Annotated in this window: 145 protein-coding genes and 2 pseudogenes; 92 read left to right on the top strand and 55 right to left on the bottom strand. The window is 72.4% G+C overall.

Annotated elements, in window-relative coordinates; genetic code table 11:
- Window positions 1–592: 592 nt before the first annotated feature.
- The 3 genes from ACIP37_RS25780 to ACIP37_RS25770 all read left to right on the top strand — a co-directional run bounded on the left by ACIP37_RS25780 (window position 593) and on the right by ACIP37_RS25770 (window position 3460).
- Entirely contained in the window at window positions 593–748 is a 156-nt protein-coding gene (locus tag ACIP37_RS25780; protein ID WP_400809776.1) for a hypothetical protein, read from the top strand.
- A 22-nt stretch (window positions 749–770) separates the two neighbouring features.
- Window positions 771–2822 carry an N-6 DNA methylase gene (locus tag ACIP37_RS25775; RefSeq protein WP_400809777.1) on the top strand — a complete coding sequence of 684 codons (2052 nt, stop codon included), beginning with the start codon at window positions 771–773 and terminating at the stop codon, window positions 2820–2822.
- Window positions 2823–3058: 236 nt separating this feature from the next.
- Window positions 3059–3460, top strand: a complete 402-nt coding sequence (locus ACIP37_RS25770) for a DUF4357 domain-containing protein (protein WP_400809779.1) — start codon at window positions 3059–3061, stop codon at window positions 3458–3460.
- A 37-nt stretch (window positions 3461–3497) separates the two neighbouring features.
- Here ACIP37_RS25770 and ACIP37_RS25765 read toward each other — a convergent pair whose 3' ends face one another.
- A complete protein-coding gene (locus ACIP37_RS25765) occupies window positions 3498–4286 on the bottom strand; it encodes an IS3 family transposase (protein WP_400809885.1) in 789 nt (262 codons plus the stop codon).
- On the opposite strand from ACIP37_RS25765, the gene ACIP37_RS25760 reads away from it, so the two are divergent.
- From ACIP37_RS25760 to ACIP37_RS25720, 9 genes and pseudogenes are all read left to right on the top strand, one after another.
- A complete protein-coding gene (locus tag ACIP37_RS25760) occupies window positions 4230–4484 on the top strand; it encodes a hypothetical protein (protein ID WP_400809781.1) in 255 nt (84 codons plus the stop codon). The genes ACIP37_RS25765 and ACIP37_RS25760 overlap by 57 nt on opposite strands.
- Before the next feature lie 272 nt (window positions 4485–4756).
- Complete coding sequence (locus ACIP37_RS25755; protein ID WP_400809782.1) at window positions 4757–7192, top strand: type I restriction-modification system subunit M; 2436 nt, start codon at window positions 4757–4759, stop codon at window positions 7190–7192.
- Entirely contained in the window at window positions 7189–8373 is a 1185-nt protein-coding gene (locus ACIP37_RS25750) for a restriction endonuclease subunit S (RefSeq protein ID WP_400809784.1), read from the top strand. The genes ACIP37_RS25755 and ACIP37_RS25750 overlap by 4 nt, the downstream gene beginning before the upstream one ends.
- A complete protein-coding gene (locus ACIP37_RS25745; RefSeq protein WP_400809785.1) occupies window positions 8370–11462 on the top strand; it encodes a type I restriction endonuclease subunit R in 3093 nt (1030 codons plus the stop codon). Before ACIP37_RS25750 ends, ACIP37_RS25745 begins: the two co-directional genes overlap by 4 nt.
- Window positions 11449–12171, top strand: coding sequence for a M48 family metallopeptidase (locus ACIP37_RS25740; protein WP_400809787.1), 723 nt, complete (start codon window positions 11449–11451; stop codon window positions 12169–12171). The genes ACIP37_RS25745 and ACIP37_RS25740 overlap by 14 nt, the downstream gene beginning before the upstream one ends.
- Before the next feature lie 138 nt (window positions 12172–12309).
- Window positions 12310–13836 carry an AAA family ATPase gene (locus tag ACIP37_RS25735; protein WP_400809789.1) on the top strand — a complete coding sequence of 509 codons (1527 nt, stop codon included), beginning with the start codon at window positions 12310–12312 and terminating at the stop codon, window positions 13834–13836.
- Window positions 13837–13856: 20 nt separating this feature from the next.
- Window positions 13857–14693: an HNH endonuclease gene (locus tag ACIP37_RS25730; protein WP_400809790.1), complete on the top strand. Its 837-nt coding sequence runs from the start codon at window positions 13857–13859 to the stop codon at window positions 14691–14693.
- Window positions 14694–14829: 136 nt separating this feature from the next.
- A pseudogene (locus ACIP37_RS25725) lies at window positions 14830–16939 on the top strand (thioredoxin domain-containing protein).
- Window positions 16940–16978: 39 nt separating this feature from the next.
- Window positions 16979–17854: a GNAT family N-acetyltransferase gene (locus ACIP37_RS25720; protein ID WP_400809792.1), complete on the top strand. Its 876-nt coding sequence runs from the start codon at window positions 16979–16981 to the stop codon at window positions 17852–17854.
- On the opposite strand, the gene ACIP37_RS25715 is transcribed toward ACIP37_RS25720, so the two are convergent.
- Window positions 17845–18201, bottom strand: a complete 357-nt coding sequence (locus tag ACIP37_RS25715; RefSeq protein ID WP_363621335.1) for a hypothetical protein — start codon at window positions 18199–18201, stop codon at window positions 17845–17847. The genes ACIP37_RS25720 and ACIP37_RS25715 overlap by 10 nt on opposite strands.
- 89 nt (window positions 18202–18290) lie before the next feature.
- On the opposite strand from ACIP37_RS25715, the gene ACIP37_RS25710 reads away from it, so the two are divergent.
- Window positions 18291–19979 (top strand): alpha/beta hydrolase, encoded by a 1689-nt coding sequence (locus tag ACIP37_RS25710; RefSeq protein WP_400809794.1) that lies wholly within the window; start codon window positions 18291–18293, stop codon window positions 19977–19979.
- Between the two features lie 29 nt (window positions 19980–20008).
- Entirely contained in the window at window positions 20009–20596 is a 588-nt protein-coding gene (locus ACIP37_RS25705) for a hypothetical protein (protein ID WP_400809796.1), read from the top strand.
- An 11-nt stretch (window positions 20597–20607) separates the two neighbouring features.
- Here the strand turns inward: ACIP37_RS25705 and ACIP37_RS25700 are convergent, their stop codons facing one another.
- Complete coding sequence (locus ACIP37_RS25700) at window positions 20608–21540, bottom strand: hypothetical protein (protein WP_363629619.1); 933 nt, start codon at window positions 21538–21540, stop codon at window positions 20608–20610.
- A gap of 265 nt (window positions 21541–21805) precedes the next feature.
- On the opposite strand from ACIP37_RS25700, the gene ACIP37_RS25695 reads away from it, so the two are divergent.
- The 3 genes from ACIP37_RS25695 (at window position 21806) to ACIP37_RS25685 (ending at window position 24146) form a co-directional block, all read left to right on the top strand.
- Window positions 21806–22480 (top strand): papain-like cysteine protease family protein, encoded by a 675-nt coding sequence (locus tag ACIP37_RS25695; RefSeq protein ID WP_400809798.1) that lies wholly within the window; start codon window positions 21806–21808, stop codon window positions 22478–22480.
- Between the two features lie 8 nt (window positions 22481–22488).
- On the top strand, window positions 22489–23337 hold the full coding sequence (locus tag ACIP37_RS25690) for a hypothetical protein (protein WP_363585459.1): 849 nt from the start codon (window positions 22489–22491) through the stop codon (window positions 23335–23337).
- Window positions 23338–23663: 326 nt separating this feature from the next.
- Window positions 23664–24146, top strand: a complete 483-nt coding sequence (locus tag ACIP37_RS25685; RefSeq protein WP_400809800.1) for a hypothetical protein — start codon at window positions 23664–23666, stop codon at window positions 24144–24146.
- Here the strand turns inward: ACIP37_RS25685 and ACIP37_RS25680 are convergent.
- Window positions 24117–24821: a hemolysin III family protein gene (locus ACIP37_RS25680; RefSeq protein ID WP_380345602.1), complete on the bottom strand. Its 705-nt coding sequence runs from the start codon at window positions 24819–24821 to the stop codon at window positions 24117–24119. The genes ACIP37_RS25685 and ACIP37_RS25680 overlap by 30 nt on opposite strands.
- 276 nt (window positions 24822–25097) lie before the next feature.
- Here ACIP37_RS25680 and ACIP37_RS25675 point away from each other — a divergent pair, with 276 nt between their 5' ends.
- A complete protein-coding gene (locus ACIP37_RS25675; protein ID WP_363585457.1) occupies window positions 25098–26924 on the top strand; it encodes a phosphoenolpyruvate carboxykinase (GTP) in 1827 nt (608 codons plus the stop codon).
- A gap of 232 nt (window positions 26925–27156) precedes the next feature.
- Here ACIP37_RS25675 and ACIP37_RS25670 read toward each other — a convergent pair whose 3' ends face one another.
- Both ACIP37_RS25670 and ACIP37_RS25665 read right to left on the bottom strand, forming a co-directional pair.
- Window positions 27157–28371, bottom strand: a complete 1215-nt coding sequence (locus tag ACIP37_RS25670; RefSeq protein ID WP_350879977.1) for a pyridoxal phosphate-dependent aminotransferase — start codon at window positions 28369–28371, stop codon at window positions 27157–27159.
- 100 nt (window positions 28372–28471) lie between these two features.
- Window positions 28472–29191: a hypothetical protein gene (locus ACIP37_RS25665; RefSeq protein WP_400809802.1), complete on the bottom strand. Its 720-nt coding sequence runs from the start codon at window positions 29189–29191 to the stop codon at window positions 28472–28474.
- A gap of 99 nt (window positions 29192–29290) precedes the next feature.
- On the opposite strand from ACIP37_RS25665, the gene ACIP37_RS25660 reads away from it, so the two are divergent.
- Window positions 29291–30001 carry a prepilin peptidase gene (locus ACIP37_RS25660; protein WP_363585480.1) on the top strand — a complete coding sequence of 237 codons (711 nt, stop codon included), beginning with the start codon at window positions 29291–29293 and terminating at the stop codon, window positions 29999–30001.
- A gap of 205 nt (window positions 30002–30206) precedes the next feature.
- Here ACIP37_RS25660 and ACIP37_RS25655 read toward each other — a convergent pair whose 3' ends face one another.
- Window positions 30207–31826: a chitinase gene (locus ACIP37_RS25655; RefSeq protein ID WP_400809804.1), complete on the bottom strand. Its 1620-nt coding sequence runs from the start codon at window positions 31824–31826 to the stop codon at window positions 30207–30209.
- Window positions 31827–32269: 443 nt separating this feature from the next.
- Here ACIP37_RS25655 and ACIP37_RS25650 point away from each other — a divergent pair, with 443 nt between their 5' ends.
- The 4 genes from ACIP37_RS25650 (at window position 32270) to ACIP37_RS25635 (ending at window position 37662) form a co-directional block, all read left to right on the top strand.
- On the top strand, window positions 32270–33064 hold the full coding sequence (locus ACIP37_RS25650) for an isoprenyl transferase (protein WP_208869076.1): 795 nt from the start codon (window positions 32270–32272) through the stop codon (window positions 33062–33064).
- A 206-nt stretch (window positions 33065–33270) separates the two neighbouring features.
- Complete coding sequence (locus ACIP37_RS25645) at window positions 33271–34605, top strand: PhoH family protein (RefSeq protein WP_063347994.1); 1335 nt, start codon at window positions 33271–33273, stop codon at window positions 34603–34605.
- A 451-nt stretch (window positions 34606–35056) separates the two neighbouring features.
- Window positions 35057–35797 carry a transglycosylase SLT domain-containing protein gene (locus ACIP37_RS25640; RefSeq protein WP_400809806.1) on the top strand — a complete coding sequence of 247 codons (741 nt, stop codon included), beginning with the start codon at window positions 35057–35059 and terminating at the stop codon, window positions 35795–35797.
- Between the two features lie 473 nt (window positions 35798–36270).
- Window positions 36271–37662, top strand: a complete 1392-nt coding sequence (locus ACIP37_RS25635; RefSeq protein ID WP_363585454.1) for an AI-2E family transporter — start codon at window positions 36271–36273, stop codon at window positions 37660–37662.
- Between the two features lie 75 nt (window positions 37663–37737).
- Here ACIP37_RS25635 and ACIP37_RS25630 read toward each other — a convergent pair whose 3' ends face one another.
- Window positions 37738–38280: an alkyl hydroperoxide reductase gene (locus ACIP37_RS25630; RefSeq protein ID WP_363629586.1), complete on the bottom strand. Its 543-nt coding sequence runs from the start codon at window positions 38278–38280 to the stop codon at window positions 37738–37740.
- A 3-nt stretch (window positions 38281–38283) separates the two neighbouring features.
- Entirely contained in the window at window positions 38284–38835 is a 552-nt protein-coding gene (locus ACIP37_RS25625; protein WP_063347991.1) for a peroxiredoxin, read from the bottom strand.
- 192 nt (window positions 38836–39027) lie between these two features.
- Between ACIP37_RS25625 and ACIP37_RS25620 the strand changes: the two genes are divergently transcribed.
- Window positions 39028–39978 (top strand): LysR substrate-binding domain-containing protein, encoded by a 951-nt coding sequence (locus ACIP37_RS25620; protein ID WP_400328325.1) that lies wholly within the window; start codon window positions 39028–39030, stop codon window positions 39976–39978.
- A gap of 44 nt (window positions 39979–40022) precedes the next feature.
- Here the strand turns inward: ACIP37_RS25620 and ACIP37_RS25615 are convergent, their stop codons facing one another.
- Window positions 40023–40646, bottom strand: a complete 624-nt coding sequence (locus ACIP37_RS25615) for a TetR/AcrR family transcriptional regulator (RefSeq protein ID WP_363585452.1) — start codon at window positions 40644–40646, stop codon at window positions 40023–40025.
- Between the two features lie 155 nt (window positions 40647–40801).
- Here ACIP37_RS25615 and ACIP37_RS25610 point away from each other — a divergent pair, with 155 nt between their 5' ends.
- On the top strand, window positions 40802–42982 hold the full coding sequence (locus ACIP37_RS25610) for an MMPL family transporter (protein ID WP_363629582.1): 2181 nt from the start codon (window positions 40802–40804) through the stop codon (window positions 42980–42982).
- A gap of 104 nt (window positions 42983–43086) precedes the next feature.
- On the opposite strand, the gene ACIP37_RS25605 is transcribed toward ACIP37_RS25610, so the two are convergent.
- The 3 genes from ACIP37_RS25605 to ACIP37_RS25595 all read right to left on the bottom strand — a co-directional run bounded on the left by ACIP37_RS25605 (window position 43087) and on the right by ACIP37_RS25595 (window position 49244).
- Window positions 43087–44952 carry a SpoIIE family protein phosphatase gene (locus tag ACIP37_RS25605; protein WP_400844576.1) on the bottom strand — a complete coding sequence of 622 codons (1866 nt, stop codon included), beginning with the start codon at window positions 44950–44952 and terminating at the stop codon, window positions 43087–43089.
- Between the two features lie 80 nt (window positions 44953–45032).
- Complete coding sequence (locus tag ACIP37_RS25600) at window positions 45033–45797, bottom strand: class I SAM-dependent methyltransferase (RefSeq protein ID WP_363585449.1); 765 nt, start codon at window positions 45795–45797, stop codon at window positions 45033–45035.
- A gap of 471 nt (window positions 45798–46268) precedes the next feature.
- Window positions 46269–49244 carry an AfsR/SARP family transcriptional regulator gene (locus ACIP37_RS25595; RefSeq protein ID WP_400844573.1) on the bottom strand — a complete coding sequence of 992 codons (2976 nt, stop codon included), beginning with the start codon at window positions 49242–49244 and terminating at the stop codon, window positions 46269–46271.
- Window positions 49245–49459: 215 nt separating this feature from the next.
- On the opposite strand from ACIP37_RS25595, the gene ACIP37_RS25590 reads away from it, so the two are divergent.
- Complete coding sequence (locus ACIP37_RS25590) at window positions 49460–49744, top strand: hypothetical protein (protein ID WP_363629576.1); 285 nt, start codon at window positions 49460–49462, stop codon at window positions 49742–49744.
- A 246-nt stretch (window positions 49745–49990) separates the two neighbouring features.
- Here the strand turns inward: ACIP37_RS25590 and ACIP37_RS25585 are convergent, their stop codons facing one another.
- Window positions 49991–50209 (bottom strand): hypothetical protein, encoded by a 219-nt coding sequence (locus tag ACIP37_RS25585; RefSeq protein WP_363585446.1) that lies wholly within the window; start codon window positions 50207–50209, stop codon window positions 49991–49993.
- Between the two features lie 197 nt (window positions 50210–50406).
- Here ACIP37_RS25585 and ACIP37_RS25580 point away from each other — a divergent pair, with 197 nt between their 5' ends.
- Complete coding sequence (locus ACIP37_RS25580; protein ID WP_363585445.1) at window positions 50407–51165, top strand: GntR family transcriptional regulator; 759 nt, start codon at window positions 50407–50409, stop codon at window positions 51163–51165.
- A gap of 66 nt (window positions 51166–51231) precedes the next feature.
- Here the strand turns inward: ACIP37_RS25580 and ACIP37_RS25575 are convergent, their stop codons facing one another.
- Window positions 51232–52899 carry a fumarate hydratase gene (locus tag ACIP37_RS25575; RefSeq protein ID WP_063347981.1) on the bottom strand — a complete coding sequence of 556 codons (1668 nt, stop codon included), beginning with the start codon at window positions 52897–52899 and terminating at the stop codon, window positions 51232–51234.
- 145 nt (window positions 52900–53044) lie between these two features.
- On the opposite strand from ACIP37_RS25575, the gene ACIP37_RS25570 reads away from it, so the two are divergent.
- The gene (locus tag ACIP37_RS25570) at window positions 53045–53830 is read left to right on the top strand and encodes a DUF1707 domain-containing protein (RefSeq protein WP_363585444.1); all 786 of its coding nucleotides are present in this window, start codon (window positions 53045–53047) and stop codon (window positions 53828–53830) included.
- Window positions 53831–54143: 313 nt separating this feature from the next.
- On the top strand, window positions 54144–54527 hold the full coding sequence (locus ACIP37_RS25565) for a WhiB family transcriptional regulator (RefSeq protein WP_371522692.1): 384 nt from the start codon (window positions 54144–54146) through the stop codon (window positions 54525–54527).
- Window positions 54528–54614: 87 nt separating this feature from the next.
- Here ACIP37_RS25565 and glpX read toward each other — a convergent pair whose 3' ends face one another.
- On the bottom strand, window positions 54615–55655 hold the full coding sequence (gene glpX / locus ACIP37_RS25560; protein WP_063347979.1) for a class II fructose-bisphosphatase: 1041 nt from the start codon (window positions 55653–55655) through the stop codon (window positions 54615–54617).
- A gap of 197 nt (window positions 55656–55852) precedes the next feature.
- On the opposite strand from glpX, the gene ACIP37_RS25555 reads away from it, so the two are divergent.
- Window positions 55853–56407 (top strand): DUF4245 domain-containing protein, encoded by a 555-nt coding sequence (locus tag ACIP37_RS25555; RefSeq protein ID WP_363629574.1) that lies wholly within the window; start codon window positions 55853–55855, stop codon window positions 56405–56407.
- 151 nt (window positions 56408–56558) lie between these two features.
- On the opposite strand, the gene ACIP37_RS25550 is transcribed toward ACIP37_RS25555, so the two are convergent.
- Both ACIP37_RS25550 and ACIP37_RS25545 read right to left on the bottom strand, forming a co-directional pair.
- Window positions 56559–57161, bottom strand: coding sequence for a malonic semialdehyde reductase (locus tag ACIP37_RS25550; protein WP_363585443.1), 603 nt, complete (start codon window positions 57159–57161; stop codon window positions 56559–56561).
- A 113-nt stretch (window positions 57162–57274) separates the two neighbouring features.
- Window positions 57275–57532, bottom strand: a complete 258-nt coding sequence (locus tag ACIP37_RS25545) for an exodeoxyribonuclease VII small subunit (protein WP_363585442.1) — start codon at window positions 57530–57532, stop codon at window positions 57275–57277.
- A gap of 151 nt (window positions 57533–57683) precedes the next feature.
- On the opposite strand from ACIP37_RS25545, the gene ACIP37_RS25540 reads away from it, so the two are divergent.
- Window positions 57684–58178, top strand: coding sequence for a GNAT family N-acetyltransferase (locus ACIP37_RS25540; RefSeq protein ID WP_363585441.1), 495 nt, complete (start codon window positions 57684–57686; stop codon window positions 58176–58178).
- 69 nt (window positions 58179–58247) lie between these two features.
- Here the strand turns inward: ACIP37_RS25540 and xseA are convergent, their stop codons facing one another.
- Both xseA and ACIP37_RS25530 read right to left on the bottom strand, forming a co-directional pair.
- Entirely contained in the window at window positions 58248–59468 is a 1221-nt protein-coding gene (xseA, locus tag ACIP37_RS25535) for an exodeoxyribonuclease VII large subunit (RefSeq protein ID WP_363629572.1), read from the bottom strand.
- A gap of 53 nt (window positions 59469–59521) precedes the next feature.
- Window positions 59522–60886 (bottom strand): APC family permease, encoded by a 1365-nt coding sequence (locus ACIP37_RS25530; protein ID WP_400809813.1) that lies wholly within the window; start codon window positions 60884–60886, stop codon window positions 59522–59524.
- Between the two features lie 87 nt (window positions 60887–60973).
- Between ACIP37_RS25530 and ACIP37_RS25525 the strand changes: the two genes are divergently transcribed.
- Window positions 60974–61948, top strand: a complete 975-nt coding sequence (locus ACIP37_RS25525; RefSeq protein WP_363585438.1) for a 4-hydroxy-3-methylbut-2-enyl diphosphate reductase — start codon at window positions 60974–60976, stop codon at window positions 61946–61948.
- A 156-nt stretch (window positions 61949–62104) separates the two neighbouring features.
- A complete protein-coding gene (ppgK, locus tag ACIP37_RS25520; RefSeq protein ID WP_400809815.1) occupies window positions 62105–62851 on the top strand; it encodes a polyphosphate--glucose phosphotransferase in 747 nt (248 codons plus the stop codon).
- Window positions 62852–62873: 22 nt separating this feature from the next.
- Here the strand turns inward: ppgK and ACIP37_RS25515 are convergent, their stop codons facing one another.
- Complete coding sequence (locus ACIP37_RS25515; RefSeq protein ID WP_400809816.1) at window positions 62874–63509, bottom strand: DUF6542 domain-containing protein; 636 nt, start codon at window positions 63507–63509, stop codon at window positions 62874–62876.
- A gap of 254 nt (window positions 63510–63763) precedes the next feature.
- On the opposite strand from ACIP37_RS25515, the gene ychF reads away from it, so the two are divergent.
- On the top strand, window positions 63764–64837 hold the full coding sequence (gene ychF / locus ACIP37_RS25510) for a redox-regulated ATPase YchF (RefSeq protein ID WP_363621373.1): 1074 nt from the start codon (window positions 63764–63766) through the stop codon (window positions 64835–64837).
- Here ychF and ACIP37_RS25505 read toward each other — a convergent pair.
- From ACIP37_RS25505 to ACIP37_RS25495, 3 genes and pseudogenes are all read right to left on the bottom strand, one after another.
- On the bottom strand, window positions 64827–65102 hold the full coding sequence (locus tag ACIP37_RS25505) for a type II toxin-antitoxin system Phd/YefM family antitoxin (protein WP_363629568.1): 276 nt from the start codon (window positions 65100–65102) through the stop codon (window positions 64827–64829). The two genes, ychF and ACIP37_RS25505, sit on opposite strands and share 11 nt — an antisense overlap.
- 58 nt (window positions 65103–65160) lie before the next feature.
- Window positions 65161–65826 carry an HAD-IA family hydrolase gene (locus ACIP37_RS25500; protein ID WP_400809819.1) on the bottom strand — a complete coding sequence of 222 codons (666 nt, stop codon included), beginning with the start codon at window positions 65824–65826 and terminating at the stop codon, window positions 65161–65163.
- A 57-nt stretch (window positions 65827–65883) separates the two neighbouring features.
- A pseudogene (locus tag ACIP37_RS25495) lies at window positions 65884–67031 on the bottom strand (dihydrofolate reductase family protein).
- Window positions 67032–67189: 158 nt separating this feature from the next.
- Between ACIP37_RS25495 and ACIP37_RS25490 the strand changes: the two are divergent.
- The 19 genes from ACIP37_RS25490 (at window position 67190) to ACIP37_RS25400 (ending at window position 93767) form a co-directional block, all read left to right on the top strand.
- Window positions 67190–68008 (top strand): methyltransferase domain-containing protein, encoded by an 819-nt coding sequence (locus ACIP37_RS25490; protein ID WP_363621405.1) that lies wholly within the window; start codon window positions 67190–67192, stop codon window positions 68006–68008.
- A 220-nt stretch (window positions 68009–68228) separates the two neighbouring features.
- Window positions 68229–69677 (top strand): DUF4190 domain-containing protein, encoded by a 1449-nt coding sequence (locus ACIP37_RS25485; RefSeq protein WP_400809821.1) that lies wholly within the window; start codon window positions 68229–68231, stop codon window positions 69675–69677.
- 145 nt (window positions 69678–69822) lie between these two features.
- On the top strand, window positions 69823–70011 hold the full coding sequence (locus ACIP37_RS25480) for an SPOR domain-containing protein (protein ID WP_400809823.1): 189 nt from the start codon (window positions 69823–69825) through the stop codon (window positions 70009–70011).
- A 10-nt stretch (window positions 70012–70021) separates the two neighbouring features.
- Window positions 70022–70438: an NUDIX domain-containing protein gene (locus ACIP37_RS25475; protein WP_363585429.1), complete on the top strand. Its 417-nt coding sequence runs from the start codon at window positions 70022–70024 to the stop codon at window positions 70436–70438.
- A gap of 179 nt (window positions 70439–70617) precedes the next feature.
- On the top strand, window positions 70618–73371 hold the full coding sequence (locus tag ACIP37_RS25470; RefSeq protein WP_363585428.1) for a SpoIIE family protein phosphatase: 2754 nt from the start codon (window positions 70618–70620) through the stop codon (window positions 73369–73371).
- Window positions 73372–73625: 254 nt separating this feature from the next.
- Window positions 73626–76235 carry a SpoIIE family protein phosphatase gene (locus ACIP37_RS25465; protein ID WP_400844569.1) on the top strand — a complete coding sequence of 870 codons (2610 nt, stop codon included), beginning with the start codon at window positions 73626–73628 and terminating at the stop codon, window positions 76233–76235.
- A gap of 92 nt (window positions 76236–76327) precedes the next feature.
- Window positions 76328–78175: an ABC transporter family substrate-binding protein gene (locus ACIP37_RS25460; RefSeq protein ID WP_400809828.1), complete on the top strand. Its 1848-nt coding sequence runs from the start codon at window positions 76328–76330 to the stop codon at window positions 78173–78175.
- A gap of 273 nt (window positions 78176–78448) precedes the next feature.
- A complete protein-coding gene (gene typA, locus ACIP37_RS25455) occupies window positions 78449–80353 on the top strand; it encodes a translational GTPase TypA (protein WP_063347962.1) in 1905 nt (634 codons plus the stop codon).
- Between the two features lie 429 nt (window positions 80354–80782).
- On the top strand, window positions 80783–82420 hold the full coding sequence (locus ACIP37_RS25450) for an ABC transporter substrate-binding protein (protein WP_363372516.1): 1638 nt from the start codon (window positions 80783–80785) through the stop codon (window positions 82418–82420).
- Between the two features lie 141 nt (window positions 82421–82561).
- Window positions 82562–83488: an ABC transporter permease gene (locus ACIP37_RS25445; RefSeq protein WP_363372519.1), complete on the top strand. Its 927-nt coding sequence runs from the start codon at window positions 82562–82564 to the stop codon at window positions 83486–83488.
- Complete coding sequence (locus ACIP37_RS25440) at window positions 83481–84425, top strand: ABC transporter permease (protein WP_363585426.1); 945 nt, start codon at window positions 83481–83483, stop codon at window positions 84423–84425. The genes ACIP37_RS25445 and ACIP37_RS25440 overlap by 8 nt, the downstream gene beginning before the upstream one ends.
- Window positions 84426–84444: 19 nt before the next feature.
- Complete coding sequence (locus ACIP37_RS25435) at window positions 84445–85497, top strand: ABC transporter ATP-binding protein (protein WP_363585425.1); 1053 nt, start codon at window positions 84445–84447, stop codon at window positions 85495–85497.
- A complete protein-coding gene (locus ACIP37_RS25430) occupies window positions 85490–86506 on the top strand; it encodes a dipeptide ABC transporter ATP-binding protein (protein WP_350879925.1) in 1017 nt (338 codons plus the stop codon). The genes ACIP37_RS25435 and ACIP37_RS25430 overlap by 8 nt, the downstream gene beginning before the upstream one ends.
- Before the next feature lie 172 nt (window positions 86507–86678).
- Window positions 86679–88304, top strand: a complete 1626-nt coding sequence (locus ACIP37_RS25425; RefSeq protein ID WP_400809832.1) for an ABC transporter substrate-binding protein — start codon at window positions 86679–86681, stop codon at window positions 88302–88304.
- 94 nt (window positions 88305–88398) lie between these two features.
- Window positions 88399–89325 (top strand): ABC transporter permease, encoded by a 927-nt coding sequence (locus ACIP37_RS25420; protein WP_363585423.1) that lies wholly within the window; start codon window positions 88399–88401, stop codon window positions 89323–89325.
- Window positions 89326–89401: 76 nt separating this feature from the next.
- Window positions 89402–90316: an ABC transporter permease gene (locus ACIP37_RS25415; RefSeq protein ID WP_363585478.1), complete on the top strand. Its 915-nt coding sequence runs from the start codon at window positions 89402–89404 to the stop codon at window positions 90314–90316.
- 16 nt (window positions 90317–90332) lie between these two features.
- Window positions 90333–91385: an ABC transporter ATP-binding protein gene (locus tag ACIP37_RS25410; RefSeq protein WP_400809833.1), complete on the top strand. Its 1053-nt coding sequence runs from the start codon at window positions 90333–90335 to the stop codon at window positions 91383–91385.
- Entirely contained in the window at window positions 91375–92559 is a 1185-nt protein-coding gene (locus tag ACIP37_RS25405; protein ID WP_400809834.1) for an ABC transporter ATP-binding protein, read from the top strand. The genes ACIP37_RS25410 and ACIP37_RS25405 overlap by 11 nt, the downstream gene beginning before the upstream one ends.
- Window positions 92560–92717: 158 nt before the next feature.
- Window positions 92718–93767 (top strand): ABC transporter ATP-binding protein, encoded by a 1050-nt coding sequence (locus ACIP37_RS25400; RefSeq protein WP_363585420.1) that lies wholly within the window; start codon window positions 92718–92720, stop codon window positions 93765–93767.
- A gap of 23 nt (window positions 93768–93790) precedes the next feature.
- Here ACIP37_RS25400 and ACIP37_RS25395 read toward each other — a convergent pair whose 3' ends face one another.
- From ACIP37_RS25395 to ACIP37_RS25375, 5 genes are all read right to left on the bottom strand, one after another.
- Window positions 93791–95503 carry an ABC transporter family substrate-binding protein gene (locus ACIP37_RS25395; protein ID WP_371517235.1) on the bottom strand — a complete coding sequence of 571 codons (1713 nt, stop codon included), beginning with the start codon at window positions 95501–95503 and terminating at the stop codon, window positions 93791–93793.
- 121 nt (window positions 95504–95624) lie between these two features.
- Entirely contained in the window at window positions 95625–97961 is a 2337-nt protein-coding gene (locus tag ACIP37_RS25390) for a peptidoglycan binding domain-containing protein (RefSeq protein ID WP_400809837.1), read from the bottom strand.
- A gap of 237 nt (window positions 97962–98198) precedes the next feature.
- Complete coding sequence (locus ACIP37_RS25385; protein WP_363585417.1) at window positions 98199–98660, bottom strand: DUF6113 family protein; 462 nt, start codon at window positions 98658–98660, stop codon at window positions 98199–98201.
- Window positions 98657–99586 carry an N-acetyl-1-D-myo-inositol-2-amino-2-deoxy-alpha-D-glucopyranoside deacetylase gene (gene mshB / locus ACIP37_RS25380; protein ID WP_363585416.1) on the bottom strand — a complete coding sequence of 310 codons (930 nt, stop codon included), beginning with the start codon at window positions 99584–99586 and terminating at the stop codon, window positions 98657–98659. Before mshB ends, ACIP37_RS25385 begins: the two co-directional genes overlap by 4 nt.
- 31 nt (window positions 99587–99617) lie before the next feature.
- Complete coding sequence (locus tag ACIP37_RS25375; protein WP_063347949.1) at window positions 99618–99812, bottom strand: DUF2304 family protein; 195 nt, start codon at window positions 99810–99812, stop codon at window positions 99618–99620.
- A 311-nt stretch (window positions 99813–100123) separates the two neighbouring features.
- Between ACIP37_RS25375 and ACIP37_RS25370 the strand changes: the two genes are divergently transcribed.
- The 5 genes from ACIP37_RS25370 (at window position 100124) to ACIP37_RS25350 (ending at window position 105797) form a co-directional block, all read left to right on the top strand.
- Window positions 100124–102277 carry a prolyl oligopeptidase family serine peptidase gene (locus ACIP37_RS25370; RefSeq protein WP_363585415.1) on the top strand — a complete coding sequence of 718 codons (2154 nt, stop codon included), beginning with the start codon at window positions 100124–100126 and terminating at the stop codon, window positions 102275–102277.
- Between the two features lie 217 nt (window positions 102278–102494).
- Window positions 102495–103442 (top strand): ABC transporter ATP-binding protein, encoded by a 948-nt coding sequence (locus ACIP37_RS25365; RefSeq protein ID WP_363629547.1) that lies wholly within the window; start codon window positions 102495–102497, stop codon window positions 103440–103442.
- Window positions 103439–104161, top strand: a complete 723-nt coding sequence (locus tag ACIP37_RS25360; RefSeq protein WP_363585413.1) for an ABC transporter permease — start codon at window positions 103439–103441, stop codon at window positions 104159–104161. Before ACIP37_RS25365 ends, ACIP37_RS25360 begins: the two co-directional genes overlap by 4 nt.
- 8 nt (window positions 104162–104169) lie before the next feature.
- Window positions 104170–105432 carry a histidine kinase gene (locus tag ACIP37_RS25355; RefSeq protein WP_363585412.1) on the top strand — a complete coding sequence of 421 codons (1263 nt, stop codon included), beginning with the start codon at window positions 104170–104172 and terminating at the stop codon, window positions 105430–105432.
- A 14-nt stretch (window positions 105433–105446) separates the two neighbouring features.
- Window positions 105447–105797 (top strand): hypothetical protein, encoded by a 351-nt coding sequence (locus ACIP37_RS25350; RefSeq protein ID WP_363585411.1) that lies wholly within the window; start codon window positions 105447–105449, stop codon window positions 105795–105797.
- 50 nt (window positions 105798–105847) lie between these two features.
- Here the strand turns inward: ACIP37_RS25350 and ACIP37_RS25345 are convergent, their stop codons facing one another.
- Window positions 105848–106348 (bottom strand): GNAT family N-acetyltransferase, encoded by a 501-nt coding sequence (locus ACIP37_RS25345; RefSeq protein WP_400809842.1) that lies wholly within the window; start codon window positions 106346–106348, stop codon window positions 105848–105850.
- A gap of 83 nt (window positions 106349–106431) precedes the next feature.
- Between ACIP37_RS25345 and ACIP37_RS25340 the strand changes: the two genes are divergently transcribed.
- Window positions 106432–107061: a response regulator transcription factor gene (locus tag ACIP37_RS25340; RefSeq protein ID WP_063347943.1), complete on the top strand. Its 630-nt coding sequence runs from the start codon at window positions 106432–106434 to the stop codon at window positions 107059–107061.
- 84 nt (window positions 107062–107145) lie between these two features.
- Here ACIP37_RS25340 and ACIP37_RS25335 read toward each other — a convergent pair whose 3' ends face one another.
- Window positions 107146–108018, bottom strand: coding sequence for a transglutaminase-like domain-containing protein (locus tag ACIP37_RS25335; RefSeq protein WP_350879909.1), 873 nt, complete (start codon window positions 108016–108018; stop codon window positions 107146–107148).
- A gap of 92 nt (window positions 108019–108110) precedes the next feature.
- On the bottom strand, window positions 108111–109124 hold the full coding sequence (locus tag ACIP37_RS25330) for a GNAT family N-acetyltransferase (protein WP_400809845.1): 1014 nt from the start codon (window positions 109122–109124) through the stop codon (window positions 108111–108113).
- Between the two features lie 131 nt (window positions 109125–109255).
- Between ACIP37_RS25330 and fdxA the strand changes: the two genes are divergently transcribed.
- Both fdxA and dapC read left to right on the top strand, forming a co-directional pair.
- Window positions 109256–109582: a ferredoxin gene (gene fdxA / locus ACIP37_RS25325; RefSeq protein ID WP_030061559.1), complete on the top strand. Its 327-nt coding sequence runs from the start codon at window positions 109256–109258 to the stop codon at window positions 109580–109582.
- 95 nt (window positions 109583–109677) lie between these two features.
- Complete coding sequence (dapC, locus tag ACIP37_RS25320; protein WP_400809891.1) at window positions 109678–110769, top strand: succinyldiaminopimelate transaminase; 1092 nt, start codon at window positions 109678–109680, stop codon at window positions 110767–110769.
- A gap of 65 nt (window positions 110770–110834) precedes the next feature.
- Here the strand turns inward: dapC and ACIP37_RS25315 are convergent, their stop codons facing one another.
- Both ACIP37_RS25315 and ACIP37_RS25310 read right to left on the bottom strand, forming a co-directional pair.
- The gene (locus tag ACIP37_RS25315) at window positions 110835–111602 is read right to left on the bottom strand and encodes a hypothetical protein (protein WP_363586759.1); all 768 of its coding nucleotides are present in this window, start codon (window positions 111600–111602) and stop codon (window positions 110835–110837) included.
- A 280-nt stretch (window positions 111603–111882) separates the two neighbouring features.
- On the bottom strand, window positions 111883–112947 hold the full coding sequence (locus ACIP37_RS25310) for a hypothetical protein (RefSeq protein ID WP_363586758.1): 1065 nt from the start codon (window positions 112945–112947) through the stop codon (window positions 111883–111885).
- Window positions 112948–113116: 169 nt separating this feature from the next.
- Here ACIP37_RS25310 and dapE point away from each other — a divergent pair, with 169 nt between their 5' ends.
- Window positions 113117–114193, top strand: a complete 1077-nt coding sequence (gene dapE, locus ACIP37_RS25305) for a succinyl-diaminopimelate desuccinylase (protein ID WP_363586757.1) — start codon at window positions 113117–113119, stop codon at window positions 114191–114193.
- A 123-nt stretch (window positions 114194–114316) separates the two neighbouring features.
- Window positions 114317–115126 carry a TIGR00730 family Rossman fold protein gene (locus ACIP37_RS25300; RefSeq protein ID WP_363586756.1) on the top strand — a complete coding sequence of 270 codons (810 nt, stop codon included), beginning with the start codon at window positions 114317–114319 and terminating at the stop codon, window positions 115124–115126.
- A gap of 36 nt (window positions 115127–115162) precedes the next feature.
- Here the strand turns inward: ACIP37_RS25300 and folP are convergent, their stop codons facing one another.
- Entirely contained in the window at window positions 115163–115975 is an 813-nt protein-coding gene (gene folP, locus ACIP37_RS25295; RefSeq protein ID WP_363586766.1) for a dihydropteroate synthase, read from the bottom strand.
- 178 nt (window positions 115976–116153) lie between these two features.
- Here folP and ACIP37_RS25290 point away from each other — a divergent pair, with 178 nt between their 5' ends.
- Both ACIP37_RS25290 and ACIP37_RS25285 read left to right on the top strand, forming a co-directional pair.
- Window positions 116154–116594, top strand: a complete 441-nt coding sequence (locus tag ACIP37_RS25290; RefSeq protein ID WP_363586755.1) for a DivIVA domain-containing protein — start codon at window positions 116154–116156, stop codon at window positions 116592–116594.
- Entirely contained in the window at window positions 116591–117184 is a 594-nt protein-coding gene (locus tag ACIP37_RS25285) for a DNA-3-methyladenine glycosylase I (RefSeq protein WP_363621455.1), read from the top strand. The genes ACIP37_RS25290 and ACIP37_RS25285 overlap by 4 nt, the downstream gene beginning before the upstream one ends.
- A 25-nt stretch (window positions 117185–117209) precedes the next feature.
- On the opposite strand, the gene ACIP37_RS25280 is transcribed toward ACIP37_RS25285, so the two are convergent.
- Window positions 117210–118010, bottom strand: a complete 801-nt coding sequence (locus ACIP37_RS25280) for an enoyl-CoA hydratase-related protein (protein WP_363629537.1) — start codon at window positions 118008–118010, stop codon at window positions 117210–117212.
- Between the two features lie 296 nt (window positions 118011–118306).
- Between ACIP37_RS25280 and ACIP37_RS25275 the strand changes: the two genes are divergently transcribed.
- A complete protein-coding gene (locus tag ACIP37_RS25275) occupies window positions 118307–118474 on the top strand; it encodes a DUF3117 domain-containing protein (protein WP_014137929.1) in 168 nt (55 codons plus the stop codon).
- 177 nt (window positions 118475–118651) lie between these two features.
- Here ACIP37_RS25275 and ACIP37_RS25270 read toward each other — a convergent pair whose 3' ends face one another.
- A complete protein-coding gene (locus tag ACIP37_RS25270; RefSeq protein WP_350879900.1) occupies window positions 118652–119260 on the bottom strand; it encodes a class I SAM-dependent methyltransferase in 609 nt (202 codons plus the stop codon).
- 312 nt (window positions 119261–119572) lie between these two features.
- On the opposite strand from ACIP37_RS25270, the gene sigE reads away from it, so the two are divergent.
- The 4 genes from sigE to ACIP37_RS25250 all read left to right on the top strand — a co-directional run bounded on the left by sigE (window position 119573) and on the right by ACIP37_RS25250 (window position 122818).
- Window positions 119573–120301 carry an RNA polymerase sigma factor SigE gene (gene sigE, locus ACIP37_RS25265; RefSeq protein ID WP_371522687.1) on the top strand — a complete coding sequence of 243 codons (729 nt, stop codon included), beginning with the start codon at window positions 119573–119575 and terminating at the stop codon, window positions 120299–120301.
- The gene (locus tag ACIP37_RS25260; RefSeq protein ID WP_363586752.1) at window positions 120298–121326 is read left to right on the top strand and encodes a zf-HC2 domain-containing protein; all 1029 of its coding nucleotides are present in this window, start codon (window positions 120298–120300) and stop codon (window positions 121324–121326) included. The genes sigE and ACIP37_RS25260 overlap by 4 nt, the downstream gene beginning before the upstream one ends.
- Window positions 121327–121480: 154 nt before the next feature.
- The gene (locus tag ACIP37_RS25255) at window positions 121481–121918 is read left to right on the top strand and encodes a sec-independent translocase (protein WP_363621459.1); all 438 of its coding nucleotides are present in this window, start codon (window positions 121481–121483) and stop codon (window positions 121916–121918) included.
- 222 nt (window positions 121919–122140) lie between these two features.
- On the top strand, window positions 122141–122818 hold the full coding sequence (locus tag ACIP37_RS25250; protein ID WP_063347930.1) for a hypothetical protein: 678 nt from the start codon (window positions 122141–122143) through the stop codon (window positions 122816–122818).
- Window positions 122819–122888: 70 nt separating this feature from the next.
- Here the strand turns inward: ACIP37_RS25250 and ACIP37_RS25245 are convergent, their stop codons facing one another.
- The 4 genes from ACIP37_RS25245 to ACIP37_RS25230 all read right to left on the bottom strand — a co-directional run bounded on the left by ACIP37_RS25245 (window position 122889) and on the right by ACIP37_RS25230 (window position 126692).
- Complete coding sequence (locus tag ACIP37_RS25245) at window positions 122889–124049, bottom strand: Mrp/NBP35 family ATP-binding protein (RefSeq protein ID WP_363586749.1); 1161 nt, start codon at window positions 124047–124049, stop codon at window positions 122889–122891.
- 56 nt (window positions 124050–124105) lie between these two features.
- Complete coding sequence (locus ACIP37_RS25240) at window positions 124106–124678, bottom strand: DUF1003 domain-containing protein (protein ID WP_371522685.1); 573 nt, start codon at window positions 124676–124678, stop codon at window positions 124106–124108.
- A gap of 49 nt (window positions 124679–124727) precedes the next feature.
- Entirely contained in the window at window positions 124728–126023 is a 1296-nt protein-coding gene (locus ACIP37_RS25235; protein WP_363586748.1) for a magnesium transporter MgtE N-terminal domain-containing protein, read from the bottom strand.
- A gap of 129 nt (window positions 126024–126152) precedes the next feature.
- A complete protein-coding gene (locus ACIP37_RS25230; protein WP_400809852.1) occupies window positions 126153–126692 on the bottom strand; it encodes a hypothetical protein in 540 nt (179 codons plus the stop codon).
- Window positions 126693–126852: 160 nt separating this feature from the next.
- Here ACIP37_RS25230 and ACIP37_RS25225 point away from each other — a divergent pair, with 160 nt between their 5' ends.
- Complete coding sequence (locus ACIP37_RS25225) at window positions 126853–127785, top strand: DMT family transporter (protein ID WP_400809854.1); 933 nt, start codon at window positions 126853–126855, stop codon at window positions 127783–127785.
- A gap of 23 nt (window positions 127786–127808) precedes the next feature.
- Here ACIP37_RS25225 and corA read toward each other — a convergent pair whose 3' ends face one another.
- A complete protein-coding gene (corA, locus tag ACIP37_RS25220; protein WP_363629531.1) occupies window positions 127809–128930 on the bottom strand; it encodes a magnesium/cobalt transporter CorA in 1122 nt (373 codons plus the stop codon).
- A 425-nt stretch (window positions 128931–129355) separates the two neighbouring features.
- Between corA and ACIP37_RS25215 the strand changes: the two genes are divergently transcribed.
- The gene (locus ACIP37_RS25215) at window positions 129356–129997 is read left to right on the top strand and encodes a suppressor of fused domain protein (protein WP_363586745.1); all 642 of its coding nucleotides are present in this window, start codon (window positions 129356–129358) and stop codon (window positions 129995–129997) included.
- 74 nt (window positions 129998–130071) lie between these two features.
- On the opposite strand, the gene ACIP37_RS25210 is transcribed toward ACIP37_RS25215, so the two are convergent.
- From ACIP37_RS25210 to ACIP37_RS25190, 5 genes are all read right to left on the bottom strand, one after another.
- Window positions 130072–130932, bottom strand: a complete 861-nt coding sequence (locus ACIP37_RS25210) for a PHP domain-containing protein (RefSeq protein WP_400809857.1) — start codon at window positions 130930–130932, stop codon at window positions 130072–130074.
- Window positions 130933–131003: 71 nt separating this feature from the next.
- A complete protein-coding gene (locus ACIP37_RS25205; protein ID WP_363586743.1) occupies window positions 131004–131642 on the bottom strand; it encodes a DUF6758 family protein in 639 nt (212 codons plus the stop codon).
- A gap of 310 nt (window positions 131643–131952) precedes the next feature.
- Window positions 131953–132111: a hypothetical protein gene (locus tag ACIP37_RS25200; RefSeq protein WP_159398440.1), complete on the bottom strand. Its 159-nt coding sequence runs from the start codon at window positions 132109–132111 to the stop codon at window positions 131953–131955.
- Window positions 132112–132471: 360 nt separating this feature from the next.
- Window positions 132472–133347, bottom strand: a complete 876-nt coding sequence (locus tag ACIP37_RS25195; RefSeq protein ID WP_363629529.1) for an alpha/beta fold hydrolase — start codon at window positions 133345–133347, stop codon at window positions 132472–132474.
- A gap of 169 nt (window positions 133348–133516) precedes the next feature.
- Complete coding sequence (locus ACIP37_RS25190) at window positions 133517–135478, bottom strand: DEAD/DEAH box helicase (protein WP_400809861.1); 1962 nt, start codon at window positions 135476–135478, stop codon at window positions 133517–133519.
- A gap of 707 nt (window positions 135479–136185) precedes the next feature.
- Between ACIP37_RS25190 and ACIP37_RS25185 the strand changes: the two genes are divergently transcribed.
- Entirely contained in the window at window positions 136186–136914 is a 729-nt protein-coding gene (locus ACIP37_RS25185) for a ferritin-like fold-containing protein (protein WP_063347921.1), read from the top strand.
- A 19-nt stretch (window positions 136915–136933) separates the two neighbouring features.
- On the opposite strand, the gene ACIP37_RS25180 is transcribed toward ACIP37_RS25185, so the two are convergent.
- The 3 genes from ACIP37_RS25180 to ACIP37_RS25170 form a co-directional block, all read right to left on the bottom strand.
- Window positions 136934–137257 (bottom strand): hypothetical protein, encoded by a 324-nt coding sequence (locus ACIP37_RS25180; RefSeq protein WP_363586741.1) that lies wholly within the window; start codon window positions 137255–137257, stop codon window positions 136934–136936.
- 134 nt (window positions 137258–137391) lie between these two features.
- Window positions 137392–137619, bottom strand: a complete 228-nt coding sequence (locus ACIP37_RS25175) for a DUF3107 domain-containing protein (protein ID WP_063347919.1) — start codon at window positions 137617–137619, stop codon at window positions 137392–137394.
- Between the two features lie 141 nt (window positions 137620–137760).
- Entirely contained in the window at window positions 137761–138411 is a 651-nt protein-coding gene (locus tag ACIP37_RS25170) for a TetR/AcrR family transcriptional regulator (protein WP_363586740.1), read from the bottom strand.
- A gap of 808 nt (window positions 138412–139219) precedes the next feature.
- On the opposite strand from ACIP37_RS25170, the gene ACIP37_RS25165 reads away from it, so the two are divergent.
- The 4 genes from ACIP37_RS25165 (at window position 139220) to moeZ (ending at window position 144499) form a co-directional block, all read left to right on the top strand.
- Window positions 139220–140899, top strand: a complete 1680-nt coding sequence (locus tag ACIP37_RS25165) for a DUF3492 domain-containing protein (RefSeq protein WP_363629526.1) — start codon at window positions 139220–139222, stop codon at window positions 140897–140899.
- On the top strand, window positions 140899–141999 hold the full coding sequence (locus tag ACIP37_RS25160; protein WP_400809865.1) for a hypothetical protein: 1101 nt from the start codon (window positions 140899–140901) through the stop codon (window positions 141997–141999). The genes ACIP37_RS25165 and ACIP37_RS25160 overlap by 1 nt, the downstream gene beginning before the upstream one ends.
- A 118-nt stretch (window positions 142000–142117) precedes the next feature.
- Window positions 142118–143092 (top strand): NAD-dependent epimerase/dehydratase family protein, encoded by a 975-nt coding sequence (locus ACIP37_RS25155; protein WP_363586737.1) that lies wholly within the window; start codon window positions 142118–142120, stop codon window positions 143090–143092.
- A 228-nt stretch (window positions 143093–143320) separates the two neighbouring features.
- Window positions 143321–144499 (top strand): adenylyltransferase/sulfurtransferase MoeZ, encoded by a 1179-nt coding sequence (moeZ, locus tag ACIP37_RS25150; protein ID WP_363372596.1) that lies wholly within the window; start codon window positions 143321–143323, stop codon window positions 144497–144499.
- A gap of 60 nt (window positions 144500–144559) precedes the next feature.
- Here moeZ and ACIP37_RS25145 read toward each other — a convergent pair whose 3' ends face one another.
- Window positions 144560–147316 carry a lysylphosphatidylglycerol synthase transmembrane domain-containing protein gene (locus tag ACIP37_RS25145; RefSeq protein ID WP_363586736.1) on the bottom strand — a complete coding sequence of 919 codons (2757 nt, stop codon included), beginning with the start codon at window positions 147314–147316 and terminating at the stop codon, window positions 144560–144562.
- Window positions 147317–147450: 134 nt separating this feature from the next.
- On the opposite strand from ACIP37_RS25145, the gene ACIP37_RS25140 reads away from it, so the two are divergent.
- The 4 genes from ACIP37_RS25140 (at window position 147451) to ACIP37_RS25125 (ending at window position 155939) form a co-directional block, all read left to right on the top strand.
- The gene (locus ACIP37_RS25140) at window positions 147451–147813 is read left to right on the top strand and encodes an MGMT family protein (protein WP_371517224.1); all 363 of its coding nucleotides are present in this window, start codon (window positions 147451–147453) and stop codon (window positions 147811–147813) included.
- 173 nt (window positions 147814–147986) lie between these two features.
- Window positions 147987–151304, top strand: a complete 3318-nt coding sequence (locus tag ACIP37_RS25135) for an ATP-dependent DNA helicase (RefSeq protein WP_363586734.1) — start codon at window positions 147987–147989, stop codon at window positions 151302–151304.
- 32 nt (window positions 151305–151336) lie between these two features.
- Complete coding sequence (locus ACIP37_RS25130) at window positions 151337–154564, top strand: ATP-dependent DNA helicase (RefSeq protein ID WP_363629520.1); 3228 nt, start codon at window positions 151337–151339, stop codon at window positions 154562–154564.
- A gap of 190 nt (window positions 154565–154754) precedes the next feature.
- Window positions 154755–155939, top strand: a complete 1185-nt coding sequence (locus ACIP37_RS25125) for a PP2C family protein-serine/threonine phosphatase (protein WP_363586732.1) — start codon at window positions 154755–154757, stop codon at window positions 155937–155939.
- 18 nt (window positions 155940–155957) lie between these two features.
- On the opposite strand, the gene ACIP37_RS25120 is transcribed toward ACIP37_RS25125, so the two are convergent.
- Window positions 155958–156929, bottom strand: a complete 972-nt coding sequence (locus ACIP37_RS25120; protein WP_400809870.1) for an endonuclease/exonuclease/phosphatase family protein — start codon at window positions 156927–156929, stop codon at window positions 155958–155960.
- A gap of 78 nt (window positions 156930–157007) precedes the next feature.
- On the opposite strand from ACIP37_RS25120, the gene ACIP37_RS25115 reads away from it, so the two are divergent.
- From ACIP37_RS25115 to ACIP37_RS25090, 6 genes are all read left to right on the top strand, one after another.
- A complete protein-coding gene (locus tag ACIP37_RS25115; RefSeq protein ID WP_063347909.1) occupies window positions 157008–157640 on the top strand; it encodes a PadR family transcriptional regulator in 633 nt (210 codons plus the stop codon).
- Between the two features lie 128 nt (window positions 157641–157768).
- On the top strand, window positions 157769–158533 hold the full coding sequence (locus ACIP37_RS25110) for an ABC transporter ATP-binding protein (protein WP_363586731.1): 765 nt from the start codon (window positions 157769–157771) through the stop codon (window positions 158531–158533).
- On the top strand, window positions 158530–161394 hold the full coding sequence (locus ACIP37_RS25105) for an FtsX-like permease family protein (RefSeq protein WP_400844564.1): 2865 nt from the start codon (window positions 158530–158532) through the stop codon (window positions 161392–161394). The genes ACIP37_RS25110 and ACIP37_RS25105 overlap by 4 nt, the downstream gene beginning before the upstream one ends.
- A gap of 145 nt (window positions 161395–161539) precedes the next feature.
- Window positions 161540–162943, top strand: a complete 1404-nt coding sequence (locus ACIP37_RS25100; RefSeq protein WP_363586729.1) for a dipeptidase — start codon at window positions 161540–161542, stop codon at window positions 162941–162943.
- A gap of 69 nt (window positions 162944–163012) precedes the next feature.
- A complete protein-coding gene (nudC, locus tag ACIP37_RS25095; RefSeq protein ID WP_363586728.1) occupies window positions 163013–163954 on the top strand; it encodes an NAD(+) diphosphatase in 942 nt (313 codons plus the stop codon).
- 210 nt (window positions 163955–164164) lie between these two features.
- Window positions 164165–165004 carry a GntR family transcriptional regulator gene (locus tag ACIP37_RS25090; RefSeq protein ID WP_363372614.1) on the top strand — a complete coding sequence of 280 codons (840 nt, stop codon included), beginning with the start codon at window positions 164165–164167 and terminating at the stop codon, window positions 165002–165004.
- A 109-nt stretch (window positions 165005–165113) separates the two neighbouring features.
- Here ACIP37_RS25090 and ACIP37_RS25085 read toward each other — a convergent pair whose 3' ends face one another.
- Window positions 165114–165371: a mycoredoxin gene (locus tag ACIP37_RS25085; RefSeq protein WP_363586726.1), complete on the bottom strand. Its 258-nt coding sequence runs from the start codon at window positions 165369–165371 to the stop codon at window positions 165114–165116.
- Between the two features lie 200 nt (window positions 165372–165571).
- Between ACIP37_RS25085 and ACIP37_RS25080 the strand changes: the two genes are divergently transcribed.
- From ACIP37_RS25080 to ACIP37_RS25065, 4 genes are all read left to right on the top strand, one after another.
- Entirely contained in the window at window positions 165572–167839 is a 2268-nt protein-coding gene (locus ACIP37_RS25080; RefSeq protein ID WP_400809880.1) for an ATP-dependent DNA helicase UvrD2, read from the top strand.
- 249 nt (window positions 167840–168088) lie between these two features.
- Complete coding sequence (locus ACIP37_RS25075; protein WP_363586725.1) at window positions 168089–168547, top strand: hypothetical protein; 459 nt, start codon at window positions 168089–168091, stop codon at window positions 168545–168547.
- 167 nt (window positions 168548–168714) lie between these two features.
- Window positions 168715–169083 (top strand): WhiB family transcriptional regulator, encoded by a 369-nt coding sequence (locus ACIP37_RS25070; RefSeq protein ID WP_400335999.1) that lies wholly within the window; start codon window positions 168715–168717, stop codon window positions 169081–169083.
- A gap of 149 nt (window positions 169084–169232) precedes the next feature.
- On the top strand, window positions 169233–169478 hold the full coding sequence (locus tag ACIP37_RS25065; protein ID WP_079136258.1) for a hypothetical protein: 246 nt from the start codon (window positions 169233–169235) through the stop codon (window positions 169476–169478).
- A gap of 108 nt (window positions 169479–169586) precedes the next feature.
- Here the strand turns inward: ACIP37_RS25065 and ACIP37_RS25060 are convergent, their stop codons facing one another.
- Together ACIP37_RS25060 and ACIP37_RS25055 are read right to left on the bottom strand one after the other, a co-directional pair.
- Window positions 169587–171011 carry an AarF/ABC1/UbiB kinase family protein gene (locus ACIP37_RS25060; RefSeq protein ID WP_363586724.1) on the bottom strand — a complete coding sequence of 475 codons (1425 nt, stop codon included), beginning with the start codon at window positions 171009–171011 and terminating at the stop codon, window positions 169587–169589.
- A gap of 240 nt (window positions 171012–171251) precedes the next feature.
- Window positions 171252–171974 carry a TetR/AcrR family transcriptional regulator gene (locus ACIP37_RS25055; protein ID WP_363586723.1) on the bottom strand — a complete coding sequence of 241 codons (723 nt, stop codon included), beginning with the start codon at window positions 171972–171974 and terminating at the stop codon, window positions 171252–171254.
- Between the two features lie 165 nt (window positions 171975–172139).
- Between ACIP37_RS25055 and ACIP37_RS25050 the strand changes: the two genes are divergently transcribed.
- Entirely contained in the window at window positions 172140–173675 is a 1536-nt protein-coding gene (locus ACIP37_RS25050) for an MFS transporter (RefSeq protein ID WP_400809883.1), read from the top strand.
- Window positions 173676–174036: the final 361 nt, after the last annotated feature.

Raw genomic sequence — 174036 nt, 5'->3', positions numbered from 1 at the left:
ACACGGACCCGGCCGCCACGAGATCCTGAAAACGAGTCCGTGCCGCAAGAACCAAAGCCGGACAGTTGGGGGGAATCCCCTATCGAACACCCTCTGACAGCCTCGGTGATGTAGCTGGACAGTCCACGACGGCCGGCCCGAGAGCGGAGCTCACTGACCAGCTCGGCGGGCATGGACACAGAAATGTTCTCGGTGGTCCCGGCTCGGGTCGGCTTCATGGTCGCAGTGTAAGAGATTTTCTATTACATGAGGGAGGCCTGCCCGGTCGGGGTGGGTGGGCGCATTCTCGGCCCGGTCCGCGCTCTCTGTTCCGACCGCCGGGCGCGCACGCTCCGGCCCGACCCCTGCGTGATCTGAGTCACATTCCGGCTCTCGCTAGCGGGTTGGGGTCGAAGTCTCGTCGGGTGGGTCGGGGGCTCGAGCTGCATGCTTGCTTGAAGCATTGTGCGCAGCAGTACTGCGCATGATGTAGCTCGGCTCCTGCGTGGGATGCGTCGCGTCCTTCCGTGCGGCAGTTGGTCGCTAGTCTGATCGCTGTGCCGACCTGTCGGGGGCGTCAGCTCGCGACTAGCAGCGTCGGCTGAAGTGCGCAGTGTTCCTGCGCAATCAGGCCATCGAGAAGTGGGGCACGATGAGGGCGTTCATCGAACTGCTGGGTAAGGCGATGCAGAGCACGGGGGCGACGTTGCGGCTGTGCCTGCTGATCACGGTTACCGCCGGGGCGTACTTCATCAGCCAGGTGAAGTAGGAGGAGAAGGACTTCGAGGAAGATGGGTTCGATGATCGGAGAAGCGGCAGACCCGGCAGCAGAGCTCGCCGAGCGGTTGTGGCGGGCATACGCGCCCTACCGACGAGGCCGTGGTACGGCCGGTGACCCCGACGCGATGTTGGCGGTCCTGGTGCTGGCCGCCTTCGCGGAGGTGGAAGGCCGACCTGAGGTCGATTTCGTGAAGCGGTGGAAACGCGCTTCGGCGGAGGCCGCCGCCGGTTTCTCCCCGATGACCGACCTGCGGGGGGCTCTGCAGGAGGCAGCGCGGCATCCGGGTTTTCCGCTGCTCTGGTCGGCCGATCTTGACCTCGGGAGCGGACAGGACGATGCCGCCTGGATGACGGCGTTCGTCGCGGAGCTGGACCGGGGCCCTGGTCTCGGAGAGGTCTCGGTGGCGGACATCTGTGAGCTGCTGCTCCAACGGCTCGCTGCGGAAGGGGCGTTGCCGGGAGGGGAGTTCTACACGCCGCGTGGGGTTGCTGATCTGCTCGTGGATCTGGCCGACCCTCGTCCGGGAGACCGGATCATGGATCCGGCCTGTGGCGTCGGCAGCGTGCTCGCGGCTGCCGCTCGGCACCTGGCCGAGCGGGGGCCGGGCGGTGACAACTCGTTCGAGGCGTACGCCGTGGATCGGAGCAACGTGCGCCCGGCGATGTTGAACCTGGCCCTGCACGGGGTGAGTATGCCGCAGGTGGAACTGGCGGATCCGGCGACGCTGCTGCGTGACCGGAACTTGGGCCGTGCCGACCGGGTACTGAGCAACCCGCCGTTCAATCAGCGGATCGACGGGTGGGGGCAGGGGCGGTTCATCGCGCCACCGGAGTCGAGCGCCAACTTCGCCTGGCTGCAGCTTGCCTGGTCTCAGCTCAAGGAAGGCGGGATCGCGACGATCGTGATGCCTGCGCGGGCGGCCTGGGCGGGAGGAGCGGAGGCGCGGATCCGCCGCGAAATGGTCGCGCTGGGCGCGGTTCTCGCGGTGATCGCACTGCCGGCGCAGCTCTTCTCGGGTACCAACATCGCGGTGCACGTCTGGGTGCTCGGCAGGGGCCGTCGGTCCCGTCCGGTGCACCGAAGCGACTCCGTGCTCCTCGTCGATGCTCGCAGCGTGGGGACGCGGTCGTCGGAACAGCCCCGCGTGCTGTCGGGCGAGGACATCGAGCGCATCGCGGATTGCTTCCGACGCTGGCACGGAACCGCGGACGAGGTGGACGAGTCGGGTCTCTCCCGATCGGTTGCCTACGCCGAACTCATCGAGAACGCAGGGAACCTGGATCCGCGGACCTACCTCCGGACGGAGAGCGGGCCGGACGGGGCCGCAGACCTGAGCGCCATGCTGACCGATTTCGAGCGGCGCAACCGCGAGACATCGGAGCTCGGAGCGGAACTGGCGCAGATCGTCGGCGCACAGGATCAGTTGGCTCAGGACGGTATCCGATGCCAGAACCTGCTGCTGAAGGATGTGGTGAGCGTCAGCTCGACGGTTGGTGGCCGTTCCGTGCGGCTGCTCGCAGGGCCTTCGGGAAGCCTGGTCCGGGCCCAGGACTATGTGGGGACTGGAGGCGTTCCCGTTGTGATGCCGAAGGACATCTCGGACGTAGGCTTCATCGAGGACGGCATCAAGTACATCTCCGAGCAGCATGCCGAACGACTTCACCGCTTTCGGTTGGATCGCGGAGACATCGTGGTCGCTCGCCGGGGCGATCTCGGACGATGCGCCGTGGTCGGAGAAGAGCAGCAGGGCTGGCTCTGCGGCACCGGCTGTTTCGTGATCAGTCCTCCCGACACCGTTGACTCTCGCTACTTGGCGGCGTTCCTGCGAAGCCCTGGAGCTCGGGAGTGGCTCGATGCCCATTCGACCGGGAGCCTGGCTCTGCGGACCATCTCGCTCGAAGTGCTCGGGATGCTGCCCGTCGCCCTTCCCGATCTCGATACCCAGAGGTCCATCGGCGAAGCCATGGCGAGCTTCGACGCCCATGAGCGGCTGTTGCTGGACCAACTGGCAACGACGCGGGACATCCGCAGCAAGGCACTGAGCAGCTTCCTGGCGAGATGAAGGGCAGGCGGCTCTGCTTCGGATGCCTCCCGAACGGCTGTGGCGCCTGCAGGGCCCGTGCCCCGTCGGCGCTTCACCGCTCACCGCGTCCGCAGGCGAGTCGGTTGTCGTCCGGCGCCTCAGAAGTTCTCCTGAGTCGCTGGATATGGGAGTTGACTCAAGCAGCTTGTACTGCTTAATATCGAAGACGATCAAAGGCGTCCCGTCGGGGGAGGCCGTCTACGTCAGGAGCGCGCATGGCCACCCTGAGCATCCACTTCGACCCCGCTGTCATCGCCCGACTCGTGAGTGCGAGCGGTGACGACACCGTCCACGTCACCCTGTCCCTCGGTGAAGGGGCCGTATCCGCACAGGCCGCTCCGGTGATTCCCCAGGGGCCCCTGGCCGGGCTGATGCGCGCCGACCTGCTCGAACCGGGGACGGTCCTCACATTCCGCCAGCGCCGCGCCAACAGGTCGGGTCGCGCCGTAGTCACCGCAGACGGTCAGCTCGTCGTCGACGGGCAGTCCTCCCCGTTTCCCTCGCCGTCGAAGGCCGCAGAGGCCGTGACCGGCAACATCATCAACGGCTGGACCCTCTGGCGGACGCCCGACGGTTCCACGTTGGATCAGCTGCGACAGAAGCTGGACGCCGAGTAGTCGCTGCCCCAGGCAGCTCCCGACAGGGGGCGTCGTATCAGTCCGTTTCTCCGCTGCCCGCCGCCAAGGCGTCCCGTCTCGGCGGCGGGCTCCGAACCCGAGGGGCTTCTTGTACATAACCTTTGACCTGATCACTGCCCTTGTCGTTTCCGGGGCCTTCGCGACCGGGGCGCTCGTATACCGCCGGACCGAACCGTCGGAGGGCGCGACCGCTCTGTCGAGAGGTGAACGACTGGCGCTCGCTATTGGTACGGCGGCGACCGTCATCGTGATCGGCGGCTACCTCGGAAACGGGTTCCGGGGCATCGCGCACAGCGCGAATGCACAGCCGACGCGAGCCGTGGAAGCCGTGAAGCCTGGGGTCGGCCGGTAGGCGGTGCCGTGGCCGGCGGTACCCCGGGAGGTTCCTGCCTTCAGCGGGCGGGTTGTGGCTTGATGGACATGTGCTTGGCAGTCGTGGTCGCTGTGGTGGATGAGCCTCCCGGCCAGGCAGGCGCAGTCCAGGTGATGAGGGCCAGGGCGACGTCCGCGTGCTCGGAGGTGTGCTAGCCCACGATCCAGCGGGAGAAGGCGTCGCGGATCGTGGCCCGCCGCCAGGGGCCCTCGCCGGTGGGGATGAGCGAGATGTCGGCGACCTACAGCCGGTTCGGGGCGTCGGCGGTGAAATCGCGCTGGACCAGGTCCGGGGTGAGGTCGTCCGTGGGCGTGGCGGGTGAAGGAGCGGGGGTCGGCGCGGGCTGACGCCCTGGAGGCAGGCCTGGCGCATCAGGTGCTCGACCCGCTTGCGGCCGACGTGAGTGACCTCGCGCCGAAGGGCAGCGTGGATGCAGTGAAGCCGCCTGGTCGGCTCGGCGTCATGCCGTCTGAGTTCGCAAGGCTCGTGGACGCGGAGCGCCAGCGGTCGTGGCAGGTGGAGGCGGGGGATGTGCAGTTCCCGGAGGACGGGCTCGACCCCGAGGCGGTGCTGGTGCTCGTCGGTGAGCCCCAGTACCGTCGCTGGGTCGGGTCGAGCTCCTGGCCTTGAGGAGCTCGCACGAGCGCCGCAGATCGGCGTTCCCCTTGTGTAGAGCGGTGAGCTCGAGATGCGCTCTTGGGCGCCGGATGGTACCGGGATCCTTCGTCACCTCCCGACGCTATCGTTGAGACACTCAGCTTGAGCATCACCCGTAGTGATGATGCAGTCGCGCATGGACACACGAAGGATGGGCGCCGAAGGATGGACAGGCCACACGTACACCCCGCCGCGGAATCGCGGTCTGGCTCTGGTCTCGACGCAATCGATGGGGTGACGTGGTAGTGGCCCTCAAGAAGTCGGACCTGTACAGCTCGCTCTGGCGGAGCTGCGACGAGCTGCGCGGCGGCATGGATGCCGGCCAGTACAAGGACTACATCCTGACACTGCTGTTCGTGAAGTATGTGACGGACAAGGCCAAGTCCGATCCGACCTCACTGATCGACGTCCCCGCCGGCGGATCCTTCGACGACATGGTCGCCCTCAAGGGTGATAAGGAGATCGGCGACAAGATCAACAAGATCATCGGCAAGCTCGCCGAGGCCAACGGACTCGAGAAGGTCATCGACCTGGCCGACTTCAACGACGAGGAGAAGCTCGGCAAGGGCAAGGAGATGCAGGATCGCCTCTCCAAGCTGGTGGCGATCTTCGCGGTTCTCGACTTCCGAGGCAGCCGCGCCGAGGGCGACGACTTGCTTGGCGATGCTTACGAGTACCTGATGCGGCACTTCGCCACGGAGTCAGGCAAATCGAAGGGGCAGTTCTACACCCCGGCCGAGGTCTCGCGGGTGCTTGCCAAGGTCGTCGGTATCGGTGCGGCTACCCGGCAGGACCACACGGTCTACGACCCCACGTGTGGGTCCGGCTCGCTGCTCCTCAAGGTAGCTGACGAGGCCCCACGTGGCCTCACCATCTACGGTCAAGAGAAGGACAACGCCACCTGGGCACTGGCCCAGATGAACATGATCCTCCATGGCTACGAGGACCGTGACATCCGCAAGGGTGACACCATTACCAGCCCACAGTTCACCCAAGGCGCACGGTTGCAGACCTTCGACTTCGCCGTCGCCAATCCACCGTTCTCGATCAAGTCCTGGAGCAACGGCCTAGAGAACGACTACGGTCGCTTCGAGTTCGGTCGGCCGCCGGAGAAGAACGGCGACTACGCCTTCCTCCTGCATATCCTCAAGTCCCTCAAGGGCAACGGCAAGGCCGCAGTTATCTTGCCACACGGTGTGTTGTTCCGTGGTCACGCTGAGGCCAACCTTCGTAAGGAACTGCTGCGCCGTGGCTACATCAAGGGCATCATCGGCCTGCCTGCGAACCTTTTCTACGGAACCGGCATTCCGGCCTGTATCATTGTTCTCGACAAGGAGAATGCCCACGCGCGAACTGGCGTCTTCATGATCGATGCTTCCAAGGGCTTCATGAAGGATGGCAACAAGAACCGCCTGCGGAGTCAGGATATCCACAAGATCGTCGATGTCTTCAACAAGCAGACCGAGATCGAGCGCTATTCGCGTATGGTGCCGCTCCACGAGATCGCCGACCCGAAGAACGACTACAACCTTAACATTCCGCGGTACGTCGACTCCTCCGAGCCGGAAGACATCCAGGACCTTCACGCTCACATGCACGGCGGGATCCCGGACCGCGACCTGGACGCACTCGACGGGTACTGGGAGGCATTCCCAAGCCTTCGTCCCATGCTCTTCAAGCCAAACCGCCCCGGCTACAGTGATCTTGCTGTCAGCGTGGCTGATGTACAACAGGCCATCCTGGACTCTGACGAGTTCCAGAAGTTCGCTGTAGACGTCCGTGGGCAGGTTGACGACTGGTTCGCTACGCACCGGCCAGCCCTGCAAGTGCTAAACCCGGACACTGTCCCCAAGGGCCTGATTGCTGGCATCAGTGACGATCTGCTGGCCCGCTTCAAGGAAACCCCTCTGCTCGATGAGTACGACGTCTACGAGCAGCTCATGACTTATTGGCATAGCGTCATGCACGACGACGTCTTCCTTGTCATGAACGATGGGTGGTGTGAAGCGGCGAAGCCTCGTAAGACCATTGAGGATAAGGAGCGCAGGCTCTTCGAGTCCCCAGACCTTGTTATTGGCTCCGGGCGAAGCGCCACTAAGTACAAGATGGACCTTATCCCGCCGGCACTCGTCGTCGCCCGCTACTTTGCAGACGAGCAGGAAAAGGTCAACGCACTGCACGAAAAAGCCGAAGGTGCAAGCCGTGACGTAGATGAGTATATCGAGGAGCACGCCGTAGATGACGGCCTGCTTGCTGGAGCGATGGACGACGGCAAGATCTCGAAACAGCTTGCTTCGACGCGGCTCAAGGTGGCCCGGCACGAGGAAGATGACCCTGAGGAGATCAGGGCGCTGCAGCATCTGATCAAGCTCTACAACGAGGAAGCCGTTGCCAAGAAGGCTGTCAAGGAGGCCCAGGCAACCCTCGATCTCGCAACTCTCAAAAAGTACGGAAATCTCACTGAGTCTGACATTAAGCACCTCGTGCTTGATGGCAAGTGGCATGCGGCGATCGGAGATCGCGTTGCTCGCGTTGTCAACTCCATGACGTTTACTCTGGTCGGCCGGACCCGGCAGCTCGGCCAACGGTACGCCGAGACGGTCGGAGCCCTCGATGACCAGCTGGCGAAACTGGAAGCCAAGGTAACTCGTCACCTCGCCGACATGGGAGTAGTGAAATGAGCACCGCGCGGGCCGATCGATGGCTGAGCCTTACGATCTCGGATATTGCGGCCTTCCGATCGGGTGCTTTGATCAGTGTTGCAAGGCTGTCTGCCCGCTCAGGGTCACAATCCGTGCCTGTCTATGGCGGAAATGGAGTTGCGGGTTATACCTCGTCGGCAATGATTGATCATCCGACGGTAATCCTTGGTCGAGTAGGTCAGAAATGTGGCGCGGTATATAGGAATGATGGCCCAGCGTGGGTTACCGATAATGCTCTATATGCTCACCAGTTTAAACGTCCATTGGATGTCCACTTCCTTTCCCTTGCCCTAGAAGCCGCGCGACTAAACGATGTCAAGAACAGAAACGACCTCCCGCTGATCACGCAGTCGATCCTGAATGACGTCAAGATTGCGTGGCCAGGTTCTCTCGTGGAGCAGCGTCAGATTTCTGGGGCGATGGCAGATGTCGACGATCTTATCGCCGCGCTCGAGCAGATGATCATCAAAAAGCAGCGCATCAAGCAAAGCTTGATGCAGGAGCTTCTCACTGGCCGTAGGCGATTGCAAGGATTCGGGGATAGCTGGGAATGCCGCCGCGTGGCTGAGATGGGCGATGTCCTTGCTGGCAAAGCGCTGAATGTCAGCGGTACTGGAGCCTCGCGCCCCTATCTTCGGACAAAGAACGTGCTTGATGGGCGAATTGAGCTGGAGGACGTTCTTTGGATGCCCATGACGGACGCCGAGTTTGAACGCTTTCGCGTCGAGCACGGGGATGTTCTGCTCAATGAAGGCCAGTCCCTAGAACTCGTCGGCCGCTGTTCTATTTACGGCGGCGAATTCGGAACTCCCTGCGCAATGCAGAATCAGCTACTCCGATTTCGAGCCCACTCGGGGACATCTCCCGAATTTGCCGCGCATCTCTTTCGGCATTGCCAGAGAACGGGGGCGTTTGCTGCTATCGCTACGAAGACCACATCGGTTGCGCATCTAGGCAGCTCAAGGCTTAGTAGTCTTCGCCTTCTCTGGCCTGCTAGTCGGCGCGAGCAGGCAGCGATTGCTGAGGTGTTGTCTGACATGGATTGCGAAATCACTGCCCATGAGGCCCGCCTCGATAAGGCACGCGCTCTCAAGCAAGGCATGATGCGGGAGCTCCTTACGGGCCGTACCCGCCTTCCCGTTATGGAGAGCGCAGCGTGAGTAACGTCGGCCAGCCGGAGCGCAAGACTCAAGACCGGGTCGTCAAGCTCTTCCAAAATTTGTTGGGCTATGAGTACCTCGGCAACTGGGAGCATCGGGCGGCCAACTCCAACGTCGATGTTGAATTGCTCAGGCAGAACCTTCGCGGCCGGGGTTATAGCGAAAACCTCATCAACAAGGCGATCGATGACCTGAAGAGCGATGCCTCGCTCGGTGGCGGCCGCGATTTGTACGAGGCGAACCGGGACGTCTACGGCCTGCTCCGGTACGGGGTGAAGGTCAAGCCGGGTGTCAGCGAGCAGGTGGAGACGGTGTGGCTCATCGATTGGGCGCATCCTGAAGCAAATCACTTCGCCCTGGCCGAGGAAGTGACGGTTCTGGGGCAGCACACCAAGCGCCCGGACATTGTGTTGTACGTCAACGGCATTGCCTTTGGGACGATCGAACTCAAGCGCTCGAAGGTTGCCGTCTCTGACGGCATCCGGCAGAGCATCGGTAATCAGCGTCCCGAGTTCATTCGGTCGTTCTTTACCACGGTGCAGCTCGTCATGGCCGGCAACGACGTAGAGGGGTTGCGTTACAGCGCCATCGACACGCCAGAGAAGCACTGGTTGGCGTGGCGTGAGCCGTCCGACATTGCCGATCCCCTCGACCGTTCCTTGGTGCAACTCTGTTCGAAAGAGCGCTTGCTCGAGCTGGTTCACGACTTCATGGTCTTCGACTCAGGACAGAAGAAAACGTGTCGGCACAACCAGTACTTCGGCGTCAAGGCGGCTCAGGAGCGGATCGCCAAGCGGGAGGGCGGCATCATTTGGCACACCCAGGGCTCTGGCAAGTCCCTGACGATGGTGTGGCTGGCCAATTGGATCCGGGAATCTCAGGTCGGGACGAACCCGCGGGTCTTGCTGATTACTGATCGGACCGAACTGGATGAGCAGATTGAAAAGGTCTTCCAGGGTGTCGGGAAGGAAATCTACCGCACCAAGAGCGGCCCTGGCCTCCTTGCCGCGTTGAATGCGGACGAGAAGTGGCTGATCTGCTCGCTGGTTCACAAGTTCCGCGGCTCGGAAGACGAGAAGGCCCGCGATGAAGCTGACAGCGAGTTCATTCGTGAACTCAAAGCGATCGTCCCCAAGGACTTCCAGGCCAAGGGCAATATCTTCGTCTTTGTCGACGAAGCCCACCGTACACAGTCGGGCAAGATGCACGACGCCATGAAGGCTCTCATGCCTGGTGCCATGTTCATCGGCTTCACAGGCACGCCCCTTCTCAAAGAGGACAAGGACACCACTGTCCAGCGGTTCGGCAGCTTCATCCACACCTACAAGTTCAACGAGGGCATTGCAGACGGCGTCGTGCTCGACTTGCGGTACGAGGCTCGCAACATCGACCAGGACCTGACCTCGCCGGCGAAGGTCGACCAGTGGTTTGAGGCCAAGACCCGCGGTATGACGGACCTGTCCCGCGCCGAGCTCAAGAAGCGCTGGGGCACCGTTCAGAAGGTCGCCAGTTCGGAGCCGCGGGCCCGGCAGATCGTCAACGACATACTGTTTGACATGGAGGTCAAGCCGCGTCTGGCGGATGGCCGCGGCAACGCCATCCTCGTCAGTCAGAGCATCTACCAGGCGTGTAAGCTCTACGAGCTGTTCACGCAGGCCGGGTTCAAGGGTAAGTGCGCAATCATCACGTCGTACACACCGCAGGCAAGTGACATCGCCAAGGAAGATTCAGGCCACGGCGCGACCGAGCGGCTGCACCAGTACGAGATCTACCGGCAGATGCTCGCGGACCACTTCAACGAGCCTGCCGACAAGGCGATGGGCAAGGTCGAGCAGTTCGAAAAGGACGTCAAGGAACGTTTCATCAAGGACCCTGGCCAGATGCGGTTGCTCATCGTCGTTGACAAGCTGCTGACCGGCTTCGACGCCCCGAGCACTACGTACCTGTACATCGATAAGAAGATGCAGGATCACGGCCTGTTCCAGGCGATTTGCCGGGTCAACCGCCTCGACGGCGAGGACAAGGACTACGGCTACATCGTCGATTACCGCGACCTGTTCAACTCCCTTGAGTCCGCGATCAAGGACTACACCAGCGGTGCTCTTGAAGGCTACGAAGCGAAGGACGTCGAAGGGCTGCTGTCAGACCGGATCGATAAGGCCCGGGATGACCTCAATGAGGCCCTGGAGAAGATCCGGGCGCTCTGTGAGCCGGTCGAACCACCGAAGGACACCCTCCAGTACCAGCAGTACTTCTGCTCCCGGGAGCATGGCAACGCCGACCAGCTGAAGGCCAACGAACCGAAGCGGGTCGAGCTCTACAAGTCTGTGGCAGCCGTGACCCGCGCATACGGCAACCTCGCCAACGAAATGCAGGCCGCCGGGTTCAGCGACGCCGAAGCCGCAGCGATCAAGGAAGAGATCGCTCACTACGCCGACGTGCGTGCAGAGGTGAAGCTTGGCGCTGGCGAGAACATCGATTTCAAGCAGTATGAGGCCGGCATGCGGCATTTGCTGGACACGTACATCAGCGCCAGGCCCTCCGAGGTCGTCTCCGATTTCGAGGAAGCCGGCCTGATGCAGTTGATCGTTGAGATGGGATCCGGCGCGCTAGAGAGGCTTCCCGCGGGTATCAGGAGGAACCCGGAAGCGGTTGCGGCAACGATCACCAACAACATGCGCATGGTGATCATCGATGAGCGCCCGATGAACCCGAAGTACTACGACAAGATGTCGGAGCTGCTCGACGCCATACTCGAAGAGCGGCGGCAGGGTGCCCTGGACTACAAGGATTACCTTGCGAAGCTCCTGGAGCACGCGTCCAAGATCGGCAAGGGCGAGTCAGGCACCAAGTATCCGGAGTGGGCTGACAATGGTGGCCGCCGAGCCCTGATTGATTTCTTCGATCCATCACCGGAGCTGGCCGTGGTCGTGGACACCACTGTCCTTCACGCCAAGCCCGACTCGTGGGTGGGCAACGCGATGAAGGAGAAGAAGGTCAGGCGCGCGCTCGCTCAAGCTCTGACCCCCGACTTCGACAGATTTGATGAGCTCATGGACCTGCTAAAGGCACGCCATGAGTACCGCTAGTGCTTCTCTCACCATCCGTGGCATTGACATCGATGTCGTCTACAAGAACATTAAGAACCTGCACATCGGAGTCTATCCACCCTCGGGACGCGTCCGTGTGGCGGCGCCGCACCAGCTCGACGATGAGCAGGTGCGACTCGCTGTGATTCAACGCCTGCCGTGGATCAGAGAGAAGCGCGAGCAGCTTCGGTCGGCTGCACGGCAGTCCGTGCGAGAGATGGTCACGGGCGAGTCGCACTACGTGTGGGGGGTCCGCCGCAGGATGAAGGTCGTGGAGCGTCCTGGGCGGGCTCACTTCGAGCTGGACGGTGAGCGGCTGCTCCTGTACGTCCAGACCGGCACTACGGCTGAACGGCGGCGGGAGCTGCTCGACCGCTGGTGCCGGGAGCAGCTTCGGCACGTGATCCCGGACTTGATCGCCAAGTGGGAACCCGTCCTTGAGGTGTCGGTGCCGCGGTGGAACATCAAGCGCATGAAAACCAAGTGGGGATCGTGTAATCGCGAGACCGGGCAGATTTGGTTCAACGTGGAGCTTTCCAAAAAACATCCAGGCTGCCTCGAGTACGTCGTTGTCCACGAGATGGTGCACTATCTCGAACGCAATCATGGCGAACGCTTCATTGAGCTCATGGAGAGATTCATGCCGAATTGGCGAGCTTTTCGCGACCGGCTAAATGAAGCGCCACTCGCAGAGGAGGAGTGGGCGTGACGATGGCGTGATTCGTCAGTTTGCTGCGCGCCCGCGAACCGACAGCGTCACGATCGTCCTGTCAGAGCGAGGCGATAGGGTTCGAACTCAGTTCGACCGAAGTGCGGGTGTCCGCCACAGAACCGGAGGCTCGACCCGGTGAAGTTCATTGTCCTGCCCCAAGATACGCCGGTGCGCCCAGGTCCAGAGGCTGCGGTCCTAGTGGCCGATGACTGGGATGACTTCGGTTTCCGTACCAGCTATACGCTTTGGTACCGAGACTCGCAGACACAGACGAACCTAGGTTTTGTCAAGGTTGCCGTCGCCGGGCAGGGGGACGGCCCCAGCCCCATCCGTGCCGGATTTTACGATGGCTCGCCACCGGGTGAACTTTTCTCCCTCGGGCAGAGTGACCTCTACTACGACAACATCAAGAAGCTCGGACACGACAGACGGGACGAGATCCTTCGAGGGCTCTCTGACGTTGCCTACAACCCCGACCTTCTTGAGAGTGTTCTGCAGTACCCAGTGACACGCTCATCACTCTTGCGGACCGTTCAGGAACAGACGGTCAGGGCGCAGTTCAACCGGATCGCCCGTGGCGGAGCCCGGCTGACCGAGTACCGGTTCCGCTACATCGGACCGGGGCATGGCGCTGAGAGCGCTCTTGACTTCAAGGTCGATCCTGACTCCAGGCCATCCAGCAATATCCACGCCCTCATCGGCCGCAACGGGGTTGGCAAGACGACCTTGCTGCGGAACCTGGCCGCTGCGGTTGTCTTGCCCGGGGGGCACGCGGAATTCGGGCGCATGGATGTGCTCCCGACGTCTACGTCCACAGACGGCGAGCGGTTTGTGAACGTGGTGTCAGTCACCTTCAGCGCGTTCGATCCCTTTGTCGAAGTGGTCGAGGAGAGTGATCCCCGAGCGGTGAAGTACACCTACGTCGGCCTGCAAAGCACTTCGCTCGATGATCTGTCCACCGGCACCCAGCAGCAACGACTGCAAGCGGCCTTCAGCGCTGGAGTCCAGGCCGTCATCGACTCGCGGGACCTCATGCGCTGGCGCGACACCATGCTGCTGCTGAGCCGTGACCCGCAGTTCGCAGACTCTGCTATCGCGGCCTACGCCCGCGACATACGGGCCGGCATGAAAGTCACGAACTCCGACGTGCGTGACCTGACCGCTGCCTTTGGGCGGATGAGCTCAGGCCACGCGATCGTAGTGCTGACCATGACACAACTCGTGCACCTCGTGGTCGAGCAGTCCCTAGTCCTGGTGGACGAGCCCGAGGCCCACTTGCATCCGCCACTGCTGGCTTCCTTCATGCAGGCGCTGTCTCACCTGTTGGCTGACCGCAACGGTGCCGCCGTAGTCGCTACACACTCGCCTGTCGTGCTTCAGGCGATGCCACAGTCCTGCGTCTACAAGCTCATACGCCAAGGCGAGATTAGCCGGGTCGAGCGCCCTCAGATTGAGACGTACGGTGAGAACGTCGGCGTGCTGACCCACGAGGTGTTCGGGCTGGAGGTGATGGAGTCAGGCTTCTACTCGGAGATCGGCAGAGCGGTGGCTGCGCTGGGTTCATACGAAGAAGTCCTCGCTCACTTTGGTGGCAAGCTCGGCGGAGAGGCAAAGGGGCTGGTCCGAATCCTCCTCGCAGAGAAGACGGATGGTCCGCTCTGATGTGGCCCCTGAAGGTCCCCATGCGGAAGGCAAGTGACAGCTACCGGGCATGCGTAGCCCGCAGCACCACGGCGGAAGGGCGGCGTGAGCGGCTGCTCAAGGCGGCCGACACCGTGCGGAAGGCTGGCCAGATGCTGCGCGAAGCCGCGGCTGCCAGGAACCTGCACGACCTTGACGCGAAGGGCTTTACGGTTCCTGAGATTGCTGGTAGCACCTTCGTGGATTGGGCGTACGAAAACGGCATGCAGACCGTCGGGGGGCGGGTAATACGCGACGAGCTGATGGCTGCTCCACCCAACGAACGGTGCCCGTTGTGCCGACAGGGCACCGTCCGCCAGCTCGACCACTACATGCCGAAGAGCCTCTTCCCTGCACTGTGCGTGGATCCGCTCAACCTCGTGCCCGTCTGCGAGCGGTGTAATTTAATCAAGGGTAATAAGCGTCCGGACAGCACCGAGAACACGATTCTGCATCCATACCTCGACCGGGTATCCCATGAGAGCTGGCTGGACGCACGAGCGATCCATGACTTTGGCACAGTGCGACTGCGTTTCTTTGTCAGCCCCCCGGCATCCTGGGACGCCACACTCACTGCGCGGGTCAAGAACCACTTCACGCTCTTCGAGCTCGGGAAGCGCTACGCCATCGAAGCAAACCGTGCGATCTCCGATGTTACGTACGGCGTCGACAGGCAGCGCAAGCGCGGTGGCGCACGCATGGTCCGGGACTACCTACAGGAGCAAGCAGAGACCCGACTCGCCGTCGACCTCAACAGCTGTGAAGGTGTCACCTACCGGACCCTCGCAGCCGACGCCCTCTACTGCCATGGTCCCTCGACACAAGACCCTTCCAACTGAGGCTCATGGCCTCGCAGCCGACAGCTGTGTCTTGCTATGTGGCGCAGGCTGACCTTGCAGCCACTGGATCTGGAAGGCGGGCACCTGTCTCTCGGAAAACTGGGCTGGATAGTCTGGAGCGTGCGACGATGCCGGTATGAATCGACTCGCGAATGCGACGTCGCCGTACCTGCTCCAGCATGCCTCCAATCCTGTGGACTGGTGGCCATGGGGAGAGGAGGCGATGCAAGAGGCCAAGCGGCGCGACGTTCCCATCCTTCTCTCGGTGGGCTATTCGTCGTGTCACTTAGCCTGATGATCATTGGTGTCACGTGATGGCCCACGAGAGCTTCGAGGACGCCGGGGTCGCCGGCTACCTGAACGAGCGGTTCGTCGCGGTCAAGGTGGACCGGGAGGAGCGGCCTGACGTCGATGCCGTCTACATGGAGGCCGTGCAGGCCGCCACCGGGCAGGGCGGCTGGCCGATGACGGTGTTCCTCACGCCCGACAAGGAGCCGTTCTACTTCGGCACCTACTTCCCGCCGGAGCCCCGGCACGGCATGCCGTCCTTCCGCCAGGTGCTGGAAGGCGTCGACGCCGCCTGGCGGGGCCGGCGGCAGGAGGTCGCGGAGGTCGCCGGGCGGATCCGGGCCGACCTCGCCGAGCGCGCCGCCGTCTACTCGGCCGGTGCCCACCATCCGCCCGCCGGCGCAGATCTGCACCAGGCGCTGGTCGCCCTCAGCCGGGAGTTCGACGACCGGCACGGGGGCTTCGGGGGCGCGCCCAAGTTCCCGCCGGCCATGGTCGTCGAGTTCCTGCTGCGCCACCATGCCCGCACCGGCTCCGAGGCGGCCCTGGAGATGGCCGTCCGCACCGGCGAGGTGATGGCCCGCGGCGGCATCCATGACCAACTCGGCGGCGGCTTCGCCCGGTACGCGGTCGACGCCGGCTGGGTCGTGCCGCACTTCGAGAAGATGCTGTACGACAACGCCCTGCTGCTGCGCGCCTACCTGCACCTGTGGCGGTCCACCGGCTCCCCGCTGGCCCGTCGGACCGCGCTGACCACCGCCGACTTCCTGCTGCGCGAACTGCGCACTCCCGAAGGCGCGTTCGCGTCCGCGCTGGACGCCGACAGCCTCGACGAGGAGACCGGGCAGTCCACCGAAGGCGCCTACTACGTGTGGGAACCCGGCCAGTTGGTCGACCTGCTCGGCCCCGCCGACGCGGCCACCGCCGCCCGGCTGTTCACCGTCACCGCCGGCGGAACCTTCGAACACGGCACCTCCGTTCTCCAACTCCTCGCCGATCCCGAGGACTTCACCGAGTACGAGACCATCCGCGCCCGGTTGTTCGAGGCCCGCGCCCGGCGGCCCGCCCCCGCCCGCGACGACAAGGTCGTCGCCGCCTGGAACGGCCTCGCCATCGCCGCCCTCGCCGAGACCGGCGCCCTCCTGGAGCGCCCCGACCTCGTCGAGGCCGCCGAACGCGCCGCCGACCTGCTGCTCGCCGTCCACCTCACCCCCGACGGCCGGCTGCTGCGCACCTCCCGCGACGGCCGGGCCGGCACCAACGCGGGCGTCCTGGAGGACTACGCCGACACCGCCGAGGGCTTCCTGTCCCTGTACGCCGTCACCGGCGACGCCGCCTGGCTGCAACTGGCCGGCGGACTCCTCGACACCGTGCTCAAGCACTTCACCGACGAGGCCTCCGGCGCGCTCTACGACACCGCCGACGACGCCGAGGAACTCATCCGACGCCCCCAGGACCCCACCGACAACGCCACCCCGTCCGGCTGGACCGCCGCCGCCGGCGCCCTGCTCACCTACGCCGCCTACACCGGCTCCGACCGGCACCGGACGGCCGCCGAACGGGCCCTCGGCATCGTCGGCGCGCTCGCGTCCCGGGCCCCCCGGTTCATCGGCTGGGGCCTCGCCGTCGCCGAGGCGCTGCTCGACGGGCCGCGCGAAGTCGCCGTCGTCGGCCCGGCCGACGACCCGGCCACCGCCGCACTGCGCCGGGCCGCGCTGCTCGGGACCGCGCCCGGGGCGGTCGTCGCGGTGGGCGCGCCGGCGGGCCCGGCGGATGGTTCGGTGGAGAGCCCGGCGGACGGTTCGGTGGAGGACGGCGGCGCGGAGGTGCCGCTGCTGGCGGGCCGGCCGCTGGTCGGCGGAGCGCCCGCCGCCTACGTCTGCCGGCACTTCGCCTGCGAAGCGCCGACCACCGACCCGGCGGTCCTCGGCGAGCGGCTTGGCGTCGCCGTCGAGTAAAACGCTGGTGGGAGGGGTGCGGCCGGGCCAGAATGGGCCATGACCTGGACCTTGAGCAGCTCGTTCGACGACTTCCGGCGCCACGCGGAAGAGTTCCTCGCCGCCCGCCCGGCCGAGAGCACCGTCCTGCTCACGGTCGTACACCGGCTGGCCGAACGCGGCCTGGACGTGTTCGGGCAGCGGCCACCGGTCTTCGGCTGGTGGCGCCCGACGGACGGCGGTCCGGTCGAAGGAGCCTTCCTCCAGACGCCGCCGTTCGGCCCCCGGCTCTCCTGCACACCGGCGGCGGCAGCCGAGCTGGCGGTCGAACTGGCCTCCGCCGGGAGCGAGTTCACCGAGGTGTCCGGCGTCGGTGGAGGCGCGGACGCGGTCCGGGCCTTCGCCGCGGCCTGGACCGCCGCCACCGGTGCCGGCCAGTCCGTCCGCTTCAACGAACGGCTCTACCGGCTCGGCGAGTTGACCGACCCGCCCCGCCCGCCCGCCGGCCACCACCGGCCCGCCGCCCCGGCCGACCGCGAACTGGCGATCCGCTGGTACGAGGAGTTCCTCGTCGAAGCCGGGGTCGACCTGCCCAACGTCCCCCAGGCCGTCGACGACCGGATCGCCACCGGCGGCCTCCACCTGTGGGAGGACGGCGGCCGCCCCGTCGCCCTGGCCGGCAGTAGCCCGGTGATCGCCGGCATGTCCCGCATCGGCCCCGTCTACACCCCGACCGACCAGCGCGGACGCGGCTACGCCAGCGCCGTCACCGCCGCCGCCTCCGCCCACGCCCTCGCCCAGGGGGCGGCCGAGGTCCTGCTCTACACCGACCTCGCCAACCCGACCAGCAACTCCATCTACCAGCAGATCGGCTACCGGCCGGTCGAGGACTGCCTGACCCTGGACTTCACGACGCGGGGCGGAAATTACGCGTAGTCGACCGGGCGGCCGCCGACCACCTTCGTGTCGAAGGGGTCGACGGCCGCTGTCGCGGCGGGTGCCGGCAGGTGGTCCGCGTTCACGTACGTCTGCGCGCAGGTCAGCAGATTGCCGCCGGCCGACTTCATGTCACCGGCCAGGCCGTCCAGCAGCGCCTTCCAGGCCGCCCCGCACCCCTGCAACGCCGCCCCGCTCCGCCAACCCGCCAGACTCGCAGCCGCCTTGGCGCTCGGCTCGGCCAACTTCGCGGTCTCGTCGGGCACTTTCCCGGCGACGGTCAGCGCACTGTTCCCGGCTGCGGTCAACTCGCCCGGTTTGACGGTGAATCCTGGGTCGCTCGGCACGATGTCCCCCCGATCTCCGTATCGACAGCGGGAGTTATGGTATCCCTGAGTGCTCCGGGGGCGCCTATGGGTAACGGGGGGACTGGGGGATGGACCTCGCAAGCCTGAAGAACGCCAAGCCTGCGGACTTGTACGCGGTGGCGGATGCCTACGACGCGTTGTGCAAGGCGTGCGGCCAGCACGCCGCCGACTGGAAGAGCGGCACCGCGGACCGGGTCCACGGGTCCGGGTGGAGCGGACCGGCGGCCGCCGCCGCGATTCCGGTCCTGGACGGCATCACCGACAAGCTGCGTGCGGCGGCGACCGAACTGCACTGCATCGGCGCCGAGGTGCGGGACTGCGCCGACTCCCTCACGCTCGCCCAGGGCAAGCTCCGTAAGGCGCTCGTCGACGCCCAGGCCAAAGGCATGTCGGTCGACGACGGCGGGTCGGTGAGCTGGCCCCCGGCGAGCAGTCCCTTCCAGAGCACGGATTGGGAGGCCAAGCAGAAAGCGGCCGCCGAGGAGATCTCCCAGCGGATCGGCGCGGCGCTGTCGGAGGCCACCCGGGTCGACCAGGGGCTGGCCGAAGAACTCAAGAAGTACACGGGCCACGCCACCGACAAGAGCGGCCTGGACGCCAGGACTGCGAGCGCGGACGTCTACCTGCTGCAGTTCGGCGAGGCGGCCAATCCGCTCTGGAAGCTGAACATGCCGGGCAAGGAAGCCACCCCGACGGACGTCAACGCCTGGTGGAAGGGTCTCGGAGCGGACGGGCAGCAGTGGTTCCTCAGCCACCATCCGGAATCGCTCGGCAACCTCGACGGGGTGCCGGCAGAGGTACGGGACCAGGTGAACCGGGCGCACCTGAAGTTCCTGATGGACGACATCATGAAGAAGCGCACCAACCACGTACCGCTGAACTCCGCAGAGCAGGACCTGTACGACCTCTACGGGCCCATCGTCAACCGGCTTGAGATCGACGGGAAAGACCCGAGCCGCCCCCCGATCTATCTCTTGGGCCTCGGCAACGAGGGCAAGGGCCGGGCGATCCTCTCGTACGGGAACCCGGACACCGCCACCGACATCTCCGCCTACGTGCCGGGAATCACCACCGACACCGGCAGCCTGGGGGTGGGGGGAAACGTTCACGACGGCACCAACGAGGCGGAGAACGCGCTGAGCCTCTACCGCAGCGCGAGCAAGAAGGCCCCGGCCGGCCATTCGGTCGCCTCGATCGTCTGGCTAGGGTATGACCCGCCCGGAGCCGACCTGGGGGCCGCCTCGACCAAGGCGGGCAGGGACGGAGCTCCGGCGTACGCGAAGTTCCTGAGCGGGGTGCGGGTGAACCACGAGGGCGCCCAGCCGCCGCACATCACCGCGGTCGGACACAGTTACGGCTCGTACCTGGTGGGCCAGGCCACCAAGCTCGCGACCCAGCCCGGGTCGCACTACGCGCCCCCGGACGACGTGGTCTTCCTCGGCAGCCCGGGCGTAGGAGTGGACAAGGCCTCCGACCTCAAGCTGCCGCCCGGCCACGTCTGGGTCGGCGCGGCCGACAACGACGTCGTGACGCGCGTTCCGTCCAAGTTCAGCATCGACCCGGACGAACGCTGGTACGGGCGGGACCCGGCGAGCAAGCACTTCGGCGCGAACCGCTTCGCTGTCGACGACTGGAGCAGGGGCAACCCCATCGACGCGCACACCAAGTACCTGACGGGCCGCGGTGGGCCCTCGCTGGACAACGTCGCGGCCATCGTCATCGGCAGCGGGGACGTCGAACGGACGGGCGGGCGATGAAGCGACCGCGCCGGGCGCCCGGGTGTTCAGTGGCGGCGGTAGCCGTGCTGGCGGCCGGGGTGGGGCTGTTCTACAACGGCTACGGGCCGATGGCCATCAAAGACCGGGGAGCCCCCCAGCTGAGCCCGCGCGAGGCGAAGGGGCAACTCGACGAGACCTTGCGGACGGCCATCGGCGCGATAACCCCGTCGGTGGCCTATTTCGGCAGTGGCTACGTCGTGGACCGAGATCCGGAGCACGCGGACGGCGAACCGGCTCTGCTGTCACAGGTCATGCTCTCCGCCAGGCTTCGGACGAAGGTGGCCCCGCCGAAGTTGTCGGTGCTGTTGGACCAGCTGACGCAGCTCTGGGGCGACCGGTGCCGGCGGGAGGATTCCACCGTCGGATACGAGGCGAAGCACTATGTCGAACTGAACTGCCCGGCGCGCGGTGCGGCGGGCTTCAACCTGTTGGCGGTCAACACCCCGAGCGACCTGTACTTCGACGTGTCGATCAGCGCCCAGGTGACCCCGGTCCGCTACCAGCCCGAGAAGGACTACGGCGCCAGCCCCGTCGGCCCTCGCCTGACCGGTCACGAGGGCGCACCCGACGTCGACGACCCGTACTGGTCGCACTGACGCCGCGCCCGTCACTCCCAGTCCCACCTGATTCCCAGCAGGCACGGCCGCAGTGCCGTCGCGACCAGGTGGACGCAGTGGTGGCCGTCCAGGGTCAGTTCCTCCGTCTCGTAGGGGGCTTCGCCCGGGGAGTGGAGGGCGAAGCGGTGGCAGCGGACGGGGAGGGCGGCGGGGTGGAAGGTGATCTGGAGGACGTACTGGCCGGCGCCGGAGTTGAAGCCGCGGACGTATTCGCAGCTGGGGTCGGGGGAGGGGGCGTCGTCGAAGCCGTAGCCGAGGAGGTGGGTGTCGCCGGCGCGTAGGCGGCGGTCGAGGAGGAGTTCGGCGACGAGCAGGTGGTGGGTCTGGTCGCGGCGGATGCGGCCGGGGCGGCAGTTCTCTTCGGCGCGGACGCCGACGCGGGTGATGTCGCTGCCGGGGTCGCCCTGGTAGAGCGCGAGGTAGCGGTCGATGCCGTCGCGGTGGGCGCGGAGGGCGTGTTGGGAGTCGCGACGGGCGAGTTGGCGGTCGGGGCCGAGGCGGATGCGTTCGATGTGGGTGATGGTGTGCAGGCCGGTGTCGCGGGGGCCGGCGATGGTGGCGAGCAGGTCGTCGACGGCGGTGGCGGGGGAGATGAGGTCGCGGTAGGGGCGTACGGGTGGGCCGGCGGGGGTGGTGTCGGCGGCGCGGCGGGGGCCGAGCAGGCGGGTGAGGGAGTGTTCGGGGAGGTCGAGGACGTCTTCGAGGGCGGCGACGGCGCGGAGGGATTCGGGGCGTTCGGGGCGGCGGCGGCCTTGTTGCCAGTAGCTGAGGCTGGTGAGTCCGACGTGGACGCCGCGCAGGGCGAGGTGGCGTCGGATGCGGTGGAGGGCGAGGCCGCGGGTGGCGATGGCGGTGCGCAGGGCGAGGTGGAAGGGGCCGGTGCGGAGGGCGGCGGTGAGGTCGGCCTGGTCGGTGCGGTGGATGACGGCCTCCTGGGGGACGGGCGCGGGCAGACCGTGTTTGACCGTGAATATTCACATCAGGGCGGCGGTTTGTCACCGGTCCTGGCGTGCCACGCGGGGGTTTTCGGGGTGGCGTTCACACCCGTGGCCGGTCGTTCACACCTGAACTGTGATGGTCCTGGGGGCCGTTGACCGGCTTCCGGGGGCGGCGGGATGCTCATGGCGCGATCCGGACCGCGCCCCCACACAGCACCTCGCTCCGCTTGTGCAAGGAGGCATTTCCCCCATGCCAGTTCCACGGATACGGCTGCGCCGCGCGGTCTCGCTGCTCGCCCTCGGCGTGCTGGGCCCGGCGTTGACCGCGGCGGCGGCCACTCCGGCGCTCGCCGCCCCCGCCCAGGATCTCGCTCCCGTCCAGGACCGTGCCCCGGCGCAGGTTCGCCAGGCTGCCGCGCCCGGCAGCACGGCCGATCTGGCCGGCACGTTCAAGAAGCTCAACATCACCATGCAGCAGCAACAGCAGACCAACTGGTGCTGGGCGGCGAGCGGGAACACCATCGCCACCTGGTTCGGCTACAACTACAGCCAGAACCAGTTCTGCAACGCCGCGTTCGGCCGTTCGGCCAACTCCAGCTGCCCCAACAGCCAGGCCTCGCTGGCCGATGTGCAGAACGGGCTGGACTGGGTCGGCATCAACCCGGGTTCGTACGTCACCGGCTACCTGCGCTACAACACCGTGCAGGCCGAGGTGGACGCGAACCGGCCGATCGAGACCCGGATCCAGTGGAGTTCCGGCGGCGGGCACATGCACGTCGTCTACGGCTACGACACCAGCAGCAACTGGGTGTACTGGGGCGACCCGTGGCCGTCCAACTACCGCTACAACTGGGCGGACTACAACTACTACGTGAACAACAACACGTTCTCGTGGACCCACTCCCTGTACCGGATCGGCGCGTGAGGGCGACCATGACTGACCTCGGAAAGGCCCGTCGGGCCGCCGTCACCGCCCTGCTCGCCGCCGGCCTCGGGCTGGCGCTGGCCCCGGCCGCGCACGCGGACGGGCCGGCCGGCGCCCCGGTGCCGGTGCCCGTCGCGGATCTGGCGAAGGCCCGTGGCGTGGTCCAGGACCAGGCCGTCCTCGACAAGGTGGGCCACTTCTTCGCCCGCAAGGGTGTCCCGCCGACCCAGCAGCTGACCATCGGTGCGGCGCAGGAGGCGCAGGCGGCGAGCGCGGCCGCGCCGCGGCTGGCCGGCGACACCGTGCCGGTGTACACCCTGGACGCGGGTTTCGTGGCCGGCGCCCCGGGTGCGCCGGTGGCGACGGCCGAGTTCACCGCGAGCAAGGTGGTCGCGGCGGACGGGCAGACGGCCTCGGTGTGGACGATCCGGCAGGGTGACTCCTGGCGGGTGGTCAACATCGCCTCCGGCGGTGACGAGAGCGACTACGCGGCGAAGGCGGCCGGTGGCGGTGGCGGTACGGCGTTCCGCGAGCCGCAGGTGAACGCCTGGTACGTGCTGCGCGACGGCCGGGTGCTGCCGCTGGACGACGAGGCCCGGCGCTCGGTGGGCGCGGGCGGGGTGTCGCTGGCCGCGTACCAGAAGCTGGTGCACCAGCGGTACGGGGACAAGCTGCCCGGCTCGGCGTACGACCGGGAGGGCAAGGGCGGCGGCTACCAGCTGGCGGCCGACCGGGAACGGGCGGCGGGCGGCGGTTCGGCGCTGCCGGCCGTGACGGCGGCCGCGGCCCTGGGCGTCACCGCGCTCGTGGGCGCGGGTGCGGCCGTGCGGCGCAGGGCGGGTGTCCGACGGGGGTAGGGCCTCTCGGGCGCGACGTGCGCGCCACACGTGGGATGCGGCGGGGTCCGGCTGACACAGCCGGGCCCCGCCGTGCTGCGTGCGGCCCCGGCACGCCAGCCCGTAGTCGAGCGGGCGCGCTGCGTGATGTGTCCTGGAAGTAATGCTTCCGCACAAGGAATTGACGCAACGTTGATCTGTCGTTCGCCGCCCGGGGGCAGCTCCGGGTGACGGACGGTAGATACCATGTGGCAATCGGTCAGTGCTGACTGACGCGTGCCGAGAGCGGAGAAGGGGTGGGGCGGCCGGAGCCGACCACGAGCCCGGCGCCGGGAAAGGGGAGTCGAATGGCCGGCAGGGAGTCGAACGCCCAGGTGTGGGGTGCGGCGGTGGTGGTGGCGTCCGCGCTCGCCGTGGTCGCGGCCTACCTGATCAACGGGGCGATGCTGGTCCTGGTCGTCGCCGGGGTCGAGGTGCTGCTGCTCATGGTCTACGTGGGCCGCCGCTGGCGGGCGCTCCACCGGCCGACCGCCCCGCGGGGGCACCGGCCGTCGGCCGTCACCCCGGACGCCGCGCACTGCGAGCGCTGCCGCCGGGCCCGCGAGGCGCTGGACGCCCGGCAGGCGCGCGGCCGCACCGCCGGGCCTGCGGTGGAGCCGTGGCCGGAGGCCGACGTGGCGGACCACCCGCCGTACCCGCGCCGCCCGCAGGGCCGGGCGCCGTACGAGCGCCCCTGGACGGCGGAGCGGGCGGTCGCCCGGTCCGTGGACCGCGCGGCCGCCCGCCGTGGCGCGCCGGGTTCAGCCGGCCGCGCTGTACGCCACCAGTGAGACCCCGACGTACTGCACGATGAACGCGCCCAGGGTGAAGGCGTGGAACACCTCGTGGAAGCCGAACCAGCGCGGTGACGGATTGGGCCGCTTGAGCCCGTACACCACGCCGCCGATGCTGTAGAGCACCCCGCCGACGATCATCAGCACCAGGACGGCGACGCCGCCGGCGTGCAGGAAGTCCGGCAGGAAGAAGGCGGCGGCCCAGCCGAGCGCGATGTACACCGGTGTGTACAGCCAGCGCGGCGCGCCGACCCAGAACACCCGGAACGCTATTCCGGCCAGCGCGCCGCCCCAGGCCACCCAGAGCAGCACCTGCTGGTCGGCGCCCTTGAGCAGCAGGATCGTGAACGGCGTGTAGGTGCCCGCGATGATCAGGAAGATGTTCGCGTGGTCCAGCCGCCGCAGCACGGCGTCCCCGCGCGGGCCCCAGTCGAAGCGGTGGTAGACCGCGCTGACCCCGAACAACAGCCAGGCGCTGATCGAGTAGATCGCGCAGGCGATCTTGGCGGGGGTGGAGTCGGCCAGGCAGATCAGCACGATCCCGGCGGCGACGGTGGCGGGGAACATCCCGGCGTGCAGCCAGCCGCGCCACTTCGGCTTGCGTCCCGAGGCCTCGTTCTCCGCGCCCTCGTTCTCCGTGCTCTCGACGAGCTCAGCAGTCATGCGCAGCATGCTACCCGCTACCTACGGGGCCGTAGGTTACTGACGCGTAGGAAAGTGGTGATCATCACTCTTGGACGTTTTGGAGTATTCGAGGTGTCCGCGAGGATGTCCAGGCCGGGATGTGGACGACCTATTACTGGCCGGTAATCGTACTTACTGTAGTAAAAGATAAGTCAATTTCGACGCTGTGCCGCAGTTTGGCGTTGGAGCCGGAGCTACGCTGCAAGCACCCTCAGACCCCCGCTACGCCACCTCCTCGCCGAGATGGTGTGAAACGGAGCGATCGTGTCGTACGAGATCTCTGCTCTCAGCGCCTCCGCGCCCACCCGCCACCAGCGCCTGCTCGCGTGGGTGAACGAGATCGCCGAGCTCACCCAGCCGGACCGCGTCGAGTGGTGCGACGGCTCCGACGAGGAGTACCAGCGCCTCGCGGACCTGCTGGTGGCTCAGGGCACCTTCAAGAAGCTCAACGAGGAAAAGCGCCCCAACTCCTACTACGCCGCCTCGGACCCGACGGACGTGGCGCGCGTGGAGGACCGCACCTACATCTGCTCCGAGCAGGAGAAGGACGCCGGTCCGACCAACAACTGGAAGGCCCCGGCCGAGATGCGGGAGGTCTTCCAGGGCGAGAAGGGACTGTTCCGCGGCGCGATGAAGGGCCGCACGATGTACGTCGTGCCCTTCTCGATGGGCCCGGTCGGTTCCCCGCTGGCCGCGTACGGCGTCGAGATCACCGACTCCGCCTACGTCGCCGTGTCGATGCGCGTGATGACCCGCATGGGCAAGGCGGTGCTGGACCAGCTCGGCGAGGACGGCGACTTCGTCAAGGCCGTGCACACCGTCGGCGCCCCGCTGGCCGAGGGCCAGGCGGACGTGCCGTGGCCGTGCAACAGCACCAAGTACATCTCGCACTTCCCGGAGACCCGGGAGATCTGGTCCTTCGGCTCCGGCTACGGCGGCAACGCCCTGCTCGGCAAGAAGTGCTACGCGCTGCGCATCGCCTCGACCATGGCCCGTGACGAGGGCTGGCTGGCCGAGCACATGCTGATCCTGAAGCTCACCCCGCCGTCCGGCGAGGTCAAGTACGTCGCCGCCGCCTTCCCGTCGGCCTGCGGCAAGACCAACCTGGCCATGCTCCAGCCGACCGTCCCGGGCTGGAAGGTCGAGACGATCGGCGACGACATCGCCTGGATGCGCTTCGGCGCCGACGGCCAGCTCTACGCGATCAACCCCGAGGCCGGTTTCTTCGGTGTCGCCCCCGGCACCGGCGTGGACACCAACGCCAACGCCATCGACACCCTGTGGGGCAACACGGTCTTCACCAACGTCGCGCTGACCGACGACGGCGACGTGTGGTGGGAGGGCCTGACCGAGGAGCCCCCGGCGCACCTCACCGACTGGCGCGGCAACGACTGGACCCCCGAGTCCGGCACCCCGGCCGCCCACCCGAACGCCCGCTTCGCCGTCCCGGCCGCGCAGTGCCCGACCATCGCCCCCGAGTGGGAGGACCAGTCGGGCGTGCCGATCTCGGCGATCCTGTTCGGCGGCCGCCGCGCCACCGCCGTCCCGCTGGTGACCGAGTCCTTCACCTGGCAGCACGGCGTCTTCCTCGGCGCCAACATCGCGTCCGAGAAGACCGCCGCCGCCGAGGGCACCGTCGGCGAGCTGCGCCGCGACCCGTTCGCGATGCTGCCGTTCTGCGGCTACAACATGGGCGACTACTTCGCCCACTGGCTGAAGGTCGGCGCCCAGGCGGACGCCGCGAAGCTGCCGAAGATCTACTACGTCAACTGGTTCCGCAAGAACGCCGAGGGCGCGTTCGTCTGGCCGGGCTACGGCGAGAACAGCCGCGTCCTCAAGTGGATCGTCGAGCGCCTGGAGGGCACCGGCGAGGGCGTCGAGACCCCGATCGGCGTGCTGCCGACCGTCGACGGCTTCGACCTCGGCGACCTGAAGCTGTCCCAGGAGGATCTCGACCTGCTCTTCACCGTGGACGCCGACATCTGGCGCCAGGAGGCCGCGCTGGTGCCGGCCCACCTGGAGCTGTTCGGCGACCACACCCCGAAGGAGCTGTGGGACGAGTACCGGAGCCTCGTCGCGCGCCTCGGCTGAGCCTGAGCCTCAGCAGAGCGAGAGGCGGTCGCGCGGCACGAACCGCGCGCCCGTCGAGTGACAGGACGGCCGGAGTTCCCCCGGGCGGTCTTTCCCCGACCAAGGAGACCGCCCGGGCCGGGACTCCGGCCGTAGTGCTTTCCCCGGGTGCCGGGTGCCGGGTGCCGGGTGCCAGGTGTCGGGTGTCGGGTGTCGGGCGCGGGGGCCACGGCTGGGTGCGGCCGTTCCGGGGCTACGGCTGGGTGTAGCCGCTCAGGAAGTCGCCGATCCTGGTCACCGCGTCGGTGATCTCCTCCGCCCGGGGCAGCGTGACCAGCCGGAAGTGGTCCGGCTCGGGCCAGTTGAAGCCGGTGCCCTGGACCAGCAGGATGCGCTGGGAGCGCAGCAGGTCCAGCACCATCTGGGCGTCGTCCTTGATCTTGTAGACCTTCGGATCCAGCCGCGGGAACGCGTACAGCGCGCCCTTGGGCTTGACGCAGCTGACCCCCGGGATCTCGTTGAGCAGCCGGTACGCCGCGTCGCGCGAGGCGAGCAGCCGCCCGCCGGGCAGCACCAGGTCGCGGATCGACTGCCGGCCGCCGAGCGCGGCGGCCACCGCGTGCTGGGCGGGCATGTTGGCGCACAGCCGCATCGAGGCCAGCACGGCCAGGCCCTCGATATAGCTGTGGGCCCGCTGCCGGTCGCCGGAGAGCACCATCCAGCCGGAGCGGAAACCCGCGACCCGGTACGCCTTGGACAGGCCGTTGAAGGTGACGCAGAAGAGGTCGGGCGCCAGGGTGGCCAGCGGGACGTGCTCGGCGTCGTCGTAGAGGATCTTGTCGTAGATCTCGTCCGCGTAGACCACCAGCCGGTGCCGGCGGGCGATCTCGACGATGCCCTCCAGCACCTCGCGCGGGTAGACCGCGCCGGTCGGGTTGTTCGGGTTGATCACCACGATGGCCCGGGTCCGGTCGGTGACCTTGGCCTCGATGTCGGCGAGGTCCGGGTACCACTCGGCCTGCTCGTCGCAGCGGTAGTGCACCGCGGTGCCGCCGGCCAGCGAGACCGAGGCGGTCCACAGCGGGTAGTCGGGCGCCGGGACGAGCACCTCGTCGCCGTCGTCCAGCAGCGCGGTCATGGCCAGCTGGATCAGCTCGGAGACGCCGTTGCCGAGGAAGACGTCCTCGACGCTCAGCCCGTGCAGGCCGCGGTCCTCGTAGTGCATGACCACCGCGCGGCGGGCGGCGAGCAGGCCCTTGGAGTCGCCGTACCCGTGCGCGGTCGAGAGGTTGCGCAGGATGTCCTGGAGGATCTCCGGCGGCGCCTCGAAGCCGAAGACGGCGGGGTTGCCGGTGTTGAGCTTGAGGATGCGGTGGCCCTGTTCCTCCAGCCGCATCGCCTCGTCGAGTACCGGGCCGCGGATGTCGTAGCAGACATTGGCGAGCTTGCTGGACTGGATGACCTGCATGCCTGCCTACTTTAGGGGCACCTCCGGGCACTTCGGTGCGCGTCCCGGGACGCGCACCGAACCGCCCGGAGCGGCCTCCTTGGATCGGCAGGCGGGGGTGTCAGCCGACCTTCCAAACCAGGGGCGCGGTGTCCAGGATGTTCCCGTACGTGAGGAAGCTGGGCGGGGTCTCGTTCGGGACGAGATAGACGGCACACAGCTTGACGGACTGCCCGTCCGCGAGCGTGACCAGCGACCGGGTGTCGCACTGCGGGATCGCCTTCTGCAGGGTCGCGGCCGGCAGCGCGCCCGCCGAGTGGTCCTTGGGCTTCACCCAGACCCGCATCATGTAGGCGTCCTCGGCCAGCGGGGCGCCGGTGCGGTTGGTGAAGGAGACGGTGACGTAGTACGGCGTCTTGCCGCCGGTGCTCGTCGACGGGAGGTTGAGCGGGGCGATCTCCGCGGCGGTGCCCTTGACGATCGAGACCGCGGCGGCGTCCACCACCGAGCTCTTGCCGACGTAGCGGCCGGCGCTGCCGAGCGGCAGCGGGCGGTCGTAGCTGACCTGGGCGACGTTGTTGCCGCCGGCGGTGACGGACGGCTGCGGTCCGGCCGGGGCGGTCGGGGTGGCCGGGGCGGTCGAGGCCGCGGAGCCGGTCGGGGAGCCGGTCGGGGTGCCGGGAGCCGTGGAGGCCCCGGCGGTGCCGGTGGGCGGCGCGGCCGGGGCGCTCGGGACGGCCGCCGGGTCGGCGTTGTCCGGCCCGCAGGCCGACAGCGCCAGGACGAGCGCCGCCGCCGGCAGGCCGGCCGCGATTCTCCGGATGGACTGGGTCTTCGTCATGGTCGTTCCCCCGTTGGATGATGTGGTCGGTGCGCCCCGCCCGGTTCCCGGGTGCCGCACGGGCGTGCAGGCGTTGATCGAAAAGGGGGTGCGCCGGTGATGCTAGCCGCAGTCGGCGCGGTGCTGGCCGCATTTCTGGTGGCTCCGCTGCTGCGCGGGCTGGTCGCCCGGTTCGCCGTGCCGGAGGGCGAACCCTGGTGCGGTGCCTGCCCGTTGTGCGGGCGCGAGGTGCGACTGCTGCCGCCCACCGGACGCTGTCCGGGCTGCCGGGAGCGGTTGGGCGCGGGCGCCTGGTCGGTGGAGCTGGTGGCGGCCGTGGTCGCCGCCGGGCTGGCGTACGCGGCGGACGGGCCGTCGGCCGCGGCGCTGGGCTGGGCGGCCGGGCTCGGCGTGGTGCTCGGCTTCGTCGACGCCCGGGTGCGCCGGCTGCCGTACCGGCTGACCCTGCCGCTGGTCGGCGGGGTGGCCCCCCTGCTGGCGGTGGCGGCGCTGGCCGCGGGGCGCCCGGGGGTGCTGCTGCGCTGCCTGCTGGTGGCCCTCGCGGTCGGGGCCCTGCTCGAACTGGCGGTCTGGATCGGCGCGTTGGGCCCGGGTGACTCGCCGCTGGGGTTCGCCCTGGGCGGGCTGCTCGGCTGGTACGGCTGGCCGGTGGCGGTCGCCGGGTTGTTCGCCGCGGTGGTGCTCGCCGGGCTCTGGGCGATCCTGCGGGCCGCCGTCGCGCTGGCCCGCCGGCGCCCGGTGCGCGGGCTCGACGTCCCGGTCGGACCGTTCCTGCTGCTCGGCGCGCTGCTGGCGGTGCTGGCCCGGTAGCCCCCGGGCCCGGGAGGCCGGACTTCCCGTGCCACCGCGACGCCACAGGTGGTGCCTGGGCCCGGGGGCCGGACCGGACCTGGCGCTACCGGGCCCGGACGCGGGAGGGCCCGCCGTACCGGGTCGGGTACGGCGGGCCCCGCCGCCGGCGCGCAGGCCCCACCCTCAAGGAGCGGCGCGCCGGTGGGGGATTGGCGGTGGGGGGTTACGGCATCTTGTGGACGAACGGGCCGACCGCGTTGGAGAACGCGTTGCCGTTGTTGGCGTCCCAGTTGGTGGACCAGGTCATCGCACCGCGGATGGTCGGCCACTTGGCCGGCGGGACGAAGCTGCCGCAGTTGTTGCCGGTGGCCAGGCAGTCCAGCGCGTTGTTCACCACGGTCGGCGAGACGTAGCCGCCGCCGGCCGCCTTGGCGGAGGCGGGGACGCCGATGCCGACCTGGTCGGGCCGCAGGCCGCCCTGGATGTGGGTGCAGACCTGCGAGGTGATGAAGTCGATGGTGCCCTGGTTGTAGACCTTGCCGTCGCAGCCGTTCATGCCGCCCGAGTTGTAGAACTGGGTGTTGACGACGGTGAGGATGTCCTTGGTGTTCAGCGCCAGCTGGAAGTAGGCGCCGGCGGTGCTGTACATCCCGATCGTCTCGGGCGCCATGGTCAGGATGAAGCCGGGGCCGACCTTGGCCTGGAGGGTGTGCAGCGCGTTGCCGAGCGGGCCGGCCTGGACGCCGTTCTCCAGGTCGACGTCGATGCCGTCGAAGCCGTAGTCCTTGATGATCGCGTAGGCGCTGTTGGCGAAGTTGTTGCCGGCGGTGGCGTCGCCGACGGTGATCGCGCCGTTCTGGCCGCCGATGGAGAGGACGACCTTCTTGCCGGCCGCCTGCTTGGCCTTGATGTCGGCGCGGAACTGTGCGTCGCTGTAGCCGCCGAGGGCCTTGGACAGGCCGGGGTCGAGGGTGAAGCTGATCGCGCCGGTCTGGGTGGGCACGGCGTCGGCGAAGGACACCGCGATGATGTCGTAGGCGCTCTGCACGTCGCCGAGGCGCTGCGGGGTCGAGCCGTTGTCGAAGTTCTGCCAGTAGCCGGTGACCGCGTGCGCGGGCAGGCCGGTGACCGGCGGGGTGGTGGCGGTCGCGGTGGCCGTGGGGGTCGGCGTCGCGGTCGCGGTCGCGGTGGCGGTCGGGGTCGGGGTCGCGGTGGCCGTCGGCGTGCCGGTCGCGGTGGGGGAGGAGGTCGCGGTGGCCGTGGCGGTCGGTGACGGGGTGGCGGTGGCGGTCGGGCTCGGGGTGGAGGGGCCGCCGGGGCCGATCAGGCTCACGTCGTCGGCGAGGTAGGCGCTCTGGCCGTACCAGCCGTGCAGGTAGACGGTGACGCTGGTGGCGTTCGCGCCGGTGGTGAAGGTGGAGGACAGCTGGTTCCAGCTGTTCTGGTTCGACCAGCTGGACGGGTCGGTGCCGCCGGTGCCGCGCGCGCCGAGGTAGACGTACGGGCCCTGGACCCAGGCGCTCAGCGTGTAGCTGGTGTTGGGCAGCACGCTGATGGTCTGGGTGCACTCGGCGGTGTCGCCGGCGCCCGGGGTGGCCTGTAGCGCGCCGGTGCCGGAGTGGGCCGGGGAGGAGACGGTGGTCGCCGCGCCGGCGCAGTTCCAGCCGCCCAGCCCGCTGTCGAAGCCGCCGTTGGTGACCAGGTTGCCGACGGCCGCGCTGGCGCCGCCGGCGAAGAGGGCCAGGCCGCCGCCGGCCAGGGCGAGGGCGGTGGCGCCGGCCGCGACGGCCGGGAGGGGGCTGCGCCGGCGCTTGTGCGCGGGCTGGTTCAGCGTACGGGCCATGGGGTGACGCTCCTGGGGAGGGAGCGGCCGCCGCGGTGGGGGGCGCGGCGGCCGCGTGTGGGGGAGGGGAGGTCCGTCGTGGTGCGTGGGGTCGTCGTACCTGGGGGTGGGCGACCGCGGCGGTGCATGGTGGTGCACGGTGGTGCGTGGGGGTGGGGCGGGGCCGTGGGGTTCGTTCCGCCTTGGATCAAAAGCTGGACTAGACCATTGCCGGTCGTCAAGCATTGGACAGTCGGCTTACGGATTCCTTAAGGATTCGGAGACCGTTCCGTGTCCGCCGTCGGAGCCGTCGGGCAAGGCCCGCGACACGCCCGCCGGGGCGGACTCCGTACAGGACCGTGACCAGACCGCTACCTGCGGCTTTACCGTGTGCCTGCCCGCCGGAGTAGGCTGCGCCGGGGCGTTGACGCACCAGCTGAACGAGCACGGAGGGGCCGGGAATCATGGGTCTGCGCGATGTCGCCGAACGGACGCCGGGTCTGCGTACCCTGCTGGGCGGGATGTACGGGCTCTACGGCCGCCGGGTCGAGGTCCACCTCGCCCGCACCCCGCACCACATCGGCGTGATCCTGGACGGCAACCGCCGCTGGGCGAAGGCCGCCGGGGGCACCACCGTGTACGGCCACCAGCGCGGCGCCGACAAGATCAGCGAGTTCCTCGGCTGGTGCGACGAGACCCACGTCAAGGTCGTCACCCTCTGGATGCTCTCCACCGACAACCTCGACCGCCCCGCCGACGAGCTGGTCCCGCTGCTGGGCATCATCGAGGACGCCGTCACCGGGCTGGCCGCCGCCCGCCGCTGGAAGGTCCACCCGGTCGGCGCACTGGACCTGCTCCCGCAGCACACCGCCGACGTGCTCAAGCGGGCCGCCGAGGAGACCGCCGACATCGACGGCATCACGGTCAACGTCGCGGTCGGCTACGGGGGCCGGCACGAGATCGCCGACGCCGTCCGCTCGCTGCTCCAGGAGCACGCCGGGCGCGGCACCTCGATCGAGGAACTGGCCGAGATCCTCGACGTCGAGCACATCGCCGAGCACCTCTACACCCGCAACCAGCCCGACCCGGACCTGATCATCCGCACCTCGGGCGAGCAGCGCCTGTCCGGTTTCCTGCTCTGGCAGAGCGCGCACAGCGAGTTCTACTTCTGCGAGGCGTACTGGCCGGCCTTCCGCAAGGTCGACTTCCTGCGGGCGCTGCGGGCGTTCGAGCAGCGCAACCGGCGACTGGGCCTCTGAACGGGTGAAGTGACCGCCGTAGGGCTGGCCTACCCGGAGCCCTCGTGAGGCCAAACGTTCACCGGCAATGATCCGTCAGTTCGCCGGGGGCGCGAATGCACCGCCCCTCGCCTGGGAATACTCCAGGCAGTCCGGTCCCGAGGCCACCGGGGCAGCGGGGGCCGGCTTGCCGCGGATGACGCAGGGTCATCCGCTCTGGAGGCCTAGTGGTCAGTTCCAAGAGCCGCCGGACGCCAGACCGGCGCACGTACGTTCTCGACACCAGCGTGCTCCTGGCGGACCCGCTCGCCATGACCCGCTTCGAGGAGCACGAGGTCGTCCTGCCGGTGGTGGTCGTCACCGAGCTGGAGGCCAAGCGGCACCACCCGGAGCTGGGCTACTTCGCCCGCCAGGCGCTGCGACTGCTCGACGACTACCGCATCCGCCACGGCCGGCTCGACGAGCCGATCCCGGTCGGCGAGCTCGGCGGCACCATCAGGGTCGAGCTCAACCACTCCGACCTGTCGATACTGCCGGCCGGCTACCGGGTCGGCGGCGGCGAGGCGGACTCGCGGATCCTCGCGGTCGCCCGCAACCTCCAGGCCGAGGGGTACGACGTCACGGTCGTCTCCAAGGACCTGCCGCTGCGGATCAAGGCCAGCTCGGTGGGCCTGCTCGCCGAGGAGTACCGGGCCGAGCTCGCCATCACCTCCGGCTGGACGGGGATGTCCGAGCTGCACGTCCCGGCGGAGCAGGTGGACGCGCTGTTCGCGGCCGGCCACGACGCCGCGGTGGACGTCGAGGGGGCGGACGAGCTGCCGGTGCACACCGGGCTGGTGCTCACCTCGGAGCGCGGCCGGGCGCTCGGCCGGGTGACCGGCGACGGCCGGGTCCGGCTGGTGCGCGGCGAGCGCGAGGCGTTCGGACTGCGCGGGCGCAGCGCCGAGCAGCGGGTGGCGCTGGACCTGCTGCTCGATCCGGACGTCGGCATCGTCTCGATGGGCGGCCGGGCGGGCACCGGCAAGTCCGCGCTGGCGCTGTGCGCGGGGCTGGAGGCGGTGCTGGAGCGGGGGCAGCACCGCAAGGTGATGGTCTTCCGGCCGCTGTACGCGGTCGGCGGGCAGGAGCTCGGCTACCTGCCGGGCTCCGAGACGGAGAAGATGAGCCCCTGGGCGCAGGCGGTCTTCGACACCCTCTCCGCCGTCACCACCCCGGACGTGATCGAGGAGGTGATCTCCCGGGGGATGCTGGAGGTGCTGCCGCTGACCCACATCCGGGGCCGCTCGCTGCACGACGCCTTCGTGATCGTGGACGAGGCCCAGTCGCTGGAGCGGAACGTCCTGCTGACGGTGCTGTCCCGGATCGGCCAGGGTTCGCGGGTGGTGCTCACCCACGACGTGGCGCAGCGCGACAACCTCCGGGTGGGCCGGTACGACGGCGTGGTGGCGGTGGTGGAGAAGCTGAAGGGGCATCCGCTCTTCGCGCACATCACGCTCACCCGCTCGGAGCGTTCGCCGATCGCGGCGCTGGTCACGGAGATGCTGGAGGACATCCACCCGTGATTCGTCCCTGACCAGGACATAGTCGGACAATACGGTTAACTCTTGGTGCGGGGCCCGCTCCTGACGGGGCGGGCCCTCACCCCTTTCATCACATCGAGTGCTTTCCGCCCGGGGAACTCCCGTGCGGTGAATGTGACGTGCGCCACGCGAACGGGAATTGCGTCGACAGCGTCCGGTGCGGCATGGTGAGGGTTCTGTCAGGCCCCGCGTACGGCGTGGCAGGGCTTCCGGACTCCACGAGTCCGGGCCCGGATGGTCCACCAACTCCGGTCGGTGGACGCACAATTGAAGACCGATGAGCCGTACGCCGCCCGATTCCAACGCCCGGTCGCCTCACCTCGGCCGGACGCCGGGCCAGCACCTCCCGTGACCAGAGCACCTGCGGAGGTCAGTGCCAAGGGGCATGTTGCGCCCGCACGGTCACGCGTGGGCGATGCTGGAAGGAATCCATGTGACTCGGATCTCGGTCCGGGGAGTCGCTGTGGCCTCCGCCACCGCCGTCACCGCTGTCGGTGCCGTCGTGGGTGTGGCCTCGGGCAGCGAGGGCAAGACGACGCAGACGGTCGACGTCGCGGGCGCGACCCTGCTTGCCGAAGTCCCCTCTGGCGCCCAGGCGCAGACCATCAGTGACAACATCGGCCAGCAGGCATCCGCCCAGCAGGCCTCCGCCGACGCCGCGGCCAAGGCCGCCGCCGAGCAGAAGGCCGCCGAGGAGGCCGCGCGCCAGAAGGCCGCCGCGGACGCCCAGGCGAAGGCCGATGCCCAGGCCAAGGCCGACGCGGACAAGGCTGCCAAGGCCGCCGAGGACAAGCGCAAGGCCGACGAGGCCGCTGCCAACCGTTCCAAGGCGCGTTCGGCGATGGCCGCCACCGACAACAGCGCCCCGCCGGTCTCGGCCAGCCCCGGATCCGTCCAGGACATCGCCCGGCAGGTCGTCGGTGACGACGCCCAGTTCCAGTGCTTCAGCCAGATCGTGAAGCGCGAGAGCGGCTGGGACTACACCGCGACCAACCGGAGTTCCGGCGCGTACGGTCTGGTCCAGGCGCTGCCCGGCACCAAGATGGCCTCGGCCGGTGCCGACTGGCGCACCAACCCGGCCACCCAGATCAAGTGGGGTCTGGGCTACATGAACAGCCGCTACGGCAGCCCCTGTGGCGCCTGGTCGTTCTGGCAGTCCCACAACTGGTACTAGGAGCCGCCACCGCCCGGCGGTGGACTCTCCCGTACGGCCCCCGGCCGCTCGTCCCGCCCGACGAGCGACCGGGGGCCGTCGCGTTCCCGCCCACCGGGGGCCGGGTCGGGCCGCGCCGCCCGGGCTGCGCTGACCAGTGCGCCTGCGGGCGGTGCGGACCCGGTGCGGACGCGGGGCGCGGGAAGGGGTCCTGGTCGCTTCCCGCACCGGCCGGTCCGCCGGCAGTTGGTCCGTGGTCCGAGGCCTCGCTCTCCCCGGGGGCCTCGTTTCGACTCCTCCCCAGCGATCCCGGTCCGAAACCATCTGAAACCTGACGGTTTGCCCCGGTTTGATGGCGAGGTTGTTCGAGCCGAACCCGGCGGGGGCCGGACTCGCCGGGCCGCCGCCGGGTAGCGTCATCCCTGACGGCCGTGGCGGGACCCACGGCGTACCGCCGGGCACGGCGGCTCAGCAGGGGAGCGGTGGTAGCGAGGATGGCGCGGGGCGGAAAGGCCTTCAAGGCCGTGGCCAAGGGCATGGCCGTGGTGGCGAGCGCGGCCGCCGTGATCGAACGGCGCCGGCGTGCCGCGATGGCGGCCGACCCGCACGAGCTCGCCGTCCCCGCACTGGCCGAGGCGCCCGATCCGGTGCCGGCCCCGCGGGTCGAACCCGCCGCGGTACCGGCCGCCGCCCCGGCGGCCCCCGCGCCGGCCGCACCGCCCGGCCTGGCGCGGGAGTACCACCCCGGCCGGCCGGCCACCCCGGCCGAGGCCGTGCCCTGGGGGCTGCGGGTGGCCGCCGAGTCGACCTGGCGGCTGCTGCTGCTCGGCGGCGCGCTCTACGTCGTCTTCTACATCGTCGACATGCTGCGGCTGGTCGCCTTCGCGGTGCTGGCCTCGCTGCTGATCTCCGCGCTGCTGGAGCCGACGGTCTCCTGGCTGCGCCGGCACGGGGTGCCGCGCTCGCTGGCGGCGGGCGGGGTGTTCCTGAGCGGTCTGGCCGGAATCGGGCTGGTCGGCTGGTTCGTGGTCTGGCAGGTGTCCACCAACCTGTCGACGGTCACCAGCAAGGTGAAGGACGGCGTCGACCAACTGCGGGACTGGCTGAGCACCGGGCCGCTGCACCTGACCCAGCAGCAGATCAACGACTACGCCGACCAGATCGGCAAGGCGATCACCACCAACACCGACCAGATCACCTCGGCCAGCCTGACCGGCGCGCAGATCGCCGTCGAGGTGCTGACCGCCGTGGCGCTGGCCTTCTTCACCACCTTCTTCTTCCTCTACGACGGCGCGCGGATCTGGAACTGGGCGTTGCGCGGACTGCCCCGGCACTCCCGCTTCGCCATGGCCGGAGCCGGCCCGAAGGCCTGGGCGACGCTCACCGCGTACGTGCGCGGCACCGTCTGCGTGGCCTTCATCGACGCGGTCTGCATCGGCATCGGCATCGACCTGCTGGGCGTGCCGATGGCGATGCCGCTGGCCGTGATCATCTTCCTGGGCGCCTTCGTCCCGCTGGTCGGCGCACTCGTCACCGGCACGGTCGCGATGCTGATCGCCCTGGTCACCGAGGGGCCGTGGACGGCGCTGATGGTGCTGATCGTGCTGGTCGCGGTGATGCAGATCGAGAGCCACATCCTGCAGCCGCTGATCCTCGGCCGGGCCGTCCGGGTGCACCCGCTGGGCGTCGTCCTCGGCGTCGCGGCCGGCGGCATCATCGGCGGCATCGGCGGTGCGGTGGTGGCCGTCCCGCTGATCGCCGTCACCAACACCGTGATCACCCACCTGCGCCGCCGCAACGAGGCCGGCCAGGCCGTCTTCACCGCCATGGAGGCCGCCCGCGAGGCCGCGGGCCGGACCTCCGCCGCCCCGGCCGGGGACGGCTGAGGCCGAAGCGCAACGCCGACGGGCCCTCCCGGACGTGGTGTCCGGGAGGGCCCGTCGGCGTTGGTGCGGGGTCCGTCAGGCGCCGGCGGCGGCGAGGGCGGCCTCGGAGTCGAGGACGCCCGCCACGGCCTGGAGGACGGCGGCGATCTTCATCGAGGCCTGGACGACCTCGCGCTCGACGCCGGCCTTGCGCAGCACGGCCTCGTGCGAGTCGAGGCACTGGCCGCAGCCGTTGATGGCCGAGACGGCGAAGCACCAGAGCTCGAAGTCGACCTTCTCGACGCCCGGGGTGCCGATGATGTTCATCCGCAGACCGGCCCGCATCGTGCTGTACTCCTTGTCGGAGAGCAGGTGCAGCGTCCGGTAGTAGACGTTGTTCATCCCCATGATCGCGGCCGCGCCCTTGGCGGCGGTGTACGCCTCCGGGGAGAGGTTGGCCTTGGCCTCGGGCTCCAGCTCACGCAGCAGGGCGGCGCTGCGGGTGGCCATCGCGCAGGACAGCACGGTGCCCCAGAGCTGCTGGGCGGGGAGGTCGGAGTTGCCGATGACCGAGCCCAGGTTGAGCTTGAGGTCCTTGGCGTAGTCCGGGAGGGCGGCCTTCAGGTCGTCGAGGGCCATGGGTCAGCCCGCCAGCAGGGCCTGGGCGTCGAGGGTGTCCTCGCCCTTGGTCCAGTTGCACGGGCACAGCTCGTCGGTCTGCAGGGCGTCCAGCACCCGCAGGACCTCCTTGGGGTTACGGCCGACGGAGCCGGCGGTCACCATGACGAACTGGATCTCGTTGTTGGGGTCGACGATGAACACCGCGCGCTGGGCGGTGCCGTCGGCGCCCTCGACGCCGCAGGCGCGCATCAGGTCGTGCTTGACGTCGGCCAGCATCGGGAAGGGCAGGTCGCGCAGGTCCTTGTGGTCCTTGCGCCAGGCGTGGTGCACGAACTCGGAGTCGCCGGAGACGCCGAGGATCTGGGCGTCGCGGTCCGCGAACTCGTCGTTCAGCTTGCCGAACGCGGCGATCTCGGTCGGGCAGACGAAGGTGAAGTCCATCGGCCAGAAGAAGACGATCTTCCACTTGCCCTCGTAGGACTTGTGGTTGATCTCGGCGAAGGCGTTCGCGGCGTCCAGGTCGACGCAGGCGTTGAGTTCGAACTCGGGGAACTTGTCACCGATCGTGAGCACGTTCGCTTCTCCTGAAGTGAGACTGAGGGGAGTTTTGTCCGGATTCCGGACACGCCCTACGTTTCCACATCGTGGACTGATCAGGGAAATAGCTACACTTGATGTGTCTGATCGGAGATGGCTATCAGTACCGAACCGCCCACGTCGCGGCCCCGCCCCCGCAGGGTCGCCGCCGCCAAACCCGAGGCCGCTGTGGCGAGCGCCACAGTCCGCAGCCCCCGGGCGCCGACCGTCGCCCAGCTCAAGGCCTTCCTCGCGGTCGCCGAGCACCGGCACTTCCGGGAGGCCGCCGCCGCCACCGGGACCAGCCAGCCGGCCCTGTCCGGGGCGGTCGCGGCACTGGAGGAGTCGCTGGGCGCGCAGCTGGTCGAGCGTACGACGCGCAGGGTGATTATCACCCCCCTGGGTGAGCGCGTGCGCGAGCACGCACGCCGGGTGCTCGCCTCGCTGCAAGCCCTCACCGAGGAGGTCGAGGCCGCCCGCCGCCCGTTCACCGGGCCGCTGCACCTCGGCGTCATCCCGACCGTCGCGCCCTACCTGCTGCCCACCGTGCTGCGGCTGGTCCGCGACCGCTTCCCGGAGCTGGAGCTGCACGTCCACGAGGAGCGCACCCCCGCGCTGCTGGAGGGGCTGGCCGCCGGGCGGCTGGACGTCCTGCTGCTCGCGCTCCCGGCCGGCGGTACCTCGCCAACCCGCGACATCCCGCTGTTCGACGAGGACTTCGTCCTGGTCACCCCGCCCGAGCACCCGCTCGCCGGGCGGATCGACGTCCCGCGCGACGTGCTGCTCGACCTGGACGTGCTGCTGCTGGAGGAGGGCCACTGCCTGCGCGACCAGGCCCTCGACATCTGCCGTGAGGTCGGTGCCGATCCCGGGGGCTCCACCACCCGCGCGGCCGGCCTGTCCACCCTGGTCCAACTGGTCGCCGGCGGCCTCGGGGTGACGCTGCTGCCCGCCACCGCGCTGGACGTCGAGGCCGGCCGCACCGACCGGCTGGCCGCCGTCCGCTTCGCCGCCCCGGCCCCCGGCCGCCGGATCGGGCTGGCCACCCGCCCGGGCTCGGCCCGCAGCACCGAGTACGAGCGCTTCGCGGCCGCGCTGCGCGAGGTGCTGGCCGAACTCCCGGTCCGGATCGCCTCCTAGCGGCCTGCGGTCCTACGGCCTCATGGCCTCATGGCCTCATGGCCTCACGGCTTCGCCGGGGCGCCGAGGCAGAGCCCGACCGTGGTGGCCACCAGCAGGTCCAGGGCCCGCAGGGTGCCGTGGTCGGGCTGCTCGCCGGGCGCGCGCAGGGCCAGGTAGCGGTCGGTGAGACCGTCGAAGCCGGTGAGGAAGTGGACGGCGATCTCCTCGGCGGGCATGGCCAGTTCGAGGCCGTGCGCCTCGGCGAGGGTCGTGAGCATCTCCGCCGCGGTGCGTTCGATCCCGTGCTGGAGCGCCCGCATGATCTCCTGTAGGTCCGGGTCGCGCATCGCCAGCGCCGCGAACTCGCCCAGCAGCGCGCAGCGCCCGTCCGCGCCGGTCGAGCTCTCCCAGAGCGCGTGGACCAGCGTGGCGACCTGTTCGCCGAAGGAGCCGTCGCCCGGGTAGGCGGCGCGGACGTGGCCGATGAACTCGGCGGTCAGCTGCTCGACGACGGCCCGGTAGAGGTCCTTCTTGGTGCCGAAGGTGTAGTGCACCGTCGCCTGCGCCACGCCCAGCTCGGCCGCGATCGCCCGGGTGCTGCCGGCGGCGACCCCCTCCCGGGTCATCAGGTCGAGGGCGGCCTGGACCAGTTGCGGTCGGCGTTCGGAGGCGGGGACATGAGCCATCCAGCCAGGGTATCGCCATGGTCGGATAACTGCGTCGAATGATTCCGTCACTTGATTCTGTCGACCAACTTTGTCGCCTGACAATATTGCGCGTACGGTGGACCGCGACCTGTTCAGGCACCTGCCTGCCCGACGACCTGACCGAGGGGTCACCCATGGCCACGCACCTCTACCGACTGGGCCGCTACTGCTTCCGGAGACGGCGGGCGGTGCTGGCGGTCTGGATCGCGGTGCTGATCGCGATCGGCGGGGCCGCGGGTGCCTTCGCCGGCAAGACCAGCGACGAGTTCAAGGTGCCGGGCACCGAGGCGCAGACCACCCTGGACCGGATCAAGGACACCTTCCCGGAGCAGGGCCACGGCTCCGCCCAGGTCGTCTTCGCGGCCCCCGCGCCCGGCGGCGCCACCACGCCCGAGGCGGGCAGAGCGGTCAGCGAGGCGGTCGCCCGGATCACCGCCGTCCCCGGCGTGGCCGCCGTGCCCGACCCGTACGCCACCCACGCCGTCTCACCGGACGGCCGGGTCGCGATCGCCCTGGTCTCCTTCGACCACAAGCTCGCCAACGTCACCGACCAGCAGCGCGATGCCGTCAAGGCCGCCGCCGAACCGGCCCGCGCGGCCGGGCTGGACGTCGCCTTCGGCGGTGACGCGTACAACCGGATGGCGCAGGTCGACGGCGGCGAGGCGATCGGTCTGGCCGTCGCCGGGGTGGTCCTGGTGATCACCCTCGGCTCGTTGGTCGCCGCCGGGCTGCCGCTGCTGACCGCGCTGGTCGGGGTCGGTGTGGCGATGGCCGCGATCATGGCGCTGTCCGGCTCGTTCGAGATCATCACCACCGCGCCGGTGCTGGCCCTGATGGTCGGTCTCGCCGTCGGCATCGACTACGCGCTGTTCATCCTCTCCCGGCACCGCCGCCACCTGGACGAGGGCCTGGAGCCGGACGAGGCCGCCGCCCGCGCCACCGCCACCGCCGGCAGCGCCGTCGTCTTCGCCGGCCTCACCGTGGTCGTGGCGCTCGCCGGGCTCGCCGTCGCCGGCGTCCCCTTCCTGACCGTGATGGGCCTGGCCGCCTCCGGCGCCGTCGTGGTGGCCGTCCTGGTCGCGATCACGCTGCTGCCCGCACTGCTCGGCTTCGCCGGCCGCGCCATCGACCGGCTGCCGGTCTGGAAGCGGGCGCTGCGCACCGGCAGCCGCACCACCCTGGGCGAGCGCTGGGGCCGGTTCGTGGTCCGCCGCCCGCTGGCCGTGCTGCTCGTCGGACTGGCCGGACTGGGCCTGCTCGCGGTGCCCGCTGCGAGCCTCCGGCTCGGCCTGCCGGGCGGCGGCTCGCAGGCCGCCGGCACCGATGCGCGCAAGGCCTACGACCTGGTCGGCGAGAGCTTCGGGCCGGGCTTCAACGCGCCACTGGTGGTCGTCGTGGACGCCGGGGGCGTGCCGCAGCCGGAGCAGGCGGTGCAGGGGGTGGCGGCCAGGCTGCAGACCCTGCCGGGCGTGCGGACACTGCTGCCCCCGGCCGTCGACCAGGCCGGGCGCACCGCCCTGCTCACCGTCATCCCGCAGACCGGACCGGACGACGCCGGCACCAGGACACTGGTCAACGAGATCCGCGACCAGCGCGCGCCGCTCAAGACCTCGACCGGCGCGGACATCGCCGTCACCGGTACCACCGCCGCCAACATCGACGTCTCCACCAAGCTCGGCCAGGCACTGCCGCCGTTCCTCGCGGTGATCGTCGGCATTGCGGTGGTGCTGCTGGCGCTGGCGTTCCGCTCGGTGCTCGTCCCGCTCAAGGCGGTGGCCGGCTTCCTGCTCAGCATCACCGCCTCGCTCGGCGCGGTGGTCGCGGTCTACCAGTGGGGCTGGCTGGACGGCCTGATCGACGTGCCGAAGGTCGGGCCGGTGGTGAGCTTCGTGCCGATCCTGCTGATCGGCGTGCTGTTCGGGCTGGCGATGGACTACGAGCTGTTCCTGGTCTCCGGGATGAAGGAGCAGTACGTCCACGGGAAGGCGCCGCGGGACGCCGTGGTGGCCGGGGTGCGCGGCGGCGCCCGGGTGGTCACGGCGGCGGCGCTGATCATGGTGTCGGTGTTCGGCTCGTTCGTCTTCGGCCACGACCCGATCGTGCAGCCGATCGGCTTCGCCCTCGCGGTGGGCGTGCTGGTGGACGCCTTCGTGGTGCGGATGGCGCTGGTGCCGGCCGCGATGGCGCTGTTCGGCAAGGCCGCCTGGTGGTTCCCGAAGAGGCTGGAGAAGGTCGTGCCGCGGGTCGACATGGAGGGCGAGCAGCTGATCGCGCGGCTGGAGCAGCATCCGGTGAAGGAGCCGGCCGGGGTCTGAACCGCTCCCGGGCGCTCGGCGGGCCGCTCCCGTCGGGCGCCCGCGCGCTGCGGCAGCCGCTGCTCGACGGGCGGCTGCGGGTGGTTACGGGTGGTTACGGGTGGTTACGGTAGCCGCTGCTCGACGGGCGGTTGGGGCAGTCGCTGCTCGAACCAGACCACCTTGCCGGTGCCCAGCCGGGTGGCGCCCCAGCGGTCCGCGCACCGGGCCACTATCTGCAGGCCGCGACCGCGTTCGTCCTCCAGCCCGGTACGGCGCGGCCGCGGCAGCAGCGGGCTGTCGTCGCCGACCTCGCAGCGCAGCCGAGTGGTGCGCACCAGGCTCAGGGTGACCGGGCGGGTCGCGTGCTGGACGGCGTTGGTCACCAGCTCGCTGATCATCAGCTCGGTCGCCTCGCTGAGCTCGCCGAGCCCCCAGCGGCGCAGCGTGTGGGCGGCCAGCCGGCGGGCCCGGCCGGGCGTCTCGTTGCGCGGCTGGAGGTACCAGTGCGCGACGTCCCCGGCCGGGATGCCGTCGAAGCACGCGCCCAGCAGGGCGATGTCGTCGCCGCGGTCGCCGGGCGGCAGGATCCGCAGCGCCTCCTGGCACAGCTGCTCGGGGGACTGCCAGCGGGCGGCGGCGATCCGGGCGCGGAGGACCTCCAGGCCGTCGCTGATCGGGCGGCTGCGGGTCTCCACCAGGCCGTCGGTGAACAGCAGCAGGGCCGAGCCGGGCGGGGCGGGAAGTTCGACCGAGTTGAAGTCCACCCCGCCGACCCCGATCGGGGCCCCGGAGTCCAGCTCCACCAACTCGGCGGTGCCGTCCGGCCGGACCAGGACGGGCGGGACGTGCCCGGCGTTGGCCAGCACCACCCGGTTGGCGATCGGGTCGTACACCGCGTACACGCAGGTCGCCAGGTGCTGTTCGCGGCCGAGCCGTTGGGCCTGCTCGTCCAGGTGGTAGAGCACCTCGTGCGGCGGAAGGTCGAGGGCGGCCAAGGTCTGGGCGCTGGTGCGCAGTTGGCCCATGATGGCGGCCGAGGTGAGCGAGTGGCCCATCACGTCGCCGACGATCAGGGCGACCCGGTTGCCGGGCAGTGGCACGGCGTCGTACCAGTCGCCGCCGACCTGCGCGCCGCGCTCGCCCGGCAGGTAGCGCTGGGCGAGGCGGACGCCGTGCGGCTGCGGCAGGCGCAACGGCAGCATGCTGCGCTGGAGTTCGTTGGCTATCTCCCACTCGCGGGCGTACCGCAGGGCGGTGTCCACCGCCAGCCCCGCCTGGGTGGCGAGGTGCGCGGCGGTCGCGGTGTCGGCGGCGTCGAAGGCGGGCCGGCCGGTGCGTTCAGGAGGGCGGCGGATCAGCACCAGCAGGCCGAGCACGGCCTTGCGGCCGCGCAGCGGCAGGGCCAGCACCGACGTGCCCGCGGCCAGGCGGGCCAGCCCGCGGGTGCCGTACAGCTCGCGCAGCAGCGCCTCGGTGCGTTCGGCGCCGGGCGTGCCGAGCACCGCGGACTCGGCGGGGCGGCGGCTCAGCAGGGCGTGCGCGAGCGCCCCGCCGCGGGTCACCGGGGTGGCGGGGCCGGTGTCGGCGGTGGAGCGGGAGCCGTACCGGGAGCGGTGCCGGTCGTCCGCGCCGCTCGGTCGGCCGCGTCGCCCGATCCGGGTGCCGGTGCTGTGGTGGATCCGCAGCTCGTCCGGGAAGCCGGGCTCGCGCTCGACGTTGGGCAGCGGATCGCGCAGGTGGACCACGGCGGCGTCGGCCAGCGTGGGAACGAGTACCCGGCCGATGTTGCGCAGCGTCGCGGACAGGTCGAGCGCGCTGTTGATCCGCCGGGTGGCCAGGTCGAGGTAGCCGAGCCGGCCCGCCACGTCCTCGCGCTCCGGGCGCGCGGTCGGTTGGTGTGCCAGTGCCGGTGCCGGTGCCAGGGGCAGGCCGCGCTGGCCCGGGACGGCAGCCGGCTGTCCGGCCTCGGTCTTGAGCTGGTCGCGCACGGCTGCCTGTCCTGGATTCGGTGTGGTCTCTGTGGTGGTCTGCGGTGTCCTGCTGGCGGGCCCTGCTGCCGTGCGGTGGGTCAGCCGACGCGTCGACAGCACAGGAACAGCTGTTCCTCCGGCGGCAGCGTGGTGCTGGCCGGCGCGTACGGATGCCCCGAGCACTCCTCGACGGCGAAGCCCGCCGTGACGAGAACCCGCTCCAGATCCTCCCTCAGATACCCACTGATCCGCAGCTCTCTGCCAAGGAACGGAAGCGGAACGTGATCCAGATCCGCCTCGACCATACCGAGCGCCAGCAGTCCGCCCGGCCGGAGGAGTTCGCGCAGCCGCGCGAGCACGGTCGGGATCTCGTCCTGCGGCAGCAGGATCAGGGAGAAGAACGCGGTGACGGCGGCGAACCCGTCCTTGCCCAGCGGCCCCAGCCCGGGGGCGTTCCAGACCTGCCCGGCGCGCTCGGTGGCCAGATCGAACAGGTCGATCCGATGGAACTCCGGCGGGTGTTCGCCCGGGAACCGGGCCTGCCGGGCCAGCGAGAGCATCACGTCCGAGAGGTCTATCCCGGTCACCCGCAGCCCGCCCGCGACCAGCTGCCGGACCGTCGGGTCCCCGGTGCCGCAGCCCACGTCCAGCACCCGCGCGCCGGGTTCGAGCTCGGCCAGCAGCTGCCGTCCGCAGGCCAGCTGCCCGTCCTTGGCCGGGAACGCCTCGCCGTACCCGGCGCCGATGGTGTCGAAGGCGACGGCTTGCAGGGCACGCGCCGCCCGGCGCCGCCGCACGTCGGGCCCGTCGTCTCCCGCGTCCTCGTCGACGGGGAACGAGTCGGATATCTGTCCGGTCGTCACGATTGAGAGGCACCCTTCCACCCGTGGCCTCCGGCCGGCTGCACGCGGCCGCACGGGAGCGGGATGCCGTCCGCCCCGGCGCCCGTCCTGCCTCGCCGGCCCACACGTTGCCGGCAGACACTCGTGTGTGTACTGGCATCTGAGAATATGCGTGATCTCTGCGCCATGGGGTCCCTTTCCAGCCAACTCGTCATGCTTGGGCCGGTGTGGACGGGGTTGCGGAAGCACGACGGTGCGGGCGGGGGTGGTGCGCGCGGGCTCCGCGCGCCGCATGGCGCGCCGTGGTGGAACGGCTGACCTGCGGTTTCGCCGGGGCGAGGGCCGGCCGTCGGGCGTTTATCGAACGTCAATCGCCGGGGTGCAGAGTGGAGTCCAGCGCCGGGGAAGCGTTGAGGGCGCTCCCGCAGCCGGGGGGCTGCGGGGGCGCCGACGCGCACAACGGGGGTAGGGGCTCTGCCGGGGGGCGGAGACCTACGGCGCTGGGGAAGATGGGGGAGGCTCGGTGTGCTGTTGGGAGATGAGGTCCGCCACGGGGGAGGCCTCCGGCACACCGAGCCGCGTGAAGATCGCGTGCGCCTCGCGCAGGCAGGCGAGTCCGCGGGCCGGCTGGGCCAGGGCGAGCAGCGACTCGCCGAGGGTGGCGTTCGCGAGGCCCTGGCAGTAGGCGGAGTCCAGTTCCTGGGCGATCACGAGCGACTCGTCGGCCGCTTCGGCCGCCTCGGTGTGCTGTCCGGCGGCGAGCAGGGCGGAGGCCAGGCGGGCGAGGGTGTAGCCCTCCCAGAGCGGATTCTGCTGGGCCTGGAACAGCTGGTGAGCCTCTCGCAGGTAGCCCACCGCCGCCCTCGGCTCGTCGGTGGAGGCGAGCACCACACCGGTCTGGTACAGGGTGTCGGCGAGGCAGGGACCGTTCCTCGACGTCCGGGCCGTCGCCACCGCCTCGATGACCGAGCGGACAGCGGTCTCGGTGTCGCCCAGCTTGAGCTGTGCCCGCGCCATGTTGCCGAGCAGCCGGGCCTCGTTGATCGGAACGCGGACCACCCGGCTGATGCCGAGGGCCTGCTCGAAGAGCGGGATGGCTTCGGCGGGGCGGTTCGTCAGGCTGAGGATGATCCCCAGGTCGTTGCTCGCCGCCGACCGCAGGATCGTCATGTCGTCGGAGCGCTGGAGGGTCAGGCTCTTGCGGAGCGACTGTTCGGCGCCCTGGAAGTCATTGGTGATCGACTGCAGCGTGCCGAAGGCGAAGTGCACCCGGGCCAGGGCGGCAGCGTCTCCGTAGGCGGCGGCGTTGCGCTCGGCGGTCACCAGGAACCGGCGCATCCGCGAGCCGTGCGTGGGATCCCTGACCAGGCTGTTCAGGACGATCAGCAGGTCGACGGCCGGGCGCAGCACGAAGTCCGGTCCTCGCACGGCCGCCTCGACGGCGCTGAGCAGGAAGGTGATCTCCGTCCGCAGCCACTGCCGGGCGTCCCGGCTCGTCGGCAGATCCAGGCCTGACGAGCCCAGGGGGTTGAGCGGTTCCGGGAGCTGGTCGTCGGGCTCGATCACCTGGGCCGCGTTGCGGACGGTCGGGATCAGCAGGTCGAGCAGGCGCAGCACCGCCCGCTCCTGCTCCGTGGTGTCCCCGATCCGCTCGTTCTGCCGCTGGGCGTAGAGCCGGAGCAGGTCGTGGTAGCGGTAGCGGCCGGGGGTGAAGCACTCCAGCATGTTCGCCTCGACCAGCGCCTCGGCGAGGTCCTCGGCGGTGTACTCGTTCGCGCCGAGCAGCGCCGCGGCGGCGGGCAGCGGGATGTCCGGGGAGTCGATCAGGGCGAGCAGCCGAAAGGCACGGGCCTCGTCCGTCGAGAGCTGCCCGTAGCCGAGTCCGATGGTGGTCTCCACGGCGAGGTTGCCGAGCTGGAGTTCGTCCAGTCGCCGCCGCTGGTCGGCTAACCGTCTGGCCAGGTCGGAGACGCTCCAGCGCGGACGGCTGGCCAGCCGGGCGGCGGCGATGCGGACGGCGAGCGGCAGGAACCCGCAGGCGGTGACCACCTGCATGGCCGCCTCCGGTTCGGCGGCGACCCGCTGCTCGCCGACGATGGCCGAGAACAGCGCCAGCGCTTCGTTCGGGGTCAGCTCCTCGACGTCGAACAACTGTGCACCCGGGATGCCGGCCAGCCGGGAGCGGCTGGTGGCGAGCACGGCGCAGCCGGAGACGCCGGGGATCAGCGGTCGGATCTGCTCGGCGTCGCGCGCGTTGTCGAGCAGGATGAGCATCCGCCGGCTGGCGAGCAGCGACCGGTAGAGGGCGGCGCGCTGTTCGAGCGAGTCGGGGCTGTCGGTGACGCCGAGCGCGTGCAGGAAGTCGCCCAGGACGGCCACCGGGTCGGCCGGCGAGGTGCCGGCGCCGCGCAGGTCGACGTACAGCTGCCCGTCCGGGAACTCGCCGCGGACGCGGTGGGCGACGTGGACGGCGAGGGTGGTCTTCCCGACCCCGCCGATACCGGCCAGCGAAGTCACCACCACGGCCTGGCCGGTGGCGTTCATCAGGACCGTCGAGAGGTCGCTCACCAGGTCGGTTCGGCCGCTGAAGTCCGATACGTCGGCCGGGAGTTGGGCGGGCGCCGGGGGAGCGGCCGGACCGTCCTCACGGCTCGCCGGGGTGGGTACGGCCGGGAGGGCGAGTGTCGGGTCCGCCGCCAGGATGCGGGCGTGCATCGCGGACAGGCCGGCTCCGGGTTCGACCCCGAGCTCCTCGATCAGCAGCTTGCGGGTGTCGGTGTAGACGCCGAGCGCCTCGGCCTGGCGCCCGCAGCGGTACAGCGCCAGCATCAGCAGCTCGCTCAGGCGCTCGCGCAGCGGGTGTTCGGCCGTCAGGCCGTTCAGCTCGCCGACGATCTCGGCGTGCAGGCCGATGTCGAGGGCGACGGCGCACAGCTCCTCGGCGGCGGCCACCTGCCGTTCGGCGAGCCGCAGCCGCTGGGTGTCGGCGTAGGGGCCGGGGATGCCGGTGAGCGGCCGGCCGCTGAACAGGTCCAGCGCCCGCGCCAGCAGCCGGTGCGCCTCGTGCTTGTCGCCCGAGGCCCGGGCGGCCGCGGCCTCGGCGCAGAGCCGTTCGAAGACCGTCAGGTCGAGGGCCTCGCCGGGGATGCGCAGCGCGTAGCCGTCGGCGACCGAGATCAGCAGTTCGGAGGGCCGGCGTACCTCCCGCCGGGGCTCGATGACGGAGCGCAGGCGGGAGACGTAGGTGCGCAGTGCCGCCACCGCCTGGGCCGGGTGCCGCTCGCCCCAGAGTGCGTCGACCAGGTCCTGCGTGGTGACCGGGCGTCCGGAATGCAGCAGAAGGGTGGTCAGAACTGCCTGTTGCTGGGGAGATCCGAGGGAAAGGGGCTTGCCGTCGAGCCAGGCCTGGACCGGACCGAGGACTTGGAAGCGCAGCGCAGGGGTCTGCGGCGTCTCCCGAAACTCCATGAAAGTCCCCCGATGGCCTGTGGTGTCGATTCCGTGAAAGGGCGCTCGGCGGTCCGCCGTGGTGCTTCAGCTTAGGCGGACGCCCGACTCTGCCGGGCGGCAGCGCAAGCCGCGCGATGTTTATCGGACATTTAATCAACCCTACGATACTGTCCGCACGCCCGTGCCACGGAGGTCGGGCGAGACACATTTGATGACCGAAAGGCGGCCGCCCAATGGCCAACGACCAGAGCGAGACCCCGGTGGCTTCGGCGCCCGAGAACGCGGCGACGACGGATGTCCCGGCCGTCGCTGTGGAGGCGGGCGAGGCTGTCGAGGGCGCGGTGGCCGCGTCCTCGAACACGACCGAGTACACCGCGCCGTCCGACGCGCAGAAGGCGGCGATAGAGAACGACCTGTTCGGGGACGAGGCCGCGCACGTGGTGGAGCCCGTCGCGCCGGCCACGGTCGGGCCGGGCAAGCGGTACGAGCCGGAAGGCATGATCTCCGGCCACCCGTAAGCCGGTCCGGCCGAAGGCCCCGTGCCCCCCGTGTCCCGGTCCGGGCACGGGGGCGCTGTGGGTTTTGGGCGTGCTCCATTCGGCACCGGTGCCCGCCCGGTGGCCGAATCCCGCCCGTGATGCACTCATGGTGACCGGTGATATCCGTAACGTGCCCGACGGTGGGTGCGGGGCGTTCCGGAATTCCGGATTCACTCGGGGGGATTGCGGGTGGGAATGTTGCTGTTTGCGTGCTTTTTGCCGCAATTAGCGCGGAAGATCGTATTCGGCTGAATCGCGGGGCCTGGGAACGGGCGAGACCCGTCCGGGTTCGGCGGTCCATTCGCGGCCGCCGCCCTCGGGGCGCAGGTAGTGCTCCCCGCCGATGGTGTCCATGTAGATGCCGGTGCGTCCGGTCCTCCGGTCGAGGACGAGTTCACCCACGTGCGGCCGGTAGGCCGCGGAGTCGCGCTGACGGGTGCTCACCGCACTGCTCCTCGCTGTTCTGGTGCGGGTGCGGCGCCGGGTGGGGGCCGCGCCCTGGTCGCTGTCCGTGTGTGTGGTGCTCGGCGACTACCCAGCATCTCTAGAGAAGCTAATATCTCTAGAGATGTCAATGGTCGTATCGGCTTACCGTCGGCCGTGGGCGCGCCTACGATTTGTCCGAGGGAGAGGGAGCGGCGATGACCGGCAGCAGTGGCGACAAACAGCCCAAGTACCAACGGATCGCCGACACGCTGAAGGCGGCCATCGACGACGGCCGGTACCGCGCGGGTGACCGGCTGCCGGGCGAGAACGACCTCATGGACGAGTACGGCGTGGCCCGGATGACCGCCCGCCAGGCGCTCGGCGTGCTGCAGAGCGAGGGCATCGCCGAGGCGCGCCGGGGAGCGGGGGTCTTCGTCCGGGACTTCCGGCCGCTGCGCCGGCGCGGGATCCAGCGGCTGGCGCAGGGGCAGTGGGGCTCGGGCCGGTCCATATGGTCGGCGGACATCGACAACCGCCTGCTGGTGGTCGACCAGGTGTCCGTCACCGAACGGGGCGCGCCGGAGCACGTCGCCCGGGTGCTGGGAGTGGATCCGGGCGCGTCGATGTGCGTACGGCACCGCCGCTTCGTGCTGGACGGCAAGCCGGTGCTGCTGTCGACCTCCTACCTGCCGGCCGGCCTGGTCGCCGGTACGGCCATCACCCGCGAGGACACCGGCCCGGGCGGCACCTACGCCCGGCTGGCCGAGATCGGCGCGAAGCCCGTCCACTTCCGCGAGGAGGTCCGCTCCCGGATGCCCGGCGCGGACGAGGCCGCCCGCCTGGAGCTGTCGGCGGGCACCCCGGTCATCCTGATCTGCCGCACCGCCTTCGCCGACGACGGCCAGGTCGTCGAGCTCAACGAGATGATCCTCGACGCCGCCTCCTACGTCCTGGAGTACGACTTCGACGCGTGAGCACGCGCAACGCGGCCGCCCCGGTCGCGACGGACGCGGCCGGGGCGGTTGACGAACGCGGCGCGGCTACTCCTTGGAGCGGACCCGGAGGCTGGTGATCAGCGGGCCCTCGGTGGTCTCGCGGAAGAAGTCGTTGCCCTTGTCGTCGACCACGATGAAGGCCGGGAAGTCCTCGACCTCGATGCGCCAGACGGCCTCCATGCCGAGCTCGGCGTACTCCAGGACCTCGACCTTCTTGATGCAGTCCTGGGCGAGACGGGCGGCGGGGCCGCCGATGGAGCCGAGGTAGAAGCCGCCGTGGGCGGCGCAGGCGTCGGTGACCTGCTTGCTGCGGTTGCCCTTGGCGAGCATGACCATGGAGCCGCCGGCGGCCTGGAACTGGTCGACGTAGGAGTCCATCCGGCCGGCGGTGGTGGGGCCGAAGGAGCCGGAGGCGTAGCCCTCGGGGGTCTTGGCCGGGCCGGCGTAGTAGACGGGGTGGTCCTGGAGGTACTTGGGCATGCCCTCGCCGGCGTCCAGGCGCTCCTTGATCTTGGCGTGGGCGATGTCGCGGGCGACGACCAGGGTGCCGGTGAGCGAGAGCCGGGTCTTGACCGGGTACTTGGACAGCTCGGCGCGGATCGCGGACATCGGCTGGTCGAGGTCGACGCGCACGACGTCGTCGTCCAGGTGCTCGTCGGTGGTGTCCGGCAGGTACTTGGCCGGATCGGTCTCCAACTGCTCCAGGAAGACGCCCTCGGCGGTGATCTTGCCGAGCGCCTGGCGGTCGGCGGAGCAGGAGACGGCCATGGCGACCGGCAGCGAGGCGCCGTGGCGCGGCAGGCGGACGACCCGCACGTCGTGGCAGAAGTACTTGCCGCCGAACTGGGCGCCGATGCCGATCTTCTGGGTCAGCTCGGTGACCTTCGCCTCCAGCTCCAGGTCGCGGAAGCCGTGGCCGGTCTTGGCGTCGCCGGAGGTCGGCAGGTTGTCCAGGTAGTGCGCGGACGCGTACTTGGCGGTCTTGAGCGCGAACTCGGCGCTGGTGCCGCCGATCACGATCGCCAGGTGGTACGGCGGGCAGGCGGCGGTGCCGAGGGAGCGGATCTTCTGCTCCAGGAACGAGAGCATGCTCGCCTCGTTCAGGATGGCCTTGGTCTCCTGGTACAGGTACGACTTGTTGGCGGAGCCGCCGCCCTTGGCCATGAAGAGGAACTTGTACGCGCCGCCGTCGGTGGCGTACAGCTCGATCTGGGCCGGCAGGTTGTTGCCGGTGTTCTTCTCGTCCCACATGGTCACCGGGGCCATCTGGGAGTAGCGCAGGTTGAGCTTGGTGTACGCGTCGAAGACGCCGCGCGCGATGGCCGACTCGTCGCCGCCCTCGGTGAGCACGTTCTGGCCGCGCTTGCCCATGACGATGGCGGTGCCGGTGTCCTGGCACATCGGCAGGATGCCGCCGGCCGAGATGTTGACGTTCTTCAGCAGGTCGAGCGCGACGAAGCGGTCGTTCGGGCTGGCCTCCGGGTCGTCCAGGATGCGGCGCAGCTGGGCGAGGTGGGCGGGGCGCAGGTAGTGCGAGATGTCGTGCATCGCCTCGGCGGTGAGCAGCCGCAGCGCCTCGGGCTCGACCTGGAGGAAGGTGCGACCGCCGGCCTCGAAGGTGGAGACACCCTCGGAGGTCAGCTTGCGGTACGGGGTCGGGTCAGCGCCCAGGGGGAGCAGGTCGCTGTACTCGAAGTCTGGCGTGGGAGCCATGGGGGCGGTCCTTAGGTTTCCAGTGGTCCGGCTGCGTCGGCGAAGCACCCTCAAGGGTAGGACCCGGCTCCGCGTCGCACGCGGACAGGGCAGCCTGCGTGACCGGGCTCACTCGGCCGCACGTACGAGCGACTAGTCTTGGGCCGTGGACAACTCGCCGTCGCAGGACGATCCGGGGCAGCCGTCCGTGCCGGCGCCCGTACCGATGACCAAGCCCGAGAGCCGGCCCGAGCCGCAGCCGCAACTCCGGCCGCTGCCGGAGCAGCAGACCCAGCCGTCGCACGCCCCGGTGGCGCAGGCGGAGATGCGGGTGTCGGACGCCGACCGCGAGCGGATCGCGGAGCTGCTGCGGGACGCCTACGCCGAGGGCCGGCTGGACGCGGACGAGCACGCGGACCGGATCGGGGCCGCGTACGCCGCCAAGACCTTCGGCGATCTGGTGCCGCTGACCAGGGACCTGCCGGGCCACCGGCCGCTGTCGTTCGAGAAGCCGCCGCTGGAGGCCCCGGCGCCGCGGGCGGTGACGCCGGCGCTGCCGCCCGCCCGCCAGGAGTCGCCGTCGATGGTGGCGATCTTCGGCGGCTCGTCCCGCAAGGGCCGCTGGCGGGTGGGGTCGCACCTGAAGGCGTTCGCGGCGTTCGGCGGGGTGGAGATCGACCTGACCGACGCCGTCTTCGAGTCGCCCGAGGTGGAGATCGAGGTGACGGCGCTGTTCGGCGGCGTCGAGATCCGGGTGCCGGAGAACGTGAGCCTGCACGGCGGCGGCGTCGGCATCTTCGGCGGATTCGACGTCAAGGAGCAGACGGCGGCGGACCCGTACGCGCCGGTGGTCCGGGTCAAGGGCGTCGCGGTGTTCGGCGGTTGCGAGGCCAAGCCGCGCCGGGGCAAGAAGCTCAAGGAGTGGGTGCGCAAGCAACTCGGCACCGAGTAGTCGGGGTTGGCGGGTCGAACGCCCGGCCGGGGATCAACTCCCGGCCGGGCGTTCCGCGTTGTCTCCGGTGCGCTCCGTAGTCGATTGCGTGCAGTGTGCATGAATCGCGGGCGGGCGGGGTAGTTCCTTCCGCACATCGCTTCTTGTACGGCTGCGCACCGGAGGCGGCCCAGCGGCCGACTCGGGGTTGGACAGCGGGGGCTCGCAGCCGGGCAGGGGAGCGAGCTTCCCCGTGTCCGAGAGTCTCGTCAGGAGTACGGCCGTGCTGCATCCGATCGAGTCCCGCACCACCTCGCCCGTCGCCGCCGCGCAGTTGCTGGAGCGCAGTCCGCAGCCGCACCCCCCGGGCGGCCAGGGCCCCCAGACCGCCGCCCAGGGCGCGTCCTCGGGCGAGGACAGCCCCTGGCACACCGGCGCGGCCTGCCGGCGGGACGAGGTGGGGCTGTTCTTCGCGCCCTCGAAGGAGCCGACGGCGGCCCGGCTGTCGCGCGAGGAGCAGGCGAAGCAGGTGTGCGCCCGGTGTCCGGTGCTGCTGGAGTGCCGCGAGCACGCGCTGGCGCAGCCGGAGCCGTACGGGGTCTGGGGCGGGCTGACGGCCGCCGAGCGCCGGGTGGTGCTGGCCCGTCGCCGCCGCCGGGAGTCGGAGCTGCGCGAGGCGACCCGGGTGGTCGCGGGGCAGCGGCGGATAGCGGGCTGACGGGGCTCCGGGTGTGCCCCGGGCCGGACGCGCCGCGGCCTCGGCGGAGGGGGATTCCGCCGAGGCCGCGGGTGCGGTCGCCCGGTGTCAGTTGGCGCGGTCGAAGTCGATCGCGCTGTAGGCCCGCAGCTTCGACAGCTTGTGGACGGAGTTGATCTCGCGGATCGTGCCGCTCTTGGAGCGCATCACCAGCGAGCTGGTGGTGGCGGTCTCCTGGCGGTAGTGCACGCCGCGCAGCAGCTCGCCGTCGGTGATGCCGGTGGCGACGAAGAACACGTTCTCGCCGCTGACCAGGTCGTCGGTGGTGAGCACCCGGTCCAGGTCGTGGCCGGCGTCGAGGGCCTTCTGCCGCTCGGCGTCGTCCTTGGGCCACAGCCGGCCCTGGATGACGCCGCCCATGCACTTCATGGCGCAGGCCGCGATGATGCCCTCGGGGGTGCCGCCGATGCCCATCAGCAGGTCGACGCCGGTGCCCTCGCGGGCGGCCATGATGGCGCCGGCCACGTCGCCGTCGGAGATGAACTTGATCCGGGCGCCCGCTTCGCGGATCTCCCGGACCAGGCCGTCGTGGCGCGGGCGGTCGAGGACGACGACGGTGACGTCCTCGACGGCGCTGCCCTTGGCCTTGGCGACCCGGCGGATGTTGACGGCCGCGGGGGCGGTGATGTCGACGAACTCGGCGGCCTCGGGGCCGGCCACCAGCTTGTCCATGTAGAACACGGCGCTGGGGTCGAACATGGTGCCGCGGTCGGCGACGGCCAGGACGGCGACGGCGTTGTTCATGCCCTTGGCGGTGAGCGTGGTGCCGTCGACCGGGTCGACCGCGACGTCGCACTCGGCGCCGGTGCCGTCGCCGACCCGCTCGCCGTTGTAGAGCATCGGGGCTTCGTCCTTCTCGCCCTCCCCGATGACGACCACGCCGTTCATCGAGACGGTCGAGACGAGGGTGCGCATCGCCTTGACGGCGGCGCCGTCCGCGCCGTTCTTGTCGCCACGGCCGACCCACCGGCCGGCGGCCATCGCGGCCGCCTCGGTGACCCGGACGAGTTCGAGCGCGAGGTTCCGGTCCGGAGCCTCGGGCGCGACCTCCAGGGCGCTGGGAAGGTGGTTCGGGTACTGCGTGGTCATCGTCGTTACCTCTCTGTACGCGACGGCCAGTAAGCGCCCGACTACTGCCTGGTCGAACGCCGTGGTGAGGGTCCTGCGATCGTATCTGCCTATGAGATGACTGTCTGTGGCGCGGGTCGCCACCCGGCGCCCGACCAGGTCGGTTCGTCCCGCTTCACCCGTACGCGGGCACCCCGGGTGGCCGTACCGCCGTAGGGATGAGTCACCATGTGGGGGTGGCTGGAGAGAGCAAACGCATGAGGGGCCGGGAGACCGTACGGGACATGGTCCTGTCGATGCTGGCGGTCGGCGCCGTGGTCTGGATCGGGTACCTGTTCCTTCCGCACGACGCGAACAGCGACCCGGTGCACGTGGTCGAGTACAAGGTGGCGGCGGCCTCCGCGAAGCGCGGCGCGCCGTACCCGCTGCTCTCCCCGGACGGGCTGTCCGACCAGTGGCGGGCCACCTCGGTCGGCTACCAGCCGGCCGCGATCAGCAAGGGCAAGGGCAACGCCTGGCACCTGGGCTTCGTCACGCCGTCCGGCCAGTACGCGGCGGTCGAGCAGAGCGACGTCCCCCGCGACGCGCTGCTGGCCGACAAGATCGCGGGCGGCAAGCCGGACGGCACCTCGGAGGTCGCCGGGCGCACCTGGGAGCGGGTGCAGGGCGAGAAGTCCCGCGCCCTGACCGTGCAGACCGGTGACGCGACCACCGTGCTCACCGGCACCGCCTCCTACGAGGAACTGGCCGAGCTGGCCCAGGCGCTCAAGTAGCCCGTGCCCCCGGGTCGCCCCGGGGGGAACAGCTCCGTACGCCCCCGCGAACGCCCCGCGGACGCGCCCGTACGACCCCGAACGCCCCCGTGCGCATACGGAGAGGGCCCGCACCGGACGAACCGGTGCGGGCCCTCGCGCGTGCGGTGGATCAGACCGTGGTGACGACCTGGTCGTACTCCAGGCGCGGCGAGCGCGGGAACCACGCGTCGTCGCCCGGCTTGCCGATGTTGACCACGGCCAGCACCGAGTGCTCGCCGTCGCCGAAGAACTCCTTGTTGATGCCCTCGGCGTCGTAGCCGGTCATCGGGCCGGCGGCCAGGCCGGCGGCGCGCACGCCGATGATGAAGTAGGCGGCCTGCAGCGCGCCGTTCAGCGAGGCGGAGCGCTCGCGGACGGTGCGCTCGGAGAAGAACACGTCCTTGGCCTGCGGGAAGTGCGGGAACTGGGTCGGCAGCTCCTCGTGGAACTCGTTGTCCGCGGCGAGGATGGCGACCAGCGGGGCGGTGCTGGTCTTGGCCTTGTTGCCGTCCGCCAGGTGCTGGACGAGGCGCTCGCGGCCCTCGGTCGAGCGGACCAGGACGACGCGCAGCGGCTGCTGGTTGAAGGCGGTCGGGCCGTACTTGACCAGCTCGTAGATGGCCTGGACCTGCTCCTCGGTCACCGGCTCGTCGGTGAAGGTGTTCGCGGTGCGGGCCTCGCGGAACAGCAGGTCCTGAGCGGCGGCGTCGAGTACCAGGGCGTCGGTGGTCATGCTTGTCTGCACCTCATGCGGGAGGGGGTTCGTCGGATTGACCGGCCGTGGCCGGTCAGACCATCTCAACATGGATGAAGTTTCAACGATTCCCCGGCCTACTGTGAGCCGCGTCACTGCCCGCCCGCGGCCCCGTCCTCCTCGGCGGCCAGCGCCGCGTCCAGCCGGGCCCGGGCGCCGTCCAGCCAGCGCTGGCACACCTTCGCCAGCTGCTCGCCGCGCTCCCACAGCGCCAGCGACTCCTCCAGCGACGTCCCGCCGTTCTCCAGCTGCCGGACCACCTCCAGCAGCGCGTCCCGGGCGTGCTCGTAGCCCAGCGCGTCGTCCGGGGTCGGTGCCGCCGCGTCCTGCTGCTCCTGCTGCTCTGCCATGCGTGCCAGCGTAGGGGCTGGAGCCGACAGAGCCCGCGCAGCACCGACACAACGGCCGTGGCGGGGTGAAAGCGGCAGGGCGAAGGCGGCGGGCGAAGGCAGCGGCGAAATCGGATGCAACCGGCCGGCCGGCGGCGCTACCCTCCGCCGCATGATCACGGTCCGACCCGCCGCCCCGGCCGACGCCTCCGAGCTCGTCCGGCTGCGCAACCTGATGTTCGAGGCGATGCCCAGCATGGCCGGCCTGACCGGGCCGGGGCCCTGGCAGGCCACCGCCGAGCGGATACTGCGCGAGCGCCTCGCCGCCCCGGCCGGGGAACTGACCATGCCGTCCTTCGTGGTGGACGATCCGCGGCGGCCCGGCCGGCTCGCCGCCTGCGCGGTCGGCACGCTGGAGCACCGGCTGCCCGCGCCGGGAAACCCGGACGGCCGGTTCGGCTTCGTCTTCAACATCTGCACCGACCCCGGCCACCGGCTGCGCGGCTACGCCCGGGCCTGCACCGAGGCGCTGCTGGACTGGTTCGACGACCAGCGGGTCGGCCGGATCGACCTGCACGCCAGCAGTGGCGGCGAGGCGCTCTACCGCAGCCTCGGCTTCGGCGAGCACTCCCGCGCACTCTCCCGGCAGCGCTCCTACGAGGCCTGACCGTCGTCCACCGTGACGCCGGGCGATCCTACGAGCCCTGGCCGTCCGCCACCGCGACGCCGGGCGTTCCTACGAGCCCTGGCCGTCCGCCACCGCGACGTCGAAGGCCCCGCCCGCGACCCGGGCGCGCAGCCCCTCGCCGGCCGTGACCTGCGCCGGGTCGGTCACCACCGTGCCGTCCGTCCGCTGGAGCACCGCGTAGCCGCGCTCCAGGGTGGCCGCCGGGGACAGCGCGACCACCCGGGCGAGGGTGTGCCCGAGGTCGCTCTGCGCGTGGTCCAGCCGGTGCCGCAGGGTGCGCCGGGCCCGCTCCAGCAGCGCGGTGACCTCCTGGCCGCGCCCGTCCAGCATCCGGTGCGGAGCGGCCAGCGCGGGGCGGCTGCGCACGCCGTCCAGCCCGTGCTGCTCGCGCTCGACCCGGCCGAGGACGTGCCGCCGGGCACGGTCCCGCAGCAGGCGGACCTTGGCCAGCTCCTCGCCGACGTCCGGAACCACCCGTTTGGCGGCGTCGGTCGGGGTGGAGGCGCGCAGGTCGGCGACGAAGTCCAGCAGCGGCTGGTCCGGCTCGTGGCCGATCGCGCTGACCACCGGCGTACGGGCGTCCGCGACCAGCCGCACCAGCCCCTCGTCCGAGAACGGCAGCAGGTCCTCGACGCTGCCACCGCCGCGGGCCACGATGATCACGTCCACCTCGGGGTGCTCGTCCAGCTCCCGGACGGCCGCGCTCACCCGCTCCACCGCGCTGACCCCCTGCACCGGGACGTTGCGCACCTCGAAGCGGACGGCCGGCCAGCGCCGCCGGGCGTTCTCCAGCACGTCCCGCTCGGCCGCCGAGCCGCGCCCGGTGACCAGCCCGACGCACTGCGGCAGGAACGGCAGCGGGCGCTTGCGCTCGGCCGCGAACAGGCCCTCCCCGGCGAGCCGCCGCTTCAGCTGCTCCAGCCGGGCCAGCAGCTCGCCCAGCCCGACCGGCCGGATCTCCGAGGCCCGCAGCGACAGCTGCCCGCGCGCCGCGTACCACTCCGGCTTGGCGTGCACGACGACCCGCGCGCCCTCCTGCACCACCTCCGCGACCTGGTCGAACACCGAGCGGAAGCAGGTCACCGTGAGCGACACGTCCGCCTGCGGGTCGCGCAGGGTCAGGAACACCACGCCCGCCCCCGGCCGGCGGCTGAGCTGGGTGATCTGCCCCTCCACCCAGACCGCGCCGAGCCGGTCGATCCAGCCACCGATCAGCGCGGAGACCTTGCCGACCGGGATCGGGGCTTCGGGGGAGCTGGTGTTGGCCATGCGTACGAGGTTAGGGCCTGTCCGGGGAGCTGGTGTCGGCCGTGTACGCGAGGCTAGCGGCGCCCGCCGACAGGGCCGCCCGGAGCGGGGGAGCCCTGGACGCCCAGCACCACCAGCCCGACCGCCAGCCAGATCAGCCCGACGAGCTGCGCGGTCGTCGAGGCCTCGTAGACCACCGCCGCGATCACCACGATCCCCAGGGCCGGGACGAGCAGGTGCCGCACCCGGTCCCGGGAGCCGTGCCGCACCGTGTACCAGCCGATCACCGAGGCGTGCAGCAGCGCGAAGGCGGTCAGCGCGCCGACGTTGACCACCGAGGTCAGCTGGTCCAGCCCGTCGTCCCGGTCGGCCGCCCAGACCGCCGCGGCCATCGTGATCACCGCGGCCGCCAGCAGCGCCCGGCGCGGCACCGCGGTGGCCGGGTCGACCGTGCCGAGGACGCGCGGCAGCCGCCCCTCCCGGCCCATCGCGTAGACCAGCCGCCCGGCCGCCGCCTGCCCGGCCAGCGCCGCGAAGGCCGCGCCGATCGCCTTGCTGGCCGCCACCAGGACGTGCAGCCAGTGCCCGACCCCGCTCTCCACCGTGTCGTAGAAGGCCGAGCCCTGCGCCGCCGGGTCGGCCGCCAGCTGCTGCGGGCCCAGGGGTTCCAGCAGTGCCGCCAGGTAGGTCTGGGCGACGAACAGCACCCCGGCCAGTGCCAGGCACCAGAGCACGGCCCGGGCCACCGCCGCCGAGGCGCCGACCGCCTCCTCGACGAAGGTGGCGATCGCGTCGAAGCCCAGGTAGGAGAGCACCGCGACGGACACGGCCGAGATCACCGCGGTCAGCGAGAAGGCGCCGACGGCGGTGAACGGGGTGTCCCAGCCGCGCCGGGCGCCGCCCTGGAGCAGCGCCACCACGGCCGCGGCGACGAACACCGCCAGCACCGCGATCTCCAGGGCGAGCACCGCGAAACCGACCACGGCCGCCGTCCGTACGCCGATCAGGTTGAGCGCGGTGGTCAGCACCACCGCGAGCGCCGTCCAGACCCAGCGGGAGACCCCGGGCACCAGCGAGTTCAGCGCGATCCCGGAGAACAGGTAGGCGACCGCCGGGATCAGCAGGTAGTCGAGCATCGCCATCCAGCCGGCGATGAACCCGGGCCCCTCGCCCAGCCCGGCCCGCGCGTAGGCGAAAACCGAGCCGGTCTGCGGCACCGCGCGCACCATCTGGGCGTACGAGAAGGCGGTGAAGCCCATCGCGACGGTCGCGGCCAGGTAGACGGTGGCGACGGCGCCGTGGCTCCTGGCGTCCAGGACGCCGAACACGCCGACCGGCGCCATCGGGGCGATGAACAGCAGGCCGTAGACCATCAGGTCGCGGACGCTCAGGCTGCGGCGCAGGCCGCCCGGTTCCGTTTGCCCGTTCGCAGAGCTCATAGACACCACATTTGAGCACCGGCGACCGGGTCTGTCCGGAAAGCGCCTCCCGTCGGCGCGGCTCGGCGCCGCCCGTACGATGGAGCCATGTCCAACACCGCGCCGCGCCGTGTCCTGCTCGCCGCCCCCCGGGGCTACTGCGCGGGTGTAGACCGCGCCGTGATCGCCGTGGAGAAGGCCCTGGAGCAGTACGGGGCGCCCATCTACGTCCGCAAGCAGATCGTCCACAACAAGTACGTGGTGCAGACCCTGGAGAAGAAGGGCGCGATCTTCGTCGACGAGACGGAGGAGGTGCCCGAGGGCTCGATCGTGGTCTTCTCCGCGCACGGCGTCGCGCCGTCCGTCCACGACGAGGCGAAGGCCGGCCGGCTGGCCACCATCGACGCCACCTGCCCGCTGGTCACCAAGGTGCACAAGGAGGCCGTGCGCTTCGCCGACGAGGGCTTCGACATCCTGCTGGTGGGCCACGAGGGCCACGAGGAGGTCGTCGGGACGATGGGCGAGGCCCCGGACCGGATCCACCTGGTGGACGGCGCCGAGGACGTCGCCAACGTGCGGGTCCGGGACGAGTCCAGGGTCGTCTGGCTGTCCCAGACCACCCTGTCGGTGGACGAGACCATGGCCACCGTCGGCGAGCTGAAGAAGCGCTTCCCGGCGCTGGTCAGCCCGCCCAGCGACGACATCTGCTACGCCACCCAGAACCGCCAGGTCGCGGTCAAGCAGATGGCCCCCGAGACCGACCTGCTGATCGTGGTCGGCTCCAAGAACTCCTCCAACTCCGTCCGCCTGGTCGAGGTCGGCCTGGAGTACGGCGCCAAGGCCGCCCACCTGGTGGACTTCGCCGAGGAGCTCCAGGAGGCCTGGCTGGAGGGCGTCGGCACGGTCGGCCTGACCAGCGGCGCCTCCGTCCCGGAGATCCTGGTCGAGGGCGTGCTGGAGTGGCTGGCCGCGCGCGGCTACGACACGGTCGAGACGGTCAAGACCGCCGAGGAGCACCTGACCTTCTCGCTGCCCAAGGAGCTGCGCCGCGACCTGCGCGCCGAGGCGGCGGGCAAGCTGTAGGGCCGGTCCCGGGACCGCTCCCGGGTCCTTTCGCGCAGAGCCCGGCACCCCCTCGGGGTTGCCGGGTTTTCTGCTGTGCGTCCACCCGTGCCCTCTCGTAGTTTTGTGCACAGGCTGTGGACAAGCGGTCCGCGGCCCCGGCGGAGGGTGGACGTGATGGCGGCGGTATTCGGCGTGGACATCGGCGGTTCGGGCATCAAGGGCGCCCCGGTCGACCTCGCCCGGGGCGTGCTGGCCCAGGAGCGGTACAAGGTGCTCACCCCGCAGCCGTCCGCCCCCGAGGCCGTGGTCGGCGCCGTCCGCGAGGTGGTCCGCCAGTTCGACCACCAGGGCCCGGTCGGGCTCACCTTCCCCGGCGTGGTGGTCGGCGGCCGGACCAGAACCGCCGCCAACGTGGACAAGGGCTGGATCGGCCTGGACGCCGCGGGCCTGTTCCGCGAGGCGCTCGACCTGCCCGCGACCGTGCTCAACGACGCCGACGCGGCCGGGCTCGCCGAGACCGTGCACGGCGCCGGGCGCGACCAGTCGGGCGTGGTGCTGGTGCTCACCTTCGGCACCGGCATCGGCAGCGCGCTCTTCGTGGACGGCGTGCTGGTGCCCAACACCGAGCTGGGCCACCTGGAACTGCGCGGCAAGGACGCCGAGCGCCGGGCCTCCTCGGCCGCCAAGGAACGGCACGGGCTGACCTGGGAGCAGTGGGCCGGGCGGGTCGACGAGTACCTGGACCTGGTCGAGATGCTGTTCTCGCCGCAGCTGGTCGTGATCGGCGGCGGGGTGAGCCGCAAGCACGAGAAGTTCCTGCCGCTGCTGCGGGAGCGGGAGGCGCGGGTGGTGCCGGCCGAGCTGCGCAACGACGCGGGCATCGTCGGCGCCGCCATGGCGGCGGCCCGGGCGGCGGGCTGAGGCCGCCCGCCCGAGGCACCGCTCAGCGGGAGCGCTGGATCCGGCGCTGGGCCACGAACCGGGCGAGCACGATCAGCGCGGCCAGCCCGGTGCCGGAGAACAGCCAGCCGGCCCGCAGCGCCAGCCCGGTCGCCAACGCCACCACCTGGGCGGTGACGCCCGAGGAGGTGACCGGCCCGAGCAGCAGCAGCGCCAGCGCGAAGGCGATCGGCCCGCTGATCGGTGCGGCCAGCAGGTCGACGTAGCGCACCCGGACGGCCAGCTGGAAGCAGACGGCCAGGTAGCCGAGGCCGAACAGCCAGCCGAGGCCGTCGAACAGCAGCCGGTCCAGGCCCGCGACGGCGAGGGTCGCCAGCACGGCGGCCACGCCCGTGCCGATGGCGGTCAGCCGGGTCGGCCGTCCGGTCCGGCGCCGCCCGTACAGCGGGGCCTCGGCGCGTCCGCGCAGCGGCAGCCGCAACCGCAGCCTGGGGGTGACCGGGCGGGCGGTGGTGGCGGCGGGCGGCCCGGCTACCGGGCGTAGCCGGGCGGCGGGGGCGGCGGCGGGGGCTCCGGCGGTCTCGGGAGCCCGGCCGGGCCCGGGGACGGCGGCCCCGGCCGCGCCGTTCGGCGGTCGGCGTCTGGGCCCTGGCGGCTGGGTACGGATGCTCTGCTCCACCCGCCCAACGTACGGTCCGATCATCGCCACACTGTGTAATGGACCGTTCAGGTCTTGCCCCGTGTCTCCTGGCGGAGGGCTGATGTGATCGTCGTTCAGCGGCCTGACCTGTCCGGCCCAGCCGCCCGGGCGGCCGGCCGGAGTTCCTGGAGCCCCTCCCGGCGGCGACCGGGGCGTGAGGCGCTGCCCGTAGACTTGGGGGTCGGCCCGCACGGGGCCGACCCAACTCCTCCAAGCCCACGGGACTGCGCTTCATGTCGCTCACGATCGGAATCGTCGGCCTGCCGAACGTCGGCAAGTCGACCCTGTTCAACGCCCTGACCAAGAACGACGTGCTGGCGGCCAACTACCCGTTCGCCACCATCGAGCCGAACGTCGGCGTCGTCGGCGTCCCGGACACGCGGCTGGCCAAGCTCGCCGAGATCTTCGGCTCCCAGCGGATCCTCCCGGCCACCGTCGACTTCGTCGACATCGCCGGCATCGTGCGCGGCGCCAGCGAGGGCGAGGGACTGGGCAACAAGTTCCTCGCCAACATCCGCGAGTCGGACGCGATCTGCCAGGTCGTGCGCGCCTTCACCGACCCGGACGTGGTGCACGTGGACGGCAAGGTGTCGCCCAAGGACGACATCGAGACCATCCACACCGAGCTGATCCTGGCCGACCTCCAGACCGTCGAGAAGGTCCTGCCGCGGCTCCAGAAGGAGGCGCGCCTGAAGAAGGAGACCGCCCCCGTGCTGGCCGCCGCCGAGGCCGCGCAGGCGGTCCTGGAGACCGGCAAGACCCTCTTCGAGGCCGGCTTCGACACCACCCCGATCCGCGACCTCCACCTGCTGACCGCGAAGCCCTTCCTCTACGTCTTCAACGTGGACGAGGCCGAGCTGGCCGACGAGGACTTCAAGAACGTCCAGCGCGAGCTGGTCGCCCCGGCCGAGGCGATCTTCCTCAACGCCAAGATCGAGTCCGAGCTGATCGAGCTCGACGACGCCGAGGCCCTGGAGCTGCTCCAGTCGATGGGCCAGGAGGAGCCCGGCCTCGCCACCCTCGCCCGGGTCGGCTTCGACACCCTCGGCCTGCAGACCTACCTCACCGCAGGCCCCAAGGAGACCCGCGCCTGGACCATCAAGAAGGGCGCCACCGCCCCCGAGGCCGCCGGAGTCATCCACACCGACTTCCAGAAGGGCTTCATCAAGGCCGAGGTGATCTCCTTCGCCGACCTGGTCGAGACCGGCTCCATCGCCGAGGCCCGCTCCAAGGGCAAGGCCCGCATCGAGGGCAAGGAATACATCATGCAGGACGGCGACGTGGTGGAGTTCCGCTTCAACGTGTAGCCGTCTGCTTGCCGCGAGTTGACCGGTTGGTCGAATGTGCGGACCGGAAGGGGCCGGGCTCTGTCGAGCCCGGCCCCTTCCGTGTCACCGTGCGGCTGCGCAGCAGGTAGGCGGTCTCCTTGAGGGGCTGGTGGTCCTCCAGTGAGACTGTGACCACCGGTTCGTGTCCGGCGCGAGTGATCACGACCTCCTCGCGGTCGTCCGTGACCGCGTTCAGCACCTCGGCGTAGTGCGCGCGGGAGTCCGAGTAGGTCGTCGTCTTCATGGCTCGACTCCTACGTCTGACTCGTGCGGTGACAAGGGTGACCGGGTCGCCGCCCCGGTCAGGGGCGGACGGTGACGGTCAGGGTGCCGTCCGGTGCGGTGGTCACGGTGACGTCGTCGAGGGTGTCGGCGTGGGCGTCCGGCCGGTGGGCGGCGGCGCGGGGGCCGATGCCGACGACGCGGATGCCGGCGGCGCGGGCGGCCGTGATGCCGGCGTCGGAGTCCTCGAAGGCGAGGCAGTCGGCGGGGGCGAAGCCGAGGGCGGCGGCGCCCTTGAGGAAGCCCTCCGGGTCGGGCTTGCTGGCGCCGACGGACTCGGCGGTCACCAGGACGGGCGGCATCGGCAGGCCGGCGGCGCCCATCCGGACCCGGGCGAGCGGTTCGTCGGCGGAGGTGACCAGGGCGTGCGGCAGGCCGTCCAGGGCGGCGAGGAAGGTGCCCGCGCCGGGGATCGGGACGACGCCGTCGGTGTCGGCGCGCTCGGCGGCGAGCATCCGCCGGTTGTCGGCGAGGTTGAGTTCCACCGGGCGGTCGGGCAGCAGTTCGGCCATCGTCGCGTGGCCCTGGCGGCCGTGGGCGACGGCCAGCACGGCGACGGGGTCGAGTCCGTGCTGCTCGGCCCAGCGGTGCCAGCAGCGCTCCACCACGGCGTCGGAGTTGACCAGGGTGCCGTCCATGTCCAGGAGGAGGGCGCGAGCGGTCAGCTGGAGGGGTGTGGCGGGCATGGGGCTGCTCCTCGGGCAAGGAAGGACGAGCTCTTTGTTCCCTGATGATACAAAAGATCAGCCGAGCAGGTGGGCGTTGACCGCGCGGGCCGCCTCGGCGAGCTCCGGCAGCTCCACCACCTCGACCCCGGCCGCCGCCAGCAGGGCCGTGCCCTGGCAGTCGGTGACGAACAGGTCCGGCTCGCGCCAGGCCACCACCACCCGCGGCACGCCCGCCGCGATCAGCAGCCGGGCGCACGGCGCCGGCCGCGAGGCGCGCTGTCCGCACGGTTCGAGCGAGCTGTAGACGGTCGCCCCGCGCAGCCGCGGGTCGCCGGTCGGCAGCTTGCCGAGGGCCGCCTCCTCGGCGTGGTCGTGCGCGTCGCCCTCCCGGCTGTAGCCCTCCGCCAGCACCTCGCCGTCGGCGCCGACGATCACCGCGCCGACCGAGAAGGCCGTCGCGGACGGCGGGCAGCGGCGGGAGAGTTCGACGGCCCGGCGCAGGTGGTCGAGGTCGGCGGTCACGGGACGGACTCCGGTCACGGGGCGGGCTCCTTCGGGGCGTACCTGAGCAGGACGACGTCGTCCACCGTACGTGCCTCCAGCAGGCGCATCCGCCGGGCCGGGCCACCCGGGAACGCGGCCGGGCGGACGAACCGCGGCGCCTCGGCCTGGCCGACCAGCAGCGGGGCGACCGCCAGTTGGAGCTCGTCCGCCAGGCCCTGGGCCAGGAACTGGGTGTGCACGCCGCCGCCGCCCTCGACCATCAGCCGGCGCACCCCGCGCGCGCCCAGGTCGTCCAGCACCGCGCCGAGGTCCACCGCGCCGCCGAGCGCGACCACCTCGGCCAGCCCGTCCAGGCGGGGCCGCAGCACGGTCGCGCCGGCGTCCGTGGTGTAGGCGAGCCGGGCGCCGCCGGTGTGCCAGAAGCGCAGGTCGGCGTCGAGCGCGCCGCTCGCGCTGAGCGTCACCTTCAGCGGGTACTCGGCGCGGCCGTCCGCGAGCCGGGCGGCCCGGCGTGCGGGGTCGTTGACCAGCAGGCGCGGATTGTCGGCGCGCAGCGTGTTGCCGCCGACCAGGACGGCGTCGGCGGCCGCGCGTTCGGCGTCGACCCGGTCGAAGTCGGCCCGGTTGGAGAGCAGCAGGCGGTCGGGGGAGGCGTCGTCGAGGTGGCCGTCGAGGGACATCGCGGCGCTCAGCAGGACGAAGGGGCGCTGGCCGGGCATGGGCGGGGGGACCGTTCTCTCGGGTGCGCCCCACGGTACGGCCGCCGGGGGTGGCGCGGTCGCAGGGTGATCGACAGGTGAGACGAATCTTCTCGGAATGCGGAATGTCCACTAGCGTCGAAGGCGTCGCGGAAACCGACCACTCCCCAGGGGACACCATGACCGGACAGCAGCCCGCCACCGTCTACACCCACGGCTACCAGGAGGCCGTGCTGCGCTCGCACCGCTCCCGGACGGCGGCCGACTCGGCCGCCTACCTGCTGCCCGAACTGCGCCCCGGGCAGGCGCTGCTGGACATCGGCTGCGGGCCCGGCACGATCACCGCCGACCTGGCCGAGCTGGTCGGCCCGGGCGGTCGCGTGGTGGCCGTGGACACCTCCGCCGAGGTGCTGGAGCAGGCCGCCGCGTACGTGGCCGGCCGGGGCCTGTCCAACGTCGTGTTCGAGGTCGCCGATGTCCACGAACTGCCCTATCGAGAGGGCGAGTTCGACGTGGTGCACGCTCACCAGGTGTTGCAGCACGTGGCCGACCCGGTGGCCGCGCTGCGCGAGATGCGCCGGGTCGCGGCGCCGGGCGGTGTGGTCGCGGCCCGGGACGTCGACTACGCGTCGATGACCTGGTTCCCCGAGGCGCCCGCGCTGGACCGCTGGCTGGAGCTGTACGAGCGGATCGCCCGCGCCAACGGCGGTGAGCCGGACGCCGGGCGGCGGCTGCTGTCCTGGGCGCGGGCGGCGGGCTTCACCGACATCGCCGCGACCGCCACCACCTGGACGTACGCGACGCCCGAGCAGCGCGCCTGGTGGGGCGGGATGTGGGCGGACCGGGTGACCGGCTCCGCCATCGGCCGGACGGCGGTGGAGCGGGGCTTCGCGGACCAGGCCGAACTGGCGCGCATCGCGGCCGGCTGGCAGGAGTGGAGCGCCGCCGGGGACGGCTGGTTCTCCATGCTGCACGGCGAGATCCTGGCGCGCGGCTGACCGGGGGCCGGGCCGGCGACGGGCCGAGGGCGAGGCCGGGCGGCGGGATGGGCGGCGGGGCGGGCGAAACGGTCGCGCGGGCGTTCGGAAAGATCGGGTAAAGTCGCGCGTCCGCTCGTACCGGGGCCGTTCGGGCCCGTCCGGCCCGTTGCTGGAGGGGGCGAGCCGACGAGTCGAGCTGCCGAGTCGATGCCCGTACCGGCGGGCCGGGGGAGTCCACGTGTCCAAGCCTGCGTCCGAACCGCCCGCGCCGGGGCCGGAGTCGCCCGCGGCCGATCCCCGCACACCGGCCCACGGGGCCGCGCCGGCGAAGCGGGCCGAGCGGGCGGGGCAGTCGGAGCGGGCGGACCAGCCGGAGCAGCAGGCGCAGGCCGGGCAGCCCGAGCCGGTCGCGGTACCCGGACAGCCCGGCCCCGCCGCCCCGTCCGCGCCCGCCCCGCCCGTGCCGCCCCTCCCGCCCGCGCCCGCCAACCCGTGGGCCGCGCCCCTGCCGTCGCAGTCCCGGTCGCAGGCCCCGCCGCAGGCCCCGCCGCAGCCCCCGCCCCCGCCGCTGCCCGCCGGCGGCTGGGCGTCGGTGCCGCCCGCCGCGCAGTCCGGCCTCCAGCCCGGCTTCCCCTACCCCCGGCCCGCCCCCGTCACCAACGGCTTCGCGGTCGCCGCCCTGGTGACCGGCCTGGTCGTGGCGGCGCCGGTGGCCCTGGTGTTCGGCATCATCGCGCTGGTCCAGATCAACCGCCGCAAGGAGCGCGGCTTCGGCATGGCGGTGACCGGGCTGGTGCTCGGCGTGGTCGGCACGGTGCTGCTGTCGCTCGTCGTGTCCGGTTCGACCTTCGAGTCCCCCGATGGCGGCCGGTTCGGCCAGTCCACGAAGGCTCCGGCCGGGTCCGTCCCGTGGGCCGCGCTGAAGTCCGGGGACTGCTACAACACCCCCGACAACGGCAGCCGGGCCGACCCCGAGGGCGGCGACGAGACGCTCTACTGGGTCCGCCGGGTGCCGTGCTCGGCCCCGCACCACGGCGAGGTGGCCGGCACCGCCCGGATCCCGGCGGGCGACGGCCCGTCCTACCCGGGCGAGGCGACGGTCCGCCTGCGGGCCGCCGAACTGTGCCGCACGGTGCTCGACGACTACGCCCTCGACCAGTGGGCGATCCCGGACGGCATGGACGACGTCTACCTCTACCCGACCCGGGGCAACTGGAGGTCCGGTGACCGCTACGTCACCTGCGCGTTCGAGGACCGCGACGGCGAGCACCTGGGGACGGTCCGCACCGACCGGGGCAGCCTGAACCCCGCCCAGCTGGCCTACCTGGAGGCCGTCCGGGGCTTCAACGACGCCTACGCGGAGCAGCCGAGCAAGGGCTTCGCGGACGCGTCGTCCGAGTACCGGACCTGGGCCCGGCGGATGTCCACCGCCTCCCACGCGGAGGCCGCGGCGCTGAACAAGGCGTCGGCGGCGTGGCCGGCCGAGGTCAAGCCGGCGGTCCGCAAGCTGGCCGCGGCCCAGGAGGCGGCCGCCACCGCCTGGGACGCGGCGGCCTCCGGCGACGACCTGGAGGGCGACGTCCGGCGGGCCCGGGCGCTGGTGACCAAGTCGGTGCCGCTCAGCATCGAGATCCGGCGCGGGCTCGGCCTGTCCACCGGCGAGCAGGTGCCCGACCTCCAGGTCTGAGCTGCCGACGGGTCCGGGCCGCCGGGCGCGGCCGGGTTACCCGCCGTTAACCGCACCCGTACCTGCCGGTAGCGAGCCGCCCGTAGCGTCGTGGGGGCGGATCCCCGGCCCGACCCCCACGCAGGCCGGGGATACGCTCCCCGCCATGAGCGCCTTTCGGGTGATGCGGCAGGACGACAACGGCAACCGCTTCCTGGTCGCGGCCGGGCTCGACCGCGTCGCGGCGGAGCGGCTGGCGGTCGAGTTCGAGGCCCGCGGCCACAAGCAGCTGTACTGGGTCGAGGCCGAGGCCGAGGCCGCCGCTGCGGACGGCGCGGGGCCGGACAGGACCTAAGGTCGGGCCCATGGACAAGGCGAGCGAGAACCCCGTCGAACCCCGGATCGTCGTCGGCGGCGCCCTCATCCACGGGGGCCGGGTGCTCGCCGCCCGGCGCAGCGCGCCCGCGGCGGTGGCTGGGCGCTGGGAGTTCCCGGGCGGGAAGGCCGAACCCGGCGAGACCGAGGCGCAGGCGCTGGAGCGGGAGCTGCTGGAGGAGCTGGGCGTCCGGGCGCGGGCGCTGGAGCGGCTGCCGGGCGCGTGGAGCGTCCGGCCGGGTCTGGAGCTGCGCTTCTGGGCGGCCGAGCTGCTGGCCGGCGACCCCCGTCCGCTGGAGGACCACGACGAGCTGCGCTGGCTCGGTCCGGCCGAGCTGGACAGCGTCGACTGGATCGAGCACGACCGCGACGTCCTGCCGCACGTCGCCCGGTTGCTCCATGCATAGGGCGGCCTGAGCCGGTGTGCGACGCGCGGGGTACGGGGTAGGTCAATCAGACAAGACGACCCGGCGGCCGGGATAGCCTGGGTTCTGCTGGGTATGTCACTTTTCGGCACTATTCGTCACCATCGGTGAGCCGTCCCAGCCGGCGACGCCGATCCCGACCAGAGCCGGAGGCCCCGTCGGTGTCGAGTACCGGGAACGGCGGCGGAGGAGCACCGCGGACAGGCGCCGCGGGGAGCGCAGCCGCCCGCGCCCGGCTGCGCCGGGGCGCCCGGCCCGCCGCCCCGCAGCCACCGGCCGGCCGCCGTCGGCGGGACGCCGCCGATGCCCCCGAAGCCCCGCGGCCCGACCAGCCGGCGCCGACCCTGGCCGTCCCCGTCTCCGACCCGGGCCCCCAGCCCGGCCTGCGCAGCCGGCCCGCCCGGCCGTTCCCCGGTGGGCCGTCCGACGCCCCGTACGGCCCCGGCGGGCCGGCCGAGGGCAGCCTGCTCGACATGCTGAAGGTCGCCATCGCGATCCTGGACACCGCGGGCCGGGTGGTGCTCTGGAGCCCGGCCGCCGAGGAACTGCTCGGCTGGCCGAACGAGCTGCTGGTCGGCCGCCGGATCGACGAGCTGATCCCCGACCAGGAGCAGGTCGGCCGGATCCGGGCCGCGATCCAGGACACCCTGCGCCACGGCCGCTGGGCCGGCAACGCCGAACTGCGCGACCGGGACGGCGTGCCGATCGCGGTGGACGCCAGGATCTCCCTCCTGGTGGACGGCGACGGCACCCCGTTCCTCCAGGTCAACATGGCCGAGGCGGCCGCCGTCCGGGCCGTCGAGCGCGACCTCGCCGTCCGTGACGCGCTGTTCGAGCAGTCCCCGCTGGGCATCGCGATCATGGACACCGAGCTGCGCTACACCGCTGTCAACCAGACCCTGGCCGAGATGAACGGCGTCGCCCTGGCGGACCACGTCGGCCGGACCACCGGCGAGACCCTGCCCGAGCGGGCCGCCGACGAGGTCACCGCGATCCAGCGCCAGGTGCTGGCCACCGGCGAGCCGGTCATCGACGTCACCCTCGCCTCCCCGGTCACCGCCCGCTCCGGCTACCGCTCGATCTCCTACAGCCGGATGACCGACCGCTCCGGCCGGGTGCTCGGCATCTCCGGCACCGTGATGGACGTGACCGAGCGCTACCGAGCCGTCGCCAAGGTCGAGCACGCCCGGCGCCGGCTCTCGCTGCTCAACGAGTTCGGCTCCCGGGTCGGCGACCTGCTCGACGCCGCCCGGATCGCCCAGGAGCTCGCCAGCTCCGTCGTCCCCCGGCTCACCGACCACTCCGCGGTGATCCTGCTGCAGGCCGTCGCGCACGGTGACGACCTGCCCCGGCACGGCCACGACCGCCGCACCTCGCTGCTCCAGCTCGGCACCGCCTCCGTCCAGGACGGCCCCGAGGTCGAGGTGATGCTCCGCCGCGGCGCCCGGATCACGTTCGCCGAGGACTCCGCCTGCGGCCGGGTGCTGCGCACCGGCGTCCCCGAACTGCTCTCCGGCGCGGACCAGCTCGACGACGTGACGTACCCCGGCGACCCGAAGACGCAGGCCGCCCACGACCTGGGCGTGCACTCCATGCTGGTCGTCCCGCTGCGCGCCCGCGGCATCGTGATCGGTCTGCTGCTGGTCAGCCGGGGCGGCTACCGGGAGGGCTTCGACCGGGACGACCTGGCCTTCACCGTCGAGCTGGCCGACCGGGCCGGCAGCTCGCTGGACAACGCCCGGCTGTACGCCCGCGAGCGCACCGCCGCGCTCACCCTCCAGCGCACCCTGCTCCCGCAGCAGGTCCCGCAGCCCACCGGCGTCGAGGTCGCCTACCGGTACGTGCCCGGCAGCAGCGGCGCCGAGGTCGGCGGCGACTGGTTCGACGTCATCCCGCTGCCCGGCGACCGCACCGCGCTGGTGGTCGGCGACGTGATGGGCCACGGCCTGCGGGCCGCCGCCACCATGGGCCGGCTGCGCACCGCCGTCCGGGTGCTGGCCGCCCTCGACCTGCCGCCGGACGTCCTGCTGCGGCACGTCCACGAGCTGGCCGACGACCTGGCCCAGGGCCCGGACGAGGCGCTGCTCGCCACCTGCGTCTACGCGGTGTTCGACCCGGGGACGGCCAGACTGACCGTCGCCAAGGCCGGGCACATCCCGCCCGTCCTGGTGGTGCCGGGCGAGGAGGGCGGGGAGCCGACCCGGACCGGCGGCCCGCTGCGCGGCGGCGCCGGCCGGATCCTCGACCTGCCCTCCGGTGCCCCGCTCGGCGTCGGCGGCGTCCCGTTCGAATCCGTCGAGCTGAAGATCCCCGAGGGCAGCCTGCTCGCCCTCTGCACCGACGGCCTGGTCGAGTCCCGGGACAAGGACCTCGACGTCGGCCTCGGCCGGCTGGTCACCGTGCTCCAGGAGCCGCACGCCTCCATCCAGGCTGCCTGCGAGGCCGTGCTCGACACCATGGAGCAGGGCCGCGAGCCGGACGACGTCGCGCTGCTGCTGGCCCGGCTCGGCCACGGCCAGGCCGGTACCCCGACGGCCGGCTGGACCCTGCCCGCCGAGCCCACCGCCGTCTCCCGGGCCCGTCGGCTGGTCCGCTCCACGCTCGCCGAGTGGGGCGTCGAGGAGCTCACCGACACTGCGGAGCTGCTGGTCAGCGAGCTGGTCACGAACGCCGTCCGGTACGCCAGCGCCCCCATCGGCGTGCGGCTGACGCTCGGCGAGACGCTGCTGGTCGAGATCTCCGACCCGCTGCCCGAGCCGCCCCGGGAGCGGCACGCGGCCGAGGCCGACGAGGGCGGCCGGGGCCTGGAACTGGTCCGCCGCCTGGCGCTGCACTGGGGTGCCCGGGCCGAGGGCATCGGCAAGGTGGTCTGGTTCGAGCAGGCGCTGCCGGGTAGTGAGCCCGAGGAGTCATAGGGAGCGCAGCGGGTCGGGGGCGCGAGCCCGAGCGGGGGCGAGGAGGGCGGGACCGCATATGCCAGCAGGTGGCCGGGGGGAGCGCGCAGCCCGGAAGGGGGCGCGGACGTGGCATTGTGGTTGCGCGGGCGGTAGGACAAAAACCTTCGCCCGATCTGATGTTGTGATGTTGAGGGCGTGTGAACGTACCCCTCGATGATGAATACTCGGTCTTCTCGACATCCGGACGGTCGCGGGTTGGAGGGGTCGGTCCGTTGAACAGCACCCCGGCGCGGAACGCGCCGAGCAGCAGCGGTCATGCTGTCGTGCCCGGGCAGGCCGGTTCACCGCACCTGCCCGCGCCGGCGGACCCGCCCGGCGCCGGCCCCGTGGGCCTCGGTCACCACCCCGGGGCCGCGGACCAGCCGTGGGGCGCGGGCGGCCCCGGGTCGATCTACGACTACATCCGGGTCGCCACCTTCACCATCGGCCCCGACGGCCGGATCAGCCAGTGGAGCGAGCGCGCCGCCGAGTTCTTCGGCGTCCCCGCCCCCGACGCCGTCGGCGCCGACCCGATCACCACCTTCGTCCCCCGCGAGCTCTGGCAGCGCGGACGCGCCCGGCTGGAACGCGCCCTGGCCGGCGAGGAGTGGGTCGGCACCACCCCCTACCGGGACGCCGTCGGCGGCGAGGGCCTCGCCGAGCTCTACCTGATGCCCGACAGCGCCCTGCCCACCGCCGGCGCCACCTGCCTGGCCGTCGACCTCGGGCGGCTGCGCCGGGTCGAGACCGACCTCGCCGCCTCCGAGGCCGTCTTCGGGCAGACGCCCACCGGCTTCATCCTGTTCGACAACCGGCTGCGCCTCCAGCGGGTCAACGACGCCTTCGCCTCCGGCATGGGCCTGGCCCCCACCGACCTCGAAGGCCTCACCCCGCACGACCTCTTCCCGCCGTCCGAGGCCGACCGCCTCACCGCCGCCCTGCGCAAGGTCCTCGCCACCGGCGAGCCCGTCTTCGACCTGCGTTTCCACGGCGCCGTCCCCACCCGCGAGGGCAACCGGCTCTGGGCCGTCTCGCTGTACCGCCTCAACGGCGCGGCCGGACAGCCGATCGGCGTCGCCGGGCAGGTCTCCGACGTCACCAGCCGGCACGTCGCCGAGCGCGAGGCCGACGGCGTCCGCCGCAACCTCGCCCTGCTCAACGAGGCCAGCGCGCACATCGGCTCCACCCTCGACCTGGAGACCACCGCCAAGGAACTGCTCGACGTCGTCGTCCCGCCGTTCTGCGACCTCGCCACCGTCGACCTGTACACCGCGCTGCTCTCCGGCGAGACCGTGCCCAGCGCCGGCCGGCTCGGCGACACCGTGCTCACCGACGGCAGCGGCGAACTGCGCCGGGTCGCCGTCTCCAGCGTCATCGGCGGCGCCTCCTCGGTACTCGGCTCGGTCACCGGCCTGCCCATCGCCGAGGCCGGCGGCACCCTCTGTTACCCGCGACGCTCCCCGCACGCCCGGGCGCTGCGCACCGGCCGCAGCGTCGTCCCCGAGCCCGGGCCCGACCCGCTGCTGCGCTCCACCCTGATCGTCCCGCTGGTCGCCCGCGACCAGGTGCTCGGCCTCGTCCAGCTCTCCCGCGCGATCGGCAGCGAGCCCTTCGACGCCCGCGACGTCGCCATCGCCGAGGAACTCGTCGCCCGCGCCGCCGTCTGCATCGACAACGCCCGGCTCTACCGCCGCGAGCACGAGCGCGCCCTGATCCTCCAGCGCAGCCTGCTGCCCCCGGGCAACCCGGCCGCCAGCGGCCTGGAGATCGCCTGCCGCTACCTGCCCAGCAACAACAACACCGAGGTCGGCGGAGACTGGTTCGACGTCATCCCGCTGCCCGGCAACCGCACCGCCCTGGTCATCGGCGACGTGATGGGGCGCGGCCTGCGCGCCGCCGTCGCCATGGGCCAGCTGCGCACCGCCGTCCGCACCCTCGCCATGCTCGACCTGGAGCCCGGCGAGGTGCTCACCGCCCTCGACGAGATCGCCCGCGGCCTCGGCGGCGACACCGTGCCGGCCGGCCCGCCCACCCCGTACGGCCGGCTCACCTCCGCCGCCGACGAGGAGGCCCGCGAGGTCTACCTGGCCACCTGCGTCTACGCGGTCTACGACGCCGTCACCCGGCGCTGCTGGATCGCCAACGCCGGCCACCTGCCGCCCGTCCTGCTCAGCCCCGGCGAGCCCGCCCGGATGCTCGACGTCCCGCCCGGCCTGCCGCTCGGCGTCGGCGGCGAGCCCTTCGAGGAGGTCGAGCTGACCCTCCCGGACGGCGCCATCCTCGGCCTCTACACGGATGGCCTGGTGGAGAGCCGCAAGCACCAGCTGGACGAGGGCCTGCGCGGCTTCCGCACCGCGCTGTCGGCCAAGGGCAAGGGCCTCGAAGAGCTCTGCGAGCACGTCCTCGGCGAGCTCAACCCGCACCACGGCGAGGACGACATCGCCCTGCTGATGGCCAAGGTGCACGCCTTCCCCGAGGACGCCGTCGGCAACTGGTTCCTGCCGCCCGAGCCCACCTCCGTCGCCAAGGCCCGCGAGCTGGCCTGCAGCTGGCTGCTGACCCGCGGCCTGGAGGAGCTCGTGGACACCACCGAGCTGCTGGTCAGCGAACTGGTCACCAACGCGCTCAAGCACGGCCGGGGCGAGATCCGGCTGCGGCTGCTGCGCGATCGCGGCCTGGTCTGCGAGGTCTGGGACGACGGCTACGCCCAGCCCCGGCAGCGGCGCGCCCAGGAGACCGACGAGGGCGGGCGCGGCCTGCAACTGGTCAGCCTGCTGGCCGAGCGCTGGGGCAGCCGGCGGACGCCCAAGGGCAAGATCGTCTGGTTCGAGCTGGGCCTCTAGTCCGGTCGCGGTTCGGCCGTCCGGGTGCAGTCGGCGGGCGGTTCGCCGTGTCGGCCCGGGCCCGGGCGCCCGGACGGCGTTCCATGGCCGCCATGCGCGTCCGCCAGCTCACCTCCGCAGCCGTCGCGCTGCTGCTCGCCGCCGGCCTCGGCGGCTGCTCCGACGGCCCGGATCCGGCCCGTACCCCCGACCCCGCGCCGGCCTCGGCCGACCCCACCTCCGGCACCGGGGACGTCCGGGCCGCGGACCGCACCGCCGTCCGGGGCGGCGGCAGGCTGCGCTGGGCCGTGGACGGCGTCCCGGCCACGCTCAACGTCTACCAGGGTGACGCGACCGCCGACTCGGCACTGCTCGCGCACGCCCTCTACCCCTCGCTGTTCCGGCCCGACGGGCACGGCCGGCTCGTCCCCGACCCGGACTACCTGGCCGGCGCCGAGTCCACCCCGCCCGGGCAGCAGCCGCAGGTCGTCACCTACCGGCTCAACCCGCGCGCGGTCTGGAGCGACGGCACCCCGCTCACGGCCGCCGACCTGACCGCCCAGCGGGCCGCCCTCTCCGGCCTCGACCCGACCTACCAGGGCGGACGCCCGGCCGGGTACGACGCCATCGACGCGATCGCCCAGGGCGCCGACCCGCACGAAGTCCGGGTGACCTTCCGGCGCCCGTACGCCGAATGGCGCTCGCTGTTCGGCCCGCTCTACCCGGCGGCCGAGACGGCCACCCCGGCCGCGTTCAACCGGGCGCTGACCGGCGGAGAGCACCTGAGCGCCGGGCCGTACACCGTCTCCGGGTACGACCCCGCGGGCGGGCAGGTCGTCCTCGCCCGCAACCCGCGGTGGTGGGGGGACCAGCCGAAGACCGACCGGATCGAGTTCATCGCCGCGCCGCCGGAGGGCCGGCTGGACGCGCTCGACCAGAACCGGCTGGACATCGCCCCGCTCACCGCGGCGGTGGACCAGGCGGTGCCCGCGCCCGCCCCGGCCGCCTCCGCCACGCCCACCGCCTCCGCCACACCGACCGCCACCCCGGGCGCCTCCGATACGCCGACCGCCGAGGCGGCGCCCCCGCCCGCCGCACCCGAGGCCGCGGCGCTGGCCCTGCGGCGGGCCGAGGGACTGCACGGCGTCATCGTGCACCGGGCCGTCGGCGCCTCGCTCACCCAGCTCACCCTCAACTCCGCCCACGGCCCGCTCGCCGACCCGGCCCTGCGGCTCGCCCTGACCCGCGCCGTCGACCGGCGGCGGATCGCCGACGCCGCGCTCACCCCGCTCGGCCTGCCCGGCGCCCCGCTGGGCAGCCACCTGCTCGCCGGCGACCAGGACGGCTACCGCGACAACAGTGCGGCCGCCGGCCCGGCCGACGCCGCCCGGCTGTTCGACGAGGCGGGCTGGAAGCGGCCCGACACCGGCGGCACCCGCACCAAGGACGACAAGGAGCTCACCCTCACCCTGCTCGTCCCGGCCGGCTCCGCGACCGCCAAGCGGACCGCCGACGCGCTCACCGCCGACCTCGGCGAGTCCGGTGTCGAGGTGAAGGCCGTGACCGCGTCCGCCGACACCTTCGTCCAGGACCAGCTGGCCGCCGGGGAGTACGACCTCGCCCTGTTCTCCTGGCCCGCCGGCACCAGCCCGGCGAGCGAGCAGCGGCCCGTCTACGCCAAGCCCCGGCCCGACGCCGACGGCACCCTCGACCCCGGCAGCAACTACGCCCGCAGCGGAACCGAGGAGATCGACCGGCTCTTCGACCGCGCCACCGCCGAGCTCGACCCGGCCGCCCGGCTCCGCCTGCTCCAGGAGGCGGACGTGCGGATCTGGCAGCTCGGCCACTCGGTGCCGCTCTACCAGCGGCCCGAGCTGGTCGGCGTCCGGGCGGGCGTCGCGGGCGCCGGGGTCTGGGGGTACGGCTGGCCGCGCTTCCAGGACGTGGGGTGGAGCGCTTGAGCCCGTTCCCCGGGCCCGCCGGAGCCGGTCGGGGAGCGAACAGCGGGTGACGAACGGGTGGCCTGCCTGTGATCTTGATCCCGCCCGACCTGCCCGTTTCTGCTCACCTGGGCGCTTCCCCGTACGATAGGAGGAAGCCGGGGCATGTCCGTTGCCACGGCGGGTGGACCGGTAGTAGCAGGCGGAACGGGCGGCGGCGATCCAGCAGGGATCGCTGGTCGGCGTCTCGCGGCCGGGCGCCGTAACCCACGATTCCAGGAGAATCAGCTAGGCATGCCCACGCGCAACGACATCCGCAACGTCGCTATCGTCGCCCACGTCGACCACGGCAAGACCACTCTGGTCGACGCCATGCTGAAGCAGGCCGGCGCCTTCGCCGCCCACCAGCACCTGGACGACCGGATGATGGACTCCAACGACCTGGAGCGCGAGAAGGGCATCACCATTCTCGCGAAGAACACCGCCGTCAAGTACCACCCGAAGGATGGTGGCGCGCCCATCACCATCAACATCATCGACACCCCGGGCCACGCCGACTTCGGTGGCGAGGTCGAGCGCGGTCTGTCGATGGTGGACGCGGTCGTCCTGCTGGTCGACGCCTCCGAAGGCCCGCTGCCGCAGACGCGCTTCGTACTCCGCAAGGCGCTCACCGCCCGGCTGCCCGTCATCCTCTGCATCAACAAGACGGACCGCCCGGACTCCCGGATCGACGAGGTCATCAACGAGACCTACGACCTGTTCCTGGACCTGGACGCCGACGAGGACCAGATCGAGTTCCCGATCGTCTACGCCTGTGCCCGTGACGGCGTCGCCTCGCTGACCAAGCCGGAGAACGGCACCGTCCCGGCCGACAGCACCAGCCTGGAGCCGTTCTTCTCCACCCTGCTGGAGCACGTCCCGGCCCCGACGTACGAGGCTGACGCGCCGCTCCAGGCCCACGTCACCAACCTCGACGCCGACAACTTCCTCGGCCGCATCGCGCTGCTGCGCGTCGAGCAGGGCGAGCTGCGCAAGGGCCAGACCGTGGCCTGGATCAAGCGCGACGGCACCATCTCCAGCGTCCGCATCTCCGAGCTGCTGATGACCGAGGCGCTCACCCGCAAGCCGGCCGAGGTGGCGGGCCCGGGTGACATCTGCGCCGTCGCCGGCATCTCCGAGATCATGATCGGCGAAACCCTCGCCGACCCGGAGAACCCGATCGCGCTGCCGCTGATCACGGTGGACGAGCCGGCCATCTCGATGACCATCGGCACCAACACCTCGCCGCTGGTCGGCCGTGGCGGCAGCGGCAAGGGCGCGGACGCGAAGTCCAGCGGCAAGGTGGACCGCAAGGTCACCGCCCGCCAGGTGAAGGACCGCCTGGACCGTGAGCTGATCGGTAACGTCTCGCTGCGCGTCCTGGAGACCGAGCGCCCGGACGCCTGGGAGGTGCAGGGCCGCGGTGAGCTGGCGCTGGCCATCCTGATCGAGACCATGCGCCGCGAGGGCTTCGAGCTGACCGTCGGCAAGCCGCAGGTCGTCACCAAGCAGGTCAACGGCAAGACCCACGAGCCGGTCGAGCGCCTCACGGTGGACGTGCCGGAGGAGCACATGGGCGCGGTCACGCAGCTCATGGGCGTCCGCAAGGGCCGGATGGACAACATGTCCAACCACGGCTCGGGCTGGGTCCGGATGGAGTTCGTCGTCCCGTCCCGCGGTCTGATCGGCTTCCGGACCGAGTTCCTCACCAGCACCCGCGGCACCGGCATCGCGCACTCGATCCACGAGGGCCACGAGCCGTGGTTCGGCACCCTGACCACCCGCAACAACGGTTCGCTGGTCGCCGACCGGTCCGGCGTGGTCACCGCCTTCGCGATGACCAACCTCCAGGAGCGCGGCGTGCTCTTCTGCGAGCCGGGCACCGAGGTGTACGAGGGCATGATCGTCGGCGAGAACTCGCGCGCCGACGACATGGACGTCAACATCACCAAGGAGAAGAAGCTCACCAACATGCGTTCCTCGAACGCAGACGTGGCCGAGTCGATCGTCCCGCCGCGCAAGCTCTCGCTGGAGCAGTCGCTGGAGTTCTGCCGCGAGGACGAGTGCATCGAGGTGACCCCGGAGACGGTTCGCATCCGTAAGGTCGTCCTCGACGCGAAGGACCGAGGCCGCACCGCCTCGCGCGCCAAGAAGGCGTGATCCGGACGGCTTGACCGGCCTTTGGCCGGAATGCTTCGCCCCCCTTTCCCATGGAGAGGGGGGCGAACTTTTTCAACTACTCCAAGTTGTCGACGGGCGTATTAACGGAATAGCGCTCATCACTCCCAGGTGTCCGCTGAGCGAACGTGACAGTTCGTCATTCATGACGACTGTCCGTTTGGTGCCTGTCTGGCTATGTCTCTTATGTCCGGTTTTCGAAACTTACCGACTGTTCATGTGACCTAATTGAGATCGTCACTGGTCACTTTCGTGTCCGTGCGTGACGGATAGTGGGTGCAGTCAGGCTCGGGTCAAGGGTGACGCGCAGGGGTGCGCGCCGAAACCACGAGCGCGGACGGCACAGCGGGCCAGGTAACACCCGTCCGCAGTGCCCTCCTCGTTGCAACGTCGAATTCAGGAGGCACACCGATGCGTGGTGGGAGCCAGGCCAAGTGGGTTGTCGCAGCTGTTGCGGTCGCCCTCGCCGCGACTGCTTGTAGCAGTGGCGGTTCCACCGGTGGGAGCAGCTCCGATGGCGCTGCGGTCAACGCCCAGGGCGTGTTCAGCTACCAGAGCGGCGAGCCGCAGCGTCCGCTGCAGCCGGCCAACGCCATGGAGAACCAGGGCGGCCGCATCGTCAAGCAGCTCTTCCAGGGCCTCGTCGACTACGACCCCGCCACTGGCGCCCTGCGTAACCAGGTGGCCGACAAGATCGAGACCACTGACGCCAAGAACTACACCGTCACGCTGAAGTCCGGTTGGACCTTCCACGACGGCACCCCGGTGACGGCCAAGTCCTTCGTGGACTCCTGGAACTGGTCGGCGAACACCAAGAACAACCAGATCAACTCGGACTGGTTCTCCGACATCGTCGGCTACGACGCCGTTCACCCGGAGAAGGGTGACCCGACCGCCGACACCATGTCCGGTCTGAAGGTCGTCGACGACACGCACTTCACCATCGAGCTGAGCAGCCCGGTCTCGTACTTCACGTACAAGCTCGGCTACTCGGCCTTCTACCCGCTGCCGACCGGGTTCTTCTCCGACCCGGCGGGCTACGGCCAGAAGCCGGTCGGCAACGGCCCGTACAAGTTCGTGTCGTGGGAGCACAACAAGGCCATCACCCTGGCCGCCTTCGACAAGTACGCGGGCACGAACAAGGCCAAGAACGGCGGCATCGTCTTCCGGAACTACACCGCCGGTGAGGCCGCGTACAAGGACCTGATGTCGGACACCCTCGACGTCCTGGACCAGGTCGACTCGACCGACCTGCCCAAGTACAAGGACGACCTGGGCAAGCGCGCGGTCGACCAGCCGCAGGGCGCCATCCAGAACATCTCCTTCGCGCTGTACAACGCCGACTGGAACGCGCCGGAGAAGGCCAAGGTCCGCCAGGGCCTGTCGATGGCCATCGACCGCGACACCATCACCAAGACCGTGCTGAACGGCACGCGTCAGCCCGCCGACGGCTTCGTGGCGCCCGGCGTCATGGGCTACAAGGCCGGCGCCTGCGGCGACGCCTGCAAGTACGACCCGGCCAAGGCCAAGCAGCTGATCGCCGAGGGCAACGGCGTGCCCGGCAACAAGATCACCATCCTCTACAACTCCGATGGTGGTCACAAGGAGTGGGTCGACGCGGTCTGCAACTCGATCCGCCAGGCCACCGGCGTCGAGTGCCTCGGTGACCCGAAGCCGGACTTCAAGACCTCGCGCGACATCGTGACCAAGCGTCAGGTGTCGAGCATGATGCGTACCGGCTGGGTGCAGGACTACCCGCTGAACGCCAACTTCCTGCGCGACGTCTACGGCACCGGTGCGGCGGCGAACGACGCCGGCTACTCCAGCCCGGAGTTCGACAAGCTCTCGAAGGAGGCCGACGCGGCCACCACGGTGGAGAAGACCACCGAGCTCTACCAGCAGGCCGAGGCCGTCCTGGCCAAGGACATGCCGGCCATCCCGCTCTGGTACTACAAGACCAGCTCCGGCTGGTCCAACAACGTCCAGAACGTGAAGTTCGACTCCTTCGGCAACCCGGTCTACACCGACGTCGAGGTCAAGAAGAAGTAATCGGTCGGCACCGCCTGACCCGGTGACAACGGCCGGTGCCCGTCCCATCCCCACAAGGGCGAGGACTGGCACCGGCCGTTGGCACGCCGACTTATCTCTGGCCGGGATGACGGGCCCGGCAGAGTCATACATGGAGGCACGATGGGGCGCTTTGTCGCAAGGCGACTGCTCCAGATGATCCCGGTCTTCCTCGGAACGACCGCGCTCATCTTTTTCATGGTGCACGCGCTGCCGGGTGACCCGGTGGCCGCGATGTGGGGCGACAAGGCGCCGGACCCGGCCCAGCTCGCCGCTCTGAGGCACCAGATGGGCTTCGACAAGCCGCTGGTCCAGCAGTACCTCGACTACATGGGGAAGCTGCTCACCGGTGACTTCGGAACCACCCTGGACCAGCGGCCGGTGCTCGACGTGATCACCGATGCGCTGCCGGTCACCACCCGGCTGGCGCTGTTCGCGTTCGCCATCGAGATCGTGCTCGGCGTTACCATCGGCCTCTTCGCCGGTCTGCGCCGCGGCAAGGCGTTCGACAAGAGCACCCTGGTCCTGACCCTGCTGCTGATCTCGATCCCGGTTCCGGTGCTGGGCTTCATCTTCCAGACGGTCTTCGGGCAGAACCTGAAGTGGGTCACGCCGACCGTCCAGGACAGCAACGACATCACCCAGCTGGTGTTGCCGGCGTTCGTGCTCGGCTCGCTGTCGCTGGCGTACGTGGCGCGTCTCACCCGTACCTCCATAGCCGAGAACATCAAGGCCGACTACGTCCGCACCGCGGTGGCCAAGGGCCTGCCCCGGCGCAAGGTGATCGGCACCCACCTGCTCCGCAACTCGATGATCCCGGTGGTCACCTTCCTCGGCACCGACCTGGGCGCCCTGATGGGTGGCGCGATCGTGACCGAGGGCATCTTCAACGTCAAGGGCATCGGCAACGCGCTCTACGCGGCGATCAACCACAAGGAGGGCCCGACGGTCGCCGGCTTCGTGGCCTTCCTGGTGCTCGTATACCTGGCCGCCGGCCTGATCGTCGACCTGCTTTACGCGGTCCTGGACCCGAGGATCCGTTATGCCTGACCTGACCGAGAAGAAGACGGCCGAGGAGATCCCGGCCCAGCGTGGCGCCGACACCCCGGCGGCCAAGCCCGAGAAGGCCCGCAGCCTCGGCTCCGACGCCTGGCACGACCTGCGCCGCAAGCCGATCTTCGTGATCTCCGCGCTGCTGATCCTGCTGCTGATCGTCATCGCGATCGCCCCCGGGCTGTTCACCTCGGCGGACCCGCGCGCCGGCGACCTGCGCGCGCACTACCTGACGAAGCCGAACTACAGCCACTTCTTCCAGGCGGACTGGTTCGGCTACGACCTCCAGGGCCGCAGTATCTACGCCCGGGTGATCTACGGCGCCCGCGCCTCGGTCGTCGTCGGCATCTGCGTCACGGCGGGTGTGACCATCCTCGGTGGCATCACCGGCATGCTGGCCGGCTACTTCGGTGGCTGGGTCGACACGATCATCTCCCGGGTCACCGACATCTTCTTCGGCATCCCGCTGCTGCTCGGCGCCCTGGTCATCCTCAACGCCTTCACCTCGCGCACCATCTGGAGCGTGGTCTTCGCGCTGGTCTCCCTGGGCTGGACCCAGATGACCCGTGTCATGCGCGGTTCGGTCATCACGGTCAAGCAGGCCGACTTCGTGACGGCCGCCAAGGCGCTCGGCGCAGGCACCAGCCGGATCCTGTGGAAGCACATCCTGCCGAACGCGGTCGCCCCGGTGATCGTCGTCGCCACCATCGCGCTCGGCGGCTACATCGCCACCGAGGCGACGCTGAGCTTCCTCGGCATCGGTCTGCAGGACCCGACCATCTCCTGGGGCATCGACATCAACACCGCCCAGAAGGTGATCCGGACCGCCCCGTTCGCCCTGTTCTTCCCCGCCGGAATGCTGAGCCTCACGGTTCTGGCCTTCATCATGCTCGGCGACGCGGTGCGCGACGCCCTCGACCCGAAGCTCCGCTGAGAGAAGAGGTGACGACCCGATGACCACCGTGATCGAGAACAACAACCAGAAGAGCGGCCGACTCGAAGTTGGCACCCCGCTGCTGGAGGTCAAGAACCTCCACGTGGAGTTCCACACCCGGGACGGCATCGCGAAGGCCGTGAACGGCGTCAACTACTCCGTCGCGGCCGGCGAGACGCTCGCCGTGCTCGGAGAGTCCGGCTCCGGCAAGTCCGTGACCGCCCAGACCATCATGGGCATCCTGGACATGCCGCCCGGCAAGGTGACGCAGGGCGAGATCCTGTACCGCGGCCAGGACATGCTCAAGATGGGCAACGAGGAGCGGCGCAGGATCCGCGGCCAGAAGATCGCGATGATCTTCCAGGACGCGCTGTCCTCGCTCAACCCCGTGCTCAGCGTGGGCTACCAGCTCGGCGAGATGTTCCGGGTGCACCAGGGCGCTTCCAAGAAGGACGCCAAGGAGAAGGCCATCGAGCTGATGGACCGGGTGCGCATCCCGGCCGCCAGGCAGCGCGTCGGCGACTACCCGCACCAGTTCTCCGGCGGCATGCGCCAGCGCATCATGATCGCCATGGCGCTCTCGATGCAGCCCGACCTGATCATCGCGGACGAGCCCACCACCGCCCTGGACGTCACCGTCCAGGCCCAGGTGATGGACCTGCTCGCGGAGCTCCAGGCCGAGTACAACATGGGCCTGATCCTGATCACCCACGACCTCGGCGTGGTCGCCGACGTCGCGGACAAGATCGCCGTGATGTACGCCGGCCGGATCGTCGAGACCGCCCCGGTGCACGACCTGTACGCCAACCCGGCGCACCCGTACACCAAGGGCCTGCTCCGCTCGATCCCGCGCCTGGACCAGAAGGGTCAGGAGCTCTACGCGATCCAGGGCCTGCCCCCGAACCTGCTGAAGGTCCCGGCCGGCTGCGCGTTCAACCCCCGCTGTGACGTCGCCACCGACCTGTGCCGCACGGAGATCCCGGCGCTGCACCAGGTGACCGACAAGGACGGCAAGGAGCTCACCGGCCGCCGCAGCGCGTGCCACCTCTGGAAGGAGACCCTCCATGGCTGAGCCCATCCTGGAGGTCAAGGACCTGGTCAAGCACTACCCGCTGAGCCAGGGCATCCTCTTCAAGAAGCAGGTCGGCGCGGTCAAGGCGGTCGACGGCATCTCCTTCGAGCTGGCGAAGGGCGAGACGCTCGGCATCGTCGGCGAGTCCGGCTGTGGCAAGTCCACGCTGGCCAAGGTGCTGATGAACCTGGAGCGGGCGACCTCCGGCCAGGTGCTGTTCAAGGGCGAGGACATCTCCAAGCTGTCCGGCCAGGCCCTCAAGGCCGTCCGCCGGAACATCCAGATGGTGTTCCAGGACCCGTACACCTCGCTGAACCCGCGCATGACGGTCGGCGACATCATCGGGGAGCCGTTCGAGATCCACCCCGAGGTGGCGCCCAAGGGCGACCGCCGCAAGGCCGTCCAGGACCTGCTGGACGTCGTGGGTCTGAACCCGGAGTACATCAACCGGTACCCGCACCAGTTCTCCGGCGGCCAGCGCCAGCGCATCGGCATCGCCCGCGGTCTCGCGCTCAAGCCCGAGATCATCATCTGCGACGAGCCGGTCTCCGCCCTGGACGTGTCCGTCCAGGCGCAGGTGATCAACCTGCTGGAGAAGCTGCAGGGCGACTTCGGCCTGTCGTACATGTTCATCGCGCACGACCTCTCCATCGTCCGGCACATCTCCGACCGCGTCGGCGTGATGTACCTCGGCAAGATGGTCGAGATCGGCACCGACGAGCAGATCTACGACAACGCCACCCACCCGTACACCCAGGCGCTGCTCTCCGCGGTGCCGGTGCCGGACCCGACGGCGCGCGAGAACCGCGATCGGATCATCCTGACCGGTGACATCCCCTCGCCGGCCAACCCGCCGTCCGGCTGCCGCTTCCGCACCCGCTGCTGGAAGGCGGAGGACCGTTGCGCCGAGGAGATCCCGCTGCTCGCGGTGCCCTCGGTGCTGAAGGGCCCGGCCGCGCACGAGTCGGCCTGTCACTTCGCCGAGGTCCGGGAGCCGGCCGCCGCCTGACTCCCTGTGGCATCCCCGGAAGGGCCCGTGGCTTCGCGCCGCGGGCCCTTCCGTCGTTCCGTCAACTCACGGGGCGTCCGGTGCACCCGTCCGGGTGCACCTGACTCGCGCCGTCGTCCGGGCGCGCTTCTCATGGGGTGTGATGCGACACACACCACGAGGAGGGACTTCCATGCCCGTAGCCGCCCGTGCTCGCTGGGTCCTCGCCGCTGCGACATCCGTGGCCCTGGTGGCCACCGGGTGCAGCAGCGGCGGCGGCGGAAGCAGCAACAGCTCGTCGGACAGCAGCAAGAGCTTCAGCTACCAGAGCAGTGAGCCGCAGAACCCGCTGCAGCCGGCCAACGCGAACGAGGTCGGCGGTGGTCGCATCATCCAGAACCTCTTCAAGGGGCTGGTCGACTACGACCCCGCCACCGCCAAGATCCGGATGCAGGTCGCCGACAAGATCGACACCAGCGACTCCCAGACCTTCGACGTCACGCTGAAGGACGGCTGGAAGTTCCACGACGGCACGCCGGTGCACGCCAAGAACTTCGTGGACTCCTGGAACTGGAGCGCGACCACCAGCAACAACCAGATCAACAGCTCCTGGTTCTCCGACATCGAGGGGTACCAGGACGTCCACCCCGGCAGCGGCCAGCCGACCGCGACCAAGATGTCCGGCCTGACCGTGGTCGACGACCTGCACTTCACCGTCAAGCTCAGCAACAAGGTCTCGTACTTCGAGTACAAGCTCGGCTACATCGCCTTCTCCCCGCTGCCGGACGCCTTCTTCAACGACCCGACCGGGTACGGGCAGAAGCCGGTGGGCAACGGCCCCTACCAGTTCGTCAGCTGGAACCACAACACCGAGGTCGTCACCAAGGCCTTCCCGGACTACCAGGGCGTCGACAAGCCGAAGAACGGCGGCATCGTCTTCAAGATGTACACCACGTCCGAGGCCGCCTACGCCGACCTCCAGTCCAGCAACCTGGACGTGATGGACCAGGTGCCGCCGTCCGCGCTGGCGACGTACAAGAGCGACCTCGGAGACCGGGCGATCGACGCCCCGCAGGGCGCCATCCAGAACATCGGCTTCACCCTCTACCAGGCCGACTGGGCCGCGCCCGACAAGGCCAAGGTGCGCCAGGGCCTGTCCATGGCGATCGACCGCGACACCATCACCAAGACGGTGCTGCAGAACTCCCGCAAGCCGGCCACCGCCTGGGTGGCCGAGGGCGTCGAGGGCTACAAGGACGGCGCCTGCGGCGACTTCTGCAAGTTCGACCCCGCCAAGGCCAAGCAGCTGATCAGCGACGGCGGCGGCGTCCCCGGCAACAAGCTGCTGATCACCTACAACTCCGACGGCGGCCACAAGGAGTGGGTCGACGCGGTCTGCAACTCGATCCGGCAGAGCACCGGCGTCGAGTGCCTCGGAGACCCGAAGCCCGACTTCAAGACCGCCCGCGCCGCGATCACCGGGCACCAGGTCAACGGCGCCTTCCGCACCGGCTGGGTGCAGGACTACCCGCTGAACGCCAACTTCCTGTCCGACGTGTACCGCACCGGCGCCGCGGCCAACGACTTCGGCTACAGCAACCCGCAGTTCGACCAGGCGGCCACCAAGGCCGACGAGGCCGCCAGCGTCGCCGACACGGTGACCGGCTACCAGCAGGCCGAGGCGGTGCTGCCGAGCGGGATGCCGGCCATCCCGCTCTGGTACTACCGCACCAACTCGGGTTACTCGACCAAGGTGCAGAACGTGAAGTTCGACTCCTTCGGAAACCCGGCCTGGACCCAGGTCGAGGTCAAGGGCTGATCCCCCGACCCCTCGCGCCGGCCCCGCCCTTCCCGCACGGAGGGCGGGGCCCGGCCCTCCGTGCGGGAAGGGCACGTCTAGGAAGGAGGCTCGGATGGGCAGTTACGTGCTGCGGCGGGTGCTGCAGATGATCCCGGTGTTCTTTGGCACCACGCTGCTGATCTTCCTGATGGTCTACACGCTGCCGGGCGACCCGGTGTCGGCGCTGTTCGGCGAGAAGGCCGCCGACCCGGCCATCGTGGCCAGCATCAAGCACAAGTACTTCCTGGACCAGCCGGTCTGGAAGCAGTACCTGCACTACATGGGGAACCTCTTCCAGGGGGACTTCGGGACGAGCTTCACCGGCCGCCCCGTCTCCGAGATCATGGCGACCGCCTTCCCGGTCACCATCCGGCTCGCGCTGATGGCCTTCGTCTTCGAAGTGGTCCTCGGCCTCGCCCTGGGTATGGCCTCCGGCCTCCGGCGCGGCAGCGTCCAGGACACCCTGGTGCTGATCCTCACCCTGGTGGTGATCTCGATCCCGGTCTTCGTGCTGGCCTACATCGCGCAGACGATCTTCGCCACCAACCTCGGCTGGGTCACCCCGACGGTGCAGGACTCCACCGACCTCTCCCAGCTGATCCTGCCCGCGATCGTGCTGGGCTCGCTCTCGCTCGCGTACGTCGCCCGGCTCACCCGGACGTCCATCGGCGAGAACCTGCGGGCCGACTACATCCGCACGGCGGTCGCCAAGGGGCTGCCCCGGCGGACCGTCATCTCCCGCCACCTGCTGCGCAACTCGCTGATCCCGGTGGTCACCTTCCTCGGCACCGACCTCGGCGCCCTGATGGGCGGGGCGATCGTCACCGAGGGCATCTTCAACGTGCAGGGCGTCGGCAACGTCCTGTACCGGGCGATCAACCAGAAGGAAGGCCCCACCGTGGTCGGCATCGTGACCGTCCTGGTGATCGTCTACCTCGTCGCCAGCCTGCTCGTCGACCTGCTCTACGCGGTCCTGGACCCGAGGATCCGCTATGCCTGACGTCCACGACGAGAACTCGTACGAGCCGCGCCCCAAGCCCGGGGTCTCGCACCTCGACTACGCCGGGGAGCAGGGCATGGCGGTCGAGCAGGAGACCCTGGTCGAGCCCGACCCGGCCAAGCGGGAGGAGGCCCGCAGCCTCTGGGGCGACGCCTGGCGGGACCTGCGCCGGCGGCCGATCTTCCTGATCTCCGCCGTGCTGATCCTGCTGCTGGTCGTCATGGCGGTCTTCCCCTGGGCGTTCACCGACGCCGACCCGCGCAAGGCCGACCTGATCCACGACTACCTCAGGCGGCCGGACTGGACGGACTTCTTCGGTGCCGGCTGGTTCGGCTACGACGGGCAGGGCCGGTCGATCTACGCCCGGGTGGTGTACGGCGCCCGCGCCTCGATCACCGTCGGCATCTGCGTGACCCTGTCGGTCACCGTGCTCGGCGGACTGGCCGGCATGGTCGCCGGCTACTTCGGCGGCGCCGTCGACGCGGTGATCTCCCGGATCACCGACATCTTCTTCGGCCTCCCGCTGCTGCTCGGCGCCCTGGTGCTGCTGAACGCCTTCACCACCCGCACGGTGTGGAGCGTGGTCATCGCGCTGGCCTTCCTCGGCTGGACCCAGATCGCCCGCGTCATGCGCGGCGCCGTGCTGACCGTCAAACAGTCCGACTACGTGGTGGCCGGCCGGGCGCTCGGCGCCGGGACGGGGCGGCTGATGTTCCGGCACATCCTGCCGAACGCGATCGCCCCCGTGATCGTCGTCGCCACCATCGCGCTCGGCGGCTACATCGCCACCGAGGCGACGCTGAGCTTCCTCGGCATCGGTCTGCAGGACCCGACCATCTCCTGGGGCATCGACATCTCCTCCGCCCAGAAGGTGATCCGGACGGCGCCGTACGTGCTGTTCTTCCCGGCCGTGGCGCTCTCCGTCACCGTGCTGGCCTTCATCATGCTGGGCGACGCGGTGCGCGACGCCCTCGACCCGAAGCTTCGCTGAGCGAGGGGAGCGCAACGTGAGTACAGCTGTGGACGCCAGCAGGTCCGAGCGGGCCGCGTCGTACGAGGGGCCGCTGCTCGACGTCCGCGACCTGCACGTCGAGTTCGTCACCCGGGACGGCGTGGCCAAGGCGGTCAACGGGGTCGACTACAGCGTCCGGGCGGGGGAGACGCTCGCGGTGCTCGGCGAGTCCGGTTCGGGCAAGTCGGTGACCGCGCAGGCGATCATGGGCATCCTGGACATGCCGCCGGCCCGGATCCCGCGCGGGGAGATCCGCTTCCGCGGTCGGGACATGCTGAAGATGGGCAACGAGGAGCGGCGCAGGATCCGCGGCCAGAAGATCGCGATGATCTTCCAGGACGCGCTGTCCTCGCTCAACCCGGTGCTGACGGTGGGCTTCCAGCTCGGCGAGATGTTCCGCGCCCACCGGGGGGCGTCCCGCAAGGAGGCCAAGGACAGGGCCGTCGAACTGATGGACCGGGTGCGGATCCCGGCGGCCAAGCAGCGGGTGAACGACTACCCGCACCAGTTCTCCGGCGGCATGCGCCAGCGCATCATGATCGCCATGGCGCTGGCCCTGGAACCGGACCTGATCATCGCGGACGAGCCCACCACCGCGCTGGACGTCACCGTCCAGGCGCAGGTGATGGACCTGCTCGCGGAGCTCCAGGCGGAGTACAACATGGGCCTGATCCTGATCACCCACGACCTCGGCGTGGTCGCCGACGTCGCCGACAAGATCGCCGTGATGTACGCCGGCCGGATCGTCGAGACCGCCCCGGTGCACGAGCTGTACGCGCGCCCCGCGCACCCGTACACCCGCGGCCTGCTGGACTCCATCCCGCGGCTGGACCAGAAGGGCCAGGAGCTCTACGCCATCAAGGGCCTGCCGCCCAACCTGCTGCGGATCCCCAAGGGCTGCGCCTTCAACCCGCGCTGCCCGCGGGCGCAGGACCGCTGCCGGGCCGAGGTGCCGGAGCTGTACCCGGTCGCCGAGGACGACGGCGCCCCGCTGGCCGGGCGGGGCAGCGCCTGCTTCTTCTGGAAGGAGACCCTCCATGGCCGCTAACGGGTCCACCGCACTGGGTGCCGCGGTGCCGGAGGAGGCCGCCTTCGCCCAGGAAGTGCCGCGCGGCGAGCCGATCCTCGAAGTCCGGGACCTGGTCAAGCACTTCCCGCTGACCAAGGGCGTGCTGTTCAGGAAGCAGGTCGGCGCCGTGAAGGCCGTCGACGGGGTCTCCTTCGACCTGAGGCAGGGCGAGACGCTGGGCGTCGTCGGCGAGTCCGGCTGCGGGAAGTCCACGCTGGCCAAGGTGCTGATGAACCTGGAGCCGGCCACCGGGGGATCGGTCCGCTACAAGGGCGAGGAGATCTCCCGGCTGTCCGGGTCGGCGCTGAAGGCCGTCCGCCGCAACATCCAGATGGTGTTCCAGGACCCGTACACCTCGCTGAACCCGCGCATGACGGTCGGCGACATCATCGGGGAGCCCTTCGAGATCCACCCCGAGGTGGCGCCCAAGGGGGACCGCCGCAAGGCCGTCCAGGACCTGCTGGACGTGGTCGGGCTCAACCCCGAGTACATCAACCGCTATCCGCACCAGTTCTCCGGCGGGCAGCGCCAGCGCATCGGCATCGCAAGGGGGTTGGCGCTCAGGCCGGAGATCATCATCTGTGACGAGCCGGTCTCCGCGCTGGACGTGTCGGTGCAGGCGCAGGTGATCAACCTGCTGGACAAGCTGCAGGGGGAGTTCAACCTCTCGTACATGTTCATCGCGCACGACCTCTCCATCGTCCGGCACATCTCGGACCGGGTCGGCGTGATGTACCTCGGCAAGATGGTCGAGATCGGCAGCGATGCCGAGATCTACGACCACGCCACCCACCCGTACACCCAGGCGCTGCTCTCCGCCGTCCCCGTGCCGGACCCGACGGCCAGGGAGTCGCGGGACCGGATCGTGCTCACCGGGGACGTGCCCTCGCCGGCCAACCCGCCGTCCGGCTGCCGCTTCCGCACCCGCTGCTGGAAGGCGCAGGACCGCTGCGCGGCCGAGATCCCGCTGCTCGCCTCGCCGTCCTGGCTGGGCGGGGCGGCCCGGCACGACTCGGCGTGTCACTTCGCGGCGGAGCGCGAAATCGGGCAGAGCGCGGCGGAGCGCGAAATCGGGCAGAGCGCGGCGGAGCGCGAGATCGGGCAGAGCGCGACGGAGCGCGAGGTCGGGCAGGGCGGTACCGAGCCCGGTTAGCGGCTCGCGAGACCCAGGGCGCGCCCCCGCACCGGGGGTGCGCCCTTTCTTGTGATGGAAAAGAGACGTGCCGCGCGATTCCGCAAGTGGGGTCGGGTCGTTGATAGTTGCTCTGCGCGTACAGGTGCTCGCCGCTGCGCTGGGGGAGGGCTGCTCGGATGGACATGGTGGAGGTGATCGGCGGCGGTCGGGAGAACCTGGTGCCCGGGACCCCGCTGCTGGAGGTCGACGACCTGCACGTCGAGTTCCGTACCCGGGACGGCGTGGCCAGGGCTGTCAACGGGGTGAGCTACTCGGTGTCGGCCGGGGAGACGCTGGCGGTGCTGGGTGAGTCCGGTTCGGGCAAGTCGGTGACCGCGCAGGCGATCATGGGCATCCTGGACACGCCGCCCGGGCGGATCACCGGCGGGCGGATCCTCTACCGCGGCGAGGACCTGCTGACCATGGGCTCCAGGGCCCGGCGGTTCGTCCGGGGCCAGAAGATCGCGATGATCTTCCAGGACGCGCTGTCCTCGCTCAACCCGGTGCTCAGCGTGGGGTACCAGCTCGGCGAGATGTTCCAGGTGCACCGCGGCGCCAGCCGCAAGGAGGCCAGGGAGAGGGCCATCGAGCTGATGGACCGGGTGCGGATCCCGGCGGCCAGGCAGCGCGTCGGCGACTACCCGCACCAGTTCTCCGGCGGCATGCGCCAGCGCATCATGATCGCCATGGCGCTCTCCATGGAGCCGGACCTGATCATCGCGGACGAGCCCACCACCGCGCTGGACGTCACCGTGCAGGCCCAGGTGATGGACCTGCTGGCCGAGTTGCAGCACGAGTTCCACATGGGGCTGATCCTGATCACCCACGACCTCGGCGTGGTCGCCGACGTCGCGGACACGATCGCGGTGATGTACGCGGGCCGGATCGTCGAGACGGCCCCGGTGCGCGACCTGTACGCGCGCCCCGCCCACCCGTACACCCGGGGACTGCTCGACTCGATCCCGCGGCTGGACCAGAAGGGGCAGAACCTCCACGCCATCAAGGGCCTGCCGCCCAGCCTCCTGGAGATCCCGCAGGGCTGCGCGTTCAACCCGCGCTGCGACCGGGTGCAGGACCGCTGCCTGAGCGAACTCCCGCCGCTGGTGCCGATGGTGGACGCCGAGGGCGCCGAGCTGCCGGGCCGTCGCAGCGCCTGCCACTTCTGGCGGGAGACCCTGCACGGCTGAGGGCGCCGGGGCGCCGCCGGCGCCTACCGCTCGAAGCCGACGTTCTCCCAGACGATGTCGGACAGCCCCTGGGCGCCGATGTTGGCGAGGTTGGCGCGGGCGCCGTACAGCTGCGGGCGCTGGTAGAGCGGCAGCACGCCGGCCACCTTCCACAGCTCGCCGTCGGCCTGGTTGATCGCCTCGGAGGCGGTGGCCGCGTCGGGTGCGGCGGCGGCGCGGTCGAGGGCGGCGTCCACCGCCGGGCTGCCCGTGCCGACGTGGTTGGTGCCGCCGTTCTGGACGAAGTCGGCGCGGTTGCCGCTGGCCGGGAAGGGCGTGCCGAGCAGCGAGTACGCGGTGATGTCGAAGTCGCCGCGGTTGACGTACTTGTCGAAGAACTCGTTGGCGGCGGAGGTGACCGTGGTGACCTTGACACCGATGTCCTTGAGCGTCCTGGTGGCGCTGTCGGCCTCGCTCTGCGCCTGGGTGACGCCGGCCGGGACGACCATCCGCAGGTTCAGCTCGCGGCCGTTGCGCTTGCGGACGTCGCCGTCGAGCCGCCAGCCGGCCGCGTCCAGCTTGCGGGCGGCCTCGGCGGGGTCGTAGCGGCTGAGGCCGAGGGAGTTGTCCCGGTAGGCGTTCTGGTTGGCGACCAGCAGGTGGTTGTTGAGCGGGGCGGCGGGCCAGTCCAGGCCGTTCAGGTCGGAGCGGATGACGGCGTCCCGGTTGATGGCCTGGAAGACGGCCTGGCGGACGGTCGCGTCGCTGAGTGCCGGGGTGCGGGCGTTGAGGGTGAGCTGGCGGAAGTCGGGCCCGCCGGCCCGGCGGACGGCGGCGCCCTTGGTGCTCTTGATGGTCTGGTAGCCGGCGACGTCCGGGCCGTTGTTGAAGAGGTCGATCTCGCCCTTGGCGAAGGCGGGGGCCATGGCGTTGGGCAGCATGGCGTGGAAGACGATCCGGTCCAGCATCGGCTTGTCGCCCCACCAGGCGGGGTCGGCGACCAGTGTGATGGTCTGGGCGGCGCGGTCCAGCCGTTCGACCTTGAACGGGCCGGCGGTGACCGGGATCGCGTCCAGGTAGGCGGAGTTGAACAGCTCCGGGGTGGCGAGCCGGCTCGCGGGCAGCAGCGGGGCGTTGGCGGCGCCGTTGAACATCGACTGCCACTCGGAGAACGGCCGGTCGAAGGTCATCACCGCCTGGAAGTCGTCCTTGCCCCGCTCGACCGAGGAGACCTGTTCGAAGCCGGTGTTGCTGGCGGGCCGGTAGGCCGGGTCCTTCCCGTTCAGCGCCCGCCAGTTGGCTTCGAGGTCGCGCCAGGTGATCGGGGTGCCGTCGGACCAGTGGGCCTTCGGGTTGAGCGTCCAGACGACGACCTGCCGGCCGTCCCGCAGCTCCGCGTGGGCGTCTTGCAGGTAGGCCGGGTTGACGGTCTGGGTGCCGGCCGCGTCGGAGCGGAAGAAGGTCGGCAGCAGCGGCTTGCTGACGCTGATCGTCGAGGACTCGCTGCCGTCGGTCTGGATCGGCGACCACTGGCGGGAGAACTGGGCGATCGCCAGGTGCAGGGTGCCGCCCTGGCGCAGCTGGGAGCGCTCGCGCGGGTTGACGTCGATCGAGGTGAGCTTGGGGGCCCCGGTGGCGGACGGCCCGTCCGCGGCGGCGCCGCCCTGGCCGGAGGCGCACGAACAGAGCGTCAGTGAGAGCGACAGGGCGGTGAGACCGGCGAGCAGAGCCGTCCGGTGCTGGAGGCGGCGGCTCATCGGCGTGCTCCCCGAGGTGGCTGTGGCGGAAGGTGTGGCGTCACATCTTGCTGACCGGGAGGGGGAGTTGTCGAGGGGCGGGCCGGATGCCGGCCCGCCCCCCGATCGGTGCGGTCGCTGCTCAGGCGACGGTGAACTTGAAGGTGCGGTCCTTCTCGCCGGTCTTGTCGAGCAGCGAGGTGACGGCGTCCGCGACGTCCTGCGGGGTGATCGCGGCGCTCTGGCCGTTCTTCTTGACCTTCACCTTGTCGAACACGCTGCCCAGCTGGCCGTTCAGCGCGTCGAGGTCCCACTTGGGCACGATCTTGCCGGAGGCGTCCGGGACGAGCGTGAGCGTCTTGGCGGCGACCTGCTTGCCGAAGATCCACTTCTTGGCGCCGGCCAGGACGTACACGTTGCCGTTGAGCGCGGACTTGCCGAGGCTGTCCGCGGCGGCTTGCAGGGCCTGCGGGGAGACCTTGGGCTGGGCGGCCGTCACGGCGAGCGCGATCGGCTGCTCGGGCTTGCCGGCGGCGCGGTCGCGGTAGGCCTGCTCGACCACGTCGAGGGCGCTCGCCGAGTCGACGGCCTGGCCGGCCCGGCCGGGCACCACGACCGGGTCGCCGTTGTCGGCGAACTTGACGTAGCCCTCCTGAAGGCCCTGGCCCGAGCCGGAGGCCAGGGTGTCCAGGGCGGCCTTGAGCTTGGCCCGGTCCACCTTGACGTCCGGTGCGACCGCCTTGGTGCCGCCCTTCAGCGACTTGATGACGTCGACCGGGCTGTAGCTGTGCTGGGCGAGGCCGTCCACGGTGCCCGTGGTGTCGAAGCTCAGCCCGGCGACGGTCGGGTCGAGGTTCAGCGCCTGGTCGCCGACCTTCAGCTTGAGCGGCTGCTGGCCGGTCTTGCCGACGGTCTCGTCGAGCTGGTGGATCGCCTGGTCGCGGCTGTTGCCGCCGATGTCGGTGCCGAGCACCACGGTGCCCTTGGGGATGTCGGACTGGTTGAGCATCAGGCCGGTGCCGTACGCGGCGGCGCCGAGGAACAGCACGAAGCCGAAGCCGTACACGCCCAGCTTGACCAGCTTCTTGCCGGCGCTGGCCTTCGGCTTGGCCTTGCCCTTGGTCTTGGCGGGCGCGGGCGCGGGCGCGGGCGCGGGCGCGGACTCGGTCCTGGCCGGCTGCGGTGCGGGCCGGGGGCCCGGGGCGGGGGTCGGCAGCGGGGTGAACTCGGTGGCCTCCGGGTCCGGTCCGGGCTGCTGCGGGTGCCCGGGGGCGGTACCGGGGGCGCCGGGGAAGAGCCCGCCGGGGGCCGGGTGGGCGAAGGTGTCCTGGCCCGGCGCGGCGGGGCGCTGGGCGGCGAACGGGTCGGCACCGGCCGGGGCCGAGGCGAACAGGCCGGGCTGCGGGCGGACTTCGCCGCCGTGCGCGGCGCCGTTCTGCGGAAGGCCCGGTATGGCGGCGGGCGGCGGGGTGCCCTCGCGGATCGGCTCGAAGCCGTCGACCGAGGTGTCCTCCGGGTCCGTCGCGCCGGCCGCCGGGCCCTGCGGGCGGGCGCCCGGGCGCGGGCCCTGCTGCGGCCGTCCGTCGGACTGCCGGCCGTTGCGCCGGCCGCCGTTCTGCTGGGCGTCCTGCTGCGGGCGGTCGTCGCGCCGGCCACGGGCTCCGGCCGTGGGCGCCATCGGGGCGAACGGGTCGGCGGTGGGCGGCGCGAAGGGGGAGGCGGCCTCGTACACGCCGGGCTCCTCCGCCGGGGCCTGCGCACCGGGGCCGGCGGGGAACGGCGCACCGTTCGGATTCGGGGCCGGGTTCGGGGCCTGGGCCTGGGCGGGCACCGGTCGGCCGTTCGGACGGGCCGCGCCCTGGGCGGGGCGGGCACCGTTCGGGCGGGCGCCGGGGGCCGGGGCGGCCGTCGGCCGGGGCTCGGCGGCGGCGGGCGCGGCCGGGGCCTCCGGCGCGCCCGGGGTGTTCGGGGCACCGGCCGGTACGGCGGTCGGCGCCGGCTCGGCCTTCTTCTGCCGGGGCCGGAACCAGGCGCCGGTGGACTCGGCCTCGGACGTCGCCGGCGGGATCGGCGGGACCTGCCACTCCGGCGGCAGTTCCGGCGGGGTGGCCGTGCGGGCGCCGCCCTCCATCACCCCGAGGACGGGGGAGGAGGGCGCGGACCGGTGCCGCGGGCCGCCCGGCTCGGGGACGGCCGCCGGGGCCTCCTCGCCCGGGCCGTCCTCGTTCTTGACGGTGCTGCGGACCACGACCGGCGGGATCGGGCGCGACCCGGGGATGTTGATCCGGACCCGGGTCGTCAGGGTGGTCTCGGTCTTCGGGCCGTCGTCCTCGCCGCCCGACGCGGCGCCCTGGGCGGCACCGGCCCGGTCGCCGCCCGGGAGCCCCGGTGTGCCGTAGGGCGGGGTGCCCGACGGGTAGGCGTCCGGACCCGTACGCCGGGGCGTCGGGTGGGCGTTGTCAGATTCGCGGCTGCTCAATGCTGCTCTGCTCCGGGTTCGCGGGCGGGCCGTGCGGCGCGACCGCGGTTCGTGGTCGCCGGGCCTGGGCGGGCGGCGGTCGGGTACGGCGTTCTGCGGGACCACCATACTGGGAAGAACAGAGCGGCGAACGGCTTCGGACAGATCCTGATACGTCCGGTTCCTCCGGTATGAGAGTACGGCCGCGCGCTCCTGACTGCGCGTCGTGCGCGGTGCGTACGTGCCCCGCGGGCGGGTTCAGCGCGGCGGGCCGGGCACGCCCGGGAACCAGCTGCCGCGGGTCGGCAGGGTGGCGCAGATCACGCCCAGGACCGAGCCGCCGAACAGCCAGCCGAGCGAGGTGGCGTTGGACCACAGCACGTTGTCGCCCTCCGGCCGGGGCACGATCACCAGCAGCATCGCCATGAACCAGCCGGCCGCGGGCAGTGCCGCGCCCAGCCGGGTGCCGGTGACCCGTAGGCCGCCGTAGAAGGTGGCGCCGGTCGCCGCGAGCGCCAGCAGGACCCCCACGGGCGGCCACAAGGCCTGCACGAAGGATCCGCAGACCGACACCGCGACACCCAGCAGGAAGAACAGGACGTAGGCCGCGATCCGGGCGGCGCGCGGGGGCTGAGGCTCGGCCAGCCGTTCCCCGCGGGTGCCGAGGACGGCCGCCGGGAACGAGCGGCGCGGCGGCCGGGCGGCGGCGGGCTCGGTCATCGGACGCTCTCCTCGGCGGTGGCGGTGGCGGTGGGCAGCGGGTCGGCGGCGGGCGACAGCCCCGCGAACAGGTCGTCCTCGGGCCGTTCCGGCCCGGCCTGGCCGCGTACCAGCTGGTAGTACTCGGTGGCGACCAGCGGCTGGCCGAGGTCGTTGGAGAGCGCGAAGAAGGCGCCGTCCACGGTGATCTGAGTGGCGTGCGCGGCCATCGCGGCGGCCTTGCGCCCGGCGTACGCGGAGCCGTCCAGCACGGTGGTGACCACCTCGTCGGCCACCACCCCGGGAACGTCGGCGGGCCGGGCCGTCCCGGGGAAGGACGCCCGGGCGGCGGTCTCGGCGAGCCCGGCCTCGATCACCGAGCGGGGCATCCGGTTCCAGTACACCTTGGCGATCCGCCAGGCCGGGCCCAGCTCCGGGCGGTGCGCCGGATCGGCCGCCAGCTCGTACGCGCGCATCGCGACCCGGTGCGCCTGGATGTGGTCCGGGTGCCCGTAGCCGCCGTTCTCGTCGTAGGTGACCAGCACCTGCGGCCGGACCTCGCGGACCACCGCGACCAGGTGGCCGGCCGCCTCGTCGAGGTCGGCCCGCCAGAAGCAGCCGGGCACGTCGTTGTCGGGCAGGCCCATCATCCCGGAGTCGCGGTAGCGGCCAGGGCCGCCGAGGAAGCGGAGGTCGGTGACGCCGAGCGCGCGCATCGCCGCGGTCAGCTCGCCGATCCGGTACGCGCCGAGGGTGCCTTCCCGATCGGCCGTCAGATGGGCCAGCCCGGGCGGGATCACCTCGCCGCCCTCGCCGAGGGTGCAGGTCACCAGGGTGACCTGGGCGCCCTCGGCGGCGTACCGGGCCATGGTGGCGCCGTTGCCGATCGACTCGTCGTCGGGGTGGGCGTGCACCAGGAGCAGGCGGCGGCCGGTAGTCGCGGTCATGGGAGGAAGCCTAACGACCGCCGTGGCGGGGTCAGAGCTTCAGGCCGTTGATCATCCCGGCGAGGTTGCTGGTGACCTGGCTGATCGACGGCGCGATCGAGCTGGACGCCAGGTAGAAGCCGAGCAGCGCGCAGATGATCGCGTGCGCGAGCTTCAGCCCGGAGCGGCGGATCAGTACCACCACGATGACCAGCATCAGCATGGCTGCGGAGACGGACAAAGCCATGTCGGCTCACACCCCTTCTCGGGTGCGCCACCCCCTGGGGAGGGTGACGGTGGGACCGTACGGGACTTGCGGTCGGGCGACCGTGGCCGGGACGGGCCCGACGATCACTCGCCCGACCAGTCATACCCGATGAGTAAGGGGAGCATTACATTCGGTGAGTCTCCACACGCCGGGGTACGGAGGCACTCGTAGGGCGCATGGGCCGGTCGGAGGGGGTATGGGCGCCTTTGGGGCGTACTCGGGAACGATGCTCCGAACGAGTGATCACCGGCGCCCGGCAGCGGGAGTACGGCGTCGTAGGGTCTGGTGCCATGACCTCCCACACCCCTGCGGACACCTTCCCCCGGCAGTACGCGCGGACCCTGCGCTACACCGTCGGCGCGCCCCGCTCCTTCTCCGTCGCACCGGACGGCTCGCGGGTCGTCTTCCTGCGCTCCCGATCGGGCGGCGACCGGGCCAACCTGCTCTGGACCCTCGACACCGCCACCGGCGAGGAGCGGATCGCCGCCGACCCGGCCGTGCTGCTCGGCGGCGGCGAGGAGGACCTCTCGCCCGCCGAGAAGGCCCGCCGCGAGCGCAGCCGCGAAGGCTCGGCCGGCATCGTCGGCTACGCCCTGGACGCGGCCGGCCGGCTGGCCGCCTTCGCCCTCTCCGGCCGGCTGTTCACCGCCGACCTGGCCACCGGCGCCACCGCCGAACTGCCCGCCCAGGGCCCGCTGCTGGACCCGCGGGTCTCCCCGGACGGCAGCCACGTCGCCTACGCCAACACCGCCGGCGAACTGCGCCTCACCCGCGCCGACGGCACCGCCGACCGGGTGCTCGCCGAGCCCGACGGCCCGAACGTCACCTGGGGGCAGGCCGAGTTCATCGCCCAGGAGGAGATGAGCCGCGACCGGGGCTTCTGGTGGTCCCCCGACGGCGACCGGCTGCTGGTCGAGCGCGCCGACGACACCCCGGTGCGCCGCTGGTGGATCGCCGACCCGGCCAACCCGCAGCGCGAGCCCGCCGAGGTCGCCTACCCGGCCGCCGGCACCGCCGACGCCGAGGTCGGCCTCTGGGTGCTCGACCTGGACGGCGGCCGCACCGAGGTGGTCTGGGACCGCACGGCCTTCCCGTACCTCGCCCGGGTGCACTGGTCCGCGGGCGGCGTGCCGCTGCTGCTCGTCCAGGCCCGCGACCAGCGCAGCCAGCTGGTCCTCGGCCTCGACGTGGCCACCGGCGCCACCGAGGTGCTGTTCGAGGAGCGCGACGACGCCTGGCTGGAGCTGTTCCAGGGCGTCCCGGCCTGGACCCCGGACGGCAAGCTGGTCCGGATCTCCGACGAGGGCGGCGTGCGGGCGCTGGTGATCGGCGACCAGGCCGTCACCGGGGCCGACCTGCACCTGCGCTCGGTGGTCGCCGTCACCGACGCCGAGGTGCTGTTCACCGCCTCCGGCGGCGCCGCGGAGACCGACCCCGAGCCCGGCTGGATCGCCGTCGGCCGGATCAGCCACGACGGCAAGCGGCTCGGCTGGGAGTCCGCCAACGGCCGTCCGTTCACCTCCGTCACCAGCGCCGTGCACGCGGGCGGGATCACCGTGCGCGCCACCGCCGAGCCCGACCTGCCCGGCACCCTCGTCCAGGTCGCCCGCGACCTGCCCGAAGGCGTGGTCGTCGACGACGTCGCCACCATCGCCTCCTACGCCGAGACCCCGGTCATCACCGCCCGCCCGGTGTTCCGCTTCGCCGGCGAGCGCCGCATCCCGGCCGCGGTCTTCCTGCCCACCGGCTACGACCGCGAGCGGGACGGCCTGCTGCCCGTCCTGATGGACCCGTACGGCGGCCCGCACGGCCAGCGCGTCGTCCAGGCGCACAACCCGCACCTCAACTCGCAGTGGTTCGCCGACCAGGGCTTCGCCGTGGTCGTCGCCGACGGGCGCGGCACCCCCGGCCGCAGCCCGGCCTGGGAGAAGTCCATCGCCTTCGACTTCGCCGGGGCCACCCTCGACGACCAGGCCGACGCGTTGCAGGCGCTCGCCGAGGAGTTCCCGCTGGACCTCGGCCGGGTCGCCATCCGCGGCTGGTCGTACGGCGGCTACCTCTCCGCGCTCGCCGTGCTGCGCCGCCCCGACGTCTTCCACGCGGCCGTCGCCGGCGCGCCGGTGACCGACTGGGAGCTGTACGACACCCACTACACCGAGCGCTACCTCGGCCACCCGGCCGAGCGGCCCGAGGTGTACGCGGCCAACTCGCTGACCGGCTACGCCGCCGGGCTGGAGCGGCCGCTGATGATCATCCACGGGCTGGCGGACGACAACGTGGTCGCCGCGCACACCCTGCGGCTGTCCTCCGCGTTGCTCGCGGCCGGCCGCCCGCACACCGTGCTGCCGCTGTCCGGTGTCACGCACATGACGCCGCAGGAGGAGGTCGCGGAGAACCTGCTGCTGCTCCAGGTCGACTTCGTGAAGCGCGCGCTGGGCCTCTGACACCCAGCCTGACCTGCGGTCGTGCGGCCGGTACCCCTGACCCGGGTACCGGCCGCAGCCATGACATCCGTCATACCGAAGGCACGACGGCGGACACTGCCGCCGCACCCCGCCCGCACGGGACTCTGAGGTGGTGCGAACGACACCGATCGCGACACCGATCGCGACACCGATCGCGACCACGGGCGCGACACCACCAGGGGAGAAGAGCGGGACGATGAGCACCGAAGTGGCCGCCTTCCGCGGCGTCGGCAAGAGCTACGGGCGGGTGCGCGCCGTGGACGACCTCAACCTCGTGCTGCGCCCGGGCGAGACCGTCGCCCTGCTCGGCCCGAACGGCGCCGGCAAGTCCAGCAGTCTTGACCTGCTGCTCGGCCTGCGCCAGCCCGACCAGGGCAGCGTCACGCTGTTCGGCGGCACCCCGCGGGAGGCGATCGCGGCCGGCCGGGTCGGCGCGATGCTGCAGAGCGGCGGGCTGATGGCCGACGTCAAGGTCCGCGAACTGGTCGAGCTCGCCCGCGACGTGCACCCGCGCGGCCGGTCGGTCGAGGAGGTGCTGGCCGACGCCGGGATCACCGAACTGGCCGAGCGCCGGGCGGACAAGCTGTCCGGTGGCCAGGAACAGCGGGTCCGCTTCGCGCTCGCGATCGCGGGAGACAGCGACCTGATCGTGCTGGACGAGCCCACCACCGGCATGGACGTCACCGTCCGGCAGGCGTTCTGGGCGAGCATGCGGGCGCAGGCCGACGCCGGGCGCACGGTGCTGTTCGCCACCCACTACCTGGAGGAGGCGGACTCGATCGCCGACCGCGTCCTCGTCCTGCACCGGGGCCGGCTGATCGCCGACGGCAGCTCCGCCGAGATCAAGGCGCGCGCCGGAGCCCGTCGGGTCGCCTTCGAACTCCACGACGCGGACGGGGAGTTCGACGAAGGCGTGCTGCGCCTGCTGCCGGGCGTGCAGTCCCTGGACGTCACCGCCCGGGTGCCGGGCGTGCGGACCGTCCGGATCCGCACCGCGGACGCCGATGCCAGCGTCGCCGGGCTCTACCGGGCGGGCCTGTACCCGCGCGGGCTGGAAGTCACCGGCCTCGGCCTGGAACAGGCCTTCCTGACCATCACCGGCGCGCAGGACCAGCGCGAGGACGCGAAGGAGACCGTGCGATGACCACCCTGATCCGGCTGGAGATCCTGCGGACCTTCCGCAACCGGCGCTACCTGGTCTTCACCATCGCCTTCCCGGCGCTGATGTACTTCTTCTTCACCCACGCCTACGGCTCCTCCCCACTGGCCGGCGGCCTGTCGGCGAAGACCTACTTCATGGTCTCGATGGCCACCTTCGGCGCGGTCGGCGCGGTGCTCACCGGCAGCGCGCAGCGGATCTCGCTGGAGCGCAAGAGCGGCTGGGTGCGCCAGCTGCGGCTCACCGCGCTGCCCGGCCGGGCGTACACCCTCGGCAAGATCGCCGCGAGCTCGGTGACCACGCTGCCGGCGATCCTGGTGGTCTTCGCGCTCGGCGCGGTCCAGGGCGTGTCGCTCGGTGCGGCGCAGTGGGCCGGTCTGGCGGCGGCGCTGTGGCTGGGCAGCTTCGTGTTCGCGGCGCTCGGGGTCGCGCTCGGGTACGCGGCGGCGCCGGACTCGGTGCAGACCATCGTGATGATCACGTACATGGTGATGGCGCTGTTCGGCGGGACGTGGTTCCCGGTGAGCGGCTCGCTGGAGAAGTTCGCCCGGTTCAACCCGGTGTACCTGTACAACCAGCTGGCCGCGTTCACCCAGCCCGGGCACTCCCTGGACACCGGCGCGGTCGCCGGGCTGGCCGCCTTCCTCGCGGTGTTCGTCGTCGCCGCGGCGGCGCTGTACCGCCGCGACACCCGCCAGGCATGATGACCGGCATGACCGAGCCGCGCCAGACCCGCCGATCCGACGAGCAGCCGGAGGCGGGTCCGGCGCGCACGTCGTTCATGACCGTCCCGGGCTCGCCGATCGAGACCAGGCGGCAGCTGCTGGTCAAGGTCAGCTGGATGCTGCTGTGGACGATCTACCTGGCCTACCCGGTGGGCAACCTGCTGCACGGCGGGCACGGGACGGCCGCCCGGGTGTTCGGCTGGCTCTGCCTGGCGGTCTTCGTCGGCAGCTACGTCCTGCTGGTGATCTTCCGCTCGATGGTCGGGATGCGGCCCCGGGCCTGTCGGCTGATCGTCGCGATGATGGTCGTGCTCGCGAGCGTCTCGGCCTTCGTCCTCGGTGAGGCCTTCCTGACCCTCTTCACCTACGCCTCGGTGTGCGTCGCCGTGATCCTGCCGGTGCGCTACGCGCTGCCCGGTGTCGCCGCCATGGCCGCGCTCACCGCCACCGTCGGCGTGCTGAGCCACGCTGGCGGCGACACCATCCCCACCCTGGCCCTCACCTCCTTCCTCGCCGGCGCCGCGATGACCGGCATGCAGCGGCTGGTCGCCACCATGAAGGAACTGCGCGAGGCCCGCGCCGCCGTCGCCCACCTGGCCGCCTCCGAGGAACGGCTGCGCCTCTCCCGCGACCTGCACGACCTGCTCGGGCACTCGCTGTCGCTGATCACGCTGAAGAGCGAACTGGCCGGGCGGTTCATGGACGCAGGCAAGGACGAGGCGGCGCGGGCGCAGGTCGCCGACATCGAGCAGGTCGCCCGGCAGTCGCTGATCGACGTCCGGGAGGCGGTGACCGGCTTCCGCCGCCCCACCCTGCCGGTCGAACTCGCCGCCGCCCGCACCGCGCTGGCCGCCGCACAGGTCCGGCTGGAGGCCGCGCCGGAACTGGCCGACACCTGGCCGGGGCTCGCCGACGAGGAGGCGGGCGCGCTGGCCTGGGCACTGCGCGAGGCCGTCACCAACATCGTCCGGCACGGCGAGGGCGCCACCGTCTGCACCGTCACGGCCGACGAGAGCTGGGAGGGCGGCGGCGAGCGCTACGCCGTCCTGGAGATCGCCGACAACGGGCGCGGACCGGGCAAGTCCCAGCCGGGCAACGGGCTTTCAGGCCTGGAGGAGCGGCTGGCCCTGGTCGGCGGGCGGCTGGAGGCCGGGCCGGGCGAGCGGGGCCGGGGCTTCCGGCTCCGGGCCTTCGTCCCGCTGCGGATGGTCACCGCGCCGGCCGGCACGGAACCCGGCCGGTCGGGTTGACCGTCCTCCCCGGCATGGCTACCGCACTCATCCTCGGTTTCGACCCGCACACCGTCCCCGGCATGGACGGCGACGGCCTGCGGGCCGTCCTCGACGCCGAACTCGCCCGCTTCGCCGACCACGGCATCGACGCGTCGATGGCCCTGGTCGCGCCCGACGAGACGGCCGGGCCCGTGATCACCGCCGCCCTCGCCGGCCGGGACTGGGATGTCGTCGTCATCGGCGGCGGCATCCGCAAGCCCGAACCCGCCCTGCCCTTCTTCGAGCTCGTCGTCAACCTCGTCCGCCGCCACGCCCCGCAGGCCGCCATCGCCTTCAACACCAGTGGCTCCGACAGTGTCGAGGCCGCGCAGCGCTGGCTCTGACCCGCGTCCGGCGCGGGAAGTCGGCCTGGCCGACTTCCCGCGCCGGTTTCCTATGCCGACGGCCGGCCGTCGGTGAGGGCGCGGCCGAACCGGAGCGCGGGGCGGTCGTCGAGGGTGAGTTCGGCGACGACCGCGAAGCCGTTGCGGGTGAGGACGGTCTGGGAGGCGAGGTTGTCGAGGGTGGTGACGGCGGTCAGCGACGTGAGGGCGTAGTCCGCGGCGGCCAGCCGGCAGAGGTGGGCGACGGCGGTGGTGACGACGCCCCGGCCGGTCGCGTGTTCGCCGACGCGGTAGCCGAGTTCGGCGGTGCCGTCGGTGATGTCGACGAGGTTGACGCGGCCGAGGACGGCGCCGGCCGCGTCGAGGACGACGTGGAACCGGCAGACGCCGGAGTCCTGTTCGGCGAGCAGGGCGGCGTGGCGGGCCGGGAAATCGGCGAAGTAGGCGTCACCGCGGTCCGGAACGGTCCGCGCGAACCAGGCGCGGTTGGCGCGCTCGAAGGCCAGCAGGGCGTCGGCGTGGTCCGGGCGGAGGCGTTCCAGGTTCAGCATGCCGCCAGTCTGGCCCGCAGGCCTTCGGCGAGCCAGGCGAATACCTTCCGCGGCCTCTCCGGCGCCCCTCTAAGGTCGTGGCCATGAGTGACATTCAGAACGGGGCCCTGATCCGCGTGCTGCTCGCCGAGGACCAGGGGATGGTCCGGGAGGCGCTGGCGGCGCTGCTCGGGCTGGAGGGGGACATCGACGTCGTCGCGCAGGTGGGGCGCGGGGACGAGGTGGTGGCGGCGGTGCTGGCGCACGAGGTGCAGGTGGCCGTGCTGGACATCGAGATGCCGGGGATGACGGGCATCGAGGCGGCCGCCGAGCTGCGTCGGAACGCACCGGGGACGAGGGTGGTGATCGCGACGACCTTCGGCCGGCCGGGGTACCTGCGGCGGGCGATGGAGTCGGGGGCGGACGCGTTCCTGGTGAAGGACGCGCCGGCCTCGGAGCTGGCGGAGGCGATCCGGCGGGTGCTGCGCGGGGAGCGGGTGATCGATCCGGTGCTGGCGGCGGCCGCGCTGGCGGAGGGGGCGAACCCGCTGACGGCGCGCGAGCGGGACGTGCTGGGCGCGGCGGCGGACGGGGCGGTGAACGCGGACATCGCGCGGCGGCTGCACCTGTCGGAGGGGACGGTCCGCAACTACCTGTCGATGGCGATCCAGAAGACCGAGGCCCGCAACCGCACCGAGGCGGTGCGGATCGCCCGGGAGAAGGGCTGGCTCTGAGCGCGCCCCGGTTGATTCCGAGCGCGCCCCCGGCTGGTTCTGGGCGCGCCCCCGACTGGCTCCGAGCGAGTTCCCGGGCGGTCGTCAGTTGAGCCGGTGCCGGGCGGCCCGGGCCTCCTGGCGGACCTTGGCGGCGGTGTCGGGGTCGAAGGTGTCGAGGATCTGCGCGAAGGCGTCCATCTCGGCCGAGCCACCGAGGAAGTCGCCGGTGCGGACGAGGAGTTCGGCGCGTTCGAGGCGAAGCTGGGCGGGGTGGCGGGGCAGCAGGAGGGCGAGTTCGGTGGCCCAGAGCTGGGTGCGGGCGTGTTCGGGGCGGTCGGCGGCCCAGGCGCGGATGTTGCCGAGCACGCGCAGCACGAGGTCGAGCGGCTGGGCGGGGGTGAGCAGGTCGGGGCTGAACTCCTGCCCGGCGCCGCGGACCAGGCGTTCGGCGTCGTCCGGGTCGAGCAGCCGCCCGCCGTGGAAGGGGTCGGCGAGCACGTACTCGTCGCCGCCGCCCGGCCCGCCGACGGCGACGATGACGTGGCCGGGCAGCGCGATGCCGTGGACGGCGAGCCCGGCCCGCCGCCCGACCGCCATCCACACCAGGGACAGCATGATCGGCAGTCCGCGCCGCCGCCGCAGCACGTCGGGCAGCAGCGAGGATTCGAGCCGCCGGTAGTCGGACTGCCGCCCGTGGAAGCGTTCCCGCCCGCCGAGGACGGCGGCGAGCAGGGCGGCGGTCTCCTCCGGGCCGGCGGGGGCGCGTTCGGCGACGGCGAGCCGGACGGCGCTCGCGTGCCGGTCGAGGGCGGCCTCGCAGGCGGCGAGCAGGGCGTCCACGCTGGGCGGTTCCCCGGGGTCGTCCGGGTCGAGGACCGGGCCGTGTTCGGCGGCGGCGAGCAGGCAGAGCAGCACCGGGTCGGGATGCTCGGCGCGGGCGGCGGTCCGGAAGCGGTCTCTGCTCTGCTCGGTCACGGTGACGGCGACGGCTTTCGTACGACGGGCGGGCGAACGGCGGGCGAGGAGCGGCGGGCGGGCGGGGCGGCGGTGCGGGCGGGCGGGCGGTGCTACCCCTGGGGGAGAAGGGCGTAGTGGTAAGTGTGACTGGTCGTGAAGCCGAGTCCGTCATAGAGCGCGATCGCCCCGGTGTTGTCCGCCTCGACCTGGAGGTATCCACCGGTCGCCCCCTCCTCGGCGGCCCGGGCGGCGAGCACCGCCATGACGGTCGTGGCCAGCCCGGCCCGCCGGGCGTACGGCGCGACCTCGATCGCGCCGAAGCAGGCCCAGGGCCCGTCGACGACGCAGCGTCCGATCGCCAGCGGCGGCTGTCCGGGGGCGCCCGGCACGGTGGCGAACCAGACCGACGGCCCGCCGTGCAGCACCTGCCGGGCGGCCCGTTCCAGCGCCTCGTCCTCGCCGACCCGGCGGTAGAGCGAGAGCCAGGCCGGGTCGGCGGTCCGGGCGAGCCGGACCCGCTCGGGCCCGGAGCCGGCCCGGGCGAGCCCGGCCAGCGGGGCGGTGCGCACCAGGGTGGGCGCGTAACGGGCTCCCAGCCGGTCGAGCTCGGCCCGCAACTCGTTCGGCGAGCCCGGGGTGATCACCTCGACGTACGCGGGAAGGCCGCGCGCCGCGTACCAGCGGTGGACGGCGGTGAGCGCGTCGGGCAGCGGCAGTCCGGGGTCACCGAGTGCCTGGACGGAGTTGGCGCGGCGGGTGAACCCGGCCGAGGCGCGCAGCGTCCACGCGCCGAGCGGCTCCTGTTCGACGGCGGGCCAGCCGCGGGCCGCGATCCGCTGGAGTTCGACGGGCGTGGCGGCGGGCAGCGGTGCGCGCCGGGCCGGGAAGAGCGGCACGACCTTGCCCGCGACCAGCAGCTTCTCGGGGAAGGAGACGGGGTCGCCGGTCCGCGGAGCGACCGTCAGTCCATGATCGTCCCACGATGTGAGCACGCCGATCGAATCCCGGAACACCGGCCGGTCGTCCACGAACCCCGAGAGGCGCCGGACGGACACGCGTCGTCCCACGTCAGAGCGATCTATCCGGACCTCCGGACGGTCCTGGGCCGGGCCGCCTGCCGTCATCTGGGCACCTCCTGTGCATTTGCGGTCTCCGACCCGCGATACTAGGGGCGGGCATCGACGACGCCGCGCTCACCGCGCACGCGAGCAGAACAGAACGGGCCGCCACGGCCCTTCCGAGGAGGAACGACAGCGTGACCTACGTCATCGCGCAGCCTTGTGTCGACGTGAAGGACAAGGCGTGCATCGAAGAGTGCCCGGTTGACTGCATCTACGAGGGCGAGCGATCGCTCTACATCCACCCGGATGAGTGTGTCGACTGTGGCGCTTGCGAGCCGGTCTGCCCGGTCGAGGCGATCTTCTACGAGGACGACACCCCGGAGGAGTGGAAGGACTACTACAAGGCGAACGTCGAGTTCTTCGACGATCTGGGTTCGCCCGGTGGCGCCTCGAAGCTGGGCCTGATCGAGCGCGACCACCCCTTCATCGCCGCTCTGCCGCCGCAGAACGCCGACCACTGACGATCGGTGGCATCTGAGCTGTGAACACCAACAGCACGCGCGCGCCGTTCCCGGGTCACCCGGGGGCGGCGCGCCGCCCATCTGGCCGAGGAAGGCTGTCCGACCTCCTGCCGGTCTTCCCCTGGGACAAGCTGGAGCCGTACAAGGCGACCGCGCTGGCCCACCCGGGCGGTCTCTGCGACTTCTCGGTGGGCACCCCGGTGGACCCGGTCCCCGAGGTGATCCAGAAGGCGCTGGCCGCCGCCACCGACACGCCGGGCTACCCGACGGTGTGGGGCCCGGTGGAGCTGCGCGAGGCGATCGCCGGCTGGCTGCACCGCCGCTGCGGCGCCGAGATCGGCCCGCAGGCCGTGCTGCCGACCGTCGGCTCCAAGGAGCTGGTGGCCTGGCTGCCGACCCAGCTCGGCCTCGGCCCGGGCGACCAGGTCGCCTACCCGCGGCTGGCCTACCCGACGTACGAGGTGGGCGCGCGGCTGTGCGGCGCGGAGCCGGTCGAGTACGACTCGGTGGACGAGCTGGACGGTTCGCGGGTCCGCCTGCTCTGGGTGAACTCGCCGTCCAACCCGACCGGCCGGGTGCTCGGCGCGGACGAGCTGCGCCGGGCGGTCGCCTGGGCCCGGGAGCACGGGGCGCTGCTGGTCAGCGACGAGTGCTACCTGGAGCTGGGCTGGTCCGCCGAGCCGGTCTCGGTCCTGCACCCGGACGTCTGCGGCGCGGGCCACGAGGGCCTGCTGGCCGTCCACTCGCTCTCCAAGCGCTCCAACCTGGCCGGCTACCGCGCCTCCTTCGTGGCGGGCGACCCGGTGGTGGTCAGGGAGCTGCTGGAGGTGCGCAAGCACGGCGGCATGATCGTGCCGGCGCCGGTCCAGGCGGCGACGATCGCGGCGCTGTCGGACGACGCGCACGTGGCGGAGCAGCGGGAGCGGTACGCGGCCCGGCGCTCGGCGCTGCGGGCGGCGCTGGAGGCGTACGGCTTCCGGGTCGAGCACTCGGAGGCGAGCCTCTACCTGTGGGTGACGCAGGACCGCCCGTGCTGGGAGACCGTGGCCGAGCTGGCCGGACTGGGCATCCTGGTGGCGCCTGGCGACTTCTACGGGCCGGCCGGCGAGTGCTTCGTCCGGGTCGCGTTCACCGCGACCGACGAGCGGGTGGCCGCGGCCGTGGAGCGGCTGAACGCGGCCCGCTGACCGACGCCGAAGGGGCCGGTGTTCCGAGAGCGGAACACCGGCCCCTTCGCCGTACCCGGGGCGGGTTACAGCGGCAGGCCGCTGATGCTGCCGCCGTTCACGCCGCCCAGCAGGCCGCCGATCGGGCCGAGCGCGCCGGTGAGGCCGGACAGCGGGTTGTTCGGGCCGAGGTCGGCGCCGCCGAGGCGGTTGGCCGAGCCGTGCTCGGCCAGGCCCAGGACGTCGGTGCCGGGCAGGGCGGGCAGCGCGCGCGCGACGGAGCCGAGCGGCAGCGCGTCGGTGACGGCGTTGGTGCCGGGGACGGCGCCGGCGAGCTTGTCGGCGCCGGGCAGGCCCTTGGCGATGGCGCCGGTCTGGGCGAGCCCGCCGACCGGGCTGGCCGCGGCGCTGCGGGTGCCGACGCCCTTGCCGGTGACGGCCTCGCCGAGCTTGCCGGCCAGTGCGGAGGCGACCTTCGGGGTGACGGCGGAGAGCTGGCCGGTGGTGGCGGCGGTCTGGTCGACCGGGGCGGTCAGCGAGCTGGCCTTCTCGTTCGCCTCGGGGAGCTGGTGGGCGACGATGTTGCCGGCGGCGTCGGCGGAGGCCGGTACGCCCGCGGCGACGGTGGCGGCGCCGGTGCTGCCGGCGGCCTGGCCCAGCTGGTGGGTGGTGTGCTGGAGGGTGGAACCGGTGTCGGTGTTGGTCAGCTGGCCCAGCGGCGCGGCCAGGTCGCTCTTGGGCAGCAGGGCGTCGCCGCCCAGGGCGGACGCGGAGCCGGCCGCGACCAGCGGGGTCGCGCCGGCCGCCACGAGCAGCGCGGCGCTGGCGATCCGTCGCGTGAGGGGGTGAGACATGGGGCTCCTCGGAGGGTCTGGGTCCGTCACGTCCGCCGGGCGGACTGACGGTGTTACCGCTTGAGAAGCCAGATGGTTTCGGCCTGGACCAGGAAAGTGTCTGACCGACCATCGGATCGTAGGACCGCCGTGACGGCGCCTGGCGGGGTCCGTACGGCCCCGTGGGCCCGGCGCCGGGCAAGGGGAGTGACGGTTCTCCGGCGGGGCCGCCACGGCGGGCTCCCGGTCCACCGGGGTTGACCGGATTCACCCGTCCGGCGGCCACCCGAACGTCAGTGCGTCAGCCCTTGTCGGACGTGGCGAGGGTGACCTGAACGAGCTTGGTCGACGTCCCGGAGGTCTGCGGCTGCCAGCCGTCCTCCGACTTGGTCTTGCGCCAGATCTTCCCGTCGTAGGCGACCGTCGCGATGCCCAGCTGCTGGGCCTGGGCGACCGCCCAGTGGGCGACCTCCCAGCCGCTCGCCCGCTCGGCGGTGATTCCGTCGTCGGTTCCGTCGGTCGAGGAGGTCAGCGCGGCGGCGGACGGGTCCGGGGTGAGCGAGACCGCGTTCTCGGCGCCCTTGATGGTCGAGGCGTACCCGGTGGCCGGGGTCACGGTGCGGCCGAACTCGCGGCGCACCCGGTCGGACAGCACCTGGGCCCGGTCCGCGGCGGTGGGCTGGACGGCGGCCGGGGAGACGGTGGAGCCCGCCGTGGGGGAGGGCGAGTCGACCGGATCCGGCTTGGCGTAGTCGTGCACCACGCAGGAGAACGAACCGGGCTCCCGGCCGGCCAGCGCCGAGGTGAGCAGCGTCGCCTTGGTCTCGTGCTTGGCGTACGCCTGCGGGTAGCCGCTCTTCTGCACGGCCTGGGCCGCGTCGGTCAGCGGCAGCCGGGTGTAGCCGGGCACCTTGACCAGGCCGTCCAGGAACTTGTTGGTCGCGTAGACCGGGTCCCCGATCTGCTGCGCCGTGCCCCAGCCCATCGAGGGCCGCTGCTGGAACAGGCCGATCGAGTCCCGGTCGCCGCCCGCGAGGTTGCGCAGCTTGGACTCCTGCATCGCGGTGGCCAGCGAGATCGTCGTCGCCCGGTCCGGCAGTCCGCGCGAGCGCGCCACCGCGGCGATCGTCGCGGCGTTGGCCGCCTGCGGGAGCTCCAGCGTGCCGCTGCCGGCCGCGGTCTTCACCGAGCAGCCCTCGGGCTCGCCCTGTTTGAAGCCGAACCACCAGATGCCGACCACGGCCAGTCCCGCGACCAGCGCGAGGCCGAGCAGGCCGACGATCACGAGCAACAGCGCGCGCAGTGGACCGCGGCGGGGGGGCGCCAACTCCTCGCCCAGCTCCTCGCCGCTCTTTCTCCTGGCCACCGTCGCCCCTCTCGCGCCTTGCTTCTTGATCCGACACCGTACCCACTCGGACGGGTGTGCGGCGCCACCCGGTTGCGGTTGCCGGTCCGCTCGCTCCGGGGCGGGCCCGCGCGCGCCGCGTCACGGAAGCGCCACACGGGGTGCACGCCACGCGGACTAGGCTGGCGCCATGAGCAGCCCGAACCCGACGCCCCTGGACCTCACCCTCGACGGCGGCGCGCTGACCGCCCGGCTCGTCGACTTCCCGTCGGTGAGCGGCGACGAGCAGGCGCTCGCCGACGCCGTGGAGACCGCGCTGCGCGGCTACCCGCACCTGACCGTGGACCGGTACGGCAACAACGTGGTCGCCCGCACCACCCTCGGCCGCCCCGAGCGCGTCCTGCTCGCCGGCCACCTGGACACCGTGCCGATCGCCGACAACGTGCCCTCCCACGTCGAGGGGGACCTGCTCTACGGCTGCGGCACCTCGGACATGAAGTCCGGCGTCGCCGTCCAGCTGCGGCTCGCCGCCACCCTGCCCGAGCCCAACCGCGACCTCACCTTCGTGTTCTACGACTGCGAGGAGGTGGAGGCCCACCGCAACGGCCTCGGCCACCTCGCCAGGGAGCGCCCGGACTGGCTGGCCGCCGACTTCGCGGTGCTGATGGAGCCGAGCGGCGCGGTCGTCGAGGGCGGCTGCCAGGGCACCCTGCGGGCGCAGATCCGGCTCACCGGCGTGCGCGCGCACTCGGCCCGCAGCTGGCTCGGCGACAACGCCATCCACCACGCCGCCGAGGTGCTCACCCGGCTCGCGGACTACCGGCCGCGCCGGGTGGAGATCGACGGCCTGGAGTACCGGGAGGGCCTGAACGCCGTCCGGATCGACGGCGGCGTGGCCGGCAACGTCATCCCGGACGAGTGCGTCGTGACGGTCAACTTCCGCTACGCGCCGGACCGCAGCGAGGCGGAGGCGGAGAAGCACGTGCGCGAGGTCTTCGACGGCTTCGAGCTGACCGTCACCGACTTCGCCCCGGGCGCGCTGCCCGGGCTCGCCCAGCCGGCCGCCCAGGCCTTCCTGGAGGCCACCGGCGGCCAGGCCCGCGCCAAGTTCGGCTGGACCGACGTCGCCCGGTTCAGCGCGCTGGGCGTCCCGGCGGTCAACTACGGCCCCGGTGACCCGAACCTCGCGCACAAGCGGGAGGAGCACTGCTCGCTGAGCGCCATCGCGGAGACCGAGGAGCGGCTGCGGGCCTGGCTGACCAGCTGAGGTGCCGTTCCGATGATCGGCCGGTCCGACCGGCCGATCATCGGCTGAGCGCCATCTTCCGGTCGCCCAACCGACCTTCCCCTGTTGCCTGAAAACCGGGATCACCGGACGTAGGGTTTCGTCATGACAGGCACAGGAGACGAGAAGCACTACGGACACGGCCCCGAGCAGGTCGGCGTGCCGCGGAAGAAGAAGGCCTGGCCCGAGAAGCAGAAGGGCCCGGTGCTGGTGCGCCGGGACCAGGTCGGCACGAGCACCACGGACCAGCGGCTGCTGGACACCACCGGCCCGACCGACTGGCTGCACACCGATCCGTGGCGGGTGCTGCGGATCACCTCCGAGTTCGTCGAGGGCTTCGGCGCCCTCGCCGAACTCCCGCCCGCGATCAGCGTCTTCGGCTCCGCCCGGACCCCGGCCGACTCGCCCGAGTACGAGGCCGGCGTGGCCATCGGCCGGGCCCTCGCCGAGGCCGGCTACGCGGTGATCACCGGAGGCGGTCCGGGTGCCATGGAGGCCGCCAACCGCGGCGCCTCCGAGGCCGGCGGCCTCAGCGTCGGCCTCGGCATCGAGCTGCCCTTCGAGCAGGGCCTCAACGAGTTCGTCGACCTCGGGCTGAACTTCCGTTACTTCTTCGTCCGCAAGACGATGTTCGTGAAGTACTCCCAGGGCTTCGTGGTCCTGCCCGGCGGGCTCGGCACGCTGGACGAGCTGTTCGAGGCGCTCACCCTGGTGCAGACGAAGAAGGTCACCCGCTTCCCGGTGATCCTCTTCGGTAGCGCGTACTGGGGCGGCCTCTACGAGTGGCTGAAGAACACCCTGGTCGCGCAGGGCAAGGCGGCCCCGCACGACCTGGAGCTGTTCCACATCACCGACGAGATCGACGAGGTCATGAAGATCCTCGCCGACACCCGCCGGCCGACCAACCAGATCTAGGCCGGACAGGCCTGGGCCCCCGGCCCTCCGGGCCGCCTACGCCAGCCCCCGGCGGGCGACCGCCGGGGGGCGGGTGCCCCGGATCGAGGCGACCATGTCCAGCACCTGGCGGGTCTCCGCGACCTGGTGGACCCGGTAGACCTGCGCGCCCAGCCAGGCCGAGACCGCGGTGGTGGCCAGGGTGCCGAGCAGCCGCTCGTTCACCGGCCGGTCCAGCGTCTCGCCGACGAAGTCCTTGTTGGACAGCGAGACCAGCACCGGGAAGCCGGTCGCGGTCATCTCCGGCAGCCGCCGGGTGGCCTCCAGCGAGTGCCGGGTGTTCTTGCCGAAGTCGTGCCCCGGGTCGATGATCACCGCGTCCCGCCGCACACCCAGCCCCACCGCCCGCTCGGCCAGCCCGACGGTCACCCGCAGGATGTCCGCCATCACGTCCTGGTAGCCGATCCGGTGCGGCCGGGTGCGCGGCTCGGCGCCGCCCGCGTGCGTGCAGACCAGCCCGACGTCGTGGCGCGCGGCCACCTCGGCGAGCTTCGGGTCCACCCCGCCCCAGGCGTCGTTCAGCAGGTCGGCGCCCACCTCGCAGACCGCCTCGCCGACCTCGTGCCGCCAGGTGTCGACGCTGATCACGGCCTCCGGGTGGCGCTTGCGCAGCTCGGCCACGAAGGGCACGGTGCGCCGCAGCTCCTCCTCCACCGTGACCTCGTCACCGGGCCCGGCCTTCACCCCGCCGATGTCCAGGATCGCCGCTCCCTCGGCCATCGCGCGGTCGGCGGCGGCGAACGCGGCCTCGTCCGCGAAGGTCGCCCCCCTGTCGAAGAACGAGTCCGGCGTCCGGTTGACGATCGCCATGATCACCAGCTCGTCGTCACCGAATTCCCGCGGTCCCAGGCGCAGTGCCACCGATGTCTCCTCCACAGCTGCTGCGGGTGCGATGATGGCCCCCGGCCTCACAGGGACCATGCTGTCATGATCAGTTTGGTCGGGGGCACTTCGCAGCAGGCCGGCCGGGAGTTCGGGAGGACAGCTCGTGTTCTGGGTGATCGTGGTCGCCATGGCCGTGGTGGTCGGCGGCGCCGCGCTGGTGGCGCTCGGCGGGGGCGGCTCGATGCCGGAGGCGGTGCAGGACCGCATCGCCGCCCGGCTGCCGCAGGACCGTCCGCTGAGCAAGGCGGACGTGGACGACCTGCGGCTGCCGATGGCCGTCCGCGGCTACCGGATGGACGAGGTCGACGACGTCCTGGACCGCCTCGGCGCCGAACTCGCCTACCGCGACTCGCGGATCGCCGAACTGGAGGCCGCAGGCCACCTGCGCGGCGCGGTCGAGGCGACCGACGGCCCGGACGCCGGCGCCGAACCGCTGCCCGGCCTGGAGGAGTTCGCGAAGGTGGTCGAACCGGCCGTCGCGCTCACCAAGGAGCGGCCCGAGCAGGAGCGGCCCGAGGACGCGAAGCCGGTGAACGACCGGTGACCGCTCCCGCCGAGGGCGCGGTGCTCGGCGCGGACGGCCTGCGCCGCTGCGCCTGGGGCGAGTCGACCGACGACTACCGGGCCTACCACGACACCGAGTGGGGCCGTCCGGTGCACGGCGACGACGCCCTGTTCGAGCGGGTCTGCCTGGAGGCGTTCCAGTCCGGGCTGTCCTGGCTGACCATCCTGCGCCGCCGGGAGGGCTTCCGGTCCGCGTTCGCCGGCTTCGGGATCGCCGCGGTCGCCGAGTTCGGCGAGGCGGACGTGGAGCGGCTGCTCGCCGACACCGGCATCATCCGCAACCGGGCCAAGATCGAGGCCGCCATCGCCAACGCCCGGGTCGCCCGCGACCTGGACGGCGGGCTGGACGCGCTGATCTGGCGGTTCGCCGGAGCCCCGGACCGGCCGGCCCCCCGCACGATGGGGGAGGTGCCGGCCGTCACGCCCGAGTCGACCGCGCTCGCGAAGGCCCTGAAGAAGGAGGGCTTCCGCTTCGTCGGCCCGACCACCGCCTACGCCCTGATGCAGGCCTGCGGCCTGGTCGACGACCACCTGGCGGACTGCCACGTCCGCACCGCGCGCCCGGTGTGATCCGAAGAGGGCCGCTGGGCGCGCCCTAGCGGCCCAGGTAGGTCGGCTTCTCCTTGGCGATGAAGGCGCGGACCGCGATCCGGTGGTCCTCGCTCTCGCCGGCCAGGGTCTGCAGCTCGTCCTCCTTGTCGAGCAGTTCGTCCAGCGAGTGCGAGGCGCCGTACGCCAGCGACTCCTTGATGGCGCCGTAGGCCACCGTGGGGCCCGCGGCCAGCTCCCGGGCGAAGGCCCGCGCGGTGGCGGCGAGCTCCCCGGCCGGCACCACCCTGGTGGCCAGGCCCAGCTCCAGCGCCTCGGCGGCCTTGACCGTCCGGGGCAGCATCAGCAGCTCGGTGGCCCTGGCGTGCCCGACCAGCCGGGGCAGCGTCCAGGAGGCGCCCGAGTCGGCGGTCAGGGCGATCCCGGCGAAGGCGGTGTTGAAGCCGGCCCGGTCGGAGAGGACCCGGAAGTCGCAGGCGAAGGCCAGCGAGGCGCCCGCGCCGGCCGCCACCCCGCCGACCGCGGCGACGGTCGGCTTGCGCATCCCGGCCAGCGCCCGCACCAGCGGGTTGTAGTGCTCGGCGACGGTGCCCAGCGGGCTCTGTCCGGTCTCCTCGGCCCGCTTCAGCGCCGTCAGGTGCTCGTTCAGGTCCTGCCCGACGCAGAACGCGCGCTCGCCGGCCCCGGTCAGCAGCACCGCCCGCACCGCCGGGTCCGCGGCCGCGGCGGCCACGGCGTCCCGCAGCGCGACCTTGGTCGCGACGTCCAGGGCGTTCATCGCCTCCGGGCGGTTGATGGTGATGACGGCCAGGCCGCCGTCCAGCTCGTACAGCACGGAATCGGACATGGGCGAGGGCTCCCTGTGGTCGGCTCGGTGTCGGTCGTGTGCCAGGATGCCGGAGCGGACGGCCGGGTGGGGAGTGTGAGGTATCGCACCTTTCGACGGCCCGCGCGCCGCCGCCACGCCGGGGCTTATGACGGCAATTGCGGCGCTTGGGGGCGGTCCGGCCGATGTTGCACCGAGAGTGATGTTGGTCATCAGCCCGTGGCATGCGGGATAATGGCTTCCGATCAATGCGTTCGATACCGGCGGTGGACGGACTGCCGGTGCGTAGCTGAGCGGTTGCAGGAAGGGGAACGAGCATGGCGGCCATGAAGCCGCGGACGGGTGACGGCCCGCTCGAAGTCACCAAAGAGGGACGGGGCATCATCATGCGCGTTCCGCTCGAAGGCGGCGGACGCCTTGTGGTGGAGCTCACACCTGACGAGGCCGACGCCCTCGGCGAGGCCCTGAAGAAGGCCTGCGGCTGACCGCAGCGGGTGCTCGTCATCTCCTGGAGATGTGCTGCCGGGCCCGGGTACGACGTCATGTCGGCCCGGGCCCCGCGGCGTTTGGGGCCCTGCCCGGCCGCCCGGAGGCCGCGGTCCGGGGCGGCGGGGCCGCTGCCTGACGGTCCGGCTGCCTGACGGCCCTGCCGCTCGACGGTCCTACCGCTTGATGGCGCAGAGCAGTCCGTCCGAGACCGGCAGCAGCGCCGGCAGCAGCGCCTCGCTCTCCCGGACGTCCCGGACCAGGTCGCGCACCGCGCCCGTCTGGGGGTCCTGCAGCTCCGGCTCGGCCAGCCGGCCCTCCTGGAACACCCCCTCGAAGCAGACCATCCCGCCCGGCCGCAGCAGCCGCATCGCCTCCAGCAGGTACTCCCTGGACTCGGCCGGGTCGCCGTCGCAGAACACCAGGTCGTACTGGCCGTCGGCGAGCCGGGGCAGCACCTCCAGCGCCCGGCCCGGTATGAACCGCGAGCGGTTGGCCGCGAATCCGGCCGCGTGGTACGCCTCGCGGGCCAGCTGCTGGCGCACCGGCTCGGAGTCCACCGTGGTGAGCACGCCGTCCGGCCGCATGCCGCGCAGCAGGTAGACCCCGGAGACGCCCGTCCCGGTGCCGATCTCGGCCACCGCCTTGGCGTCCAGTGCCGCGGCCAGCAGCCGCAGGCACGCCCCGCCGCTGGGCCCGATCGCCCGTATCCCGGTGCGCGCGGACTGCGCCCGGGCGTAGGTCAGCACCGCGTCCTCGCCGACGTAGGTGTCGGCGAGGGCCACACGCGCGGGCCCGAACTCGCTGATGGCTGCCTCTTTCGGAGCCCCGGGTTACGGCCCGGTGCCGAGGGAAGTCGATATTTCCTGGCACAGATTACTGGCCGACCGGGAACCGCGTACGGCGGCGGGCCGTTGTCACGAAGGACCGGGTACGGGAGACCTCCCGGGCACTTTTATCCGGGCTTGACGGGTGAGGTGGATATGGTGGTGGCCCTGCTGGGCAGAAGAGCCGACCGAGGAGGTGTGGCCGAGGGCGACGTCCCCGTGCGGCGGCACTCCCGCGGCACCGCGTCGGCCCGTACGCCGAAGCCCGTGATGAACCAGCCTGCGCACTCCGACCTGGACCAGCCCGCCGCCGCGACGCCGGCCGCCGGTACCACCGAGGCCCCCGCCCTCGCGACCTTCACCGAGGGCCCCGACGCGCAGACCTGGACTCCACCCTCCTGGGAGGAGATCGTCGAGGCGCACAGCGCCCGGGTCTACCGCCTCGCGTACCGCCTGACGGGCAACCAGCACGACGCCGAGGACCTCACCCAGGAGGTCTTCGTCCGGGTGTTCCGTTCGCTGTCCACCTACACCCCCGGCACGTTCGAGGGCTGGCTGCACCGGATCACCACCAACCTGTTCCTGGACATGGTCCGCCGCCGCCAGCGCATCCGCTTCGACGCGCTCGGCGAGGACGCGGCCGAGCGGCTCGCCTCCCGCGAGCCCAGCCCGGCCCAGCACTTCAGCGACACCCACTTCGACGCCGACGTGCAGCACGCCCTGGACACCCTCGCCCCGGAGTTCCGCGCCGCCGTGGTGCTCTGCGACATCGAGGGACTGTCCTACGAGGAGATCGCCGCCACGCTGGGCGTCAAGCTCGGCACCGTCCGCAGCCGCATCCACCGCGGCCGCTCGCACCTGCGCGCCGCGCTCAAGCACCGTGCCCCCGGCTCGGCCCCCGGGCGCGAGCGCCGCGGCGGCTCGGAGGAGCCGGTGCCGGTCGGCGCCGCCGTCGAGGGCGCGCTCGCGCCGGGTGCGCGCGGACGGAGGCGATCGTGAGCGGAACCGGCCGGTCCGGGCCGGGCCAGCCGGACCCGTCCGGCCGGTCCGCGGCCAGGCGGGGCTGGGCCCTGCCCGGCCGCCGCGGCGGCGACGAACCGGGCGAGCCCGTCCTGCCCGCGCTGCCGCTGCCGGGCGAGACGGCGCTGCGCGCGGTGCCGGTGCGCCCCGCCGAGCCGGCCGCCGAGGAGCACCACCTCGGTGAGCGCCTCTCCGCGTTCCTGGACGGCGAACTCGGCCACGACTCGCGCGATCGCGTCCAGGCCCACCTGGCGACCTGCCCGCAGTGCCTCGCCGAGGTCGACGCGGGCCGGGCCGTCAAGCACCTGCTGACCCGCACCGGCACCCCCGGCCCCTCCTCCGGCCTGATGGCCCGGCTGATGGCCGTCGGCGGCCTGCCCGAGGACGATCCGGCGGACGCCGACTGGCCCGTCCGCCGCGGCAGCCGCGGTGACGACGACGACCTGCCCGGCGGCGGGGTCGCGGCCGGCGGCACGCTCGGCGGCAGCCGGCTCACCGGCGGCTCCTTCGGCCGCGGCGCAGGCGCCTCCTTCGGCGCGGGCGCGCTCGGCGCCGACACCCCGGTGCCCGGGGTCGACCCGCGGGCGTTCGGGCGCGGCGGCGCGGTGCTGCGGCCCCTGATGGGCCGGCGCAACGGCCGCCCCGAGGCCGCGGCCCGCCCCGAGAGCACCGTCCGGCCCCGCCCGGCCGCCGCCGTACGCTCCGCCGCGCCGCGCGGGCGCCGCTTCGTCTTCGCCGCCGCGGGCGCCTTCTCGGTCGCCGCGGTCACGCTCGGCGGGGTCGGCGGCCTCAGCGCGCAGAGCGAGGACCAGCACGGCAACCCGGTCAGCACGGTCGGCAACAGCGGCGGCACGGGCCGCAGCGGGGGCCTGGTCCCGATGACCGCGCAGATCCCGGTGGACTTCCCGGCCCACCCCGTCGCCGCGACCCGCGACGCGACGCCGCCGCCGGCCTCGGAGCGCAACTCGGGCGGCCTGCCCGCACTGCGCCAGCAGACCCGCTAGGCCCTGTCCGCACCTAGAGCGCCGCTCGCGCCCCGGTCGCGACGATCTCGGCCATCGGCAGGTCTTTACCACGGCTTCATCGCAGCGTGGACCATGGACCCGCCGATGGCCATTACCCTGTAGGGACCGTCGTCCGACGAGCTAGGGAGCTTAGGTGTTCAGCGATGTAGGCGGGCTGGAGATCCTGACCCTGGCCGTGATGGCGATCATCATCTTCGGCCCCGACAAGCTGCCGAAGCTGATCCAGGACACCATGGGCTTCATCCGGAAGGTCCGTTCCTTCGCCGACAACGCGAAGGAGGACATCCGCAGCGAGCTGGGCCCCGAGTTCAAGGACTTCGAGTTCGAGGACCTGAACCCCAAGACCTTCGTCCGCAAGCAGCTCATGGGCGGCGAAGAGGACCCGCTGGGCCTCAAGGAGATGAAGGACTCGCTCGACATCCGCTCGGTCCTGGACGACAAGCCGGCGGCGCCGGTGAACGGCCGCAGCGGCAGCGTCAGCTTCGAGAAGGCCGCCGCCCCGGTGGCGGCCTCCACCGGGGCGCCGTTGCAGCCCGGCGAGCGGCCCCCGTTCGACCCCGACGCGACCTGACCGGCCCCCGGTCACACCCCGTACGACCACGCCACCGCCCCGCCCGGCCGCCCGGCTGAGCGGGGCGGCGGCGTGTGCGCCGCTATTGTGCTGATTGTTCCCGCTGAGCCGTCCGTCACATTCCGCGCTGTCGCGGACCAGGAACGGCTCCCGGGAACGCCGCGGTACGCCACGATGGGAGCGCGCCACGGCAGGCAAACGTGTGTTTGAGGAGGCCCGGGGATGGACGCGACGAGTCAGGCGGTGGGGACGACGGCCACGGCCGGCGGCCCGGTGGTCGGCGGGCAGGCCGGCCCGGCGGACCCGCTGGTGCCCTACCTGTCCGCCGACTTCCCCTGGTACGGCCTGGACGACGGCTGGACCGGCCGCCGCTACCTGATGCAGGCCGGCGCCGGAGGCCCCCGGGCCGGGGCGCCCGGCAGCGTCGACTACGGCAGCCTCGGCCACGGCGAGGAGCCGGCCAGGCAGTACGAGCCGCGCGACATGCGCAGGTTCGCGGTCGTGGTCACGGTGGCCCGCCGGGACAGCCGCCGCAGCGCCGACAACACCGGCACCCTGGAGGCGACCTCCGCCTCCTCCGCCGCCTGGCTGGCCGGCTCGGGCCTGCTCGCCTCGACCTGGCCCGGCCAGCTCGACCGCGCGCTGCGCCAGGACTGGCTGGACCAGCAGAGCACCCTCGCGTGGGACCTCGCCGACGACCTGGCCGGCCCCGGCTGGTCCACCCTCAGCCTCCCGGTGAACGGCCTGCCGCAGCCCTTCCGCTACCGCGAGTCCGAGTACGGCTGGGTGCTCGCCGGCGAGGCCCCGGGCGTCCTGCTCGGCGCCTACGGCCGCGGCGTCAGCGCCTACGGAGCCGGCTTCGCCACCGCCCCCGACCTGACCGCCTACACCCGCCCGTAGGGCGCGACGACGCCGAGTACGCCGAAGGGGCCGGGTGGTCGAACCACCCGGCCCCTTCGGCGACGCGTCATCAGAACTTGTTCTTCGGGGTCAGCCCGAGGGAGAGCCCGGAGAGGCCGCGCTGGCGGCCGCCGAGCTTGCCGGCGACGGCGCGCAGGGCGACGCCGGCCGGGGAGTCGGGGGCGGCGAGCACGACCGGGCGGCCGTCGTCGCCGCCCTCGCGCAGGCGCACGTCGATCGGGATCGAGCCGAGCACCGGGACGGTCGCGCCGACGGTGCGGGTGAGCGCGTCCGCGACGGTCTGGCCGCCGCCGGTGCCGAAGACGTCGATCATCTCGTCGCAGTGCGGGCACGGCATGCCGGACATGTTCTCGATCACGCCGACGATCTTCTGGTGGGTCTGCACCGCGATGGTGCCGGCCCGCTCGGCCACCTCGGCGGCGGCCATCTGCGGGGTGGTGACGATCAGGATCTCCGCGTTGGGGACCAGCTGGGCCACCGAGATCGCGATGTCGCCGGTGCCGGGCGGCAGGTCCAGCAGCAGGACGTCCAGGTCGCCCCAGTAGACGTCGGCGAGGAACTGCTGGAGCGCGCGGTGCAGCATCGGGCCGCGCCAGACCACCGGGGCGTTGCCCGGGGTGAACATGCCGATCGAGATGACCTTCACGCCGTGCGACTGCGGCGGCATGATCATGTCCTGGACCTGGGTGGGCCGGCCCTCGACGCCGAGCATGCGGGGCACGCTGTGGCCGTAGATGTCGGCGTCCACGACGGCGACCTTCAGGCCGTCGGCGGCCATCGCGGCGGCCAGGTTGACCGTGACCGAGGACTTGCCGACGCCGCCCTTGCCGGAGGCGACGGCGTAGACCCGGGTCAGCGTGCCCGGCTTGGCGAACGGGATCTCCCGCTCGGGGGCGCCGCCGCGCAGCAGCTGGGAGAGTTCCTTGCGCTGCTCGTCGCTCATCACGTCGAGCTCGACCTCGACGCCGGTCACACCGGGCACGCGGCCGACCGCTTCGCGGACCCGGGTGACGATGGTGTCGCGCATCGGGCAGCCGGAGACGGTCAGGTAGACCGCGACGCGCACCACGCCGCCCTCGGCGATCTCGACCGATTTCACCATGCCGATCTCGGTGATCGGGCGGTTGATCTCCGGGTCGTTGACGGTCGCCAGCGCCTGGCGTACGGACTCCTCCGTGACGCCGGCCGCGACCTCTGTCTCGTTGGCCATGCCTTGATGGTACGGCGCTCGGGGGATCCCCTAACCCGACGGTGGCGTGCCGCCGGTCACAGCGTCTCGGAGGGCTCCCGGCGCTCCTCGATCTCCTTGAGCAGGGACTGGAGTTCGGAGCGGATGAAGTCCCGGGTGGCGACCTCGCCGAGCCCGTGCCGCAGTGCCGCGACCTCGCGGGTCAGGTACTCGGTGTCCGCGATGTTGCGGTCGCTGCGGGCCCGGTCCTGCTCCATGTTGACCCGGTCCCGGTTGTCCTGGCGGTTCTGCGCGAGCAGGATCAGCGGGGCCGCGTAGGAGGCCTGGAGCGACAGCACCAGGGTGAGGAAGATGAAGGGGTAGCTGTCGAAGCGCACGTTCTCCGGCAGCAGGGTGTTCCAGGCCACCCAGATGATGATCACCACCGTCATCCAGACGATGAAGCGGCCGGTGCCCAGGAAGCGCGCGATCCGTTCGGAGAGCTTGCCGAACGCCTCCGGGTCGTAGGCGGGCAGCGAGATCAGCCCGGGCCGGGCGGTGCGGGGCTGGTCGAGCCGGGTGCGGGCCGGGCCGGCCACGGAGATCTCGGCGCGCCGCTCCCGGCCGCCCTCCCGGCCGCGCAGTTCGCGCAGCTGGCGCAGTTCCCGCAGTTCGCTCTGGAGGCGTTGGCGGGGGGACTCGTCCCGCCGCCCCTTGCGGTCAGCGTCCACCGTGCACCTCTTCCCTCGTGCCGTCCGTGTCGTCGTGGCCGTGCAGGACGGACTCGCGCCAGTCCTCCGGCAGCAGGTGGTCGAGCACGTCGTCGACGGTCACCGCGCCGAGCAGGTGGTCGGCCTCGTCGACGACCGGCGCGGACACCAGGTTGTAGGTCGCCAGGTAGCTGGTGATCAGTGACAGCGGGGTGTCCGGCGGCAGCGGGTCCAGGTCGTCGTCGACCAGCGAGCCGACCAGTACGTACGGCGGCTCGCGCAGCAGCCGCTGGAAGTGCACGGTGCCCAGGTACTTGCCGGTCGGGGTCTCGTTCGGCGGCCGGCAGACGTACACCTGCGCGGCGAGCGCGGGCTTGTGGTCGGAGACCCGGATGCGGGCGAGTGCCTCGGCCACGGTCGCGTCCGGCTCCAGCACGACCGGCTCGGTGGTCATCAGACCGCCGGCGGTGTTCTCCTCGTACGACAGCAGGCGGCGGACGGGCTCGGCCTCGTCCGGCTCCATCAGCTGGAGCAGCCGCTCGGCCTCGTCGGCGGGCAGTTCGGAGAGCAGGTCGGCGGCGTCGTCCGGGTCCATCGCCTCCAGGACGTCGGCGGCGCGTTCGTCCTTGAGCTTGCCGATGATCTCGACCTGGTCGTCCTCGGGCAGCTCCTCCAGGACGTCGGCGAGCCGCTCGTCGTCGAGCGCGGCGGCCACCTCGGCGCGGCGCTTGGCGGACAGGTGGTGCATGACGCTGGCGAGGTCGGCGGCGCGCAGCTGGTCGAAGGTGGCGAGCAGGTTGGCGGCGCCCTGGTCCTGCTCGGGCAGCGTGAAGCCGGTGACGTCCTGCCAGTCCAGGGTGAGCCGCTCGCCCTTGCCCTTGCGCAGCCGGCCGGCCCGGCCGATCTGGACGAAGACCTTGCTGATCTCCCACTCGCGCATCCGGGTCTGCACCATCCCGACGTCCAGCACGGTGACGTTCTCACCGGTCTTGGACCAGGTGACGGTGCGGTCCAGCAGTTCGGCGAGCACCAGGGTCTCGGACGGGCGCTGCTCGAAGCGCCGCAGGTTGATCACGCCGGTGGCGAGCACCTGGCCGGACTCCAGGCTGGTCACCCGGGTCATCGGCAGGAAGATCCGGCGCCGGCCGACCACCTCGACCACCAGGCCCAGGACCCGCGGCGGGCGGCCGCTCAGCCGCAGCGAGACGACGACGTCACGGACCCGGCCGACCTGGTCGCCGTTCGGGTCGAAGACGGCGAGGGCGGAGAGGTGGGAGATGAAGACCCGGGTGCCTGGCCCTGCCATGAACTCCCTCGACTCGTTCGATGCCGTGCCGGGTACGCCGGGGCGCACCTGCGGGCAAGGCTACCCGCGTGTCGCGAGCCCGGCCCGACGAGGCACGGTACACAGCCGAGGAGTCCCGGGCGTGAATCTTTAGCGGCGCTTGAACAGCAGTTTGGGCAGGCCGGCCGGGACGGGGCGGCGGGTGGTGGCCGCGGTGGGCATCGGCTGGGCGGCGTGCGAGACGTCCGGCATCGTGCCCGGACGCTCGGTCAGCGCACCGGCGGGCTCCAGGCGCAGCACCCGGCACTCGCGGGCCCAGCGGTCGGTGATGGTGTCGGTGTCGGGCGCGTTCAGCCGCTTGCCCTTGAGCTCCTCGACGGCGCCCAGCCAGGCCTCGCCGCCGGGGGCCAGCTCCGAGACCCGGGCGCTCCAGCCGGTCAGCCGGCCGCCCTTGTCCTTGCTGCGGACGGTCACCACCGCGCCGGATCCGGCGGTCAGGCCGTGCAGCGGCTGCTCGCCGCCCTCGCCGACCACCACCACGGCGCCGTCGTGCCAGGCGTGCCAGAGCGGGCGGGCCTGCTCCTGGCCGTCCGCGCGGACCCAGAGGAGGCCGGACTTCTTCGCGGCCTCCTCCAGCAGGGCCTGGTCGAGGAAGTCGTCGGCGGTCGCGGCGGCGGGCGTACGGTCCATGGCGCCCAGCGTACGACCTCCGCCGTCCACGAGTTGTCTCAGCCGTCGGGCGACAGTTCCATCGGCTTGCCACGGGCCTTACCGTAGGAACGCCCGGCCCCGGCCCGGTTCAGCCCGGTCCCCGCCTCGCCCCAGCCCACGTGACCAGCAGAGGAGCGCCGTGCCCGCCGCCCGGCCCGCGACCGCCCCCGCACCAGCCGCCACCGCCACCGCCACCGAGCCGGTGCACCCGCTCCCCACCGCCGACCTGCTGCTGCTCGCCGTCTCCATCGCCGGCATCTCGCTGTCCGGCCCGCTGATCAGCGCCACCGCCGCGCCCGCGCTGGCGATCGCGTTCTGGCGCAACGTCATGTCGGTCGGCGTCCTCGGCCCGTACGCGCTGCTGCGCCACCGCGCCGAACTGCGCGGGATCGGCCGGCGGGCGCTGCTGCTCGCGATCGCGGCGGGCGCACTGCTCGCCGTGCACTTCGCGCTCTGGATGCCCAGCCTGCGGATGACCTCGGTGGCCTCGGCGACCGCCCTGGTCACCACCACCCCGCTGTGGACCATCCTGCTGATGCGCCTGCTCGGCGTCCGCGCCCCCCGGATGGTCTGGCTCGGCACGGGCGTGGCCTTCGCCGGCGTGCTGGTGCTGACCGGCGTCGACCTCTCGCTCTCCCCGCGCGCGCTGCTCGGCGACGCGCTCGCCCTCGGCGCGGGCCTGGCCGCCGCCGGGTACATGCTGCTGGGCGCGGAGGTCCGCAGGACCGTCAGCACCACCGCGTACACGCTGGTCTGCTACACCACCACGGCGGCGGGCCTGCTGGCGATCTGCCTGGTCGCCGGGACGCCGCTGGCCGGCTGGCCGGCCGGGGTGTGGTGGCAGATCGTGCTGCTGATGGTCGCCGCCCAGCTGCTCGGCCACTCGCTGAGCAACCGCGTGGTGCGCACCCTCGGCCCGTCGATCACCTCCACGGCGATCCTGCTGGAGACCCCGGGCGCGGCCCTGATCGCCGCCCTCTGGCTCGGCCAGTGGCCCCCGGTGGCGGCGTATCCGGCGGTGGTGCTGATCCTGGTGGGCCTGGTCCTGGTCGCCCGTGGCGGCCGACGGTAGCGGCCGGCGGGCGCCGCGGGCGGCTACAGCCAGCCGTTGCGGCGGAAGCCCCGGTACATCCCGACGCAGATCAGGATGATGGCGGTGAGCACCATCGGATAGCCATACTTGTGGTGCAGCTCGGGCATGTACTCGAAGTTCATCCCGTACACGCCGGTGATCATGGTGGGCACGGCGAAGATCGCCGCCCAGGCGGTGATCTTGCGCATGTCCTCGTTCTGCGCCACCGAGACCTGCGCCAGATTGGCCTGGAGCAGCGAGTTCAGCAGTTCGTCGAAGCCGTGCACCTGCTCGGTGACCCGGGCCAGGTGGTCGGCGACGTCCCGGAAGTACTTCTGGATGTCCGGGTCGACGAGGCGCTGCAGCGGTTCGGACAGCTGCTGCATCGGGCGCAGCAGCGGCACCACGGCTCGCTTGAACTCCAGTACCTCGCGCTTGAGTTGGTACACCCGGCCGACGTCGGCGCTGCGCCCGCCCTTGGCCGAGAAGACGCCGTACTCGATCTCGTCCACGTCGTTCTGCAGCCGCTCGGAGACCAGCAGGTAGTTGTCCACGACGTGGTCGGCGATCGCGTGCAGCACCGCGGACGGGCCCTTGGCGAGCAGCCCGGACTCGTCCGCGTCGGCCTCCAGCCGGTGCCGCAGCTCCTGCAGCGAGCCGTGGCCGCCGTGCCGGACGGTGATCACGAAGTCCCGCCCGGCGAAGACCATCAACTCGCCGGTCTCCACCACCTCGCTGGTCGGGGTGAGCTGGTCGTGCTCGACGTAGCGGATGGTCTTGAAGACGGCGAACAGCACGTCGTCGTAGCGCTCGACCTTGGGCCGCTGGTGCGCGTGCACCGCGTCCTCGACCGCGAGCGGGTGCAGGCCGAAGCGCTGGGCGATGCCCTCGAACTCGGCCTCGGTCGGCTCGTGCAGCCCGATCCAGCTGAACGAGCCGTCCCCGTCCGGGAGTTGGTGCGCGGCCTTGATCCGGCGGGCGGCCTCGCGGGGGCTGCAGGTCTCGCCGTGGCGCTTGCCGTGCTGGTACACCGCGCAGTCGACGACCGCCGAGCCGGCGCCCGCCGGGACGGCGTCGTACGCGCCGACCGCGGAACGGCGGCGGTTGGTGCGGACGGCGGCGCGCAGGCTGTTGATCATCGACATGGCAGGCTCCCTGGAACAGGAGCCGCCGCACAGCGGCGTCGGGGTCCCCCGCCGGAAGGCGGGGGAGGAGCGGGCGGCCGTGGTGCGACGGCGAAGAACACCGGTGAAGGGGGGTGAGGGTGCTCTCCCGGCCGGTTCGTCCGCGCCCGGCCTGCCCGGGCTACCTCGGCTGGATCAGCCGGTTCAGCCTGCGTGGCGAGGGGTGCGGGGAAGTCGGGGCCGGGTAGAGCTGCCGGTACTGCATGGTCGGCCGGTATCCACCGCAACCACCTCCTTCGTGCCGCCGCCCCGGGAACCTGAGGATTCCCGGTGGCCAGTCGCTCACCCTAACATCTGACCGACCATCGGCGCCCCGGGCTTTCCCGAGGCTTTGCCCGGGCCGCCCGCACACGGCCGGCCCGCCCCCGGGGGTTACGCTCACCGGCATGGCGCACGACTTCCCGCTCTTCGGCGAACCCCACGGCGGCAGCTCCCCGGCGCTCTCCCGGGAGGCGGTGCTGGCCGCCGTCGAGGCCCGGCTGATCACCACCTTCGGCGAGCCGAGCGGCCGCGCCGCGGTCACCTTCCTCGGCACCGACCGGATCGAGGTGCTGCGCTTCGGCCCGGACGCCGACGGCCTGGTCCGGTACGCGACGCTCGGCATGTCCGCCGCGCCGATGGCCGACCCGACCGCACCGGTGGCCGACCAACTGCGCGGCCCACGCGCCGAACTGGTGCTGACCGTCCGCGGCGGGCGCGACAGCGTGCTGCGCAGCCTGGCCACCCTGGCCGCGACCCCGCAGGTCGAGGGCCTGGTGGTGGCCCCCGGCGGCTCGCTGGACCTCGGCGCCCCGCTGTGGGACGGCGCGCCGTTCACCTCGGTGCTGGCCGCCGAGCCGGGCGGCCTGGTGCCGGACCTGGAGCTGGACGAGCCGGCCGACCCGGTCCGTTTCCTGCCGCTGCTGCCGATGACGCCCAACGAGGCCGGCTGGAAGCGGGTGCACGGCGCGGCCGCGCTCCAGGAGCGCTGGCTGGAGCAGGGCGCCGACCTGCGCGACCCGGACCGCCGCGGCGTCCGGCTGGACTGACCGGGGCTCAGGTCACGGGTCTCCCGTCCTGGCCCCGCGCTCCCGCCGCGCCCCCGCACCCCGGCGCGCGGCCCTCAGCCGCCGATCGGCTTCGCGCCGGTGGCCTGCGCCAGCAGCGCCTCGTACACCGCGGGATCGGTGGTGTGCTCGCCGAGCCGGACGGTCTTGCGGCTGCCGTGGTAGTCGCTGGAGCCGGTGACCAGCAGCCCCAGCTCGTCGGCCAGGCCGCGCAGCCGCACCCTGGTCTCCTCGTCGTGGTCGGTGTGGTCGACCTCCAGCGCCGCCAGCCCGGCCGCCGCGAGGTCGGCGATCACCTGGTCCGGAACGGTCCGCCCGCGCTTGACCGCGCCGGGGTGGGCGAACACCGGTACCCCGCCGGTCGCCCGGACCAGCCGGACCGCCTCGATCGGGTCGGTCTCGTGCTTGCGGACGTCCGCCCGGGCGCCGTTGGCCAGCCACTCGGCGGTGAAGGCGTCCGACACGGTGGCCACGACGCCCGCCTCGACCAGCGCGCTGGCGATGTGCGGGCGACCGACCGAGCCGGTCCCGGCGATCCGCTGCACCTGCTCCCAGCTGATGTCCGCGCCGAGTTCGCGGCAGCGCTCGACGATCGCGCGCCCGCGCCGGAACCGGTCGGTGCGCACCAGCTCCCGCTCGCGCGCGAACTCCGGCTCGTCCGGGTCGAACAGGTACGCCAGCAGGTGCATGCTGACGCCGCCCACCACGCAGGACAGCTCGGCGCCCGGGATGACGGTCAGCCGGCTGCCGTCCGGCAGCGCGCGCACCGCCTCGGCGGCCTCGGCGTGGCCCGCGACGGTGTCGTGGTCGGTGAGCGCCACGACGTCGAGGCCCGCGGCCACGGCCGCCGCGACCAGCTCGGTCGGGCTGTCGGTGCCGTCGGAGGCGTTGCTGTGGGCGTGCAGGTCGATGCGCACGGGGCGGACTCCTGAGGGCTCGGGGTGCCGCCCAGGATAGGACAGGGCACCGGGCCCCGGCCGGACAGGACCTATCCCAGCAGGCGGGGGGAGAGGGCCCCGCAGGGGAGCAGGTCCAGTTCGGCGCCGGCCTCGCGCAGGTCGGTGAGGACGAGTTCGTCGTACATCACCAGGGCGGACTGCTCGGGCCAGGCGACGGCCCAGAGCCAGAGGCCGCGGGCCTCGCCGACGAACACCGCGCGGTCGACCGGGGCGTCCGGAACGTGGAACATCGGGGTGGGCCGCCCGGCGGCCAGCAGTTTGGCGTCGGCGGGCTTGTAGAGGCCGACGGAGTCGCCCGGGTCGGGCCCGGGCATCCCGGCGTAGCGGGCGCCGAGGCCGACCCCCAGTTCCTCGGCGACGAGCACCAGCTCGCCGAAGCCGCCGAGCGGGGCCGGTCCGGAGCAGGCGACGGCGGTGGCCCGGGCGCCGGAGACGTCGTCGCCGACGTGGGCGATGCCGGTGTAGAGCCAGCCGACCGGGAGCGGCCAGGGCAGCCAGACGGGGACCTGCGAGCGGGCGACGGCGACGCCCAGGGCTTCGACGCTCGGTGGCAGCACGGGCTGCATCGGGTGCACGGCTCCGTGCCGGTCGCACTGCCAGGTGTCTGAGAACAGACCGGGGGCGCGGACCCGACCGGCGCACCTCGGGCAGCTTGGCTCGCCCCTCATAGGCGACAACGCTCCTCCCTCCGGACCGCCGCGTCAAGGACGATCACCCGTACGGAGGGCTCGGCGGCACCTGTCGGTGGCGGGGCCCGTTCGGCGCGGGTGGGGCGGCGCGGCACGGGCGGTTCCCGTTGGGGGATGTCCCGTGGCGGGCGGCGGCAAACGTCTACGGGCCCAGGGCCCGGACGCACTGACGCCCTGTCATCGGCGATCGCGGTGACAGGGCGTCAGTCGGGTATCGGAACGTCCGGATCGGACGCTCCCGGCTCGTCGGCGGCGGGTGAGGGCTCCCGGTCGGAGGCGCCGCGCGTGGTCAGACGGTCGGGCACGGGCGGATGAGCAGGCGCTCACCGGTGCGGGCGGCGGCCTGGACGAACTCGCGGACGGTCTCGGCGTCGGCTATCAGGCGGTCGGCGGCGGAGCCGTTGGCGTCGTCCAGTCGGACGATCTCGAAGCGCATGGTCTTCGTCATGGGCGTCTCCTCTTCTTGCCCCGTCGGTCGGGGCGATTGCGGCTGAGTGGGTACCAGCCCTTTCGGGGTCCTGCGGGTCCGGCGGTGCGGCCGGATCGTTCGGTTCGTACGTGCGGCGGTCTGCTGCGGCAAGGGCTCCCCCTGCTTGCCTGGTGCCTCGTGAACCACGGTGACGTGGTGATGCTTCCGGGTCGTTGCCCGACCGTGAAGTCCAGGTTTCGGCTGATTCGCGCCGACGCGGAGGCCGGCGATGATTCCCGGACAGAATCAAAGATTACCGTAACTAACGACTTTTGTCCTGTGTTGAGGACGGTCGAACTTCGAGAAGTGGTTCAGACCACTCTCCGGGACCGGTGCGGCTCAGGCCCAGAACGCGGCCAGCGCCTCGGCCGTGGCGGCCGGGCGTTCGGCGTTGGGGGAGTGGCCGGCGTCCTCGACGACCACCCGGCGGGCCCCCAGGCGCTCCGCCATCCCGGTCTGCTCCGGCACCGGCCAGGCGTAGTCCCGCACCCCGGACAGCACCAGCACCGGCAGGCCGGCGGTGGCGGCGGCCAGCTCCGCCACCCGGTCCGGCGCGGCGACCAGATGGCCACCGGTGACGCTCAGCGACAGCGGTACGTTGGCCAGCCAGCGGCGGTGCAGGAACTCCGCGACGGCCGGCTCCGGGCGCTGCTTCTGGTCCCCGCTGCCCTCCTCCATCTGCCGCATGACCTGCCAGATCTCCTCCAGGCTCATGACCGGCAGCACGTCCAGCAGCAGCTGGGTACGGGCCGCCTCGGCCGGGTCGATCGCGCCCGGGCCGGTGGACATCAGGGTCAGCGAGCGCCACGGCGACGGGCCGTCCGCGGCCGCGGCCAGCACTGCCTCCCGGACCACCTGGCCGCCGAAGGAGTGCCCCAGCAGGTGCGGCGGCCCGCCGTCGGCGGCCACGGCCTCGGTGAGCGCCCGGACGTCCGCGCCCAGCGCCTCGACGGCGTACGCGGCCGGGTCGTCCGGGCCGCCGGTCTCGTACTGGCCGCGCTGGTCGACGGCGGTCACCCGGTAGCCGGCCGCCGCCAGCGGCTCCAGCAGGGCGATGAAGTCCTCCTTGCTGCCGGTGAAGCCCGGCACCAGCAGCGCCGAGCCGCGCACCGGCCCGTCCGGCTCGGCCCGCAGCGCGGCGAACCCGCCGCGGCTTGTGGACAGCCGCAGCGCGCGGGCGCAGCGGGGAAGGGTGAGGAACGGCGGCGTGCTCATGGGCTGCTCTCCTGCAGGCGACTGGCCGGTGACCCCGACCCTATCCAGCCTGTGCCGGAACGCCGGAACGCCGGAACGCCGGAACGCCGGAACGCCGGAACGCCGGAACGCCGGAGGGGGCGGGCCGGACCGCGAGGGGCCCGGCCCGCCCCCTCCGGGACGGGGTGCGTCAGCTCTCCGGGGTGGCCTCCGGCGCGGCGGCGGCCTTGCGGGCCCGGGTGCGCTTGCGCGGGGCCGGGACCTCGGTCGCGGCGTCGGCGGCCGCAGCCTCCGGAGCCGCCGGGGCGGTCGCGGCCTCGGCCTTGGGCTTGCGGGTGCGCGTCCGGGTGGCCGGCTTCTCCGCGACGGCGGCCTCGGTGGCCGGGGCCTCGACGACGGCCTCGACGGCCTCCGCCTTCGGCTTGCGGGTGCGCGTCCGGGTGGCCGGCTTCTTCGCGACGACGGCCTCAGCGGCCTCGACGGCTTCGACGGCCGGAGCCTCGGCCGGGGCCTCGACGGCCTCCGCCTTCGGCTTGCGGGCGGCGCGCGTCCGGGTGCGGGCGGCCGGCTTCTCCGCGACGACGGCCTCGACGACGGCCTCGGCGGCGGCCACGACGGCCACCGCGGCCGGAGCCTCGGCGACCGGAGCCGCCACGGCCGCCTCGGTCACCGCGACGGCCTCGGCCACCACGGCGGCCTCGCCGGCGGCGGCGCCGCGCGAACGGCGGCGACGGCGGCGCGGGGCCGACTCGCCCTCGGTGCCCTCGACGGCCGGGGCCGCGGGGGCCTCGACGACCGTCCCGGCCTCGCCCTCGGCGACCGCGGAGCCGCCCCGGGTGCGGCGGCGCTCACGGGTGCGGCGCGGCTTCTCCTCGGTCGCCACGGCGGCCTCGGGGGCGCCGGTGCGGCCGGAGCCGCTGCGCGGGCCCTTGGCCCGGGCGGTGCGCGCACCGCGCCCGCCGGTCTCGCCGAGGTCCTCGACCTCCTCCGCGCCGAGCCCGGCCCGGGTCCGCTCCGAACGCGGCAGCACACCCTTGGTGCCCGGCGCGATCTTCAGCAGCTCGTACAGGTGCGGCGAGGTGGAGTAGGTCTCCTCCGGGTCGTTGAAGGTCAGCTCCAGCGCCTTGTTGATCAGCTGCCAGCGCGGGATGTCGTCCCAGTCGACCAGGGTGACGGCGGTGCCCGAGGCGCCGGCCCGGCCGGTGCGGCCGATCCGGTGCAGGTAGGTCTTCTCGTCCTCGGGGCACTGGTAGTTGACCACGTGCGTGACGCCCTCGACGTCGATGCCGCGGGCGGCGACGTCGGTGCAGACCAGCACGTCGACCTTGCCGTTGCGGAACGCGCGCAGCGCCTGCTCGCGGGCGCCCTGGCCGAGGTCGCCGTGGACGGCGCCGGCCGCGAAGCCGCGCTGGGTCAGCTGGTCGGCGACGTCGGCGGCGGTGCGCTTGGTCCGGCAGAAGATCATCGCCAGCCCGCGGCCGTCGGCCTGGAGGATGCGCGAGACGAGCTCGACCTTGTCCAGCGAGTGCGCGCGGAAGATGTGCTGCTCGATGTTGGCGACGGTGGTGCCGGTGTCGTCCGGGGCGGCGGCCCGGATGTGGGTGGGCTGGCTCATGTACCGGCGGGCGAGGCTGATGACCTGACCCGGCATGGTGGCCGAGAACAGCAGGGTCTGCCGCTTGGCCGGCAGCATGGTGATGATCTTCTCGACGTCCGGCAGGAAGCCGAGGTCGAGCATCTCGTCGGCCTCGTCCAGGACCAGCGAGCGGACCTTGGACAGGTTCAGCTTCTTCTGCCCGGCCAGGTCCAGCAGGCGGCCCGGGGTGCCGACCACGATGTCGACGCCCTTGGCGAGCGCCTCGACCTGCGGCTCGTACGCGCGGCCGCCGTAGACGGCCAGGACGCGCACGTCGCGGACCTTGCCGGCGGTCTGCAGGTCGTTGGTGACCTGGGTGCAGAGCTCACGCGTCGGGACGACGATGAGCGCCTGCGGGCCGTCGGAGAGCTGCTCCTCGGTCGCCCGGCCGGCGTCCACGTCGGCGCGCACGACGCACCGCTCGATCAGCGGGAGGCCGAAGCCGAGGGTCTTGCCGGTGCCGGTCTTGGCCTGGCCGATGACGTCGTGGCCGGTCAGCGCGACCGGGAGGGTCATCTCCTGGATGGGGAAGGGGTGGACGATGCCGACGGACTCGAGCGCCTCGGCGGTCTCCGGGAGGATTCCCAGATCCCGGAACGTCGTCTTGATGGGTTCAGCGGTGGTGGACAGGGTGCTGCCTCTTCCGTGTGAAAGGGGCCGAGAGCGAGCGGCGGGCGGGCAGCCGCACGGCTGCGTACGGGCCTGGCGGCCCTGATGCAGCTGAGCGGACGCACAACCGCGCCGGTCCCTGCGGCCGGCCGGTGCGCGCTGCCCTGTGCGGGGCGCGTCGCCGGCGGCGTCGGGGAGGATTCCCATGAGGGACCTGCGCGGGACCTTCGCCAGGGGGCGTGGTCTCGGCGGCCCTCGCTCGGCCACTGATGCGGTGCCAAGGCTTGAAGTCCAAGCCATGGTCGGAGCCGATCGGCTCTCCGACCGGGCATCCGCGTACGTGAGTACCCGTGGCTCCGGTGCGGACACGTCCGGATGGACGGTGCCGCTTCGGAGCGGGCTTGCGCGGGACACCGAGACGGCGGTGACACCGTGCGAACACGACGGGGCTCCGTACCACCATACAGTCAGGCGACGACTCGAACACGTGACGCGTCTGACATTGCCCCTCCCGACCCGGGCCGGAAGGGGTGTTCCGGCCGGTCACCCGGGCGACCGGCCGACGGCCGGCCAGGGTGGGTCCCCCCGGGCCGGCGGGACTAAGGTGGCGGGTCATGGAGACCCATGGTGAGACGCAGGACGCCGCGGCCGGCTCGATCGGGGACTGGGCCGCGTGCTCGGCCGACCCCGGCTACCGGGCGGCGGTGCTGGACCTGCTCGGCGCACTCGCCTACGGCGAGCTGAGCGCCTTCGAGCGGCTCGCCGAGGACGCCAAGCTGGCGCCGGACCTCGCCGACAAGGCGGCCCTGGCCCGGATGGCCTCCGCCGAGTTCCAGCACTACCAGCGCCTGCACGACCGGCTCGCCGAGATCGGCGCCGACCCGCAGGAGGCGATGCGCCCGTTCGTCGAGCCGCTGGAGCTGTTCCACCGGATGACCGCGCCCTCGGACTGGCTGGAGGGCCTGGTCAAGGCCTACGTCGGCGACGCCATCGCGACCGACTTCTACCGCGAGGTCGCCGTCCGGCTCGACGACGACACCCGCGACCTGGTGCTCGGCGTCATGTCCGACACCGGGCACGCCCAGTTCGCGGTGGACAAGGTGCGCCAGGCCATCGAGGCCGACCCGCGCTCCGGCGGCCGGCTCGCGCTGTGGGGCCGGCGGCTGATGGGCGAGGCGCTCAGCCAGGCCCAGCGGGTGGTCGCCGAGCGGGACGCGCTGTCCAACCTGCTGGTCGGCGGCGTCCAGGTGCAGGGCTTCGACCTGGTCGAGGTCGGCAAGATGTTCAACCGGATCACCGAGGCGCACACCCGGCGGATGGCCGCCCTGGGCCTGGCCAGCTAGGGCCTGTCCGGCCCGGGCGTCAGGCCGGCCGGTGGCGCCGTGTGCGGTGGACACCGGCCCGGTGCGGGTGGTGCCGGTGCGCCGGGGCCCGCCCGGCGGCGAGGTCCGGCCGGGCCAGCGTCGTGGTCAGCACCGCCGAGGCCAGCGCCGCGGCCGCGATCGACGCCGCCGGGTAGCGCCCGTCCAGGCAGAAGTGCGCCACCGTCCCGCCGAGCAGCGCCGCCGCCAGGGCGGTGCCCAGGGTCAGGGTGCGAGCCGCCCGGAAGTACGCGGGCCGCGCCAGCAGTGCGGCCAGGCCCGCGGCCAGGCCGACGAGGGCGAAGGCGATCGACTCGACCAGCAAAACTGCCTCCCGGGGACGGGCGCGCGGCGCCGACGGCCGCACTGTCGCCGTACCCCGGCCGACCCGGCCGTACACGCAACGGTGCCCCGCTCCCTGGGGGAGCGGGGCACCGGGTGAGCAGCTCGGACGACGCCTCAGGCGGTGCCGAAGCCGACCTTGCGGGCGGCCTGCTCGCCGATCTCCACGTACGCCAGGCGCTCGGCCGGGACGATGACGCGGCGGCCGTGCTCGTCGGTCAGCGCGAAGAGCTTCTCCGAACCCTCCAGCGCCTTGGCGATCGCGCTCTGGATCTCATCGGCACTCTGCGTGCTCTCGATCACGATCTCGCGCGGCGTGTTCTGCACGCCGATCTTGACCTCCACGGCTTCCGTCCCTCCGGGGTTGCAGCCTCCACGCGCGGACACCCCGACCGCCTGGGACAAGCGTTCGCGACGACCGCGCCGTACGGCTTCACCATAGAGCACGGGATCACCGCGGCGGCGAAGGTCGGTGGATCACCCCTGCTAGAGGGCCTCTCCGCCCTCCGAGGTGGGGTGCATCGGGAAGCCCTTCAGCCCGCGCCAGGCCAGGCTGGCGACCAGTCGCGCCGCCTCGTCGCGCGGGATGTCCAGGCCCTGCGACAGCCAGTACCGGGCGGTGATCTGGGCCAGGCCGCAGACCCCGGCGGCGAGCAGCTTGGACTCCGCCTCGGGCAGGTCGGTGTCCTCCTGGATCACCTTGCTGACCAGCGTCGCGCTCGCCTCGGAGGCCCGCTCGACCCGCTCGCGCACGGCCGGCTCGTTGGTCAGGTCCGACTCGAAGACCAGGCGGAACGCGCCGGACTCGCTGGAGACGTAGTTGAAGTACGCCTCCATCGTCGCGGCCACCCGGAGCTTGTTGTCGGTGGTCGTCGACAGTGCGTCGCGGGTCGACTCGACCAGGGCGTCGCAGTGCTTGTCCAGCAGCGCCAGGTACAGCTCCAGCTTCCCGGGGAAGTGCTGGTACAGCACCGGCTTGCTGACCCCGGCGCGGTCGGCGATGTCGTCCATGGCGGCCGCGTGGTAACCCTGCGCGACGAACACCTCCTGGGCGGCACCGAGCAGTTGTTCACGGCGGGCGCTTCGCGGCAGGCGGGCACCGCGCGGGCGCTCCTGCGCCTCCTGGATGGCCGTCACGGCGCTCCTCACTTCGGTTGTTCGGGGCTGGCAAGAGGGCCGATTCTACTTTTCGGTAACCGCTTCCGCGTTCGGCGGGAGTGAGAAAAGGACCTCGGCCTCCTTGTCAGGAGCCCACAATACGGCGCTGACCTCGGCGTCGGCAGGGGTGTGACAGGGGCCGGAACGGCCGTCCGGGCCGTCGGAATCCGAACCTCGTGACGCACCGCACCGGCGGCGTCACCGAGCGCGGAGCGCGGGCCAGCATCGTGGACCCGGGGCCCCTCGCGGCGGCGAACAAGGCCACTCCCATCGTCCGCCATGAGCGGGGAGGCCGGCGACCGGCGCCCGGCCGCCGGCGCCGCCCGGTAACGGCCCGGTTCGGGGCGAGGTCACGCCCGTTCACTCGTTCAGGTGGCAACCAGGCATGTGACCGATGGATTGCCCGGGCCCGGTCCTACCTTTCTGCTGTCGGACCGAACAGGTGTGGGGGAGGCCGCGGACGCCGGGGAAATCCGGAGGGCGGCCGCACCCAGGGGGCCCGGCGGGTCGGGCCCGGCCCGCCGGAACGGGCGTGCGCCCGGGGGAACGGATCGCGGGAGGGGCGCGGCCGGACCGTCGGGCCGGACGGCCGCACCACCGCTCGGTGGTGCCCCGCCCCGGGGGAGCGTCGCGGTGTCGTACCCGGCCGACCGGACTCCTCGCCCCCGGACCGTCCCCGCCGCCGTGCGGGGCCGCCCCGGTGGCCACTCAAGCCGCTCAAGCCATCCGTCGATCCGCCCGCCCGTGATCCGCCCGCCCGTGATCCGCTCTGCCCTGGAGGTCTCCCGTGCGCATCGCCCTGCTCACCGAGGGTGCCGGCCCACATTCCCGGCGCGGCGCCGGAGGCTGGTGCGACCGGCTGGCCGCGGGCCTGCCGGAGCACGAGTTCGGGCTGTACCTGCTGACCGGCCAGGGCGGCCAGGGCACCGCCGAGCGGCTGTCGCCCGCCTGGCGCGGGGCGCGCGAGCTGGCGCTGTGGGGGCGCCGGCCGGGCGGCCGGGTGCCCGGCACGCTGCGCGGACGCCAGTACGCCCGGGCGTACGAGGACCTGGTCAGAGCCCTGGTGCTGCCGGGGGAGCGGGCCGGCTTCGGGGCCGGGCTGTACCGGCTGGCCGTCCTCGCCCGGGAGGACGGCACGTTGCCCGCCTTCCTCGCCTCCGCGCACGCCCGGCGCACCCTGGAGCGGGTCTGGCGGCTGCCGGGCGCGGAGACCTCGGCCGGGCAGCCGCTGGTCCGCGACGTGCTGGTCGCGGCGGACCTGCTGGAGCAGTGCCTGCGGCCGTTGTCCGCGCCCTGGTACGGCACCGGGCCCGACGGCCTCGGCGGCGCCGACCTGTGCCACGTGGTCGGCGGCGGCCCCGCGGCGCTGCCCGCGCTGGTCGCCCGGTACCTGCACGGGGTGCCGTTCGTGGTCACCGAGCACGGCCTGCACCTGCGCGAGCAGTACCTCGGCCACCGCGAGGCGCCGTACCGGTGGCCGGTCCGGGCGCTGCTGCTGGCGTACTTCCGGGCGCTGACCGAGGAGACCTACCGGCAGGCGGCCGTCCTGACCCCCGGCAGCGCCCACGACCAGCAGTGGCAGCGCCGCTGCGGGGCCGACCCGGCGCGCACCCGGGTGGTCTACGAGGGGACGCCCGCGGTGGTCCGCCCGGCGGCCGGGCCCGAGCCCGCCGTGCCGACCCTGGTGTGGGCGGGCGCGCTGGAGCCGGGGCGGGACACCGAGCTGATGCTGCACGCCTTCGCGCGGGTGCGCGCCGACCTGCCGAGGGCCCGGCTGGTGATCCACGGCGAGGAGGCCGAGCCCGGCTACCGGGCGCACTGCGCGGCGCTCGCCGAGCGGCTCGGACTGGCCGCGGCGGTGGACTTCGCCGGGCGGCCCGGCTCGCTCGCCGAGGTCTGGGAGGGCGGCACGCTGGCCGTGTTCTCCGCGCTGTCCCAGCGCAGCCCCCGGCTGCTCGCGGACGCGATGCTCAGCGGCCGGGCCGTGGTGTCCACCGACGTCGGGGTGGCCCGCGAGGTGGTCGGGCCGACCGGGCTGCTGGTGCCCGCCCGGGACCCGCGCGCGCTGGCCGGCGCCTGCCTGGCGCTGCTGCGCGATGAGGAGCGGCGCGCCCGGCTCGGGCTGGCCGGGCGGCTGCGGGCGCAGGAACGCTTCGCCGTGGAGCCGGTGATCGGCGCCTTCCGGGAGATCTACCTGGAGCTGGTCTCGCAGTACCCGGCCTTCCCCGGCGGCGGGGCCGGCGGCGCGGCCGGGGAGTCGCCGCGCCCGTTCGCCCGGCCCGCCGAGTACTGGCTCGCCGACGGCCGCCGCGCGCCGGACGGCCCGGGCGGCCAGGGTGCCCCGGACGCGGCGGACGGCCCCGGCGGACGCCACGGCGCCGGGCCGGCCGGGTCCGAGCGGCCGGAGGACGGGGGCGGTGACGCCGGCGCGCAAGAGCGCCCCGGCGCCCTCGCGGAGGCCGTCTGATGGCGGGCGGCGCGGCGCCGGGCGGCCCCGGGAGCCCGGTGGGGGACCCGGTGCGCGAGGTGATGGCCGAGCACCGGGCGCTGTGCGAGCGGGCCGTCGACCCGCTGGAGATCGCCGCCGGACTGGAGGAGGCCGGGCTCGGCCCGCAGGCCGCCGCGCGCTGCCGGCACGCCGACCTGTTCTCGCTCGCCGAGGAGCTGTACGCGCGGGTGCCCCGCCGCCCACCCGTGCCGGAGCCGCCGCGCGGCCGGGAGTGCGCCGCCGCCACCCGGGCGACGCTGACCGCCGCCGCGCTGGCCGCACTGCCCTGCGCGGCCGTGGTCGCGCTCGGCGCCCGCTGGCCGGTGCTGCTGCCGGCCGCCGTCCCGCTGGTGCTGGTGCCCGCCCTGGCCGCGGACCCCGCCGCCGAGCCCGGCCCGCCGGACACCCGCCCCTGCGGCGCGGCGGACGGGCTGGGTCCGGCGCGGGCGCCGCGGCGGGCCGGCTCCCGGTGGCACCCGGCGGCGCTGGGGCACGGGCTGGGCCTGGCCGCGCTGCTGCTGCTCCCGCTGGCCGCGGCGGACGGGGACCGGCGGCTGACCGCCGCGCTGGTGCTGGCCGGGGCGGTGTCGGCCGGGTCGGCCGAGCGGGCGGCCCGCTGGTACCGGCAGGTCGGCCGCGGCCATCTCGGCGCGGCGGCCACGCTGGCCGAGTTCCGGTCCCGGATGCGGCCGGTGCTCCCGGTGGCGGTCGCCCTGCACCTGGCGGTGCTCGCGGTGCTGACCTTCGCCGCGCTGGCGGTGCTGACCGTCCTCGCGCCGCGCCCCGGGCCGGGCCACGGCGGGGGCCTGCTGCACCTGGCGGCCGAACGGGCCGGTGCCGCGCAGTGGGCGGCGCAGGGCGTGCTGGGCCTGCTGCTGGTGCTGCCCGCGCTGCTGGCCCGCTGCGGCCGGACGGCGGCCGCCGCGGCGGGGGCGCTGGCCGGGCCCGCCGTGGCGCTCGGGCTGCTCGCCCTGGGCCGTTCCGGGCCGACGGCCGGGATGCTCGGCGGCGGCGCGGTCGCCGCGGTGCTGCTGGCGTACGCCTGGGCCGTGCTCGGCCGGGCCGGTTCGCACCGCTGAGCCCGCCCGCCGGTGCGGCCCCGGGTGCCGCCCCCTTCTCTTTGCTCTCACTCAGTCCGCTCTTGATTTTCAGTCCGCCAGGTCGTCCCCGACCTCGCTTCGTGGAAGGACGCCCCCGATGAGGGTGCTGCTGCTGGGCGCCGACGGTTTCATCGGCCGCCGGGTCACCGATCGTCTGCTCATGGACCAGGAGTTGCAGGTGACGGTGCTCGGCCGGCGCGACTCGGCCGACATCCGCTTCGACCTGACCACCGGAAGCCCGGGCGCGCTGGCCCGGTTCCTGGACGCGGTCGTGCCGCAGGTGGTGATCAACTGCGCGGGCGCCACCTACGGCAGCTCGCGCACCCTGATCCGGTCGAACACGCTGGCCGTCGCCACCGTCTGCGAGGCGATCCGGCGCAGCCGGGAGCCGGCCCGGCTGGTGCACGTCGGCTCGGCCGCCGAGTACGGCCCGGTGCCGGGCGGGGTGCCGGTGTCGGAGCAGGCCGAGCCGCGGCCGGTCGGCCCGTACGGGGTGTCCAAGCTGGCCGGGACGGAGCTGGTGCTGGCGTCGGGCCTGGACGCGGCGGTGCTGCGGGTGTTCGACGTGGTGGGCCCGGGGGCGCCGACCGCCTCGCTGTTCGGGCGGCTCGCGGAGGGGCTGCGGCGGGCCCTGGAGCGGGACGAAACCCAGGTGCGGATGCCGGACCTGTCCGGATACCGGGATTTCGTGGACGTGCGGGACGTCGCGCGGGCGATTCAGGCGGCGGCGGTGTCGGCCGCCACCGGGGTGGTCAACATCGGCAGCGGGCACGCCGTCCGGGCCCGGGACGCGGCCCAGCTGCTGGTCCGGGCGTCCGGCTTCGAGGGGGCGATCGTCGAGGAGAACCGCCAGGTCCTGCTGCCCGCGCAGGCCGGCGGCCCGGTCGGCGACCACCTGCCCGGCCACCACCTGCCGGGCCACCGGCCGGAGGGCCGGGTCGCGGCGGGGGAGCCGGTGCCGTGGCGGCAGGCGGACGTGCGCACCGCCCGGGACCGTCTCGGCTGGCGGACACAGGTGCCGCTGGAGGAGTCGCTCGGGGACGTCTGGCTGGAGACGGCCTGCCGGGTCTGAGCGGCCACCGGGAGCGCCCCGGGCCTGTCGGCACAGGCCCGGGGCGCTTTTCCGGGCTCCGGCGGGCGGTCCCACGATCCGACGCCGGCCGTCTCGCCCATCGGACGAGCTGTCTCGGAATACCGGAGGGGCGTGACACTGTTGGCCTAGGAGCCACCCGCGTGGCGGCGCAGCAACCACCATGAGGCTGGCCCAGGCCACCTGAACCAGACACCCATCGGAGTCCCCGTGTCGTTGCCACCCCTGGTCGAGCCGGCCGACGAGCTCACCGTTGACGAGGTCCGCAGGTACTCCCGCCACCTGATCATCCCCGACGTGGGCATGGCCGGGCAGAAGCGGCTGAAGAACGCCAAGGTGCTGTGCGTCGGCGCCGGCGGCCTGGGCTCGCCCGCGCTGATGTACCTGGCCGCGGCCGGTGTCGGCACGCTGGGCATCGTCGAGTTCGACGTGGTCGACGAGTCGAACCTGCAGCGCCAGATCATCCACGGCCAGTCGGACGTGGGCCGCTCCAAGGCGGAGTCGGCGCGGGACTCGGTCAAGGAGATCAACCCCTACGTCGACGTGATCCTCCACGAGGAGCGCCTCGACAACTCCAACGTCATGGAGATCTTCTCCGGCTACGACCTGATCGTGGACGGCACCGACAACTTCGCCACCCGCTACCTGGTGAACGACGCCGCGGTGCTGCTCGGCAAGCCGTACGTGTGGGGCTCGATCTACCGCTTCGACGGCCAGGCCAGCGTGTTCTGGGCCGAGCACGGCCCCTGCTACCGCTGCCTCTACCCGGAGGCCCCGCCGGCGGGCATGGTCCCCTCCTGCGCCGAGGGCGGCGTGCTGGGCGTGCTGTGCGCGTCCATCGGCTCGATCCAGGTCACCGAGGCGATCAAGCTGCTGGCCGGCGTGGGTGACCCGCTGGTCGGCCGGCTGATGATCTACGACGCCCTGGAGATGAACTACCGCCAGGTGAAGGTCCGCAAGGACCCGGACTGCGCCGTCTGCTCCGAGCACCCGACGGTCACCGAGCTGATCGACTACGAGGCCTTCTGCGGCGTCGTGTCGGAGGAGGCGCAGGCCGCCGCCGCCGGCTCGACCGTCACCTCGGCGCAGCTCAAGCAGTGGCAGGACGACAAGGAGGACATCTTCCTGATCGACGTCCGCGAGCCCGGCGAGTACGAGATCGTCAACATCCCCGGCGCGGTGCTGATCCCGAAGAACGAGTTCCTCATGGGCGACGCCCTGGAGAAGCTGCCGCAGGACCGCAAGATCGTGCTGCACTGCAAGTCGGGCGTGCGCTCGGCCGAGGTGCTGGCCGTGGTCAAGGCGGCCGGCTTCGCCAACGCCGTCCACCTGGGCGGCGGCGTGCTCGGCTGGGTCAACCAGATCGAGCCGCACAAGCCGGTCTACTAGAACGCCGGAACGCACCGGAAGGGCCCGCCTCGGCGGGCCCTTCCGCGTATCCGGTGGACGTCAGAGCGCGCCGCGGCGCTGCAGCACGTTGTAGGAGATCCAGCCCGGCAGCACCGGCAGCCAGAAGGTGAGCGCCCGGTAGAGGAAGACCGCCGGGGTGGCGACCGCCGGCGACACGTCCGCGACCGTCAGGGCGCCGATCAGGGCGACCTCGACCGGACCGATGCCGCCCGGGGTGGGGATCGCCGAGCCGGCCGCGTTGGCGGTCAGGAAGACCACCGCGACCGCCGAGAAGCTGACGTCGCCGCCGAAGGCCTGAACCGAGGCGTCCAGGCAGGCGGTGAAGGACAGGGTCAGCAGCAGGATGCCGCCGAAGCCGGTGACCAGCTTGCTGGGCGTCTGCATCAGGTCGAGCATCCGCGGCACCACGCCGAAGAACAGCGAACGCAGCCGGCCCAGCACGAACCGGCGCAGCGGCGCGACCGCCGCCACCACCAGGGCGAGCACGGCGGCGGTCAGCACGCCGATGATCACCGCGCGGGAGGCGGACAGGTCGCCGTTGGTCTGGCTGCCGGTGATCAGGCCGAAGCTGAACAGCAGCAGCAGGTGCCCGGCCAGGCCGGCCAGCTGGGAGGCGCCGACCGAGGCCACCGCCTGGCCGGAGCGGATCCCGGCCTTCTGCAGGTAGCGGGTGTTGAGCGCGATGCCGCCGATCGCGGCGGGCGCGACCAGCTTGACGAAGGAGCCGGCCAGCTGGGCCGCGACGGTGCGCCGGAACGGCAGCTTCTCCGGGACGAATCCGGTCAGGCTCATCGCGGCGGCGACGTAGCTGAACGCGGCCGCCAGCAGGGCCGCCGCCGCCCAGACCCAGTCCATCTGGGAGAGCTTGAGCTGGGCCGGCTTGATGGTGGTCAGCGCCAGGTAGGCGGCGAAGGTGAGCGCGATCACCATGATCAGGCTCTTCGGCTTCAGCCGCTCGAGCTTGGCCGGCTCCATCGGCGCCTCGGGGGCGATCTGGAGGATCTGGCCGCGGATGCGGCTCAGCAGGTCCTCGCCGGCCACCGCGATGTCCTCCTCGGCCTGCTGCTGGGTGCGCTCGCCGGCCGCGACCTGCTCCAGCGCCCTGGCCCGGGCGACGGTCTTGCGCTCCTTGGTGAGCCGCGCGAGGTCGACCCGGGTGGAGCGGCTCATCCCGACCGGCTGGAGCAGCGGCAGCGCTTGGGCGACCCGGTCGGCGCCGAGCACCGCGTTGGCGGTGGCGACGGCCCGCTCCGGGCCGATCCGCAGCGCGAAGGTGGTGACCAGCTGGGCGACGTCGATGCGCAGCGTCAGGTCGGTGGCGGCGATGTCGCCGCCGGAGAGGTTGACCAGGCAGGCCGTCTTCTCGTCCACCACCAGCAGCGACTCGCCGGTCAGCCGGCGGTGGGCGATCCGGCGCTCGTGCAGGGCCGCCACCGACTCCCAGAGCGAGGCCATCACCTGGTCGGTGACCTCCTCGTCGGAGAGCTCGTCCAGGATGCGGCCCTCGACCTTGCCGTAGACCAGGATCGCGGCGTCCGGACCCAGCTCGGAGGTGGCGACCAGCTGTGGCGCGCGGGCGCCCGACGCGGCCGCCGCGTAGGCGATCAGGGCCTCCTGCTCCAGCGCCTGGCGCAGCGACTGCGGGCTGCGGCGCACCGCCACCGAGCGCAGCCGCAGCCGCCGCCAGGCCCGGTAGAAGAAGCCGGAGGCCTGCTGCTCGCGGTCGATGATGTGGACGTCCAGCGGCGGGCCGCTCTGCTGGGTGACGTAGTAGCGGCGGGTGCCGCCGGGCGCGTCCGGGGCGCGGTGGGCGCTCTCCGGGGTGAAGCCGACCTTGCGCAGGCCGATCATCAGGTGCTGGCCGGTGGGCCGGATGTTCGGGGAGCCGATCGCGTACAGCGTGCCGTACGCGACGGACCAGCCGATCAGGACGGTGAGCAGCAGCGACAGCGGGGTGGTGTAGCCGCCGAGCAGTTCGGTGATCCCGCTGAAGACCACCACCACCCACAGGGCGACCCGCCACCGGGGGCGGCTCGACATGCCGACCGCGGTCATGTAGGCGATCACCGGGGCGAGGTAGCCGTGCACCGGGTCGGTGAGGGTGCCGTTGCTGTCCATCGGCAGCCTGGTCAGCGCGTCCCGGATGTGGTCGGAGGCGCCTTCGGCCACCCACCAGTCGATGCCCAGCGAGACGCCGTAGGCGAGCACCGAGGCGAGCACGCCGTCGGCGACCCGCAGGCCGTCGCGTTTGATCAGCCGCTCGACCGCGAAGGCCAGCGGCACGGCGAGCACCGCGACGCTGGAGAGCAGGCCGGTGATCGTGGAGAGCACCGCGGAGAAGTGCGGCGCGTTGGTGGCGATGTCCTGTTCGATGCCGGTGGTGGTCGAGGTGGCGATGCCCGCCAGCACGAAGACGGCGACTATGCCGAAGACGCCGGCCAGGAAGCGGATCAGGTCGGACGGGCGGTGCGCCCGGGCGGCGAGCAGTGGCTCGTCGACGTCCAGGTGCGGGGTGCCGTCCAGCGGGTCGTGGTAGTCGGGCAGCGGGCGCCGGGCCGGCGGTTCGGCAGCCGCCGGTCCGGGGACGGCCGGTTCCCCGGGGGCCTCGGCGGGTTCGGCGGGTTCGGCGGGTTCTTCGGAGGCCTCGGCGGGCGCGGGGGTCTTGATCGTCCGGTCCTTGATCAGGGAGACTTCCGGCGTAGGCCCGGTCGCGGGCCCACCACCGGGAGCCGAGGGCACGGCGGCGGCGGACTCGTCGGAGTCCTCGTCCACACCCACGTCAGCCGTCCCGGTCATCTGGTCTTGTCCTCGTATCACCACTCACCGCCCCGAAGATGGTGGCATGCCTCGGCGCCCCGTGCTGGACAGGGGCCGGATCGGGCGCGGCGGATCGTTCGTACGGGGCCGCGGGTGCGCCCCCGTGAGGAAGAATGCCGCAGGTGACGGACGTAACAGACGACGGCCTCCCGGACACCCTGCCGCCCTTCGCCGAACTGGTGCTCGACCTGACCGAGCGGATTCCACCCGGCAGGGTGATGACCTACGGGGACGTTGCCGAGTACCTCGGCCAGGGCGGCCCCCGGCAGGTCGGCCGGGTGATGGCCCTGTACGGCGGCTCGGTCCCCTGGTGGCGGGTCATCCGCGCCGACGGCCGCTTCCTGCCCGGGCACGAGCACCGCGCCCTCGCCCACTACGGCGAGGAAGGCACCCCGCTGCGCGAACTCGCCGACCCGCCCCGGGTCGACCTGCGCCGGGCCCGCTGGGACGGACGGGAGCCGGGCACCGCGCGATGAGGCCGCCGCGGAACGCGCGACGAGGCCGCCGCGGACCGGGTCGCTGCGGACCGGGGATGCCGCGAAACCGCCGCGCCGACGGGAATGACGGGGCAGGATCGTAGGCTCGATACGGGCGGGCCCCGGCGGGCCCGCCCGGCCACGCCTCCAGCACAACCCCAGGATCCGCCTCCGTGAGTTCCCCGTACCGGCTCGTGCGCAGCCCGCTCGTCCAGCCCGCCCCACCCGTGCTGGACGAGTACCAGCGCGCCGTGGTCGAGCACGGCGGCGGGCCGCTGCTGGTGCTCGCCGGCCCCGGGACGGGCAAGACCACCACCCTGGTCGAGGCCGTCGCCCGGCGGATCGAGGACGGCACCGACCCCGAGCGCATCCTCGTCCTCACCTTCAGCCGCAAGGCCGCGACGGAACTGCGCGACCGGATGTCCGCCCGGCTCGGCTCCTCCTCGGCCGCCCCCCAGGCCACCACCTTCCACTCCTTCAGCTACGCCCTGCTGCGCGCCCACCAGGACCCGCAGGACTACGCCGAACCGCTGCGGCTGCTCTCCGGCCCCGAGCAGGACGTCATGGTCCGCGAACTGCTGGCCGGCGGAGCCGAGGACGCGAAACTCGGCAGCTCCCGGATCCACTGGCCGCTCGACCTGCGGGCCTGCCTGACCACCCGCGGCTTCGCCGACGAGGTCCGTGCCGTCCTCGCCCGCAGCCGCGAGCTGGGCCTCGGCGAAGCCGAACTGGAGCGCTTCGCCCAGGGCGTCCAGCGCCCCGACTGGGCCGCCGCCGCGCACTTCCTCGCCGACTACCTCGACGTGCTCGACCTGCGCGGCGTCCTCGACTACGCCGAACTCGTCCACCGGGCCGTCCTGCTCGCCGAACGCCCCGAGGTCGCCGAGCAACTGCGGCGGCGCTACGAGGTGGTGTTCGTCGACGAGTACCAGGACACCGACCCCTCCCAGGTCCGGCTGCTGCGCCAGCTGGCCGGCGGCGGTCGCGAACTCGTCGCGGTCGGCGACCCCGACCAGTCGATCTACGCCTTCCGCGGCGCCGACATCAACGGCATCCTCGACTTCCCGCAGACCTTCCGCCGGGCCGACGGCGAACCCGCCGACGTCAAGGTGCTGCGCGTCTCCCGCCGCTCCGGCGCCGTCCTGCTCGCCGCCTCCCGGGAACTCGCCCGGCGGATGCCGATGGGCCGGCTGCCCGCCGACAAGCTCGCCCAGCACCGCGCGCTGCTGCCCTCCCGCGAGGGCGGCCGGGCCGAGGTCTACACCTACCCCACCCCCGGCGCCGAACTCGACTCGATCGCCGACCTGCTGCGCCGCGCCCACCTGGAGGACGGCGTGCCCTGGGGCGAGATGGCCGTCCTGGTCCGGGCCGGCGCCCGCTCCATCCCCGGCGTACGGCGGGCGCTCAGCGCGGCCGGCGTCCCGCTGGAGATCGACGGCGACGACCTGCCGCTGCGCGAGGAGCCGGCCGTCGCCCACCTGCTGCTCGCCCTGCGGGTCTGCGCCGAGCAGGCCGCCCGCGACCGGCACGGCGACCCCGACACACCCGACCCGCTCACCACCGACCTGGCCCACGCCCTGCTCACCGGCCCGCTCGGCGGCCTCGACGGCTCCGACCTGCGCCGCCTCGGCCGCGCCCTGCGCGAGGAGGAACGCGCCGCCCTGCGCGCCGACGGGGACCCGGCCGCCCCGCGCCCGGCCGGCGACCTGCTGCGCGAGGCCCTCGCCGAACCCGAGCGGCTGATCGCCCTCGACCCCGCCCACGCCCGCCGGGCCCGCGACCTCGGCACCCTGCTGCGCAAGGTCCGCGAACGCCTCGCCGGCGGCTGCACCGCCGAGGAGGCGCTCTGGGAGCTGTGGGACGGCAGCCGCCGCTGGCGCGAACGCCTGGAACGGGCCGCCCTGCGCGGCGGCGCCGCCGGCCGCAACGCCGACCGCGACCTCGACGCGCTGTGCGCCCTGTTCGAGACCGCCGCCCGCGCCGAGGAACAGGTCACCGGCCACCGCGGCGCCCTCGACCTGCTCGCCGAGCTCGACGCCCAGGACATCGCCGCCGACACCCTCACCGTCCGGGCCGTGCGCCCCGAGGCCGTCCGGCTGATGACCGCCCACCGCTCCAAGGGCCTGGAGTGGCGCCTGGTCGTCGTCGCCGGCGTCCAGGACGGCCTCTGGCCCGACCTGCGCCGCCGCGGCTCCCTGCTGGAGGCCGACCGGATCGGCCGCGACGGCCTCGCCGAACCGCTCTCCCCGGGCGCCCTGCTCGGCGAGGAGCGCCGGCTCTTCTACGTCGCCGCGACCCGCGCCCGGGAGCGGCTGATCGTCACCGCCGTCAAGGCCCCCGCCGACGACGGCGACGAGCCCTCCCGCTTCCTGCGCGAGCTCTACCGCGAGGACGTCGACCCGCGCACCGGAAGGGTCGTGCGCCGCACCCCGCCGGTCGTCGTCGAGGACGTCACCCACCGTCCGCGCCGCCCGCTGTCCGTCGCCGCACTGGTCGCCGAACTGCGGGCCGTCACCGTCGACCCGGCCCGCTCGCCCGAACTGCGCCGGGCCGCCGCCGAACGGCTCGCCCTGCTCGCCGCCGCCACCGACGACGAGGGCCTGCCACTGGTGCCCGCCGCCCGCCCCGACCGCTGGTGGGGCCTGGCCGACGCCACCGCCGCCCCCGACCCGCTGCGCAGCGCCGACCTGCCGGTGCGGCTGTCCGGCAGCGGCCTGGAGCAACTTGAGAACTGCTCGCTGCAGTGGTTCCTGGACAAGGAGGTCAAGGCCCGCGCAGCCGGCTCCGCCGCCCAGGGCTTCGGCAACGTCGTGCACGCGCTCGCCGACGAGGTCGGCTCCGGGCGCACCCCCGCCGACCTCGCCGTCCTGATGGAACGCCTGGACACCGTCTGGGACGCGCTGGCCTTCGACGCGCCCTGGAAGTCCCAGCAGGAGAAGACCCAGGCCCGTGCCGCCCTGGAGCGCTTCCTCAACTGGCACGTGCTGGAACGCGGCCGCGACCTCGTCGCCACCGAGCACGGCTTCGACGTCACCCTCGACGCCGGCGGCGTCTCGGTGCGCATCCGCGGCTCGATGGACCGGGTCGAGAAGGACGCGGCCGGGCGCGCCTACGTCGTCGACTTCAAGACCGGCAAGCAGATCCCCACCGACAGGTCGCTGCCCGAGCACAAGCAGCTCGCCGTCTACCAGCTCGCCGTCCGCGCAGGGGCCCTCAACGAGCTGCCCGGCTTCGCCGACCGCCCCCCGGCCACCGGCGGCGCCGAACTCGTCCACCTGCGCGAGCCCGCCGCCAAGGCCGCCCAGGACGCCCCCAAGGTGCAGCGGCAGGACCCGCCGGAGGGCGAGCCGTGGATCGAGAACCTGCTCGCCGACGCGGCCGGCCGGGTCCTCGCCGAGCGCTTCGTCCCGCAGACCGGCGGCGGCTGCGACCGCTGCACCTTCCGCCGCAGCTGCTCCGCCCAGCGGGACGGGGCGCAACTCGTCGAGTGAAGGTTGTCCGCCGCTCCGGTTAACGTTGCGGGGTGACCGCCGTGCTCAGCCATCCCGACCAGCTCAAGGAGCTGCTGGGCATCCCGTTCAACCGGGAGCAGATGGCGGCCATCGGCGCCCCCCTGGAACCGGCCGTGATCGTGGCCGGCGCCGGGTCCGGCAAGACCACGGTGATGGCCGCCCGGGTGGTCTGGCTGGTCGGCTCCGGCGCCGTCCGGCCCGAGGAGGTGCTCGGCCTCACCTTCACCAACAAGGCCGCCGGCGAACTCGCCGAACGCGTGCGCACCGCCCTGCTGCGGGCCGGTGTCACCGGGGAGGACGGCGCGGAGCCGCTCGGCGAACCGGAGATCTCCACCTACCACGCCTTCGCCGGCCGGCTGCTCAAGGAGCACGGCCTGCGGATCGGCATCGAACCCGACGTGCGGCTGCTCGCCGACGCCACCCGCTTCCAGCTCGCCGCCAAGGTGCTGCGCACCGCCCGCGGCCCGTTCCCCGCGCTCACCGGCACCTTCGCCAACCTGGTCGCCGACCTGATCGCCCTGGACGGCGAACTCGCCGAGCACCTGGTCGAGCCGGACACCCTGCGCGCCCACGACGAGGACCTGCTGGACACCCTCGCCACCGTCAAGCTCACCAACGACGACCTGCGGGCCGTCCCCGCCACCGCCCGGGCCCGGCTGGAGCTGCTGCGCCTGGTCGAGGACTACCGGCGCCGCAAGCACGCCGCCGGGCTGATGGACTTCGGCGACCAGATAGCCGCCGCCGCCCGGCTCGCCCAGCAGCGGCCCGAGGTCGGCGCGCTGCTCCGCGGCCAGTTCCGGGTCGTGCTGCTCGACGAGTACCAGGACACCTCGGTCGCCCAGCGGCTGATGCTGGCCGGCCTGTTCGGCGCCGGCCCAGGGGGACCGGGCGGTGCCCACCCCGTCAGCGGCCACCCCGTCACCGCCGTCGGCGACCCCTGCCAGGCGATCTACGGCTGGCGCGGCGCCTCCGTCGCCAACCTCGACGAGTTCCCCCGGCACTTCCCGAAGGCCGACGGCCGCCCCGCCGCCCGCTACGCGCTCAGCGAGAACCGCCGCAGCGGCGGGCGGCTGCTCGCCTTCGCCAACGAACTCGCCGCGCCGCTGCGGGCCATGCACGAGGGCGTCGAGGCGCTGCGCCCGGCCCCCGGCGCCGAGCAGGACGGCTACGCGCGGGCGGCGCTGCTGCCCACCCACGCCGAGGAGGTCGACTGGCTCGCCGACTCGATCGCCCACCTGGTGCGCACCGGCACCGCGCCCGGCCGGATCGCCGTGCTGTGCCGCGGCGGCGCGGCCTTCCCGGACATCCACGCGGCCCTGGTCGCCCGCGAGGTGCCGGTCGAGGTGGTGGGCCTGGGCGGGCTGCTGCAACTGCCCGAGGTGGCCGACCTGGTGGCGGTCTGCGAGGTGCTCCAGGACCCGACCGCCAACGCCGCGCTGGTGCGCCTGCTGATCGGCCCGCGCTGGCGGATCGGCCCGCGCGACCTCGCCCTGCTCGGTCGCCGGGCCGCCGACCTGGTGCGCACCGACCGACCCGAGGGCGTGGAGGCGCTGACGGCGGCCGTCGCCGAGGCCGACCCCACCGAGGTGGTCTCGCTCGCCGACGCGGTGGAGACCTTCCTCGACGCGGAGCAGCCCGACGAACTGCCCTTCTCCGCCGAGGCCAGGGTCCGCCTGGCCCGCCTCGGCCAGGAGCTGCGCGACCTGCGCCGCTCGCTCGCCGACCCGCTGATGGACGTGCTGCACCGGGTGCTGGCCGTCACCGGTCTGGAGGTCGAACTCGCCGCCTCCCCGCAGGCGCTGGCCGCCCGGCGGCGCGAGACCCTGCACGCCTTCCTGGACGTCGCCGCCTCCTTCGCCGACCTCGACGGCGACCCCGGCCTGGCCGCCTTCCTCGGCTTCCTGCGCGCCGCCCAGGAGTACGAGCGCGGCCTGGACAGCAGCCTGCCCGGCGGCGAGGACACCGTGAAGGTGCTCACCGCACACAAGTCCAAGGGCCTGGAGTGGGACGTCGTCGCCGTCCCCGGCCTGGTCAAGGGCTCGTTCCCGTCCACCACCTCGCGCGAGCGCTGGACCAGCAGCAAGCGGGTGCTCCCGCACGCCCTGCGCGGCGACGCGGACACCCTGCCCGACGTGCGCGGCGGGTGGGACGGCAAGGCCATGACCGCGTTCAAACGGCAGCTGGCCGAGCACTCCGGCACCGAGGAACTGCGCCTGGGCTACGTCGCGTTCACCCGCCCGCGCACGCTGCTGCTGGCCTCCGGGCACTGGTGGGGGCCCAGCCAGAAGACCGTCCGCGGCCCGTCCGCCTTCCTGGAGCAGCTGCGCGAGCACTGCGAGCGGCCCGGCGCCGGGGAGGTCGAGCACTGGGCCGAGCAGCCGGAGAAGGGCGCCGAGAACCCGGCGCTGGCCGCCCCCGTCGAGCACCCCTGGCCGCTGCCGCTGGACCCGGCCGCCCAGCTGGCCCGCCGCCGGGTCGCCGAGGTGGTGCACGCCCGGCTGGCCGGCGCGCCCGCCCCCGAGCCCGAGCCGATGGCCGCCGAGGACCAGCGCCAGGCGGCCTCCTGGGACCGCGACCTCACCGCGCTGCTGGGCGAGTTGGAGCGCTCCCGGCGCACCGCCCGCGACGTGCCGCTGCCCGCCGCGCTGTCCGCCACCCAACTGCTGCGCCTGGCCGCCGACCCGGACGGCTTCGCGCGCGACCTGGCCAGGCCGATGCCGCGCCCGCCGCAGCCGGCCGCCCGGCGGGGCACCCGCTTCCACGCCTGGGTGCAGTCCCGGATCGAACCGCTGCTGCTGATCGAGCCGGGCGCGCTGCCCGGCGCGGACGACGACGGCATCGAGGACGAGCAGGACCTGGAGCAGCTCAAGGAGGCGTTCCTGCGCACCCCGTACGCCCAGCGCCGGCCGCACCGGGTGGAGGCGCCGTTCCAGCTGGTGCTCGGGGGGCGGGTGGTGCGCGGCCGGATCGACGCGGTCTACCGGGACGGTGACGTGACGTCAGTAACCGGTGGCGCGTCACGCTACGAAGTGGTGGACTGGAAGACCCACCGCGAGGAGACTGCCGACCCGTTGCAGCTCGCGGTCTACCGGATCGCCTGGGCCGAGCAGGCGGGCGTTCCGCCGGAGCAGGTCACGGCTTCCTTCCTGTACGTCCGCAGCGGGCGGATCGTCCGTCCGGCAGGACTTCCCGACCGAAAAGAGTTGGAACGGCTCCTGATCGGGAACAGTGAAGAATGAGTCACGCAGAGCATTCAAGTCATCACGGCAGCGCCCGAAACCTGTGCGTCATGCACGTTTCGTGCCTATTGTGGGGTCGGTAACCGGTCAACCCCCGTGCTCCGGCCGCCAGCGAGGCCCGCATTCCCTAACCCTCAGTCATCACCGCAGGTGCCCCAGGGCATCGGCGTCTTCTGCTGGAGTAACGACGTTGAGCGCGACCGGATGGATCAGAGAGCGGTTCACCGGGCCGACCCCGGGACCCGCTCCGGGCACGACCGGCACCTGGCCGAGGACGGCGCTCGCGCTGCCCTTCATCGGCATGGCGCTGATCGTCGCCCTCGACTTCGTCAGCAACACCGAGGTGACGGTCGAACCGGCCCTCACCGCCGTCCCCGCGCTGGCCGCCGTGGTCAGCCACCGAACCTGGTACCCGCTCGCCATCGGCCTCTTCACCGAGGCGGTGGCCTTCCTGATGGCCTTCCGCAGCGACGCGCTCGACCAGTCCGTGCACGCCGCCAGCGTCTTCGCGATCCTGCTGGTCGCGCTGATCGGCTGGGTCAGCGCCACCCTGCGGCTGCGCCAGGAGCGGGCGCTGGCCGACGCCCAGCTCGTCGCCTCGATCGCCCGCCGGGTGCTGCTGAGGCCCGTCCCCGAGCGGGTCGGCACCGTCCAGGCGGCCGTCCACTACGAGGCCGCCGCCGCGCACGCCAGGATCGGCGGCGACCTGTACGAGGTGGTCAACACCCGGCACGGGGTGCGGGCCGTGGTCGGCGACGTCCGCGGCAAGGGCCTCGGCGCGGTCGAGACCGCCGCCGCCGTCCTCGGCGCCTTCCGCGAGGCCGCGCACCAGGAGCCCGCACTGGACCGGGTCGCCGGCTGGCTGGCCGTCAGCCTCGACCGGGCCCTGCACGAGAACGACCACCCGGGCGTGGAGGAGGAGTTCGTCACCCTGGTGCTGATCGGCGTCGGGGCGGACGGCACCGCGGAACTGGTCAACTGCGGCCACCCCTCGCCGCTGCTGCTGCGCGGCGGGGATGTCCGGCCGCTCGAACTCGCCGAGACCGTCCCGCCGCTGGGCGTCCTCGACCCGGCCGACGTCCGGCCGCCGGTGCACCGGGTGGCACTGCGGCCCGGCGACCGGGTCCTGCTGTTCACCGACGGGGTGATCGAGGCCCGCGACCGCTCCGGCGCCTTCTACCCGCTCGCCGAGCGCCTCCCGCGCTGCGCCGACGGCCGCCCGGCGGACGTCCTGCAGCGCCTGCACGAGGACGTGGTGCGCCACGTCGGCCGCCAACTCGGCGACGACGCGGCCATGCTGCTCCTCCAGTACGCGCCGGCCCCCGCCGCCGGCACCCAACTACCGCACCAGCACGGCGTCCTGACCCGGCACTAGTCCCGTGCTGGGCCCGCACTAGAGCGAGACCTCCACCAGCAGCGGCCGGTGGTCCGACACCGCCGCGCGCGGCGCCGCCGCCGGGCCGACCGCGGCGCACGGCACGCCGACCGCCAGCACGTGGTCGAACTGCACCGCCGGGCGGTGCGAGGGGTACGTCGGGGTGCGGGCCAGGTCGTACCAGCCCTGCAGACGGGGGCGGGGCTCGCGCACCCGGCGCCGGCGCGGCTCGGCCAGGGCCGGCCGGGCCCGCCGGGCCGCCCGCAGCTCCCGGACCCGCGCCCGGGGCGCGGTGCGCTCCAGCGCGGTCGCCCCGCCGAGGACGGTGCGCGGCACCGCGCCGACCAGGTTGAAGTCGCCCAGCACCAGGTACGGCTGCGGCAGGTCCGCGATCCACCGCCGGATGCCGGCCAGCTGCGCCATGTTCCACCCGGGGACGAAGGACAGGTGCGCCGCCACCACGGTGAACGGGCCGTGGTCGCCCTCCAGCACGGCCGCCAGCGCCGCCCGCGGCTCGTCCGGCACCGGGGTGAGCCCGCGCCGGCCGGCCACCCGCAGTGGCAGTCCGAACGGGGCCGGGGCGAACCGGCGGGCCCGCCAGTGCCGCACCGGCAGCCGGGTCAGCAGCGCGGTGCCGTACGAGGGCGGGGCGCCGTCGCCGACGTCGCCGGGCCCGTACACCCGCAGGCCGCCGGGCACGGAGGGCTCCGGCACCCAGCCCGCGACCGGCGCCGGGCGCCCGTGCAGGGCGGCGGCGAACCGCCAGTCGGCGGCCCCCATGGCCTTGGCGGCCACCGCGGCCTGGTCGGTGCCGCCCGAGCGGGACTGGTGGCGGTCCACCTCCTGGAGGGCCAGTACGTCGGCGTCCAGCGCGGCCACCGCCTCCGCCAGCGGCCCGCCGGCGTCGGCGGGGTAGGGCCGCGGGGCGCCGTCCGGGGCGAGCGGCTGACCGTGCAGCAGGTTGAAGGTGGCGATGCGCAACTGGCTCACACCGCACGACGGTACCCGCTCGCCGGGGGAGGGGGCGCGGCTTGAGCCCGTGGGGCATACCGGGTATACATACTGAGTATGTCCATCCGACACGGCCTGCTCGCCCTGCTCGACCAGGGCCCGCGCTACGGCTACCAACTGCGCACCGAGTTCGAGGCGCGCACCGGCGCCACCTGGCCGCTCAACGTCGGGCAGGTCTACACGACGCTGTCCCGACTGGAGCGGGACGGCCTGGTCGAGCCCGCCGGAGAGGACGACGAGGGCCACCAGTTCTACGCCGTCACCGAAGAGGGACGCACCGAGCTGCGGGCCTGGTTCGACACCCCGGTGCCCCGGACCAACCCCCCGCGCGACGAACTGGCCATCAAGCTCGCCATGGCCGTCACCGTCCCCGGGGTGGACGTCTCCGCCGTCGTCCAGGGCCAGCGCCGCCACAGCATCAAGGCGCTCCAGGACTACACCCGGCTCAAGGGCCGCGCGCTGGCGGGGGAGTCACGGCCCGGCATCGCGCCCTCCGCGAGCAACGACCTGGCCTGGCTGCTCGTCCTCGACCAGCTGATCTTCCAGACCGAGGCCGAGATCCGCTGGCTCGACCACTGCGAGACCCGGCTCCACCAGCACGCGGAGACCGAACAGGCCCGCGCCGCCGAAGCCGCCCGCGACGGCGGCGCCACGGCCGCCCGGCCCGCCCGCCGCCGCTCGCGCACCTGACCCCGCCCGCCGTCGCTCGCGCACCTGCCCCCGCGACGGCCGCCGCTCGCGCACCTGACCGCGACGGCCCGCCCGAACCACCGGCCCGGACCCGACGCCGAGCCCACCACCAGCACAAGGGGGGAACCATGTCCCACACCGACCCGGCCCGGCAGACGCCGGTACTGCACCTGGAGAACGTCACCCGAGTCCACGGCCAAGGCGCCGCGGAGGTCCAAGCCCTGCGCGGCATCGACCTCAAGGTCCACCCCGGCGAGTTCGTCGCCGTCATGGGCCCGTCCGGCTCCGGCAAGTCGACGCTCCTCACCCTCGCCGGCGGACTGGACACCCCGACCACCGGCCAGGTCCTCGTCGAGGGCGTCGCCCTCGGCGGGCTCAACCGCAAGCGGCTCGCCCAGGTCCGCCGCCGCTCCATCGGCTACGTCTTCCAGGACTACAACCTGATACCGGCCCTCACCGCCGGCGAGAACATCTCGCTGCCGCGCGAACTCGACGGCCTCTCCGCCCGCGCCGCCCGCCGCGAGGCGCTCGCCGCCCTGGAGGAGCTCGGCATCCCCGAGCTCGCCGACCGCTTCCCCGACGACATGTCCGGCGGCCAGCAGCAGCGCGTCGCCATCGCCCGCGCCCTCATCGGCGACCGCCGCCTCGTCCTCGCCGACGAGCCCACCGGCGCCCTCGACTCCACCACCGGCGAGGCCGTCCTCGCCGTCCTGCGCGCCCGCTGCGACGCCGGCGCCGCCGCCATGATGGTCACCCACGAGGCCCGGCACGCCGCCTGGGCCGACCGCGTGGTCTTCCTGCGCGACGGCCGCATGGTCGACGAGAGCGTCAGCCAGGACGCCGCCAGCCTGCTCGTCAGCGCCGCCACCAACAGCATGAAGGTGGACGAGTGAAGCTCAGCGCCTGGCGGGTCGCCCTGCGCATCGCCCGCCGCGACGCCCTGCGCGCCAAGGGCCGCAGCGCCCTGGTGGTCGCCATGGTCGCACTGCCCGTCCTCGGCGTCACCGGCGCCGACGTGGTCTTCCGCAGCGCCGACCTCGAACCCGCCGAACACGTCGTGCGCGTCATGGGCCAGGCCGACGGCGAACTGCAGATGCTCGAACGCGGCGCCATCGTCCTCCAGGCGCCCGACCCCGACAAGGGAATGTCCACCAGGAGCGCCAAGGACGAGGCGAAGAACGGCGCCGCCCCCCAGTACACCCCCGCCCAGCAGCGCAGCCTCGACACCGAACCCGTCGAACTGGCGAAGCAGCTGCTCCCGCCCGGCACCGTCCTCGTGCCCGAGCGGCAGGGCCCCTACACCGCCGCCGGCAGCTCCCAGGGCCTGCTCAGCACCCGGACCACCGAGCTGGACCTCACCGACCCGGTCTGGAAGGGCCGGGTCGACCTGGTCAAGGGCCGCGCCCCCGCCACCGACGGCGAAGCCGCCGTCACCCGGGACTTCCTCACCCGCTCCGGCCTCAAGATCGGCGACCAGACCGCCGTCCGCGGCCTGGAGGACACCCCCTTCACCATCACCGGCGTCGTCGAGTACCCCGGTGAACTGACGGCCACCGAGATCATCGCCCGGCCCGGCACCCTGATCAGCAAGCTCGCCAAGCTCCCCGGCGCCGACCGCAGCCGCAACGCCGGCACCGACGCGCCCACCCGCTGGCTCGTCAAGCTCCCCGCCGGCAGCCTGGACTGGCCCAAGGTCACCGAACTGGGCGGCTACGGCTTCACCCTCGCCTCCCGCGCCGTCCTGCTCGACCCGCCGGCCCGCGCCGACGTCCCCTACTACGTCGAGGCCGACAAGCACGGCGGCCCCACCCCCGGGTACCTCGACCGCACCTCCGTCGTCATCCTCGCCACCGTCGTCGGCATGGCCCTGCTGGAGATCGTCCTCCTCGCGGGCCCCGCCTTCGCCGTCGGGGCCAGGCGCTCCCGGCGGCAGCTCGGACTGCTCGCCGCCGGCGGCGGTGAGCGCGCCAACATCCGCGCCGTCGTCCTCGGCGGCGGCATCGTCCTCGGCATCACCGGCGCCGTCGTCGGCCTCGGACTCGGCATCGGCCTGGTCGCCCTGCTGCGCACCCGGGCCGAGGAGTACGCCGGCCAGCGCTTCGGCCACTTCAACCTCCAGCCGCTCGACCTGCTCGGCGTGCTCCTGGTCGGCCTGGTCACCGGCCTGCTCGCCGCCGTCGTGCCCGCCGTCCAGGCCTCCCGCCAGGACGTCGTCGCCGCGCTCACCGGCCGCGACTCGCTCAAGCCCCCGAGCCGCAAGCTCGCCCTGCTCGGCCTGCTGATGCTCGGCGGCGGCTCCGCGCTCGCCCTGCTCGGCGCCACCAGCGGCTTCGCCAACCGCAGCCTGTCCGTCCTCGGTGGCTCGGCCGTCGCCGAACTCGGCATGGTCGCCCTGACGCCCTACCTGGTCGGCCTGTTCGGCCGGCTCGGCCGCTGGCTCTCGCTCGGCCCCCGGCTCGCCCTGCGCGACTCGGTGCGCCACCGCGGCCGCACCGCGCCCGCCGTCGCCGCCGTGATGGCCGCCGTCGCCGGCACCGTCGCGGTCAGCGTCTACCTCGCCAGCTACGACGAGGGGAACCGCCGCGAGTACACCGCCGCCGCCCCCTCCGGCGCCGTCATGCTCGGCAGCGGATGGCTGCCCGCCTCCGAGGGCAAGCTGCTGCCGCAGATGCGCGACGCGGTGGAACGCAACATCCCCGCCCTCGGATCGCGCGCCGACATCCAGCGCGTCGACTACAAGGGCGACTGCGCCGACGGCGGCAGCGGCTGCGGCTACATCCAGGTCGAACTGCCCAAGGAACTGCGCTGCCCCGCCCTCGACGACACCGAGCGCAGCACCGACGAGACGGAACGCATCCTCGGCACCGACCCGCGCTGCCAGGGCATCGGCCACTGCGGCAACCACTTCAGCAACCTCTCCGCGGGCGACGCCACCCTGCTGCGCAACCTCTACGGCGTCACCGACCCGGCCGCCGGGCAGGCCCTCGCCGCCGGCAAGGCCGTGGTCTTCGACGCGAAGTACCTCAAGGACGGCAAGGTCGCGGTCGGGTTGAACGATCCGATGGAGGAGACCGACGGGCCGTCCCCCCGGAAGCGCGGCCACACCGAGATCTCCGTCGACGCCGTCCTCGCGTCCGCGGTGGTGCCGGCCAGCGGCCAGGCCGTGATCAGCCCCGACACCGCCACCCGGCTCGGCCTCACCACCTCCCCGGCCGGCTCGGTCTGGCTGCCCGACAGCTCGCCCTCCGACGGCGCCCAGCAGAAGGCCAACGGGGCGCTGGCCAAGCTCACCGACCAGGACGTCCTCTCGATCGAGCGCGGCTACCAGTCCAGGTCCGACCTGATCGGCCTCGGCCTGTCGATCTTCGCCGGCATCGTCGCCCTCGGCGCGGCCGGCATCGCCACCGGACTCGCCGCCGCCGACTCCCAGCGCGACCTGACCACCCTCGCGGCGGTCGGCGCCGAGCCCCGGATCCGGCGCACGCTCTCCGGCTTCCAGTGCGGGGTGATCGCCGCCATGGGCACCCTCCTCGGCACCGTCTGCGGGATCGTGCCGGCGGTGGCCCTGCGCAAGGTCCAGGGCGTGGCGACCTCCGTCCCCGGGATGAGCGCCGAGACGATCGCCAACAACTCGGTCGTGGTCCTCCCGTGGCTCACCATCGCGGTCACCGTGGTGGCGCTGCCGGTGCTCGCGGCGGGCCTGGCCGCGCTGCTCACCCGCTCGCGGATCTCCCTGCTGCGCCGCTCCGGCTGAGGTTCGCGCACCCTCCCGTCACCCCCGTCCGCGCCCCCTCCACTCCGGGGGCGCGGGCGGGGGTGACGGAGGTTACAGCCCCGACGGCGCCCGGCAGCCGGACGGCCGGGGCGGGCACCCGCACGGGCGAACTAAAGTCGTCCGTATGACGAGAACTCCGGACAGCGTCGTCCGCTCCTTCATCGACCAGCACCAGGCCGGCTTCCTCGCCGACCTCTCCGAGTGGCTGGCCATTCCCTCGGTCTCCGCCGACCCGGCCCGCGCCGGCGACGTGCGGCGCTCCGCCGAGTGGCTGGCCGCCAAGCTGCGCGACTCCGGCTTCCCGGTGGCCGAGGTGTGGGAGACCGACGGCCTGCCGGCGGTGTTCGCCGAGTGGCCCTCCGGGGACTCGTCCGCGCCGACCGTCCTGGTCTACGGGCACCACGACGTGCAGCCCGCCGCCAAGGAGGACGGCTGGGACACGGAGCCGTTCACCCCGACCGTGGTCGGCGGACGGCTGTTCGCCCGCGGCGCGGCCGACGACAAGGGCCAGGTGTTCTTCCACACCCTGGGCGTGCGCGCCCACCTGGCCGCGACCGGCCGCACCGCGCCGGCCGTCAACCTCAAGCTGCTGATCGAGGGCGAGGAGGAGTCCGGCTCGCCGCACTTCGCCGACCTGGTCCGGCGCGAGGCCGGGCGGCTGGCCGCCGACGTGGTGGTCATCTCGGACACCGGCATGTGGTCCGAGACCACGCCGACCGTCTGCACCGGCATGCGGGGCCTGGCCGACGCCCAGATCGACCTGTACGGCCCGGACACCGACATCCACTCCGGCTCCTTCGGCGGCGCCGTCCCCAACCCGGCGCAGGTCGCCGCCGAGCTGGCGGCCGGCCTGCACGACGCCGACCGCCGGGTGGACATCCCGGGCTTCTACGACGGCGTGATCGAGCTGACCGACCGCGAGCGCGAGCTGTTCGCCGAACTGCCCTTCGACGAGGCGCAGTGGCTCAGGGTCGCCAAGTCGTACGGCACCCGGGGCGAGGCCGGCTACTCCACCCTGGAGCGGGTCTGGGCCCGCCCGACCGCCGAGGTCAACGGCCTCTGGGGCGGCTACACCGGCCCCGGCGGCAAGACCATCGTGCCGTCCTCGGCGCACCTCAAGCTGTCCTTCCGGCTGGTCGCCGGGCAGGAGGTGGAGAAGGTGCGCGAGGCCGTCCGGGAGTGGGTGGCCGCGCGGGTGCCCGAGGGCGTCCGCCACGAGCTGACCTTCCCGGGCGCGACCCGGCCCTGCCTGACCCCGCTGGACCACCCGGCGCTGCAGTCCACCGTCCGCGCCATGGGCCGGGCCTTCGGGCAGAAGATCCTCTTCACCCGCGAGGGCGGCTCCGGCCCGGCCGCCGACCTCCAGGACGTGCTCGGCGCGCCGGTGCTGTTCCTCGGCATCTCGGTGCCCTCGGACGGCTGGCACTCGGTCAACGAGAAGGTCGAACTGGACCTGCTGGCCAAGGGCGTGGAGACGGCCGCGTACCTGTGGGGGGACCTGGCCGAGAACTTCCGGCCCGGCGCGTGACCCCGCGCGGGCACACCATGGCAGTCAGATCACTCATCCGGATGATTCATCACGTGGGGATGGAACGAAGTGAGCACCGTGCCTGAGACCGAACGCCCACTGAACCTGGCACTGGCCCGGGCCGGGGTGGACCGGGCGGCCGAGCACCGGCTCGACGAGCCCTGGCTGGCCGCCGCCTGGAGCCACCCGGCCACCCGGGTGCTGCCGATCGCCGGCGGCGAGGCGTTCGTCGTCGACACCGCGCAGGGCACCGAACTCGTGCTGATGCCCTCCTTCGAGGCGCCGCAGACCGGGGACCGGTACTTCCTCGGCACCGACGAGGACGGCGTCTCGTACTTCGCGCTGGCCGGTGAGAGCCTGCCCGGGCGGCTGGACGGCGACGCCCGCCCGGCCGGACTGCGCGAGGTCGGCGCGCTGCTGTCGGACCGGGACGCCGGACTGCTGGTGCACGCCGTGGCGCTGGAGCACTGGCACCGGCTGCACAGCTTCTGCTCGCGCTGCGGGCACCCGACCGAGAAGGCCGGCGCCGGGCACGTGCGGCGCTGCACCTCCTGTGCGGCCGAGCACTACCCGCGCACCGACCCGGCGGTGATCATGGTGATCACCGACGAGCAGGACCGCTGCCTGCTCGGCCGCCAGGCGCTGTGGCCGGAGGGCCGCTGGTCCACCCTGGCCGGCTTCGTCGAGCCGGGGGAGTCGATCGAGCAGGCGGTGGTGCGCGAGGTGCACGAGGAGGCCGGCGTGCAGGTCGGCGAGGTGCGCTACGTCGCCAGCCAGCCCTGGCCCTTCCCGTCGAGCCTGATGCTCGGCTTCACGGGCCGGGCGCTGCCGGGCGGCACGGCGATCACCGTGGACGGCGAGGAACTGGCCGAGGCGCGCTGGTTCTCCCGCGAGGAGCTGCGGGCCGGGATGGAGGCGGGGGAGATCCTGCCGCCCTCCGGGATCTCGATCGCGCGCCACCTGGTCGAGCTCTGGTACGGCGGACCGCTGCCGTCGGCGGCGCGCTGGTAATCCCCGACGAATGGGGGGCGTGCGGGTTATCCCGTGCGCCCCCGTTTTTCTTTTCCCTTCCTTTCCGAATCCGCCACGACCTGATGTTCGTGGCCGGACGGGCCAGTTCTGCTACCGCCGCCTGCCGTCCCGAAGCCGTCGTCAACCCGCGCGGACGACATTGCCGGAAACGGCTGAAACCCCGCCATCGCGCTCGCTACATTCACTCGGGTGACAATCCCCCGGGGCACCGCCCAATCCCCCAAATACCAGCGTCTCGCCGCCGACCTGCGCCGCCGGATCGCCGAGGGCGAGTTCACCGCCGACGCCGCACTCCCGGTCGAGAGCGAACTGGAACGCCAGTACGGTGTCGCCCGCAACACCGTCCGGCTCGCCGTCGACGTCCTGGTCAACGAAGGCCGACTGGTCCGCCTCCAGGGCAAGGGCACCTACCTGCGGGAACACCCCGTCCTGGACCACCGCGCCTACGGCCCCACCCTGGCCCCCGCCCCCCGGGACTGCCTGGCCGTGCCCTCCGCCGTCTACCTCGGCGAGGCCGCCGAGGCCGGCCGCGAACTCACCACCGACTTCGAGATGATGATCGTCCGGGCCCGGGTCGACATCGCCGAACGGCTCGGACTGCGCCCCGGTGAGGCCATCGTGGTCCGCCGCCAACTGCGCCTGCTCGACCGCGAGCCGTACTCCATCGAGGAGAGCCACTACCGGGCCGGACTCGCCGCCGGCACCCCGCTGATGGAACCCGACCCGGTCGAGGGCGGCGACGAGGCCGTCCTCAACGAACTCGGCCGCACCGAGATCGGCGCCGTCGACCACCTGGTCGCCCGGATGCCCGGCCCCGAGGAGGCCCAGTGGTTCCAGGGCGGCCCCGGCGTGCCGCTGATGGTCCAGACCCGCGTCACCTACGACCGGCGCGGGCCCGTCCGGGTCATCGAGACCCGCTACTCGGCCGACCGCAGCCGGCTCGTCTACGGCATCGGCGACCTCGGCGCGCGCGCCACCCTGCCCGCGCCCGCCGCACCCGTCGACCCCGCCAGGGCCGACGCGCAGTGACGCGCGCCGGCCCGGACCCCGGGCCGGCCCGGCCGTTCAAGCCCGCTCGGGCAGCACGGACCATGCGGGCCGCTCGGGTCGCGCGGACCGCTCAGGCCGTTCGGACCACTCAGACCCCGAGGGCCTTCTTCACCTGGAGCAGGCTCGGGTTGGTCATCACGACCCGCTCGCCGCCGGCGTTCGGCGTCACCAGCACCGTCGGCACGGTCTGGTTGCCGCCGTTGACCGACTCGACGAACGACGCCGACGCCGGGTCCTCCTCGATGTTGACCTCCGTGTAGCCGATCCCCTCCCGGTCCAGCTGGCTCTTGAGTCGGTTGCAGTACCCGCACCAGGTCGTGCTGTACATCGTCACGCTGCCGGACATCGAGGAGGCTCCTTCAGGAAGAGGGCGTACGGTCTCAGGGCAGGAACGCCCACCGCGCGACGGTCATTCCGCACGGCCACGCTCCGTCGCACCACGACGGCGCCCGAACGGCCCCGCGCGCCCCGGTGCGCAGCGATCATCCTGCGATCACACCGTGCCTGTGGACAACCCCGCCCCCGTTGTCCCAGCGGGCTGAGAGGATGGAAAGCATGCAGGAAGACCTCTTGAGCGGCAGCCCGTCCGACGGCCCCCACGGCTCCCTCTGGGCCGACCCCACCGCCGCCACGGGCCCCGACGCCGTGCTCGCCGGGCTCGACCCCGAACAGCGCGCCGTCGCCACCGCCCTGCACGGGCCCGTCTGCGTCCTCGCCGGCGCCGGCACCGGCAAGACCCGCGCCATCACCCACCGGATCGCCTACGGCGTGCGCAGCGGCGTGTACCAGCCCCAGCAGGTCCTCGCCGTCACCTTCACCGCCCGCGCCGCCGGCGAGATGCGCGGCCGGCTGCGCCAACTCGGCGCCGACGGCGTCCAGGCCCGCACCTTCCACGCCGCCGCCCTGCGCCAGCTCCAGTACTTCTGGCCGCGCGCCGTCGGCGGCCCCGTGCCCCAGCTGCTCGAACGCAAGGTCCAGCTCGTCGCCGAATCCGCCGGCCGCTGCGGCCTGCGCGTCCAGCGCACCGAACTGCGCGACCTCACCGCCGAGATCGAGTGGGCCAAGGTCACCCAGCTCGGCCCCGACGACTACCCCGCCGCCGTCCAGAAGTCCGGCCGCGACGCCCCCCGCGACCCGGCCGAGACCGCCCAGGTCTACCGCGTCTACGAGGAGACCAAGAGCCGCCGCGGCGTCATCGACTTCGAGGACGTCCTGCTGCTCACCGCCGCCATCCTGGAGGACCGCCCCGACATCGCGGACCAGGTCCGCTCCCAGTACCGGCACTTCACCGTCGACGAGTACCAGGACGTCTCCCCGCTCCAGCAGCGGCTGCTCGACCAGTGGACCGGCCCCGGCGGCGGGGCCAGCCTCTGCGTCGTCGGCGACGCCAGCCAGACCATCTACTCCTTCACCGGCGCCACCCCCGACTACCTGCTCAACTTCCGCACCCGCCACCCCGAGGCCACGGTCGTCAAGCTGGTCCGCGACTACCGCTCCACCCCGCAGGTCGTCCACCTCGCCAACGGACTGCTCAGCCAGGCCCGCGGCGAGGCCGCCCGCCACCGCCTCGAACTCGTCTCCCAGCGCGAGGCCGGCCCCGAACCCGTCTACACCGAGTACGAGGACGAACCCACCGAGGCCGAGACCACCGCCCGCCGGATCAAGGACCTGCTCGCCACCGGCGTGCGCGCCAGCGAGGTCGCCGTCCTGTTCCGCACCAACGGCCAGTCCGAGGTCTACGAGCAGGCCCTCGCCGACCTCGGCGTCCCCTACCAGCTCAAGGGCGCCGAGCGGTTCTTCGAACGCCCCGAGGTCCGCGACGCCGGCGTCCTGCTGCGCGGCGCCGCCCGGGCCGGCGCCGACCCGCTCACCGCCGACGCCCCCGACCTGGCCGGCCAGGTCCGCGCCGTCCTCGCCGCCCGCGGCTTCACCGCCGAACCGCCCGCCGGCTCCGGCGCCGTGCGCGACCGCTGGGAGTCCCTCGCCGCCCTCGTCCGGCTCGCCGAGGAGTTCGAGCGCACCCGCACCGCCGCCGGCCACAGCGCCGACCTCGCCGCCTACGTCGCCGAACTCGACGCCCGCGCCGCCGCCCAGCACGCCCCCGCCGTCGAAGGCGTCACCCTCGCCTCGCTGCACGCCGCCAAGGGCCTCGAATGGGACGCCGTCTTCCTCGTCGGCCTCACCGAGGGCACCCTGCCGATCATCTACGCCAAGACCGACGAGCAGATCGAGGAGGAGCGCCGACTCCTCTACGTCGGCGTCACCCGGGCCCGCAAGCACCTCTCCCTCTCCTGGGCGCTCAGCCGCTCCCCGGGCGGCCGGGCCAGCCGCAAGCCCAGCCGCTTCCTGGACGGGCTGCGCCCCGGTTCCAGCGCCCCCGGCGCACGCACCGGCGGGCGGGGCGGGCGTGGGGGCGTGGAGCCCGGCGAGCGCTCCGCCGGACGGCGGGTCCGCGGCCCGGTCAAGTGCCGGGTCTGCGAGAAGGTGCTCACCGAGGCGGTCGAGCGCAAGCTGCGCCGCTGCGAGAGCTGCCCGTCCACCATGGACGAGGCGCTGTACGAGCGGCTGCGCGAGTGGCGGGCCCGCCAGGCCAAGAAGCAGGGGGCGCCGGCCTACGTGGTGTTCACCGACGCCACGCTGATGGCCATCGCCGAGGACGTGCCGGCCAGCCGCCAGGAGCTGGCCGTGATCTCCGGGGTCGGCGCGATGAAGCTGGACAAGTACGGGGCGGCCGTGCTCTCGTTGTGTGCGGGGGAGGAGCCCGAGGAGGATCCGGACGGCGTCGAGGACGGCGAGCCGGTCGATCCGGCGTGAGCCGGTCCGGGCGCGGTCCAGGGGAGTCTCCCGGGGGCCGCTCGGGGGACATCCGAACCCGCCGTGAAAAATAGTTTGCGCGGCATACCGGGAGCGCAATAGCCTGCCGGAGCGGTCAAGGGGACGAGATCGCACGGGGTGACACCTGTGCCGAATCCCCTGCACCCAACAGCTTCACCGAGACAGACATCCGAACATTCGGAACCAGGGCGACCTGGCTCCGCGAGACGCCGAGAGGAGGCGATGACAGTGGGAAACATCATGATCACCAAAATGACTGGCCAGACCGTTGTTGCTGCCTCCCTGCGTGCCGCCCGTCTGCGGGCGCTCGCCGAGCTCGGTGGAACCGGTCTGGGTCTCGACACCACCGGTGTCTCCGTCGTCCCCGCTGTCAGTGGCCTTGGACACACTGATGTCTGCGCCGCGGGCGGCAGGAACGTCGAAGGCACCTCCGTCGAGGCCGGTCTGTCCGGCGACTGGGCGTCGTTCGGTACGTCGCGCTCCCTGCGTGATGAGCGACCGACCCAGGCACCGAAGGCAGTCGTAGCAGCCGCCATGCATGGCGACTATGCGCAGGTCGTCGGTGCCGGAAGCACCCAGAAGCAGAACGAGCAGCAGATTAACCAGGCCATGGCCGCCTTTGCGGGCGCCACGGCCATCCGGATGCGGGCCTTCCGCGGGCCTGAACCCTGGAGAGAACGAACCTGAGTAAGCCTCAGGTCGGCACCTCCAGGGCCGCGGAACCCGTCACACCGGGATCCGCGGCCCTTCTGTTTTGTCCGGTACGCAAGACCACCCAGGCCCCCCGGGGCCTCCGGCCCAGACCCACCAGCCATCTGGGCCGGAACCACTGAGAAGACGAGGAAGACGCCACAGTGTCCACGGTCATCACGCCGCCCATCCCGTCCGTACCGCCGACAAGCCAGATCACCAAGGCCGACCAGGCCGACCCCCCGGAGGTTCCTTCCATGCAGATCAGCTCCATCGAGCAGGCCGAGGCGCTCGGGCTCCCCATCCCCTGCCGCGCCTTCGACCCCGAGGTCTTCTTCGCCGAGACGCCCGCCGACGTCGAGTACGCGAAGTCCCTCTGCGGCACCTGCCCGGTCAAGGACGCCTGTCTGACCGGTGCGCTGGAGCGGCGCGAGCCGTGGGGCGTCTGGGGTGGCGAGCTCTTCGTCCAGGGCGTCGTCGTGGCCCGCAAGCGGCCGCGTGGCCGTCCGCGCAAGACCGAGGTCATGGCGTGAACCCCGCCCACGGCGCCAGGGCCGTCCGCCGGGGAGAGCAGCCCCTGCTGGACAGCTCCCTCCGCCGTTCCGTCCGGATCGCCGCCGCCAAGGCCGACGCATCCCGGCCAGCCCCCTTCCCGAGCACGCACCACGAGCAGGACCACCACATGACCGCCGCCGCCATCGATCCGACCGTCCGCGCTGAGCAGACCACCGAACTTCAGATCCAGAACAGGACCCTCGAAATGCAACTCCTCCACGAATCCCTGGCCCGGGCCCATATGCAAGAGCGCCTGCACGAGGCCGAGCACCAACGCCTCGTCACCCGGGTCGCCCGGGCCCGCCGGCTCAAGCAGCGGGCCGAGCGCGCCTCGCTGCGGGCCCGCAAGGCGATCGCCGTCGCCCTGATGTAGTCGCGGCTGTCGTCGCGTGCGGGGCCTCCCCGCGTTCCACCCCCGTCGTGCCGCAGGCCGCCCCCCGTCACGGGGAGCGGCCTGCGGTCGTCGGGGGCGGCGTTCCGGTCAGCTCTTGCGGGTGCGGCTGGCGGGCCTGCCGCCTGCCGGCTTGCGACCGGCGGGCTTCGCCGTCCCCGCTGGGTTGGCCGGCTTCGCCGGCTCCCGACCGGCGAACTGGGGCAGCCACGCCAGCATCTCCGCCCGGAACGGCGCCTGGGCGCCCAGCTGGCAGAGCACCCCGATGGTGCTCAGCGTCACCCGGTGGATCAGCAGGTACGCGGGCGGCAGGTTCAGCTGCTTGCCCAGGTTGTAGGCGGGCGAGCGCGGATCGGCGATCCGGGCCGCCTGCGCGCGCATCCAGGCCCGGGTGAAGTGGAAGCTGTCCACGGCGGCCGGCTCGATGATCGGCCGCAGGTAGTCCAGCACCGCGTCCGGGTCCAGCTCGATCGAGGGCTTGACGAAGCCCTCCTCGCGCAGCATCTTCAGCACGCCCGCCGCGTCGCCGTCCAGGGCCATCCGCAGCGACGCCCCGATCGGCGCGGGCAGCCCGCCCGGCAGCCGGTCCACCGTGCCGAAGTCCAGCACCCCCAGCCGCCAGCCCGACGCCGGGCCGTCGTCCTTCAGCAGCCGGAAGTTGCCCGGGTGCGGGTCCGCGTGCAGCAGGCCGGTCCGGGACGGGCCCGCGAACAGGAACCGGGCCAGCAACTGCCCGGCACGGTCGCGCTCCTCCTGGGTGCCGTCCGTGATCACCTCGGCCAGCGGGGTGCCGTCCATCCACTCGGAGACGAGCACCTGGTCGGCCTGCGCCACCACGCCGGGCACCACGATGTCCGGGTCGCCGGCGAACTCCTCGGCGTGCCGGCGCTGGGCCTGCGCCTCCAGCTCGTAGTCCAGCTCCTCCGACACCCGTTCGCGCAGCTCGGCGATCAGCGGCTTGATGTCCAGCCCCGGGATCAGCGGGCCCAACAGCCAGGCCACCCGGCTCAGTTGCGTCAGGTCGGCGAGCAGCGCGTCACCCGCGCCCGGGTACTGCACCTTGACCGCGACCCGGCGCCCGTCGTGCCAGACGGCCCGGTGCACCTGCCCGATCGAGGCGGCCGCGGCCGGCCGGTCGTCGAACTCCCGGAACAGCTCGCGCCAGCCGTCCCCGAGCCGCTGGGCGAGCGCGGTGTGCACCTTGGCGGCGGGCATCGGGGGAGCGGCGTCCTGCAGCTTGGTGAGCGCGGCCCGGTACGGCCCGGCGACCTCCTCGGGCAGCGCGGCCTCGAAGACGGACAGCACCTGCCCGAACTTCATGGCTCCGCCCTTGAGTTCACCCAGGACCTTGAACAGCTGGTCGGCGGTGGCCTGCTGGAGCTCGGCCGTCACCACCTCGGCGGAGCGGCCGCCGATGCGCTTGCCCAGACCGAGCGTGGCGCGTCCGGCTATCCCCAGAGGCAGGGCGGCGAGCCGTGCCGTGCGGGTCACTGCCTTGCGCGGAAGATCGCTCACCCGGGCCTCCATTCCCTGGCCCCCCGACACCGGACGGCCCACCATCACTAGGCCATTGTGCCCGCTCCCCACCCCGCGACCGCCGGTATTTCGCCAGGCGGGGAAGGGGCGCCCGCACGTGGGACGCGACCGCTGTCCCTTTGCGGGGGAGTTGGACGGCTTGGTCCGGTCGGCCCGGCGTGGTGGGCGGACGGCGGCTGCGCGCTGAGCGGAGTGGCCGGGGGTCGTCCGACCGGAGAGTCAGCGGGGCAGGCGGAGGGCCAGGCCGTCCAGGACCACGTCGAGGCCGTAGGCGAACTTGGCGTCGCGCGTGGCGGCCGGGTCCGGGTCCGCGGAGACGGTCGAGTAGGCGTCGGTGAGGTGGGCGAAGCCCGCGGTGGCCTCCCGGGCGGCGGGCATCAGCCGGGCGATGAACGCGGCCTCGCTCTCGCCGGCCCGGGCGACGGTGGTGAGCCAGGCCGCCTCCGTGGTGCTCATGCCGACGACGTAGGAGATGACCGCGTCGATCGCCCGGACCGGCTCGGGGAAGCCGGCCGAGGTGAAGAAGGCGGTCAGCCGTTCGCCGTAGGACATCAGGTTGGGGCCGAGGTAGGCGAGGCCGGCCTGGCCGAGGACGGACGACAGCCAGGGGTGGCGCAGGGCCGTCGCCCGGAAGGCGCCGGCGGCCTCGGTGGCGGCGGCGCGCCAGTCGGGGCTGTCGGCGGGCGGGAGGGTGATCTCGCCGAAGACCTCGTCCACCGCGAGCTCCATCAGCTCGTCCTTGGTCGCCACGTGCCGGTACAGGGAGGTGGCGCCCGCGTTCAGCCGGGTGGCCAGCTTGCGCATGCTCAGGGCCTCGATGCCCTCGGCGTCCAGCATGGTGATCGCCTCGCGGACGATCGCGGCCCGGCTGAGTGCGGGCTGGTCGGGCTCGCGCTGCCGACGGGCCCACACGGACGGGATCGGGTTCGTTTCGGCGGCCATGGCGGCTCCCCTTCCCTCTGCTCCTGCTTCGCTGCGTACACCGTTCGCATCGAGCGTACAGGAGTCGGGTGTTGCGCACACCGTTCCGCAGTGCGTACAGTGTGCGCAACGAAGGAGCGACGTGCGCATCGGGGGAACGGTGTGCGCAGAATGGAGGGGTGGCTGATGACAGCGCTCAACGCGACCGAGGGCCGCAACCCGCACCGCTGGTGGATCCTGATCGTGCTGTGCCTGAGCTCGCTCGTCCTGGTGGTCGACAGCATGGCGCTCACGGTCGCCGTGCCCTCGATGACGGCGGACCTCGACGCCAGCGCCCAGGACACCCAGTGGATCCTCGACTCCTATGTCCTGGTCTTCGCCGGGCTGCTGCTCACCGCCGGCAGCCTCGGGGACCGCTTCGGCCGCCGGAAGATCATGATCATCGGACTGCTGCTCTTCGGGGCGGCCTCCCTCGCGGCCACCTTCTGCACCAACCCCGGCGAGGTGATCGCGGCACGGGTCGCCATGGGCGTCGGCGGATCGCTGATCATGCCCTCGACGCTGTCGATCCTCATCACCGTCTTCGACGAGGACGAGCGCAACAAGGCGATGGCCGCCTGGAGCTCCGTGGCGATGCTGGGGCTGGTCGGCAGCCCGGTCCTCGGCGGCGTGCTGATCGACCACTTCTCCTGGCACTCGATCTTCTTCATCAACGTTCCGGTCGTCGCCCTGGCGATCCTGGCGGGCCTGCTCCTGATGCCGGAGTCCAAGGGGCCGTGGCAGAAGCCCGACCCGCTCGGCGCGGTGCTGTCCGCGGCCGGCATGACCGCCCTGGTCTGGTGGATCATCGAGATCCCGCAGCACGGCGCCTTCGGCGGCCAGTCCCTGGTCACCCTGGCCGTCGCGGTGCTCGCGCTCGGCGGGTTCGTGGTGTGGGAGAACGTCACCTCCGCGCCCATGGTCCCGCTGGCGCTCTTCAAGCACCGCAACTTCAGCGGGGGCTCGCTGTCGCTGACCCTGGTGCAGATCGGCAATGGCGGCCTGCTGCTCGTGCTCACCCAGTACCTGCAGTTCGTGCTCGGCTACTCGCCGGTCAAGGCGGGCCTCGCGTTCGTTCCGCTGGCCATCGCCGCCCTGGTCGGCAACGGGGTCGGCGCCAAGTTCGCCGCCACGATCGGCAACCGCCTGCTCATCCTCACCGGGATGCTCGTCATGGCCGCCTCCTTCGCCCTGCTGACCACCGTCACCGCCGGCACCGGCTTCACCGTCCCGGCGGTCGCCCTCGGGCTGCTCGGCCTCGGCGCGGGCCTGGCGATGCCGGCGGCGGTGGGCGCGCTGATGGGCACCATCCCGCCGGAGCAGGCGGGCGTCGGCTCGGCGCTGAACGACACCATCCAGCAGGCCGGCACCGCGCTCGGCATCGCGATCCTGGGCTCGCTGCTGTCGAGCGGCTTCGCCGCCGAGATGCCCGCCGGGATGCCGGAGGAGGCGAAGCACTCCGTCGGCGGGGCGCTGGCGCTGGCCAACGGGGACGCCGGGCTCGTCCGGACCGTCCGGGAGGCCTTCACCTCGGCGATGTCGACGACCTTCACGATCAGCGCGATCGGGGTGCTGGCGGCGGCGGTCGTGGCCACGCTGGTGATGCGTGACCGGAAGGCCGGGACGGCGGCGGGGGAGCCGGTGGCCGGGGCGTCGGTGGAGGACGCCGGGATCGCCGCCTGACTTCGCTGGACCTGGCTGGTCCGCCTCGCCGTGAAGGCCGGTGCCCCCGGGGCACCGGCCTTCGGTGCGGTGGGGTGGGGCGGTGGTGTGGTGGTGCGCAGGAAGTCGGACGGGCCGACTTCCTGCGCGTGGTTCTTTGCCTGATCTCTGGGGCCCCCTCCCCCCCCCCCCGCCCCCCACCCTCCCCACCTCCCGCCCACCACCTCCCGCTGGCAACAGCGGATCCCCGCCTTGCATGGCCCGCGCCCTGCCCCAGGCAGGGCGCGGGCCATGGGCTCACCTGGCCATGGGCTCACCTGGCCATGGGCTCACCTGGCCATGGGCTCACCTGGCCATGGGCTCACCTGGCCATGGGCTCACC

The organism is Kitasatospora sp. NPDC088861, assembly GCF_044750105.1.
Classification (GTDB): Bacteria; Actinomycetota; Actinomycetes; order Streptomycetales; family Streptomycetaceae; genus Kitasatospora.
This window is presented reverse-complemented; position numbering and strand designations above follow the sequence as displayed.

Excerpts from the sequence above, each read along its gene's own strand:
- ACIP37_RS25775 (WP_400809777.1), top strand. The coding sequence starts at position 771 with ATGGGTTCGATGATCGGAGAAGCGGCAGACCCGGCAGCAGAGCTCGCC.
- ACIP37_RS25770 (WP_400809779.1), top strand. The coding sequence starts at position 3,059 with ATGGCCACCCTGAGCATCCACTTCGACCCCGCTGTCATCGCCCGACTC.
- ACIP37_RS25750 (WP_400809784.1), top strand. The coding sequence starts at position 7,189 with ATGAGCACCGCGCGGGCCGATCGATGGCTGAGCCTTACGATCTCGGAT.
- ACIP37_RS25740 (WP_400809787.1), top strand. The coding sequence starts at position 11,449 with ATGAGTACCGCTAGTGCTTCTCTCACCATCCGTGGCATTGACATCGAT.
- ACIP37_RS25730 (WP_400809790.1), top strand. The coding sequence starts at position 13,857 with ATGCGGAAGGCAAGTGACAGCTACCGGGCATGCGTAGCCCGCAGCACC.
- ACIP37_RS25720 (WP_400809792.1), top strand. The coding sequence starts at position 16,979 with ATGACCTGGACCTTGAGCAGCTCGTTCGACGACTTCCGGCGCCACGCG.
- ACIP37_RS25710 (WP_400809794.1), top strand. The coding sequence starts at position 18,291 with ATGGACCTCGCAAGCCTGAAGAACGCCAAGCCTGCGGACTTGTACGCG.
- ACIP37_RS25695 (WP_400809798.1), top strand. The coding sequence starts at position 21,806 with ATGCCAGTTCCACGGATACGGCTGCGCCGCGCGGTCTCGCTGCTCGCC.
- ACIP37_RS25690 (WP_363585459.1), top strand. The coding sequence starts at position 22,489 with ATGACTGACCTCGGAAAGGCCCGTCGGGCCGCCGTCACCGCCCTGCTC.
- ACIP37_RS25685 (WP_400809800.1), top strand. The coding sequence starts at position 23,664 with ATGGCCGGCAGGGAGTCGAACGCCCAGGTGTGGGGTGCGGCGGTGGTG.
- ACIP37_RS25680 (WP_380345602.1), bottom strand. The coding sequence starts at position 24,821 with ATGCTGCGCATGACTGCTGAGCTCGTCGAGAGCACGGAGAACGAGGGC.
- ACIP37_RS25670 (WP_350879977.1), bottom strand. The coding sequence starts at position 28,371 with ATGCAGGTCATCCAGTCCAGCAAGCTCGCCAATGTCTGCTACGACATC.
- ACIP37_RS25665 (WP_400809802.1), bottom strand. The coding sequence starts at position 29,191 with ATGACGAAGACCCAGTCCATCCGGAGAATCGCGGCCGGCCTGCCGGCG.
- ACIP37_RS25660 (WP_363585480.1), top strand. The coding sequence starts at position 29,291 with ATGCTAGCCGCAGTCGGCGCGGTGCTGGCCGCATTTCTGGTGGCTCCG.
- ACIP37_RS25655 (WP_400809804.1), bottom strand. The coding sequence starts at position 31,826 with ATGGCCCGTACGCTGAACCAGCCCGCGCACAAGCGCCGGCGCAGCCCC.
- ACIP37_RS25650 (WP_208869076.1), top strand. The coding sequence starts at position 32,270 with ATGGGTCTGCGCGATGTCGCCGAACGGACGCCGGGTCTGCGTACCCTG.
- ACIP37_RS25635 (WP_363585454.1), top strand. The coding sequence starts at position 36,271 with ATGGCGCGGGGCGGAAAGGCCTTCAAGGCCGTGGCCAAGGGCATGGCC.
- ACIP37_RS25630 (WP_363629586.1), bottom strand. The coding sequence starts at position 38,280 with ATGGCCCTCGACGACCTGAAGGCCGCCCTCCCGGACTACGCCAAGGAC.
- ACIP37_RS25615 (WP_363585452.1), bottom strand. The coding sequence starts at position 40,646 with ATGGCTCATGTCCCCGCCTCCGAACGCCGACCGCAACTGGTCCAGGCC.
- ACIP37_RS25610 (WP_363629582.1), top strand. The coding sequence starts at position 40,802 with ATGGCCACGCACCTCTACCGACTGGGCCGCTACTGCTTCCGGAGACGG.
- ACIP37_RS25595 (WP_400844573.1), bottom strand. The coding sequence starts at position 49,244 with ATGGAGTTTCGGGAGACGCCGCAGACCCCTGCGCTGCGCTTCCAAGTC.
- ACIP37_RS25590 (WP_363629576.1), top strand. The coding sequence starts at position 49,460 with ATGGCCAACGACCAGAGCGAGACCCCGGTGGCTTCGGCGCCCGAGAAC.
- ACIP37_RS25580 (WP_363585445.1), top strand. The coding sequence starts at position 50,407 with ATGACCGGCAGCAGTGGCGACAAACAGCCCAAGTACCAACGGATCGCC.
- ACIP37_RS25575 (WP_063347981.1), bottom strand. The coding sequence starts at position 52,899 with ATGGCTCCCACGCCAGACTTCGAGTACAGCGACCTGCTCCCCCTGGGC.
- glpX (WP_063347979.1), bottom strand. The coding sequence starts at position 55,655 with ATGACCACGCAGTACCCGAACCACCTTCCCAGCGCCCTGGAGGTCGCG.
- ACIP37_RS25555 (WP_363629574.1), top strand. The coding sequence starts at position 55,853 with ATGAGTCACCATGTGGGGGTGGCTGGAGAGAGCAAACGCATGAGGGGC.
- ACIP37_RS25550 (WP_363585443.1), bottom strand. The coding sequence starts at position 57,161 with ATGACCACCGACGCCCTGGTACTCGACGCCGCCGCTCAGGACCTGCTG.
- ACIP37_RS25545 (WP_363585442.1), bottom strand. The coding sequence starts at position 57,532 with ATGGCAGAGCAGCAGGAGCAGCAGGACGCGGCGGCACCGACCCCGGAC.
- ACIP37_RS25540 (WP_363585441.1), top strand. The coding sequence starts at position 57,684 with ATGATCACGGTCCGACCCGCCGCCCCGGCCGACGCCTCCGAGCTCGTC.
- xseA (WP_363629572.1), bottom strand. The coding sequence starts at position 59,468 with ATGGCCAACACCAGCTCCCCCGAAGCCCCGATCCCGGTCGGCAAGGTC.
- ACIP37_RS25530 (WP_400809813.1), bottom strand. The coding sequence starts at position 60,886 with ATGAGCTCTGCGAACGGGCAAACGGAACCGGGCGGCCTGCGCCGCAGC.
- ACIP37_RS25525 (WP_363585438.1), top strand. The coding sequence starts at position 60,974 with ATGTCCAACACCGCGCCGCGCCGTGTCCTGCTCGCCGCCCCCCGGGGC.
- ppgK (WP_400809815.1), top strand. The coding sequence starts at position 62,105 with ATGGCGGCGGTATTCGGCGTGGACATCGGCGGTTCGGGCATCAAGGGC.
- ychF (WP_363621373.1), top strand. The coding sequence starts at position 63,764 with ATGTCGCTCACGATCGGAATCGTCGGCCTGCCGAACGTCGGCAAGTCG.
- ACIP37_RS25505 (WP_363629568.1), bottom strand. The coding sequence starts at position 65,102 with ATGAAGACGACGACCTACTCGGACTCCCGCGCGCACTACGCCGAGGTG.
- ACIP37_RS25500 (WP_400809819.1), bottom strand. The coding sequence starts at position 65,826 with ATGCCCGCCACACCCCTCCAGCTGACCGCTCGCGCCCTCCTCCTGGAC.
- ACIP37_RS25490 (WP_363621405.1), top strand. The coding sequence starts at position 67,190 with ATGACCGGACAGCAGCCCGCCACCGTCTACACCCACGGCTACCAGGAG.
- ACIP37_RS25480 (WP_400809823.1), top strand. The coding sequence starts at position 69,823 with ATGAGCGCCTTTCGGGTGATGCGGCAGGACGACAACGGCAACCGCTTC.
- ACIP37_RS25475 (WP_363585429.1), top strand. The coding sequence starts at position 70,022 with ATGGACAAGGCGAGCGAGAACCCCGTCGAACCCCGGATCGTCGTCGGC.
- ACIP37_RS25460 (WP_400809828.1), top strand. The coding sequence starts at position 76,328 with ATGCGCGTCCGCCAGCTCACCTCCGCAGCCGTCGCGCTGCTGCTCGCC.
- typA (WP_063347962.1), top strand. The coding sequence starts at position 78,449 with ATGCCCACGCGCAACGACATCCGCAACGTCGCTATCGTCGCCCACGTC.
- ACIP37_RS25450 (WP_363372516.1), top strand. The coding sequence starts at position 80,783 with ATGCGTGGTGGGAGCCAGGCCAAGTGGGTTGTCGCAGCTGTTGCGGTC.
- ACIP37_RS25445 (WP_363372519.1), top strand. The coding sequence starts at position 82,562 with ATGGGGCGCTTTGTCGCAAGGCGACTGCTCCAGATGATCCCGGTCTTC.
- ACIP37_RS25440 (WP_363585426.1), top strand. The coding sequence starts at position 83,481 with ATGCCTGACCTGACCGAGAAGAAGACGGCCGAGGAGATCCCGGCCCAG.
- ACIP37_RS25435 (WP_363585425.1), top strand. The coding sequence starts at position 84,445 with ATGACCACCGTGATCGAGAACAACAACCAGAAGAGCGGCCGACTCGAA.
- ACIP37_RS25430 (WP_350879925.1), top strand. The coding sequence starts at position 85,490 with ATGGCTGAGCCCATCCTGGAGGTCAAGGACCTGGTCAAGCACTACCCG.
- ACIP37_RS25425 (WP_400809832.1), top strand. The coding sequence starts at position 86,679 with ATGCCCGTAGCCGCCCGTGCTCGCTGGGTCCTCGCCGCTGCGACATCC.
- ACIP37_RS25420 (WP_363585423.1), top strand. The coding sequence starts at position 88,399 with ATGGGCAGTTACGTGCTGCGGCGGGTGCTGCAGATGATCCCGGTGTTC.
- ACIP37_RS25415 (WP_363585478.1), top strand. The coding sequence starts at position 89,402 with ATGGCGGTCGAGCAGGAGACCCTGGTCGAGCCCGACCCGGCCAAGCGG.
- ACIP37_RS25405 (WP_400809834.1), top strand. The coding sequence starts at position 91,375 with ATGGCCGCTAACGGGTCCACCGCACTGGGTGCCGCGGTGCCGGAGGAG.
- ACIP37_RS25400 (WP_363585420.1), top strand. The coding sequence starts at position 92,718 with ATGGACATGGTGGAGGTGATCGGCGGCGGTCGGGAGAACCTGGTGCCC.
- ACIP37_RS25395 (WP_371517235.1), bottom strand. The coding sequence starts at position 95,503 with ATGAGCCGCCGCCTCCAGCACCGGACGGCTCTGCTCGCCGGTCTCACC.
- ACIP37_RS25385 (WP_363585417.1), bottom strand. The coding sequence starts at position 98,660 with ATGACCGAGCCCGCCGCCGCCCGGCCGCCGCGCCGCTCGTTCCCGGCG.
- mshB (WP_363585416.1), bottom strand. The coding sequence starts at position 99,586 with ATGACCGCGACTACCGGCCGCCGCCTGCTCCTGGTGCACGCCCACCCC.
- ACIP37_RS25375 (WP_063347949.1), bottom strand. The coding sequence starts at position 99,812 with ATGGCTTTGTCCGTCTCCGCAGCCATGCTGATGCTGGTCATCGTGGTG.
- ACIP37_RS25370 (WP_363585415.1), top strand. The coding sequence starts at position 100,124 with ATGACCTCCCACACCCCTGCGGACACCTTCCCCCGGCAGTACGCGCGG.
- ACIP37_RS25365 (WP_363629547.1), top strand. The coding sequence starts at position 102,495 with ATGAGCACCGAAGTGGCCGCCTTCCGCGGCGTCGGCAAGAGCTACGGG.
- ACIP37_RS25360 (WP_363585413.1), top strand. The coding sequence starts at position 103,439 with ATGACCACCCTGATCCGGCTGGAGATCCTGCGGACCTTCCGCAACCGG.
- ACIP37_RS25355 (WP_363585412.1), top strand. The coding sequence starts at position 104,170 with ATGACCGAGCCGCGCCAGACCCGCCGATCCGACGAGCAGCCGGAGGCG.
- ACIP37_RS25350 (WP_363585411.1), top strand. The coding sequence starts at position 105,447 with ATGGCTACCGCACTCATCCTCGGTTTCGACCCGCACACCGTCCCCGGC.
- ACIP37_RS25345 (WP_400809842.1), bottom strand. The coding sequence starts at position 106,348 with ATGCTGAACCTGGAACGCCTCCGCCCGGACCACGCCGACGCCCTGCTG.
- ACIP37_RS25340 (WP_063347943.1), top strand. The coding sequence starts at position 106,432 with ATGAGTGACATTCAGAACGGGGCCCTGATCCGCGTGCTGCTCGCCGAG.
- ACIP37_RS25330 (WP_400809845.1), bottom strand. The coding sequence starts at position 109,124 with ATGACGGCAGGCGGCCCGGCCCAGGACCGTCCGGAGGTCCGGATAGAT.
- ACIP37_RS25315 (WP_363586759.1), bottom strand. The coding sequence starts at position 111,602 with ATGTCTCACCCCCTCACGCGACGGATCGCCAGCGCCGCGCTGCTCGTG.
- dapE (WP_363586757.1), top strand. The coding sequence starts at position 113,117 with ATGAGCAGCCCGAACCCGACGCCCCTGGACCTCACCCTCGACGGCGGC.
- ACIP37_RS25300 (WP_363586756.1), top strand. The coding sequence starts at position 114,317 with ATGACAGGCACAGGAGACGAGAAGCACTACGGACACGGCCCCGAGCAG.
- folP (WP_363586766.1), bottom strand. The coding sequence starts at position 115,975 with ATGGCGATCGTCAACCGGACGCCGGACTCGTTCTTCGACAGGGGGGCG.
- ACIP37_RS25280 (WP_363629537.1), bottom strand. The coding sequence starts at position 118,010 with ATGTCCGATTCCGTGCTGTACGAGCTGGACGGCGGCCTGGCCGTCATC.
- ACIP37_RS25275 (WP_014137929.1), top strand. The coding sequence starts at position 118,307 with ATGGCGGCCATGAAGCCGCGGACGGGTGACGGCCCGCTCGAAGTCACC.
- sigE (WP_371522687.1), top strand. The coding sequence starts at position 119,573 with ATGAACCAGCCTGCGCACTCCGACCTGGACCAGCCCGCCGCCGCGACG.
- ACIP37_RS25250 (WP_063347930.1), top strand. The coding sequence starts at position 122,141 with ATGGACGCGACGAGTCAGGCGGTGGGGACGACGGCCACGGCCGGCGGC.
- ACIP37_RS25245 (WP_363586749.1), bottom strand. The coding sequence starts at position 124,049 with ATGGCCAACGAGACAGAGGTCGCGGCCGGCGTCACGGAGGAGTCCGTA.
- ACIP37_RS25235 (WP_363586748.1), bottom strand. The coding sequence starts at position 126,023 with ATGGCAGGGCCAGGCACCCGGGTCTTCATCTCCCACCTCTCCGCCCTC.
- ACIP37_RS25230 (WP_400809852.1), bottom strand. The coding sequence starts at position 126,692 with ATGGACCGTACGCCCGCCGCCGCGACCGCCGACGACTTCCTCGACCAG.
- corA (WP_363629531.1), bottom strand. The coding sequence starts at position 128,930 with ATGTCGATGATCAACAGCCTGCGCGCCGCCGTCCGCACCAACCGCCGC.
- ACIP37_RS25215 (WP_363586745.1), top strand. The coding sequence starts at position 129,356 with ATGGCGCACGACTTCCCGCTCTTCGGCGAACCCCACGGCGGCAGCTCC.
- ACIP37_RS25205 (WP_363586743.1), bottom strand. The coding sequence starts at position 131,642 with ATGAGGGGCGAGCCAAGCTGCCCGAGGTGCGCCGGTCGGGTCCGCGCC.
- ACIP37_RS25200 (WP_159398440.1), bottom strand. The coding sequence starts at position 132,111 with ATGACGAAGACCATGCGCTTCGAGATCGTCCGACTGGACGACGCCAAC.
- ACIP37_RS25195 (WP_363629529.1), bottom strand. The coding sequence starts at position 133,347 with ATGAGCACGCCGCCGTTCCTCACCCTTCCCCGCTGCGCCCGCGCGCTG.
- ACIP37_RS25190 (WP_400809861.1), bottom strand. The coding sequence starts at position 135,478 with ATGACCCTCCCGGTCGCGCTGACCGGCCACGACGTCATCGGCCAGGCC.
- ACIP37_RS25185 (WP_063347921.1), top strand. The coding sequence starts at position 136,186 with ATGGAGACCCATGGTGAGACGCAGGACGCCGCGGCCGGCTCGATCGGG.
- ACIP37_RS25160 (WP_400809865.1), top strand. The coding sequence starts at position 140,899 with ATGGCGGGCGGCGCGGCGCCGGGCGGCCCCGGGAGCCCGGTGGGGGAC.
- ACIP37_RS25155 (WP_363586737.1), top strand. The coding sequence starts at position 142,118 with ATGAGGGTGCTGCTGCTGGGCGCCGACGGTTTCATCGGCCGCCGGGTC.
- ACIP37_RS25145 (WP_363586736.1), bottom strand. The coding sequence starts at position 147,316 with ATGACCGGGACGGCTGACGTGGGTGTGGACGAGGACTCCGACGAGTCC.
- ACIP37_RS25140 (WP_371517224.1), top strand. The coding sequence starts at position 147,451 with ATGCCGCAGGTGACGGACGTAACAGACGACGGCCTCCCGGACACCCTG.
- ACIP37_RS25115 (WP_063347909.1), top strand. The coding sequence starts at position 157,008 with ATGTCCATCCGACACGGCCTGCTCGCCCTGCTCGACCAGGGCCCGCGC.
- ACIP37_RS25110 (WP_363586731.1), top strand. The coding sequence starts at position 157,769 with ATGTCCCACACCGACCCGGCCCGGCAGACGCCGGTACTGCACCTGGAG.
- ACIP37_RS25100 (WP_363586729.1), top strand. The coding sequence starts at position 161,540 with ATGACGAGAACTCCGGACAGCGTCGTCCGCTCCTTCATCGACCAGCAC.
- ACIP37_RS25085 (WP_363586726.1), bottom strand. The coding sequence starts at position 165,371 with ATGTCCGGCAGCGTGACGATGTACAGCACGACCTGGTGCGGGTACTGC.
- ACIP37_RS25080 (WP_400809880.1), top strand. The coding sequence starts at position 165,572 with ATGGAAAGCATGCAGGAAGACCTCTTGAGCGGCAGCCCGTCCGACGGC.
- ACIP37_RS25065 (WP_079136258.1), top strand. The coding sequence starts at position 169,233 with ATGACCGCCGCCGCCATCGATCCGACCGTCCGCGCTGAGCAGACCACC.
- ACIP37_RS25055 (WP_363586723.1), bottom strand. The coding sequence starts at position 171,974 with ATGGCCGCCGAAACGAACCCGATCCCGTCCGTGTGGGCCCGTCGGCAG.
- ACIP37_RS25050 (WP_400809883.1), top strand. The coding sequence starts at position 172,140 with ATGACAGCGCTCAACGCGACCGAGGGCCGCAACCCGCACCGCTGGTGG.